The sequence below is a fragment of the Tardiphaga sp. 619_E2_N8_4 genome, assembly GCF_051810905.1.
In the GTDB taxonomy this organism is placed as follows: domain Bacteria; phylum Pseudomonadota; class Alphaproteobacteria; order Rhizobiales; family Xanthobacteraceae; genus Tardiphaga; species Tardiphaga robiniae.
Genome location: NZ_JBPWQJ010000001.1, coordinates 4,659,536 through 4,887,563, shown reverse-complemented (window position 1 = coordinate 4,887,563; position 228,028 = coordinate 4,659,536). Strand labels below are relative to the sequence as shown.

General features: G+C 61.6%; 210 protein-coding genes and 3 tRNA genes. 126 read left to right on the top strand and 87 right to left on the bottom strand.

The window, feature by feature from the left end; all coding sequences use genetic code 11:
* Positions 1-169: 169 nt before the first annotated feature.
* The 7 genes from AB8A23_RS23500 to AB8A23_RS23470 form a co-directional block, all read right to left on the bottom strand.
* Positions 170-1,675 (bottom strand): tripartite tricarboxylate transporter permease, encoded by a 1,506-nt coding sequence (locus tag AB8A23_RS23500; RefSeq protein ID WP_089267113.1) that lies wholly within the window; start codon positions 1,673-1,675, stop codon positions 170-172.
* 57 nt (positions 1,676-1,732) lie between these two features.
* Entirely contained in the window at positions 1,733-2,230 is a 498-nt protein-coding gene (locus AB8A23_RS23495; RefSeq protein ID WP_175367407.1) for a tripartite tricarboxylate transporter TctB family protein, read from the bottom strand.
* 90 nt (positions 2,231-2,320) lie between these two features.
* Positions 2,321-3,334 (bottom strand): Bug family tripartite tricarboxylate transporter substrate binding protein, encoded by a 1,014-nt coding sequence (locus tag AB8A23_RS23490; protein WP_439058075.1) that lies wholly within the window; start codon positions 3,332-3,334, stop codon positions 2,321-2,323.
* 498 nt (positions 3,335-3,832) lie between these two features.
* Positions 3,833-3,970: a hypothetical protein gene (locus AB8A23_RS23485; protein WP_439058076.1), complete on the bottom strand. Its 138-nt coding sequence runs from the start codon at positions 3,968-3,970 to the stop codon at positions 3,833-3,835.
* 233 nt (positions 3,971-4,203) lie between these two features.
* Complete coding sequence (gene frc / locus AB8A23_RS23480) at positions 4,204-5,481, bottom strand: formyl-CoA transferase (protein ID WP_439058077.1); 1,278 nt, start codon at positions 5,479-5,481, stop codon at positions 4,204-4,206.
* A 79-nt stretch (positions 5,482-5,560) separates the two neighbouring features.
* The gene (gene oxc / locus AB8A23_RS23475) at positions 5,561-7,300 is read right to left on the bottom strand and encodes an oxalyl-CoA decarboxylase (protein WP_439058078.1); all 1,740 of its coding nucleotides are present in this window, start codon (positions 7,298-7,300) and stop codon (positions 5,561-5,563) included.
* 85 nt (positions 7,301-7,385) lie between these two features.
* Positions 7,386-8,117, bottom strand: a complete 732-nt coding sequence (locus AB8A23_RS23470) for a GntR family transcriptional regulator (RefSeq protein WP_068730533.1) — start codon at positions 8,115-8,117, stop codon at positions 7,386-7,388.
* 187 nt (positions 8,118-8,304) lie between these two features.
* Between AB8A23_RS23470 and AB8A23_RS23465 the strand changes: the two genes are divergently transcribed.
* On the top strand, positions 8,305-10,467 hold the full coding sequence (locus AB8A23_RS23465) for an acetate--CoA ligase family protein (RefSeq protein ID WP_093759141.1): 2,163 nt from the start codon (positions 8,305-8,307) through the stop codon (positions 10,465-10,467).
* Between the two features lie 75 nt (positions 10,468-10,542).
* Here the strand turns inward: AB8A23_RS23465 and pncB are convergent, their stop codons facing one another.
* Positions 10,543-11,844 carry a nicotinate phosphoribosyltransferase gene (gene pncB / locus AB8A23_RS23460; protein WP_093758946.1) on the bottom strand — a complete coding sequence of 434 codons (1,302 nt, stop codon included), beginning with the start codon at positions 11,842-11,844 and terminating at the stop codon, positions 10,543-10,545.
* 295 nt (positions 11,845-12,139) lie between these two features.
* Here pncB and AB8A23_RS23455 point away from each other — a divergent pair, with 295 nt between their 5' ends.
* Positions 12,140-12,988 (top strand): cyclase family protein, encoded by an 849-nt coding sequence (locus AB8A23_RS23455; protein WP_170849696.1) that lies wholly within the window; start codon positions 12,140-12,142, stop codon positions 12,986-12,988.
* Between the two features lie 129 nt (positions 12,989-13,117).
* Here AB8A23_RS23455 and AB8A23_RS23450 read toward each other — a convergent pair whose 3' ends face one another.
* The 3 genes from AB8A23_RS23450 to AB8A23_RS23440 form a co-directional block, all read right to left on the bottom strand.
* The gene (locus AB8A23_RS23450) at positions 13,118-13,900 is read right to left on the bottom strand and encodes an ABC transporter ATP-binding protein (RefSeq protein WP_439058079.1); all 783 of its coding nucleotides are present in this window, start codon (positions 13,898-13,900) and stop codon (positions 13,118-13,120) included.
* The gene (locus tag AB8A23_RS23445) at positions 13,897-14,640 is read right to left on the bottom strand and encodes an ABC transporter permease (protein ID WP_439058080.1); all 744 of its coding nucleotides are present in this window, start codon (positions 14,638-14,640) and stop codon (positions 13,897-13,899) included. Before AB8A23_RS23445 ends, AB8A23_RS23450 begins: the two co-directional genes overlap by 4 nt.
* A 61-nt stretch (positions 14,641-14,701) precedes the next feature.
* A complete protein-coding gene (locus tag AB8A23_RS23440; RefSeq protein WP_439058081.1) occupies positions 14,702-15,682 on the bottom strand; it encodes an ABC transporter substrate-binding protein in 981 nt (326 codons plus the stop codon).
* 186 nt (positions 15,683-15,868) lie between these two features.
* Here AB8A23_RS23440 and AB8A23_RS23435 point away from each other — a divergent pair, with 186 nt between their 5' ends.
* The 8 genes from AB8A23_RS23435 to AB8A23_RS23400 all read left to right on the top strand — a co-directional run bounded on the left by AB8A23_RS23435 (position 15,869) and on the right by AB8A23_RS23400 (position 23,900).
* A complete protein-coding gene (locus tag AB8A23_RS23435) occupies positions 15,869-16,729 on the top strand; it encodes an alpha/beta fold hydrolase (RefSeq protein ID WP_439058082.1) in 861 nt (286 codons plus the stop codon).
* 3 nt (positions 16,730-16,732) lie between these two features.
* On the top strand, positions 16,733-17,521 hold the full coding sequence (locus AB8A23_RS23430) for an enoyl-CoA hydratase-related protein (RefSeq protein WP_175367399.1): 789 nt from the start codon (positions 16,733-16,735) through the stop codon (positions 17,519-17,521).
* A gap of 52 nt (positions 17,522-17,573) precedes the next feature.
* Positions 17,574-18,383, top strand: a complete 810-nt coding sequence (locus AB8A23_RS23425; protein WP_089267123.1) for an SDR family NAD(P)-dependent oxidoreductase — start codon at positions 17,574-17,576, stop codon at positions 18,381-18,383.
* A gap of 304 nt (positions 18,384-18,687) precedes the next feature.
* A complete protein-coding gene (locus AB8A23_RS23420) occupies positions 18,688-19,908 on the top strand; it encodes an ABC transporter substrate-binding protein (RefSeq protein WP_120291209.1) in 1,221 nt (406 codons plus the stop codon).
* Between the two features lie 70 nt (positions 19,909-19,978).
* The gene (locus tag AB8A23_RS23415; protein WP_439058083.1) at positions 19,979-21,877 is read left to right on the top strand and encodes an ABC transporter permease; all 1,899 of its coding nucleotides are present in this window, start codon (positions 19,979-19,981) and stop codon (positions 21,875-21,877) included.
* Positions 21,874-22,641: an ABC transporter ATP-binding protein gene (locus AB8A23_RS23410; RefSeq protein WP_116660388.1), complete on the top strand. Its 768-nt coding sequence runs from the start codon at positions 21,874-21,876 to the stop codon at positions 22,639-22,641. Before AB8A23_RS23415 ends, AB8A23_RS23410 begins: the two co-directional genes overlap by 4 nt.
* Positions 22,641-23,369: an ABC transporter ATP-binding protein gene (locus AB8A23_RS23405; protein ID WP_439058084.1), complete on the top strand. Its 729-nt coding sequence runs from the start codon at positions 22,641-22,643 to the stop codon at positions 23,367-23,369. The genes AB8A23_RS23410 and AB8A23_RS23405 overlap by 1 nt, the downstream gene beginning before the upstream one ends.
* A gap of 69 nt (positions 23,370-23,438) precedes the next feature.
* Positions 23,439-23,900 carry a MarR family winged helix-turn-helix transcriptional regulator gene (locus AB8A23_RS23400; protein ID WP_231080959.1) on the top strand — a complete coding sequence of 154 codons (462 nt, stop codon included), beginning with the start codon at positions 23,439-23,441 and terminating at the stop codon, positions 23,898-23,900.
* On the opposite strand, the gene AB8A23_RS23395 is transcribed toward AB8A23_RS23400, so the two are convergent.
* The 5 genes from AB8A23_RS23395 to AB8A23_RS23375 form a co-directional block, all read right to left on the bottom strand.
* A complete protein-coding gene (locus AB8A23_RS23395; RefSeq protein ID WP_439058085.1) occupies positions 23,901-26,213 on the bottom strand; it encodes a xanthine dehydrogenase family protein molybdopterin-binding subunit in 2,313 nt (770 codons plus the stop codon).
* Complete coding sequence (locus AB8A23_RS23390; protein WP_439058086.1) at positions 26,210-26,689, bottom strand: (2Fe-2S)-binding protein; 480 nt, start codon at positions 26,687-26,689, stop codon at positions 26,210-26,212. Before AB8A23_RS23390 ends, AB8A23_RS23395 begins: the two co-directional genes overlap by 4 nt.
* Positions 26,686-29,040: a xanthine dehydrogenase family protein molybdopterin-binding subunit gene (locus AB8A23_RS23385; protein ID WP_439058087.1), complete on the bottom strand. Its 2,355-nt coding sequence runs from the start codon at positions 29,038-29,040 to the stop codon at positions 26,686-26,688. Before AB8A23_RS23385 ends, AB8A23_RS23390 begins: the two co-directional genes overlap by 4 nt.
* Complete coding sequence (locus AB8A23_RS23380; RefSeq protein WP_439058088.1) at positions 29,037-29,894, bottom strand: FAD binding domain-containing protein; 858 nt, start codon at positions 29,892-29,894, stop codon at positions 29,037-29,039. The genes AB8A23_RS23385 and AB8A23_RS23380 overlap by 4 nt, the downstream gene beginning before the upstream one ends.
* 157 nt (positions 29,895-30,051) lie before the next feature.
* Complete coding sequence (locus AB8A23_RS23375; RefSeq protein WP_439060469.1) at positions 30,052-31,248, bottom strand: NAD(P)/FAD-dependent oxidoreductase; 1,197 nt, start codon at positions 31,246-31,248, stop codon at positions 30,052-30,054.
* A gap of 379 nt (positions 31,249-31,627) precedes the next feature.
* Here AB8A23_RS23375 and serA point away from each other — a divergent pair, with 379 nt between their 5' ends.
* Together serA and dusA are read left to right on the top strand one after the other, a co-directional pair.
* Positions 31,628-32,890 carry a phosphoglycerate dehydrogenase gene (serA, locus tag AB8A23_RS23370; RefSeq protein ID WP_439060470.1) on the top strand — a complete coding sequence of 421 codons (1,263 nt, stop codon included), beginning with the start codon at positions 31,628-31,630 and terminating at the stop codon, positions 32,888-32,890.
* Positions 32,891-32,928: 38 nt separating this feature from the next.
* A complete protein-coding gene (dusA, locus tag AB8A23_RS23365) occupies positions 32,929-33,924 on the top strand; it encodes a tRNA dihydrouridine(20/20a) synthase DusA (RefSeq protein WP_439058089.1) in 996 nt (331 codons plus the stop codon).
* Here the strand turns inward: dusA and AB8A23_RS23360 are convergent, their stop codons facing one another.
* The 4 genes from AB8A23_RS23360 to AB8A23_RS23345 all read right to left on the bottom strand — a co-directional run bounded on the left by AB8A23_RS23360 (position 33,925) and on the right by AB8A23_RS23345 (position 37,366).
* The gene (locus tag AB8A23_RS23360) at positions 33,925-34,437 is read right to left on the bottom strand and encodes a TIGR02281 family clan AA aspartic protease (protein ID WP_089267134.1); all 513 of its coding nucleotides are present in this window, start codon (positions 34,435-34,437) and stop codon (positions 33,925-33,927) included.
* Between the two features lie 10 nt (positions 34,438-34,447).
* The gene (locus AB8A23_RS23355; RefSeq protein ID WP_439060471.1) at positions 34,448-34,666 is read right to left on the bottom strand and encodes a DUF1289 domain-containing protein; all 219 of its coding nucleotides are present in this window, start codon (positions 34,664-34,666) and stop codon (positions 34,448-34,450) included.
* A 45-nt stretch (positions 34,667-34,711) separates the two neighbouring features.
* Entirely contained in the window at positions 34,712-36,313 is a 1,602-nt protein-coding gene (locus AB8A23_RS23350; RefSeq protein ID WP_439058090.1) for a sensor histidine kinase, read from the bottom strand.
* Between the two features lie 183 nt (positions 36,314-36,496).
* Positions 36,497-37,366 carry an NAD(P)-dependent oxidoreductase gene (locus AB8A23_RS23345; protein ID WP_231080950.1) on the bottom strand — a complete coding sequence of 290 codons (870 nt, stop codon included), beginning with the start codon at positions 37,364-37,366 and terminating at the stop codon, positions 36,497-36,499.
* Between the two features lie 313 nt (positions 37,367-37,679).
* Between AB8A23_RS23345 and apbC the strand changes: the two genes are divergently transcribed.
* The 4 genes from apbC (at position 37,680) to AB8A23_RS23325 (ending at position 42,292) form a co-directional block, all read left to right on the top strand.
* Positions 37,680-38,861, top strand: coding sequence for an iron-sulfur cluster carrier protein ApbC (gene apbC / locus AB8A23_RS23340; protein WP_068730555.1), 1,182 nt, complete (start codon positions 37,680-37,682; stop codon positions 38,859-38,861).
* 204 nt (positions 38,862-39,065) lie between these two features.
* Positions 39,066-40,154 (top strand): TRAP transporter substrate-binding protein, encoded by a 1,089-nt coding sequence (locus AB8A23_RS23335; protein WP_089267138.1) that lies wholly within the window; start codon positions 39,066-39,068, stop codon positions 40,152-40,154.
* A 165-nt stretch (positions 40,155-40,319) separates the two neighbouring features.
* Positions 40,320-41,408: a TRAP transporter substrate-binding protein gene (locus tag AB8A23_RS23330; protein ID WP_068730728.1), complete on the top strand. Its 1,089-nt coding sequence runs from the start codon at positions 40,320-40,322 to the stop codon at positions 41,406-41,408.
* Complete coding sequence (locus AB8A23_RS23325) at positions 41,348-42,292, top strand: 2-keto-4-pentenoate hydratase (protein ID WP_439060472.1); 945 nt, start codon at positions 41,348-41,350, stop codon at positions 42,290-42,292. Before AB8A23_RS23330 ends, AB8A23_RS23325 begins: the two co-directional genes overlap by 61 nt.
* 5 nt (positions 42,293-42,297) lie before the next feature.
* On the opposite strand, the gene AB8A23_RS23320 is transcribed toward AB8A23_RS23325, so the two are convergent.
* From AB8A23_RS23320 to AB8A23_RS23295, 6 genes are all read right to left on the bottom strand, one after another.
* On the bottom strand, positions 42,298-42,645 hold the full coding sequence (locus tag AB8A23_RS23320) for a GFA family protein (protein WP_184515675.1): 348 nt from the start codon (positions 42,643-42,645) through the stop codon (positions 42,298-42,300).
* Positions 42,646-42,687: 42 nt separating this feature from the next.
* The gene (locus AB8A23_RS23315) at positions 42,688-44,097 is read right to left on the bottom strand and encodes a TRAP transporter large permease (RefSeq protein ID WP_120290994.1); all 1,410 of its coding nucleotides are present in this window, start codon (positions 44,095-44,097) and stop codon (positions 42,688-42,690) included.
* 75 nt (positions 44,098-44,172) lie between these two features.
* A complete protein-coding gene (locus AB8A23_RS23310; protein ID WP_089267141.1) occupies positions 44,173-44,709 on the bottom strand; it encodes a TRAP transporter small permease subunit in 537 nt (178 codons plus the stop codon).
* Positions 44,710-44,894: 185 nt separating this feature from the next.
* On the bottom strand, positions 44,895-45,926 hold the full coding sequence (gene moaA, locus AB8A23_RS23305; RefSeq protein WP_439058091.1) for a GTP 3',8-cyclase MoaA: 1,032 nt from the start codon (positions 45,924-45,926) through the stop codon (positions 44,895-44,897).
* Between the two features lie 112 nt (positions 45,927-46,038).
* Positions 46,039-46,482 carry a hypothetical protein gene (locus AB8A23_RS23300; RefSeq protein WP_068730561.1) on the bottom strand — a complete coding sequence of 148 codons (444 nt, stop codon included), beginning with the start codon at positions 46,480-46,482 and terminating at the stop codon, positions 46,039-46,041.
* 149 nt (positions 46,483-46,631) lie between these two features.
* Complete coding sequence (locus AB8A23_RS23295; protein WP_439058092.1) at positions 46,632-47,324, bottom strand: HAD family hydrolase; 693 nt, start codon at positions 47,322-47,324, stop codon at positions 46,632-46,634.
* A 193-nt stretch (positions 47,325-47,517) separates the two neighbouring features.
* On the opposite strand from AB8A23_RS23295, the gene rpiA reads away from it, so the two are divergent.
* From rpiA to gor, 3 genes are read left to right on the top strand one after another with little or no spacing between them, the layout of a single operon-like run.
* Positions 47,518-48,216: a ribose-5-phosphate isomerase RpiA gene (gene rpiA / locus AB8A23_RS23290; RefSeq protein WP_175367384.1), complete on the top strand. Its 699-nt coding sequence runs from the start codon at positions 47,518-47,520 to the stop codon at positions 48,214-48,216.
* Between the two features lie 23 nt (positions 48,217-48,239).
* Positions 48,240-48,779, top strand: coding sequence for a DUF2059 domain-containing protein (locus tag AB8A23_RS23285; RefSeq protein ID WP_068730563.1), 540 nt, complete (start codon positions 48,240-48,242; stop codon positions 48,777-48,779).
* Positions 48,780-48,833: 54 nt separating this feature from the next.
* A complete protein-coding gene (gene gor, locus AB8A23_RS23280) occupies positions 48,834-50,219 on the top strand; it encodes a glutathione-disulfide reductase (protein ID WP_439058093.1) in 1,386 nt (461 codons plus the stop codon).
* 156 nt (positions 50,220-50,375) lie between these two features.
* Here gor and AB8A23_RS23275 read toward each other — a convergent pair whose 3' ends face one another.
* Entirely contained in the window at positions 50,376-51,296 is a 921-nt protein-coding gene (locus AB8A23_RS23275; protein WP_439058094.1) for an alpha/beta hydrolase family protein, read from the bottom strand.
* A gap of 159 nt (positions 51,297-51,455) precedes the next feature.
* Between AB8A23_RS23275 and AB8A23_RS23270 the strand changes: the two genes are divergently transcribed.
* From AB8A23_RS23270 to AB8A23_RS23260, 3 genes are read left to right on the top strand one after another with little or no spacing between them, the layout of a single operon-like run.
* Positions 51,456-52,844, top strand: a complete 1,389-nt coding sequence (locus tag AB8A23_RS23270; protein ID WP_184515692.1) for a class II 3-deoxy-7-phosphoheptulonate synthase — start codon at positions 51,456-51,458, stop codon at positions 52,842-52,844.
* A gap of 2 nt (positions 52,845-52,846) precedes the next feature.
* Positions 52,847-53,200 (top strand): diacylglycerol kinase, encoded by a 354-nt coding sequence (locus AB8A23_RS23265; RefSeq protein WP_120291006.1) that lies wholly within the window; start codon positions 52,847-52,849, stop codon positions 53,198-53,200.
* Positions 53,201-53,243: 43 nt separating this feature from the next.
* A complete protein-coding gene (locus AB8A23_RS23260; RefSeq protein WP_231080942.1) occupies positions 53,244-54,995 on the top strand; it encodes an NAD+ synthase in 1,752 nt (583 codons plus the stop codon).
* 55 nt (positions 54,996-55,050) lie between these two features.
* Here AB8A23_RS23260 and AB8A23_RS23255 read toward each other — a convergent pair whose 3' ends face one another.
* The 3 genes from AB8A23_RS23255 to AB8A23_RS23245 all read right to left on the bottom strand — a co-directional run bounded on the left by AB8A23_RS23255 (position 55,051) and on the right by AB8A23_RS23245 (position 58,937).
* A complete protein-coding gene (locus AB8A23_RS23255) occupies positions 55,051-57,108 on the bottom strand; it encodes a DUF1217 domain-containing protein (protein WP_231080941.1) in 2,058 nt (685 codons plus the stop codon).
* A 108-nt stretch (positions 57,109-57,216) separates the two neighbouring features.
* The gene (locus tag AB8A23_RS23250) at positions 57,217-58,401 is read right to left on the bottom strand and encodes a DUF2865 domain-containing protein (RefSeq protein WP_231080940.1); all 1,185 of its coding nucleotides are present in this window, start codon (positions 58,399-58,401) and stop codon (positions 57,217-57,219) included.
* A 230-nt stretch (positions 58,402-58,631) separates the two neighbouring features.
* Positions 58,632-58,937 carry a hypothetical protein gene (locus tag AB8A23_RS23245; protein ID WP_089267154.1) on the bottom strand — a complete coding sequence of 102 codons (306 nt, stop codon included), beginning with the start codon at positions 58,935-58,937 and terminating at the stop codon, positions 58,632-58,634.
* Positions 58,938-59,239: 302 nt separating this feature from the next.
* Between AB8A23_RS23245 and cysS the strand changes: the two genes are divergently transcribed.
* The 3 genes from cysS to AB8A23_RS23230 all read left to right on the top strand — a co-directional run bounded on the left by cysS (position 59,240) and on the right by AB8A23_RS23230 (position 61,664).
* Positions 59,240-60,634, top strand: coding sequence for a cysteine--tRNA ligase (cysS, locus tag AB8A23_RS23240; RefSeq protein WP_439058095.1), 1,395 nt, complete (start codon positions 59,240-59,242; stop codon positions 60,632-60,634).
* Positions 60,635-60,749: 115 nt separating this feature from the next.
* Complete coding sequence (locus tag AB8A23_RS23235) at positions 60,750-61,244, top strand: GNAT family N-acetyltransferase (protein ID WP_439060473.1); 495 nt, start codon at positions 60,750-60,752, stop codon at positions 61,242-61,244.
* Positions 61,245-61,271: 27 nt separating this feature from the next.
* Positions 61,272-61,664, top strand: coding sequence for a VOC family protein (locus AB8A23_RS23230; RefSeq protein WP_439058096.1), 393 nt, complete (start codon positions 61,272-61,274; stop codon positions 61,662-61,664).
* Between the two features lie 6 nt (positions 61,665-61,670).
* Here AB8A23_RS23230 and AB8A23_RS23225 read toward each other — a convergent pair whose 3' ends face one another.
* A complete protein-coding gene (locus AB8A23_RS23225; RefSeq protein ID WP_089267321.1) occupies positions 61,671-62,276 on the bottom strand; it encodes a TIGR00730 family Rossman fold protein in 606 nt (201 codons plus the stop codon).
* A 209-nt stretch (positions 62,277-62,485) separates the two neighbouring features.
* Between AB8A23_RS23225 and AB8A23_RS23220 the strand changes: the two genes are divergently transcribed.
* From AB8A23_RS23220 to AB8A23_RS23165, 12 genes are all read left to right on the top strand, one after another.
* Positions 62,486-64,441, top strand: a complete 1,956-nt coding sequence (locus AB8A23_RS23220) for an ABCB family ABC transporter ATP-binding protein/permease (RefSeq protein ID WP_439058097.1) — start codon at positions 62,486-62,488, stop codon at positions 64,439-64,441.
* A gap of 51 nt (positions 64,442-64,492) precedes the next feature.
* On the top strand, positions 64,493-65,191 hold the full coding sequence (locus tag AB8A23_RS23215) for a phosphatidylserine decarboxylase (RefSeq protein WP_068730577.1): 699 nt from the start codon (positions 64,493-64,495) through the stop codon (positions 65,189-65,191).
* Positions 65,192-65,271: 80 nt separating this feature from the next.
* The gene (gene pssA, locus AB8A23_RS23210; RefSeq protein ID WP_439060474.1) at positions 65,272-66,147 is read left to right on the top strand and encodes a CDP-diacylglycerol--serine O-phosphatidyltransferase; all 876 of its coding nucleotides are present in this window, start codon (positions 65,272-65,274) and stop codon (positions 66,145-66,147) included.
* Positions 66,148-66,320: 173 nt separating this feature from the next.
* Positions 66,321-67,040 (top strand): RraA family protein, encoded by a 720-nt coding sequence (locus AB8A23_RS23205; RefSeq protein WP_309944514.1) that lies wholly within the window; start codon positions 66,321-66,323, stop codon positions 67,038-67,040.
* Positions 67,041-67,172: 132 nt separating this feature from the next.
* Positions 67,173-67,919 (top strand): class I SAM-dependent methyltransferase, encoded by a 747-nt coding sequence (locus AB8A23_RS23200; RefSeq protein WP_439058098.1) that lies wholly within the window; start codon positions 67,173-67,175, stop codon positions 67,917-67,919.
* Positions 67,920-68,132: 213 nt separating this feature from the next.
* Positions 68,133-68,906: a motility protein A gene (locus tag AB8A23_RS23195; RefSeq protein WP_068730581.1), complete on the top strand. Its 774-nt coding sequence runs from the start codon at positions 68,133-68,135 to the stop codon at positions 68,904-68,906.
* 30 nt (positions 68,907-68,936) lie between these two features.
* The gene (locus tag AB8A23_RS23190) at positions 68,937-69,761 is read left to right on the top strand and encodes an OmpA/MotB family protein (RefSeq protein ID WP_068730582.1); all 825 of its coding nucleotides are present in this window, start codon (positions 68,937-68,939) and stop codon (positions 69,759-69,761) included.
* A 171-nt stretch (positions 69,762-69,932) separates the two neighbouring features.
* Positions 69,933-71,834, top strand: a complete 1,902-nt coding sequence (locus AB8A23_RS23185) for a potassium transporter Kup (RefSeq protein WP_089267162.1) — start codon at positions 69,933-69,935, stop codon at positions 71,832-71,834.
* 124 nt (positions 71,835-71,958) lie between these two features.
* Positions 71,959-73,881 (top strand): potassium transporter Kup, encoded by a 1,923-nt coding sequence (locus AB8A23_RS23180; protein ID WP_231080935.1) that lies wholly within the window; start codon positions 71,959-71,961, stop codon positions 73,879-73,881.
* A gap of 168 nt (positions 73,882-74,049) precedes the next feature.
* The gene (locus AB8A23_RS23175; RefSeq protein ID WP_439058099.1) at positions 74,050-74,382 is read left to right on the top strand and encodes a rhodanese-like domain-containing protein; all 333 of its coding nucleotides are present in this window, start codon (positions 74,050-74,052) and stop codon (positions 74,380-74,382) included.
* A 7-nt stretch (positions 74,383-74,389) separates the two neighbouring features.
* Entirely contained in the window at positions 74,390-75,544 is a 1,155-nt protein-coding gene (locus AB8A23_RS23170) for an aminotransferase (protein ID WP_439058100.1), read from the top strand.
* A 15-nt stretch (positions 75,545-75,559) separates the two neighbouring features.
* On the top strand, positions 75,560-76,666 hold the full coding sequence (locus AB8A23_RS23165) for a polyamine ABC transporter substrate-binding protein (protein WP_439058101.1): 1,107 nt from the start codon (positions 75,560-75,562) through the stop codon (positions 76,664-76,666).
* Positions 76,667-76,776: 110 nt separating this feature from the next.
* On the opposite strand, the gene AB8A23_RS23160 is transcribed toward AB8A23_RS23165, so the two are convergent.
* The 7 genes from AB8A23_RS23160 to AB8A23_RS23130 form a co-directional block, all read right to left on the bottom strand.
* Positions 76,777-77,712: a lipid A biosynthesis lauroyl acyltransferase gene (locus tag AB8A23_RS23160; protein WP_439058102.1), complete on the bottom strand. Its 936-nt coding sequence runs from the start codon at positions 77,710-77,712 to the stop codon at positions 76,777-76,779.
* Positions 77,712-78,734 (bottom strand): zinc-binding dehydrogenase, encoded by a 1,023-nt coding sequence (locus AB8A23_RS23155; RefSeq protein ID WP_439058103.1) that lies wholly within the window; start codon positions 78,732-78,734, stop codon positions 77,712-77,714. Before AB8A23_RS23155 ends, AB8A23_RS23160 begins: the two co-directional genes overlap by 1 nt.
* A 104-nt stretch (positions 78,735-78,838) precedes the next feature.
* Positions 78,839-80,119 carry a beta-ketoacyl-ACP synthase gene (locus AB8A23_RS23150; protein WP_089267167.1) on the bottom strand — a complete coding sequence of 427 codons (1,281 nt, stop codon included), beginning with the start codon at positions 80,117-80,119 and terminating at the stop codon, positions 78,839-78,841.
* A gap of 116 nt (positions 80,120-80,235) precedes the next feature.
* Entirely contained in the window at positions 80,236-81,438 is a 1,203-nt protein-coding gene (locus AB8A23_RS23145) for a beta-ketoacyl-ACP synthase (RefSeq protein ID WP_439058104.1), read from the bottom strand.
* Complete coding sequence (locus tag AB8A23_RS23140; protein ID WP_089267169.1) at positions 81,431-81,904, bottom strand: 3-hydroxyacyl-ACP dehydratase FabZ family protein; 474 nt, start codon at positions 81,902-81,904, stop codon at positions 81,431-81,433. Before AB8A23_RS23140 ends, AB8A23_RS23145 begins: the two co-directional genes overlap by 8 nt.
* A 9-nt stretch (positions 81,905-81,913) precedes the next feature.
* A complete protein-coding gene (locus AB8A23_RS23135) occupies positions 81,914-82,195 on the bottom strand; it encodes an acyl carrier protein (RefSeq protein WP_002711294.1) in 282 nt (93 codons plus the stop codon).
* A gap of 189 nt (positions 82,196-82,384) precedes the next feature.
* Positions 82,385-82,732, bottom strand: a complete 348-nt coding sequence (locus AB8A23_RS23130; protein WP_089267170.1) for a hypothetical protein — start codon at positions 82,730-82,732, stop codon at positions 82,385-82,387.
* 175 nt (positions 82,733-82,907) lie between these two features.
* Here AB8A23_RS23130 and AB8A23_RS23125 point away from each other — a divergent pair, with 175 nt between their 5' ends.
* Positions 82,908-83,534, top strand: a complete 627-nt coding sequence (locus AB8A23_RS23125; RefSeq protein WP_439058105.1) for a ParB-like protein — start codon at positions 82,908-82,910, stop codon at positions 83,532-83,534.
* Here the strand turns inward: AB8A23_RS23125 and AB8A23_RS23120 are convergent.
* The 3 genes from AB8A23_RS23120 to AB8A23_RS23110 form a co-directional block, all read right to left on the bottom strand.
* Entirely contained in the window at positions 83,495-84,004 is a 510-nt protein-coding gene (locus AB8A23_RS23120; RefSeq protein ID WP_175367366.1) for an MgtC/SapB family protein, read from the bottom strand. The genes AB8A23_RS23125 and AB8A23_RS23120 overlap by 40 nt on opposite strands.
* A 26-nt stretch (positions 84,005-84,030) precedes the next feature.
* Positions 84,031-84,609: a peroxidase-related enzyme gene (locus AB8A23_RS23115; protein ID WP_089267324.1), complete on the bottom strand. Its 579-nt coding sequence runs from the start codon at positions 84,607-84,609 to the stop codon at positions 84,031-84,033.
* A 90-nt stretch (positions 84,610-84,699) separates the two neighbouring features.
* Entirely contained in the window at positions 84,700-86,460 is a 1,761-nt protein-coding gene (locus AB8A23_RS23110; RefSeq protein WP_439058106.1) for an ATP-binding protein, read from the bottom strand.
* Between the two features lie 304 nt (positions 86,461-86,764).
* Between AB8A23_RS23110 and AB8A23_RS23105 the strand changes: the two genes are divergently transcribed.
* The 9 genes from AB8A23_RS23105 (at position 86,765) to AB8A23_RS23065 (ending at position 94,875) form a co-directional block, all read left to right on the top strand.
* Complete coding sequence (locus AB8A23_RS23105) at positions 86,765-87,661, top strand: LysR family transcriptional regulator (protein WP_116660335.1); 897 nt, start codon at positions 86,765-86,767, stop codon at positions 87,659-87,661.
* A gap of 182 nt (positions 87,662-87,843) precedes the next feature.
* Complete coding sequence (locus AB8A23_RS23100) at positions 87,844-88,848, top strand: Bug family tripartite tricarboxylate transporter substrate binding protein (protein WP_439058107.1); 1,005 nt, start codon at positions 87,844-87,846, stop codon at positions 88,846-88,848.
* Positions 88,845-89,714 carry an amidohydrolase family protein gene (locus tag AB8A23_RS23095; RefSeq protein WP_439058108.1) on the top strand — a complete coding sequence of 290 codons (870 nt, stop codon included), beginning with the start codon at positions 88,845-88,847 and terminating at the stop codon, positions 89,712-89,714. The genes AB8A23_RS23100 and AB8A23_RS23095 overlap by 4 nt, the downstream gene beginning before the upstream one ends.
* A 16-nt stretch (positions 89,715-89,730) precedes the next feature.
* A complete protein-coding gene (locus AB8A23_RS23090) occupies positions 89,731-90,453 on the top strand; it encodes a PIG-L deacetylase family protein (protein WP_089267177.1) in 723 nt (240 codons plus the stop codon).
* A complete protein-coding gene (locus tag AB8A23_RS23085; RefSeq protein ID WP_439058109.1) occupies positions 90,450-91,142 on the top strand; it encodes a 4-carboxy-4-hydroxy-2-oxoadipate aldolase/oxaloacetate decarboxylase in 693 nt (230 codons plus the stop codon). Before AB8A23_RS23090 ends, AB8A23_RS23085 begins: the two co-directional genes overlap by 4 nt.
* 17 nt (positions 91,143-91,159) lie before the next feature.
* A complete protein-coding gene (locus tag AB8A23_RS23080) occupies positions 91,160-92,008 on the top strand; it encodes an ABC transporter substrate-binding protein (RefSeq protein ID WP_439058110.1) in 849 nt (282 codons plus the stop codon).
* A gap of 152 nt (positions 92,009-92,160) precedes the next feature.
* Positions 92,161-93,120 (top strand): catechol 2,3-dioxygenase, encoded by a 960-nt coding sequence (locus AB8A23_RS23075; protein WP_068730601.1) that lies wholly within the window; start codon positions 92,161-92,163, stop codon positions 93,118-93,120.
* 72 nt (positions 93,121-93,192) lie between these two features.
* Complete coding sequence (locus AB8A23_RS23070) at positions 93,193-94,614, top strand: purine-cytosine permease family protein (RefSeq protein WP_175367361.1); 1,422 nt, start codon at positions 93,193-93,195, stop codon at positions 94,612-94,614.
* Between the two features lie 187 nt (positions 94,615-94,801).
* A tRNA-Gln gene (locus tag AB8A23_RS23065) sits at positions 94,802-94,875 on the top strand.
* A gap of 187 nt (positions 94,876-95,062) precedes the next feature.
* On the opposite strand, the gene AB8A23_RS23060 is transcribed toward AB8A23_RS23065, so the two are convergent.
* Entirely contained in the window at positions 95,063-95,863 is an 801-nt protein-coding gene (locus AB8A23_RS23060) for a YdcF family protein (RefSeq protein WP_175367360.1), read from the bottom strand.
* Between the two features lie 394 nt (positions 95,864-96,257).
* Here AB8A23_RS23060 and AB8A23_RS23055 point away from each other — a divergent pair, with 394 nt between their 5' ends.
* Positions 96,258-96,953: a N5-glutamine methyltransferase family protein gene (locus AB8A23_RS23055; protein ID WP_089267325.1), complete on the top strand. Its 696-nt coding sequence runs from the start codon at positions 96,258-96,260 to the stop codon at positions 96,951-96,953.
* Between the two features lie 48 nt (positions 96,954-97,001).
* Here the strand turns inward: AB8A23_RS23055 and AB8A23_RS23050 are convergent, their stop codons facing one another.
* Genes AB8A23_RS23050 through AB8A23_RS23030 form a run of 5 tightly spaced genes read right to left on the bottom strand, consistent with a single transcriptional unit; the run spans position 97,002 to position 103,054 of the window.
* Positions 97,002-97,268 (bottom strand): acyl carrier protein, encoded by a 267-nt coding sequence (locus AB8A23_RS23050; RefSeq protein ID WP_089267182.1) that lies wholly within the window; start codon positions 97,266-97,268, stop codon positions 97,002-97,004.
* A 38-nt stretch (positions 97,269-97,306) separates the two neighbouring features.
* Positions 97,307-98,875 carry a class I adenylate-forming enzyme family protein gene (locus tag AB8A23_RS23045; protein ID WP_439058111.1) on the bottom strand — a complete coding sequence of 523 codons (1,569 nt, stop codon included), beginning with the start codon at positions 98,873-98,875 and terminating at the stop codon, positions 97,307-97,309.
* Entirely contained in the window at positions 98,875-100,905 is a 2,031-nt protein-coding gene (gene asnB, locus AB8A23_RS23040; RefSeq protein WP_439058112.1) for an asparagine synthase (glutamine-hydrolyzing), read from the bottom strand. Before asnB ends, AB8A23_RS23045 begins: the two co-directional genes overlap by 1 nt.
* A 5-nt stretch (positions 100,906-100,910) precedes the next feature.
* Complete coding sequence (gene nadE, locus AB8A23_RS23035) at positions 100,911-101,918, bottom strand: NAD(+) synthase (protein ID WP_439058113.1); 1,008 nt, start codon at positions 101,916-101,918, stop codon at positions 100,911-100,913.
* Complete coding sequence (locus AB8A23_RS23030) at positions 101,915-103,054, bottom strand: thioesterase domain-containing protein (RefSeq protein WP_175367357.1); 1,140 nt, start codon at positions 103,052-103,054, stop codon at positions 101,915-101,917. The genes nadE and AB8A23_RS23030 overlap by 4 nt, the downstream gene beginning before the upstream one ends.
* Positions 103,055-104,257: 1,203 nt before the next feature.
* On the opposite strand from AB8A23_RS23030, the gene AB8A23_RS23025 reads away from it, so the two are divergent.
* The 3 genes from AB8A23_RS23025 to AB8A23_RS23015 all read left to right on the top strand — a co-directional run bounded on the left by AB8A23_RS23025 (position 104,258) and on the right by AB8A23_RS23015 (position 107,471).
* Complete coding sequence (locus tag AB8A23_RS23025) at positions 104,258-105,949, top strand: methyl-accepting chemotaxis protein (protein WP_439058114.1); 1,692 nt, start codon at positions 104,258-104,260, stop codon at positions 105,947-105,949.
* Positions 105,950-106,254: 305 nt separating this feature from the next.
* Entirely contained in the window at positions 106,255-107,136 is an 882-nt protein-coding gene (locus AB8A23_RS23020) for a CheR family methyltransferase (RefSeq protein ID WP_439058115.1), read from the top strand.
* Positions 107,137-107,144: 8 nt separating this feature from the next.
* Positions 107,145-107,471: a pilus assembly protein PilZ gene (locus AB8A23_RS23015; RefSeq protein ID WP_068730616.1), complete on the top strand. Its 327-nt coding sequence runs from the start codon at positions 107,145-107,147 to the stop codon at positions 107,469-107,471.
* Here the strand turns inward: AB8A23_RS23015 and AB8A23_RS23010 are convergent.
* Complete coding sequence (locus AB8A23_RS23010; protein ID WP_439058116.1) at positions 107,447-107,644, bottom strand: response regulator; 198 nt, start codon at positions 107,642-107,644, stop codon at positions 107,447-107,449. The two genes, AB8A23_RS23015 and AB8A23_RS23010, sit on opposite strands and share 25 nt — an antisense overlap.
* Before the next feature lie 188 nt (positions 107,645-107,832).
* Here AB8A23_RS23010 and AB8A23_RS23005 point away from each other — a divergent pair, with 188 nt between their 5' ends.
* A complete protein-coding gene (locus AB8A23_RS23005; protein WP_439058117.1) occupies positions 107,833-108,558 on the top strand; it encodes a spermidine synthase in 726 nt (241 codons plus the stop codon).
* A 12-nt stretch (positions 108,559-108,570) separates the two neighbouring features.
* Here the strand turns inward: AB8A23_RS23005 and AB8A23_RS23000 are convergent, their stop codons facing one another.
* Both AB8A23_RS23000 and AB8A23_RS22995 read right to left on the bottom strand, forming a co-directional pair.
* Positions 108,571-111,714, bottom strand: a complete 3,144-nt coding sequence (locus tag AB8A23_RS23000; RefSeq protein WP_439058118.1) for a multidrug efflux RND transporter permease subunit — start codon at positions 111,712-111,714, stop codon at positions 108,571-108,573.
* A gap of 2 nt (positions 111,715-111,716) precedes the next feature.
* Positions 111,717-112,883, bottom strand: a complete 1,167-nt coding sequence (locus AB8A23_RS22995; RefSeq protein WP_439058119.1) for an efflux RND transporter periplasmic adaptor subunit — start codon at positions 112,881-112,883, stop codon at positions 111,717-111,719.
* 338 nt (positions 112,884-113,221) lie between these two features.
* Here AB8A23_RS22995 and AB8A23_RS22990 point away from each other — a divergent pair, with 338 nt between their 5' ends.
* From AB8A23_RS22990 to AB8A23_RS22965, 6 genes are all read left to right on the top strand, one after another.
* Positions 113,222-113,461, top strand: a complete 240-nt coding sequence (locus tag AB8A23_RS22990; RefSeq protein WP_089267192.1) for a hypothetical protein — start codon at positions 113,222-113,224, stop codon at positions 113,459-113,461.
* Positions 113,462-113,637: 176 nt separating this feature from the next.
* On the top strand, positions 113,638-116,085 hold the full coding sequence (locus AB8A23_RS22985; protein ID WP_439058120.1) for a TonB-dependent receptor: 2,448 nt from the start codon (positions 113,638-113,640) through the stop codon (positions 116,083-116,085).
* Between the two features lie 3 nt (positions 116,086-116,088).
* Positions 116,089-116,778, top strand: coding sequence for a Fe2+-dependent dioxygenase (locus AB8A23_RS22980; RefSeq protein WP_093758881.1), 690 nt, complete (start codon positions 116,089-116,091; stop codon positions 116,776-116,778).
* Between the two features lie 2 nt (positions 116,779-116,780).
* Positions 116,781-117,710 carry a tonB-system energizer ExbB gene (gene exbB / locus AB8A23_RS22975; RefSeq protein WP_093758880.1) on the top strand — a complete coding sequence of 310 codons (930 nt, stop codon included), beginning with the start codon at positions 116,781-116,783 and terminating at the stop codon, positions 117,708-117,710.
* 2 nt (positions 117,711-117,712) lie between these two features.
* Positions 117,713-118,195: a TonB system transport protein ExbD gene (gene exbD, locus AB8A23_RS22970; RefSeq protein WP_093758879.1), complete on the top strand. Its 483-nt coding sequence runs from the start codon at positions 117,713-117,715 to the stop codon at positions 118,193-118,195.
* Positions 118,196-118,210: 15 nt separating this feature from the next.
* Positions 118,211-118,999 carry an energy transducer TonB family protein gene (locus AB8A23_RS22965; RefSeq protein ID WP_439058121.1) on the top strand — a complete coding sequence of 263 codons (789 nt, stop codon included), beginning with the start codon at positions 118,211-118,213 and terminating at the stop codon, positions 118,997-118,999.
* 13 nt (positions 119,000-119,012) lie between these two features.
* Here AB8A23_RS22965 and AB8A23_RS22960 read toward each other — a convergent pair whose 3' ends face one another.
* From AB8A23_RS22960 to AB8A23_RS22950, 3 genes are all read right to left on the bottom strand, one after another.
* The gene (locus AB8A23_RS22960) at positions 119,013-119,759 is read right to left on the bottom strand and encodes an SDR family oxidoreductase (protein WP_120291084.1); all 747 of its coding nucleotides are present in this window, start codon (positions 119,757-119,759) and stop codon (positions 119,013-119,015) included.
* A gap of 16 nt (positions 119,760-119,775) precedes the next feature.
* Positions 119,776-120,510, bottom strand: coding sequence for an SDR family oxidoreductase (locus AB8A23_RS22955; protein WP_439058122.1), 735 nt, complete (start codon positions 120,508-120,510; stop codon positions 119,776-119,778).
* A 120-nt stretch (positions 120,511-120,630) separates the two neighbouring features.
* On the bottom strand, positions 120,631-122,469 hold the full coding sequence (locus AB8A23_RS22950; protein ID WP_439058123.1) for an IlvD/Edd family dehydratase: 1,839 nt from the start codon (positions 122,467-122,469) through the stop codon (positions 120,631-120,633).
* Positions 122,470-122,703: 234 nt separating this feature from the next.
* Here AB8A23_RS22950 and AB8A23_RS22945 point away from each other — a divergent pair, with 234 nt between their 5' ends.
* The 15 genes from AB8A23_RS22945 (at position 122,704) to AB8A23_RS22875 (ending at position 139,463) form a co-directional block, all read left to right on the top strand.
* On the top strand, positions 122,704-123,771 hold the full coding sequence (locus tag AB8A23_RS22945; protein ID WP_439058124.1) for an ABC transporter ATP-binding protein: 1,068 nt from the start codon (positions 122,704-122,706) through the stop codon (positions 123,769-123,771).
* Positions 123,772-123,844: 73 nt separating this feature from the next.
* A complete protein-coding gene (locus AB8A23_RS22940) occupies positions 123,845-125,170 on the top strand; it encodes an ABC transporter substrate-binding protein (RefSeq protein ID WP_439058125.1) in 1,326 nt (441 codons plus the stop codon).
* 98 nt (positions 125,171-125,268) lie between these two features.
* The gene (locus tag AB8A23_RS22935) at positions 125,269-125,682 is read left to right on the top strand and encodes a RidA family protein (protein ID WP_439058126.1); all 414 of its coding nucleotides are present in this window, start codon (positions 125,269-125,271) and stop codon (positions 125,680-125,682) included.
* A 70-nt stretch (positions 125,683-125,752) separates the two neighbouring features.
* Positions 125,753-126,712, top strand: a complete 960-nt coding sequence (locus AB8A23_RS22930; RefSeq protein ID WP_439058127.1) for a carbohydrate ABC transporter permease — start codon at positions 125,753-125,755, stop codon at positions 126,710-126,712.
* Positions 126,705-127,622: a carbohydrate ABC transporter permease gene (locus AB8A23_RS22925; RefSeq protein WP_089267203.1), complete on the top strand. Its 918-nt coding sequence runs from the start codon at positions 126,705-126,707 to the stop codon at positions 127,620-127,622. Before AB8A23_RS22930 ends, AB8A23_RS22925 begins: the two co-directional genes overlap by 8 nt.
* Positions 127,623-127,786: 164 nt before the next feature.
* Complete coding sequence (gene denD / locus AB8A23_RS22920; RefSeq protein WP_439058128.1) at positions 127,787-128,773, top strand: D-erythronate dehydrogenase; 987 nt, start codon at positions 127,787-127,789, stop codon at positions 128,771-128,773.
* A gap of 7 nt (positions 128,774-128,780) precedes the next feature.
* Positions 128,781-129,704 (top strand): sugar kinase, encoded by a 924-nt coding sequence (locus AB8A23_RS22915; RefSeq protein ID WP_439058129.1) that lies wholly within the window; start codon positions 128,781-128,783, stop codon positions 129,702-129,704.
* Between the two features lie 13 nt (positions 129,705-129,717).
* Positions 129,718-130,380 (top strand): bifunctional 4-hydroxy-2-oxoglutarate aldolase/2-dehydro-3-deoxy-phosphogluconate aldolase, encoded by a 663-nt coding sequence (eda, locus tag AB8A23_RS22910; protein ID WP_439058130.1) that lies wholly within the window; start codon positions 129,718-129,720, stop codon positions 130,378-130,380.
* 49 nt (positions 130,381-130,429) lie between these two features.
* The gene (locus tag AB8A23_RS22905; protein WP_184515811.1) at positions 130,430-131,599 is read left to right on the top strand and encodes an acetyl-CoA acetyltransferase; all 1,170 of its coding nucleotides are present in this window, start codon (positions 130,430-130,432) and stop codon (positions 131,597-131,599) included.
* Between the two features lie 29 nt (positions 131,600-131,628).
* Positions 131,629-133,182, top strand: a complete 1,554-nt coding sequence (locus AB8A23_RS22900; protein WP_439058131.1) for an AMP-binding protein — start codon at positions 131,629-131,631, stop codon at positions 133,180-133,182.
* Positions 133,183-133,326: 144 nt separating this feature from the next.
* The gene (locus AB8A23_RS22895; protein ID WP_439058132.1) at positions 133,327-134,550 is read left to right on the top strand and encodes a CaiB/BaiF CoA transferase family protein; all 1,224 of its coding nucleotides are present in this window, start codon (positions 133,327-133,329) and stop codon (positions 134,548-134,550) included.
* Positions 134,551-134,553: 3 nt separating this feature from the next.
* Positions 134,554-135,720 carry an acyl-CoA dehydrogenase family protein gene (locus AB8A23_RS22890; RefSeq protein WP_175367338.1) on the top strand — a complete coding sequence of 389 codons (1,167 nt, stop codon included), beginning with the start codon at positions 134,554-134,556 and terminating at the stop codon, positions 135,718-135,720.
* A 166-nt stretch (positions 135,721-135,886) separates the two neighbouring features.
* Positions 135,887-137,023 carry a thiolase family protein gene (locus tag AB8A23_RS22885; protein ID WP_439058133.1) on the top strand — a complete coding sequence of 379 codons (1,137 nt, stop codon included), beginning with the start codon at positions 135,887-135,889 and terminating at the stop codon, positions 137,021-137,023.
* The gene (locus AB8A23_RS22880; RefSeq protein WP_439058134.1) at positions 137,020-137,388 is read left to right on the top strand and encodes a Zn-ribbon domain-containing OB-fold protein; all 369 of its coding nucleotides are present in this window, start codon (positions 137,020-137,022) and stop codon (positions 137,386-137,388) included. Before AB8A23_RS22885 ends, AB8A23_RS22880 begins: the two co-directional genes overlap by 4 nt.
* The gene (locus tag AB8A23_RS22875) at positions 137,385-139,463 is read left to right on the top strand and encodes an acetate--CoA ligase family protein (protein ID WP_439058135.1); all 2,079 of its coding nucleotides are present in this window, start codon (positions 137,385-137,387) and stop codon (positions 139,461-139,463) included. Before AB8A23_RS22880 ends, AB8A23_RS22875 begins: the two co-directional genes overlap by 4 nt.
* 42 nt (positions 139,464-139,505) lie before the next feature.
* Here AB8A23_RS22875 and AB8A23_RS22870 read toward each other — a convergent pair whose 3' ends face one another.
* A complete protein-coding gene (locus tag AB8A23_RS22870) occupies positions 139,506-140,369 on the bottom strand; it encodes a LysR substrate-binding domain-containing protein (RefSeq protein WP_320443890.1) in 864 nt (287 codons plus the stop codon).
* A gap of 98 nt (positions 140,370-140,467) precedes the next feature.
* Between AB8A23_RS22870 and AB8A23_RS22865 the strand changes: the two genes are divergently transcribed.
* Positions 140,468-141,478, top strand: coding sequence for a bile acid:sodium symporter family protein (locus AB8A23_RS22865; RefSeq protein WP_439058136.1), 1,011 nt, complete (start codon positions 140,468-140,470; stop codon positions 141,476-141,478).
* 80 nt (positions 141,479-141,558) lie between these two features.
* Here AB8A23_RS22865 and AB8A23_RS22860 read toward each other — a convergent pair whose 3' ends face one another.
* Positions 141,559-142,686: an S-(hydroxymethyl)glutathione dehydrogenase/class III alcohol dehydrogenase gene (locus AB8A23_RS22860; RefSeq protein WP_120291114.1), complete on the bottom strand. Its 1,128-nt coding sequence runs from the start codon at positions 142,684-142,686 to the stop codon at positions 141,559-141,561.
* A gap of 101 nt (positions 142,687-142,787) precedes the next feature.
* On the opposite strand from AB8A23_RS22860, the gene AB8A23_RS22855 reads away from it, so the two are divergent.
* Entirely contained in the window at positions 142,788-143,675 is an 888-nt protein-coding gene (locus tag AB8A23_RS22855) for a DMT family transporter (protein WP_439058137.1), read from the top strand.
* A gap of 82 nt (positions 143,676-143,757) precedes the next feature.
* Here the strand turns inward: AB8A23_RS22855 and AB8A23_RS22850 are convergent, their stop codons facing one another.
* Both AB8A23_RS22850 and AB8A23_RS22845 read right to left on the bottom strand, forming a co-directional pair.
* Positions 143,758-144,120, bottom strand: a complete 363-nt coding sequence (locus AB8A23_RS22850; protein WP_068730647.1) for a hypothetical protein — start codon at positions 144,118-144,120, stop codon at positions 143,758-143,760.
* Between the two features lie 74 nt (positions 144,121-144,194).
* Positions 144,195-145,691, bottom strand: a complete 1,497-nt coding sequence (locus AB8A23_RS22845; RefSeq protein WP_439058138.1) for a cryptochrome/photolyase family protein — start codon at positions 145,689-145,691, stop codon at positions 144,195-144,197.
* A gap of 23 nt (positions 145,692-145,714) precedes the next feature.
* On the opposite strand from AB8A23_RS22845, the gene AB8A23_RS22840 reads away from it, so the two are divergent.
* Entirely contained in the window at positions 145,715-145,936 is a 222-nt protein-coding gene (locus AB8A23_RS22840) for a hypothetical protein (protein WP_309944384.1), read from the top strand.
* 99 nt (positions 145,937-146,035) lie between these two features.
* Here the strand turns inward: AB8A23_RS22840 and AB8A23_RS22835 are convergent, their stop codons facing one another.
* The gene (locus AB8A23_RS22835; protein ID WP_089267220.1) at positions 146,036-146,695 is read right to left on the bottom strand and encodes a peroxiredoxin; all 660 of its coding nucleotides are present in this window, start codon (positions 146,693-146,695) and stop codon (positions 146,036-146,038) included.
* 68 nt (positions 146,696-146,763) lie between these two features.
* Between AB8A23_RS22835 and AB8A23_RS22830 the strand changes: the two genes are divergently transcribed.
* The gene (locus tag AB8A23_RS22830; protein WP_089267221.1) at positions 146,764-146,979 is read left to right on the top strand and encodes a hypothetical protein; all 216 of its coding nucleotides are present in this window, start codon (positions 146,764-146,766) and stop codon (positions 146,977-146,979) included.
* A 100-nt stretch (positions 146,980-147,079) separates the two neighbouring features.
* Positions 147,080-147,646: a hypothetical protein gene (locus AB8A23_RS22825; protein ID WP_439058139.1), complete on the top strand. Its 567-nt coding sequence runs from the start codon at positions 147,080-147,082 to the stop codon at positions 147,644-147,646.
* Positions 147,647-147,716: 70 nt separating this feature from the next.
* Here AB8A23_RS22825 and AB8A23_RS22820 read toward each other — a convergent pair whose 3' ends face one another.
* Entirely contained in the window at positions 147,717-149,546 is a 1,830-nt protein-coding gene (locus AB8A23_RS22820) for an alkaline phosphatase family protein (protein WP_439058140.1), read from the bottom strand.
* Between the two features lie 156 nt (positions 149,547-149,702).
* Between AB8A23_RS22820 and AB8A23_RS22815 the strand changes: the two genes are divergently transcribed.
* From AB8A23_RS22815 to AB8A23_RS22805, 3 genes are read left to right on the top strand one after another with little or no spacing between them, the layout of a single operon-like run.
* The gene (locus tag AB8A23_RS22815) at positions 149,703-151,718 is read left to right on the top strand and encodes an acetyl-CoA carboxylase biotin carboxylase subunit (protein WP_439058141.1); all 2,016 of its coding nucleotides are present in this window, start codon (positions 149,703-149,705) and stop codon (positions 151,716-151,718) included.
* A 56-nt stretch (positions 151,719-151,774) separates the two neighbouring features.
* Positions 151,775-152,581 carry an isocitrate lyase/PEP mutase family protein gene (locus tag AB8A23_RS22810; protein ID WP_439060475.1) on the top strand — a complete coding sequence of 269 codons (807 nt, stop codon included), beginning with the start codon at positions 151,775-151,777 and terminating at the stop codon, positions 152,579-152,581.
* Entirely contained in the window at positions 152,582-152,881 is a 300-nt protein-coding gene (locus AB8A23_RS22805; RefSeq protein WP_439058142.1) for an acylphosphatase, read from the top strand. It begins immediately after the preceding gene.
* 15 nt (positions 152,882-152,896) lie between these two features.
* On the opposite strand, the gene lipB is transcribed toward AB8A23_RS22805, so the two are convergent.
* On the bottom strand, positions 152,897-153,625 hold the full coding sequence (gene lipB, locus AB8A23_RS22800; protein ID WP_439058143.1) for a lipoyl(octanoyl) transferase LipB: 729 nt from the start codon (positions 153,623-153,625) through the stop codon (positions 152,897-152,899).
* A gap of 81 nt (positions 153,626-153,706) precedes the next feature.
* On the opposite strand from lipB, the gene AB8A23_RS22795 reads away from it, so the two are divergent.
* Both AB8A23_RS22795 and AB8A23_RS22790 read left to right on the top strand, forming a co-directional pair.
* Entirely contained in the window at positions 153,707-153,949 is a 243-nt protein-coding gene (locus AB8A23_RS22795; protein WP_068730739.1) for a FliM/FliN family flagellar motor switch protein, read from the top strand.
* Between the two features lie 101 nt (positions 153,950-154,050).
* Positions 154,051-154,135 (top strand) — tRNA-Leu (locus tag AB8A23_RS22790).
* Between the two features lie 292 nt (positions 154,136-154,427).
* Here AB8A23_RS22790 and AB8A23_RS22785 read toward each other — a convergent pair.
* The 4 genes from AB8A23_RS22785 to AB8A23_RS22770 all read right to left on the bottom strand — a co-directional run bounded on the left by AB8A23_RS22785 (position 154,428) and on the right by AB8A23_RS22770 (position 159,238).
* Positions 154,428-154,694: a hypothetical protein gene (locus AB8A23_RS22785; protein ID WP_439058144.1), complete on the bottom strand. Its 267-nt coding sequence runs from the start codon at positions 154,692-154,694 to the stop codon at positions 154,428-154,430.
* 458 nt (positions 154,695-155,152) lie between these two features.
* Positions 155,153-156,460 (bottom strand): pentapeptide repeat-containing protein, encoded by a 1,308-nt coding sequence (locus AB8A23_RS22780; RefSeq protein WP_439058145.1) that lies wholly within the window; start codon positions 156,458-156,460, stop codon positions 155,153-155,155.
* A 9-nt stretch (positions 156,461-156,469) separates the two neighbouring features.
* Positions 156,470-157,840 (bottom strand): DUF2235 domain-containing protein, encoded by a 1,371-nt coding sequence (locus AB8A23_RS22775; RefSeq protein ID WP_439058146.1) that lies wholly within the window; start codon positions 157,838-157,840, stop codon positions 156,470-156,472.
* A gap of 201 nt (positions 157,841-158,041) precedes the next feature.
* Positions 158,042-159,238, bottom strand: a complete 1,197-nt coding sequence (locus AB8A23_RS22770; protein ID WP_439058147.1) for an MFS transporter — start codon at positions 159,236-159,238, stop codon at positions 158,042-158,044.
* Positions 159,239-159,688: 450 nt separating this feature from the next.
* Here AB8A23_RS22770 and AB8A23_RS22765 point away from each other — a divergent pair, with 450 nt between their 5' ends.
* A complete protein-coding gene (locus AB8A23_RS22765) occupies positions 159,689-160,060 on the top strand; it encodes a hypothetical protein (RefSeq protein ID WP_120290268.1) in 372 nt (123 codons plus the stop codon).
* Between the two features lie 11 nt (positions 160,061-160,071).
* Here AB8A23_RS22765 and AB8A23_RS22760 read toward each other — a convergent pair whose 3' ends face one another.
* Complete coding sequence (locus AB8A23_RS22760) at positions 160,072-161,370, bottom strand: polysaccharide deacetylase family protein (RefSeq protein ID WP_439058148.1); 1,299 nt, start codon at positions 161,368-161,370, stop codon at positions 160,072-160,074.
* A 117-nt stretch (positions 161,371-161,487) separates the two neighbouring features.
* Positions 161,488-162,267 (bottom strand): polysaccharide deacetylase family protein, encoded by a 780-nt coding sequence (locus AB8A23_RS22755; RefSeq protein WP_439066029.1) that lies wholly within the window; start codon positions 162,265-162,267, stop codon positions 161,488-161,490.
* 166 nt (positions 162,268-162,433) lie between these two features.
* Between AB8A23_RS22755 and mgtE the strand changes: the two genes are divergently transcribed.
* Positions 162,434-163,864, top strand: a complete 1,431-nt coding sequence (gene mgtE / locus AB8A23_RS22750) for a magnesium transporter (protein ID WP_439058150.1) — start codon at positions 162,434-162,436, stop codon at positions 163,862-163,864.
* Between the two features lie 241 nt (positions 163,865-164,105).
* A complete protein-coding gene (locus tag AB8A23_RS22745; RefSeq protein ID WP_439058151.1) occupies positions 164,106-165,329 on the top strand; it encodes a CaiB/BaiF CoA transferase family protein in 1,224 nt (407 codons plus the stop codon).
* Positions 165,330-165,418: 89 nt separating this feature from the next.
* Here AB8A23_RS22745 and AB8A23_RS22740 read toward each other — a convergent pair whose 3' ends face one another.
* Positions 165,419-165,814, bottom strand: coding sequence for a hypothetical protein (locus AB8A23_RS22740; RefSeq protein ID WP_439058152.1), 396 nt, complete (start codon positions 165,812-165,814; stop codon positions 165,419-165,421).
* 562 nt (positions 165,815-166,376) lie between these two features.
* On the opposite strand from AB8A23_RS22740, the gene AB8A23_RS22735 reads away from it, so the two are divergent.
* From AB8A23_RS22735 to AB8A23_RS22715, 5 genes are all read left to right on the top strand, one after another.
* Positions 166,377-166,862, top strand: coding sequence for a lysozyme inhibitor LprI family protein (locus AB8A23_RS22735; RefSeq protein WP_439058153.1), 486 nt, complete (start codon positions 166,377-166,379; stop codon positions 166,860-166,862).
* A 186-nt stretch (positions 166,863-167,048) separates the two neighbouring features.
* Positions 167,049-167,711, top strand: a complete 663-nt coding sequence (locus AB8A23_RS22730) for a hypothetical protein (RefSeq protein WP_439066028.1) — start codon at positions 167,049-167,051, stop codon at positions 167,709-167,711.
* Between the two features lie 292 nt (positions 167,712-168,003).
* Positions 168,004-168,324, top strand: coding sequence for a helix-turn-helix domain-containing protein (locus AB8A23_RS22725; RefSeq protein ID WP_081421759.1), 321 nt, complete (start codon positions 168,004-168,006; stop codon positions 168,322-168,324).
* A 96-nt stretch (positions 168,325-168,420) separates the two neighbouring features.
* Positions 168,421-169,239, top strand: coding sequence for an aldo/keto reductase (locus AB8A23_RS22720; RefSeq protein WP_439058155.1), 819 nt, complete (start codon positions 168,421-168,423; stop codon positions 169,237-169,239).
* An 86-nt stretch (positions 169,240-169,325) separates the two neighbouring features.
* The gene (locus AB8A23_RS22715) at positions 169,326-170,129 is read left to right on the top strand and encodes a YdcF family protein (protein WP_439058156.1); all 804 of its coding nucleotides are present in this window, start codon (positions 169,326-169,328) and stop codon (positions 170,127-170,129) included.
* Between the two features lie 4 nt (positions 170,130-170,133).
* Here the strand turns inward: AB8A23_RS22715 and AB8A23_RS22710 are convergent, their stop codons facing one another.
* Complete coding sequence (locus AB8A23_RS22710; RefSeq protein WP_439058157.1) at positions 170,134-170,448, bottom strand: DUF3253 domain-containing protein; 315 nt, start codon at positions 170,446-170,448, stop codon at positions 170,134-170,136.
* Between the two features lie 116 nt (positions 170,449-170,564).
* Here AB8A23_RS22710 and AB8A23_RS22705 point away from each other — a divergent pair, with 116 nt between their 5' ends.
* Positions 170,565-171,503 carry a hypothetical protein gene (locus AB8A23_RS22705; RefSeq protein WP_439058158.1) on the top strand — a complete coding sequence of 313 codons (939 nt, stop codon included), beginning with the start codon at positions 170,565-170,567 and terminating at the stop codon, positions 171,501-171,503.
* On the opposite strand, the gene AB8A23_RS22700 is transcribed toward AB8A23_RS22705, so the two are convergent.
* On the bottom strand, positions 171,478-172,194 hold the full coding sequence (locus tag AB8A23_RS22700; RefSeq protein ID WP_439060476.1) for a DUF599 domain-containing protein: 717 nt from the start codon (positions 172,192-172,194) through the stop codon (positions 171,478-171,480). The genes AB8A23_RS22705 and AB8A23_RS22700 overlap by 26 nt on opposite strands.
* A 128-nt stretch (positions 172,195-172,322) precedes the next feature.
* Between AB8A23_RS22700 and AB8A23_RS22695 the strand changes: the two genes are divergently transcribed.
* From AB8A23_RS22695 to AB8A23_RS22650, 10 genes are all read left to right on the top strand, one after another.
* Positions 172,323-172,979, top strand: a complete 657-nt coding sequence (locus tag AB8A23_RS22695; RefSeq protein WP_439058159.1) for a glutathione S-transferase family protein — start codon at positions 172,323-172,325, stop codon at positions 172,977-172,979.
* A 148-nt stretch (positions 172,980-173,127) separates the two neighbouring features.
* Complete coding sequence (locus AB8A23_RS22690; RefSeq protein WP_439058160.1) at positions 173,128-174,081, top strand: hypothetical protein; 954 nt, start codon at positions 173,128-173,130, stop codon at positions 174,079-174,081.
* Between the two features lie 50 nt (positions 174,082-174,131).
* On the top strand, positions 174,132-174,569 hold the full coding sequence (locus AB8A23_RS22685; RefSeq protein ID WP_068730674.1) for a DUF1489 family protein: 438 nt from the start codon (positions 174,132-174,134) through the stop codon (positions 174,567-174,569).
* Positions 174,570-175,616: 1,047 nt separating this feature from the next.
* The gene (locus tag AB8A23_RS22680) at positions 175,617-176,765 is read left to right on the top strand and encodes a thiolase domain-containing protein (protein WP_089267251.1); all 1,149 of its coding nucleotides are present in this window, start codon (positions 175,617-175,619) and stop codon (positions 176,763-176,765) included.
* Positions 176,765-177,154 carry a Zn-ribbon domain-containing OB-fold protein gene (locus AB8A23_RS22675; RefSeq protein ID WP_439058161.1) on the top strand — a complete coding sequence of 130 codons (390 nt, stop codon included), beginning with the start codon at positions 176,765-176,767 and terminating at the stop codon, positions 177,152-177,154. The genes AB8A23_RS22680 and AB8A23_RS22675 overlap by 1 nt, the downstream gene beginning before the upstream one ends.
* Positions 177,155-177,297: 143 nt before the next feature.
* A complete protein-coding gene (locus AB8A23_RS22670; protein ID WP_439058162.1) occupies positions 177,298-178,158 on the top strand; it encodes a MaoC/PaaZ C-terminal domain-containing protein in 861 nt (286 codons plus the stop codon).
* Between the two features lie 141 nt (positions 178,159-178,299).
* Positions 178,300-179,178 carry an SDR family oxidoreductase gene (locus AB8A23_RS22665; protein ID WP_439058163.1) on the top strand — a complete coding sequence of 293 codons (879 nt, stop codon included), beginning with the start codon at positions 178,300-178,302 and terminating at the stop codon, positions 179,176-179,178.
* Between the two features lie 16 nt (positions 179,179-179,194).
* Positions 179,195-179,647, top strand: coding sequence for a GNAT family N-acetyltransferase (locus AB8A23_RS22660; protein ID WP_093758833.1), 453 nt, complete (start codon positions 179,195-179,197; stop codon positions 179,645-179,647).
* Between the two features lie 69 nt (positions 179,648-179,716).
* The gene (locus AB8A23_RS22655; RefSeq protein ID WP_439058164.1) at positions 179,717-180,673 is read left to right on the top strand and encodes a dihydrodipicolinate synthase family protein; all 957 of its coding nucleotides are present in this window, start codon (positions 179,717-179,719) and stop codon (positions 180,671-180,673) included.
* 161 nt (positions 180,674-180,834) lie between these two features.
* Complete coding sequence (locus AB8A23_RS22650; RefSeq protein WP_439058165.1) at positions 180,835-181,635, top strand: NUDIX hydrolase; 801 nt, start codon at positions 180,835-180,837, stop codon at positions 181,633-181,635.
* A gap of 9 nt (positions 181,636-181,644) precedes the next feature.
* Here AB8A23_RS22650 and AB8A23_RS22645 read toward each other — a convergent pair whose 3' ends face one another.
* Complete coding sequence (locus AB8A23_RS22645; RefSeq protein ID WP_439058166.1) at positions 181,645-183,213, bottom strand: long-chain-fatty-acid--CoA ligase; 1,569 nt, start codon at positions 183,211-183,213, stop codon at positions 181,645-181,647.
* A 312-nt stretch (positions 183,214-183,525) separates the two neighbouring features.
* Between AB8A23_RS22645 and AB8A23_RS22640 the strand changes: the two genes are divergently transcribed.
* Both AB8A23_RS22640 and AB8A23_RS22635 read left to right on the top strand, forming a co-directional pair.
* Positions 183,526-185,637 carry a PQQ-dependent dehydrogenase, methanol/ethanol family gene (locus tag AB8A23_RS22640; RefSeq protein ID WP_439058167.1) on the top strand — a complete coding sequence of 704 codons (2,112 nt, stop codon included), beginning with the start codon at positions 183,526-183,528 and terminating at the stop codon, positions 185,635-185,637.
* 102 nt (positions 185,638-185,739) lie between these two features.
* Positions 185,740-188,421, top strand: a complete 2,682-nt coding sequence (locus tag AB8A23_RS22635; RefSeq protein WP_439058168.1) for a PAS domain S-box protein — start codon at positions 185,740-185,742, stop codon at positions 188,419-188,421.
* Positions 188,422-188,430: 9 nt separating this feature from the next.
* Here AB8A23_RS22635 and AB8A23_RS22630 read toward each other — a convergent pair whose 3' ends face one another.
* On the bottom strand, positions 188,431-188,790 hold the full coding sequence (locus AB8A23_RS22630) for a GrlR family regulatory protein (RefSeq protein ID WP_439058169.1): 360 nt from the start codon (positions 188,788-188,790) through the stop codon (positions 188,431-188,433).
* Between the two features lie 402 nt (positions 188,791-189,192).
* On the opposite strand from AB8A23_RS22630, the gene AB8A23_RS22625 reads away from it, so the two are divergent.
* Positions 189,193-189,645 carry a hypothetical protein gene (locus AB8A23_RS22625; protein ID WP_089267260.1) on the top strand — a complete coding sequence of 151 codons (453 nt, stop codon included), beginning with the start codon at positions 189,193-189,195 and terminating at the stop codon, positions 189,643-189,645.
* Positions 189,646-189,649: 4 nt separating this feature from the next.
* Here AB8A23_RS22625 and AB8A23_RS22620 read toward each other — a convergent pair whose 3' ends face one another.
* Positions 189,650-190,849, bottom strand: coding sequence for an MFS transporter (locus AB8A23_RS22620; RefSeq protein ID WP_439058170.1), 1,200 nt, complete (start codon positions 190,847-190,849; stop codon positions 189,650-189,652).
* Between the two features lie 497 nt (positions 190,850-191,346).
* Here AB8A23_RS22620 and AB8A23_RS22615 point away from each other — a divergent pair, with 497 nt between their 5' ends.
* On the top strand, positions 191,347-191,586 hold the full coding sequence (locus AB8A23_RS22615; RefSeq protein WP_439058171.1) for a hypothetical protein: 240 nt from the start codon (positions 191,347-191,349) through the stop codon (positions 191,584-191,586).
* On the opposite strand, the gene AB8A23_RS22610 is transcribed toward AB8A23_RS22615, so the two are convergent.
* From AB8A23_RS22610 to AB8A23_RS22600, 3 genes are all read right to left on the bottom strand, one after another.
* Positions 191,555-191,833, bottom strand: a complete 279-nt coding sequence (locus tag AB8A23_RS22610) for a hypothetical protein (protein ID WP_439058172.1) — start codon at positions 191,831-191,833, stop codon at positions 191,555-191,557. The two genes, AB8A23_RS22615 and AB8A23_RS22610, sit on opposite strands and share 32 nt — an antisense overlap.
* A gap of 104 nt (positions 191,834-191,937) precedes the next feature.
* Positions 191,938-192,156: a hypothetical protein gene (locus tag AB8A23_RS22605; protein ID WP_093759133.1), complete on the bottom strand. Its 219-nt coding sequence runs from the start codon at positions 192,154-192,156 to the stop codon at positions 191,938-191,940.
* A gap of 159 nt (positions 192,157-192,315) precedes the next feature.
* On the bottom strand, positions 192,316-192,627 hold the full coding sequence (locus AB8A23_RS22600) for a pilus assembly protein PilZ (RefSeq protein WP_089267262.1): 312 nt from the start codon (positions 192,625-192,627) through the stop codon (positions 192,316-192,318).
* Positions 192,628-192,902: 275 nt separating this feature from the next.
* On the opposite strand from AB8A23_RS22600, the gene AB8A23_RS22595 reads away from it, so the two are divergent.
* A complete protein-coding gene (locus AB8A23_RS22595) occupies positions 192,903-193,826 on the top strand; it encodes a hypothetical protein (protein WP_439058173.1) in 924 nt (307 codons plus the stop codon).
* Positions 193,827-193,872: 46 nt separating this feature from the next.
* Here the strand turns inward: AB8A23_RS22595 and AB8A23_RS22590 are convergent.
* Positions 193,873-193,949 (bottom strand) — tRNA-Arg (locus AB8A23_RS22590).
* A 104-nt stretch (positions 193,950-194,053) separates the two neighbouring features.
* Between AB8A23_RS22590 and AB8A23_RS22585 the strand changes: the two genes are divergently transcribed.
* Positions 194,054-195,484 carry an O-antigen ligase domain-containing protein gene (locus AB8A23_RS22585; RefSeq protein WP_439058174.1) on the top strand — a complete coding sequence of 477 codons (1,431 nt, stop codon included), beginning with the start codon at positions 194,054-194,056 and terminating at the stop codon, positions 195,482-195,484.
* Here the strand turns inward: AB8A23_RS22585 and AB8A23_RS22580 are convergent.
* Positions 195,481-196,554: an acyltransferase family protein gene (locus AB8A23_RS22580; protein ID WP_439058175.1), complete on the bottom strand. Its 1,074-nt coding sequence runs from the start codon at positions 196,552-196,554 to the stop codon at positions 195,481-195,483. The genes AB8A23_RS22585 and AB8A23_RS22580 overlap by 4 nt on opposite strands.
* 228 nt (positions 196,555-196,782) lie before the next feature.
* Here AB8A23_RS22580 and ilvA point away from each other — a divergent pair, with 228 nt between their 5' ends.
* Both ilvA and AB8A23_RS22570 read left to right on the top strand, forming a co-directional pair.
* Positions 196,783-198,300, top strand: a complete 1,518-nt coding sequence (gene ilvA, locus AB8A23_RS22575; RefSeq protein WP_068730692.1) for a threonine ammonia-lyase, biosynthetic — start codon at positions 196,783-196,785, stop codon at positions 198,298-198,300.
* 158 nt (positions 198,301-198,458) lie between these two features.
* Complete coding sequence (locus AB8A23_RS22570) at positions 198,459-198,911, top strand: hypothetical protein (protein ID WP_089267265.1); 453 nt, start codon at positions 198,459-198,461, stop codon at positions 198,909-198,911.
* A 35-nt stretch (positions 198,912-198,946) separates the two neighbouring features.
* Here the strand turns inward: AB8A23_RS22570 and AB8A23_RS22565 are convergent, their stop codons facing one another.
* The 3 genes from AB8A23_RS22565 to AB8A23_RS22555 all read right to left on the bottom strand — a co-directional run bounded on the left by AB8A23_RS22565 (position 198,947) and on the right by AB8A23_RS22555 (position 202,749).
* Positions 198,947-201,151: a TRAP transporter permease gene (locus AB8A23_RS22565; RefSeq protein WP_439058176.1), complete on the bottom strand. Its 2,205-nt coding sequence runs from the start codon at positions 201,149-201,151 to the stop codon at positions 198,947-198,949.
* A gap of 45 nt (positions 201,152-201,196) precedes the next feature.
* Positions 201,197-202,348: a TAXI family TRAP transporter solute-binding subunit gene (locus AB8A23_RS22560; protein ID WP_439058177.1), complete on the bottom strand. Its 1,152-nt coding sequence runs from the start codon at positions 202,346-202,348 to the stop codon at positions 201,197-201,199.
* Positions 202,349-202,527: 179 nt separating this feature from the next.
* The gene (locus tag AB8A23_RS22555; protein WP_068730696.1) at positions 202,528-202,749 is read right to left on the bottom strand and encodes an acetyl-CoA carboxylase biotin carboxyl carrier protein subunit; all 222 of its coding nucleotides are present in this window, start codon (positions 202,747-202,749) and stop codon (positions 202,528-202,530) included.
* A 238-nt stretch (positions 202,750-202,987) separates the two neighbouring features.
* Between AB8A23_RS22555 and AB8A23_RS22550 the strand changes: the two genes are divergently transcribed.
* Together AB8A23_RS22550 and AB8A23_RS22545 are read left to right on the top strand one after the other, a co-directional pair.
* Positions 202,988-203,956, top strand: a complete 969-nt coding sequence (locus AB8A23_RS22550) for an IclR family transcriptional regulator (RefSeq protein ID WP_320443935.1) — start codon at positions 202,988-202,990, stop codon at positions 203,954-203,956.
* A complete protein-coding gene (locus tag AB8A23_RS22545; RefSeq protein WP_439058178.1) occupies positions 203,886-205,442 on the top strand; it encodes an acyl-CoA carboxylase subunit beta in 1,557 nt (518 codons plus the stop codon). Before AB8A23_RS22550 ends, AB8A23_RS22545 begins: the two co-directional genes overlap by 71 nt.
* A gap of 1 nt (position 205,443) precedes the next feature.
* On the opposite strand, the gene fabF is transcribed toward AB8A23_RS22545, so the two are convergent.
* The 4 genes from fabF to AB8A23_RS22525 form a co-directional block, all read right to left on the bottom strand.
* Positions 205,444-206,706, bottom strand: coding sequence for a beta-ketoacyl-ACP synthase II (fabF, locus tag AB8A23_RS22540; RefSeq protein WP_439058179.1), 1,263 nt, complete (start codon positions 206,704-206,706; stop codon positions 205,444-205,446).
* Between the two features lie 50 nt (positions 206,707-206,756).
* Positions 206,757-208,040: an MFS transporter gene (locus tag AB8A23_RS22535; RefSeq protein WP_439058180.1), complete on the bottom strand. Its 1,284-nt coding sequence runs from the start codon at positions 208,038-208,040 to the stop codon at positions 206,757-206,759.
* A 74-nt stretch (positions 208,041-208,114) separates the two neighbouring features.
* Entirely contained in the window at positions 208,115-209,311 is a 1,197-nt protein-coding gene (locus tag AB8A23_RS22530; protein WP_439058181.1) for an acetyl-CoA C-acyltransferase, read from the bottom strand.
* Positions 209,312-209,420: 109 nt separating this feature from the next.
* Entirely contained in the window at positions 209,421-210,191 is a 771-nt protein-coding gene (locus AB8A23_RS22525; RefSeq protein ID WP_439058182.1) for an enoyl-CoA hydratase, read from the bottom strand.
* A 176-nt stretch (positions 210,192-210,367) separates the two neighbouring features.
* Between AB8A23_RS22525 and AB8A23_RS22520 the strand changes: the two genes are divergently transcribed.
* The 9 genes from AB8A23_RS22520 to AB8A23_RS22480 all read left to right on the top strand — a co-directional run bounded on the left by AB8A23_RS22520 (position 210,368) and on the right by AB8A23_RS22480 (position 220,503).
* Entirely contained in the window at positions 210,368-211,048 is a 681-nt protein-coding gene (locus tag AB8A23_RS22520; RefSeq protein ID WP_089267273.1) for a TetR/AcrR family transcriptional regulator, read from the top strand.
* Positions 211,049-211,211: 163 nt separating this feature from the next.
* Positions 211,212-212,708, top strand: a complete 1,497-nt coding sequence (locus AB8A23_RS22515; protein ID WP_068730703.1) for a CoA-acylating methylmalonate-semialdehyde dehydrogenase — start codon at positions 211,212-211,214, stop codon at positions 212,706-212,708.
* Between the two features lie 88 nt (positions 212,709-212,796).
* A complete protein-coding gene (locus AB8A23_RS22510; protein WP_439058183.1) occupies positions 212,797-213,942 on the top strand; it encodes an isobutyryl-CoA dehydrogenase in 1,146 nt (381 codons plus the stop codon).
* A complete protein-coding gene (locus tag AB8A23_RS22505) occupies positions 213,939-215,009 on the top strand; it encodes an enoyl-CoA hydratase/isomerase family protein (RefSeq protein WP_439058184.1) in 1,071 nt (356 codons plus the stop codon). The genes AB8A23_RS22510 and AB8A23_RS22505 overlap by 4 nt, the downstream gene beginning before the upstream one ends.
* Before the next feature lie 82 nt (positions 215,010-215,091).
* Positions 215,092-215,979, top strand: coding sequence for a 3-hydroxyisobutyrate dehydrogenase (gene mmsB / locus AB8A23_RS22500; RefSeq protein ID WP_439058185.1), 888 nt, complete (start codon positions 215,092-215,094; stop codon positions 215,977-215,979).
* Positions 215,980-215,993: 14 nt separating this feature from the next.
* Positions 215,994-217,736 (top strand): AMP-binding protein, encoded by a 1,743-nt coding sequence (locus AB8A23_RS22495; protein ID WP_439058186.1) that lies wholly within the window; start codon positions 215,994-215,996, stop codon positions 217,734-217,736.
* 106 nt (positions 217,737-217,842) lie between these two features.
* A complete protein-coding gene (locus AB8A23_RS22490; RefSeq protein ID WP_439058187.1) occupies positions 217,843-218,304 on the top strand; it encodes a MaoC family dehydratase in 462 nt (153 codons plus the stop codon).
* Positions 218,305-218,316: 12 nt separating this feature from the next.
* Complete coding sequence (locus tag AB8A23_RS22485) at positions 218,317-219,234, top strand: SDR family NAD(P)-dependent oxidoreductase (protein WP_231080845.1); 918 nt, start codon at positions 218,317-218,319, stop codon at positions 219,232-219,234.
* 84 nt (positions 219,235-219,318) lie between these two features.
* Positions 219,319-220,503 (top strand): NAD(P)/FAD-dependent oxidoreductase, encoded by a 1,185-nt coding sequence (locus tag AB8A23_RS22480; RefSeq protein WP_439060477.1) that lies wholly within the window; start codon positions 219,319-219,321, stop codon positions 220,501-220,503.
* 127 nt (positions 220,504-220,630) lie between these two features.
* Here AB8A23_RS22480 and AB8A23_RS22475 read toward each other — a convergent pair whose 3' ends face one another.
* The 3 genes from AB8A23_RS22475 to AB8A23_RS22465 form a co-directional block, all read right to left on the bottom strand.
* The gene (locus AB8A23_RS22475) at positions 220,631-221,710 is read right to left on the bottom strand and encodes a D-TA family PLP-dependent enzyme (RefSeq protein ID WP_309944171.1); all 1,080 of its coding nucleotides are present in this window, start codon (positions 221,708-221,710) and stop codon (positions 220,631-220,633) included.
* Between the two features lie 113 nt (positions 221,711-221,823).
* Positions 221,824-223,635 (bottom strand): ABC-F family ATP-binding cassette domain-containing protein, encoded by a 1,812-nt coding sequence (locus AB8A23_RS22470; protein WP_175366047.1) that lies wholly within the window; start codon positions 223,633-223,635, stop codon positions 221,824-221,826.
* Between the two features lie 9 nt (positions 223,636-223,644).
* Positions 223,645-224,127, bottom strand: a complete 483-nt coding sequence (locus AB8A23_RS22465; RefSeq protein ID WP_175366046.1) for a YaiI/YqxD family protein — start codon at positions 224,125-224,127, stop codon at positions 223,645-223,647.
* 158 nt (positions 224,128-224,285) lie between these two features.
* Between AB8A23_RS22465 and AB8A23_RS22460 the strand changes: the two genes are divergently transcribed.
* The 5 genes from AB8A23_RS22460 (at position 224,286) to AB8A23_RS22440 (ending at position 227,966) form a co-directional block, all read left to right on the top strand.
* A complete protein-coding gene (locus AB8A23_RS22460) occupies positions 224,286-225,086 on the top strand; it encodes a hypothetical protein (RefSeq protein ID WP_175366045.1) in 801 nt (266 codons plus the stop codon).
* Positions 225,087-226,169: 1,083 nt separating this feature from the next.
* Positions 226,170-227,000: an arylamine N-acetyltransferase family protein gene (locus AB8A23_RS22455; RefSeq protein WP_439058188.1), complete on the top strand. Its 831-nt coding sequence runs from the start codon at positions 226,170-226,172 to the stop codon at positions 226,998-227,000.
* Between the two features lie 88 nt (positions 227,001-227,088).
* Complete coding sequence (locus AB8A23_RS22450) at positions 227,089-227,244, top strand: hypothetical protein (RefSeq protein ID WP_184516099.1); 156 nt, start codon at positions 227,089-227,091, stop codon at positions 227,242-227,244.
* A 171-nt stretch (positions 227,245-227,415) separates the two neighbouring features.
* A complete protein-coding gene (locus AB8A23_RS22445; RefSeq protein WP_210210679.1) occupies positions 227,416-227,673 on the top strand; it encodes a hypothetical protein in 258 nt (85 codons plus the stop codon).
* A gap of 50 nt (positions 227,674-227,723) precedes the next feature.
* Positions 227,724-227,966, top strand: coding sequence for a DUF2171 domain-containing protein (locus AB8A23_RS22440; protein WP_089264607.1), 243 nt, complete (start codon positions 227,724-227,726; stop codon positions 227,964-227,966).
* Positions 227,967-228,028: the final 62 nt, after the last annotated feature.

Genomic DNA, 228,028 nt, shown 5'->3' with positions numbered 1-228,028 from the left:
TGCGAAGGATAGTTTGGTATATGATATGCCAACTAACAAGCGAAATCTTGCCAATTTGCCGCTGCAAGTTTCGCATGACTGAATGCTGTACTGCGATACTACAAGACAGCACAAAGCCGGCGGTCCAGACCGCCGGCTTTTGGGTTTGAACAGTTATCTGTATCGTTACTTACGCTGCTGCAGTGCGAGTACGCAGCCGGGTGAAGCCGTTCTGGATCACCGACCAGAACAGCGCGATCAGGCCGAGGATCATGATGCTGCTGACCAGTGTGTTCGAGAAGAAGATCCCAAGCGATCCCTGCGACCCCAGCAGCGACTGACGGAAGGCTTCCTCGGCCTTGTCGCCAAGTACGATGGCGAGCACCAGCGGGGCGAGGGGATAGTTACACTTCTTCAGTGCGTAACCGATGATTCCGAATACCAGCATCATCACCACGTCGAAGGTCGAGTTGTGGACGGAATAGGCTCCGATCGCACAGAGCACCAGAATGAGCGGTGCAATGATGCTGAATGGAACCCGCAGGATCGCTGCGAAGATCGGTACGCAGGTCAGCACGATGATCAGGCCGACGAGATTGCCGAGATACATCGAGGCGATCAGGCCCCAGACGAACTCCTTCTGCTCGACGAATAGCATCGGGCCGGGCTGCAGGCCCCAGATCAGCAGACCACCAAGAAGCACAGCGGCAGTTGGCGAACCGGGGACGCCGAGCGAGAGCATCGGAAGCAGGGCTGCGGTACCGGCGGCATGCGCGGCCGTTTCCGGAGCGATGACGCCTTCGATCTCGCCCTTGCCGAAATTGTTGCCGTTCTTGGAGACGCGCTTGGCGATCCCGTAACTCATGAACGATGCCGGTGTCGCACCTGCGGGCGTGACACCCATCCAGCAACCGATCACGCAGGAGCGCAGTGACGTCATCCAGTATTGCGGCAAGCTCATCCAGGTACGGAGCACGACGCGAAGATCGATCTTCGCCTTGCCGCCCTGGAAGCGCAGGCCTTCCTCCATGGTGAGGAAGATTTCGCCAAGGCCGAACAGGCCGATGACTGCGATCAGGAAGTCGAAGCCATTGAGAAGTTCGGTCGAGCCAAACGTGAGTCGCAGTTGTCCGGTAATGGAATCGAGGCCGACCGCGGCGAGGGCAAAACCGATCATCATCGCCGCAATGGTCTTGAAAGGTGGCTCCTTACTCAGCCCGACGAAACTGCAGAACGCCAGGAAATAGACCGCGAACTTCTCCGCGGGTCCGAATCGTAAGGCGAAGCCTGCGACCAGCGGCGCGACCAAGGTGATCATGACGACGGCGAACAGTGCGCCAACGAAAGAGGAGGTGAAGGCGGCGGTTAGTGCTTCGGCAGCCTTGCCCTGCTGCGCCATCGGATAGCCGTCGAATGTCGTGGCCACCGACCATGGCTCTCCGGGGATGTTGAACAGGATCGAGGTGATCGCACCTCCGAACAATGCGCCCCAATAGATGCAGGACAGCATGATGATGGCCGATGTCGGCGGCATGCTGAAGGTGAGGGGCAGCAGGATTGCAACGCCATTGGCGCCGCCAAGGCCGGGCAGCACGCCGATGATGACGCCCAGCACGATGCCGAGCACCATCACCGCGATGTTGAATGGCTGCAGCGCGACCGCAAAGCCCTGAAACAGATTAGCAATTTCTTCCATTTCGAGTAGTCCTCAGAAAGAGACCGGCAGACGCAACGGAATTAAAGATCGCGGAAATCAGAGACCGAGCAGATCCTCAAGCGGTCCTTTGGGGAGCGGCACGAGAAACCAGCGTTCGAAGATCAGGTAGGTGACGACAGGCATGCCGAGAGAGATCGCGGCGATGATCGGCCACTCATATTTGCCAAGCCAGCGCATGAACCATGCGATGAAAATCATCGAGGACACGTAGAGTCCGATGAACGGCAAGACGCCGACATAGATGCCGGTGGGAATGACGACGCTGAAAACCTGGCGCAACTGGCCCCATTCGGCGAAAAGGCTGCCGTCGTCCTCGCGCAGCGTGTTCCAGATATTGACGAGGCTGGAGATGATGATGAACAGCCCGATATAGAACGGAAAGAATCCGGCTTTCGGTCCCTCTGCGCCCCAGTTGATGCCGGCCTTGACGCTGCCATAGACGACGATGGCGCCGAACAGGCCGATGACGGTGGTGACGCCGGCTTCGACGGATTTGTGGGACGGGCCTACGTTGTGAGATTGCTGCGTGGTCATGGACAACTCTGTGTGAGAGGTCAGCGTCGATCAGCGTGTTGCATGTGCCGGACCTGATGTGCGATCAGGTCCGGCGTCATGGCGCCTGCGTCAGTTGCCTTGCGCGAGGAAGCCGGCTTCCTTCATCAGCGTCTCGTGGCGCTTCTCTTCGGTGCCAACCCAGCTGGCATATTCACCGCCGGTCATGAAGGTCGTGTTGAAGGCGCCGCTCTTCATCAGGTCCTGCCACTCGGGCGTCGCGCGGACCTTCTTGAACAGTTCGACATAATAATCGATCTGATCCTTCGTCGCTTTCGGCCCCATGAAGATGCCGCGCAGCATCACATATTCGATGTCGAGCCCCTGTGACTTGCAGGTCGGAATGTCCTTCCAGCCCTTGCCGTCGGCGACCTGCTCGTCATAGGCCATCGGCTTGCTGTCGAAGACGCAGAGCGGACGCACCTTGCCGCCGCGCCACTGCGCGACTGCCTCGATCGGATTGTTCACGGTTGAGTCGACGTGCTGACCAACGAGCTGCACTGCGACTTCACCGCCGCCCTTGTAAGGGATGTAAGTGAACTTGCTGCCGATCGCTTTCTCGACTGCGACCGTGATGATCTGGTCTTCCTGCTTCGAGCCCGTGCCGCCCATCTTGATCGTGCCGGCTGGTGCGGCCTTCACGGCGTCGATATAGTCCTTCACGGTCTTGTAGGGCTTGTCGGCATTCACCCACAGTACGAACTCGTCGAGTGCCAGCATCGCGACCGGCGTGAGATCCTTCCAGTTGAAGGGAATGCCGGTGGCGAGCGGTGTCGTGAACAGGTTCGACAACGTGATGATGATCTTGTGCGGATTGTTGTTCGCCGACTTCACGTCGAGGAAACCTTCACCGCCCGCGCCTCCCGACTTGTTGATGACGACAAGCGGCTGTTTCATCAGACTGTGCTTGGTGATGATGCCCTGAATGGTGCGCGCCATCTGATCGGCGCCGCCGCCGGTGCCTGCGGGAACGATCAATTCGACGGGGCGCGTCGGCTCCCATGCAGCAGATGCCGGGAGAGACGCTCCCAGGCAGAGAATGGATACAGCGGCGGCCAGCGTGAGACATGAACCAAGGCGTTTCATTGTTTCTCTCCCATTCGTTTTGATAGCGTCGATCGTTCGTCGACTTTGAAATCGTCAGTGCGTGGTCGGGTCTTCCTTCGAATGTCCTGACTGCAGGTGTTCAAACGCGCCCTTGCATGCGCCATATGCGCACGTCAGACTGTCGAGCATCGAAGCGGCTCGCCTGCAAAAAGGATGAGTGGGTCTGGATCGCTCTGTCATTGCGCATACGGCATTGCTTGCCCGCGAAGGCAGCGCAGCCTTTGTCCTCCCCAGGTATGCTTTCTATTCAGACGTGAAGCATTACCGTTCGCGCATTTTGGTATGCGATATGCCAAGCGGCAAGCGATTAGAGCCGTTAAAAGCCGGGGAGGCTGAAATGTCGCAGGGAACGCGAGACGTCGCTGCGATGCAACTACACAAACAAAAAAACGGCCCCGGAAATCCGGGGCCAGTCGTCGGGAGGAACGCAGAGAATTTTGCGCGGGCTGGCCGCGCAAAAGTAGTGACGTCGCAGCCTTACAGGCCGAAGCGGGGCAGGTCGCCGTTGCGGGCCGAGATGCGTGCGCCGGCCATCAGCGCGCGATCGAGCGAGGCCATGAAGCGAGCGAAGAAGCTGGTGGATGTCGCGAGGTCGAGAGAAGCAGTCTTCGACATGATTTGATCCTTTGCTGGAGGCCGCCCCGTCTTGGCGGCTCGTCATCTGGGATCAATTTACGTATACCAGATGCCAAGGACAATTGTCTTGTTTGCATGGCAGCATGAGAATTTTGCAGTGCGATATAGATCGATTTGATTTTCTTATTAAAGTTCCGCGTTGACCACCGTAAATGAAAAAGGCCGCCAATCGGCGGCCTTTCGCATGTAATTATCTGAAATAACTGGCGAAATTACTCAGCGGCAACCTTCCGCGGCGGATCGAGTGCGCCGGAGTCGTGGATTTCGGTCACCTGATGATCGCTGAAGCCCAGCACCTGCTTGAGGATTTCGTCGGTATGTTCGCCGAGCAGGGGCGAGCGGGTCACTTCGGTAGGGCTTTCCGATAGCTTAATCGGATTACCAACCGACAGATACTTGCCGCGCTCGGGGTGATCGACCTCGACCACGGTGCCGGTGGCGCGGAGCGACTGGTCTTCGGCCAGTTCCTTCATGGACAGGATCGGGCCGCAGGGGATGTCATCCTTGTTGAGGATTTCCATCGCCTCGAACTTGGTCTTGGTCATCGTCCACTGTTCGATGCGCGCGAAGATCGCGTTGAGCTTGGGCAGGCGCACCGCCGGCTTGGCATAGGCCGGGTCGGTCTTCCAGGTCGGTTCGCCGATCACGTCGCAGATCTTCTCCCACACCGGCGCCTGAGTGATGAAGTAGATGTAAGCGTTCGGGTCGGTTTCCCAGCCCTTGCACTTCAGGATGCGACCGGGCTGGCCACCGCCGCTGTCGTTGCCGGCACGCGGCACGGCATCGCCGAACGGAATGCCTTCGCCGAACTGGCTGTATTCCTTGAGCGGGCCATGGGCGAGGCGCTGCTGATCGCGCAGCTTGACGCGCGCGAGATTCAGCACGCCGTCCTGCATCGCGGCGGTGACCTTCTGGCCCTTGCCGGTCTGCGTGCGCTGATACAGCGCGGTGACGATGCCGAGTGCGAGATGCAAGCCAGTGCCGCTATCGCCGATCTGTGCGCCGGTGACGAGCGGCAGGCCGTCGCGGAAGCCGGTGGTGGAAGCTGCGCCGCCGGTGCACTGCGCGACGTTCTCATAGACCTTGCAGTCCTCATAGGGACCAGGACCAAACCCCTTGATCGAGGCGACGATCATCTTCGGGTTGATCTGCTGAATCTTTTCGAACGGGAAGCCCATGCGGTCGAGTACGCCCGGTCCGAAGTTCTCGACGAGAACATCGCACTCTTTCATCAGCGCGGTGAGCACTTCCTTGCCCTTCGGGTTCTTGGTGTCGAGGGTGATCGAGCGCTTGTTGTGGTTCAGCATGGTAAAATACAGGCTGTCCACATTCGGCACGTCCTGCAATTGGCCGCGGGTGATGTCGCCAACGCCGGGCCGTTCGACCTTGATCACATCGGCGCCGAACCATGCCAGCAACTGCGTGCAGGTCGGGCCAGATTGAACGTGGGTGAAGTCCAGAATGCGAACGCCTTTGAGCGCCTGTGTCATTGTTTTGCTCCCGTAAACTAGTTTTGCCGCCTCGGCATATGAGAAAAGGAGACGGGGTCTCGCGACCCCGCCTGATGTGTTATTTCTTCTTGCTGAGCACGCTTTGTGGATTGAGGTTGCCGATACGGCCGCTCTCGCTGCCGGCCGCCGGATCGATCACCGCATTGATGAGCGTCGGCTTGCCGGAATCCATCGCCGCATTGACGGCGCGCTTGAGTTCGTCGGGCGAGGTCGCGTTCACGCCGATGCCGCCGAAGGCTTCCATCATCTTGTCGTAGCGCGAGCCCTTGACGAAGACCGTCGGTGCCACGTCGGAACCGCCGGTCGGATTGACGTCGGTGCCGCGATAGATACCGTCATTATTGAAGACAACGATGCAGACCGGCAGATTGTAGCGGCAGATCGTCTCCACCTCCATGCCGGAGAAACCGAAGGCGCTGTCGCCTTCGATCGCGAGCACGGGCTTGCCGGTCTCGACGGCCGCAGCGATGCAATAACCCATGCCGATGCCCATGATGCCCCAGGTGCCGACATCGATGCGCTTGCGCGGCTGATACATGTCGACGATGCCGCGGGCGAGGTCGAGCGTGTTGGCGCCTTCGTTGACGAGCATCGCGTCGGGACGTTCGGCGATGATGGTGCGCAGAACACCAAGCGCGCCGTGGTAATCCATCGGCGAGTTGTTGTTCATCAGCTTCGGCGCCATCTTCGCGACGTTCTCGTCGCGCTTCGTGGTGACTGCTGATGTCCAGTCGGACGATGCCTTCTGCCAGCTTTTGCCCATGCCATCGAGCAGGGCAGTGACGCAGGAGCCGATATCGCCAACGACGGGCGCGACGATCTCGACGTTGGAATCCATTTCCTTCGGCTCGATATCGATCTGGATGAACTTCTTAGGTGCGCTGCCCCAGGCCTTGCCCTTGCCGTGCGACAGCAGCCAATTCAGGCGTGCGCCGATCAGCATGACGACGTCGCTGTCTTTCAGGACCGTCGAACGTGCAGCACCCGCACACTGCGGATGGGTGTCGGGCAGAAGGCCCTTGGCCATGCTCATGGGCAGGAACGGAATGCCGGAGGTTTCGACCAGCGCCTTCACGGCATCGTCAGCCTGCGCATAAGCGGCGCCTTTGCCGAGAATGATCAGCGGCTTCTTCGCCGATTTCAGCACCTCGAGTGCGCGCTTGATCGAATCCGTGGCAGGGATCTGCGCCGGCGCGGCGTCGATCACCTTCACCAGCGATTTCTTGCCCGCATCGGCATTCATCACCTGACCGAACAGTTTGGCGGGCAGATCGAGATAGACGCCGCCCGGACGGCCGGACACTGCAGCGCGGATCGCGCGGGCGAGGCCGATGCCGATGTCGGCCGCGTGCAGCACGCGGAACGCGGCCTTACACAGCGGCTTGGCGATCGCGAGCTGATCCATTTCCTCGTAGTCGCCCTGCTGCAGATCGACGATCTCACGCTCGGACGAGCCGGAGATCAGGATCATCGGGAAGCAGTTGGTGGTAGCATGGGCCAGCGCCGTAAGGCCGTTGAGGAAGCCGGGTGCCGACACGGTCAAACAGACGCCAGGCTTCTTGGTGAGATAGCCGGCGATCGATGCGGCATAGCCGGCGGCCTGTTCGTGACGGAACGACAGCACCCGGATCCCCTCGGCCTGCGCCATGCGGCCGAAGTCGGTAATCGGAATGCCCGGCACGCCATAGATCGTGTTGAGGCCATTGAGCTTGAGTGCATCGATGATCAGATGGAAGCCATCGGTCAATTCCTGCTCGGCGGCTGCGTTGGTATCGATGCTCTGGACTACTGCGGACATCCCGCTCTCCCTGACTTTTCTTGTGACTGTTGGTCGTTGCTCAATTGGACGTGGTGCGGAGTGGTGAACCGTCGCGAGACGGCGCTTACGTAAACAATTCCTGGCCGTGGGCTTCAACATAAGAAGCCAGACCGAGCGTGTGATCGCGCGCGCGCTTTTCCGCGAGCTCGGTGTTGCGCTCCTCAAGCGCTTCGATGATGGCCAGATGTTCGGGCAGGGACGTCGCGGTACGGTCCGTGCGTCCGATCGTCAGCTGACGATAGCCACGCACATGCAGTAGAATATCGTTGGTCATATCGACCAGCACTGGCGACTCGCTGAGCGAGATCAGTGCCTGGTGGAAAGCGATATTCGCTTTCGAATATTCCTCAACGTGGTCCTGTGGCAGACGGTCCTTGTTGAAGTCCTTGAAGAAGTCGCGCAGCGCCGAGATATCTTTTTTGCGTGCGGTGGTCGTGATCAGACGCGCGGCCATGCTTTCCAGCGCCGCCCAGGCGCGGATCATGTCGACGATCTCGACCTTGGTCTTTCTGACAACGACGATGCCGCGGCGTGGCACAGTCTTTACGAAGCCATCCTGCTCCAACATCGCAATGGCTTCGCGGATAGGCGTGCGGCTGACACCGAGTCGTTCCGACAATGCACGCTCGTCAAGCATCACCGGATCGGGCGAGGTGTAGATGTCCATCTTAAGAATGGCTTCTTTCAAGGCTTCATAGGCCTTGGTCTTGAAGCTGGTCTCCGGTGCAATCCGAACGATCGCGATATCGGCTTCAGACATGACGGACGGCGCCTTGGTTTGTTTTCGCGTGGGCATGAATCATCTCCAGTCGAGATGTCCTACCACAGAAATAACGTCAAGAATTTTTGGCATACCAGATGCCAGCATGTCAAGATGACAGCTATTTCAGCAATTTTGCGCTGCAACGCGCCTTGACAATCAAGTTTCTGGCATACCAAATGCCATCAATCCGTCTATTGGAAAAGACGTGAAGGAGGAAGCCATGTCCCAATCGAATCTTGCCGTCAAAGAAGCAACACCATCGGCGAAACAGGCCGTCCGCAAAGTTCTCGATGCGGTCAAAGCCGACAAGCGCACCAGCCTGACCGCCCCCGAGGGCAAGCTTGTGTGTGACGCATACGGCATTCCCGTGCCGAAAGAAGGCGTGGCCACCTCAGCCGCTGACGCTGCCAAGATGGCAAGCGGCATGGGCTTCCCGGTCGTGATGAAGATCGTCTCGCCGGACATTCTCCACAAGACTGAAGCGGGCGGTGTCATTGTCGGCGTCAAGACCGCCGAAGACGCGCAGAAAGCTTACGACACCATTCTGGCCAATGCCAAGAAGTACAAGGCCGATGCCAAGATAGAAGGTATCCAGGTTCAGCAGATGCTGATGGGCGGCACCGAAGTGATCATCGGTTCGATCACCGATGGTTCGTTCGGCAAGCTGGTGGCCTTCGGCCTCGGCGGCGTGCTCGTCGAAGTGCTGAAGGACGTCACTTTCCGTCTCGCGCCCGCGACCAATGATGACGCGCTGTCGATGCTCGATGGCATTCAGGCCGCCGAGATGCTGCATGGCGTACGCGGCGGCGATCCCGCCAACCGCGAGGCGCTGGCTGACATCATCGTCAAGGTATCGCAGCTCGTCAGCGATTTCCCGGAAATGGTCGAACTCGATCTCAACCCGGTCTTCGCCACCAAGAAAGACGCCATTGCCGCCGACGTGCGCATCGTCGTCGACTTCGACTACAAACCGCGCCCCGCGCCGCGCTCCAACGCCGAAATCGTCACGGCGATGAACCGCATCATGATGCCGAAGGCCGTCGCTGTGATCGGCGCTTCCGCCGAAGATGGCAAGATCGGTAATTCGGTGATGAAGAACCTCATCAACGGCGGCTACAAGGGCGACATCTACCCGATCCATCCGAAGGCCGAAGAGATCATGGGCCGCAAGGCCTATAAGAGCGTCAAGGATGTTCCGGGCGTGATCGACACCGCGGTATTCGCGATTCCTGCCAAGTTCGTGGCCGGCGCGCTGATCGAATGCGGCGAGAAGAAAATTCCGGGCGCGGTGCTGATCCCGTCGGGCTTTGCCGAAGCCAACGAGCCTGCATTGCAGGAAGAGATCGTCGAAATCGGCAAGAAATATGACGTCCGTCTGATGGGGCCGAATATCTATGGCTTCTATTATACGCCGGCCAATCTCTGCGCGACTTTCTGTACGGCCTATGACGTGAAGGGTTCGGCGGCATTGTCGTCGCAGTCCGGCGGCATCGGTATGGCGATCATTGGCTTCTCGCGCTCTGCCAAGATGGGCGTGTCGGCGATCGTCGGTCTCGGCAACAAGTCGGATATCGACGAGGACGATCTGCTCGCCTTCTTCGAGCAGGATCCCAACACCACGATCATCGCGCAGCACTGCGAGGATCTGAAGGATGGCCGTGCCTTCGCCGAAGCCGCCAAGCGCGTCTCCAAGATCAAGCCGGTTGTCGTCCTGAAGGCCGGCCGCACCTCGGCCGGCGCCAAGGCGGCCTCGTCGCATACCGGCGCACTTGCCGGCAACGACAAGATCTATGAGGACGTGCTGAAGCAGTCGGGGGTCATTCGCGCCCGCTCGCTGCGCCAGCTGCTCGAATTCGCTCGTGGCATTCCCGTGCTGCCGACGCCGAAGGGCGAGAACGTGCTGATTATCACCGGTGCCGGTGGGTCGGGCGTGCTGCTGTCGGATGCGGTGGTCGATAACGGCATGTCGCTGATGGCGATGCCGCCGGATCTGGATGCGGCGTTCCGCAAGTTCATTCCGCCGTTCGGTGCCGCCGGCAACCCGGTCGACATCACCGGTGGCGAACCGCCGATCACTTACGTCAACACCGTGAAGCTGGGTCTCACCGATGATCGCATCCACTCGCTGATCCTCGGCTACTGGCACACGATCGTGACGCCGCCGATGGTGTTCGCGCGCAACATGGTCGAGATCAAGAACGAGATGAAGGCCAAGGGCATCGAGAAGCCGATGGTGGCTTCGCTTGCGGGCGACGTGGAAGTCGAGGAAGCCGCCGAATATCTCTACCAGAACGGCATTCCGGCTTACGCTTATTCGACCGAACTCCCGGTCGAGGTGCTTGGTGCCAAGTACAAGTGGGCACGCGGAGCGGGCCTGCTGTAAGCAGCTTCGACCTATACACAAAAACAAAGCGCCGTCCGGGAAACCGGGCGGCGCTTTTTGCGTTTGCGGTTCTGGCTAGACGATCACCGGCTGCTCGGCGACGCCCTCGCGGCCGAAGATGCGCAGATAGCGTTCGATCTCCGCAGGGCTGCTGCCGGTGGTCTTGGCCGGATTGTCCGACAGCTTCACGGCCGAGCGGCCGTTGGCATAGGTGACCTTGCAGACCAGGCTGATCGGGTCGAGTGAATCGAGCCCGCGCGGATGCGCGCCGCGGAAGTCGTTGGTGGCCATGGTGCCCCAGCCGAAGCTCTCGCGGATGCGCCCACGGAAACGCTGATGCAGATCGATCATCAGATCGACTTCGAGACCGTCGCTGAACATCGCGCGCTTCTTGCGCGGATCCTCGCCACGCATCGCGTACCAGGCGATCATCTCTTCGCCCGCCGCAACCGGCTCCTTGCTGTCCATGCGCATGCCGGTCCATTGTGAGGCCCAGGGCGGTGCGTCGCGCAGGAACTGCGTCATGCCGAACGTATCGGGCAGAATGATCAGCAATTCGCCGTCATAGACCTCCTGCCATTTCGCCAGCACGTCATATTGCGCGGTCTTCAGCTGTTCGTCGTTTTCGGCGAGACAGGCGAACACCATCGGCAGTTCGTGCGAATTGGTGCCGATGGCCTCGAATGAATGCTTGAAAGCGAGCAGGGCGTTCGACGTTCCGACGAAGCTGCGGCCAAGCTCGTTGGCCATCGCGTCCGTCACCCATTCTTGCCACAGGAAGCCGTGGCGGCGACGGGTGCCGAATTCCGCGAGCCGCATGTCCGGATAGGATTTCAGCTTCTTGATCTTGTTCCAGATCTTGGTCTTGGTCTGGGCGTAGAGAATATCCAGCTCGAACTTGTCCAGCGTGGCCATGGCGATCCGCGATCGCAGCTCGCTGACGATGGCGAGGGCGTAGATCTCCCACATCGTGACTTCAGCCCAGTCACCTTCGAAGGTGAGGACATATTGACCATCGATGGTCTCAAGCTTGTAGTCAGGCAACCTGAAGCTGCGCAGATATTCGATGTATTCAGGACGGAAGATGTCGCGACGGCCATAGAAGCGGTTGCCGGCCAGCCAGATCAGTTCGTTCTCGCGGAATGAAAGCGTGCGGGCATGATCGAGCTGCGCGCGCAGCACCGCTTCCGGAATGATCTCGGCAAGGCGGACGGTTTTGGTCCGATTGATCAGGCCGAAGGTCACAGGCACCTTCGGATAAAGCATCCAGATGAATTGATGCATCAGGAATTTGTAGAAGTCGGTGTCCAGCAGCGACCGGATGATCGGATCAAGCCGGTAGTTGTGATTGTGGACCCGGGTGGCGAAATCCATCATGGCAACGCCACTCCTGGTAACGTGCCTGATCGTGGCACCTGCACCGAAACGGCAGTGGCCGCATCGCTGACGCTGTCTTTGCAGCAGTTCATTAAATTGGCGTATCCGCCGGGTTTATCGATGTCAACGCAAGCGCTGAACGGCGCTTTCACAATCGAGGATTGTCGTGGCAGCCCAGCGTTTGTCCATCTGTTTTTGGCCCTGATCCTGCATCTGCGGGCATTGCGCAGAATTGTTTGCATGCTTACGATTTCCACCTGCCGGTGGGCGCCCCGAAACGATGAAGGACAGCACCATGAAAGTCGTCGATCTCTCCCACGTCATGAACATCCACACGCCCGGCTGGGTCGGCTATGCCGGCAACAAGATGTATTATGCGCAGAACCTGCAGACGCAGATGATCGTGGCGCAGCGGATCGAGACGGCGCTGCATGCCGGCACCCATTTCGACGGCGCGATGCATGCCACCGACGGGCGCAAGGGCGACATGGCCTCGCTGCCGCTGGACTACCTGTTCAATCGCGGCGTTGTCGTCGATATCTCCAGCCAGATGCACGACTGGGCGGTGATCACGCCTGAGATGCTTGAGAAGTCCGGCGCGGATATTCGCGAAGGTGACATTCTGATCCTGCACACCGGCTGGCATAAATATTACGAAGGCCAGGCGCAGCAGGATCTGGTGAAGTACTTCTGCTATCACCCCGGTCCGAACCTCGACACGCTGCACTGGATGCTGGAGAAGAAGATCAAGTGGTTCGGCATGGACACCGGCTCCTGCGATCACTCGATGAACACCTCGATCCGCAACATGCGGCCGGACATCGCTGCGCAGTTCACCAAGAAGCACGGCAAGACGCCGGCGGAATTCTTCGGCACGTTTGAGTATAATCACAAGCTCTCGGGCCGCCACGTGACTGCCGACATGTTTCCGTTCCACAATTACGCGTTCCAGGAAGGCTTGTTGCATGCCGAGAATATCGGCGGCGACATCGAGCTAATGCTGAACCAGCGTTGCCTGATCGGCGCATTCCCGTGGCGCTATGATGGGCTTGAGTCATGTCCGTGTCGTATCCTGTGCTTCACGGATACGGGCGATGCCTCGGTGGAAGCCATGGGGAACGCGGCGAAGGCGATCATGGGGTGATGTAGTTTAGGTCCACACCGTCATGGCCGTGGCTCGTCCTGGCCATCCCCGTCCGTCTGGACTAGCGGCCAAGTCGTGGATGCCCGGGACACGCCCGGGCATGACGTGGAGAGGTCGGTGGATCGTTGTCTAGCGCCTCAGCCTCGCATCTGGCGCGTTTGCCTGCAGTGTATTCTGAATCGCCTCGCGGAGCAGGGGATAGTCCGCACGATCCCAGTCCGACATTCGCACGTCCGCCAAAAGCGCCGCTGACTTGCCGAACACGACGATGCGGTCGCCCACCGCCATGGCCTCTTCGAGCTGATGCGTAATCAGGATCGCGGTCGATTTGAACTCCCGTGCCAGATCGACGAAGGTCTTGCGCAGCTCGTTGGCGGTGACTTCATCGAGCGCACTGAAAGACTCATCCGCCAGTAGAATTTCCGGCTGCACGGCGAAAGCTCGAGCGATGGCCACGCGTTGCCGCATGCCGCCGGAGAGTTCACGTGGATAGGCGTTCGCGAATTTTTCCAATCCCAGCCGCTTCAGCCATGTCATCGCGCGCTCCTGCTGAACATCTTCGGCGATGCCGATCAGTTCGAGCGGGAGCTTGACGTTATCAAGCGCGGAGCGCCACGGAAACAGCCGGTCCTGCTGGAAGATCGTCGCGATCTTGCCGCGGAAAGCGTTGAAGTCGTCATAGGGTGTTTTTCCGCCGATGGTAATGCTGCCGGCGGTGGGATGTTCGAGGCCGATCAACAGATCGAACAGCGTTGACTTTCCGCAGCCGGTCTTGCCGACTATGGCGATGAGTTCGCCGGGATCGATCCGCAGCGACAATTGGTCGATGGCCGTGATCGACTGGCCGGAGGTGGTCTGGCGAAATACCTTGCGCAACTGCGCGATCTCGATGGGCGCTGAAGCTGCCGTCATGCCCGCCACCGCAATACATGTGTTTCGAGCCTGACGAGCAACGCTTCAAGGAAGAACAGCAGCACGACCAGCACGAGCGTCCAGGCAAACACGTCAGCCACCGAGAACAATTCCTGGGCGACCGAGAGCTGATGCCCGATGCCGGTCACTGCGCCGACGAGTTCAGCGATGGTCACGACGCGTATGGCGAGGCTGAGGGTGATCTTCCAGCTCGTGATGATCCCCGGCGTGATCGCTGGCAGCATCAGCTTGTGAAAGAACTGCAACGGCGTCGGCCTGAATGAGCGGATCATCTGCTTCAGGTCACGCGACACCTCGCGCATGTTGTCGAGGGCGTCGACCGTGAAAACCGGTGCGCAGACCACAACCAGCACGAAGACGATGCGGAATTCGACGCCCTTGAACCACAGCACCGCGAACAGGATCCAGGAGACGACCGGTACCGCCATCAGGATCCGCACCATCGGCCGCAGATATTTCTCGATGCTTTCGGACAGATACATCAGCACCGCCACCAGCAGTCCGATGACGAAGGAAACGACCAGTGACAGCAACACACGGCCGAGCGTCACCGCGACGTCGAGCGGGGTGATCTTAGCAAGGCTCTGTGCAATGCGGCCGAGGCCCGGGATCGCGAAAGCGGGGATACCCAGCGACGGCGCGAGATAGGACATGACCTGCCAGACCGCTGCGAAGAGGACGATAGATATGATCGTCTCGCGCGGCAGGCTGGAGATCATCCGGCTTCGCGGTGACCTTTCGAAGACCGGTTCCTCGAATCGCGTGGCAGGTCTCGGCTCGTCAGGGGGCATAGATGATTGCTTCGTCAGGCAGCTTTGGATGGAAGCCGGCGGCGACGGCGCGCTCGAATGTATCCCAGATGCTCTTGCGCTCGGTGGCGTCCCAGGCTGGCTTGGCGTCGAAGTCCCAGCGCTTGGCGAGCACGGCTTCCTTCAAGATGCCAGGCGGCAGCTTCACGGTCTCGACCGCGATCTTGTCAGCACCATCCGGATCGCTGCGCAGATATTTGGTGACGTCCGCCAGCGCCGCGACGAATTTCTTGGGCGCATCCGGGGCTTTCTTGATGGTGTCCTCGCGCATGGCATAGACCAGCTCCCAGCCGGTGGTGCCCGCAATCTCCTTCCATCCGTCATTGGCGTTGAAGATGATCTTCAGCGAGGGATCGTCCTTCATCATCATGGTGGCGATCGGCTCGATGATCATCGCGGCATCGACGCGGCCGGCGGCAAGCTGCGCACGCGCTACAGCAAAGTTCGCGTTGACCAATGTCATGTCCTTCGCGAGGTCCATCTTTTTGGATTTCGCGTAGATCGACAGGATCTGGAATTGCCCGCTGCCCATGTCGGCGGCGAGTTGCTTGCCTTTGAGGTCGGCCAGCGACTTGATGGCCGGGTCCTTGGTGATGATGACGAGATCGGCGAGCGTGGCACCTGTTGCGACGATTTGCAGCGGCACGCCTTCGAGGCGCAGCTTCTGGAAGTAGGTGGGCCCGCCGATCAGCGTGTCGATTTCGCCGGTGGCGAGGCCCGCATAATAAGAGGAGAAAGAAGGATAGACCTGAACTTCGGCCTGGAAACCGTTCTTGGTATCGAACTTCTGCGCCTTCATGATGTTGATGATGATCGGCGCGAAGACGGGAAGTGTCAGGCTACCCACGCGGATTTTTGTCGGCGCCTGCGCCTGCGAATTTGTTGTGAGCGCGGTGCTCATCAGCGTAGCAGCCGTGCCCATTGTGAAGGCGCGTCGCGAAAGTCCGGTCATGACATCTCCTCAAGAAACGTTGTGGCGCGTGGCTTTTCGATCGGTTTATGCGGCGGTGCGATATTTGTTTGTTTGCAAACGATATGCCAAAATTGAATCCACTAAATCCTCTTGCAGTCATGAAATAACGCTACTAGCATTTCGTTTGTGTGCAAATGAAATCTGCTCTGACTGCAGGAGGCGACGATGCCGCACGTGACGACTGCCGACGGGACGCAACTCTATTATGAGGAAGTCGGCACCGGGAGTCCTGTGGTTTTCGTTCATGAGTATGCGGGAGATTACCGCACCTGGGAGCCGCAGCTTCGTTACTTCTCGCGCTCCTATCGTTGCGTCACCTACAGCCAGCGCGGTTATCCGCCATCGGATGTACCGACCGATCCAGCGCGTTACGGCCAGGATATTGCACGCGATGACGTCATCGCACTGATGGATGCACTGAAGATCGACAAGGCGCATATCGTCGGTCATTCCATGGGCGCATCGACGGCGCTGCATGTCGGCATTCACTATCCGGATCGTTGTTTGTCGGTGACCGCTGCAAGCTGCGGTTACGGCTCCAGTCCCGATCCTGCCTTTGTGGAGCAGGGCCGTGCAGCCTCGCGCGAGACCGCAAAAATGTTCGAGACGGTCGATTTTCCGACCGCTGCAGCGCGCTATGCCGATGGTGCAACGCGTCAGACGCACAAGAACAAGGACCCGCGTGGTTTCGCCGAGTTTGCGCGCATGCTGGCGAATCATTCTCCGGTCGGGCACGCGCTGACCATGCGCGAGCTGCAGGCCAAGCGGCCGATGCTGTGGGAGATGAAGCCGCAACTCGAGAAATTCACGCCGCCACTGCTGATCATCGTTGGCGACGAGGACGATTGGTGCCTCGATCCCAGCATCTTTCTCAAGCGTACGGTGCCGACAGCAGGTCTTCTGGTATTGCCGCGTGCCGGCCATACCATCACCAGCGAAGAGCCGGCGGCATTCAATGCAGCGCTGGCTGAGCTTTTCCCGGCGGCCGAGTCCGGTCGCTGGATGTCGCACAAGCCGGCGGCCTGAGCGATGAGCACGCCCGGCGATATCGTCATTGATATTGCGGACGGCATCGCGACGCTGCGTCTGGCCAATCCGGCACGACGTAACGCGATCTCCACGGCGATGTGGAACAAGATCGCCGCCTTTGCCGGCGACGTCGCCACCCGCAAGGATATCCGTGTCGTGGTCATCCGCGGCGAGGGCGACCTGATGTTTTCCGCAGGCGCAGACATTTCCGACTTTGCCACGGCTCGATCAGGCGAGGGCAATGCCCGGGCCTATGACGATCTGGTCGAGAATACCTGTCTGGCGATCGAGGCGATCCCGCAGCCGACCATCGGCCTGATCTATGGCGGCTGCATGGGTGCCGGGTCATCCGTTGCTGCGAGTTGCGACATGCGCGTTGCTGCGGATGATGCCTTCTTCGCAGTACCCGCCGCCAAGCTTGGTCTGGGCTACGATCCGCGCGGTATCGCGCGCTTTATCCGCGTGTTCGGCGCCGGTGCGACGCGGCAAGTCTTGTTCACGGCGGATCGTCTGCCTGCCATACGCGCTCATGCGCTGGGCGCTGTGCATATCATCGCACCGAAGGCTGACATTGAATCGCTGGCCGGCGAGCTTGCAAGGAAGATCGCGGGCAATGCGCCGCTGACCATCAAGGCGGCCAAGGCTGCGATCCGTGCACTCAGCACCAACAACGCCGAACTCCTGGCTGAAGCCGAGCAGTTCTATGCCGCGGCCGACGCCAGCGCCGACTACGCCGAAGGCCGCAAGGCCTTTGCCGAGAAACGACCCCCGCGCTTTACAGGAAGCTGATCTACCGACGAATTTTCGTTTTCATTTCCGCCAACCTCAGAAGGACACGCACATGGATCTCCAACTCAAAGGCAAATGCGCTCTCGTCACCGGCGGCAGCGAAGGTATCGGCAAGGCGATCGCCATGACGCTGGCAAAGGAGGGCGTTAATGTCGCCATCTGCGCCCGCCGCATGGAGCCACTGGAAAAGACTGCTGAAGAAATCCGCAACGCCTATGGGGTGACGGTGGTCGCGATTACCGCCGACCTCACCAAGGATGCGGATGCCAAGGCGTTCGTCGAGAAGGCCGCCAAGGAACTCGGCAGCATCGATCTGATGATCAACAATGCCGGTTCGGCGCCGGGCGGTGTGATCGAGACGCTCACCGAAGCCGACTGGGAACAGGCGCTGCAGCTCAAATTCATGGGCTATGTGCGCTGCCTGCGCTACGCGCTGCCCATCATGGTCAAGCAGGGTGGTGGCCGCGTGGTCAATCTGATCGGCAATGACGGCGTCAAGCCATCCTATTGGGAAATCGCACCGGGTGCGGCGAACGCTGCCGGCCAGAACATGACCCTGTCGCTCGCAGGTCAGTACGGCCGTCACAACATCTCGTTCTGCGCTGTCAATCCGGGCCCGGTTCGTACCGAGCGCTGGGCCGGCCTCGTCAACGCGATGTCGCGCGACATGAAGATTTCCTACGAGGAAGCCGACAAGCTGGCGCCCGCTTCGATCCCGCTCGGCCGTATCGCCGAAGTCGAGGAAGTTGCAAACCTCGTTGTCATGCTCGCATCGCCACTCGTGCAGATGGCGAACGGCACCATGATCGAAATCGATGGCGGTCAGGACAAGGCGCTGATGGACCGTTTCCGCGATCGGTAGTCGTCAAAACAGGACGCGCGGCGGCGGAATACCCGCCGCGCGGCTCTGCGAAATTACGCCGCAGTTGCGCACGCAATCTGCTGACATTGGATGATCAAAACTTCAGCGGTGTGCTAGGCATGTTGCACCAAGACCAGTCTTGACAACAAAGAGAGTGCGCCGGACTATTTGCGTACAAACTAATTCGCGTTGCAAACATGGGGCTGCAAGCGACGCAAGGGTGAACGGTTGATCCGTTTCTTGCGAAGGCTTCGGCGAGAATCACTTCTATCGCAAACGTCGATCACAACGGAGTTCGATCATGATGACGGCTCGTTCCCTTCACTCACTCGCGATTGCCGGCACAATGGCCGGCGCACTGACATTGTCGTTCGGCCACGCGGTTCTCGCGCAGGACACGATCAAGATCGGTGAGCTCAACAGCTACAAGACACAGACCGCGTTCCTCGATCCCTACAAGAAGGGCTGGGAGCTGGCGATCGAACAGATCAATGCCAAGGGCGGCGTGCTCGGCAAGAAGCTTGAAGTGATTTCGCGCGATGATGGTTCCACGCCGGGCGATGCAGTGCGTGTGGCTGATGAGCTGGTGACGCGCGAAGGCGTCAACATTATCGCCGGCACGTTCCTCTCGCATATCGGTCTCGCGGTGACCGAATTCGCCGGCAAGAAGAAAGTGTTCTTTCTCGCCGCAGAGCCCCTGACCGACAAGATCACCTGGCAGAACGGCAACAAGTATACGTTCCGCCTGCGTGCCACGACCTATATGCAGGTCGCAATGCTGCTGCCGGATGCGCTGGCTGCCAAGAAGAAGCGCTGGGCGCTGGTCTATCCGAACTTCGAATACGGCCAGGCCGCGGTCGCGACCTTCAAGGAAATGATGAAGGCCAAACAGCCTGACATCGAATTCGTCACCGAGCAGGCACCGCCGCTCGGCAAGGTCGATGCCGGCGCCGTGGTGCAGGCCATCGACGATGCCAAGCCGGACGCGATCTTCAACGTGCTGTTCGGCGCGGACTTCTCCAAGCTGGTCCGTGAAGGCACCACACGTGGCGTGTTCAAGGATCGCACCGTCGTAAGCCTTCTGTCGGGCGAACCGGAATATCTCGATCCGGTGAAGGAAGAAGCGCCGGTCGGCTGGATCGTCACCGGCTATCCCTGGGACAAGATCAAGACCCCGGAATACCTGGCTTTCCTGACGGCCTATCAGAAGAAGTACAACGACTATCCGCGTCTTGGTTCGATCGTCGGCTATGTCACGATGACTTCTCTGGCTGCCGGTATCGCCAAGGCAGGTTCGACTGACACCGACAAGCTGATTACGGCCTTCGAAGGTCTGAAGCTCGACAGCCCGTTCGGTCCGTTCATGTATCGCGCCAGCGATCACCAGGCGACCATGGGCGCTTACGTGGGCAAGATCGCGCTTGAAGGCGGCAAGGGCACCATGGCCGACTTCAAATATGTCGATGGTGCATCGGTGCTGCCCAGCGACGCCGAAGTTAAGAAGCTCCGTCCCGCGACCGAGTAACAGGAAGCACGACGATGATCGCCGTTGATACTCTCCCCGCACGTTCAACGCGGGGAGGGGGATTCCTCCGATGAGTTTCAACGCGTTTCTGTTTCAGGCGCTGAACGGCCTGTCGGCCGCCTCCGGCCTGTTCTTCGTGGCCGCCGGGCTGTCGCTGATTTTCGGCGTCACCCGGATCGTCAATATCGCTCACGGGTCCCTCTATATGATCGGGACCTATATCGCCTACAGCATCGCCACCAAGGTCGGCGGTGCCGTCGGCTTCTGGGGCGGCATTGTTCTGACCGCATTGCTGGTGGCCCTGATCGGCGCCGCGATCGAGATCCTTCTGCTACGGCGGATTTATCGCGCGCCTGAGCTGTTTCAATTGCTCGCCACTTTCGCGCTGGTGCTCGTTATCAACGACGCGACGCTGTGGATCTGGGGTCCTGAGGATTTGCTTGGCCCGCGCGCGCCAGGCCTGACCGGCTCCGTCGAGGTGCTCGGCCGTCGGTTGCCCACCTATGACATCTTCCTGATCTTCGTCGGCCCCTTCGTGCTGTGGATGCTGCATCTGGCGCTGGCCAAGACCCGCTTCGGCCGGTTGATGCGCGCAGCGACGCAGGACCGTGAGATGGTGGGCGCGCTCGGTGTCAACCAGGCCATGCTGTTCACGGGCGTGTTCGCGCTCGGCGCTTTGCTCGCTGGCCTTGGCGGCGCGCTGCAGATTGCACGCGAGCCGGCGACGCTGGCGACCGACCTGATCGTGATCGGCGACGCCTTCGTCGTCGTCGTGGTCGGTGGCATGGGTTCGATCTCTGGCGCCTATCTCGCCGCAGTCATCATCGCTGAGGTCAAGGCGCTGTGCATCGGCCTCGGCGTCGTGAATTTTGGCGGCTTCACCGTCAATTTCTCCAAACTGACGCTGGTGGCCGAATTTCTCGTGATGGCCGCGGTGCTGATCGCACGGCCCTACGGCTTGCTCGGTCGGGAGCAGGTGGCTGTGCGCAGTGTCGCGGAGCCCGAAGAGCCGCTACGTCCGGCGACAACTTCCACGAAGATTGCCGGCCTCATTCTTCTCGTTGTCCTCGTATGCCTGCCGCTGATCGCCAAGAGCTCGCCCTATACGCTCGTGCTCGGCATCGACGTGTTGATTGCCGTGCTGTTTGCAACGAGCCTGCATTTCATCATGGGGCCGGGTGGCATGCATTCGTTCGGCCACGCGGCCTATTTTGGCTTGGGTGCTTACGGCGCAGCGCTGCTGGTGAAATGGTTTGCGGCGCCGATGGGGCTCGCACTGGCAGCCGCGCCAGTGCTGGCGCTGGTCGGCGCGCTGCTGTTCGGCTGGTTCGCTGTACGACTGTCCGGTGTCTATCTGGCGATGCTCACGCTCGCCTTCGCCCAGATCGTATGGGCGGCCGTGTTCCAGTGGGAGACGCTGACCGGTGGCTCCAACGGCGTGCTCGGGGTGTGGCCGTCGGCGCCATTCGACAGCCGTGGAGCATTCTATTTCCTGACACTCGCGCTCGCCGCACTCGGCGTGTTGCTGCTCCGCAAATTCCTGTTCGCGCCATTTGGTTACGCGATGCGGGCAGGGCGTGACTCTCCCTTGCGCGCCGAAGCGATCGGTCTTGATGTCAAGCGCGTACACTGGCTTGCTTTCGCCATTGCCGGTGCAGTCTGCGGCATTGCCGGTGGGCTGTTCGCCTTTGCTAAGGGCTCGATCTCGCCGGAGACCATCGGCGTCAGCCGCTCCATTGATGGTCTCGTCATGGTTCTTCTCGGCGGCATCCAGACGCTGACCGGCCCGATTGTCGGTGCGTCGGTCTATGCGGTGCTGCAGGATTTCATGATGCGTTCGACGGAATACTGGCGGGCCTTGCTCGGCGGCATCATTCTGCTGCTGGTGCTTGCGTTCCCGAGTGGCATCGTCGGCGGCTTCGTCAAGCTGATCTCGCGACGAAAGACAACATCGAAGGCCGCATCATGAGCGACCTCGCCATTCGCTCGCTCTCGAAATCCTTCGGCGGCGTGCGCGCCGTCAATGAGGTCTCGTTCGATATCAAGCGTGGTGAATTCCTCGCGCTGATCGGCCCCAACGGCGCCGGCAAGTCGACCTGTTTCAACATGATCAACGGCCAGTTGCCGCCGGATTCCGGCGAGATCTGGTTCGAGGGCGCCAAGCTCAACGGCAGGAAACCGCGCGATATCTGGCGCCTTGGTATCGGTCGTACCTTTCAGGTTGCCGCCACCTTCAACTCGATGACGGTCATCGAGAATGTGCAGATGGCGCTGATCTCCCACGCCAATCAGGTCTACCGGCTGTGGAAGCCGGCATCCTCGCTGCATCGTGAACGCGCGCTGGAACTACTCGCCCAGGTCGGCATGCAGGATGCCGCTGATCGGCCGAGCCGTGAACTGGCTTATGGCGACGTCAAGCGCGTCGAGCTTGCGATTGCGCTCGCGAACGATCCAAGGCTGCTGCTGATGGACGAGCCGACGGCCGGCATGGCGCCCAAGGAGCGCAACGACCTGATTGCGCTGGTGAAACGTCTGGTGATCGAGAAGGGCATCTCCGTGCTGTTCACCGAACATTCGATGGATGTGGTGTTCGCCTTCGCCGATCGCATCATCGTGTTGGCGCGGGGCCGGCTGATCGCCGACGGCGATGCGAAGTCGATCCGCGACAATCCGCAGGTGAGGGAAGTGTATTTCGGCACCGGCAAGACATTCCAGAAATCGGAGGCACATTGATGAGCGCCCCGATGCTCTCGGTCGAAAATCTCGGTGCGTCCTACGGAGCCGCGCAGATCCTTTACGACCTCAGCCTGCAGGTCGGGCGCGGCGAAGTCGTTGCACTGATGGGCCGCAATGGCGCTGGCAAGACCACGACCATGAAGGCCATCATGGGGCTGATGGCGCAGTCTACCGGCAAGATCCGGTTCGATGGCCACGATATCTCCGGCCGGCAGCCTTACGAGATCGCGCGGCTCGGCCTCGGTTTCACGCCGGAGGACCGCCGCATCTTCTCCGATCTGACGGTGCTGGAAAATCTCGATATCGGCCGCCAGCCGCCACGCAAGTTTAGCGACGGCGTGCCGGCGCCGGTCTGGACCGAGGAGAAGTTGTTGGCGCTGTTCCCAAACTTGGGCGAAATGCCGAACCGTCCGGGCGGCCGGATGAGCGGCGGCGAACAGCAGATGCTCACCGTGGCGCGGACGCTGATGGGCAATCCGCTGCTGATCCTGCTCGATGAACCGTCCGAAGGGGTCGCCCCGCTGATCGTCGAGTTGATGGCCAATACCATTCTCGAACTGAAAAAGGCTGGAGTGTCGATCCTGCTGTCGGAGCAGAACGTGCATTTCGCCGAACTGGTCTCGGACAGGGCCTATGTCCTCGAAAAGGGCCAGATCCAATGGAATGGCACGATGGCCGAGCTTGCGGAGAATATTGACATTCAACGCGCTTATTTGACGGTGTAACGACCAAAACTTCAACTGTCGCGGCAACCGAAGATCGTTCATAACTAGCAAGAGATCATCGGGGACGACATGGCGCAGAAACCGACCAAGCTGAAGGCCCTTCCGGCCGCGGAGACGCCGCCGGACTATGTCCTCGACTCCCAGGTCGGCTTCCTGATGCGCGTGGCGATGCAGCGCCACACCTCCATCTTCATGTCCAACATGATCGAGGATCTGACCCAGACGCAATTCGCTGTGCTGGCGAAGCTGCATGAGGTCGGCCCGAGTTCACAGAACCATCTGGGGCGGCTGGTCTATCTCGATGCCGCGACCATCAAGGGCGTGGTGGATCGGCTGGGCCTGCGCGGCTTCATCACCACCGGTAGCGACCCTACGGATCGCCGTCGCCGTGCGGTGTCGCTGACCGAGAAGGGCGCCCGTGTGGTCGATGCGGCAATCCGCGTTGCAGCGGAGGTCAGCGCCAAGACGCTGCGACCGTTGACGGCCGAAGAGCAGCGCACGCTGACGCGGTTGCTGAAGAAGATTACCTGATCAGACTTTGGCGTTGAGCAGCGCCTTCACGCGCTGCGGCGAGACCGGCAGCTGCGTGATAGCCCCGGGTTGGCCGAGCGCGTCGTCGATCGCCGCTGCAATCGCCGCGCCGACGGCATTGGTGCCGCCTTCGCCGGCGCCCTTGAGTCCCATCGGGTTGAGCGGGCTCGGCGCATCTTCGGAAATGATCACTTCGACATCAGGTACTTCGCGGGCCGTCGGCATCAAATAGTCGGCGAAGGTTACCGCCAGCGGTTCGCCGCGGTCGTCATAGGTGAACTCTTCATAAAGCGCACCACCGATGCCTTGGGCCACGCCGCCAACGATTTGGCCATCGACCAGCATCGGGTTGATCGCTTTGCCGATGTCATAGGCGACAAGATACCGCTCGACGCTGATGCCGCCAGTGTCGAGGGCGAGCGAGACGACGGCGACATGGACGCCGTATGGGTAAGTCATATGCTTGGATTCGAACGACGCTTCGGCGAACAGGCCAGGTTCGCTATCACCAACCAGATTGCCTCCCGGTTCCAGCGCCTTTGCGATCTCGGCGAGCGTCATCGATGGACCGGTACCGCCATCGAGGCGGACAATCTCGCCATCGACGATATCGAGTTGATCGGCCGTCAACTGCATCAATTCGGCTGCGGCCGCGAGAGCCTTGTCGCGCAGCTTCAGTGCGGCTTGCCGCGTCGCTTCGCCCGTCATCACGGAGACGCGTGAGGCGAAGGCGCCGAGGCCTCTGGCGATACGGTTGGTCTGGCCGTGGATCACGCTGACATTGTCATAGCTGGCGCCGAGTTTCTCTGCGCAAATCTGAGCGATGACAGTTTCGACGCCCTGGCCGACCGAAGCGGCGCCGGTGACGACTTCCACGAGCCCGTCGGTCCCCACATTGATCCGCACGTCGTCGAATGGGCCAAGACCGCTTTTCTCGACGAACATGGCGACACCGGAGCCGACCAGTTCGCCCGCCTTGCGACGCGACGTAATCTGCGTCTGCAGGTCGTCCCAGCCGATGCCATTCAGCGCCTTGTCTAGTAACTTTGGATAGTCGCCTGAATCCAGCACGATGTCGGTGCCGAGCGTTTCCAATGCACGCGTGACCGGCATCTCGCTGGTCGCGATGAGGTTGCGGCGGCGAACCTCGACGCCGCTGATCCCCACTTTGGCCGCGACCGCATCCAGCAAGCGTTCGCGCACGAAGGTGCTCTCATAGCGGCCGGGCGCGCGATAGGTGCCGCCAGGCGTCTTGTTGGTCAGGCGGATATGGCCGAGCACGCGATAGGCGGGAATGCGATAGGGGCCGGGCAGCATCGCAGCGGCGAGGTCGGGCACGGTGGCGGCGTGCGTGCGCATATAGCCGCCCTGATCGTGGAAGAACTCGTTGTCGATGGCCAGAATATTGCCGTCGCGATCGATCGCCGCGCGGATGTGATGGGTCTGCTGCCGCGAGTGATTGGCCGCGATCAGATGCTCGCGGCGATCCTCGATCCATTTCACGGGGCGGCCGAGGCGCAGCGCGGCCAGACACACCAGTACGTCTTCGGGATACATCTCGCCGCGAATGCCGAAGCCGCCGCCGACATGACCTTCGAACAGATTGGTGTTTTCGGCGGTGCGGCCAAACATTTTCGCAAGCTGGTCGCGATTCCAGTGCGGCACTTTCGCAGCGCCGTACATTTCCAGCATGTCTGTCTCGGCGATGTAACGGCCAATGGCCCCGCGCGTCTCCAGGGGAACGCCGGAATGACGGCCGATGGAGAGCGAAAGGCTGACTAAGGCATGCGCTTTGGCGAACGCTCCATCGACGTCGCCATAACCTTTCTCGATCAGTGCGGTCTCGGTCGGTAGTCCGTCGCGGAACTCGCCGACCTCGCCATCGGCCTGCAGGATCACCGGCAGTTCTTCTATCTCGACCTCGACATGCTCGGCGGCATCTTCGGCAAGATAGGGGTCTTCGGCGAACACGACGGCGACGGGATCGCCGACATAGCGCACCTTGTCCTTGGCCAGAATGGTCTGGCGATAGGCGGCGAGTTGCTCCAGCCGCGTCAGACGGAAATCAATCGGCGGAATCTCGGAGACATCGGCAAAGCTCCAGGCGGCGACCACGCCCGGAATCGCCAGAGCCGGCGCGAGATCGACCGAGACGATATTGCCGTGGGCGTAGGTCGAGCGCACCACACGCATATGGAGTTGGTTCGGGAAATTGATATTGGCGGCAAACTTGCCCTGGCCGCGCAGCAGCGGGCCGTCTTCCTTGCGAGTGACGGATTGGCCAACCAGTCCCGGTTTGGCGGCAGGAGTCACGACTGGCGCATCTCCACCGCGGCGGCGCGGACCGCCTTGATGATGTTCTGATAGCCGGTGCAGCGGCACAGATTGGATGAGAGCACGTCGACCAGATTCTCGTCGGAAATATCCGGCTCGCGTTCCAGCACGCCGACGGCAAGCATCAGGAAGCCGGGTGTGCAGAAGCCGCATTGCAGGCCGTGGTTCTCCATGAAGGCGCGCTGCATCGGATGCATCTCGTCGCCATCGGCGAGGCCTTCGACGGTGCGGATCTGCTTGCCGTCCGCCTGCTGCGCGAACATCAGGCACGAGCGCACCGGCTCGCCATTCACCAGCACGGTGCACGCGCCGCAGACGCCGTGCTCGCAACCGATATGCGTGCCGGTCTGGCCACAGTCCTCGCGGATCGCGTCGGCGAGCGTCCGGCGCGACTCCACGCGAATGGCGTGGGACTGACCGTTGATGATGAGGGTGATGTCGGTCTTGTCGCTCATGCAAGTTTTCCGTTGCTTGGCAATTTTCCGCTGCTGCGCAGGGCCGCACGAATACGCTGCGGCGTTGCCGGCATTTCATCGATGGAGATTCCGAATGGCGAGAGCGCATCATTGATCGCCGAGATCACCGCTGCCGGCGCTCCGATGGCGCCGCCTTCGCCGAGGCCCTTGGCCTTGGTGATGGAGTTACCGGTTAGGGTCTCGACGTGATGCAGCTCGATTTCGGGAATTTCGTGCGTTGTCGGCGGCAGGAAATCCGCCAGCGTGCTGGTCAGGATGTTGCCGGTCTCGTCATAGATGATCTCTTCCAGCAGCGCGTTGCCGATGCCCTGAGCGACCCCGCCATGGACCTGACCATCGGCGATCATCGGATTGATGATCAGCCCGGCATCCTCCGCGACCAGAAATTTCTCCATCTCGACGCGGCCGGTCTCGATATCGACCTCGACAATCGCGACATGGCAGGCGTTGGAGAAGGTGCCCGACGGATCGTAGGTGCCGGTCTCGGTGAGGCCCGGTTCGATCTCGCCCTTGAAGATGTGGGTCTGGTGATAGGCCGCACGCGCCATCGACGCGATGGTGACGGAGCGATCGGTGCCGATGACATGCGCCGATCCGGATTGCAGCGTGATGTCCTCGGGCGCGGCTTCCAGCAGACGGCTCGCCATCTTCAGCAGTTTGGCGCGGATCTTTTGCGCGGCGAGCAGGCTGGCGCCGCCCGACAGCACCAGAGAGCGGCTGGCGAATGTGCCCCAGCCATAGGGCGAGCGGTCTGTGTCGCCGTGAACGACCTTGATGAATTCCGGATCGATGCCGATCTCGTCGGCGATGATCTGCGCCAGTGATGTGCGCAGTCCCTGGCCATGCGGCGACGAGCCGATCCGCGCTTCGACGAAGCCCGAGGGATCGATGGTCAGATACACGGTCTCGAAGCCCGGAGTGATCTCCATCCCGCGTGCCGCGAAAGCCGGGCTGCCATAGCCAGTACGCTCGGAGAAGGTGGCAAAGCCGATACCGAGATAGCGGCCGGCATCGCGCGCGAGCTTCTGGCGCTTGCGGAATGCGTCGAGGTCGATGGCCTTGATGGCCATCTCCATGGTTTCCTTGTAGCTACCGTCATCGAAGACGAGCCCGGTCGCCGACGTGTAGGGGAACTTGTCGATCAGATTGCGGCGGCGTAGTTCGGTCGGCTCTATGCCGAAGGCTGCGGCAGCCTTGTCCATCAAGCGTTCGAGCACGAAGGTGATGACCGGCCGCGAGACGCCGCGATAGGGCGCCATCGGACAGGTATTGGTCATCACGCCGCGCGAGCGACAGTCATAGGCGCGGACGTCATAGGGGCCGGGGAGCTCGGCCAGTGCCATCAAGGGCTCGACGCCGCAGGTCGTCGGGAAACAGGAATAGGCGCCGATATTGGCGACAATGTCGCCGCGCAAAGCGAGCAGCTTTCCGCTCTTGTCGAATGCGCCTTCGAGCTGGACGTGTTGATCGCGGCTGTGAAAGCTCGCAATCAGGTTTTCGCGGCGATCCTCGGTCCAGGCCACGGAGCTGCGCAATTTGCGCGCCAGCCAGACCAGCAGCACATATTCCGGCGCCAGCGACATCTTTTGGCCGAAGCCGCCGCCGACGTCAGGCGCGATAACACGCAGATCCGATTCCGGAATGCCGAGGATGTCGCACACCGCCGTGCGCGTCAGATGCGGCATCTGTGTGGTGCAGGTCAGTGTCACGCGACCGGTCGATGCGTCATAGGAGGCATGACCTGCGCGGGCCTCCATCGGCGTCGCATTCTGACGGTGCGAGCGCGCTTCAACATGCAGCACCTTGTGTGCGGTCTTCCAAACATCCTCGAAGCCGGGTGTCGCGATGCGACCCTCGACGATCACGTTGTGCTTGGTGTCGGCGTGAACCAGCGGAGCGTCCTCGGCGAGCGCATCCATCGCGTCGATCAGCGGTGCGCCTTCGGATATCTCGACCTCGACCTGATCGGCGATGTCCTCCGCCTGATCCTTGCTCGACGCGTAGACGGCCGCGATGGACTCACCTGTGAACCGCACGACTCCATCGGCAAGGATCGGCTGACCGACCGCGACATAATTGAACTTGCTCAGCATCGGCCGGATCGGCTTCAGCTTTGCGAGGTCCTTGGCCGTGACGATGCCTGTGCCCTCTGGTGCCGTAATATTCTCGATCGTTCCGGCAGCCACGCTGCTGCGGACGAAGCGCACCCAGTGTGTGGCTGGCATATCCGCCGTGAAGCGGCCGCGGCCGGTGACGAGGGCGGGATCTTCGAGCCGGCGGATCGAGCGCCCAACCCAGGTCGTGCCGGTGCCCTTGGTGTGGATCGTCATTGCGTCGACCGCTCCAGCGCGCGGCGCGTCACGGCGCGGACCAGATCGCAGCGATATTCGGCCGTGGTCTGAATATCCTCCAGGGGTTCGATTGCATTCGCTGCGGCTTCACCGGCGGCGACGAACAGGTCCGGCGAGGGCGCGTTACCGTTCAAGACATCTTCGGCTTCGAGAATGCGTCGCGCGCGATCCTCGGCACCGCCGATGCCGACATGCGCATCGGCGATCATGCCATCAACAAGGCGATAGGTAACGAGTGCGGCAGACATCGCAAAATCGCCCGCACGGCGGCTGAATTCGTAGAAGCCGAATTTGGTATCGTCGGGTAGCAGCGGCAACCGCGCTTCGGCGAGGAACTCATCCTCGGCCAGCGATGTCGACATGATGCCTTCGAGGAAATCGGTGACGGGCACGATGCGTTCGCCGCGCACACTTTTCACCACTAGATTGGCGTCCAGCGTTGCCGCGACGAGGCACCACTCCGATGCAGGGTCGGCATGGGCGAGGCTGCCGCAAAACGTGCCGCGCATCCGGATCGGATAATGCGCGATGTGGCTGACCACGAAAGCGAGGAGCTTACCGAGCGGACCGTCGATGAAAGGCTTGTGGAATGCGCTGTGGCGCACCCGCGCGCCAATCGAGAGATAGTCGCCGTCGACAGCGAGGCGGTCGAGCCCTTCGACCTCATTGATATCGATCAAGTGTGCTGGCCGCGCCATGCGGAACGCCATGATCGGCACCAGGCTCTGGCCGCCCGCCAGAATGCGGCCATCGAGCGGCGCAAACTCGGCCAATGCACTCACAACTTCATCCACGGTGCGTGGGACGTGTCGCGTGAACGGCGCCGGCTTCATATGGAAAAACCCCGGGCAGGAGGGCCAAAATTCACTTGTATGCTAACAATCGTCTTTTGGAAGTCAATCAGTGTCGCTGACGCAAAACGGGGCGTTCGCCGCCTGCGTTTTGATCACACGGGGATAGCTGAATTCGCCGAGTCGAGCGCGCTAAGTTTCAGGCGATATCGCGCTGCAGCGCGAAGTCATCCAGCAATGGCGAGCGTTTGCCCGCGATCATCCCGCCGATCAGTTGCGCTGCGAGATAACTGAAGGTGATTCCGTTCCCGCCATAACCATAGGCGGCATAGAGACGCGGATGGCCGGGCACGGGTCCGATCAGCGGCAGCCCATCGCGCGTGGTGTCGAAAGTGCCGGCCCAGCGATAGTCGATGGTAAGTTCGGCACGTGGCCAGAGTGATGCGAGCTTTTCCTTCAGCGCTCGTGCCTTGGCAGGGATCAGGGCGTCGCGTGCATCGGGATCGATGATCTCGTCGCTGTCTTCGCCGCCGATGATGATGCGGCCGGATGCGGTGGTTCGGGCGTAGAGATAATCCTTGCTGTCTTCCCAGATCAGCACGCCGTCGCGCCAGAGTCTGTCCGGCTGCGGCTTCGTCGCGATCGCCCAGCTCGAAGAGGGTTTCTGTACCGTTGTGTGCACGATATCGGGCATCACATAGCCGGTGGCCAGCACGACGTGGCAGGCCTCGATGGTGTGGCCGTCAGTCAATTGAACGCCGACGGCGTGGCCTGCGGAGTCGAACGCGGCCGTCTCCGCCTCGAATAATCGCGCGCCGCGCGCTGTCGCGACATTCAGCAGCCCCAGTGCCAGTTGCAATGGATCGGAATCTGCCGAGTCCGGCGAGATGATGGCACCCGCCCGGGCAATGTCGTATTCGGACAGGAGGGTCTTGTGATCGAGGAGTGTGCCGGGCAGGCCGGCGCGCGCGCGAAGCGCGTGTTCCTCGATCAGCCCTTTGGCACTCTCGCCTGCGGCAAGATAGAGCGAGTCCTTCGCGCGCATGTCGCATCGCAGGTTGAGCGTCCGGACCAGCGCCTTCAATCCATGGACGGCGTCATAGCTGGCGCGATAGGCACGCGCGGCGCGCTCATAGCCATAGAGATGTGTCAGCTCCTGCAGCGATCGATCGATCTCCCACAGCAGCATCGACGTGCTCGCTACTGTACTGCCGCGCCCAGGCAATTCGCGATCGACGATCACCACATCCAGGCCCTGCCGCGTCAGTTGCTCGGCCATCAGGGCGCCGGTGATGCCGCCGCCGACGATCAGGGCATCGCATGTGATGTCTTCGGTGAGGGGCTGACGGGGCGCATGCTGCAGGCCGGCAAACCACGGCGAATGTCCGCCGCGCAAATCAGCATGCTCGGTGGTATCGGGATCGAGATCGGAAATGGGGCACCATGAGGCTGGGGAAGCAAGGCGCTGTCCGCGCCTCGTACTGAAGTCACGTGACAATTTCCCGGGTCCTGTTCCGTTCCTTGCGAAATCGCGCAGGCGGATCGGCTACTCCAGATTCTCGCAGGCCACAGCGCGGTCCCGAGCCGGCTTCTCTATGACCTTGGATCAGAGATAAGTGATTTCAATGAGTTAGATACCCGTAGCAAGATCGGCGCGGTGACGTTAAACAGGCGCCAAACCAAACCAGACGATGTGAGCCGGACCAACCGGGGCTTTACCGCTCCAGCGTGGTTTCTATCTCATTCATTGCTCAAAGGACGCCGCGACCGTGACCATGAACAGCCTGCCTTTGCCGCAGCTTTCCCTCCCGAAAGACAAGATCAAAATCCTTCTGCTCGAAGGCGTGAACGACAGCGCGGTCGAGCTGATCGAGGCGGCGGGCTATTCGAGCGTGACGCGGCTCTCCAAGGCGCTCGGTGGCAATGAGCTGAAGGAAGCACTCAAGGGCGTACACATTCTCGGTATCCGGTCGCGCACGCAGATCACCCAGGACGTGCTCGATGCCGCGGACCGGCTGATCGCGATCGGTTGCTTCAGCGTCGGCACCAATCAGGTGGATATCGACGCGGCGCGCCGTAGTGGCATTCCGGTGTTCAACGCGCCGTTCTCGAATACGCGCTCGGTTGCCGAACTGGTGATCGGCGAGATCGTCATGCTGTTCCGCCGGATCATCTCGCGCTCCAATCTGGCGCATGAAGGCGGTTGGGAGAAATCGGCCAATAACAGCTATGAAGTGCGCGGTAAGACGCTCGGCATCGTCGGTTACGGCAGCATCGGCTCGCAGCTCTCGAACCTGGCGGAAGCACTGGGCATGCGCGTGATCTTCTACGATCACACCGATCGATTGCGTCACGGCAACACCGAACCTGTAGGAAGCCTGCAGGAACTGCTAGCGCAGAGCGATGTGGTCAGCATGCATGTGCCGGAGACACCGGCCACGCAGGGGATGATCGGTCGCGACGAGTTCGCCGCCATGAAGGACGGCGCCTATTTCATCAACAACAGCCGCGGCACCGTGGTCGATCTCGATGCGTTGGCCGATGCACTGCGCCAGGACAAATTGCGTGGTGCGGCCGTCGACGTATTCCCCGTCGAGCCCAGCTCCAATCAGGAGCGCTTCGTGACCCCACTGCAGGGTCTGGAGAACGTCATCCTTACGCCGCATGTCGGCGGCTCCACCGAAGAAGCTCAGGAGCGCATCGGCGCGGAAGTCGCACGCAAACTGATCGACTACAGCGACAGCGGGTCGACTATGGGTACGGTGAACTTCCCGCAGGTACAACTGCCGGCGCGCCCGTCAGGTACCCGATTCATCCAGGTCCAGCGCAACGTTCCGGGCATGCTGGGACGGCTGAACGAGGTGCTGGCGCGCCATGCGGTCAACATCGCCGCGCAATATTACGAGACCAACAACGACATCGGCTATGTCGTCCTCGATGCCGATGCATCGGCGGCGGATAGCGAGCGGGTGCTGGCGGATATTAGGGCGCTGGAAGGTACGATCCGCGCGCGCTTGTTGTATGAATACAAGGACTGAGCCCTGGTTCTGCTCAACGAACGACATGGAATAGACGCTTGAAGCACGAGGACATCCGTTTCTCCATCGCCCCGATGATGGACTGGACCGACCGGCATTGCCGCGTCTTCCATCGTCTGCTGTCGCGACGGGCGCGGCTCTATACGGAGATGCTGACGACGGGCGCCGTGATCCATGGCGACCGTGCGCGGCTGCTTGGCTTTGACGACAGTGAACATCCGGTGGCGCTGCAGCTTGGTGGTTCGGAGCCGGCGCACCTCGCGGAGGCTGCGAAGATCGGCGTGGATTTCGGCTATGACGAAATCAACATCAATGTTGGCTGCCCCTCGGATCGTGTGAAGGACGGGCGCTTCGGGGCGTGCCTGATGGCCGAGCCGGATCTGGTGGCGCGCGGTGTGGCCGCGATGAAGCAGGCCGTGGACGTGCCGGTCACCGTCAAGTGCCGCATCGGCATCGACGATCAGGATCCCGAAGTCGCACTCGATACGCTGGCACGCGCGGTGGTCGCCGCCGGCGCCGATGGCCTGATCGTGCATGCGCGCAAGGCGTGGCTCAACGGCCTGTCGCCGAAAGAGAACCGCAACATTCCGCCGCTGAACTACGACCGCGTCTATCGGCTCAAGGCGGCAATGCCCGACGTGCCGATCGTCATCAATGGCGGCATCATCGGCATCACTGAAGCCGCTGCTCATCTCGCGCATGTGGATGGCGCGATGCTCGGTCGCGCGGCCTATCAGGAGCCGTGGCGGCTACTGTCGGTGGATCCCGAATTGTTCGGCGAGCCCGCGCCGCATGCGACGATGAAAGACGCCTTCGCGGCGATGATGCCCTATATCGAGGATCAACTCGCGCAGGGTACGCGGCTGCATTCGATCACCCGGCATTTCGTCGGCGCATTCCACGGCGTGCGCGGCGCACGCGCATTCCGGCGTTATCTGGCGGAGAATGGCGTCAAGCATGGTGCGAGCATCAATGTGCTCCGAGAAGCCATTGCGCAGGTCGAGGACGAGCCTGCGGAGTCGGTCGCGGCTTAGTTACGGATAGCCGCGCAGCATCAGTCTGTCGGCGCGCACTTCCCAGCTCTCCAGGCGGTCGAGAAAGCTCATGCCGAGCAGGTTGGTCTTCATCTGCCCACGCGGCACCACCAGTGCCGGGACGGATCGCTCGACCAGTTTGCCGACCGCCAGACGATCCAGCGTCAATCGCGCAGCCTTGGTGCGGCCGCCCGCAGTCTCGACGTCGACATTGTAGTCGAGCAATTCGAGCGGCAGACCCGCGGCCTTGGCGGTTTCATAAGTCAGCACCACCGACGTTGCGCCAGTATCGATCACCATGGCTGTCTTGACGCCGTTGATCTTCGCCTGAAGTCCGAATTCGCCAGTGTTGCCGCGCGGGACGTCGACCAGCCGCAGTGGCGGTGGGCTTTGCTTGCGCAAAATTTCTGTGACGAGATTGCCGGCCTTGGAAATTTGTTTGGGATCGCCATAGGCGAGGGCGGCGCCCGCAGTCGCGACGATGACGACGACGAGAAGAAAAACCCGGCTCATGGCGAGCCTCTCAGGTGGCCGCGGATGTCCTCTTCGCTGCGTATGTTGACGAAGGCTCCAGCCCCGCCTCGGCCATGCGGGCCGGCAGCAGTGCCATCGTATCCAGACGCTCCGCACTGTCCATTTTTCCCCAGCGCGCGATCTCCGGCAGCGTGCGTCCGCAGCCGAGGCAGAGGTTGGTCTTGGGGTCGATGAAGCAGACTGCGATGCACGGCGTTTCTTTGCTCATCCAGTAATATTGAAGCGGATCGGCTCGCTTGCGCAAGCGTCGAAATCACAGCCCGGTTCCTGCATTCATGATGGGTTTGTTACGGGCCCGACGCTTTTCGTCGGCGACGTTCATCTCGTAATCGGGCTGCAGCGGTGGCCCATCGGGCGCCATCGGCGCAAGCGCAGACATCACGCGCTCCGGCGGGAAAGTGATGATCACCTCGGTGCCGATTCGCAGTTTCGATTTCAGCGTGAATGTGCCGCCATGCATGTCGACCAAGCTCTTGGCGATCGGCAGACCGAGACCGGCACCCTGTTCGGCCGATTTGATCGAGTTCGATCCCTGGCCGAAGGAGGCCAGCACGATCGGGATCTCGTCTTCGGCGATGCCCGAGCCAGTGTCCCTGCAGCTCAGATACTGACCGCCGGAGGCGGTCCAGCCGACCTTGAGCCAGATCTCGCCGCCCTGCGGCGTGAACTTGATCGAATTGGACAGCAGGTTCAGCACGATCTGGCGGCAGGCGCGCTCGTCGCCCCAAACCCGCGGCATGCCGTGTTCGAATACTTCGTGGATGGTGATGCCGCGGCTCGATGCGCGCAGCTTCAGGAGGTGATGGCAGTCCGCGACGACATGCACGAGCGAGACGGCTTCTTCATTCAGCTCGTAGCGGCCGGCCTCGATACGCGACAGATCAAGGATTTCGTTGATGAGATTCAGAAGGTGCACGCCGGAATTATGGATGTCGGCAGAGTAGTCCTTGTAGACCGGCACGGCATGGCCACCGAAGATCTCGCTCTTCATCACTTCGGAAAAGCCGAGAATGGCGTTCAGCGGTGTACGCAGTTCATGGCTCATCTGCGCGAGGAAGCGCGACTTGGCGACATTGGCGGCTTCGGCGCGGTGGCGCGCTTCGTCGGAGATGGCCTTGGCCTGTTCGAGCTCGCCGATCAGGGCGTCCTTCTCGGCGCGGGCTTCCAGTGTCGCGAGCGTGGTCGAATGCAGCCGCTGCGCCAGCAGCGCGAAATAGCCTTCGGCTGCGACAGCCAGAACGGCCAGCACGTAGTTGTCGAACGTGCCGCGCAGGATGAAGCTCAGCGCCACGCCGAGGGTCACCGGCGCGGTGGCGGCAAAGGCGGCAATCGGCAGGCTCGCGGCGAGCATGCTGGAGACCGCGACCACCAGCAGCATCAGGAACATCATCAGCGAATTGGAGACGACGTCGACGCCGGTCGGATGCACGAGGATCACCGTCCACGACAGGCCGTAGAGCAGGTCCAGAAAGATAAAGCGCAGCCGCCATTTATGCGTGCTGCTGGGTGTCGGTGTTTCCGCCAGATAGCGATTGCAGGCGCGCAGGATCACCGCGTGAATGCACAGCATGCCGCATGACCATGCGGCAGCCGGCAGTGGCTGCATCCAGAACCCGAACAGGATGCCTGTGCCGACCACCAGCAGCGTGATGACGAGCGAGGCGGAGAGGCGGGTCTGGGCGTATTGGCGGAGCAGCTCGCGATCGAAAGCGGGGCGTGTTCCCGATGTCGAGGTCAGCCGGTCGCGCGCTTCGCGCACCCGCTGTTGTGCCGCCCGGCGATTGCGCGGCGGAACAGCGATGGGCGTTTCAGCCGGAAGCTGGACGACCTCGGGCCTGGCGGCGGGCTCACTCATCACTCGTACACAAATCCTGCACGCAAACGCGCGCGGTTTTTCACAGACCCTATCTGTGCCGCACAATCATTAAGAGGTGCCTTAAAGAACGAAGTAATCCGGTTAATATTCAATAAAAATGGTATCGACGGAGGGCGCCTGTAGGTGCCGCTCCGCCTTGATTTGTTCAGCAAACCTAGATGGTTAGCGGGGCAATCTTGCCAAGAGGCTTGAAGTGTCCCATCGCTTGCCGCCGAGCGCTTCGACCTCGCCGTAGAACTGATCGACAGTGGCCGTGACCGGCAGGCTGGCACCGTTGCGGCGGGCCTCGGCGAGACAGATCGAGAGGTCCTTGCGCATCCATTCGACGGCGAAGCCGAAGTCGAATTTTCCGTCATTCATGGTCTTGTGACGGTTCTCCATCTGCCACGACTGCGCGGCGCCCTTGGAGATCACCTCGACCACCGCATTGACGTCGAGACCGGCCTTCTTGGCAAAGTGAATGCCTTCGGACAGTGCCTCGACGAGGCCGGCGATGCAGATCTGGTTGACCATCTTGGTGAGCTGGCCGGAGCCTGCGGGACCGAGCAGCTTCTGCATCTTGGCATAGGCGGTGATCACCGGTTCGACCTTGGTATAGGCCGCTTGGGTGCCGCCGCACATTACGGTCAGGGCGCCGTTCTCTGCGCCAGCCTGGCCGCCCGACACTGGCGCGTCGATGAACTGGAAGCCGGCTTTGGTCGCCGCGGCATCGAGCTCGCGGGCCACTTCGGCGGAGGCGGTGGTGTGATCGACGAAGATCGCGCCCTTGGTCATGCCGCTGAATGCGCCGTCAGCGCCGATGGTGACCGAACGCAGGTCGTCGTCATTGCCGACGCAGCACATCACGAAGTCCTGGCCTTCGGCAGCCGCTTTTGGGGTCGGTGCGGACTTGCCGCCGAACTTCTCGACCCACGCTTTGGCCTTGGCTGCGTTGCGGTTGTAGACGGTGACCTCGTGGCCGCCCTTGGTGGCAAGGTGACCGGCCATGGGGAAACCCATGACGCCGAGACCGATAAATGCAACTTTGGCCATGTCCGTACCCTTTGGATGCTGTCGGCTTTGCTGCCGAACGTCGACTGTTGGGAAGTGAGGCGCCGCCCTGGTTCGTGGCGGCGAGATCGCTGGTGATGAGGAGCGCCAGCATAGTCGCTGCACAGGACGCGGCAAAGCCCCCGTTACCACTCATGGCTGCAGCCGCCTATGGTGCGCTGCAAAAGAAAATCTGGTGCCGGTCTTGTGCCAGAGCAATCTCGGAATTCTCAACATAGCCTAGAAACGGCATGGACTTAGGGCGGAAGTTCTCTATCTGTGCGGTCTAGTTTGTCCGTCGATCGGGAGACACGCATTGAGCGTTTCGCAGCAGCAGGTTCTGGATGGTCTGGCCAAGGTGACATCGCCGCGCGGCGTGCCGCTGATCCATGCGGATGTTTTGTCCGAGATCGTCGTGACCGACGGCAAGGTGCTGTTTTCGATCAATGTGGACGCCGCTGAAGCGCGGGCCTGGGAAAGCGTGCGCGCGCAGGCGGAAGCCGCAGTGCGGGCGATCCCTGGTGTCACCGGTGCAATGGTCGCGCTGACCGCCGAGCGCAAGCCGGGCAGCGCACCGCCTGCGCCGCAGCGCCACGACCACGCAGGACATTCCCATGGTCCCGGTGGGCATTCGCATGGTCCGCAGTCCGGCGGCGTACAGCCGGTCTCGGCGCATCGCCCGCACGCCAACCCGGCTAACTCGCCAATGTCAAAACAGGCTGAGATTCCCGGCGTTGCCGCGATCATCGCCGTGGCCTCGGGGAAGGGCGGTGTCGGCAAGTCCACGACGGCACTCAATCTGGCGCTGGGGCTGCGCGATCTCGGCCTGAAGGTCGGTTTGCTCGACGCCGATATCTATGGTCCTTCGGTGCCGCGGCTGACCGGCATCAATGAAAAGCCGACCCTGGACGATAACAGGAAGATGATCCCGATCGAACGCTTCGGCCTGTCGATCATGTCGATCGGCTTCCTGGTCGAGGAGGAAACCGCGATGATCTGGCGCGGGCCGATGGTGATGTCGGCGATCACCCAGATGTTGCGCGATGTCGCCTGGGGCACGCTCGACGTCCTCATCGTCGACATGCCCCCCGGCACCGGCGATGCACAACTCACGCTGGCACAGAACGTGCCCCTGAAGGGCGCCGTGATCGTCTCGACGCCGCAGGATCTGGCGCTGATCGATGCGAGGCGCGGCCTTGCGATGTTTACCAAGGTCAATGTGCCCGTGCTCGGCATCATCGAGAATATGAGTTATTTCCAGTGCCCGGAATGCGGCACGCGCTCCGACATTTTCGGCCATGGCGGCGCCCGTCATGAGGCCGAGCGGCTCAAGGTGCCGTTCCTCGGCGAGGTGCCGCTGCATATGTCCATCCGCGCCATGTCGGATGCCGGCACGCCGGTGGTCGTCAGCGAGCCCAACGGCCCGCACGCCGCGATCTATCGGGCCATCGGCACGCAGATCCGCGACCGGTTGCAGGGCGTTATTGCGGCAGCGTAAGCCGGCCGGTGGCCGGGGCCGAGATGTCGCATAGAACTTTCGTTCAATTGGGCTGGCAACGACGTTCGTCGTGTTTTCCGCGGCCGAATAACCGTGTTAGACAGCCTCTGCACCAGGGCGTCTTCGGTTGAATCGCGCAACGATTTGCCGCTGAATATGCTCAAAGGAATTCTAGGGAAAACGCCCGCAATAAGGAGAGCTTGAATGAAGCGTCGTGAGTTTTTGAAGGTTTCGACGGCCGGCGCCGCGGTGGCCGCCGTTGCCTCGCCGGCGATCGCGCAGTCCGCGCCCGAGGTCAAATGGCGCCTCGCATCGAGCTTCCCGAAGTCGCTCGACACCATCTATGGCGGCGCCGAGATGATGGCGAAGCAGGTCGCCGAAATGACCGACAACAAATTCCAGATCCAGGTCTTCGCGGCCGGTGAACTGGTCCCCGGTCTGCAGGCGCTCGATGCGACCTCGAACGGCACCGTCGAAATGTGCCACACTGTGTCTTACTACTATGTCGGCAAGGATCCGACCTTCGCGATCTACGCGTCGGTGCCGTTTGGCCTGAACGCGCGTCAGCAGAACTCCTGGTGGTACCAGGGCGGTGGCGAACAGCTCGGCAACGAGTTCTTCAAGAAATTTGGCGTCATCGGTCACCCTTGCGGCAATACGGGCACGCAGATGGGCGGTTGGTTCCGCAAGGAGATCAAGACTGTTGCTGATCTCTCCGGCCTCAAGATGCGCATCGGCGGCATCGCCGGTCAGGTGCTGCAGAAGGTTGGCGTTGTGCCGCAGCAGCTTGCGGGTGGCGACATCTATCCGTCGCTTGAAAAAGGCACCATCGATGCTGCCGAGTGGGTCGGTCCCTATGACGATCAGAAGCTCGGTTTCCAGAAGGTCGCGAAGTACTACTACTATCCAGGTTTTTGGGAAGGTGGCCCGACGGTCCACGCCTTCACCAACCTCGAGAAGTACAATGCGCTGCCGAAGAGCTATCAGGCGATCCTGACCAATGCCTGCGCCAATGCCAACAGCTGGATGGCCGCTCGTTACGACATGCAGAACCCGGCGGCGTTGAAGCAGCTCGTCGCCGGTGGCACGCAGCTGCGTCCGTTCACCAACGAAGTTCTGGATGCATGCCTCAAGGCCACCAACGAACTCTGGGCTGAAATCTCCGCGAAGAACGCCGACTTCAAGAAGTCGATCGATGCGATGCAGGCCTATCGTTCGGACGAATATCTGTGGTGGCAGGTCGCCGAATACACCTTCGACAGCTTCATGATCCGCTCGCGTACCCGCGGCTGATCTTAAGCCTCGATCAAACATGGAGCCCGGCCTTCGCGAGAAGGTCGGGCTTTTTGCATTGCGTCACTCAAATCGCCGTGGCTTCTCGCTGGAACCTGGCCCATGCTGCTCCCCAACGCCCTCGCCAAGAAGGGCGCTGACACATTCACATCCAGGGAGCACATCATGAAGCGTCGTGAGTTCATCAAGGCTGCCGGTCTGGGGGCTGCCGGTGCGGCCATTGCCGCGCCGGCCATCGCGCAATCTTCGCCGGAAATCAAATGGCGGTTAACGTCGAGCTTTCCGAAATCGCTCGATACGATCTATGGCGCCAGCGAGGTATTCGCCAAGGCCGTTGCCGAGGCCACCGACAACAAATTCCAGATCCAGGTGTTTGCCGCAGGTGAGATCGTGCCCGGTCTGCAGGCGCTGGATGCGGCCTCCAACGGCACCGTGGAGATGTGCCACACGGCAGCCTACTATTATGTAGGCAAGGATCCAACCTTCGCGTTCGGTACGGCGGTTCCGTTCGGACTCAACAGCCGGATGCAGACCTCGTGGTTGCAGGTAGGCGGTGGCGCCGAACTCTTCAATGAATTTCTCAAAGGCTACAACGTCATCGGATTCGCGGCCGGCAACACCGGCTGCCAGATGGGCGGTTGGTTTCGCAAGGAGCTGAAGGAGCCATCCGACCTCAGTGGTCTCAAAATGCGCATCGGCGGCTTCGCCGGCCGTGTGCTCACCAGGCTCGGGCTCGTTCCGCAACAGGTGGCCGCCGGCGATATTTACCCGTCGCTGGAAAAGGGCACCATCGACGCTGCCGAATGGGTCGGACCTTACGATGATGAAAAGCTCGGTTTCCAGAAGGTCGCCAAATATTACTACTATCCCGGCTTCTGGGAAGGCGGTCCGACACTGCACAACATGGTCAACCTCGCTAAGTGGGAGCAGCTTCCTGCCAGCTACAAGTCGATCATCAGGACCGCCTCGTCGCTCGCCAACGAAACCATGCAGGCACGCTACGATGCCTACAATCCGCCGGCGCTGAAGCGCCTGGTGGCCGGTGGCACGCAGCTGCGGCCGTTCCCCGCATCCATCATGGATGCGTCGCTGAAGGCTGCCAACGAGGTTTATGCCGAGACCTCGGCCAGCAATGCGGCGTTCAAGAAAGTCTATGACAGCATGGTGGCCTTCCGCGGCGACCAGTACACTTGGTGGCAGGTCGCCGAGTACAGCTTCGACAGTTTCATGATCCGCTCGCGCACCCGCAGCTGATCGAAGACTGTTTCGGAAAAAGGAGCCCGGCCTTCGTGAGAAGGCCAGGCTTCTTGTTGAAGCGGTCTCCCTTAGCCGGTGCGCGGACCGCGAATCCGCTAAGCGTTCTGTTCCTGGAGGGAGCCGAATTTGCCATGACCGAATCTGAAATCGAAACGGCCGCCGACATTCTTGCCGAGGCGCGCCGCAGCGGAACGCAGATCGAAGCGCTGCCCGTCACGCCATCTTCGGTTGCGGAGGCGCACGAGATTCAGGATCGGGTTGCTGCGCTGGTCGGAGAGCCCATCGGTGCCTTCAAGGCCGGTGCGCCGCCCGAGGGCGAACCGACACGCGGTCTGATCGAAGCCCGGATGATTCGTTCGAGCCCGGCGCATATGTCTGTGGCTGAAGTCCCGCATCTTGGCGTCGAGGGCGAGGTCGCCTTCCGCTTTACCCGCGATCTGCCGGCGCGCAGCGCGCCCTACACGCGCGATGAGGTGGCGCAATCCGTGTCCGTGCTGCCGGCCATCGAGGTGGTCTCCAGCCGGTTTCGAGAGCCGACGAGCCGGCCGCGGTTGGAGCAGCTTGCCGATTGCGGGATCAATGGTGGGCTGGTGCTCGGGCGTGAGATGACCGACTGGTCACATCTCGATTTGCCTAACCTGCACATCACGTTTGTTGTGAACGGCGAGACGGTGCTGGAGCGCAAAGGCGGCCATCCGACCGATGATCCGCTTGCCGCTGCAATCGCGCTGGCCAATATGTGGCGGGATGCCGGAGGCTTGAAAGCTGGGCATGTCGTCACGACAGGCAGCTGGACCGGCATGCCGTTCCTGAGGCCCGGCGATCACTGTGTGGTGCGATTTGAAAAGCTCGGCGAGGCCGAGATCATGTTTGTCGGCTGATCGCGTTAGCGATCCTTGCCATCGAACTGCTGGATATCCAGAGCGCTCAGATCGACCGCAGGCAAGCAGCGCACATTGACCGATGCCATCATCATTCCGTTGGGCGCTTTTCCTTCGCCGAACGGGGCAATGCCGCAGGTGCTGCAGAAGTGATGCTGAATGGCGTGGTGATTGAACGTATAGGTCGACAGGTTCTCTTTCGCGGTTTTCAGCACCAGTTTGTCGCGTGGAACGAAAGCGAGCAGGCCGCCGCGCCGCCGGCACATCGAACAGTTGCAGTCGATGGCCGAATTGAAATCGCCCTCGACTTCAAAGGCGATGTTGCCGCAATGGCAACTTCCTTCATGCAGCATCGGTTATCCCCTGATCGTAAAGCGCGATAGTAACGTCATTCGCTATTTTGCTGGTCCGAAGTCCGGCATCGCCGGCATCTCGATCTGCGGAATCTCGATCTTCACGTTGGACGTATCCACAGCCGTGTTGTCGATCCAGTAGGTCACGAGACCGGGCCAGTAGATCACGATGATCACCAGGATGATCTGCATCCCGACCCATGGCAGTGCGCCGAGATAGATATCGCGGCTCTTCACTTCGGGCGGTGCAATGCCGCGCAGATAGAACAGCGCGAAGCCGAATGGCGGATGCATGAATGACGTCTGCATGTTTACGCAAAGCAGCACGCCGAACCAGACGAGATCGATGCCGAGCTTGGCCGCGACCGGAGCCAGCAACGGGATGATGATGAAGGCGATCTCGAAGAAGTCGAGGAAGAACGCCAGGAAGAACACGAAGATGTTCACGAAGATCAGGAAGCCGATCGCGCCGCCGGGCAGGCCGGTGAGCAGATGCTCGATCCAGCGCGCACCATCCATGCCCTGGAAGACGAGGCTGAAGCAGGTCGAGCCGATCAGGATGAACACCACCATCGAGGTCAGGCGCATGGTCGATGTCATCGCCTGGTCGATCAGCGGCCAGGTCAGGCGGCGATGCAGCGCGGCGAGCACCATCGCGCCGACCGCGCCCATGGCGCCGGCTTCGGTGGGCGTCGCGAGGCCGAGGCCGATGGTGCCGAGCACCAGGAAGATCAGCACGATCGAGGGGATCATGCCCCACAGCACACGGCTGATGAGCTTCCAGTTCATGGGCTCGCGCGCATGTTCCGGGATCGGCGGCATCGCGCTCGGCTTCAGGATCGACAATACGACGATGTAGAGAATGAAGATCACGACCTGGATGATCGAGGGGCCGATCGCGCCGAGATACATGTCGCCGACCGAACGGCCGAGCTGGTCGGCGAGGACGATCAGCACCAGCGAGGGTGGAATCAGCTGCGTGATGGTGCCCGATGCGGCGATGACGCCGGTGGCGAGTTTCATATCGTAGCCGTAGCGCATCATGATCGGCAGCGAGATCACGCCCATAGCGATGACCGAAGCAGCAACGGTGCCGGTGATGGCGCCGAGCACGGCGCCGACGAGGATCACCGCATAAGCGAGGCCGCCGGGGATCTTGCCGAACAACTGGCCGGTGCCTTCGAGCAGGTCTTCAGCAAGGCCGCAGCGCTCAAGGATTGCGCCCATGAAGGTGAAGAACGGGATCGACAGCAGCAGGTCGTTCGAGATCGTGCCGTAGAAGCGGAACGGCAGCGCCTGCAGGAAGGACGGATCGAAATGACCGGTGAAGATGCCGAGAATGCCGAAGAACAGGCCGACGGCGGCCAGCGAAAAGGCGACCGGGAAGCCGAACACCATGAAGCAGATCATGGTGCCGAACATCAGCGGGGGGAACACGCCGTAGGAAAACATCGGTGGTCCTGACTATCGAACTGGTTCTATCGAACGGATTGGTCGAAATGCGAGAGGCTGAAAAAGCGAACGCCGCTATTGCAGCGGCGCTTCGTAATGGGTGTCGATCTTGACGACGCCGGCGAGCGCGGCGATGCGCTTGGCGAGTTCGGCCACACCCTGCAGTAGCAGCAGACCGAAGCCGAGCGGCAGCACCAGCTTCACCGGCCACAGGATCAGGCCGCCCGCATTGCTGGAGACCTCCTGCGAATTCCAGGAATTCAGGAAAAACGGGAACGTCATGTAAGTGAGGTATGTCATCGCCGGCAGCAGGAAGATGCAGAGGCCGATGATGTCGATCCACAGCCGCGCGCGATCGGAGACGGCCGAATAGAGCAGATCGACGCGCACATGCTCATTGAGGCGCAGTGTCTGCGCCGCGCCGAAAAATACGATGCCCGCGAACATGTACCACTGGATTTCGAGCCAGCCGTTCGACGAGTAGTTGAAGAGATAACGGATCGTGGCATTGCCGGCGCTGACGAGGCAGGCAAGCAGCACGAGCCACTTGGCGATGAAGCCGAACACATCGCTCAGTGCATCGATCGCACGTGTGAATTTGAGTACGTCCACAGTTCCCCCCGAAAGTCGCCCCGCTGTCCGCTCATCACGTCTTTCTCACTGAGAAAGCGCAGCTTTTTCCGCTGGGCGAAAGAATTCGGCGGCACCATTTCAGCGCGTCATGCAATCGTCAATCGGAAATTGACGGTTTGTCGCAGGCCATTGGTCGAGGGGAAGGACGGAGCACCGCCGGTGGGTTACCCCCCGGTCACGCTCATATGCCGGCTGACGCTCGGCCGGTTGTGGCGGCGATCGATGATGAAATCGTGCCCCTTCGGCTTCAGGCCGATGGCGCGGTCGATCGTGGCGTTCAGGAGGTCGTTGTCGGCGGAAGCCCGCAGCGGCTTGCGCAGATCGGATGCATCCTCGTGGCCCAGGCAGGTATGGATCGTGCCGGTGCAGGTAATGCGGACACGATTGCACGACTCGCAGAAATTGTGGGTCATCGGCGTGATGAAGCCGATCTTGCCGCCGGTTTCGGCAACGCGGACATAGCGGGCGGGACCGCCGGTGTCGTCCGGGAGATCCGTCATCGTGAACTGACCGGCAAGGCGCGTGCGCAGCAGCGACAGCGGTACATACTGGTCGATGCGACCTTCGCCGATATCGCCCATGGGCATCACTTCGATCAGGGTCAGTGCCATGTCGCGGCCGTGCGCCCATTCGATCAATGAGGGGATCTCGTCCTCATTCATGTTCTTCAAGGCGACGGTATTGATCTTCACCGCAAGACCCGCTGCCTGCGCGGCGTCGATCCCGGCCAACACCTTGGAGAGGTCGCCCCAGCGCGTGATGGTGCGGAATTTTACGGGATCGAGCGTGTCCAGGGAGACGTTGATGCGCTTCACGCCGCAATCGGCCAGTTCAGCGGCATATTTGGAGAGCAACGAGCCGTTGGTGGTCAGCGTCAGCTCTTTCAGCGCGCCGGTCTTGAGGTGGCGCGACAGCGAACGCACGAGGCCCATGACGTTGCGCCGGACAAGCGGTTCGCCACCAGTGAGCCGCAGCTTGGTAACGCCCTTGGCGATGAACGCCGAGCAGAGCCGGTCGAGCTCTTCCAGCGTCAGCAGGTCGGCCTTGGGCAGGAACGTCATGTCTTCCGACATGCAATAGAAGCAGCGCAGATCGCAGCGATCGGTCACCGAAACACGCAAATAGTTGATCCGCCGGCCGAACGGGTCGGTCATGGCAGAGGAGGCCAGGGCGGGGCTCAACTCGGAGACGGTCATTCAGATGCCTGACTGCAAAACATGAATTGCTCGCGCGGCGAAAAACGCCGCACGTTCAATCTAGTCACGTGTTGCAGCTGGCACAATCACGCCAACGTATATGTTTGGTGGATCAGCGAGGCGCGGGGAACGGCGAGCCCGCCGCAGATGCGGCGGCCGCCGGGGCCGCGGCAGGCGCTGCTGCGCGCTTGGCAGCCTTGCGGGCGCGGCGTGGCGGTGTCGCAGGCTGCAACTCGGCGACGACCGGGCTCGGATCGACCGTGGTCCGTGCCGGCGAGGTGAAGTCCCCGGGAACGCGGGTAATGGTCACCGGAACTGTCATCGGCTGAAATTTTGCGAGGGTAAAGGTTGCGCTGAACCCGGTTTCCGTTGCCAGAGGCAGCGAGCACGGGGTCTTGCAGCTCGGGCCAATCGACGTGACCACCTCTGCGCCGGGCGGAACCGAGTCGAACTGCACGGTAACCGGTTCCGGTGCCGACTTGAATGCGTCCATGGAGAACGACGTGCAACCGGCCAGGCTCAAGCCTGCCGCTGCCAAAACTATTACTCTACGCATGGGTATATCCGTCACGTTTTGCGGCTAGCCGCCATCCCCCGGCAACCATAGGAGCGTCGTACATATGACGCAACACGCAGACCGCTTATAGTTAATTGATGGTTAACGAAGTCGCCCAACAACCTGAGAAACTCAATGATGTGAACAGGCTAGGCGAGGCGGTGTGGCAACAGGCGGTCGACAGTCGTCGGTAGATCGCGGAAATGGTCGATCACGATGTCGGGCTTGAGTTCGATAATCGGGACATCAGTATAGCCGAATGTAACGCCGATCACCGGGACATTGGCCCGCCGCGCCACACCGACATCGGGGCCGGCATCGCCGACCATGACAACGGACGACATCACACCACCGGCACGCGCTACCGTTTGCTGCAGGATGACCGGATCGGGCTTCGCGACGCCGAAGGTGTCAGCGCCGCAGATCGCCGCGAATCGGTCCGTCAGCTCCAGCTTGTCGAGCAGCAGCTTCGACAACCATTCCAGTTTGTTGGTGCAGACCGCGAAGCGGTAGCCACGCGCCGCCATATCGTTGAGCGCCGTAATCAGCCCCTCGAAGGGGCGCGACTCGTCAGCGATATGCTCCGCGTAATAAGCGATGAAATCCTCGGTCAGGCGTGTGACCTCGTCCGGGGTCATTTCCCGCCCTTCAAGCTCGAGCCCACGTTCGATCAGGCGCCGGGCGCCCTGGCCGATCATTTTACGCGCAGATTCCAGCGGGACGGGGGCCAACCCCTCCTGATGGAGCACGTGGTTCAGCGCGCTGATGAGATCGGGGGCGGTATCCACGAGGGTGCCGTCGAGGTCGAAAACGACGAGGGGAGCAGGGGAAGCATCTGTCATGCAGGGATCGCTACCGGTCATCGGCCGATCCCGCAAGGGGTCCCGGATGCGGTCCGGCATCCCCCTTGAAATGCAGGCCTGCATTCCCCGGGAAAGCACGCCCTTCGCCCTGTTCCTTGCCCCCAAACGTCGCTAGATATGCGGCGCATCCCGTCCGCGGGACCGATTGTGAACCGCAAGGACCGCTGCGCCGATGAATATGGACGAGCTGAAACGACAGGCTGCCGCAAAGGCGCTCGAACATGTGCGTGATGGCATGAAGCTCGGACTCGGCACGGGATCGACAGCAAAGCACTTCGTCGAACTGCTGGGTGAACGCGTGGCGGGCGGTCTCAAGGTTATTGGCGTTCCGACGTCTGAGGCCACGCGGGCCGATGCCGAACGTTGCGGCGTGCCGTTGACCACACTCGACGAGGTCGATCGGCTCGATCTCACGGTCGACGGTGCCGACGAAGTCGATCCGGCGCTGAATCTCATCAAGGGCGGCGGCGGCGCATTGCTCCGCGAGAAGATCGTGGCGGCGGCGTCCGACCGCATGATTGTCATCGCCGACGATTCCAAATGGGTGCCGACCCTTGGCCGCTTCCCGCTGCCTGTGGAAGTGATCCCGTTCGGCCTGTCGGCCACACGCCGTGCGATTGCCGATGTGTTCGCCAAGTGCGGGTTGCACGGCGAAATGGCCATTCGCAGCGGCAAGGACGGCCATGCTTTCGTCACCGATGGTGGCCACTGGATCATCGACGCCCGGCTCGGGACCATCACCGATGCGCCCCGACTGGCCGGGCTGCTCGGCGCCATTCCGGGCGTGGTCGAGCACGGTTTGTTTATCGGTCTGGCGAGCACCGCCATGCTGGCAGGATCGCAGGGAATTCGCGTTTTCGAGCGCCCGTAATGGCGCAATCAAGGAGAATTGGAATGAAGAAGCTCTCGCACATGCTGCTGTCGGCCGGTCTCGCGCTCGGCGTTGCAGTCACCGCGCTGCCGGTCTCCGCGCAGCAGGCATCTCCGGAGGGACAGGCCCGGCCGATCAAGCCGGCATCGCCAGCTGCGATCGCTTACGCCAAGGAAATCCTGGCGATGAAGAACGCCAGCGCGATGTATGCCAATGCCGTGCCGAACATGGTTCAGCGCGTCAAGGACTCGCTGCTGCAGAGCAATCTGAACTATCAGAAGGATCTCAACGAGGTCGCCATCACCATCGCGCAGACGATGGCCGGGCGCGACAAGGAGATCACCGAGCAGATGGCGAAGATCTATGCAAGCGACTTCACAGAGGCGGAGTTGAAGGATCTTGCGACCTTCTACAAGTCGCCGCTCGGTCAGAAACTTCTTGTGCAGGAGCCCCAGTCGATTTCTGCCAGCATGACCTATATGCAGCAGTGGGCGCAGCAGTTTTCGGAGCAGGTCAACGGCCTGTTCCGCGCTGAAATGCGCAAGCGCGGCAAGGAAATTTAAGGGCGTAAGCTGAGGCCCGTCATCCCGGGCCTCAGCCCCCAGTTCGGAGCGATCATGGCTGACGTGGACGTCGATCTGTTTGTCATTGGTGGCGGTTCAGGCGGCGTGCGCGCCGCCCGTATCGCTGCCGGCTACGGCGCGAAGGTCATGGTGGCCGAGGAATATCGCTTCGGCGGCACCTGCGTGATCCGCGGCTGCGTGCCGAAGAAGCTGATGGTCTATGCCTCGCATGTTCAGCGCGAGATCGACGATGCCGCCGGATTCGGTTGGACGATCCCGACGGCGACGTTCGACTGGTCGACCTTCATCGCCAACAAGGACAAGGAGATCGCCCGACTCGAGGGCATCTATCAGTCCAATGTGGAGAAGACCGGCGCGACGACCGTCAAGACCCGCGCAGTGTTCGAGGATCCGCACACGCTGCGCCTCGGCACCGGCGAGACGGTGAACGCCAAGCATATCCTGATTGCGACCGGCGGCGCGCCCAATCATGGGCCTGTGATTCCCGGCATCGAGCATGTGATCTCCTCCAACGAGGTGTTTCATCTGCCGGAACTGCCGAAGCGCATCGTGATCCAGGGCGGCGGTTACATTGCGCTCGAATTCGCCTGCATCTTTGCAGGATTGGGCTCCGACGTGACGGTGATCTATCGCGGCGACAACATCCTGCGTGGCTTCGATGAAGACGTGCGCGCTCATGTCCGCAGCGAGATGGAAAAGGATGGCATCACCATCCTGACCGGCTGCACGGTGACCAAGGTCGAGAAGCACCGACACGAATTCACGACGCATCTGTCCAGCGGCGCAAGCATCGCGTCCGATCAGGTGTTGTTCGCGATCGGGCGCAATCCGAATACCGCCAATCTCGGCCTCGAGAAGGCTGGCGTTGCGCTCAAGCCCGCCCATGGCGGCATCATCGTCAACGAGTTCTCGCAGACCAATGTGCCGCATATCTACGCGGTCGGTGACGTCATCAATCGCGTCAACCTGACGCCGGTGGCGATCCGCGAAGGCCATGCCTTTGCCGATACGGTGTTCGGCAAGAAGACCGTGAAGGTCGATCACAGCAATATCCCGACCGCGGTGTTCACCCAGCCGGAAGTCGGCACCGTTGGCATGAGCGAAGAAGAGGCGCGCGCCACCTTCAGCCACGTCGATATCTACAAGACCAATTTCCGGTCGATCAAATCGACGATTTCAGGCAGCGAAAGCCGTGTGCTGATGAAGCTGGTGGTCGACGGTGCGACGGATATCGTGGTCGGCGCCCATATCGTCGGACCGGAAGCGGCCGAACTCATCCAGGTGCTGGGCATCTGCGTGAAGCTGAAGGCCACCAAGGCTGATTTCGACGCCACGGTGGCCGTGCATCCGAGTGCGGCCGAGGAACTGGTGACGATGCGCACGCCGACCGCACGCTACGTGCGCGAAGCCGCGGAGTAACACCAGCCCTCATGGTGAGGAGCGCGCCCTTGCGCGCGTCTCGAACCATGAGATGCAACGTATCGGTGTTTGTGGCCATCCTTCGAGACGCGGTCGAAGACGACCGCTCCTCAGGATGAGGGCGGATGGATGATCTGCGGCTTCAATGATGTGCCCCTAATCTTCCATCTGGATCCACTCAGCCGCGCCGCGCCACAGTGTGTCACGGTGCTCCGGCCGGAAGAATCCAAAATGGCCGACCTTTTTCGAGCCGGCCTCGATAGGGCGGATACTGTCGATCTCCGGCTTGATTGACGTGAAGCCCGCGCAGAGCATTTCCACGGCGGCGCGTGTGGCCCATGGATCGTCTGAAAAGCTCAGGGCCCGCATCTCGCCGCGGTAGCGCGGAAAGTTCACCAGCGCTCGCAGTTTGCTGTCGTCGAAGAAGTAGCGATCGCTGGTGACCCAGCCCGCCCATTCCAGAAACACGTCGCGTGGCAGATCGTAGCCGAGCCCGATCCTGCCGGGCGCATAGCCGATGACGCGCGCCAGCGGCGCGCCGACGAATTTCATGAGCGCATAGATGCGGTAGCCCTCAGGTGGCGTCATCAGTCGCCAGGTGCCGGCTTGTGCCGCGATGAGCAAGGCGCGTGACACCTCGGAATTGTTGGGGATCAGGCCGAGCGCCTGACCGCCGAAGGAGTGACCGACAAAGGCAAGTGGCATTGCCTTGTAGCGCTCGCGCATCCAGGTCACTGCGGCGGTAACATCGAGAGCAGCCCAGTCGGTCATGGACGCCTTGAAGCCGACCAGCGCGTTCGACCGGCCGGACAGGGGATCGGCCTTGGGCCGCGAATCCCCGGTGCCGCGGTAGTCATAGGTCAGCACGGCACAGCCGCGGCTCGCGAGGTAGCTGGCGAAGCCTCTGTAGATTTTGCGGGGAACGGCGGTTGCGGAATTGATCAGAACCGCGTGGGTACGGGCGCCGCGGGGCAGGTACAGCGTCGCGCCCAACGAATAGCCGTCGGTCGCCTGGAAGGTGATGTCATCGGCAAAAGCGTCGTCCAGTGCAGCCTCCGACACCGCAGTTTCTCCCATGGTGTCCCATATGTTCCTTACCCGGGCCTAGCAAATGCGAATTCGGCTGTGGCTGCAAGGGCTTGGGGCGCAATGTGGATTTCGAACTGGCGATCCCCATCTGTGCTGTGTATAACGCGGCCTCCGCAGCCATAAAGCGCGGTTTTCAGGAGAGAAGTGATGTCCGAGCGGTGGACGCCCGATAGCTGGCGCGGCAAGCCCGTGCTGCAAATGCCGGAATACCCGGATCTCAAGGCCCTTGGCGATGTCGAGGCGCAGCTTGCCACGTTTCCGCCGCTGGTTTTTGCAGGCGAAGCCCGCAATCTGAAGAAGTCGCTCGCCCGCGTGGCTGCCGGCGAGGCCTTCCTGCTGCAGGGCGGCGATTGCGCCGAGAGCTTTGCCGAGCACGGCGCCAACAATATCCGCGATTTCTTCCGCGCCTTCCTGCAGATGTCGGTGGTGCTGACCTATGCCGGCGCGCTGCCCGTGGTGAAGATCGGCCGTATCGCCGGCCAGTTCGCCAAGCCGCGGTCCTCGCCGATGGAGAAGCTCAACGGCGTCGAACTGCCGAGCTATCGCGGTGATATCATCAATGACATCGCCTTCACGCCAGAATCCCGCGTGCCCGATCCGCAGCGCCAGCTGATGGCCTATCGCCAGTCGGCGGCGACGCTGAATCTGCTGCGCGCTTTCGCGACCGGCGGCTTCGCCAATCTCGGCAGCGTGCACCAGTGGATGCTCGGCTTCCTGAAGGATTCGCAGCAGTCGCGCCGTTACAAGGAACTGGCCGACCGCATCTCGGACGCGCTGAACTTCATGCGCGCCTGCGGCCTCAATCTGGAAAGCCACCCGGAACTGCGGTCGACGGATTTCTACACCAGCCACGAAGCGCTGTTGCTCGGCTATGAGCAGGCCTTCACGCGCGTCGATTCCACGACGGGCGACTGGTACGCGACCTCCGGCCACATGATCTGGATCGGCGACCGCACGCGGCAGCTCGATCATGCCCATGTGGAATATTTCCGCGGCATCAAGAACCCGATCGGCCTGAAGTGCGGCCCGTCGCTGAAGCCGGATGAACTGATCAAGCTGATCGACGTCCTCAATCCGGACAATGAGCCCGGCCGCCTGACGCTGATCAACCGCTTTGGCCACGAGAAGGTGGGGGAGCATCTGCCGGGCTTCATCCGCGCGGTGCAGAAGGAAGGGCGCTCGGTGGTATGGTCGTGCGATCCGATGCACGGCAACACGATCACGTCGAATTCCGGCTACAAGACCCGGCCGTTCGATCGCATCCTCTCCGAGGTAAAGTCGTTCTTCCAGATCCATGCCGCCGAAGGCACCCATCCGGGCGGCGTGCATCTGGAGATGACCGGCCAGAACGTGACGGAATGCACCGGTGGCGCGCGCGCTATTTCGGACGAGGACCTCAACGACCGCTACCACACGGTCTGCGATCCGCGTCTGAATGCCGAGCAGTCCATCGACATGGCGTTCCTGATCGCCGAACTGCTCAAGACGTCCCGCGTCGACAGGGCGGAGCCGCTGCCGGTGGCATCGGGTCTCTAAACTTGTCGCGCCTCTGGCGGGCCTGCATCAACACCTGGAATGGCCTGACCTTCGCGACGCGATCGGAGCAGGCCATTCGCGAGGAGCTGTTTGCACTGCTCCTCGCGGTGCCTTTGTCGTTTCTCATCGGCACCACCGCAGCGCGTCGGCTTGAGTTGGTGGCGGTGGTTTTGCTGCTGCTCACCGTCGAACTCCTCAACACCGCCATCGAGAAATTGGCCGACCGGCTCACTACCGAACACGATCCGCAGATCGGGCGTGTGAAGGATATGGGATCGGCGGCCGTCGGCGTCGCACTTGTGATCGCCGGCATGACCTGGCTGTATGCGCTCGGTGAGCGCATAGGCATCTTCTAATCCTGCAGTTGCGAAGGGTGAGCCGGTAGGCTTGGATGTTTCCATGACAGAATTGACGCGCTTCACCGTCACACTCGCCCAGCTCAATCCCATCGTCGGTGATATCACCGGCAATGCCGCCAAGGCGCGCGCTGCGCGGGCGCAGGCCAAAGCCGACGGCGCGACGCTGATCGTGTTTCCTGAATTGTTCATCGCCGGCTACCCGCCGGAAGACCTGGTGTTGAAACCAGCCTTTCAGGCGGCCTGCCGGGCGGCCATCGAGGAGCTGGCGCGCGAGACCGCGGACGGGGGTCCGGCTGTGTTGATCGGCTCGCCCTGGGTCGATGGCGGCAAGCTCTACAATGCCTGCGCGCTGCTCGACGACGGCCGCATCAATGCGATCCGTTTCAAGGTCAATCTGCCGAATTACGGCGTGTTCGACGAGAAGCGCGTCTTCGCGCGCGGCTCGGTCTCGGGACCCGTCACCATCCGCGGCCTGCGCGTCGGCGTGCCGATCTGCGAAGATACCTGGATGGAAGAGTCCGCCGACTACGAAGACGTGGTCGAGACGCTGACCGAGACCGGCGCCGAAATCCTGATCGTGCCGAACGGTTCGCCATATGCCCGCGGCAAGACGGATCTGCGCTTGTCGGTGCAGGTCGCCCGCGTTACCGAGAGCCATCTGCCGATGGTCTACCTTAATCAGGTCGGCGGTCAGGACGAACTAGTGTTCGACGGCGCGAGCTTTGTGCTCAATGCCGACCGCTCGCTGGGTGCGCAATTGCCGTCCTTCACCGAGAGCGTCACAACGCTGACATTCGAGAAGATCGACGGCCACTGGCGCTGCGACGGACCGATCGCACCGGTACCAGAAGGCGACGAGGGCGACTATGCCGCCTGCGTGCTCGGCCTGCGCGATTACGTCAACAAGAACGGCTTCCCCGGCGTGCTGATGGGCATCTCCGGCGGTATCGACTCTGCGCTTTGCGCCGCGATCGCCGTGGATGCGCTCGGCGCGGACCGCGTGCGCGGCATCATGCTGCCATTCCGCTACACCGCGCAGGTGTCGCTCGACGATGCCGACAAGCTCGCGAAGGCGCTGGGTTTCCGTTACGAGATCCTGCCCATCGCCGATGCGGTCAACGGCTTCGAGAAGATCCTTGCCGATACCTTCAAGGGTCTCGCGCGCGACATCACCGAAGAGAACCTGCAGGCGCGCACCCGTGGTACGCTGTTGATGGCCGTCTCCAACAAGACCGGCGCGATGGTCGTGACGACCGGCAACAAGTCGGAAATGTCGGTCGGCTATGCCACGCTCTATGGCGACATGAATGGCGGCTTCAATCCGATCAAGGATCTCTACAAGACCCAGGTGTTCCGTATCTCGACCTTGCGCAATTCATGGAAGCCCGAAGGCGCGCTCGGTCCCGATGGCGAAGTGATCCCCAACAACATCATTATCCGTCCGCCCACGGCCGAACTGCGCGAAAACCAGACCGACCAAGACTCGCTACCCCCCTACGATATTCTCGATGGCATTCTCGAACGCCTCGTCGAACGCGAAGAGCCGCTGTCGGAGATCGTCGCGGCCGGTTACGAGAAAGACGTTGTGACGCGCATCGATCGGCTGCTCAACATCGCCGAATACAAGCGCCGGCAGGCGGCACCGGGCGTGAAAGTGACGCGGAAGAACTTTGGCAGGGATCGCCGCTATCCGATCACCAACAAGTTTCGCGATCTGGCCAATCCATTGCCGAAGCCCGATGAGGACCTGGTGACTCGGCCAGGCAAGGGCACCAGCGCAGCGTTTGAATGAAGCTGTAGGGCGAATGACGCCCTACAAACCCGTCGTGTATCAGCGCGTGATCCCGTCACCGCGCAGTTTTGGCCACCGCCGCAAAGGTTGAATCGCTCAGGACGCCACCGCCCTGAAACAGGGTGACGACGGGTGAGGATGCGGCGCTAGTGCTGTTCTTGATGTCATACAGCGCCGAGAAACGGTTCAGCAGTTTAGCCAGCTTGGCGGGATCGGCGAGGTCCTTCAGATTGAGGTGTTTCTCCACCACCTTGGCCTGCTGATCGATATCCATCGCGCCCACCTCGTCCGGCAGGCTGAAGATGGTGCGGAACACTTCCGCCAGCGCCTTGTCCGCAAGCAGGTCATAGGCCGAGGTGATGCTCGGCGCCTTGCGCTCGAAGTAGAGCGCGAGCCGCACGCCGGGATTGCTTTCGCCCTGCTGCGTCTCCAGCGTCTGCTGCAGATATTTGTGCTGGATTTCCATGAACTGGTCGCGGGTCTGCGGCCCGAATTTCGGTAGTCGCGTGATCTCGCCGTCGTCGTCGAAATTGAACGAGGCCACCAGCTCCGCGAAACGCGGATCCTTCTGTGTGTTGACGAAGCTCTTGGGGTCGTTCAGGTCGGAATCGAACATCTTGCGCAGATCGGCGGTGGTCACCTTGGCGGGGTCGAGGTCCTTGGCGACGAGCGCGATGTCGATGAGCTTCCTGTCGGCAAGCAGATCCTTCACGCTCTCGATATTGGCGATGTTCTTCTGATAATAGACCGCGTCCTTGTCGGCCGCCTTGCGCAGCTCGGCCTGTTCCTTGTCCTTCGTGAAGCGTGTCTTGGCGATGATGTAGTCCTTCATCACCTGGGTGACTTCCGCCGCGTCCTGCGCCACCACGGGCGTCGTGATATTTCCGCTGCTGTCGAAATTGAATGCCCGAGCGAGCTGAACGTATCGGTCGTCGTGCAGCTTGTTCACGTAGCTCTTGGGATCGTCCGGATCGCTTTTGAGTACGTTTTTGATGATCGTCGGCGAAACCTCTTCGGGATCGAGACCAAATGATTTCAGAGCAAAATTATAGACGTTTGGCGTCTTGAGAAAGGCATCGACTGTGGTCACCTTGGCGAGACCGGAGCGATACTGCTTGATGAGCGATGCCGCGTACTTTTCGTCCGCTGCGAGATAGGTCGCGCCCTGGCTGTTGACATATTTGGCATGGGTGTTGCTCAGCTGCGCGGCTGTCTGGGCAGACGTTCCGGTGGGCAACGTGCCGTCGGGCGAGAACTCGAAAGCGCCCGCAAGCGCCACATAGCTGTCGATCGTCTCGAGTGCATCCTTATAGCTGAGGATGCTGACCTCATTCATCGATCCGCGCGCGCGCTCCAGCTCGATCTTCTGGCGCAGGTCGGCCATATCGGCGCCCGGCTGTTTCAATGCCGCCATATATGTGTCGATCTTGCTGGCGGCATCGAGCATCGCTGCCTGGGCCTTGGTGATATTCGCATTGATGTCGGCTTTCTGCGACACCCAAACGGAATTGACATAGCTGTTCGGATCGGACGGATCGCTGCTCAGCACCTTGCTGATCGTGTCGTGGGACCAGCGATTCTTGTCGATTCCGAAGGCCGAGAAAACATAATCGCGCAGCTTGTCGTCGGCGAGCAGGCCATTGACGTTGGTGATCTTTCCGATCGTGAGATTGTAGTAGTTCTTGTTCGCGTCGATGGCATCGACCCCGCGCTGCGCTACGGCCGTGTACAGACCGATCATGTCGTCGGCCTGGTTCTCGGACTGGGCAGTGTTGCTGCTGCTGCTGGTGGTCCCGAAGGGGAAGGCCGCTGCGAAATCCCGGTAGCGCTTGTCGCTCAGCTTGTTGGCAAAACTGTTGGCGTCGGAGAGATCGCTTTCCAGCACCTTGCGCAGGAAGGCCTTGGCATAGGCCATGTCCTCCAGACCATAGGCCGTCGTTGCATAGGTATAGAGCCGATAGTCGTTCAGGAGATCATCGACGGTTTTCACCTTGCCGATGTTCTCCTTGTAATAGGCCGTATCCCGCGAGACGGTGGCCTGTTGCGAGATCCGCGTCAGCGATTGGGTGAGATTGCGGGAGACGATATTATAGTTGAGATAAGTGGAGACCATCCGAACACCCTCGCGGTTTGGCGTGAGCCTACCGTTCGGAGGTTGTCCGAAGCTGGACGCAAGGGCCGTGCCGTCGTCGCCCCGCCTGGCCCGGCGAGGACCCGAGGCTTAACGCGGCGCGTTGTTCGGCAGGAATTGCGGGCCGACGGTCCGGATCTGGCCAGGAGTGGACGGTGTCGCCGGCTGCGCGGGAGCCGCTGCTGCAGGCGCCTCCGGTGCTGCGCCCTTCTTCAAGGCGGCAGGCGTGCCCTTTTGCGGCTGCGACATCCGCTTGGCACGTTCCTCGGTGACGATGATGTCGCCATTCTCCGCTGCCGATTTGTCGTCGACATTCTTCAACGCTTCGGACCAGGTCTGGCCTTGCGCCTTGCAGGAACACGACGGATTGAATTCGGTGCGATACTTGAAAGCGTTCGGCGACGACGAATAGGGCTGCCCCGAAACCGAGACGGCCGAGTTCATGTCCTCGCCGGGATTGCGATAGGTGAACAGGTTGGCGTCGGAGGCCGGGCAGAGATTCTTGCAGGTCCGCTCGTCATCGCCGAAACGCGCCGGGATCGTCGCGAACGAGATCGGGAAATAGAAGCCATCGCAGGTGCGCACGCAGACGGTCCGATAGGTGCCGGACGGAACGGGCGACATATTGCCGTCCAGCGGCGGTGCGCCGGGGCTTGGCTCGTTGTTGCCGAACAGATTGCTCAGGAAGCCGCCGGGGCCTGAGTTCTGTGGCGCCGCGCGCTGCGCAGCGGCGGCGTATTGCGGGCCGCAATTGTTCTGCGCGAGGGCCAGCAGCACCGAGCGGCGCTGGGTATCACGGTCCGAACTGCCGGGCGTGCCGACGCGCAGGCGTTCGAGATTGCTGGTGATCTGATCCAGATTGCCGCGCATCTGCTGGATCTGGTTGTTGACCGGGCCGCACTGCTGCGACTGGCCATTGAACAGCGAGAAGAAGCCGGAACTGTCGCAGCCCATCCGCTTGGCCTGCGCTGAGACGCGGTCGAGCTCGCTCTGCTGCTTGGACGCGGCGTCCTCATAGCGGCGAAGCTGTTCGGCGCGTGCGGGATCGAGGCCGTTGCCGCGATCGATGGTCGCGAGCTGCGCCTCGAGGCGCCCGCACATCGGATTGGCAGAACCCTGCTGCTGCGCCTGGCTTGGCGGATAGACCTGCTGCGCAGGATAGGCCGGTGGCGGTCCGTTCTGCGCCGATGCAGGAGTGCCCAGCGACAGCGCACCAACCAGTGCGGCACCAACAAAAACCCAGCGAGAAAGGGAAGCAGTCACAGTGTCAGACATATCCGGCCAATGCGCGAGTCAGAAGCGAGCGAGACAGAAACAAGCGGGGTGGTGCGGCATCGCGCGTCGATACCGCCGCCAACCTCTCGCCGACGTTGCCAGACGCGCGCGATGAAAATGCGGCGGCGAACGCGGCTTTCCATAGCTGCTTCTCGCGGCAGGGTCACGTCGTTTCCGGGGCCTCACTGTGGCCGCAAGCGTGACGCGAGAAAGTCGCAGGCCGCGGGATGTCAGCGCTGGCAGGTAATCGCAACGAATTCGTCGCATTTGCCGTGATGGCAGGCGCTGCCTGACGTCGGGACCGAGCCGGTCACTTCATCGGGATCGACGCGGCGATAGGCGACGGCCTGGTCGAAGGCGCGCGATTTGCAATAGGACAGGGCGGCATGCGCGCCGCACTTCTCGCCGCGGGCGAGGCACTGGTCGATACCGTAACCGTCAGACTGGTTGGCGATGATGAAGACGCGGGAATCGGCAAAGGCCGAGGAAGCGGCCAGAACAAATGCCGCTGTCAGAACGACTGAAATGGATTTCATAACTCACCGAATGAATGAGGAAATTCGCCCTCATTCGATACGCCCCAAAGATTAATAATCATTAACCATGGGCGGCGTAGCGATGGATTGAGGCCGAAATCAGCCCTTTGCGGCATAGTTCCACACCCTTGACGGGCCACCTGGGGTTGCCCCATGGTGCCCCGATGAACGGTTCTCTCGCCATTTGTGGCATTTGCCGCGAGATTAAGAGCTAGCGATTCGCTGGCTGAGGCCGTCTTTGTCTCAACGAGATCAATCTCAAGAGGGATGAGAGGACGCCCGGCCGCAAGGGACGGACATCCATGGAACTGCGCCTTTACGACACTCTGACCCGCGAGAAGCGCGTCTTCACGCCGATCGATGCCGACAACGTCCGGATGTATGTCTGCGGGCCGACGGTCTACGACTTCGCCCATATCGGCAATGCGCGTCCGGTGATCGTGTTCGACGTGCTGTACCGGCTGCTGCGATACGTCTACGGAGTCGACAAAGTCACCTATGTCCGCAACATCACCGACGTCGATGACAAGATCAACGATCGCGCGTTGCGCGACTTTCCGGGCCTGCCGCTGAACGAGGCGATCCGCCGGGTCACCGAGACCACGGCCAATCAGTTTCAGGCCGACGTCGCAGCGCTGGGCTGCCTGTCGCCGACAGTGCAGCCGCGGGCGACGGACTTCGTGCTGCCGCGCCCCGACGGCAAGACCGACATGGTGACGCTGATCAGGGAATTGATCGCGCGCGGCCACGCCTACGAGGCTGCGGGCGAAGTGTTGTTCGACACCCAGTCGATGGCCGACTATGGCGCACTCTCCGGCCGCAAACTGGAAGATCAGCAGGCCGGTGCGCGCGTCGCAGTCGATGCGCACAAGAAGCATCCGACCGACTTCGTGTTGTGGAAGCAGTCATCCGCGGAAGAGCCCGGCTGGGACAGTCCGTGGGGCAGGGGCCGTCCGGGCTGGCACATCGAGTGCTCGGCGATGGCGGAGGCCTATCTCGGCACGATCTTCGACATTCATGGCGGCGGCCTCGACCTGATCTTCCCGCATCATGAAAACGAAATCGCCCAGTCGCGCTGCGCGCACGGTACGCATGCGATGGCGAATTACTGGATGCATAACGGCTTCCTGCAGGTCGAAGGCGAGAAGATGTCGAAGAGCCTCGGCAACTTCTTCACGATCCGTGAACTGCTGCAAGATTGGCCGGGCGAAGTGCTGCGCCTGAACATGCTGAAGACACACTATCGTTCGCCGATCGACTGGACCGTGAAAGGTTTGGAAGAAAGCGCCAAGACGCTCGATGATTGGTATTGGGTCGCAGCGGATGCAACAGGTGGCGACGTCTCCGACAAGGTGATGGAGCCGATGTTCGACGATCTGAATACGTCGCTGGCTGTTGCGGCGTTACACGGTCTTCGCAACAGTGCGGCAGCAGGCAATGACGGCGATCGCAGCCAATTTGCAGCGTCACTGCGTGCGCTCGGTTTCCTGTCGGAAACGGCAGCAGAGTGGAATGGACGCAAACAACAGGCCAGCGGGATCGATGCAGCAAAGGTCGATGGTTTGATTGCGGATCGTACAGCCGCACGGGCCCGCAAGGACTTCAAGGAGTCGGATCGTATTCGCGACGAACTTGCCGCCATGGGCGTCGTCATCAAGGACTCGAAGGAAGGCACCACCTGGGAGATTGCGCGATGAGCCGACCCGACACACCGTTTCCAAAGCACTGGAAATATTACATTGCGCTGAAGTGGGCGCTGATCGTCGGCGCGATCGCGCTGGCACTGAAGCTGGTGGATTTCTGGTGAGCGCGATGGGCGAGGCGAAACCGGCACTGCGGCCGTTCCTGCCGGATGACACCGCGATTGCGGCTGCGATCTATGTGGCCAGCATCGAGGAATTGACGGGCGAAGACTACAGCGAAACGCAGCAGGAAGCCTGGGCCGCCACAGTCGACGACGAGGTGGCGTTCGGCAAGCGGCTGGCGTCGCAACTCACGCTGATTGCGACATTGGACGGCGTGCCGGTCGGCTTCGCATCGCTGAAGGGCGCCAACCATATCGACCTGATCTACGTGCATCCGAATGCCGCCCTCCGGGGGGTGGCATCACTGCTGATCGATGCGATCGAGAGGCTGGCCGGTGCGCGCGGCGCAAAGCTGCTGACCGTCGATGCCAGCGACACCGCCGAGCCTTTCTTCAAGAAGCGGGGGTATATCCCGACACAGCGCAACAGCGTGCCTGTTAATGACGAGTGGCTTGCCAACACCACGATGCAGAAGACGCTGGGTGAATCCGGGGCGTCCTAAATCGAAGAAGGCAGGGGAGGAAGACCGGTGATTGATCACATCTCCATCGCAGTCAGCAATCTCGAACGTGCCGTGCCTTTCTACGAGCGCAGTTTCGCGCTGCTTGGCATGACCCGACTGGTAACACGTCCCGCAATGGTCGGGTTCGGCAAGACCTATCCCGAAGTCTGGCTCAATCTGCGTGCAGGCATGGCGCCGCTACCGCTTGATAGCGGTGTGCATCTTTGTCTGCGCGCGAGGACGATGGATGAGGTTGATGCGTTTTACGCGGCAGCCACGGCCGCCGGCGGCGTCTCGGAAAGCGCGCCCTCGCTGCGGCCGCATGATCGCGTGCGCTACTATGCGACTTTCATCGCCGATGCCGATGGTAATCGCATCGAGGTGGTGACGTTCCCGAAGGACGACGCCACCACGCCGTAGCAGGTCTCAGAGCCGCGTCGCGACGTCCGGAGCCAGCTTCTTGGCTTCGTCGGAGGCCAGCGCCGCAGCGGTGCGGAGCCGGGGCAGGATGTCTTCGGCACGGTCGGCCGTTAGCACGTCCAGCGGCAGTGTCGGCCGGATGAAGGCGGTCGAGCGCATGTGCTTGAGCAGCTCAAGCAGCGGTTCCCAGAAGTTATCGATATTGGCCATCAGGATCGGCTTGCTGTGGCGGCCGAGTTGCTGCCAGGTGAGCTGTTCGACTAGCTCTTCCAACGTGCCGATGCCGCCGGGCAGGGCGACGAAGGCATCCGATCGCTCGAACATCAGCCGTTTGCGCTCATGCATGTCGTGGGTAACGATCAGTTCCTGGGCGGCGGTCAGCGCGTTTTCGCGCTTGGTCAGGAATTCCGGGATGATGCCGGTGACCCGTCCGCCATTGTCCAGCACGGACTTGGCGACCGCGCCCATCAGGCCGATGGAGCCGCCGCCATAGACCAAGCCAATGCCTTGCTCGGCCATGATCTTGCCGAGCGCGACCGCTGATTCGACGAAACTGGGATTGGTACCGGGGCCGGAGCCGCAATAGACGCAGATCGTTTTAATTGTGCTCATGGAATCCATGTGGCACTGCGGGATAACAGCGTCAAGACACGGAATGAACGCGATACGGGAAATTCCTGCCCGGGACACCTCTCCGCAGGGAAAAGAATGCTCCGCGAGGGTGCGACGTTCCGGCAAAGCGCCTATATGCATTCTAATGAAATCGACCTCCATTTTGAGCCGGCCCCGGGCCGCAGCTCCGTTCGTTCCAGGCGCCGTGCATGTCTGATTCCGATCCCGCACTGAACGACGAGACAGTTCCTAGCCCGGCCCATATCGAACGCGGCACCCTGTTCGGAACGCTCGCCCATTTGTGGCCCTATATCTGGCCGGGCGACCGCGACGACCTGAAGATGCGCGTCGTCTGGTCGATGCTGCTGCTGCTGGTCGCCAAGGCGGCCACCCTGACAGTGCCGTTCACCTTCAAATGGGCGATCGATGCGCTGACCGGCGCCGATACGGCTCCCGTCCAGTCCTCGAACTGGACGTTGTGGCTGATCGCATCGCCGGTCGCCATGACCGTTAGCTACGGCGCCATCCGCGTGTTGATGGCGATCTTCACGCAATGGCGCGACGGCATCTTCGCCAAGGTGGCGATGCATGCGGTGCGCAAGCTGGCCTATCTCACTTTCGTTCATATGCATGAGCTGTCGCTGCGCTTTCATCTGGAGCGCAAGACCGGTGGTTTGACGCGCGTGCTCGAACGCGGCCGCGCAGGCATCGAAGTCATCGTGCGGATGGTGATCCTGCAACTGGTGCCGACCATCGTCGAGCTGTTGCTGGTGATGGGTGTGCTGCTGTGGCAGTTCGACTGGCGCTATGTGCTGGTCGTGGCGATCACCGTGGTCGTCTACATGTACTATACGTATCTGGCGACCGAGTGGCGCATCGCCATCCGCCGCAACATGAATGAGTCCGATACCGAAGCGAATACCAAGGCCATCGACTCGCTGCTGAACTACGAGACGGTCAAATATTTCAGCGCTGAAACGCGCGAGGCCGAGCGCTATGACAAGACCGTTGAGCGTTTCGAGCGCGCCAGCGTCAAGACCTATACGTCGCTGGCTGTGCTCAATACCGGGCAGGCAATCATCTTCACGCTCGGTTTGACATCGACGATGCTGATGTGCGCGGTCGGCGTGCGCAACGGCACCCACACGGTGGGTGATTTCGTCATGATCAACGCCATGATGATCCAGCTCTACCAGCCGCTGAATTTCATGGGCATGGTGTATCGCGAGATCAAGCAGGCGATCATCGACATCGAGAAGATGTTCGGTGTCCTGAACCGCAATCCGGAAGTGAAGGATATTCCAGGAGCCAAGCCGCTGCTGGTGACGTCAGGTGCTGTGCGCTTCGACGACGTGCGTTTCGCCTATGACCCGGAGCGGCCGATCCTGAAGGGGCTCTCCTTCGACGTGCCGGCCGGCAAGACCGTCGCCATCGTCGGCCCGTCGGGCGCCGGCAAGTCGACGATCTCGCGACTGCTGTTCCGACTGTATGATGTGTCGGGCGGAACGATCTCCATCGATGGCCAGAACATCCGTAATGTCACGCAGGCCTCGTTACGCCAGTCGATCGGCATGGTCCCGCAGGACACCGTGCTGTTCAACGACACCATCCGCTACAACATCCGCTATGGCCGCTGGGACGCGACGGACGAAGAGGTCGAGGAAGCCGCCCGCATGGCGCAGATCGACCCGTTCATCCGGATGTCGCCGAAGGGCTACGAGACCGAGGTCGGCGAACGCGGCCTGAAACTCTCCGGCGGCGAGAAGCAGCGCGTGGCCATTGCACGGACCGTGCTCAAGGCGCCGCCGATCCTGCTGCTCGACGAAGCGACGTCGGCGCTCGACAGTCACACCGAGCAGGAGATCCAGGACGCACTGGAGAAGGTTTCGCAGGGCCGCACCTCGCTGGTGATTGCGCATCGGCTGTCCACCATCGTCGGCGCCGACGAGATCATCGTGCTCGATCAGGGCCGGATCGCCGAGCGCGGCACCCATGGCCAGTTGCTGGCCGCGGGCGGTCTCTATGCCAGCATGTGGAACCGGCAGCGCGAGGCCCAGGAGGCCCGTGAGCGGCTGGCCCAGATCGGCGACGATGCCATCGCCCCCAATCGCACCCCACCGCCGGTCGATGACGACCGGCTGATGACGCCTGACGCGGCGGAATAATCTCTGCTAAAGCAGGGCCAGATTCTGCCCGAACCCAGGTTTTAAGCACCCATGTCCATCGCAAATTCCATCCGTGGCCAGATCCCGCCGATCCACAAGGAAGGCTATCCGTTCATTGGCGCCTTTGCGCTGGCGAGCCTGGTGCTGTTCTGGATTTGGACGCCGCTGGGCTGGATCGGCACGGTCCTGACCGTCTGGTGCGCGCTGTTCTTTCGCGATCCGGTGCGCGTGACCCCGACTCGCGAGGGTGTCGTGGTGTCGCCCGCCGACGGGAAAGTATCGATGGTTCAGCCGGTGCTGCCACCGGCTGAACTCGGCCTCGGCGATCAGCCGCTGCTGCGCATCTCGGTGTTTATGAGCGTCTTCAACGTCCACGTGAACCGCAGCCCGGTGGCTGGCCGGATCGAGCGCATTGCCTATCGGCCGGGCAAGTTCATCAATGCCGAGCTGGACAAGGCCAGCGAGGACAACGAGCGCAATTCGCTGGTGATTTCGACCCCCGGCGGCCGGATCGGCGTGGTGCAGATCGCCGGGCTTGTGGCGCGCCGGATCGTGTCCTTCGTGCGCGAGGGCCAGACCCTGAGCGCTGGCGAGCGCTTTGGCCTCATTCGCTTCGGCTCCCGGCTGGATATCTACCTGCCGGAAGGCAGCAAGGCGCTGGTGGCCGTGGGGCAGACCGCGATTGCTGGTGAGACCGTGCTGGCCGATTTCCGGATCGGTGACGGCGGCCGCACATACCGCGTCGATTAACCCCGATTTCCTGCCGCTTTGAGCGGCAGGACGCCACAATGGCGGAGCAGGGTGGGATTTGCTAGGATCACGCCATGCAAATGCCTCCTGACCAGTCTCCCGAGACGCGCCGCCGCCGGTTCCGGACCATTCCGATCCGGATGCTGGTGCCGAACATGATCACGCTGCTGGCGATCTGCGCCGGCCTAACGGCGATCCGCCTGTCCACCGAGGGGCGGATGGAACTTGCCGTGGCGGCCATCGTGTTCGCCGCCGTGCTCGATGGCGTTGACGGCCGTGTCGCCCGCATGATCAAGGGCCAGTCCAAATTCGGCGCCGAACTCGACAGCCTGGCTGACTTCGTCAATTTCGGCGTGGCGCCTGGCCTTATCCTGTATTTCTGGCAGCTCCACGATCTCAGCAATGCCGGCTGGATCGCCGCGATGGTGTTCGCCATCGCCGGCAGTCTGCGGCTGGCGCGTTTCAACGCCACCATGGACGATCCGGACAAGCCGGCTTTTGCGGCCAACTTTTTCACGGGCATGCCGGCGCCGCTGGGCGCGCTCACCGTGATGCTGCCGATCTATCTGGGCTTCCTGGGCATGCCGATGCCGCCGGCCATCCTGACGACCCTCTACACGCTGCTGGTTGGCTTCTTGATGGTGTCGCGGCTGCCGGTGTTCTCCGGCAAGGCCGTGAACATGCGGGTGCCGCGTGAGCTGGTGCTGCCGGTGTTCGTCGGCGTCGTGCTCTTCATCGCGCTGCTGATCGGCTACCCCTGGCACATCCTGTCGGCGCTCTCGATCATGTATCTGCTGAGCCTGCCGCTGGGCTGGAAATCGTATCGCGATCAGGAACGTGCGCTCGCCGCGCAGTCGGTGGTCCCTGTCGATCCGGCGGCGCCCAATGCATCGCCGCCCTATACGCCGGGTGCACCAGAGATCGCACCGGATGATCGGCCCGCACGCCTGAACTGATTATCCATCTCGCGAACAATTCATGCAGCCGCTTTCCCCTGCGATAGCAGCCAGGACGAAAGCGGCTGCATTTCGTTTTGGGCATGCAGTGAAGTCGGCTATATCCGGAGTCACTCAGCGACGACGACGTCCCGCGAAGACGGGATGCGATAATCACACACAGGAGAAACGCCGTGACGAATTCCGCGACCGGTCCGCTGCCCGCATCCGTTCTGGAAGCACTGGGCCGCTACGACACGCCGACCATCTGCAATGCGATGGAGATCGTCGCCCCCGATCGCCGGCTGATCGGCTACACCACGCGTCCGCTGGTTTGTCCGTTTCCCAATCTGCCGCCCATCGTCGGCTATGCGCGCACCGCGACCATTCGCGCGACCATGGCGTCCGGTCTGCCTGCCGCGGAGCAGAAGGCGCGGCGGCTCGCTTACTACGACTATGTCGGTACGGGCATCGGTCCGCGCATCAGCGTGATCCAGGATATCGACGGGCCCGACGCGGGCTATGGCGCGTTCTGGGGCGAGGTGAACAGCGCCGTCCACAGGGCGCTCGGTTGCCTGGGTGTGGTCACCGATGGCTCGATCCGCGATATCCCGCAATGGGCACCGGACTTCCAGGCGCTCGCCGGCACGATCGGTCCGTCGCATGCGCATGTGCATGTGAGCGAGTTCGGCAATGAAATACGCGTTGCCGGCATGAGTGTCCGTTCGGACGATCTGATCCATGCCGATCAGCACGGCGCGGTTGTGATCCCGCTCGATGTCGCCGCGAAACTGCCGGAAGCGGCGGAGCTGTGCGGGCGGCGCGAGACACCCATTCTCGATATCGCGCGCAGCCCGTCATTCACGCTCGAGAAGCTGAAAGAGGCGATGGCGCGCTCGTCGGAAATACACTGAAATCCGGGGCTATTAAGACTAACGATAAAGGTTAGATGCCGATCAACCCGAACCAGCTCCGGTTGCTTGCGCGGCCGGAGGGCTTCGGGCTAACTGCCGGTTCCGCCGTTAAAACGGACATTGGAGACGGTATTGCCTCAGACCAAGGATATGAAGAAAGCCTGGAATGAGCGTGCAAATCGTGACCCGTTCTTTTACGTCGAGACCGAGCTGTGGGATCACGATCCCGAAAAATTCTTCGCACTCGGTCGCGAACGCGCGACGCTGCTGATCGATCCTGTTCTCGCAAAATATGCAGTTGATCCCGCCGGCAAGACGGCGGTCGATATCGGCTGCGGTGTCGGACGTTTCACGCAGGCACTTGGCCGGCGTTTCACCAGGGCTGTTGGCATCGATGTGTCCGACGTCATGGTGGAAAAGGCCAAGGCGGCGGCAGCGGCGTTCAGCAATCTCGGCTTCGTCGCCGGCAATGGCGTCGTGTTTCCCTTGGCGTCCGAAACTGCGGATTTCGTGTGGTCATATGAGGTCTTTCAGCACATGCCGTCGCATGACGTCGTGAAGGCCAATCTGGTCGAGGTTGCCCGCATCCTGCGTCCATCCGCGCTTGGACTCATTCACTTCCGAACGGCGCACGAATATCCGACGATCCTCTGGCATATCGCCAAGTTCGTCCCGACACCTGTCATCCAGAGGATCAAGGCGCTGCTCGGCAAGGATCCGCTGACGGCGGATACGTCGTGGCGCGGTGCAAAGCCGTTGCCGAAGAATACGATCGCCGACTTCTGCGTGGCCGCCGGCCTCAAGCCGATCGAGTTTCTCGATGACCCGACCCACGCGCCGGGGTCACGTACCTTCGTGGTCGTCCAGCGCGCTGTTTGACGCAGCACAATCATCCTCAATCTGTCTGCTGAACGAACTTTCCGTATCGTTCCACGCGTGCTCGCACGTCATTAATCTGTCGTTAATGAACCGTGAAGCGGTAACGCGTCCTTAATCGCAGTATCGCTAAGGTACCTTCGCGCGGCCTGATCTCGAGGCGTGCCGCCGTCCAGGACGGGCGTCGTTCGATACGTGTATAGCGTCGGAGTTGACATGGATATCACAACACTCGTCGGTTTTGTCGCTGGCATCATTGTGCTGTGTACCCTGGTCCTCATGGGCGGCAGCTTCGGGATGTTCTACGACATCCACGCCGTCATCATCATTTTCGGTGGTTCGTTCGCCGCGACGCTGATCCGCTTTCCGCTCTCGTCCATCCTTCACGGCATTCCTCTCGGCGCCAAATTTGCATTTACGCTGAGCCGCCTGAACGCGCGTGATCTCGTTGACGAACTCGCCCGCATCGCGGAAATCGCGAGGAAGCAGGGACCGGTCGGACTCGAAAAAGTCGAAACTGATGACGCATTCCTCGCCAAGGGAATCCGCTTCGTTGCCGACGGTTACGACCTCGAATTCATCCGCGACAATCTTGAGCGCGACCGCGACAATTTCCTCATGCATCTCGACGAAGGGTCGAAGATCTACCGCGCCATCGGCGATTGCGCGCCGGCCTTCGGCATGATCGGCACGCTGCTCGGCATGGTGCAGATGTTCTCGAACATGTCCGATCCGTCCAAGCTCGGACCGTTCATGGCTGTCGCGCTGCTGGCGACGCTGTATGGCGCGATCGTCGGCAACCTGATCTGTTTGCCCATCGCCGACAAACTGCACGTCAAGGTGCTCGATGAGGAGACCAACCGCACGCTCATCATCGACGGCATCCTGATGATCCGCGACTCGAAGAGCCCGGCGCTGGTCCGCGAAATGCTGCTGGCCTATCTGCCCGAGAAGCACCGCCATGACGAAAGTGAGCCGGTCCCAGCGTAACACACTGGAGGCAGGCTCGGAGCACGTCCGATGGCGAAGAAAAAACGCGGAGAAGCACACGGCGGCCATGGCTGGTTCGTGACCTTCGCCGACCTGATGGCGCTGCTGCTCAGCTACTTCGTCATGCTGGTGGCATTCTCCAGCCCTGATGGCGCCAAACTCAAGATCGTTGCCGGCTCGGTTCGCGAAGCATTCGGCGTGCAATCCGATGCGCGTTATTCAGGTGTGATCGAATCCGATGGTCTGCCGACGCGCGGTCAGACGAAGAACAAGGACCATGTGTCGCCGGACGATGCGTCGAACATCACCAGTCCGAGCGAGAAGGGCGGCCGTCCCGCGGGCGCCAAGCTGAAGATGGACCGCGAATTCGCGCTCGCCTCGGCATCACTGCGGCAGGCGCTGCAGGACATGCCGGAGATCAACGAGATCTCCAAGAACATCATGTTCGAGGAGACCAAGCAGGGCCTCAATCTGGAAATCATCGACCAGAACGGCCGCTCGATGTTTGCTGACGGATCCAAGGTTCCTTATGAGCGCACCCGTCTGCTGCTGCAGAAACTCGCCGGGCCGCTGAAGGCAACGCCGCTGCGCGTGGCGATCGTCGGTCACACCGCCGCGGGTTTCGTGCCGGCGCGCAGCGAATATGATGCATTCGATCTGTCGGCCGATCGCGCCAATGTCGTTCGGCAGATTCTGGAACGGGAAGGCCTGCCGTCGTCCCATATCTTTTCGGTATCAGGCAAGGCAGACAGCCAGCCGCTGTTTCCCGATGATCCGACCATGGCTGCCAACCGGCGGGTGACCATTACGCTGATGCGGGAAGACCCCCCGCTGCCGCCAAACCTCAAGCCGTAAAACAGTCAATTCCTTTTTTACTGCTCCAGCCTCTTTTTTTGCTGGGCAATGCCGATTTTTGCTGCGCTCCCGATAAGCGATCTGCGGCAGTATAGGCTAGTGTCCCGGTTGACTGGCATTGCCCGGCGCGCCATAGCCGGGTCCGGATTGTCCAGAGGCGTTACGAGCAGAATGGCCGTTACGGAAACAACAGGCGAGGGACCGATCGAAGTTCCGGTTCATACCGGGTTCTGGTCGCTCACGGTCGGCAGTATCGGCGTCGTGTTCGGCGACATCGGAACGTCGCCACTTTACGCGTTCCGCGAGGCGGTACACGGCGCAACGCATGGCGCGCCGGTGACGCCCGTCATCGTGCTCGGCGTGCTCTCGCTGATCCTGTGGGCGCTGTTCATCGTCGTGACAGCGAAATACGTGCTGTTCCTGCTGCGCGCCGACAACAATGGCGAGGGTGGAACACTGTCGCTGATGGCGCTCGGCCAGCGTGCCCTGGGTCGGCGGAGCTTGCCGCTGATGGTACTGGGCGTGATCGGCGCCTCGATGTTCATCGGCGATTCCATGATCACCCCGGCGATCTCGGTGCTCTCCGCGGTGGAAGGCCTCAAGCTCAAGGCACCTGCGCTCGAACCTTATGTCGTGCCGGTCACGGTCGCGATTCTCGTCGTGCTGTTCTCGGTGCAGCGGATTGGCACCGCCAAGGTGGCCTCCGCCTTCGGGCCGGTGATGATCATCTGGTTCACGGCGCTCGCGCTGATGGGCGCCTCGCACATCTTCGATGATCCGACGGTGCTGAAGGCGATCAATCCGTATTATGCCGTGCAGTTCATGCTGACCCACGGGACCATCGGTCTGGTGACCCTGGGCGCAGTCTTCCTCGCCGTGACCGGCGGCGAGGCGCTCTATGCTGATCTCGGCCATTTCGGTCGCAGACCAATTCAATACGGCTGGTTCTTCTTCGTGCTGCCGGCGTTGATGATCAATTATTTCGGGCAGGGCGCGCTCGTGCTGTCGAACCCGGCGGCGATCGAAAATCCGTTCTATCGGATGGCACCGGAATCGATGCTGTTGCCGCTGATCGCGCTGGCGACGGCTGCCACCGTGATCGCAAGCCAGGCGGTGATCACCGGCGCCTATTCACTGGTGCGTCAGGCGGTGCAGCTTGGGCTGCTGCCGCGCTTCGAAGTGCGCTTCACCTCCGAGACCCATGCCGGCCAGATCTATTTGCCTCGGGTCAATCGTCTGCTGCTGATTGGCGTTCTGCTGCTGGTGCTGCTGTTCAAATCGTCGAGTGGTCTGGCCTCGGCCTATGGCATCGCGGTCTCCACCACCATGGTGGCCGATGGCATCATGGGCTTCGTGGTAATCTGGAAGCTGTGGAACTGGAAGGCCGCGACGGCTGCTGCGATCATCGCGCCGCTGGTGTTCGTCGATCTGGCCTTCCTCAGTGCCAATCTCCTGAAACTGCTGGAAGGCGCCTGGGTGCCGTTGCTGTTCGGCGTGCTGATGGCCGGCATGATCTGGACCTGGCGCCGCGGCGCGGCGATCCTGATCACCAAGACGCGCCGTATCGAAGTGCCGCTGCGCGATCTCATCAAGAGCCTGGAAAAGCGCCCCCCGCATATCGTAAAGGGCACCGCGGTGTTTCTCACCAGCGATCCCGAATTCGTGCCGACGGCGCTGCTGCATAATCTGAAGCACAACAAGGTTCTGCACGAACACAATGTGATCCTGACCATTGAGACCGCGCAGACGCCGAAGGTCGATCTGGCAGAACGCGTCCGCATGGAGAATATCAGTGATAAGTTCTCGATGGTGAAGCTGCGTTTCGGCTTCATGGAATCGCCGAACGTCCCCAAGGCGCTCGTCGTCGCGCGTAAACTCGGCTGGCAGTTCGACATCATGGCGACGTCGTTCTTCGTGTCGCGGCGCTCGCTGAAGCCGTCGGCGCAATCCGGCATGCCGTTGTGGCAGGACCATCTGTTCATCGCGCTCAGCCGTTCGGCGAACGACGCCACCGACTATTTCCAGATCCCCACCGGACGCGTGGTGGAGGTCGGTACTCAGGTGACGATCTAAGCATCTTTTGTCATGTCCGGTTCCCCGATTTGCGCTATAACGAGTGTGATCATCGGGGCCGGGAACGGCCTCGCTGCCCCGCTGTTCAGAGACCTGCGATTCAGAAGTCTTCGAGGCCGTTTCCATGACCATCGATAGCGCATCTCCCGCCGCGGCATCCCCGGCGGACCCTACCCATGGGCACTCGACGGCCAGCTTCGGCTCGCTCGTCATGGGCAGTATCGGTGTCGTCTATGGCGACATCGGCACCAGCCCGCTTTACGCGCTCCGTGAAGCGCTGGTCGCGGCCGGGGGCCACAAGGCGCCCGGCATCGACAATGAAGCAATCCTGGGCGTCCTCTCGCTGATCCTGTGGGCCCTGATCATCGTCGTGACGCTCAAATATGTCGTGCTGCTGCTGCGCGCCGACAATAACGGCGAGGGTGGCCCGCTGGCCCTGATGGCGCTGGCCCAGCGCGCGATCGGATCGAGCGGGCCGGTGGTGGTGATGCTCGGCATCATCGCCGCGGCGTTGTTCTATGGCGACGCGGTGATCACGCCGGCGCTGTCCGTGCTCTCGGCCATCGAGGGCGTCAAGCTAGTCACCACCGCCTTCGATCCCTATGTTGTACCGCTCACCATCGTGATCCTTGTGGCGCTTTTCGCCGTGCAATCGCGTGGCACTGCGAAGGTCGCGACGTTCTTCGGACCGATCATGTGCCTATGGTTCATCGTGATCGCGGTAGCGGCCATTCCGCAGATCGTGAAGCATCCTGAAGTGCTAGCGGCACTCAATCCCGTGCATGCGATCTACTTCATGTTCCATCACGGCATCATCGCCTTCGTGACGTTGGGCGCAGTGTTTCTCGCCGTGACCGGCGCCGAAGCGCTCTATGCCGATCTCGGCCATTTCGGCAAAAAGCCGATCCAGCTGGCCTGGCTGTTTCTCGTGCTGCCGTCACTGGCCATCAACTATTTCGGCCAGGCTGCGCTGGTGATGCATGATCCCACCGCGCTGGAAAATCCGTTCTATCTGATGTTTCCCGACTGGGCGCTGATCCCGATGGTGATCCTCGCGGCGACTGCCACTGTGATTGCGAGTCAGGCCGTGATCACCGGCGCCTATTCGCTGACGCAGCAGGCGATCCAGCTTGGCCTGCTGCCGCGTTTCGAAATCCGGCACACATCGGAGTCGCATTCCGGCCAGATCTACATTCCGCGCGTCAATATGCTGCTGTTCATCGCAGTGATCGTGCTTGTCGTGCTGTTCAAGTCATCGAGCTCGCTGGCCTCGGCCTATGGCATCTCGGTCACCGGCACCATGGTCGTCACTGCGATGATGGGCTTTGTGGTGATCTGGCGCGGCTGGAAGTGGTCGCCGATCGCGGCTGCGGCGCTGATCGTGCCGTTTCTGGTGATCGACGTCACGTTCCTCACCGCGAACCTCTTGAAGGTGTTCGACGGCGGCTGGGTGCCGCTGGTGATGGGCGGCGTGATCATTCTCATGATGTATACGTGGCGGCGCGGCAGCCGCCTGCTGTTCGAGAAGTCGCGCAAGCTGGAGTTTCCGCTGGCCGATCTTGTGGCCATGCTGGAGAAACGTCCGCCGCAGCGCGTGGCCGGCACGGCGGTATTTCTCACCAGCGATCCGCAGAGTGCGCCGACGGCGCTGATGCATAGTCTGAAACACTACAAAGTGCTTCACGAGAAGAACGTTATTCTCACCATCGAAACCGCACCAACGCCGCGCATCGATCCCAGTGAGCGGGTGCGCATGGAAGAGATCAGCGCGACCTTCTCGAAAGTGACGCTGCGCTTCGGCTTCATGGAATCGCCGAATGTGCCGAAATCCCTCGCGATTGCGCGCAAGACCGGCTGGCAGTTCGACATCATGTCGACCTCGTTCTTTCTCTCGCGCAGGGCGCTGAAGCCTGCGGTGCATTCCGGCATGCCGCGCTGGCAGGACCATCTGTTCATCGCGCTCAGCCGCACTGCCAATGACGCGACCGACTATTTCCAGATCCCCACGGGGAGGGTGGTCGAGGTAGGCACGCAGGTGACTATCTAGGCCTGATCCCGAAAAGCGGGCTTGCGGTTTTCGGGCAGGATCAGGCCCGACAATAAGCTCTTCCGGCGCTTGATTTTCGCCGCGCGAGAGGCGACGTTGGCGCCCGAAAACAGGGGCGTTTCCGCCCCTTCGCATTCGCTCCGGAGACCGGGGCGGCAGGAGGTTGTTGTGGCAGGCGAAGCTCATACCGTTCACGATTTGACGCCCGAGGAAGTGTCCAAGGGGATCACTGAAGGCAAGTATTTGCTGGTTGACGTGCGCGAACCCAACGAGGTCGCGGTCGAGGCCTATCCGGACGCTGTCGTGGTCCCGCTGTCGACCTTCGACAGCGCCGATCTGCCTGATCCCGCGGGCAAGCAGATCGTCTTCGCATGTCGCTCCGGCAAGCGCTCGGTGACGGCCTCGCTGGCCGCGCAGGCCGATGGCCTTGCCTATGACAAGCACCTCGCCGGTGGAATCCTTGGATGGAAGGCCGCAGGCCTGCCGACAAAGGTTGGCTGATCGCTCGATGAACAAGATCTTCTCTGAGCTGCCCGTCACGGTGTTCGAGGCGATGTCGCAGCTTGCGCGCGATCACAACGCCATCAATCTCGGGCAGGGCTTTCCCGATCATCCCGGTCCCGACGATATCCGTCAGGCGGCCGCCGATGCGGTGCTGAACGGCTATAACCAGTATCCGTCGATGATGGGCATCCCGGAGCTGCGTCAGGCGATCGCCACGCATTACCAGCACTGGCACAAGCTCTCGCTTGATCCGATGACGGAGGTCATGGTGACCTCCGGCGGTACCGAGGCATTGACCTCGTCGATCCTCGCGGTGGTCGAGCCCGGCGACGAAGTCGTGTGCTTCCAGCCGGTCTACGATTCTTATTTGCCGATCATCCGGCAGGCCGGCGGCATTCCGCGTCTGGTCAGCCTCAAGCCGCCGCATTGGCGTCTCACGGAAGAAGATCTCCGCGCGGTCTTCAATCACAAGACCAAGGCCGTGCTGTTCAACAGCCCGCTCAACCCGGCTGCGGTGGTGTCGCCGCGCGAGGATCTCGAACTGCTGGCGAAGTTCTGTCAGGAATTCGATACGATCGCGATCTGCGACGAAGTCTGGGAACATGTGACCTTCGACGGCCACGACCATATCCCGCTGATCACCATTCCCGGCATGCGCGATCGCACCATCAAGGTCGGCTCGGCCGGCAAGATCTTCTCGCTCACCGGCTGGAAGATCGGCTTCGTCTGTGCCGCGCCGCATCTCCTGCGCGTCTGCGCCAAGGTGCATCAGTTCCTGACCTTCACGACCGCACCCAACCTGCAGGTTGCTGTCGCTTATGGCCTCGGCAAGTCCGACGAGTACTTCAAGACCATGCGTGCCGATCTCGCGCGTAGCCGCGATCGTTTGGCCGCCGGTCTGGAGAGCATCGGCTTTCCCGTCATCAAGTCGCAGGGCACGTACTTCCTCACCGTCGATCTGTCGCCGCTGGGGCTGAACGAGACCGACGAGGAATTCTGCCGACGGCTTGTCTACGACTACAAGGTCGCGGCGATTCCGGTGTCGGCCTTCTATGAGCAGGACAAGGTGACCTCGGTGGTGCGTTTCTGTTTCGCCAAGAACGACGCAACGCTCGATACCGCGCTGGAACGCCTGTCCAACGCCGTTCATGGCCGCTAGAGGAAGTTGATGCGCATGGGCAAGCACGGGATCGCGTGGGTCGTCGGAGCGGCGCTGCTGTGGTCCTTGCCGGTGCAGGCGCAAGACCAGAAGCAAGAGCGCGTCGTCAACTTCTACAACTGGTCGAACTATATGGCGCCCGGTGTGCTGGAGGCCTTCACCAGGGAGACCGGCATCAAGGTCGTCTACGACACCTTCGACGCCAACGAGACACTGGAGACGCGTCTGCTGGCCGGCAAGTCCGGTTACGACGTCGTGGTGCCGACGGCTTATTTCCTGCAGCGCCAGATTACCGCAAAGGTGTTCCAGAAGCTCGACAAGGCGAAGCTGCCGAACCTCGGCAATGCCTGGCCGGAAGTGACGAAGCGCCTTGCGATCTACGATCCCGGCAATCAGTTTGCCGCGAACTACATGTGGGGCACCACCGGCATCGGCTACAACGTCAAGCAGGTCGCGAAAATCCTCGGGCCTGACGCGAAGATCGACAGCTGGGACATCGTCTTCAAGCCGGAGAACCTTGCGAAGTTCAAGGATTGCGGCGTCCATATGCTGGATTCCGCGGATGACATTCTGCCGGCGGCGTTGAATGCACTCGGTCTCGATCCCAATTCCACCAAACAGCCCGACCTCGAAAAGGCGGCCGATCTCGTCGGCAAGATCAGAGGCAATGTTCGCAAGTTTCACTCTTCGGAATATCTGAGCGCGCTGGCGACCGGCGAGATCTGTCTCGTGGTTGGCTGGTCGGGGGACATCATTCAGGCGCGTGCGCGGGCGGATGAAGCGAAGAACGGCGTCGAGATCGGTTATGCGGTGCCGAAGGAGGGCGCGCAGATGTTTTTCGATAATCTGGCGATCCCGGCCGATGCGAAGAACGTCAATGAGGCCTATGAGCTGATCAACTATCTCTACCGGCCGGATGTCGCGGCGAAGAATTCGGATTTCCTCGGCTATGCCAATGGCAATCTCGCCAGCCAGAAGCTGATCGATCCGAAGATCCTGAACGACAAGACGATCTATCCGGATGAGGTGATGCTTCAGAAGCTGTTCGTCATCACCGCACGCGATCCGGCCACGCAACGCGTGATCAACCGGTTATGGACGAAGGTGAAGACGGGGCGCTGACCTATCGGTCGTCATTGCGAGCGAAGCGAAGCAATCCAGAAAGCCACGCGCGAAGACTGGATTGCTTCGTCGCAAGGGCTCCTCGCAATGACGTGGAGAGTGATGGTGTTCTAACGCCACCTTCTGTGCAGCCACAGCCACTGCTCCGGATATTCCCGGATCCAGCCTTCGAGCACTGACGTCACCGCCTGCATGGTACCCTGAACGTCGACCCTGCCATTGGCATCGCGCACCGGCTTCACCTCTTCGGAGACTTCGATGCGGAAGCGATGATCGGGGAGGCGGATGATACGAACACCGTGGATCGGGCAATCGACCTGGCGCAACAGCCGCGCCAGCATCGGATTGGCGTTGGTCTTGCGTCCGAAGAAATCCACCGGGACGCCGTTGGTGAACCATTGATCCACCAGCATGGCGACGTGCTTGCCCTCGTTCAGCGCGTGCGCGAGCTTGAGCGGCGCGTCGTGGCTGGCCGGAATGAGGTTGCCCATGTTGATCGCGCGCGTCTGGTGAATGGCGCGGTCAGCGGCGGCGCTGTTCGGTCGCCGATAGAGCACGGCTGCGTCCAAGCCGTGGGCCACGGCGGCGAGCGCAGGAATTTCCCAATTGCCGAGATGGCTGGCGAAAATCAGCGCCGGTTTGCCGTCGTCGCGCAGTTGATCGAAAATCTCGCCGGTGCGCGCGGAGAATTCGACATTGCTCGGCTTGGTCGGATTGGCCGGGTCATAGTCCCAGATCTTGTCGAGATGCGCGAATTCCGCGCCAATGCGTCCCATGTTGTCCCAGACACCTGCGAGAATCTTCTCGATCTCGTCCGGTGATTTCTCGGGGAAGGCGGCGGTGAGATTGGCGCGGCCGATCTTGTCTTCGCGAAACAGCGGGCCGATGCGCTGGGTGATCTTGCCAAACCGATTGGCGGTCTTGACCGGATCGAAATAGCGCGTGGTCCGCAGGATGCCGATCGTCAGTGCGCCGACAGCAGCGTCGCCTGCAGGCTTCAGGGCATCGCGAATGCGGGCCTTGGTGCGAAGCAGCAGGCGGAGCATCAGAAGTGAACGATGATCTTGCCGAACACCTGGCGGGTTTCCATCCGCTTCAGCGCGGTCTCGACGTCGCTGATCGGCACTTCGGTATCAATCACCGGCAGCATGCCGTCAGCCATCTTGTCGAGGCTCTCGGCAATGTTCTTCATGGTGGCGCCGAACGATCCGAAGATGCGGTATTGCTGTTGGAACAGCTGCATCAGGTTGATCGTCGTCGTCGGTCCCGAGGTCGAGCCGCAGGTGACGAGACGTCCGCCGCGCTTCATCACCAGCAGCGAGCCGTTGAAGGTATCGGCACCGACGTGTTCGAACACGACATCGACGCCCTTCTTCTTGGTGATCTTGCGGGTCTCGCCCTCGAAGCGATCCTTGCGATAGTTGATGACGTGGTCGGCGCCGAGGGCCTTCACGCCCTCGATCTTGGAATCGTCGCCCACGGTGGTGATGACGGTGCAGCCGATCTTCTTGGCCATCATGATGGCCACGGTGCCAATGCCTGAGCCGCCGGCATGGACCAGAATGGTCTCGCCGGGCTGCAGCTTGGCATTGTCGAACAGCATGTGCTGCACGGTGGAGAAGGCGATCGGGGCACAGGCGGCGTCGCGGAAGCTGATGCCGTCAGGGACAGGGATCACCAGACGCGCCGGCATGTTCATCAGTTCGCGCGAGAAGCCGTCGATGTGGAAGCCATAGAGACCGCCGACGTTCTCGCAGAAATTGTCGCGGCCTTCCTGACAGGCCTTGCAGTGCCCGCAGGTCAGCGCGCCATACATCACGACTTTCTGGCCGGGCTTTACATGGGTAACGCCTTCGCCGACGGCGGCGACTTCGCCGGAAGCTTCGGCGCCGATCGACAGCGGCAGCTTGCGCTTGGCGAAGGCCATCCCGCGGAAGCCCCAGACGTCGATATGGTTCAGGCCGACAGCCTTGACGCGGATCTGCACTTCGCCGGCAGCAGGCGGCGGGGGCGGCGGCACGTCGACGACGACGAGCTCACGATCGGCAACAAGATTGAGCGCACGCATGAACCGCGTCTCCGGCAAGAAAGGTTGATTTCGGATGGCCTGCGTATCGCCGGTTCACGCCATGACGTCAACCGGCGAGGGGCGGCCAACGGGGCCGGGGAGCCTTAAACGGGCTCGCCGGTGAGGATCAGCGAGGCATTCTGGCCGCCAAAGCCGAAGGAATTCGACATCACGGCCGTCACGCGTGCATCGCGGGCGGTATTGGGAACCACGTCGAACGGAATGGCCGGATCGGGAACATCGTAATTGATCGTCGGCGGGATCCGCTGGTGTTCCAGGGTGAGCAGCGAGAACACGGCCTCGACTGCGCCGGCGGCGGAGAGCGTGTGGCCGACCATGGACTTGTTCGACGAGACCGGAATTTCCTTGGCGCGTTCACCGAACACGCTGGAAATGCCGAGATACTCCATCTTGTCGTTTTCCGGCGTGCCGGTGCCGTGGGCGTTGATGTAGTCGATCTGGTCGGATGTCAGACCGGCGTCCACCAGCGCGTTGTTCACGCAGCCGATGATCGGCTTGCCGTCCGGGCTGGAACGGGTGCGGTGGAAGGAGTCCGCGAGTTCGCCGCAACCGGCGACAATGCCGAGGATCTTGGCGCCGCGCGCGGTGGCGGCTTCCAGACTTTCCAGCACCAGCGCACCGGCGCCTTCGGCCATCACGAAACCATCGCGGTTCTTGGCGAAGGGACGGACAGCTTTCTGCGGCGGGTCGTTATGGGTCGAGAGTGCCGATAGCAGCGAAAAGCGGATCAGCGCTTCCGGGTTCACCGAACCGTCGGTGGCCACGCACAGCGCCGCATCGGCTTCGCCGCGGCGGATCGCTTCGACGCCGAGCTGGATCGCAGTAGCGCCGGAGGCACAAGCGGTCGACAGCGAGATTGGCGAGCCTTTTGTGCCGAACGTGTCCGCGAGATGGTCGGCGACCGAGCCGAACAGGAAGCGGCGGTGATACTGAACGAACTTGCCGCCACCGGCGACGCGCAGCAGCGTGTCGTAATTGATGTCGCTATTGGCGCCTGCGGCCTTGGCCAGCACCTGGCGCTGCGGCCACTCGACTTCGACGGGCGCAACCGCCAGGAACAGCGGGCCGGGGAAGTCGCCCTTGCTGCCGATATTGGCCTGCGCGATGGCTTCCTCGGTGACGAGCTCGCCGAGCTTCTCGGAGAGGTCGGTGGAGGAAAACGGCTCGACCGGCACGAAATCGATCGTGCCCGCCATAGTCGTCTTCATGCCGTCGGTGGGAAAACGCGTGATGGTGCGAATGCCGGATTCGCCGGCGGTGAGTTTGGCCCAGTTGTCTTCCTTGCCGGCGCCGAGCGATGTCGCAACACCCATGCCCGTAACGACAACGATCGGTCGGCCGAATTTATCGCGCGTTGCAGTCATGCTCTCTCCGTCGGCCGCGTCGACCGCTTAACTTGAGCATGATCCCGAAAAGTGGATGCCGGTTTTCGGATAAGATCTTGCTCAAACATAAGAAAAATCTAGAGCCCAGATGGGTTCTAGATGGCTTCAACCAGCGCCATGCCTTCGCCGCGCCAGTGGCCGGCGCCGATCACCACAATCTGGGTGGGCTTGCCGGACTTTTCAATCTCGAGGCCGGTTGAATCGTTCGGCGGAAACATTGCGCCGCGCGAGATCGCCAACGCCGCAAGGCCGAGGCCAAGCGGGAATTGGGTTTCGAGCGTATGACCGAAGAGAGTGCCGGTGCCGCGGATGGCGACATCCGCATGATCCTTCAGGAAGGCGCGCTCTTCCGATGTCACGGGTTCCGCGCCGGTCGCGCCGGTGATGATCGCAGCGTCGCTCTTCGCGCCGAGCTTCGACCACAACCCCTGCAGCGAAGCGGTGACTTCGCCGGGAGTCTTGCGACGGGCATGATCGGCGACCACGCTCTTGAGACGTGCGAGAGGCTTGGCACCGCGCGCTTCTGCATGCACCCTGGATTCGATGACGAGGAATGCGCCGGCAGAGCCGAGCGCAAAGCCCGAATTCGCCTCGCGTGCCCACACGGTCTCGAATTTGTTCTTCAGGTTGAAGTCGTCGAATTCGTACAGCAGCAGCAGGTCCTTGCGCTCACCATTATGTGCGGCGCCGATCAGCGCGATGTCGCTCTGGCCGTCAGCGATGCGGGCCAGTGCGATGCGCGCGGCGTCCACGCCAGCCGCTTCCTCGCCCATGAAGGTACGGGACGAACCGGTGACGCCGTGCACGATGGCGATATTGCCGGCGAGCAGGTTGGAGAGTTGCGCCAGAAACAGAGTCGGCCTGAGATCGTTGAGCAGTTTTTCGTTGAGCAGGCCCGGTGTCGCAGCGCCATAGCCCTCCGAATTCAGGATGCCCGAATCGACGGCCAGGTCGCGCTCACCGCCACCGGCGGCAACGATCATGTCCATCCTCGACAGGATGTCCTTGTTGCCTTTGACGCCAGCCGAATCCAGCGCAAGGCCGGCGGCATAGGTGCCGATCCGCTGCCAGGCTTCCATCTGCCGCTGATCGCCCTTCTTGGGGATCTGCGCGTCGTATGAGACCGGCGCGAGGGGGTGGACGATGTTTGGAGCGAAGCCGGTTTCATCGACGTTGATGCGCTTGTTGTTCAACGCATCCCAATGTGCGTCAGGGCCTTCGCCCAATGACGTGGCGAGGCCAATGCCGGTGATCCACGCTTCCACCGGCTCGGATGTCATCGGTCGGGTTTCAGCCATTGGTGATCGCCTGTAGGGGAAATCCGATGCGTTCGGCCACGATGTCCATGTGACCGCGCAGATCCGGATGGGGGAACGGGACGGTCTTGAAGGTGAGCTGCGCGTTGCAGGTCAGTTTGCCGTCGACCTTGATCTTGACAGTGGTCATGTAGAAGCCGTCGCCTTCGTGCAGCACGCTGGCGGTGATGTCCAGCTTCGTGCCGGGCGTGATGAAGGTGCGCATCTTGGCTTCCTTCACCGCGGCGAGGAAGGGCATACGCTCGAACTTCATCAGCGCGATCAGCAGCCAGCCAGAAGTCTGCGCCATCGACTCGATCAGCAGCACGCCGGGCATCAGCGGATAACCCGGGAAGTGGCCCTCAAAGATGGTGCTGGTCTCGGGTACGTTGGCTTCGACCGTGATCGTCCGTTCGCCGACATTGAGGTCGGTGATGCGGTCGATCAGGTGAAAATATTCGAGGTTCATGGCGGGGCGTTACGCGCCCTTGGCCGCGACCAATTCGTCGATGCGCGCGCTGAGGTTCTTCAGGACGAAATACTGCTCGGTGGTCGCCTTGCCGTCATTGACCTCCTGGGTCCACTTTTCGAGCGGCAGCTTGATCCCGAACGCCTTGTCGATCGCGAAAGCGATATCCAGGAAGTCGAGGCTGTCGATCCCCAGATCGTCGATGGCGTGGCTTTCCGGCGTGATCGTGTCGCGGGGAATGTCGCAAGTCTCGGCGATGATTGTAGCGACCTGATCGAATGTGGAGGACATTACTAAGCCTTTGATATATTGAAGATAATGTTCGATCGGCGCGCGCAAAGACAGGGCTTCGCCCCGGGGCAGTCCCGGTCCGCCGTATAGAGTCGATTGCCCGTATATCGGAGCGGGGGCGGCAGTTCAATGCAGTTGAGCGCCTGCTCACCAGCCCCTGTGGGCTGTGGAAAGAGGGTTTGGCGCGCCTCAGCCGTGCGGCGCAACAATATGGGCGCAGTCGCGGCGGCCCATCAACACGCAATCCTGGGTTTTGCGGAGATCCGCGATGCTGACCGCGAGCCAGATCCCGACACCCACCAGGATCACCGTAAAGCCGAAGGCTGCGCTATTGGCCAGCATCCGGTGACGGAAGTCGTCTGGGTCGTCCTGTGCCTGTTGATAGCGGGACAGGTCGCTGGCGCCGGTCGTTTGGCGGCGGCGGGGTTGGTCGGCAGGAGCGGTGGGATGGTGTGGCAGCGTAGCCGAGGTGCGAGGCACGAAGCGAAGCACGCGGTGCTCGTCATCTTCTCTGATAATCGGCTGCTGGGTCTTCATGGTCGTGGGTCTGCGCATGCAATGTCGCAGTCTACCACGAGGCGGCCGCTTCGCGCAGATAAAGTCCGCATGGCACGGATGCGGCAATCGTCAGAGATGACGTGGAACTGATCCGCATCGGCGTAGCGGCCATGCCATAGTTCGTTCCGGACAGACATTAGATATGGGAGGCCACATGCCCAACACACGCGAACCGTTGCTGCATCCGGTCCCGATCCTGTCGCTGCGGCCAACGCAGATGACGGTGGGCATGCGCGAAGTGAAGGAGAAGCGCAAACGCTGGCGCGCGCATAAGTCCAAGCGCAAACAGGCCGAACTGCTCGGCCAGCACATGATCCCCGTGGTGCTGGGGCCGGATCAGCGTCACTACGTGGTCGATCACCATCATCTCGCACGTGCGTTGCATGACGAAGGCGTGAAGGATGTGCTCGTCACCGTGATCGCGGATCTCACGATGGTCGATATGAAAGCATTCTGGGGTGTGCTCGATCACCGCCGCTGGGCCTATCCCTATGACGCCAAGGGCGAGCGACGACACTTCAAGGACATTCCGAAATCGGTGACGGGCCTGAAGGACGATCCGTTCCGCAGCCTGGCCGGCGAAATTCGCCGCGCCGGTGGCTATGCCAAGGACACCACGCCGTTCAGCGAATTCCTGTGGGCGGACCTGTTTCGCAGCCGGCTCTCCACCAAGGAGGTCGATGCAGATTTCACCAAGGCATTGGAGAAAGCGCTGGCGATCGCCAAAAGCAAGGATGCGATCTATTTGCCGGGCTGGTGCGGACCGGCGTCCGACGACTGAGGCGCATCCATCGGAACCGACGCGGGGTCGCCTTTGCCGCCGAGCACGCGATGCAGGGCGCGTTCGATCCTTCCGCCGAGCAGCAGCACGAGGAAGGCGATCACCACCGAGACGGTGACGATGCGCCAATGGCCGGCGCCGCACATGATGCCGACACAGGCGGTCAGCCAGACGCAGGCGGCGCTGGTCAGGCCGCGGACACGGAAATGCCGCTCGGCATGAAAGATCACGCCGGCACCGAGAAAGCCAACGCCTGTGAGTATGCCCTGAATGACCCGGCTCCCGGCATCCGTGAAGCCGCCTTTGCCGAGCGGATCGGCCAGCACCACGATCATGGCAGTGGCCAGGCTGACGAGCCCCAGCGTGCGCACGCCCACGGGCTTGCCGTGCAGATCGCGGTTGAGGCCGATGGCGCCGCCGACGAGGGCGGCGATGCCGAGACGTAGGATAATGTCCGTCCAGTCGAGCAATGCGAGATCCTTCTAAACCCCTGCCACTATTTCGGCAGCCGGCCCATCATATAGAATTCGTCATTCGGCTTCATGTTGGTGACATTGGCCATCCGGTTCGACAGCGCGAAGAAGGCCGAGATCGCGGTGATGTCCCAGATATCGTCGTCGCTGAAGCCGTGGCCGGAGACCTCGGCAAAATCCTGCTCGCCGATGGTCTCGGCGGACCGGCTCACTTTCATGGCGAAGTCCAGCATCGCACGCTGCTTCGGCGTGATGTCGGCCTTGCGGTAGTTGACGGCGATCTGGTCGGCGATGGTCGGGTTCTTGGCGCGAATGCGCAGGATCGCACCATGCGCGATGACGCAATAATGGCACTGGTTGGCGGCTGACGTCGCGACCACGATCATCTCACGCTCGGCCTTGGTCAACCCGCTGTCCTTTTCCATCAGCGCGTCGTGATAGGCGAAGAACGCGCGGAATTCGTCGGGGCGATAGGCCAGCGACAGGAACACGTTCGGCACGAAGCCGGACTTTTCTTGCACGCCCATAATGCGCGTGCGGATGTCCTCGGGCAGCTTGTCGAGGGCGGGTGTCGGAAAGCGCTGCGCAATCGGCTGGGTCATCTGGCATTCCCGTGAACGTTTCTGTTTCACGAGACCATAGGCGATCACGCCGTCACCGCAAAGCGCTTGCGGCAATGCATGCCGATGCGATTAACGTAGCGGCTTCTTGAGCAGCGAGAAGCGATCCGGATCGAGGCCGAGCGAGGGTTGCAGCATCGGGGCTTCGACGCTGCGGCTCGGCGTCGCCAGGGGCCGCTCGATGAAGCCGGGATCGTTCGGTACCTCGCGATGCGAGGTGGCACCGCGCCAGCGCTCCAGCACCGCGCTGACGAACTGCATGTCGTGACCGGCAGCCACCGACGGCACCGTCGCGATGGTGGCTTCGGAGCGCGGCAGCTGATGCGGTGGCACTTCCTTGAAACGAAGGCGGGTCGGCAATGCGACGCCTTCACCGAAGGCGAGCACTTCGCGCGTGCCGAGTGACGGCACAAAGGACAGCAGGTTGGCAGCGGCATCCGACACCGCGGAGCGCAGCAGCGCCTGGTCGCGCTCATTGGCGAGACGCATGGCGAACAGTGTGTTGCACTGGGAAATGATCGTGGCGTCGAGTTCTGCCGGACGCTGCGTCACGAGGCCGAGATAGACGCCGTATTTGCGGCCTTCCTTGGCGATGCGCGACACTGCCTTGCGGGTCGGGCCAAAGCCGATATTGCGGTCGGCGGAGGCGTAGCGATGCGCTTCCTCGCAGACGAACAGCAGTGGCGAGGCGCCGTCACTCCACAGGCCGAAATCGAATGCCATCCGGCACAGCACCGACACCACGCTATCGACGACTTCCGCGGGGAAGCCGGCGAGCTGCATGATGGTCATCGGCTTGCCATTGGCGGGCAGGCGGAACAGATGGCTGATCACTTCCGCCATGGTGTCGCCGCCGACATTGGCGTTGTCGAACATGAAGGCGTAGCGCGGGTCGTTCTTCACCGCTTCGATGCGCGAGATCAGCTTGTGATACTGGATGCGCGACGAGCGGTTCTCGAGCTTGCCCATGCGCTCGTCGATCAGCGAGATCAAATCGACCAGGCGATAAGGCACCGGCGTATCGACGGTGTAGCCGATGGTCTTGGGATCGATGCGCTTGAGGCCAATGCGGTCGGCGTTCTGGTATTGCGTGTAGACGCCCTTGGCGATCGGGATGACTTCCGAGAGGATTTCGAGCTCTTCGGGCACGCCGGGGCGGCCGGCGAACAGCACGTCGACGATTTCCTCGAAATTGAACAGCCAGAACGGCAGTTTCAGATTGCGCGGGTTCAGCACCAGCGACTTATCGCCGAAGCAGCGGCCATATTCGTTATGCACATCGAGCAGGAAGATGCGCAGATGCGGGCGCGACTTCAGGATTTCATTGAGCAGCAGCGACACGCCGGTGGATTTACCGACACCGGTGGAGCCGAGCACCGCGAAGTGCTTGCTCAGCATTTCCTCGACGTCGACATAAGCGGCGACCGACTTGTCCTGCTGCAGCGTGCCCACGTTGATCTGCTCGGAGCCGGACGGCGCATAGACCGTGCGCAGATCGTGATTGCTGATCAGATCGACGATGTCGTCGATGGTGGGATAGTTGGTGACGCCGCGCTGGAATTTGGCCTTGTCTCCCTGCCCCATGATCTCGCCGAGCAGATCGACCGAGGCACTCGCGATATACATGTCAGATGCATGCATGTTCTCGGCGGACACTTCCGTGATCATGGCAATGATGGTCGAGGAGGCGCAACGGATGCTGACGAAGCGGCCGACGGTGCCGCGCATCTCCGAGGGTGTCATCGGGTTCACGGCGAGCAAGCCGACCCGGGCCAGCGAGCCGCGAACTGAGATAATGCGCCCGAACGACGCCGCTGCGTTTAAACTGGTCATTGATGAATTCGCGTCTCACGCCCCGGTTGGGCCGACTATGCAGGTCAGGGACTGGACAAATTGTTAAGGCGCGTCCGCGGGCTATCGGTGGGCTCTGCTCGTCAAACTTGCATTGCGGAATTAGCTCCGCACTGGAACGCGGAAACTCCGGCACTGGATACCTTGTCGCTTGTGGCTGGCGATTTGGCTTTACGCGGTTTTAACCAGCCCGCGAGGTCGGCATAGGCTGGCGCCCTGACCTTGCATGGGTCGTCGTCGGCGCGTTATCTCAGCGCGGTCGCCTTCGGCCGTGCACGGACCTCTCATGCGCATCGATTTTCCCGGCCTGCAGGCGTTTCTGAGCATCGCGGAGCGGGGCAGCTTCTCTCGCGCGGCCGCGCACCTCAATCTGTCGCAGACGGCGCTGAGCCACCGGATCAAGAAACTGGAAGAGGATCTCGGCTTTCAGCTGCTGGCCCGCACCACGCGGCAGGTGGCACTGACCCCGGCCGGGCTAGAACTGCTGCCGACCGCGCGGCGGATGATCGGGGAGTTGTCCGATTCCATCGATCTGCTGCGGGCACGGGGCCGCAAGCGGCAGGAGCACATCGCGCTCGGCTGCCTGCCGACCATCGCCGCCTATCACCTGCCGCGGGTGCTGAAGCAGTTCAATGCGGTGCATCCGGGGATTTCGATCAAGATCCACGACAATTCAGCCAGCGAGATTGCCACTTTGGTGCAGTCCGGGCAGGCAGAGTTCGGCATCACGATCACCGCGACCAATATATGGGATCTGGCTGTCACCCCGCTGATCAAGGAGCGCTTCGTCCTGTTGTGCACGAAGGATCATGCCTTTGCGCAGCGCAAGTTTGTGGCCTGGTCGCATCTCGAGGATATGCCGCTGATCCGTATCAGTCCGCAGGCCGGCAATAGGGCCCTGATCGACGACGCGCTCGGCCATCGCCGCGACAAGCTGAACTGGCGCTATGAGGTGCAGCATCTGCAGACGGCGGTGGGCATGGTGTTCGAGAAGCTCGGCATCGCCGTGGTCCCCAGTATCGCAGTGGCGACGCAGGGAACTGCCGGCTTGATCGCCGTTCCGCTGCGTAATCCCAGCGTCAGCCGCACGGTGGGCATCATCGTCAAGCGCGGACAGCCGGTGAGCAAGCCGGCGCAGGCGCTGATCGACCTGACCCGCAAATACTTTCAGGCTGCGGGATAATCCGCTCGGCAGGATATATGCAGGAAACTGCACGATTATCCCAGATTTCTCATTTGTTTCATATATCGGAATTGGTTACTGCGGGAGCAGAACGGTCCATAGCCCTGTCGCGATGACGTGACGGCCATGGGTACCGACATAAAAACGGCAAGGGTGGACGCATCAGGCGTCTTCAATCCATCATGACGCTCCGCTTCCCGACCAGGCTCAAGCATCTGCTGAGCGCCGCGCATTTGGCGCTCGGTGCGATATTCCTCACGAGCGCGGTACCTGTGGCGCAGGCCCAGTCCGGCTATCCGACCAAGCCCATTCGCGTGATCGTGCCGTTCGCGGCCGGCGGTGTTGCCGACATCACCATCCGCATCGTGGCCGAGAAACTCGGCGACAATCTCGGGCAGCGTCTGGTGATCGAGAACATGCCGGGCGCTGGCGGAGTCGTTGCGGCGCGCGCAGTGCTGTCGTCGCAGCCGGATGGCTATACGCTGGCGCTGCTCAGCAACGGCACCGCCGTCAGCGTGCCGCTGTTCAAGAACCTGCCATTCGATCCCGTGAAGAACTTTGCGCCGATCTCCAGCATCGGCTTCTTCGATTTCATCGTCGGCACCAATACGAATTCGCAACACAAGACGCTGGCTGACGTCATCAAGTTCGCGCGCGACAATCCCGGCAAACTGAATGTCGGCACCATCAGTGTCGGCAGTACCCAGAACCTGTCGGCCGAATTGCTCAAATCCACGGCCGGGATCAACTTCCAGATCGTGCCCTATCGCGGAACGCCGGAGGTCATTGTCGGGCTGTTGCGCGAAGACATCGATGTGATGATCGACAATTATGTCGGGATGAAATCCGCGCTGCAGGATGGCAAGATGCGTCCAGTCGGGACCACGGGCGAATCCCGTTCGGTGATCCTGAAAGACGTGCCGACGATGATCGAGGGTGGCGTGAAGGGTTATGACGTCGTGTCATGGAATGCGCTGTTCGCACCATCGGGTACGCCGCCCGAAGCGATTGCGCGGTTGAATGCGGGCCTCCGCGAAGTATTGGCGATGTCCGATGTGAAGCAGAAGCTGCTCGACCTCGGCATCGAGGCGAAAGCCAGTTCGCCCGAGGAACTGAAGGCCCGCCTGGTTGACGATATCGCGAAGTGGACCGCCGTGATCGAGAAGGCAGGAATTCCAAAACAATGACGAAACCCACCGTTCCCGGTCCCGATCCGCACACCAAGGTGCCGAAGTTCAAGCTGCCGCCGCTGGCCTGTGATGCGCATACGCATATTTTCGGGCCCGGCGCCAAATATCCCTATGTCGGTTCCTACATTCCGCCGGACGCGCCGCTAGAAAACTTCCAGGCGCTGCACAAGAAGCTCGGCATCGGCCGCGCCGTCATCGTCAATGCCAGCGTGCATGGGACAGATAACCGCGTGGCGCTCGACGCCATCGCGGTGAGCGGCGGGCGTTACCGCGCGGTGGCCAATATCGATGGCACGATCACGGAGCAGGGCCTGCGCGAACTGCATGAAGGTGGCTTCCGTGGCTGTCGCTTCAACTTCGTACGGCATCTCGGCGGCACGCCGGACATGAAAGTGTTTCATCGCATCATCGACATGATCGCGCCGATGGGCTGGCATGTCGACCTGCATTTCGATGCGGTCGATCTGCCCGACTATGCTGATCTCTTGGCAAAGCTGCCGGTGCGCTACACGATCGACCATATGGGCCGCGTCAAGGCCGCCGACGGGCTCGATCAGCAGCCGTTCCGCACCTTGATCGACCTGATGAAGCGCGACGAGAAATGCTGGGTGAAGGTCTCCGGCTGCGAGCGCGTCACCTCGATGGGGCCGCCATTCACCGACGCGGTGCCATTCGCGAAGAAAATCTGCGAGACTGCGCCGGATCGCGTGATCTGGGGGACCGACTGGCCGCACCCCAACGTCAAGGCGATGCCGAATGACGGCGATCTCGTCGATCTGATCCCGCTATTTGCGCCCGATCCGGTGATCCAGCAGAAGATCCTCGTCGACAATCCCGCGCGGCTCTTCGAATTCGACACCTAAGCGACAGGAAAATACCATGTCCAAAGCCAAGACCGGCCTCGTGGTCTCCGCCCATCCCGGCGATTTCGTCTGGCGCGCCGGCGGCGCCATCGCGCTGCATGCCAAGAAGGGCTACCGCGTCAAGATCGTCTGCCTCGCTTACGGCGAACGCGGTGAGTCGCAATTCGCCTGGAAGCAGGCGGGCATGACGCTCGACAAGGTCAAGGCGGGACGGAAAGACGAAGCGGAGCGTGCGGCGGCGTCGCTCGGCGCCGAGATCGAATTTTTCGATGCCGGCGACTATCCGTTGCATCTGACCGAAGCACACAAGGAGCGGCTGATCGATATCTATCGGGAGCTCAATCCAAGCTTCGTGCTGACGCATTCGCTCGAAGATCCCTACAATGTCGATCATCCCGCAGCGACCGCTGCAGCGCAGGAGGCCCGCATCATCGCGCAGGCGATGGGGCATAAGCCTGAGGCGGAATACAGCTACTCCGCGCCACCGGTGTTCCTGTTCGAGCCGCATCAGCCGGAGATGTGCAATTTCAAGCCGCAGGTGATCCTCAACATCGATGAGGTCTGGGACATCAAGCGCAAGACGTTCGAAATTCTCGCTGCGCAAAAGCACCTCTGGGCCTATTACGAGCGCGTCGCCTTGCAGCGCGGTATGCAGGGTGGCCGCAACACCGGCGCGGCCATGACCTATGGCGAGGCCTATCAGCGCCTGTTCCCGATGACCGTGGAGACACTGGCATGAAACCCGTCGTCGTCAGGAATATTCAACGCGCGGATGCCGACGTCGTGCAGCGGCTCGGCGCGCTCGGCGTCTCCACGGTGCACGAGGCCTATGGCCGCTTCGGCCTGATGAAGACCTATATGCGGCCGGTGTGGTCCGGCGCAGAGGCCGTCGGCACCGCCGTGACGGTGCTGGCGCAGCCCGGTGACAACTGGATGCTGCATGTGGCAATAGAGCAGTGCAAACCCGGCGACATGCTGGTGGTGGCCTGCACAACGGACAATACCGACGGCATGTTCGGCGATCTGCTCGCGACCTCGCTGAAAGCGCGCGGCGGCGTCGGTCTTGTCATCGATGCCGGCTGCCGCGACATCAAAACCCTGCGCGAGATGGGCTTTCCGGTCTGGTCACGCGCGATCTCGGCGAAGGGGACGGTCAAGGCGACGCTCGGTGCGGTGAACGTGCCGGTGGTCTGCGCCGGCGCGCAGGTGATGCCGGGTGACGTCATCGTCGCCGACGAAGACGGCGTTGTGGTGATCCCGCGCAAAGATGCTGCTGAGGTTGCGGTGAAAGGCGAGAAGCGTTTCGCGGAAGAAGACGCCAAGCGGCAGAAGCTGGCTTCCGGCATTCTTGGCCTCGACATGTACAATATGCGGGAGCCGCTCGCCAAAGCGGGCCTGATTTACGTCGACGATCCCGATCAGGCCTGAACGAGGAGGAGGCTGGCATGCGGCTCCGTATTCTGCTCGGCGATCACCCGCATACGGCCGCGCTGAAATCCGGCGCGATCATCTCTGATCTCGTCGAACTGGACTTCGCGGACTACAAGCCCACCAACAAGGGCTTCAAGCCCATGGTGCGCGACGGCGCTTTCGACGTCGCTGAAATGGCTATCGTCACCTATCTGATGGCCAGGAGCTATGACAAGCCGATGGTGCTGCTGCCAAGCGTGATGATGGCGCGGCATCAATTTGGCTTTGCGGTCACCAGCCCCGGGGCTGGTATTGCCGGACCTAAGGATCTTGAAGGCAAGCGCGTCGGCATTCGATCGTTTACGACGACGACGGGCGCGTGGCTGCGCGGTATGCTCGCCAACGACTACGGCGTCAATCTCGACGCGATTGAATGGATCACCTTCGAGGATCCGCATGTCGCCGAATATGTCGACAGCACCACCAGGGCACCCGCCGGCAAGGCGATCATGCAGATGTTGTTCGACGGCGAACTGGACGCCGTGCTCGGCGAGAAGAGCGACGATCCACGGGTGGCGCAGTTGTTCCCAGACGTGGCCGCTGCAGAGAAAGCCTGGCTGGCCAGGCATGGCGTGGTGCCGATCAACCATATGGTAGTCGTCAGCAAGCAATTGTCCGATACGCGGCCCGACGTCGTGCGCGAAGTCCACCGTATGCTGGAGGCGAGCAGGGCGGCGGCAGCCGGCAAGAGCCTGTCTTTCGATGCGGATGCCATGAATCGTTCGCTGGCTCTCATTGCAGACTATTCTGCGCAGCAGGGGCTGATCCCGCGCAGGTTCAGCGTTGATGAGCTGTTCGACGACGTGACGCGCGCGTTGCGATAGCGCGCCGTCGCCCTCATCCTGAGGAGCGGTCGTCTTCGACCGCGTCTCGAAGGATGAGCGCCCAATTCCTCATGGTTCGAGACGCGCGAAGACGCGCTCCTCACCATGAGGGGATCGAGTAAGCTCGACTAGAATACTGGAGGAAACAACCAATGACTCCCGAACCCATTTTCGATCTCGCCCATCTCGGCCATCTCGAATTGCTGACGCCGAAGCCGGACGAGAGCCTGAAATTCTTCGTCGACGTCATGGGCATGACCGTGTCGGGCCGGCAGGGCGAGTCGGTCTATCTGCGTGGCTGGGACGACTATGAGCGCTATTCGCTGAAGCTGACGGCGTCGAACACGTCGGGTATGGAGCATATGGCGCTGCGCGCACGCAGCCCGCAGGCGCTGGAGCGCCGCGTGGCGGCGCTGAAAGGCTCCGGCTACGATATCGGCTGGACCGACGGCGATCTCGGGCACGGGCCGGCATTTCGCTGCCGCGATCCCGACGGGCACATCGTCGAACTCTATTACGAGACCGAATGGTACGAGGCGCCGCCGGAACTCAAGCCGGCGCTTAAAAATCAGGCGCAGCGCTATCCGGCGCGGGGCATCAATGTGCGGCGGCTCGATCACCTCAACTGCCTCGCGGTGGACATCAAGGCCAATCGCGAGTTTTTCGAGCACTATATGGGGCTCCGGCTGACCGAGCAGATCGTGCTCAATGACGGCACGGAAGCGGCGATGTGGATGACCATGTCGAACAAGAGCTACGACTTCGCCTATTCGCGCGATCACTCCGGCACCAAGGGACGCTTCCACCATGTCACCTACGCGCTGGACAGCCGCGAAGACATTCTGCGCGCGGCTGATATCTTTCTGGAAAACGGCGTGTTCATCGAGACTGGTCCGCACAAGCACGCGATCCAGCAGACCTTCTTCCTCTATGTCTACGAGCCCGGCGGCAACCGCGTCGAAGTCGCCAATGCCGGCGCACGGCTGATCCTGGCGCCGGACTGGAAGCCCATCGTCTGGACCGAGGAGGAGCGCAAGAAGGGCCAAGCCTGGGGCCTCAAGACCATCGAGTCATTCCACACCCACGGCACGCCGCCGGTGCCCCACAAGTAGCAAGCCGCGCTGCCGGGATTGGTACGCGTCTTGCTTTGTTGACCTCAGGTTGTTTCTGACGTGGGGGCGAGCATGACTAACTCTGAGTTGCGGGCAGACATCCACAGTATCGAACCGATCCCTGATGCCGACCGGGATTCCACCGGGCCGCAGCAAATGTGGATCTGGGCCGGCGCCAATATTGCGCCCGTGAACTGGGCGCTCGGCGCGCTTGGTATCATTCTCAAGCTCGGTCTGTGGGAAACCATCGCGGTCATCGTCATCGGCAATGCGGCGGGCTCCGCGATCTTCGCCGCCTTCACGGTCATGGGCCACAAGACCGGCGTCAACCAGATGGTACTCGCGCGGTCGGCCTTCGGGCGCCGCGGCGCCTATTTGCCGAGCCTGTTGATGTTCCTGATGACGCTCGGCTGGATCGGCGTGAACACCTATTTCCCGGTCAAGATCTCGATGGCCATTCTCGGCCAGTTCGGCATCGCGGATAGCTGGTTCGCCAATCTCGTTGTGATCACCATCGTGATGGTCACGCAGGTGGTGATCGGCACCTATGGTTTCTATGCGATCCGCACCTTCGAGAAATACACCGTGCCGGTCACAGTGGTGATAATGGTGCTGATGAGCGTGCTGGCCTGGAGCCAGCCCGGGGTCGTCAACTGGAATCACACCACGTCGCTGCCGCCGGGGCCGCATCTGGCGATGCTGTCGCTGCTGATGACCGCCGTTGGCGTCGGTTGGGGCATTTCGTGGGTGACCTGGGCGTCGGACTATTCGCGCTTCGTGCCGCGCTCGACCTCGTCAAAGGCCGTGTTCTGGTACAGCTATGTCGGCATGTTCGTGCCGTCGGTGTGGCTGGCTATTCTCGGTGCCACCATCGCGTCGGTGACGCTCGACACCGATCCCGCCAAGATGGTCTCGGCGGTGTTCGGCGGCGTCGCTAGCATTCTCGTGCTGCTGCTGGTGCTGCACGGGCCGATCGCCACCAATATCCTCAACGTCTATTCGTCGGCGCTCGCGGCGCTGAGCATGGGCGTCCGCTTCTCGCGGACGATGCTGGCGCTGATCGTCGGCGTCGCCGGCTATGCGGTGACGGTGTATTTCATCTTCGCGCCGTCCTTTGCGAAGGCCTTCGACAACTGGCTGATCAGCCTGCTGATGTGGATGAGCCCCTATGCCGGGGTGGTGTTGGCCGACTTCTTCGTCAGGCGGAAGAGCCAGATCGACATCGCCGAACTCTACAAGTCGCCGGAGACCAGCATCTATGGCGATATCAACTGGAGCGGCATGATCGCGTTCTTCGCCGGCCTGATCGCCACCTGGCTGTTCCAGGATGGCCTGGTGCCTGCGTTGCAGGGGCCGATCTCGATCAACCTTCTCGGCGGCGCGGATCTGAGCTGGCTGGCGGGCATCGTTGTAGGCGGCGGCGTCTATCTGGCGCTCAGCAGGCGTCTGGCGCCGGAGCCGATGGCCATCCCGGTCGGTGGACCGGGCGAATAGGGCGAGGCGACCGGGCAGGCCGCGCCTTGTGTGGCCTGTCCATTGCCAGTGGTGTCAATGAGCTGTCATTTCCGTCCAGAGGCCTTGCGCTTTGTCCGGCGGACGGGCTAGAACGCGCCCGAACGAGATGAGCATCTCTGTTCCGACCGATTCCAGACTGGATTTTCCTGTAAGTCTCTGAATCGTTTGGGGAATGGTGTAACGGTAGCACAACAGACTCTGACTCTGTTTGTCTAGGTTCGAATCCTAGTTCCCCAGCCACACTCGAATTTCCCTTCGCAGATCAAAGACTTCTAACCCGCAGCCGTTTCGAGAAAATCCGGTGGTCCACAACAATGGCCCACACGAGGCTCGAATGGCGTCCGGTCGGTACCTGCGGCGGCGTGGCCATACATGGCTTTTGGCTTCCGACGGCCCGCGGCGCTTGCCTTATCTCGGGCCCGGAGAATCAATGTGCATCGGGCCCCGGCAGCAAGTCATCGATCCGCCCCGTGACTCGATAGGCAATGAGCCCGAACCATTCGCGCACCGCAATGTCGGTCCGCGACAGCCCGTCAAGGGCGAGGGTGGTGAAGGAAAGTGCGGCGCGCCGACCGCCGACCCACCAGTCGACTGGATAAGCCTCGACCGGAAATCCGGCTTTGCGAAACAGGCCAATCGATCGCGGCATATGGAACGCTGATGTCACCAGAACCCAGCGCTCGCCCGGCTTCGGCGCCACGAGCGCCTTGGTGAACTCGGCGTTCTCATGCGTGTTGCGCGATTGCCGCTCCATGATCAATCGCGATTTGTCGACTCCAAGGCTTTCGAAGAGCGCGGCGGCGTAATCGGCCTCCCTGGCATCCGATACCAGTCTCGGACTGCCGCCGGTGAACACCACGCGTGCGTTCGGATACTGTCGCGCCAGCGCTGCGGCTGCGATGATGCGGTCGGGCGAGCGACGGACGACCGGCGTGTCACGCGCAAGCGAAACATCGGCGTCGATCGAGCCGCCGAGCACGATGATGCCGTCAGGCGCACGCTGTCCCGGATCCCAGGGCGGGAAGCGCGATTCAAGCGGATAGAGCAGCAATCTTCCAGCCGGTGAAAACGCGGCGACCGCAAGCAGCACGGCGGCTGTGATCATAAGCCCGCGGCCAAGCGAAGAAAGCCGTGTTGCCGAAAGAACCGCGCCGAGCACACCGAGGCCGACCAGGAAATTGACCGGCGCAAGTGCGTTGCCAAGAGTCTTGGACAATATAAAAAACAACGTAAGGCCTCAGCCTCGTTGATACCAAGAACGCCATAGCAGCAAACGGCCAACGAAGCCATCGTCACGAATCGTTAGCTCGCCGGACAGGGTGCCGGATCGCCGCGGCCCCGTTCATGAGAACTTGAAAAGCGGGACAGGCAAATACCACGCAGCCTCGAAGTGGCCGAAGTCAGAGCGAGGTCTGCGTCGTCGGATGACCATGCAGCCGGTGGGTTGCCGCATCGCCAAAATGCGTAAGGAGCGCTGCCGAAAACAACTGCATTGCCGCTATCGGCCCATCTACCTCATTGTGACTACCGCCATTGCCACATGGACAGGGCATGGTTCTGTCCGGTGCATGATCACGCCGCATGCAACAGTTGTCGCGCAACGTCCAGGCAGGGTGACCGCAATGAGCGAAGTGATCAACGTCGCCAAAGCTTACGATGAGGGACGTACTCTGTTTATGGGAATAGAGCTGCTGGTCGCGCCCGGTGCGCTCGTCCCCCGGCCGGAAACCGAATTGCTTTGCGCGAGCGCTGTCGATGCTCTGCGTCAGTTAAACGTGGCGGAGCCGCGGGTGATCGACATGTGCTGTGGCGCAGGCAATCTGGCATGCGCCATCGCGCTCCAGACCCCCGACGCAAGCGTCTGGGCGAGCGATCTAACCGATGGATGTGTCACTGTCGCACGTCGCAATGTCGCCTATCACGGACTCACGCAACGCATGTCGGTGTTTCAGGGCGATCTGTTCGACGCTTTTTCAGGTCTGTCGCTGGATGGGACCATCGACCTGATCGTCTGCAACCCACCCTATATTTCGGAAACGCGGCTCAGAGGCGACCGGGCCCCCTTGCTCGAACTCGAACCACGTGAGGCATTCGCAGCCGGTCCTTACGGACTTAGCATCCATATGCGGGTTACGAAGGACGCAGTCCGATATTTGCGGCCGGGCGGCATCCTCCTGTTCGAGGTCGGCGCCGGTCAGGAGCGGCAGGTGACAACCCTTCTTGAGCGCAACAAGAGCTACGAGAGCATCAGCGTGGTGACGAATGAAACGGGCGAAGGCCGCGTCGTTATGGGATACCGCAAAGGCGCAACAACCTGAACCGCTACGGTGGCGTTCGTGACGCGGTTTGGACGCTGCAGACAAGCATCAGCTCTTCTTGCTCATGACGAAGCGTGAAATTCCCTCGATGGAATCCAGGTTCTCAGGCAAGAGCTCGCTATCTTCGACCGTGATGCCGAAGGTCTCCTCGATGAACCCGATGACCTCGAGCACTCCCGTCGAGTCGATGATGCCTTGATCGAGCAGCGATGTGTCGACCTCAAGCGAGTTGGCTTCAGCAATGTAGAAGTTCGACAGCAAGAAATCGCGAACTTGCCTTCGATAGGTCTCGAGTGGTTCCCTGACTAGCAACATGTTTCAACTCCAATGCGTAAAGAAAAGTCACGCTCGGATCATTCGGAAATCGACGCCTGCAGTGCTCTCTTGTTGAGTTTTGCTGTATTCGTTCGCGGCAGGCTGGGCACGATCACAATACACTTCGGCACCATGAAGCTTTCGAGGCGTCGCTGGCACTCTTTCTGAATCTGCTTCTCGCTCAGTGTTGTTCCCTGTTCGATAACGACAAACGCTTTAACCGCCTGCCCGAGGAGCTCGTCGGGAACGCCAATCACCGCGGCTTCCCTCACGCCCGGAATATCCATCAGCACGTTCTCCACTTCCTTGGGAGCGATCTTCTCGCCTCGGGACTTTATGATCTCGTCGCTGCGGCCAACGAAGTAGAGGTAGCCTTCCGCGTCCATCCGGCAGTAGTCACCGGTGTACAGTACCTGCTCGCCTGGCAGCGGACCGGCCTTGAGTTTCCTGGCCGTGGCCTCTGGCTTGCCCCAATAGCCTCGCATCACCGTCGCGCCGCGAATGACAAGCTGACCGACCACGTCGGGGCCCACGCGTCTGTCGCGCTCGTCGACAATCCACATCTCGGTATTCGGGATGGCGATCCCGACGCTGAGCGGCTTTCGATCGATATCCTCCGGGGGCAGAAAGGTGCAGCGCTTGCATTCAGTGAGGCCGTACATGGAATAAATGCGGGCATCCGGGAATAGATCCTGCAGCAGACGAATGTGCTTCATCGGCAGTGCAGCTCCGGTGTTCGTGACATAGCGGATACTCGAGAGATCGTGCTCCTTGATCGACTTGAGCCCCGATAGCGTTGAGAAGATCGTCGGCACGCCGGGCAGGCCGGTCACCCGTTCGTCGGCGATAAGCCCGAGAATCTGTGCCGGAAAAGCGAACGACCGTTCGAGGACCAGTCGCGCGCCCGTGCGAAACGCCATGATCATCTGATACAGGCCGTAATCGAAGGCGAGTGGCAGGACATTCAAAATGACCTCGTCTTCGCGTAGCGCGAGATATGATGCGATCGACGTGCACGCGGACAGCATGTTCCGGTGCGTCAGCATCACGCCCTTGGGATCGCCCGTCGATCCGGAGGTGTACACGATGGCCGCGAGATCGATATCGATGCAGCGGCGCGCCGGAGCTAGGTCGTGGCTGGCGGCGCCTGCCTCGTCCCAGCGTACCGCATGGGGCAGCCCCGTCAGCTCGGCATCGTCGATGGGCCCGGAAACGATTACCCGTCGCAATGACGGGCATGCCTGCGCAGGCTCCTTGAATATCGTGAGGAGATGTTTGTCTGTGATAAGCGCCGACGGCTGGCAATCATTGAGCAGGTAGCCAAGCTTGTCGCGCTTGGTGAGCGGATTGACGATGCACACCACGGCATTCGCCTTCAGCACGGCCCAGAAACTGACGACGGTCTCGACAGTGTTGTCGGCGAAGATAATCACCCGATCGCCACGTTCGACGCCGCTTGCGACCAGATAATTCGCGATTGCGTTGGAGCGTGCCTCGATCTCACCATAGCTGACGCGATGCTTGCCACACACCAGCGCCACCTTTTCACCGAGATGACGGGCGGAGTGGATGAGGTAATCGTGCAGGAGCGGTACAGGACCATGCATCAGGACAGGGCCCCCTCAACCCGGTGCTCGCGATCGACATCGACAGTCAGCTCCAGAGCGAGGCGCCCACCAGGACGGCTCGCGACGAATTGTTGGTGCAGGAGCTGGGTCGATAGCACGCCGACCATCGCCATGTTGTCGGAGTTCGAGAGATCGCCGTTGCCGGTTGCGGCCTGTGTCCGGCACTTGGTCCGCAGGCGCGCGACCGCGTCAGGATCGAAGACGTTTGCTTCGCGAATAGCCGCCTCCGAAAGCGCGTCGTCGATATAGGCGGGCGTATCGCGGCCAACGAAACATAGAGCGTCGGGCGCGCGGAATGGCTGCTTCTTGCGGGCGATGATCTCCGACGGCACGATCGGCTCTGCGACGCGCTTCAGAACGTGCTTCTCGTCAAGGACGCGGAGCTTGTAGGCGGGCGGCAGCGAATTCGCCAGCGCGACCACGTCCTCGTCAAGGAAAGGAAAGCGACCTTCAACCGAATGAGCCATGAGCATTCGATCGCCCTGAGAGGATAGGAGATATCCCGACAGCAGTGTTTGGATTTCAAGATATTCATCCTGCGCAAGGGAGCTCCATTGCGTGAATTCCGGAGGTAGACCGGCGATCAACTCGGAAACCGCATCGTGTCTCGCCGACTCCGCGCTCATGTCGCTGGAGAACAGTCGTTTGATGCCGCTGGTCGTTCGCCAGCGGGTGTCATGCGCGAAGCCCGGCGCGGCGTGCTCCGACAGATTGCGCCCAAAAAACTGCCGGGCCATTGCCTGCTGCCGTACCGGCGAGCGTGTGAGATAAGGGTAGAGACGCTCAAGCAGCCGCGCGCGGCGTGTCGAAGCGGGTTGCCGGCCCCAGAAACGGCGGACCTTGCCTTCGCGAAAGAGATCGTAGCCGGCAAACATTTCGTCGGCGCCTTCGCCGGACAGCACAACCTTGACGCCGCAGGCGCGCACCAGACGCGACAGCAGGAACAACGGCGCTGGCGCGGTTCTCAAGATCGGACGCTCGGTGTGGTAGATGACCTGCGGAAAAATCTCGGCGATGTCACTGCGCGAAACCACTACTTCATGGTGCTCACTCCCGGTGACACGGGCGACCAATCGCTGGAACTCGGTCTCATCATATTCGGCGTCAGCAAAACGCAGTGAGAAAGTCTGGAAGCGTTCGCCGGCAAAGTGGCATCCCATCGCCGCAATAAGCGAACTGTCGAGCCCGCCGGACAAATAGCTGCCGACGCTTACGTCGGAGCGCACCATTCGAAGCGACGTCGCGGATTCCAACGCGCTGCGCACTTGCTCCACGGCATCGTCGAGTGAACCAGCAAACTGGCCGTCGGGCGAACTGGACAATTGGGGATATCGCGGCTTCCAGAACGCTTTCTCGCGAACGTCGCCATTTTCATAAATGCGGAAATGTCCCGGGACCAGCTCCTTGATCCCTTGAAACACGCTCTGCGGCGGCACAACGGTCCAGAGAGTGAATGTCTGATCGATGCCGACTGGATCGAAGGTGCGGGGAATCGCTGCATCCGCCGCGAAGATGGCCTTCACTTCGCTGGCGAAATACAGTCGACCTTCGCGCTCGCAGAAATGCAAAGGGCAAATGCCGGTGCGATCGCGCGCCAGCACCAGACGACGGGCTACGGAGTCCCAGATCGCGAGCGCCCACTGACCGGTCATCCGCTCGAAGGCGTCCTCGCCCCAGGCCCGATAGGCGTTAACGATGACCTCCGTGTCGCTGCGGGTTCGGAACCTGTAGCCAAGCCTGATCAGCTTCTCACGCAACTCAACGTAGTTGAAGATTTCGCCGTTGAAGACGATCCACGTCGTGCCGCTCGCGTCCGCGAGAGGCTGTTGACCGCTCGAAATATCGATGATGGACAGGCGGGCATGTGCCAATCCCGCGCGTTCGTCCCGGTATAGGCCGCGCTCGTCCGGGCCGCGATGGGCCAGCGCGCCGAGCATGCGCATCAAGGCTTCGCGGGAGGGGGGCCCTGCGGCGGCGGTTACTGACACTATGCCCGCGATACCGCACATGCAGGTCAGTCCTCGAATACTTGAGCGACGAGCAGGGGTCGTGCGTGGAGGTAGCGCGTGACGCGACGCTTGGCGTCAATATCCCTGAATACCAAATCGACCTGGGCTGCTGTCAGTCCGATGGCCTCTGCGACTTCGTCTGACGGAATCCCGTGATTCACCGCGTAAAGGCACAGATCCATCTGGTGATAAGGCAGCGCAAAATAGAACTCCTCCTGGCTCTGCGGCATCGAGAACGTATCCGTGGTCGGTGGCCTGCGCTGAATCTCCTCCTCGACCTCGAGATATTCCGCGAGCTGATAGACCTGTGTCTTGTAGAGATGGGCGATCGGCATGACGTCAGCAATTCCGTCGCCCTGCTTGACGAAAAAGCCCAGGTCGTGCTCGAGACGGTTCGGTGTGCCGGCGACCGCATATCGGAGGCGGTCGGCGTGGTAATACTCCGTCATCTTGCGGACGCGCTGCTTGAAATTGGTCGCGGCGACGATCTGGAGATAGGCGTTTGACGAAAGACGAACGGTGCGGGTGCTGCCGTCGCGGCTCTGAACCGTGAGACGGGTGATATTCAATCCGTTGCTCGCGAAAACCGACGGTAGCACCAGCTTGCATTTCCAGCCGTCGTCATATTCGGGAACAACGGTCCGGATTGCTTCGATCTGCCGGCGATAGGCGCCGAGCCCCTCGAGGGCGGGCGATATGTCTTCCAACACAGTATCGATGCCAAGCTGCGCCGCCCAACTGCGGCCGAGCCTCAGCGAGTCGTCCGAAGAATGGTGCTCGGGCATGAAGATGCCCAAGACCTTGTCGTTGCCGAATGCACGCACGCACAACGCCGCGACGACGGAGCTGTCGATGCCGCCGGAAAGACCAACGACGGCGCCGCGGCGCCCCAACACGCCCAAGACTTGTTGGCGTAACGTCTGGACAATCCTCTCGACTTCGGCAGCGGGATCGAGCGCCAATACGTTGTTGCCAAACTCCCGCGCAGCCGGAATGTGCGCAGCAAGGGTCATGACAGCGCTTTCCGCTTGCAAAATTCAGCCGGCGTGTAGGTTTGCACGACCGCACTCTCGACCAAGGGGAGGTTGGTGGCGAGGTAGGGCTCGACGACGAGCTCGATATGCGTGCCTGCGACGGGGATCACGTCCAGGCTTGCGAGTGAGCAATCCCAGCCGAGCGATTGCGGCGCTCCATCTCGGTTGCAGCGAAACAGTGTAGCTCCGATCGGCAAAGACGGCCTGGGCGACGCCAGCCATTGGTAGAAAGCTCGCGACCGCAACACCTCTTGCAGCTCAAGCCTAATTCGGAAGCAGGTGGCGTTGAACTTCCCTCGCGCATAGCGATGAAGCATCCAGGTAAGGGGGGCCTCGCCACCGATTGCTGCCGTAACCTTTGCGAGCGCCCGGCAGGCTATCCGCGAAATGTTCACACGATTGGCGCGGAGCCGCCGCAACGTTCGGGCGAGCGTCTCCCGGTAATCGCGGCCCTCGTTGATAATCGCTGTATCGAGAATCCCCAGGAACTTGATGGACCGCCGTGCTTCCAGCAGCCGCGCCGCAACTTCGAATGCCACCACACCACCAAGGGAATGGCCGAGAAGGCGAACATGTCCGACAGGTTGGCTCCGGCGGATTTGCTCCACCGCGGCATCTGCCATAGAGGCGACCGTGTTGTTTCCGGCGAGGATGCTCCCCAGGTCGGGGTATTTGATCGGGACGACCCGGGCGATCTTGCCGAGCCCCGCTGCAAAAGCGGCCATGCTCGGACCGTAACCGAGGGACCCCGGCAACAGGAACAGGATGGGACGCAGATCGGCTTGCACGCCCACGGCTTTGGCGGTTGCCTTCCCGGACACAATCGCCTTGACCATCTCCGCGGCTGTCATATCGAGTGCGAAGTGTGCGACCGAGAGCTCCAGCCCGGTGGCGCTCTCTATCTCCTGAATGCACCGCTGCAGCCTTGATAAATCGTCGGCTTCCTCCGAGGTTCCAGGCATGTTGGGAGTGTTGAAACTCGTGGACTGGGCATCCCGCACGATTTGATAGATCGTCGGCTCGCGTCCCTGCGCCCATGAGGGCCGCAGCCTCTGGTTGACGAACGGGTCGGCCGGTCGTTCCACCACTTCTGGTTGGAGATAAGTCCGAGCCATAGGTCACCTGCCGAGCCTAAAGCTTGTTATCGCCGGGCATGGAAATTTCGACATCCTGCGTTTGAAGGACGTCGCCGACAGATGGGACAACGGTGTGCCATTATGTCGCGGCGGCGCTTCCGCTGAGCTTCATCGATTTCCGCGATCATCTCGGGTTGGCACGGCGGGATTGCTGCTCATCGAGGCGGCTTGGTTCCGTATTGCTGGAAAGTAGCAAGCCAGGCGCTGCGCTGAACACCAGCTCGATATGAATGCCCAGCGCTGTGATGACGACTGGGTGCAGTATGTCGTCCGGAACATGTTCAGAAAGGTGCTTGAGGGCCGCACCTTCACCTTGACCGGCCCGCTCCAAGCTGAGGCGAAGGAACTCTCTGAAAGCTGCCGGGCGATCATCAGGAGCGCTGCAACGGAGTACCGCATAGTAAAAGTTGTGGAACGGAGCAGGACAACCGGACTTGAGTCGATGACTTCACTCCGCGGAGGTATCGATGTGAGAGCAACGAAACTACCAGCAGTCAATCTGTTGCTGTGCCGCCGTTGCGGGGGGGGCACGCACTCTTATCAAGATTGTGGCGCAGCCTAGAGCCAGTCTGCCCGGCGACCGTAGGACGTTCCGGTGTCCCAGCTGCATGTCGTCCCAGACCTACCAAATCAACCGGCACGGGGCGCAGCTACTATCTTCGGATTGAGATGCAATTGGGCGGCTATAATCTGACTGGAAAATATCCGGACCAGATTGCTCCTGATTCTCCAACCAGCACGCTCAGTCGTGTTCGCACGCCGCGTCGTTTCTCGTGCTGAGCGATGGATAAACTTCAGGTCGGCAATATCGGTGGCTGGAACCAAAAGTTGCGATTCTGATTCGCTGCTTTGCCCGGAGGCCATACGTCGTCGCCACACTACGCCGCCGCGCGCCCACAAGTAGTGAAATTGGAGCTATCAACCTCAGATGTTTGTCGCTAACTGGCTGATATTGCAGGCCATCGAAAAAGAGAGCTCCGGTTCATTTTTGTTCAGTCAGAATGTCGCACCTTTACCAACGGTTTACATAATACCTACAAATTGCAGGAACGGGACTTGATAACAAGAAAGTCATCGACCCCCGTGTTCGTAGCTCTGCCATTGCACTTCTGCTGACTGCTTCATTTCCACGACACCCCGCACATTGCGGACCAACGGTCGAAAACCGAGGGACCCTTCGTCATGCTCGCCAGCCTGTCTATTCGCGCCAAGATCACCATTGTTCTTTCATTTTTGCTGCTTGCGATGACGGGTCTGGGCCTGGTCGCGGTTCGCAAGATGCAGGCGATCAACGCCAATGCGGTGGATATCCAGACCAGCTGGCTGCCAAGCGTGCGTTTCCTCGGCGATCTGCGCTCCGGTGTCATCACCTATCGCAACGTGATCCGTCAGCACATGCTGTCCGAGACGTTGGAGGAGAAGCTGGCCAATGAGAAAACGCTCGAGACGGTGGTGGCGAGCAACACCGCTATCCGCGCGAAGTATGAGAAGCTGATCACCTCACCGGAAGAGCGCGCGCTCTACGAGGAATGGAGCAAGCTCTGGGACAGCTACAAGAAGGGCACGCTCGATGTGATGGATCTGTCGCGCAAGAGCGCCGGCAAGATGCCACAGGAAGCCAATGCGTTGAACACGAAGACCGTGAATCCGATCGGCCTGAAAGCTGACGAAATTCTGAACAAGGACATCGAGCTCAATCTCAGGGGATCCGATACTGCCGGTGCAGACGCCCTCGCCAATTACGATGCTGCCTTCATGATGGTTGTCGCAATCCTCGTCGTCTCGGCGTTGCTCGGCATCGGTATTGGTATTTATCTTGTGAAGGACGTCTCCAGCGGCATCGCATCGATCGTCAAGCCGATGCAGGCGTTGGGCCAGGGCGATCTGACCGCGGTCGTGCCGCATCAGGGCATGAAGACCGAGATCGGCACGATGGGAGACGCGCTGCAGATCTTCAAGCAGGCGCTGATCGACAAGCGTGCCGCGGACGAAGCAGCAGCAACTGATGCAGAAGCCAAGATCGAGCGCGGTCGCCGCGTCGATAGCATCACCCGCGAATTCGAAACGATGATCGGCGAGATCGTCGAGACGGTGTCGTCCGCTTCGACCGAACTGGAAGCCTCTGCCAGCACGCTGACCGCGACTGCCGAACGTTCGCAAGAGTTGACTACGACCGTGGCAGCCGCCTCAGAGGAAGCCTCGACCAATGTGCAGTCGGTTGCTTCGGCGACCGAGGAGATGGCCTCGTCGGTGAACGAAATCAGCCGCCAAGTGCAGGAATCGGCCAGCATCGCCAATCAGGCCGTCGATCAGGCACGCCTGACCAACGATCGCGTCAGCGCGCTTGCCAGTGCGGCCGCTCGCATCGGTGACGTCGTCGAGCTGATCAACAACATCGCCGGCCAGACCAATCTTCTGGCGCTCAACGCAACTATCGAAGCCGCGCGTGCCGGCGAGGCCGGTCGTGGCTTCGCGGTGGTAGCATCGGAAGTGAAGGCACTGGCCGAGCAGACGGCGAAAGCCACCGGTGAGATCTCGACGCAGATCTCCGGCATCCAGGCGGCGACGCAGGAATCGGTTGGTGCGATCAAGGAGATCGGGGACACCATCGGCCGGATGTCCGAGATCGCGTCGACGATCGCGTCGGCGGTGGAAGAGCAGGGCGCTGCGACCCAGGAAATCTCCCGCAACGTCCAGCAGGCAGCGCAAGGCACTATGCAAGTCTCGTCGAACATCACCGACGTGCAGCGTGGCGCCAGCGAGACTGGCTCGGCATCCTCGCAAGTGCTTTCCGCCGCGCAGTCGCTGTCCTCGGACAGCACGCGTCTGAAGGTCGAGGTCAGCAAGTTCCTCAACGCTGTACGCGCAGCCTGACGCTTACAAATATCAAGTCCGCGAAGCCGGCGCGAAAGCGCCGGCTTTTTTTATTGTCAATTGACGCCGCCTTCCACCCATTCGCTTGGTGCGCTGTTCTGTTTGCGCAGGTTATGGGCTACCGCGTGCAACGGTTATGTGGTCGCGCTTCTCAACTTTGTGCTCGGCGCTGCGCAACGTCCTGCGGCGTCTTGGCGATCTCTTAGTCATTTGCTGCAATCGTGTATTACGCGCTTTTTGCACGCAGCGGCATACTGTCGTCGCTGCAAGTTATTTGGACCGGCGTTGCGTCTTAGAAAGAGACCATGACCCCTATCGATTATGAGTATTTGCAGAAGATTCTGAAAGATCGTTCCGGATTGGTGCTATCGGCCGACAAGAAGTACCTGCTCGAAAGCAGATTGATGCCGCTGGCGCGTAAGGCCGGTGTCGCCGGGATCAGCGAACTCGTTCAGAAGATGAAAGCTGGTTCCGAGCCGATGATCTCGGATGTGGTCGAAGCCATGACCACCAACGAGACCTTCTTCTTTCGCGACAAGACGCCGTTCGAGCATTTTCAGAACACGGTCATTCCCGACCTGATCAAGGCGCGCGCTGGCAAGCGCAGTCTGCGGATCTGGTGCGCGGCCGGCTCGACCGGGCAGGAACCATATTCGCTCGCCATGATCATGAAGGAACTCGGCGCCGCGCTGACGGGGTGGCGCGTCGAGATCGTGGCCACGGATCTCTCGCCAGAAGTGCTCGAAAAATCACGCACTGGCGTCTACACCCAGTTCGAGGTGCAGCGCGGCCTGCCGATCCAGTTGCTGGTGAAACACTTCAAGCAGACCGGCACGACGTGGCAGCTCAATGCCGACATCCGCGTGATGGTTCAGTTCAAGCAGTTCAACCTGCTGCAGGACTACGCGCATCTCGGCAAGTTCGACGTCATCTTCTGCCGCAATGTGCTGATTTATTTCGATCAGGCGACCAAGAGCGACATCTTCGGCAGGCTTGCAAAAGCCAGCGAAACTGACGGCTATCTGTTCCTGGGCGCAGCCGAGACCGTGGTCGGTCTGACCGACCGCTATCGGGTTTGCCCCAATCGTCGCGGTGTCTATCTGCCGGTGAGCGCGCAAGCGTCGCCATCGATCGTGCCCGACATGGGTGCCGGACTGAAGACGTCTCCCGCCAGTATGCGGGCGTAGGAGCGGTCATGGCAGAAGAAGTTGCAACCAACGGGCGCGTCATTTTCGGGCGCGGCTACAATGTCTGGATCATGGCCATCGACGGCACATGGCGGCGCAGTTGTGTGCTGAAGGCTGTGTCGAGTCACGACGCCGAGTTGATACTCGAGACCTCCATCGAGGGCCTCAATCTGAAAGAGTTCTTCCTGCTGCTGTCATCGACCGGACTCGCCTATCGCCGCTGCGAACTGGTCAAGGTGAACGGTGCGCAGATCGATATTCGCTTCCTAAACACCAAAGGTAGCAAGAAGAAATCGCCGGCGAAGAGCGATCACGGCGATATGGCTGACGCCTGATCATGCGGCATCAAGATATCGATGATCATCACATCGAAGCTTGTATCTTCCAACACGAATAGACCGATCTCGCCACTATCGGCCGAGACGGTTTCGAAGCCCTCGCGTTCCAGTGTCAGCCTAACGGACATGGACACGAGTGGGTCGTCGTCGACGACCAGAATGCGTTTCATGGCGGCGCCCCCGCGCGCTGGAGTGAGCCTGCAGTCACTCTCCACGCAACACGCAACCATGACGCGACGAATCGCCGACGACGCCAAGTGTTTAGTCATTTCGCCGGAGGTGTCTGTCCAGATTTGCACACTTGGGGCATTTCGTTGTTGCCGCATCGCACGTGCCATGTACATGGTCGGATATGAGCATGATGTTCGAAGAACTGGATTATCGCCCGACGCCGATGGGTGTCCTGACCCTGCGACGTCGGCGGAAGCCGGGCACGGACATCGATATCTTTGAGATCAAGCTCGGCGACGAATTTCTGATGTCGAGCGCATTCACGGCTGCCGAGATCGCGCTGGCGGATATTGGCTTGGCATCACTAATCGGCAGCGGGCTGGATGTCGTCGTTGGGGGTCTCGGTCTGGGCTACACTGCGCAGGCAGTTCTCGCGCATGAGAAGGTCGGTTCGCTGGTCGTCATTGATGCACTGCCCGAAGTGATCGAATGGCATCAGGCCGGCCTGATCCCGATCGGCCGCGAATTGTCGGCGGACGGGCGCTGCCGTCTCGTCCATGGCGATTTCTTCAAGATGGCGACCTCGACGGGTGGTCATCTCGATCCCGACGAACCCGGTCGTCGCTTCGATGCGATACTGGTCGATATCGACCATGCGCCGGACAACCTGCTGCATCCGAGCCATGCCGTGCTCTATACGGCGGCCGGGCTGCAGCGTCTGTCGGAGCATCTCAAGCCCCGCGGCGTGTTTGCGCTGTGGTCGAACGACCCACCAGAAGCTGCATTCACGGCCGTGATGGAGAGTGTCTTTGGCGCCGTCACCGCGCATGTCGTGGCCTTCGACAATCTGAACGCAGACGAGGAAGTGTCCAACACCGTCTATGTCGGCACCAGGATCGAAGAAGCTGTATAGCGCGCCGTTGCGCTATTCGGCGGCCTGTTTCGCCAGCATCTGCTTGTCCGACCGGTTATCGTCGTCGCGCTTCGATCGTCCCCAGCTCGACATGATATTGGAAAGCTTGTCGAGATAGACATAGACCACTGGTGTCGTGAACAGCGTCAGCGCCTGGCTGACGATGAGGCCGCCGACCATCGCGTAGCCGAGTGGCTGGCGGATTTCCGAACCGGTGCCGGCGCCGAGCATCAACGGCACGCCGCCAAGCAGCGCCGCCATGGTCGTCATCATGATCGGGCGGAAACGCAGGATAGCGGCCTTGCGGATGGCTTCTTCCGGTTCAAGATGTTCGTCGCGCTCGGCAGCAATTGCGAAGTCCACCAGCATGATGCCGTTCTTCTTGACGATGCCGATCAGCAGCACGATGCCGATCAGCGCGATCAGACTGAAATCGAAACCGAACGCCATCAGAATCGCCAGCGCACCGACGCCCGCCGAGGGCAGGGTGGACAGGATTGTCAGGGGGTGGATGTAGCTCTCATAGAGAATGCCGAGGATCAGATAGACCACAACCAGTGCTGCGAGGATCAGCAGTGGCACCGTCGATAGCGATTGCTGGAACGCCTGCGCCGTGCCCTGGAAGGTGCCGCGCAAGGTCGAAGGCGCGCCGATATCCTGCATGGCAGCCTGTACGGCATCGGTCGCCTGTCCGAGGGCAACGCCCTGCGCCAGATTGAAGCTGATGGTGATCGCCGGGAATTGGCCCTGATGGCTGATCGAAAGCGGCCGCACCGGCACAGTGGTCCATTTCGCAAAGGCCGACAGTGGCACCATGTCGCTTGTCGTCGGCGACTTGATATAGATCTTGTCGAGTGAATCGAGCTTGCCCTGCATCTCGGGCAATATCTCGAGAATGACGTGATAGCTGTTCAACTGCGTGAAATACTGCGCGACCTGACGCTGGCCGAACGCATCATACAGCGTGTCGTCGATCAGTTGCGGCTGGATGCCGTAGCGCGAGGCGTTGTCGCGATCGATGGTCAGGGTCAGCGTCGTGCCCTTGGTCTGCTGGTCGGTAGCGACGTCGCGTAGGCCCGGCAGCGTCTGCATCTTGGCCAGAATCTTCGGCGCCCAATCGTTCAGTTCGGCCAGATTGGCGTCCTGCAGTGTGTATTCGAACTGGGTTCGGGTGGCGCGGCCACCGAGCCGGATATCCTGCGCCGCCTGCATGAACAGGCGTGCGCCCTGAACCTTCTCCAGCTTCGGTCGCAGCCGTGTGATGATCTGTTGCGCATTGGCGGAACGTTCGTCCCGCGGTTTCAAGGTAATGAACATGCGCCCGGTATTGAGCGCGCCGCCGCTGCCGCCGATCGACATGGCGACACTGGCGACGTCGGGATCGGCCTGCACGATCTTGCCGAGTTCTTCCTGGTGGACCTTCATGTCTGCAAAGGAAATATCCTGCGACGCTTCGGAGGAAGCGGTGATCAGGCCGGTGTCCTGCTGCGGGAAGAAGCCCTTCGGGATAATCATGAACAGATAGACCGACAGGACGAGCGTAGCGAAGAACACCATCAGCGTCGTCAGGCGCCAGTGCAGCACGAGGTCGAGGCCGCGCTCATAGGCGCGCAGCAGAGTGTCGAAGGCGTTCTCGCTGAGCTGATAGAGCCGGCCATGCTTGGCGTGTTTCTCTTCGCGCAGGAAGCGCGAGGCCATCATTGGGGTTAGCGTCAGCGACACCACCAGCGAGACGAAAATCGTCATGGTCAGTGTCACGGCGAATTCGCGGAACAGGCGGCCGATAATGCCACCCATCAGCAACAGCGGGATCAGCACCGCGACCAGCGAGACTGATATCGAGACGATGGTGAAGCCGATTTCACCGGCGCCTTTCAGCGCGGCAGCCATCGGTGTTTCGCCTTCCTCGATATATCTAGTAATGTTTTCCAGCATCACGATGGCGTCGTCGACCACGAAGCCGACCGAGATGGTCAGCGCCATCAGCGACAGATTGTCGAGCGTATAGCCAAACACCCACATCAGCGCGCAAGCGCCGAGCAATGCGAGCGGTACGGTCACGCTGGGAATGACGGTGGCCCAGACGCTGCGCAGGAAGACGAAGATCACCATCACGACGAGGGCGATGGTCAGCAGCAGTGTGAACTGGACATCCTGCACGGCGGCGCGGATGGTCTGCGTGCGATCGCTGAGGACCTCGATCTTCACGGTCGGCGGGATCGCGGCCACCAGACGCGGCAGCTCGGCCTTGATCTTGTCGACGGTGTCGATGACGTTGGCGCCGGGCTGCTTGAAGATCACCAGAAACACGCCGCGCTTGCCATTAGCCCAGGCCGCCTGCTTGGCGTCTTCCGGGCCTGTCACCGCCGTGCCGATATCCTTGATGCGCAGCGGGCCGCCATTGCGGTAGGCGATGATGACGTCGTTCCAGTCTTTCGATTCCGGCAACTGGTCGTTGGCGTAGATCGTGTAGCTGCGGGTCGCGCCGTCGATATTGCCTTTCGGGCTGTCGACGGTGGTGATCGCGATCTGGCTGCGGATGTCCTCGAGTTGCAGCCCCTTGGCAACCAGCTTGGCGGGATCGATCTGGATGCGGATCGCCGGCTTTTGCTGGCCGCCGATCGTAACCTGGGCCACACCGGAGATCTGGCTGATCTGCTGCGCCAGTTGCGCATCGACACTGTCGCTGACCGTCGTAATCGGCAGCGTGTCCGATGTCGCCGACAGCAGCATGATCGGCGAGTCCGCCGGGTTGACCTTGCGATAGGTGGGCGGGCTCGGAAGCGTCTTCGGCAATTGTCCGCCAGCGGCATTGATCGCGGCTTGCACGTCATTGGCGGCGCCGTCGATCGAGCGGTTGAGATCGAACTGGATCGTGACTGCAGATGTGCCGAGCGAACTCGTCGAGGTCATCTGCGCCACGCCGGGGATCTGCGCGAGCTGTCGCTCCAGCGGTTGCGCCACCGAGGACGCCATAGTCTCGGGGCTGGCGCCGGGCAGGGTGGCGGCGACCTGGATGGTCGGGAAGTCGACCTGCGGCAAAGGCGCGACGGGAAGCTGGGGATAGGAGACCAGGCCGACGAACAGGATGCCGGCCATCAGCAATGATGTTGCGATCGGATAGCGAATGAACGGTGCTGAAATTCCTCCGTTCATGGCTATTCGCCCTTCGCCCGAGTGGCTGCGGATGTTGCGACTGACGTCGCCACCAGCGCGCCCGGCTGCACTTTATATTGCCCGGCGACGATGACGCGCTCGCCGGCGCTCAACCCGTCCTCGACCACCGTGCGGCCATCGATGGAACGGCCGACCTTGATTTTCTTCAGCTCGGCCTTGTTGTCGGTGCCGACCGCAAAGGCATAGAGCCCGTCGGCCCCATGCTGAACGGCATCGTCGGGAATGACGGTCGCATCCTTCAACGTGGTCACCAGCAACCGTGTCGAGACGGAAAGGCCGGGCCACAGCACGTGGTCCTTGTTGTCGAATACCGCCTTGAGCCGGATCGTGCCGCTGGTCGTATCCACCTGATTATTGATGACCGCGAGCGTGCCTTCCGAGAGCGTCCGCTTTCCGTCGGTGGTCAGCGCGATCACCTTGAGCGGATGCTCCGCTAGCGACTGGCTGATGTCGATGAGGTTCTGTTCAGGCGCGGTGAAGATCACGGCGATCGGCTCGATCTGCGCAATGGTGACGATGCCGGTCTGGGTCGCAGCATTGACGATGTTGCCTTGGTCGACCTGACGAAAGCCGACGCGGCCGGAGATCGGTGCCTTGATCGTGGTGTAAGCGAGCTGCGTCTGCGCATTCGAGATCGCGGCATCATCGGCAGCGATCTGCGCGGTCAGCTGCTGCACGGTGGAGCGTTGTGTGTCTGTTTGTTGCCGTGTCGCGAATTCGCCGAGTTTGGTGAAGCGCTGCAAATCCAGATTGGCATTGGCGAGATTGGCTTCGTCCTGCGCCTTCTTGGCCTTGGCCTGATCGAGCGCTGCCTGGAACGGGCGCGGATCGATCTGCGCGAGCAGGTCACCCTCCTTGACGATCTGTCCTTCGGTGAAAGCGATTGTGTCGATCTGACCATCGACACGGGTCCGCACGACGACAGTATTAAAACCCTGCACGGTGCCTAAACCGCCGAGATAAACGGGGAAATCAGCTTTTTCGACAGATGCGATTTTCACCGGGACAGGGGCAGGGCCGCGCGGTTTGTCGGCATTCGCCTGCTGTGCTCCGGTAGCTCCGTAATGCTGCCATGCGATAGTTCCGCCGGCCGCAAGCAGCGCCAGAACAATCAGCCCAGTCCATCGAAAACGGGTAAGCGTTGTCATGGTGATCTCATCAATCTCTTGGCAGCCATTGACGCAGACAAGCGCGTCCAATGCGCGCCCGCTTGGGCGGCTCCTGATCAGCTAGGTGGCGACTCAAATGCTGTAAACACACGACCGCTTGAACGCGTGCTTCATTGCCAAATCTTCATGTTCACTATGATTTACGCGTGATTTCTCGCATCGTTCCAACAGGACACTGCGCCTCGTTTTATGCGGCGTCTTGGACAATCCATCGGCGCAGTGAGAAGCGCCTGGTGTTGTAACTGCGCGTCGTATCCGCCATAGCCTCGTCGAAGCCGACATCGCGGCTTGCAAATGTAATCGAGCCGGAGCGGCACATGGACGAGTTGAATGGGCGGATGATCGCCTGTCAGATTTTGATTACCGGATTGATCGCGCGGGTCGCCAATGACTCGCCGGATCCGCTGCGCTTCCTGACCGACTATCGGGACGAGATCAAAGCCGTCGTGCGTGGCATCAACATCGCCGGCATGGAGAATACGGATCGGGTAAGGCAGTCGGCGCTGCAGACCGTCGACGAGATGTTCTCGCTGATGAAGCCGCCGAGCAGCGAATAGGGCGGCCGTCTCATATTACCTCCCGGTAGCTGCCGCGGCCAATCTAGACATATTCAAACATAAGAACCCTGCAATCTCGCCCAATTGCGTTGACCACCCGTTCTCCTGCCGACTACGTCCATGGGACAAATTATCGCACTTGATGCGTCCTGGCGTCGCAGTTTTGGGGGAATTCGATGGGTACGGCGAAAATGCCGCGATCTTTGCGTGCTGTTTCTGAGGTTCGTGTCGGCGAGGGCGCCGATCCCCATTCTGGCCGAAAAGTAACGGCGGTTGCGGGTCTTATCGCGGTTGCGTCGTTCAGTGGTGCCGAAGCGCAGCAATCCACCCTTCCGCCGGTCACAGTGGATGCCCCGGTTGCCCGGCCCCGGCCGGCGGCGTCGAAGCCAAGTCCGGACCAGATTCGCGCGCGCACCGCGCTCCGCCGCGCCGCCCGCCGGGCTCAACCGGTGCCGGTCGCGCCGGTGCCGTTTCCGAATGCCGGCGGACTAGCCGCTGATCCTTATGCTGATCCCTCCGCGCCCTATAAAGGTGATCGGCTTGCGGGCGGAAAATTCACCGAGAAGCTGCTGGATACGCCGCGCACCGTCACGGTGCTCACCAGGGAAGTTCTCGAGGACAAGAACGCGACGTCGCTGCGCGATGCCGTCCGTTCGACAGCCGGCGTGACGCTTGGAACCGGTGAGGGTGGCAACGCTTTCGGCGATCGCTTCTTCATCCGCGGCTTCGATGCCCGCAATGACGTGTTCGTCGACGGTATCCGCGACCCGGCCGTGAGCATTCGTGAAAACTTCTTCACCGAACAGGTCGAGATCCTGCGCGGTCCGGCATCGTCCTTCGCCGGACGCGGCACTGCCGGCGGTGCGATCAACATCGTCACCAAACAGGCAGGTGACAAGAATTTCACCAATATCGACACCATCTTCGGCACCGACGCCACCAAGCGCGTGACCATCGACGCCAATCAGGTGCTGAGCCCGACGGTGTCGGTGCGCGCCGGCGGCCTGTTCCAGGACGCCAATGTTGCTGGCCGCAACACCACGACTGACGATCGCTGGGGAGGCTTCGCGGCCATCAAGTGGACGCCGGTCGATGCCGTGAAGGTCACGGCCAACTACATCCACACCGATCTCAATTCGATCCCGGATTTCGGTATTCCATGGGACCGCGCGGCCAACAAGCCATCAACGGAAACCGGCATCGCCAACCGCAACAACTACTATGGTTTCGCCAATCGCGACTTCCAGCATGCCCGTCAGGATATCGGCTCGCTGAACACCGAAGTCGCACTGACGCCCGACGTCACTTTCTCGAACAAGATGCGGCTGGAACGCTCGACTCTGGCCTATGTCGGCACCTTGCCGGAAGCGCCCCGCGTCGGCATTCCCGGCTACGTCTCCGACGCTGCCGGCGGCTTCGGCCTGGTGCAGCTCAACGCCGTCAGCCGCTATCAGACCACGGACACGATCGCCAACCAGTCGGACTTCAAGTTCAAGTTCGACACCGGCCCGATCAGGCACACGACAATCGTCGGCGCCGAAATCTCGCGTGAGAAGGTCGACATCGACACCTTCACGGGCCTGACGACGGAGTCGCTGCCGGGCGGCAGCACCAGCATCGGCTCGGTGATCGTTCCGATCAATAATCCCAATCTGACCTATTCGGCCTTTGCGCAGCCCACGCGCGCCAACAATCCAACGGTGATCAAGGTCGACACCAACGCGGGCTACGCCATCAACACCGCGAACTACAACGACATCGTCTATCTGAACACCGGCATCCGCTACGACGATTACAGCGTCAGCGCGGGCAAGCCGTTTGCGACCACCACCACGTTCCCGCAGAAGGCCGATAGCGGCAATGTAAACTGGAATGTCGGCCTGACGTTGAAGCCGCTGCCCTATGGCAGTGTCTATGCGGCCTATGCCACGTCGACCAATCCGGTCGGCGCCGAACTGGATGGCACCGACGCACGCTATGGCGGCTTTAACCTCACGGGCGCCTACAATCAGGTGTTCGCGCCGGAAAAGAACAAGTCGGCGGAAGTCGGTACCAAGTGGGAACTGTTCGATCGCCATCTGTTGCTGACCGGTGCCCTGTTCGAGACCACCAAGAGCAACGCGCGTGAGCAGTTGACCGTTGCCGGTACCACGCAGGTCGTGGCTGGCGCGTCATACAGAATCCGCGGCATCGATCTCGGTGTCGCCGGCAAGATCACCGATCGCTGGAGCATATTCGGCGGCCTGGTCCTGATGGAATCAAAGGTGCTGAACTCGGCAACGCCTGCTTTCATCGGGCGCGATCTCGCCAATATCGCGCATCAGTCGTTCAACCTGATGACCAAGTACAAGTTCGACTATGGCTGGGAGCTGGGCGGGCAGGCGACCTATCAGTCGCAGCGCACCGGTGGCATTCTGTACACGACCACCACGACGGTCCTGCCGGAATTCTGGCGCTTCGACATGTTCGTCGAGAAGAAGATCGACAAGAACATCACCCTCAAGCTGTTCGTCAACAACCTCACCAACAAGCTCTACTATGACGGCTTCTACAACAGTGCTGCACCGTTCGTGCTGGTGGCGCCGGGGCGGTCGGGAACACTTGTTCTCAGTGGGAAGTTCTAGAGGATGCTGATTTGCATCCCTGATGTCTTGAGCAAAAGTGATGTGGCGGAGTTCCGCCGCATCATGGATGCGGCCGGTTGGGAGGACGGTCGCTCGACTGCCGGTGCGCAATCGGCTCTGGTCAAACGAAATGAGCAACTGCCGCCGGACAGCGATGTGGCCCGCGCGCTCGGCAATCGCATCATCTCGGCGCTGACGTCGAACCCGCGGTTCTTATCTGCAGCAATTCCGCTGCATATCTTCCCGCCGCTGTTCAATCGTTACGTCTCGTCGGATGGACATCACTTCGGCGTGCACGTCGACAATGCAGTGCGAGGCGACCATCTCACCGGCATGCGTATCCGCACTGATCTGTCAGTGACATTGTTCCTCTCTGAGCCCGAGGAATATGAGGGCGGTGAGCTTGTCATTGAAGACAATTACGGCTCACACGAGGTGAAGCTGCCGGCCGGCCACCTCGTACTTTATCCTGCTTCCAGTTTGCACCTTGTAACGCCTCTAAGGGCAGGTATGCGCGTAGCGTCTTTTTTCTGGCTACAGAGCATGATACGTGATGCTCATGCGCGCAGCATGATCTTCGATCTCGACAGCGCGATTCAGAGCCTAGTTGAACGTCTCGGAAGAGACGACCCAGAAACGGTCAAATTGACGGGCATCTATCATAATCTCATCCGCTACTGGGCCGAGGTATAAGCTTGTTTAGAACTGTTCTTAAGTCGCTGGCTGTGCTGGCAGTGGTCGCGTTTGCTTCGCCAATCATTGCGCAGCAGGCTGCAAAGCCCGTGGCGCCGGTGGTTACTCAGGCAGCTCCCGCTGCGGCGCCGGCCCCGGTAACTGCTCAGCCGAGCAGCCCAGTGGCGAGCCCGGCCGCTTCGACAGCTCTTGTTAGCCCGGTGATGGAGGCCGCGCCCAGGCCGATGGTCGCGACCGGTGAGCACGATCTGTCGCCCTGGAAAATGTTCATGGGTGCCGACATCATCGTCAAGGCGGTGATGGTGGGTCTGGCTTTCGCATCGGTCGTCACCTGGACGGTCGGCATTTTCAAGATGATGGAACTGACCTGGGCCATGCGTCGCTTGAAGGCCGCGCTCCGCAAGATCGGTGAATCGCGTTCGCTGTCGGAAGCGCAGATGGCGCTCGGCGAGCGCGGCACGATCCTGTCGCGCCTGTTGGCGGCGGCGATGCGGGAAGGGCGGATGTCCGCCGGCATTTCGAGCGATGAAGGCATCAAGGAGCGCGCCGCGTCGAGCTTTGGCGAAATCGTTCGCGCGGAGGGCCGCAAGGTACGCACCGGTATGGGCATCCTCGCGACCATTGGCGCAACGTCGCCGTTCGTCGGACTGTTCGGCACCGTCTGGGGCATCATGAACAGCTTCATCGGCATCTCGAAGTCGCAGACCACGAATCTCGCCGTCGTCGCGCCCGGTATCGCCGAAGCGCTGCTGGCGACCGCCATCGGCCTCGTCGCGGCGATCCCGGCGGTCATCATCTACAATCACTTCTCGCGCGTGACGAAGGCCTACATGGAAATCGTCGGCCGTGCGCAGGGCGCCGCCGGTCGTCTGCTGTCACGCGATCTTGATCGCACGCATTCGAGTTCACACGCACGCGCAGCGGCTGAATAATTATGGGTATGTCGCTTTCCGAAGGTGCAGACGACGATGATGATTTCGGTGAGAATCACGAAATCAACGTCACGCCCTTCATCGACGTCATTCTGGTTCTGCTGATCATCTTCATGGTGGCCGCGCCGCTGTCGACGGTGGACCTGCCGATCAATCTCCCGTCTTCCACGGTGACGCCGCAGAAGAAGCCGGACAAGCCGACCTACGTGAGCATCAAGCCGGATCTCGCTGTCGCGATAGGCGAGAACATGGTCAAGCGTGTCGATCTGGTGCGTCAGCTCGATGCGATGGGCGACGGCAACAAGGATCGTCCGATCTTCCTGCGCGTCGATCGCGCGGTGCCCTATGGCGAATTCTTCGATGTGATGGAACGGCTGCGTGCCGGTGGCTATCAAAAGACCAAGCTTGTTGCACTGGAAGGTGTTCCGGATGCCGCTGCGGCATCGCCGGCACCGATCGCTGCACCTGACGCGCCGAAGCCCTGACGTTACGGAAGCGCTATGTCCGAGCTCGATAGAAAGGCGTCCTGGCGACTGTGGCTGATCGCGGCGCTTGTCGCCGTGCTGCTGCATGTCGGCGGCATCGCTGCGGCTGTATTCGAGATGCAGCAGGAAGAGGACGACGACGGCCTCGGCGCCAATGCCATCGAAGTCGGGATGGAAATGGTGTCGCCCGACGTCGAGCCGACCGATCTTCCGCAGGGCCCGGATTCGGAGGCCTCGACCGCATCTCCGGCCGTTCAGGAGCAGAAGGCTGTCGAGAAGCAGAGCGATCTCCCCAAGGAGACGCCGCACGAGAGCGAAGAACCCGATCAGGTCGTGACCGAGAGCAAGGCGACCAAGCCGGAAGAAGAGACACCCGAAAAGGCGCAAAAGCAGCAGCAGGCGTCGCAGGAATCCGTCGCGTCGGAAGCCGCCGCACAGCAGAAGCTCGATGATTCCAAGGCTGGCGAGAAAGCACAAGCGCAGCAGGGCGGCATCGGCACCGACAAGAAGCGCCTGTCGACAATCTGGTCCAAGCAGCTCAGCGCCTATCTCGAAAAGAACAAGCGCTATCCGCAGGAGCGCCAGCAGAAGACGGCCGAAGTGACGGTGAATTTCGAGATCGACCGCGTCGGCAAGGTCCTGGCTGTGCGGGTGGTGAAGGGCTCTGGCGACGCCGCATTCGACGAGGCCGCGGTTGCCATGGTGCGTCGCTCAGACCCGCTGCCGGCGCCGCCGCCGTTGATCGCCGACGACGGCCTGAGCTTCACCGTGCCCGTGATCTTCCGCGTCAAGGGCAAGGGCTGACGAGAAGGGCGACTTAGTAGGTCGCCCGTCCGCCCGAAATATCGAACACCGCGCCGGTCGAGAAGGCGCAGTCTTCCGAGGCCAGCCAGGCAGCCATTGCGGCCAGTTCCTGCACCAGTACGAAACGTCCTTTCGGAATCTTCGACAGCATGAAGTTGATGTGCTGTTCGGTCATCTGGTCGAAGATCGCCGTCTTCGCGGCCGCAGGCGTGATGGCGTTGACGTTGATCTCGTGACCGGCCAGTTCCTTGCCGAGCGACTTGGTCAGCGCGATCAGGCCGGCCTTCGATGCCGAATAGTGCGAGGCGTTTGGATTGCCTTCCTTGCCGGCGATCGAGGCGATGTTGACGATGCGGCCGTAATTCTGTTTCAGCATCACAGGGACGACGGCCTTACAGCATAGGAACGGGCCGTCGAGATTGATGCGCATCACCTTGCGCCAATCGTCGTAATCGATCTCCCACACCGGCTTGTTGAATCCGGTGATGCCGGCATTGTTGACCAGGATATCGATCTTGCCGAACTCTTGAAGCGTCGCATCACGAGCTTCATCAATTGAAGCGACGTCCGTAACGTCGACTTTGAGGGCAATCACTTCGTCGCCGATTTCGCTCGCCGTTCTTACGGCCAGGTCAATATCTTGATCCCAGATCGCCACTTTGGCGCCGGAAGCGACGAAACGTTCGGTGATCGCGCGGCCAAAACCCTGGGCGCCGCCCGTGACCACGGCGCAACGGCCGTTCAAATCGATCTTGTTCATGATGCGATGTCCTCGGTTACAGCGTCCAGCCGCCGTCGATGATGTGCGCGACGCCGGTGGTGAAGGCGCTCTCGTCGCTGGCGAGATAGACGGCGAGGGACGCGATTTCCTCGGCGGTGCCGAGGCGGCCCATCGGCTGCCGGCTGACGAACAGCTCGCGGCCATTCGGGCCTGCGGCCGCGGCGCGGTCGAGCATCGACGGCGTTTCGATCGTGCCGGGGCAGATCGCGTTGCAGCGAATGCCTTTGGTGATGTAGTCGACAGCCACAGCACGGGTGAGGGCGGCGACGGCAGCTTTGGTTGCGCCATAGACGTAGCGGTTCGGTGCTGCCTTGAAGACACCGGCGGCGGAGGAGATATTGACGATCGCACCATTGCCGCGCGCAAGCATGCCGGGCAGGAACGCACGGATGGTCCGGTGCATCGATTTGACGTTCAGGTCGAACGAGAAGTCCCAGTCGGAATCGGAGCATTCCAGTGCTGCGCCGTGATGCACGAAGCCGGCGGCGTTGAGCAGGATGTCGATATCGCCGACCTTCTTCGCCATCGCTTCGACGGCAGCCGTGTCGCGCACGTCGAGCCGTGCAGTCTCGGCGATACCGTCCTTGGTCAGCAGCGCCACGCCCTTGTCGTCGATATCGGTGGCGAACACCGTCGCCCCTTCGCGCGCAAAAGCCAGCGCGCAGGCCCGGCCGATGCCGACAGCGCTCGCGGTGACGAAGGCGCGTTTGCCTTTCAAGCGGTCAGACATGTGAAATCTCCCTGAGACGTTTTTGTTTTGGGCGTCATACGCGGGCTTGACCCGCGTATCCATCTTGCTGCGAAGGAAGTTGGATTGCCGGGTCAAGCCCGGCAATGACACCGTTGGCTGCTAGTGATTATGCCGCGCCGTCCCGACGGTGCCGGCGATATCGCGATAGCGCGTCGCCAGTTCGAGACAGGCGCCGGTGGCCTGCTGGCCGACGGTGTTGCGATAGAGCTCCTGCCACGGCGTCTGGTTGGCCGGATATTTGAATCCGCCATTGGCCATCAGTTCGGCGCGACGCCGCTTCAGCTCCTCGTCGGAGATCAGGATATTCGCCGAGCCCTTGTTGAGATCGATGCGCACCTTGTCGCCCGTCTGCAGGATCGCGAGGCCGCCATTGGCTGCCGCTTCAGGCGTCGCGTTGAGGATCGACGGCGAGCCGGATGTGCCCGACTGCCGGCCATCGCCGATACAGGGCAGCGATAGAATGCCGCGTTTGATCAGCGCTGCCGGCGGCTGCATGTTTACGACTTCCGCGCCGCCGGGATAGCCGATCGGGCCGGTGCCGCGCACGAAAAGGATGCAATGCTCGTCGATATCCAGCGAGGCATCGTCGATGCGATCGTGATAATCCTCCGGCCCCTCGAACACGATGGCGCGGCCTTCAAATGCGTTCGGATCCTTCGGATTGATCAGATAGCGATCGCGGAATTCCTTGGAGATCACCGAGGTCTTCATGATCGCGGAATCAAACAGATTGCCGCGCAACACGAGGAAGCCGGCATCAGCCACCAGCGGTTTGTCATAGGACCAGATCACGTCATTGTCGGGCTTGGGCGAGGCGGCGCAATTTTCCCCCATGGTCTTGCCGTTCACGGTGATCACGTCCTCATGGATGCGCTTGTGCTTCATCAGCTCGCGGACCACCGAGGGGACACCGCCGGCGCGATGATATTCCTCGCCGAGATAGAAGCCGGCCGGCTGCATGTTGACCAGCAGCGGTACGTCATGGCCGAATTTCTGCCAGTCGTCGATATCGAGTTCGACGCCGATATGACGCGCCAGTGCGTTGATATGGATGGGCGCGTTGGTCGAGCCACCAATGGCAGAGTTGACCACGATGCAGTTCTCGAACGCCTTGCGCGTCAGGATGTCGGACGGCTTGAGGTCCTCCCACACCATGTCGACGATACGACTGCCCGTCTCATAGGCAATCTGGCCGCGCTCGCGATAGGGAGCGGGGATGGCAGCGCAGCCGGGCAGTGACATGCCCAATGCTTCGGCCAGCGAATTCATCGTCGACGCGGTGCCCATGGTGTTGCAATGGCCGACCGACGGCGCCGAGGACGCGACCAGCGTCATGAATTCTTCGTAGCCGATCTCGCCGGCGGCCAGCCGCTCACGCGATTTCCACACCACGGTGCCGGAGCCGGTGCGCTGGCCTTCATGCCATCCATTCAACATCGGACCGCCGGACAACACGATCGCGGGCAGATTTACGGTAGCCGCTGCCATCAAGCAGGCAGGCGTGGTTTTGTCGCAGCCGGTTGTCAGCACCACGCCATCGAGCGGATAGCCGAACAGGATTTCCACAAGGCCGAGATAAGCAAGGTTGCGATCAAGCGCCGCAGTCGGCCGCTTACCGGTCTCCTGAATCGGATGCACCGGAAACTCCATCACCAGACCGCCGGCAGCGGTAATGCCTTCGCGCACGCGCTTGGCGAGTTCGAGATGATGGCGATTGCAGGGCGACAGGTCGTTGCCGGTCTGCGCAATGCCGATGATCGGCTTGCCGGACTGCAATTCGTGACGCGTCAGGCCGTAGTTCAGATAGCGCTCAAGATAGAGTGCAGTCATTCCGGGATTGTGGGGATCGTTGAACCATTCGCTCGAACGAAGTTTACGCTTGGTTGCCTTTACAGGCGAGGTCCCCGCAGTCGGCGTGGACGAAGTCGACTTGGTCATCATTTCTCCCGCAGCGCACACTTTATATTCTGGTGCGTCGTCTCTTTTGATTGGTCACGAATGTTTGCACGCCACCGGCTGCTTCGCAACGTTTGCATCTGCGAAGTTTTTCTACGACTATGATCCAACGACACGCCGCCAGAAAATCTGGTAGGATGTCAGACAAGTAAGAACAGGCGGCTCCGGCAATCGGAGGACGCCGTCTCTAAAATGGGACATTTGGGAGGGAAATGTATGGCGTCCGTGCAGATTCACGACGTTCGTAAGTCTTTTGGCGGTTTTGAGGTTCTCCACGGCGTGTCGGTCCCCATCGAGGATGGCCAATTCGTGGTTTTGGTTGGGCCATCCGGCTGCGGAAAATCCACATTGCTGCGCATGTTGGCCGGCCTGGAGAAGATCACGTCCGGAACGATTTCGATCGGCGATCGCGTGGTCAATGATGTTCAGCCGAAAGAGCGCGACATCGCCATGGTGTTCCAGAATTACGCGCTGTATCCGCATATGACGGTTGCACAGAATATGGGCTTTTCGCTCAAGCTGCGCGGCGCCGACAAAAGCGAGATCGATCAGAAGGTCAGTCGCGCCGCCGATATTCTCGATTTGAGGCGATTGCTTGAGCGTTTCCCCCGGCAGTTGTCGGGTGGTCAGCGCCAGCGCGTGGCCATGGGCCGCGCCATTGTGCGTGACCCGCAGGTGTTTTTGTTCGACGAGCCGCTGTCGAATCTCGATGCCAAGCTGCGCGTCGCCATGCGCGCCGAGATCAAGGAACTGCATCAGCGCCTGAAGACGACGACGGTCTATGTGACGCATGACCAGATTGAGGCCATGACCATGGCCGACAAGATCGTGGTGATGCAGGACGGCATCGTCGAACAGATGGGCGCACCATTGGAGCTCTATGATCGTCCCGAGAACAAGTTCGTTGCGGGCTTCATCGGATCGCCGGCGATGAATTTCCTCGAAGGCACGCTGAAGGTGAACGGCGGCCAGCCTTGGGTGGAAACTGCCAATGGCGCGAAGCTGCCGATTACGGCAGCGCCTGCGGCAGGGAACGACAAGGCTGTCACTTACGGCATTCGTCCCGAGCATCTGGAATTCGCCGATGACGGCATCGAGGCCGAGGTCGTGGTGGTCGAGCCGATGGGGTCGGAGACTCAGGTCGTCGCACGTATCGGCACCCAGGACATCATCGCGATCTTCCGTGATCGACGTCCGGTCGCGCCGGGCGACAAGATTCATCTCAGGCCGCGCGCGAATTCGGCGCATCTGTTCGACAAGGAGACCGGCAAGCGCGTCAACTGACGCGCTGTTGCACCGAATCAATTTCAAAACATTGGTCGATCAACGAACCAATATTACAGGGAGAAGACGAAAGATGACTGGATTTACACCGGATCGCCGATCTCTGCTCAAGGGCGGCGTGATCACGCTTGCTGCTGCGGCGACCATGTCCGCGGATCAATTGCTGGGCTACGCAAAAGCCTGGGCGCAGGCCTCACAGTGGAAGCCGGAAGCTGGCGCCAAGATCAACCTGCTGCGCTGGAAGCGCTTCGTCGAAGCCGAAGACGTCGCCTTCATGAAGATCGTCGACGCCTTCCAGAAGGCGACCGGCGTCACCATCACCGTCTCCAACGAATCCTATGACGACATTCAGCCAAAGGCTTCGGTCGCGGCGAATACCGGGCAGGGCCTCGACATGGTCTGGGGCCTGTACTCCCTGCCGTTCCTGTTCCCGACGAAGTGCATGGACGTCTCCGACGTCGCCGACTATCTCGGCAAGAAGAACGGCGGCTGGGCCGAGTCCGGCAAGCAGTACGGCATGCATAACGGCAAGTGGATCGGCGTTCCGGTCGCTGCGACCGGCGGTCTGGTGAATTATCGCGTCGCCGCCGCTGAAAAGGCCGGCCACAAGACGTTCCCGAACGATCTCGGTGGCTTCCAGGATCTGTTCAAGGGCATGAACAAGAACGGCACCCCGGGCGGCATGGCGCTGGGCCACGCTTCGGGCGATGCCAATGGCTGGGTGCACTGGGCGCTGTGGGCCCATGGCGGCAAGCTGATCGACAAGGACAACAAGGTCACGATCAATTCTCCGGAGACCGCGAAGTCACTGGAATACGTTAAGTCGCTCTACGATAACTTCATTCCCGGCACCGCATCCTGGAACGACTCGTCGAACAACAAGGCATTCCTGGCCGGCCAGCTGCATCTGACCACCAACGGCATCTCGGTCTATGTGACCGCGAAGAAGGAAGCCCCGGCGATTGCCGAAGACATGAACCACGCGCATTTGCCCGTCGGTCTGGACGGCAAGCGGCGTGAGCTCCATCTCGGCTTCCCGATCCTGATCTTCTCCTTCACCAAGTTCCCGCAGGCCTGCAAGGCGTTCACCGCCTTCATGATGGAGCCCGAGCAATTCAATCCGTGGGTCGAGTCAGCCCAGGGCTACCTGTCGCCGTTCCAGCTTGCTTTCGAGAAGAACCCGATCTGGACCGCCGATCCGAAGAACACGCCATATCGCGACGTGGCTTCGACGGCAACGACTCCGGCGGGCGAAGCGCAGATGAGCGAGAATGCGGCGGCGGCGATCGCCGACTTCGTGGTCGTCGACATGTACGCCAATTACTGCACGGGCCGCGAGGACGTGAAGACCGCGATGTCGTCTGCCGAGCGCGCGGCGAAGCGCATCTTCCGCGCCTGAGGACGACCTTGTCGGCGCGGAGCGACCCGCGCCGGCAACTCTCCGGAGCAGCCGTGAATTTCGTTTCACAAAAGGCTGCCTGAACGATGGGAATGGGAATGCCAGAGATCGACTACAAGACTGTTCTCCCGGAAGGCTGGACGCGGCCGCGCGGTTTTGCGCATGCGGTGGTGGCCGGCGGCACGCGGAGCGTCCGCATCTCCGGTCAACTCGGCAAGCAAAACGGGCAGGGCGAAGTTGCCGCGGAATCCGACTTCGGCACGCAGTGGCGCTACGCAATGGAGAATCTCGTCACCGTGCTGAAGGCAGCGGGCGGCGAACCCAAGCAAATCGTGATGTTGCGCGCTTATGTGACCGACATCAACGCATTCAAGACGTCCGGCGCCGCCATTGGCGAAGCCTGGAGCGCTACACTCGGCAAGCATTTTCCAGCAATGACACTGGTTCAGGTTTCCGCCCTGATCGATCCGCACGCACGTGTCGAGATCGAGGGCGAAGCGATCCTGCCGTAACCGGATAGTGATGCATGACTGACTGCACGACATCAGACCGAAGCCGACATCCGACTGGAGCTATCTTGCAATGACCACGATCCAGACATCGATGCCGGGGGCAGGGAAAGTGATCCCCAGATCCTCGGCCTGGGACCGGCTGCGGATCAACCGCAACTGGCTCGCACTGTGGTTCATGCTGCCGGCCGCGGCATTCCTGCTGCTGTTCCTCGCTTACCCGCTGTTCCTCGGCGTCTGGATGAGCTTCACCGATGATCGCATCGGCCGCGGCGGCGTGTTTGTCGGCCTCGAGAACTATGAATGGCTGCGTGACGATTCCATCTTCTGGCTCTCGGTGTTCAACACGCTGCTCTATACGATCGTCGCCTCGGCCATCAAATTCGCCGTCGGCCTCTATCTGGCACTGCTCTTGAACCGGCATATGCCGTTCAAGGCGCTGATCCGCGCCGCGGTGCTGATCCCGTTCATCGTGCCGACGGTGCTCTCGGCCATCGCGTTCTGGTGGATCTACGACTCGCAGTTTTCGATCATCTCGTGGTCGCTGATCAAAATGGGCCTGATCGACCACAACATTAATTTCTTGGGCGACAGCAACTGGGCACGAGGGAGCGTGATCTTCGCCAATATCTGGCGCGGTGTGCCGTTCGTGGCGATTACGTTGCTGGCGGGCCTGCAGACGGTGTCACCGTCGCTCTATGAAGCGGCGACGCTGGATGGTGCCACGTCGTGGCAGCGGTTCCGGTTCATCACCTATCCGCTGCTGACACCAATCATCGCAGTCGTGATGACCTTCTCGGTGCTGTTTACGTTTACTGACTTCCAGCTGATCTGGGCGCTGACCCGCGGCGGCCCAGTGAATGCGACGCATCTGATGGCGACGCTGAGCTATCAGCGCGGCATTCTTTCGGGTCGGCTCGGCGAGGGCGCAGCCATCGCCACCGCCATGATCCCGTTCCTACTGGCAGCCATCGCCATTTCCTGGTTCGGCATGCAACGCCGCAAGTGGCAGCAAGGCACTGACAATGACTGATCACGCCGTCGATCACCGCACAGCCGTCGCGCCGACCGTCGAGAAAGACGATCACAGCGAGGGCATGGCCTATCTGGAGTCGCTGCCGAGGCGCATCGTCACGCTCTACATCCCGCTGTTCATCATCGTGGTGATCTTGCTGTTCCCGTTCTACTGGATGGCGCTGACCTCGATCAAACCCGACGAGCAATTGATCGACATGGAGCGGTTCAATCCGTTCTGGGTGATCAAGCCGACCTTCAAGCACATTCAAAAGCTGCTGTTCGAAACCAACTATCCGCAGTGGCTCTGGAACACGATGTATGTGGCAGCGGCTTCGACATTTCTGTCGATCGTCGCCAGTGTGCTCGCCGCCTATGCGATCGTGCGGCTCCGCTTTCGCGGTGCCGAGACGGTCGGCGCGTTGATCTTCATGGCCTATCTCGTGCCGCCCTCGATCCTGTTCATCCCGCTGGCGTCGGTCATCCAGGCCTACGGCCTGTTCGACTCGCCGCTGTCGCTGATCCTGGTCTATCCGACACTGCTCATCCCGTTCTCGACTTGGCTCCTGATGGGCTATTTCAAGACCATCCCGTTCGAGCTCGAAGAGTGCGCGCTGATCGACGGCGCCTCGCGCTGGCAGATCCTGGTCAAGATCATCATCCCGCTCGCGGTGCCCGGCCTGATCTCGGCCTTCATCTTCTCGTTCACGCTGTGTTGGAACGAGTTCATCTATGCGCTGACCTTCCTGCAATCGACCCAGAACAAGACCGTGCCGGTGGCCATCGTCAACGAATTCGTCGACGGCGACATCTATAAATGGGGTTCGCTGATGGCCGGCGCGTTGGTCGGGTCATTGCCGCTGGTGATCCTGTATGCGTTCTTCGTCGAGCATTACGTGTCGGCGATGACAGGCGCGGTGAAGGAGTAGGCGGCTTACCCAATGTACCGCCCTCATCCTGAGGAGCGGTCGTCTTCGACCGCGTCTCGAAGGATGGCCGTAGTCTCATTCATGGTTCGAGACGGCGCCAAAGAGGCGCCTCCTCACCATGAGGGCCAGAGTTGAACCCAAGAACAACAAGAAGGAGTTTTCCCTTGCACATCCTCATCCTCGGCGCCGCCGGCATGGTTGGCCGCAAGCTCACAGAGAAACTGGTTCGCGACGGCCGTCTCGGCAATCGCGACATCACCCGCATGACGCTGCAGGACGTAGTCGCGCCGGCAAAGCCTGCAGGCGCATCGATCCCGATCGAACTGGTGACGTCGGACTTCGCCGACCCCAAGACGGCTGCGCCGCTGGTCGCCCACAAGCCGGAAGTGATCTTCCATCTCGCCGCCATCGTGTCGGGGGAGGCGGAGGCCGATTTCGACAAGGGGTATCGCATCAATCTCGATGGCACCCGCTACCTGATCGACGCTATTCGCGCCATCGGCGGCGGTTACAAGCCGCGGCTGGTCTTCACCTCGTCCATCGCAGTGTTCGGTGCGCCGTTCCCCGACAAGATCGGCGACGAATTCATTCACACGCCGCTGACCTCTTACGGCACGCAAAAGTCGATCTGCGAAATGCTGATCGCCGACTACACCCGCAAGGGCTTCCTGGACGGCATCGGCATCCGCCTGCCGACGATCTGCGTCCGTCCGGGCGCACCGAACAAGGCCGCCTCCGGTTTCTTCTCCAACATCATCCGCGAGCCGCTGGCCGGCAAGGAAGCCATCCTGCCGGTGTCCGAGGAGGTCCGCCACTGGCACGCGTCGCCGCGCTCTGCCGTGGGCTTCCTCATTCACGCCGGCACGATGGATCTTCAGGCGATGGGCCCGCGGCGTAATCTCAGCATGCCCGGCATGTCGGTGACCGTCGGCGAGCAGCTCGCCGCGCTTGAGCGCGTGGCCGGCAAGAACGTCGTCGGGCGCATTAAGCGCGAGACCGATCCGGTCATCACTGGCATCGTGTCGGGCTGGCCGCGCGATTTTGACACCGCGCGCGCGCTGAAGCTCGGCTTCACCACGGCCGAGAAAACCTTCGACGACATCATCCGCATCCATATCGAGGATGAACTCGGCGGCAAGTTCGTCGATTGAGGCCACCATGCGGATCGCCAGCATCGGCGAATGCATGATCGAGCTGCGTCAGATGCCGGGTGGGCACCTGACGCGGTCCTTTGGCGGCGACACGCTGAACACGGCAGTCTATCTCGCCCGGCTTGGCGCGGAGGTCGATTACATCACCGCGCTCGGTGACGATCCGCTCAGCGACGAGATGATTGCCGGCTGGCAGGCCGAGGGCATCGGCACTGAGCGGGTGATACGCCTCAAGGGCAAACTGCCCGGCCTCTATATGATCGAGACCAACGAGGCGGGTGAGCGCCGCTTCTATCATTGGCGCGACGCCTCGGCGGTGCGGGGCCTGATGAGCCTGCCGGAAACCGATGCGCTGCTGGCGACGCTCGCGGACTACGATCTGATCTATCTCTCGGCCATCACACTGTCGCTGTTCGACGTGGAGGGCCGTGATCGCCTGATTGCAGCGCTTCAACAAGCGCGCGGTGCAGGCGTCCGCGTCGCCTTCGATACCAATTTCCGCGCGAGGGGCTGGCCCGATCTCGATCTGGCGCGCGCCGCGTTTCAGGATGCTTTTGCGGTCTCCGACATCGTGCTCGCCTCGGTCGAGGACTTGTTGCCGCTCTATCCCGGCGAGGCCGAGGACAAGCTGCTGTCGCGTATTGAAGCAGATGAAGTGGTGCTCAAGCTCGATAGCCCCGCGAGCATCATACGGCATCACGGCCAGCCGCAGCGTGTCGAGGCCGAGCCGGTGACCCAGCCGGTGGTCGATACCACCGCGGCCGGCGACAGTTTCGCTGCTGCCTATCTGCACGCACGTCTGAGCGGCGCTCAGCCTGTCGCCGCCGCACAGGCAGGTCACTATCTCGCCGGCACTGTCGTCTGCCATCCCGGTGCGATCATCCCGCGCGCGGCGATGCCCGATATGATCGTGTTCGACACACCCTCATGAGAGGACCATCCGCATGAACAAGCCTCTCGATATCGGTCAGCGTCAGGATCATCTGCGAAAACTGCTGAAGGCAGCGTTCGTCGTTCCTGTGCTCACGATCGAACGCGTCGCCGACGCCGTACCGCTTGCGCGGGCGCTGGTTGCCGGCGGTATCCGCACGCTGGAGATCACCTTGCGCACCGATGCCGCGGTGGAGGCGGCGAAGGCCGTGATCGCCGAAGTGCCGGAGGCTATTGTCGGCATCGGCACGGTGCTCACGCCGGCGGATTTCCAGAAGGCCTACGCCATCGGCGCGCGCTTCACGGTCAGTCCCGGCGCGACGCGCGAATTGCTGGACATCGCAGCGTCCAGCGATCTGCCGTTCTTGCCGGGCGTCGCCACCGCCTCGGAACTGATGCAAGCGCGCGAGCGCGGTTTCGACACCCTCAAATTTTTTCCCGCCGAGCAGACCGGTGGCATCGCGATGCTACGGGCATGGAGCGGGCCATTTCCTGACGTGAAATTCTGCCCTACAGGCGGGGTCGGCGAGGCCAATGCGGCGAGCTGGCTCAGCGAGCCGATGGTTCTGGCGGTCGGCGGGTCCTGGATCTGTCCGTCGTCGATGGCGCGTTCCGGCGACTGGGCAGGCATAACGGCCATGTGCGCGCGGACCATGAAAATCCTGCAAGCGCCATGAAGCCGGGCTATAACGGGCGCAATATTTGAAATCGATCAGGGAGACGACCATGACTGCCAGCATCGTTGGTTGGGCGCATATGCCTTTCGGAAAATTCGACGCCGAGACCGTCGAGAGCATGGTGGTTCGCGTCGCGACCGAAGCCATGGCCGATGCGGGCATCTCCGCCGCCGATGTCGATGAAATCGTGCTCGGTCATTTCAACGCCGGCTTCTCGCCGCAGGACTTTACCGCGTCGCTGGTGCTGCAGGCCGATCCGGCACTGCGCTTCAAGCCCGCCACGCGCGTCGAGAATGCTTGCGCCACCGGTTCGGCCGCCGTGCATCAGGGCATCAAGTCGATCGCGGCCGGCGCTGCCAAGATCGTGCTCGTCGTCGGTGTCGAGCAGATGACCCGCACGCCCGGACCTGAAATCGGCAAGAACCTGCTGCGTGCTTCTTACTTGCCGGAAGACGGCGAGACGCCCGCAGGCTTCGCCGGCGTGTTCGGCGGGATCGCGCAAAAATACTTCCAGAAATACGGCGACCAGTCCGATGCGCTGGCCATGATTGCCGCCAAGAACCACGCCAACGGTGTCCACAATCCCTATGCGCAGATGCGCAAGGATGTCGGCTTCGAATTCTGTCGCTCCGAGAGCGACAAGAACCCGTTCGTCGCCGGGCCCTTGAAGCGCACCGACTGCTCGCTGGTATCCGACGGCGCCGCGGCATTGGTGCTAACGGATTCCGAGACCGCCAAGACCATGGGCAAGGCGGTCAACATCAAGGCCACCGGCCATGCGCAGGATTTCCTGCCAATGTCGAAGCGCGACATCCTTCAATTCGAGGGCTGCACCGTGGCGTGGCAGAAGGCGCTGAAGACCGCCGGCGTCGAGATCGGCGATCTCTCTTTCGTTGAGACCCATGACTGCTTCACCGTCGCCGAACTGATCGAATATGAAGCCATGGGCCTGACGCCGCGCGGGCAGGGTGCGCGCGCCATCAAGGAAGGCTGGACCCAGAAGGACGGCAAGCTGCCGATCAATCCGTCCGGAGGCCTCAAGGCGAAAGGCCATCCGATCGGCGCCACCGGTGTATCCATGCATGTGCTGAGCGCGATGCAATTGCTGGGTCAGGCGCCCGAGGGCATGCAGATCAAAAATGCAAAACTCGCAGGCATCTTCAATATGGGCGGCGCCGCAGTGGCGAACTACGTCTCGATCCTCGAGCCCGCGAAGTAGCGCGCGGGCGACGCCAAGAAGATCGTACAATGAATGTCGCACAATGGCTGGCATCGTCGGCGCGTCTGCACCCGCAGGCTCCGGCGCTGCTGACCGGCACCACAGTCCAGGCTGACTACGCCACATTCGCGCGCCGCGCCGCTGCCATTGGCGCCGGCCTCGTGCGCGATTACGGTATTCAGCCCGGCGACCGCGTCGCACTGTTCATGTCGAACGCCACGCAATATCTCGAATGCATGTATGCGGTGTGGTGGATCGGCGCTGTCGTGATCCCCATCAATGCCAAGCTGCATGGCCGCGAGGCCGCGTGGATCTGCGACAATGCCGGCGCGAGGCTGGCCTTTGTCGACGACGACAGCCGTGGCGCGCTCGTTCAGGTCGAGGAAGACCTGCCGACCGGCATGCAGATGCTGTCCATCGACAGCGAGACGTTTCACGAATTGCAGCATGGCGAACCGGTCTCCGCGGTGCCGCTGTCTCGCGACGACAACGACCTCGCCTGGCTGTTCTACACCTCCGGCACCACGGGCCGTCCGAAAGGCGTGATGCTCAGCCATGGCAATCTGGTGGCCATGTCCATGTGCTATCTCGCCGATGTCGATCAGGTCCACCAAAAGGACGCTATCCTCTATGCCGCGCCGATCTCACATGGCGCTGGGCTCTATAATTTTATCCATGTCCGCATGGCCGCGCGCCACGTCGTGCCGGAGAGTCAGGGCTTCGAGCCGGACGAAGTGCTCGATCTCGGCAAGCAACTCGGCGATGTCGCGATGTTTGCAGCACCCACCATGGTGCGCCGTCTGGTCGATGCGGCGAAGAAGCGTGGCGAGAGCGGCGAGGGCATCCGTACCATCGTCTATGGCGGCGGGCCGATGTATCTGGCCGACATCCGCGACGCCATTGCCACCATGGGGCAACGCTTCGTGCAGATCTACGGCCAGGGTGAATCGCCGATGACGATCACTTCGCTGCCGCGCGCCTTCCACGCCGATAGCGAACACCCGCGCTATCTCGAACGCCTCGCTTCGGTCGGCCCGGCGCAGAGCGTGATGTCGGTGCGGATTACCGATGCCGATGGCAAGCCTTTGCCGGTGGGCGAGACCGGCGAGGTCGAGGCCAAGGGGCCGGCGGTGATGCTCGGCTACTGGAACAATGACAAGGCCAACGCCGAGACGCTGAAACACGGCTGGCTCCGCACCGGCGATGTCGGGCGGCTCGACGAAGATGGCTTTCTCACGCTGTCCGACCGCTCCAAGGACGTCATCATTTCCGGCGGTACCAATATCTATCCGCGCGAGGTCGAGGAGGCGCTGCTGACGCATCCCGCCGTGCGGGAAGTGTCGGCGATTGGCGTGCCCGAGCCGGACTGGGGCGAGGTCGTGGTCGCCTGTGTGGTGCTGGAGCCCGGCGCGGCGACCGACGATGCTGCGCTCGACGCGCATTGCCTCGCCAATATCGCCCGCTTCAAGCGCCCCAAGCGCTACGTCTATCTGGATGCGCTGCCGAAGAACAATTACGGCAAGGTGCTCAAGACCGAGCTGCGGGAGATGATGCGCGCTTCGGCGTCAGCGGGGGCCGGCTAGTCGTTACCACTTTGACGCGTACCGGCATCCCACGCATGCGGCCCCGCGTCTGGCGCCCTTGCGTCCGTAAAGCCGCTCCCGCTAAGACGAAGGCAATAGCGGCGCGGATCAGCGTCTGACCACGTTTTTCGGGAGCAAACGACTTTGACGGGACCACTTCACGGGATCAGGATCATCGATATGACTTCGGTGATGATGGGGCCTTATTGCACCCAGACGCTGGGTGACTACGGCGCCGATGTGATCAAGGTGGAGTCTCCCGATGGCGACGTGGTTCGGTCAATCGGGCCGATGCGCAATCCCGGCATGGGGCCGATTTTCCTGAATACCAATCGCAGCAAGCGCTGCGTCTGTATCGACCTCAAGAAGGAAGAGGGCCGCGCGGCGCTGCTCAAGCTGGTCGAGACCGCCGACGTGCTGGTCTACAATGTCCGCCCGGCGGCAATGGCGCGGCTCAATCTCGGCTATGACGTCATGGCCAAGATCAATCCGCGGCTGATCTATGCGGGCGTGTTCGGCTTCAGCCAGGCCGGCCCCTATGCCGCCAAGCCCGCTTACGACGACCTGATCCAGGGGGCCACCGCGCTGCCCGCATTGAATGCGCGCATCAGCAGCGACGGTGTGCCGCGCTATGTGCCCAATGCGCTGGTCGATCGCATCGTCGGGCTCACCGCGCTTGGCGCCATCCTTGCCAGCGTCGTGCATCGCGACAAGACCGGCGAGGGCCAGCGCGTCGACATCCCGATGTTCGAAACCATGGCGAGCTTCATGATGGGCGACCACATGGGCGGCCTCACTTACGATCCGCCGCTCGACAAGGGCGGTTACGGCCGACACCTGTCGCCGGATCGCCGGCCGTACCAGACCTCGGACGGCTATATCTGCGCGATGGTGTATAACGACAAGCAGTGGAAGAGCTTCCTCAAGCATGTCGGCCGCGAAGAGCTGTTCGACGATCCGCGCTTCGCGACCTTCCCGCAGCGCATCCAGCATATCGACACGGTGAATGCCGAACTGTCGCGCATCTTCAAAACCAGGACGACGGCGGAATGGGCCAAGCTGCTCGATGACGCCGACGTGCCGTCGACCCCGATGCACACGCTCGAAAGTATGATGCAGGACCCGCATATGCTGGCGACCGACTTCTTCCAGCAGGTCGAGCATCCGACCGAAGGCGCGATCCGCAGCATGAAGGTGTCGGCGACCTGGTCGAAGACCCCGGTCAATCCGACGCGCCTTGCCTCGCATCTCGGCGAACAGAATGCCGAGGTGCTGGCCGAGGTCGGCTATACGGCCGAGCAGATCGAGAAAATGCACAAGGATGGCGTGCTCCGACAGGCCGCTATCCCAGATACGTCGGAGCTGTAACGCATGGATTTCGCCCTCGACGCCAACCAGGAATCCATCCGCGACGCCATCGAGAAGATCTGCGCGCGCTTCGACGATGCCTACTGGCTGAAGAAGGACAAGGAGGGCGGTTTCCCCATCGACTTCCACAAGGCGATGGCCGATGCCGGCTGGCTCGGCATCTGTATACCCGAGGAATATGGCGGCTCGGGATTGGGGATCACCGAGGCCGCGATCATGATGCGGGCGATTTCGGAATCCGGCGCCGGCATGTCGGGTGCGTCTGCCGTGCATATGAATGTGTTCGGCCTCAATCCGGTGGTGGTGTTTGGCACGCCCGAACAGTGCGCGCGCATGCTGCCGCCCATCGTGGACGGCACCGAGAAATCCTGCTTCGCGGTGACCGAGCCCAATACCGGTCTCAACACCACGCAGCTCAAGACCCGTGCCGTGCGCAAGGGCGATCGCTACATCGTCAATGGCCAGAAGGTCTGGATCTCCACCGCACAGGTCGCCGAGAAGATCCTGTTGCTGGCGCGCACCACGCCGCTGGAAGACGTCAAGAGCCCGACCCACGGCCTCAGTCTGTTCTACACGGATCTCGATCGCTCCAAGATCGCCGTGCACGAGATTGAGAAGCTCGGCCGCAAGGCCGTCGACTCCAACGAGCTGTTCATTGCCGATTTTGAAATTCCGGTCGAGGATCGCATCGGCGAAGAGGGGCACGGCTTCGAATATATCCTGCACGGCATGAACCCCGAGCGCATCCTGATCGCCGCGGAAGCCGTCGGTCTCGGCAAGGCTGCACTGAGGAAGGCGGCCGATTACGCCAAGGTGCGCAACGTGTTCAACCGCCCGATCGGCCAGAACCAGGCGATCCAGCATCCCCTGGCGAAGAACTGGATGGAGCTCGAAGCCGCCTGGTTGATGGTGCTGTCGGCCGGCTGGCAATATGACCAGGGACTGCCCTGTGGCCCTGCCGCGAATTCGGCGAAGTATCTCGCGGGCGAAGCCGGCTATCACGCCTGCGAGCAGGCGGTGATGACCCATGGCGGTTTCGGTTATGCCAAGGAATATCACGTCGAGCGTTATCTCAGGGAGTCACTGATCCCGCGTATCGCCCCGATCAGCCGCGAGCTGATCCTGAGCTTCATCGCCGAGAAGGCGCTCGGTTTGCCGAAGTCGTATTGATGCGTGATCGCGCCAACACGCTCAGCATGTCGTCCCCGCGAAGGCGGGGACCCATAACCTCCGAGTTTGTAGTGAGGCGCTGTGGTTGCGGCCGCGTTCTAACTTCGCTTCCCGAGGCTATGGGTCCCCGCCTCCGCGGGGACGACAATCGAGTTTGGAGCGACGCATGAGCTACATCACCGGCGTCGGTCTTCTCCCTTACGGCAAGCACGAGGGCTCATCGACCATCGACCTGATGAGCCGCGCCGCCGAGCTGGCGCTGGCCGATACCGGCCTCAAGCGTGGCGACATCGATGGCTTCCTGTGCGGCTATTCCACCACCATGCCGCACATCATGCTGGCCACCGTGTTCGCCGAGCACTTCGGCATCACGCCATCCTATGCCCATGCGATCCAGGTCGGCGGCGCCACCGGCATGGCGATGGCGATGCTGGCGCATCAGCTGGTCGAGGGCGGCGTGGCCAAACATGTGCTCGTGGTTGGCGGCGAGAACCGGCTGACCGGCCAGAGCCGCGACGCCTCGATCCAGGCGCTGGCGCAGGTCGGTCATCCCACCTATGAAGTGCCGCTCGGCCCGACCATCCCGGCCTATTACGGCCTCGTTGCTAACAGATACATGCATGAATACGGCGTGACGCAGGAAGACCTTGCCGAATTCGCCGTGCTGATGCGCCAGCACGCGATGACCCATCCCGGCGCGCAGTTTCACGACCCGATCAACGTTGCCGACGTGATGGCCTCGAAGACCATCGCGACACCGCTGAAGCTGCTCGACTGCTGCCCGGTGTCCGATGGCGGCGCGGCCTTCGTCGTCAGCTATGAGCCGACCAGCCCAACGAAAATCCGCGTGCGCGGCGCTGCGCAGGCGCATACCCACCAGCACATCACCGCCGCGCCGGCGCTGTCCGAACTCGGCGCCGAGATTGCCATCGCGCGCGCGAAGAGGGCGACGGGCATCGAAATCTCCGACGTGCGCTATGCCGCGGTCTATGACAGCTTCACCATCACACTGGCGATGCTGCTGGAAGATCTCGGTCTCGCCAGCCGCGGCGAGGCAGCGGCGCAAGTGCGTGCCGGCCATTTCGGCCAGCACGGCGCGATGCCGCTCAACACGCACGGCGGTCTTCTGAGCTACGGCCATTGCGGCGTCGGTGGCGCCATGGCGCATCTCGTCGAAACACATCTGCAGATGACAGGCAGGGCCGAGAACCGTCAGGTCAGGGATGCTTCCGTCGCGCTGCTGCACGGTGACGGCGGTGTGCTGTCGTCCCATGTCAGCATGTTCCTGGAGCGCGTGTCATGAGCGAGCTCAAACCCGCTGCCGACTGGACCACCGGCACTGAAGCGATCGGCTATCAGTCCTGCCGTGCCTGCCAATCGATCCAGTATTTCCGCCGCAGCTTTTGCGCCGCCTGCGGGTCGTCCGATCTCGACGACAAAATCGCAAGCGGCGAGGGCACCGTCTATGCGACATCGCTCGTACTGCGCGCTGGGACGCCGGAAGCGCGCGAGCATGTGCCCTATAATATTCTGCTCATCGACACCGCCGAAGGCTTTCGCATGATGTCCCACGGCGCCAACGATCTCGTGATCGGCGACAAGGTAAAAGCCGGCTATCGGCGATTCACCGGCCGCCTCGTACCGTTCTTCGAAAAGACTCCTCAATGAGCCGTCTGCGCTTCGCCCTCGATCCGAAATCCGTGGCCATCATCGGCGCCTCGGAAAATCCCAACAAGGTCGGCGGCCGTCCGGTCCACTATCTCCAGAAGTTCGGCTTCAAGGGCAAGATCTACCCGATCAATCCGTCGCGCACCGAGATCCAGGGCGAGAAGTGCTACAAGAGCCTCGCCGATCTGCCGGAAGCGCCGGAAATGGTGATTGTCGCGATCGCCGGCGACAATGCCATTGGCGCCGTCGAGGATTGCGCCAAGGCCGGCGTCAAGATCGCACTGGTGATGGCCTCGGGCTTTGGCGAAGTCGACGCGATCGCCGGCAAGGCGAAAGAGCGCCGCATGGTCGAGATCGCGCATAAGCACGGCATGCGCATCGTTGGCCCGAATACACAGGGCCTCGCCAATTTCGGCACCGGCGTCATCGCGTCCTTCTCCACCATGTTCATGGAATTCGAGCGCGTTGAAGGCCATGTCGCCATGCTCAGCCAGAGCGGCGCGCTGTCCACGGTGCCGGTCGGCTTCCTCAATCCGCGGGGCATCGGCGTCCGTCACAGCCACGCCACCGGCAATGACTCGGACATCACCGTCGGCGAACTTGCCATCGCGGTGGCCGAAGATCCGGAAGTGAAGCTGATGCTGCTCTATCTCGAGAGCATTCCGGAGAAGAAGTATCTGGAAGAACTCTCCGAAGTCGCGCTCCATCGCAACCTGCCGATTATCGCGCTGAAATCCGGCCGCACCGATGCCGGCAAGGCGGCAGCGCAGTCGCATACCGGCGCGCTCGCCAATGAAGACCGCGTCGTCGACGCCTTCCTCGAACATCACGGCATCTGGCGCGCGCCGGATATGCGCGGCCTCGTCGAGGCCACCGAGCTTTATCTCAAGGGCTGGAAGCCGCAGGGCCGTCGCCTGGTCGCGATCAGCAATTCCGGCGCGGTCTGCGTGATGACCGCGGATGCTGCTTCGACCGTAGGCATGCCGATGGCCAAGCTGGCACCCGAGACCGACAAGAAGCTGAAGGGCATCCTGCCAAGCTTCGCCACCACGACCAACCCGATCGATCTCACCGCGGCGCTGCTGTCGAACAGCCGGCTGTTCGGCGACATCCTGCCGGTGATCGCCGAAGATCCTGCGGCCGATGCTTTTGTCATTGGCGTGCCCGTGGCGGGCCCGGGCTACGACGTCCCGGCCTTCGCGCGCGACAGTGCCGCTTTCGCTGAGCAGACCGGCAAGCCGCTGGTGGTCGCGGCGACGCAGCCCAGCGTCGCCAAGGAGTTCCAGGCGCAGGGTGTCTCGGTATTCCCGACCGAGGTCGAGGCGGTCACCGCGCTGAATCAATATGTGTCGCATCATGAGCTGATGGCGCGCGTGAAGGCGCGCAAGCGCGTTCCGTCGTCCACATTGATCTCGGCCGACAAGACCGTGATGATGAATGAAGCCGACAGCCTCGCTCTGCTGGCATCGCGCGGCATCCCGGTGGTGCCGTATCGGCTCGTGCATTCCCGCGCTGAAGCCGAGGCGGCATTCGATACCATAGGCGGCAAAGTGGTGGTGAAGGGCTGCTCGGCCGACATCGCCCACAAGTCGGAACTTGGACTGGTCAAGCTCGTCGCCGCCTCGCGCGAGGCGGTCGGTGAGGTCTATGCCGAGATGGAAGAGATCATCCGTAAGCAGGGTTCGCGCTTCGACGGCGTCATCGTCGCCGCCATGACCGGCGGTCGCCGCGAGATCGTGATCGGCGCGCATCGTGATCCCGTCTTCGGCCCGGTGGTCATGGTTGGCGACGGCGGCAAATATGTCGAGGTGTTCAAGGACACCACACTGTTGCTGCCGCCTTTCATCAGGGACGATGCCAAGCGCGCGCTGGCGAAGCTGCGCATCGCGCCACTGTTCGAAGGCGTCCGCGGTGAGCCGCCGATGGATGTGGATGCGCTGGTCGATGCGATGGTGAAGATCGGAGAGTTGATGGCGGATACGTCCGCCAAGGTGATGAGCATCGACCTCAATCCGGTGATGTTGAATACGAACGGCTGCGTCGTGGTGGACGCCGCGGTGTTCAAGGGCGAGTAGGGCGCCTGGACAGATCGGCCAGCCGGAGAGAAGGACGATCCGTCAGCTCTGCCGATCGCGCGGACCGGCCCAGTTCATGATGGTCGTAGCGAGCGCTTCGACGGCAGGTGGTGGGTGGTCCGGTAAGATCACCGCGAACTGAATGTCGGGCAGTTTCGGAAGGCCTTCACGAGACGGCAGGATCGTCAAACCGGGCGGCATTAAACGGACTGAATGTGGCAACAGGCCGATGCCGGCACGCGCCGCAGCGCTCAGGCCGGAGACGTTGGCGCTCGTGAATGCGATGCGCCATCGTCGCCCCGCCGCTTCGAGAGTCTCCAGCACGCCGACGCGCGTGATGCTGGGCGGCGGGTAGAGGATGAGCGGCAAGGGACTGTCGGGATCGAGCCGGAATTCGGGATGCGCCATCCATTCGATCGGCTCTTTCCATGCAATCCTGCCCCGGCTGTCGCCATCTCGCCGCTTCACCAGTGCGAGATCCAGTCGACCCGCATCGAATGACGTGCGCAGATCCTCGCTCAGTCCCGAATGCAGTTCGATATCAAGCTCCGGATGCCGGCGCGCGAAAGCGGCGAGCACGTTCGGCAATGCCGACAACACGAAATCTTCCGATGCGCCGAACCGCAACCGGCCGCGCAGCGGCGCAGCCGACAGGTACTGCTGCAGATGGGCATAGCGTTCCAGGATCGAGCGCGCATGATCGAGCAGAACATCGCCATCTGGAGTGAGGCCCACCCGGTGGGTGCTGCGGTCGAACAAGCGACGGCCGGTCTGCTCTTCGAGGCGCCGGATGTGCTGGCTGACGGTCGATTGTTGCAGCCCGAGGAGACGGGCCGCGCCGGTGAAGCTCCCGGCATCGGCAACCGCGACGAAGCTTTGCAACAGGTCGACTGGCACATGATCCATGATCATCACGATACATGATGATTGATATCGTTGTTATGGGGATTTTGCATTAAGGCGGAAGAAATTAGATCTGGGCCATCAACCAGAGGCTCATCGCTATGATCACACGCCGCCATATCAAATTACCGGTCGATCAATTCCTGTTGTGGCTGACAGCAACAGTCGCGCTGGCTGCCGTGCTGCCCGCGCGCGGCGATGCCGCTGTCTATGTCGATCACACCGTCACCGCTGCTGTGGCGCTCCTCTTCCTGCTCTATGGCGCGCGCCTGTCGCCGACCGCCGTGAAGGAGGGCCTGCTGCATTGGCGGCTGCAGTCGATGGTGTTCTCCAGCACCTATCTTCTGTTTCCGCTCGTTGGCGTTGCGGCGAGTCTCGCGCTGCGTCCGTATTTGCCAGCCGACCTCGCCACCGGTCTTCTCTTCATGTGTCTGCTGCCGTCCACCGTACAATCATCTATCGCCTTCACCGCGATCGCGCGCGGGAATGTCCCGGCGGCGTTGTGCAGCGCATCAGTCTCCAATCTTCTCGGCGTCGTGCTCACGCCGATCCTGGTTGCGCTGTTGCTGTCTTCGGCAGGCAGCGGATTCTCCATCGTGGCGTTTGAGGAGATTGCCGCGCAGATCGTCGCGCCCTTCGTGGTCGGGCAGTTGATCCGCCCCTGGGTCGGTGCGTGGTTGCTCTCCCATTCGCGTCTCACCTCGGCGGTCGATCGCGGCTCCGTGCTGCTCATCGTCTATGCCGCCTTCAGCGCCGGCATGGTCGAGGGAATCTGGGGCCAGCTCTCGGTCGGCACTCTCGCAGGGGTTCTCGCCATCGATCTGGCGGTGCTTGCAGTTGTGATCGTCTCGACAATGCTGGCTAGCCGCTGGATGGGCTTCTCGACCGAGGATGAGATCGCCATTGTCTTCTGCGGATCAAAGAAGAGCATGGCGAGCGGCATTCCGATGGCCGCGATCCTTTTCCCGGGTCACGCCCTCGGCCTGATCGTGCTGCCGATCATGCTGTTTCATCAGGCTCAATTGTTCGTCTGCGCGATCCTTGCGCGGCGCTATGCGAGGCGCCGGGCTGAGCAGGGTATCGAAGGCGAAGCCGCGATGCTGCCGACGTGAGGCGTCGCTCGCTGGGTTGATGATGGCGCGCGAAGCTCGTTGGCTGCGTGCGCCATCCTTATTCAGAGCGGCAGATGCGCTTAAAACGTCACCACACCGCGGATACTCTCCCCGCGCTTCATCAGATCAAACCCCTTGTTGATGTCACTGAGCGGCATCACGTGGGTGATCATCGGGTCGATCTGGATCTTGCCCTGCATGTACCAGTCGACGATTTTCGGCACGTCGGTGCGGCCGCGGGCGCCGCCGAAAGCCGAGCCGCGCCAGACGCGGCCGGTCACCAGCTGGAACGGGCGTGTCGAGATTTCAGCGCCGGCCGGCGCCACGCCGATGACGATGGATTCGCCCCAGCCGCGGTGGCAGGCTTCCAGCGCCTGACGCATGACCGTGACATTGCCGGTGCAATCGAAGGTGTAATCGGCGCCGCCGATCTGGTCTGCACCGCGTTTGGTCATGTCGATGAGATGCGGGACCAGATCCTTGCCCAGCTCTTTCGGGTTGACGAAGTGGGTCATGCCGAAGCGCTCGCCCCAGGCCTTGCGGTCATTATTGATGTCGACGCCGATGATCATGTCAGCGCCGGCGAGACGAAGACCCTGCAGCACGTTGAGGCCGATGCCGCCGAGACCGAACACGATGGCCTTGGCGCCTTGCTCGACCTTGGCGGTGTTGAACACCGCGCCGATGCCGGTGGTGACCCCGCAGCCGATATAGCAGACCTTGTCGAACGGCGCGTCCTCGCGGATTTTCGCCACCGCGATCTCGGGCAGCACAGTGTAATTCGCGAAGGTCGAGGTACCCATATAGTGGTGAACAGGCTTGCCCTCGAGCGAGAAGCGCGAGGTGCCGTCGGGCATCAGGCCCTGACCCTGCGTCGCGCGGATCGACGTGCAGAGATTGGTCTTGCGCGACAGGCATGACGGGCACTGGCGGCATTCTGGCGTGTAGAGCGGGATGACATGGTCACCCTTCTTCACGGATGTGACGCCGCGGCCGACATCGACAACGACGCCGGCGCCTTCATGGCCGAGGATCGCCGGAAACAGACCTTCGGGATCGGCGCCCGACAAAGTGAACTCGTCGGTGTGGCAGATGCCGGTGGCCTTGATCTCGATCAGCACTTCGCCGTCGCGCGGACCTTCGAGCTGAACGGTGGTGATCTCCAGCGGCTTTCCGGCACTGATGGCAACGGCGGCGCGAACGTCCATGGCAAATTCCTTCGATAATGGTCTCGGTGTCGTGATGTCAGGCGGCAGGTCCGCGCAAACAGCCATTGCCGCTTAGCACATGATGGGGCAGTGAGCAGCCCATGAAACAGGTTCAGAAAAGCGATCTTGAAATCCTGATCGGACGCGCCGCACCTATCGTCTTCGTGCTGCTGTGGAGCACCGGCTTCATCGGCACCAAGTATGTGCTGAACGGCGCCGAGCCGCTGACCTATCTCACCGTGCGCATGATGCTGGTGGTCGCGATCATGACGGTGATCGTCGCATGGGTGCGTCCGGCGTGGCCGGATCGCGCGGGCGTCGGCCACAGCATCATCGCCGGGCTGCTGGTGCAGGGGCTTTATCTTGCCGGCACCGTGTTTGCGGTGGCGCACAAGGTCCCGGTCGGTCTGTCGGCGCTGATCCCGGGCCTGCAGCCGGTCCTCACCTCGATCCTCGCCAGTCGGTTTCTCGGCGAGCGCGTCACGCCGCTGCAATGGGGCGGGGTGGCGCTCGGTCTCGCCGGTGTATTGCTGATCCTGCATGGTCGGCCGATGACGGGCGAGGCGGGCTGGGGCTGGTTCGCGTCCGCCATTTCGCTGATCACGATCACCGTCGGCACGCTCTATCAGAAGCGCTATTGCGGCGGCATCGACTGGCGCACCGGCAGCTTCATTCAGCAACTTGCAGCAATGGTCATGCTCGGCATCGGCGCGTGGGCCCTTGAGACCAATGTGATCCACTGGTCGGCGGAGTTCGTGCTGTCGGTGGTGTGGCTCGCGGTGGTGCTGTCGATCGGCACCGTCGGGCTGCTCTACTGGCTGCTGCGGCGCCAGGCCTCGAGCCAGGTGGCGAGTCTGTTCTATCTGGTGCCGGCCGTGACGGCGCTGATGGCGTTCGTTCTGTTTGGTGAAAAGCTCGATGCCGTTGCCATCATCGGCATGATTGCCTGCGGCGCTGCGGTATTGCTGGTCAACCGCGCCAGGGCCTGACGCCATCCTGCGTCAATCCAAACCCCAGACATGAAAAAGCCTCCGGGCTTGGACCCGGAGGCTTTCACATCTGCGAAGAAGCTTACTTCTTCTTGGCAGCCTTCTTGGCCTTCTTGGCCTTCTTCGGAGCGGCCTTCTTGGCGGCCTTCTTCACGGTCTTCTTGGCAGCCTTCTTCACGGTCTTCTTGGCGGCCTTCTTGACGGTCTTCTTCACTGCTTTCTTAGCCATTGGTCTCGCTTTCTGGGTTTTCTTCTTTGAAGATTTCTTCGCAGAAGTTTTCTTGGTGGACTTCTTCGTCTTCTTAGCCGGGGTCACTTTCTTTGCGACTTTCTTTGCGGCCTTCTTGACCTTCTTCGCCACCGAGGTGGCGACTTCCTTAGTCGCGTCGGCTGCGCTGCTAAGCGCGTCCGTCACTTGCTCCAGGACTGGAGTGTCGTCGTTCATAGCATCCCCCAACATTGTCGACTTTTTCACGTTAGTCCGATTCGGGCGCGTGTTGAAGAGTGTGTTATCGACAGTCAACTATTTCGTATCGTTGTGTACGCCTTTAATGCGCGCTCGCGACCGACTTTGTGATCGACGATCGGCGACGGATAGTCTTTGCCTAAAGTGATTCCCGCGTTTTTGAGTTCGAGCGGTGAAGCTGTCCAAGGCTGATGAATATGTTTTGTGGATAGTTCTGTCAGTTCGGGTATCCAGCGCCTGACATAGACACCACCGGGATCGAACTTCTCACCCTGCAGGATCGGATTGAAGACGCGGAAGTAGGGTGCTGCGTCCGCGCCGGAGCCTGCGACCCACTGCCAGTTGGCGGGATTGCTGCCTGCATCGGCGTCGACAAGCGTATCCCAGAACCACTTCTCGCCCTCGCGCCAGTCGATGAGCAGATGTTTGACGAGGAAAGATGCGACCACCATGCGTACGCGATTGTGCATCACACCGGTGTGCCAGAGCTCGCGCATGCCCGCATCGACGATCGGATAGCCGGTCAGACCGCGTTGCCACGCGCGCAGCGCCTTGCGATCGGTCTTCCATGGGAACTCATCGAACGATGATTGCAGATTGCGCGTGGCCAAATCGGGAACATCGAATAGCAGATGGCGGCAGAACTCGCGCCAGCCGACTTCACTCATGAACTTTGCGATGTCGCTGCTGTGCTGCGGATGTTCTGCAGCTGCGAAATGCGCGGCAGTCCAGATCTGTCGCGGACTGATCTCGCCGAAGCGTAGATGCGGCGACAGGCGCGACGTGATCTCCCGGTCGGGCCGATCGCGATCGCTGCTATAGCCCGCGATCTCCTTCAGGAAGCGCTTCAGATGTTTCTGCGCAGCCGCTTCGCCTGGCGTCCACATCTCGCGCAGACCGCCGGCCCAGTCGGGCTTCGATGGCTCTAGCGCCCAGTCGGCGAGCTTGTCGCTCTTCACTTTCGGTGCGGGTATGAGTTTCTTCGGCGCCGGTACCGGCTTCGCCGGTTCGCCCATCGCCTGAACGCGCCGCCAGAACGGTGTGAACACGCGCAGGCCGCGGCTCTCCTTGCTGCCGGTCTTCTTGGCGCGGATTGTCGCAGGATGCGCCAGCAGGTCACCCGGAAAGCTCTGCGTGCCGATATCGAGATCGGCAAGCGCTTCGGTAACGCCATCGGCGACCGCGAGATGCGGCGCCTGCGCGATCTCGTTCCAGAAGACGTGGCTGGCATCGACTGCGCGCGCCACATCGACGATGACGTCGGCCGCAGCGCCCTTGCGCAGCACCAGTGTGCCGCCGATGGCGTCGAGGCTTGCGCTGAGTGCGCGCAGCGACTGCGCCAGCCACCACCTCGTCGCGCCGCCCATCGAGCGCGCCTGCGGTGGCTTCAATGCCTTGCTCTGTTCATCGAGGATGTAGAGACAGATCACCGGCGCATTGCGCCTGGCTGCGGCATGAAGGGCAGGGTGATCGGACAGACGAAGGTCGTCGCGAAACCAGACGACGATAGGTGCCTGCGTCGGTGTTGAGGTCGAAGATTGATCGGTCATCACTCATCCAACGCGGATGTCGGGTGATTGATCCGGCCGCGAATACCGCGAGAGGCTTTGCAACCCTGCGCGTGCTGGCGCGTAGTATCAGGACATTTATTACCGAATTGGTACTGGAAGTTATTTCGAACCGATACGCCGTTCTCTGGGTGACGACGTCGATCGTCATGCCGCCGCTGGATCTGCTCTTCCTCGGTTTCGTCGCGAGAGCTCCCCGCAAGGACGTGGAGAAGGCGCCCCCATGACGACGGAGAGTGCCCGCAGCATCGATTCGACGGGGCAAAGAAAAGAGGCGCCGCGATCTCTCGCGGCGCCTCTTTCGTTCTTGCAAATCAGTCGCAGCGTTACTTCGGCTGCGGCACGATGCGGATATAAGGCTTCGGTTCTTTCCAGCCATTCGGATAGATCGTCTTGGCTTCGTCGTTGGTGACGGAGCCGGCGATGATGACGTCCTCGCCATGCTTCCAGTCGGCCGGCGTAGCGACGCGATGCTTGGCGGTCATCTGCAGTGAATCGATTACGCGCAGGATTTCCTGGAAGTTGCGGCCGGTGGTCATCGGATAGACCAGCACCAGTTTGATCTTCTTGTCCGGTCCGATGATGAAGACGTTGCGCACGGTGGCGTTGTCCGCGGCGGTGCGGCTGTCGGCATCGCCCGCCACGTCGGCGGGAAGCATGTTGTAGAGCTTCGAGACCTTGAGGTCGGTGTCGCCGATCATCGGGAAGGTCGGGCGGGCGCCCTGGGTTTCGTTAATATCGTCGACCCACAGCGCGTGCTTGTGCACGGGGTCGACGCTGAGGCCGATCAGCTTGACGCCGCGCTTGTCGAATTCCGGCTGCAGCTTGGCAAGCGCGCCGAGCTCGGTGGTGCAGACCGGGGTGAAGTCCTTCGGATGCGAGAACAAAAGAGCCCAGCTATCGCCGATCCAGTCGTGGAACTTGATGCGGCCAGCCGTGGTTTCGGCCTCGAAATCGGGGGCGACGGCGTTGATCTGGAGTGTCATGGCTGGACCTCATGTCATTCTGATTACAGATGAATTTCGTGGGTCATTATAAAGGCGCACGCTGATAAATGGAACTGTCCGGCAAAAAGGACAAGAACTTTCTTCAAATTCGGCGCGCACTGGCATTCAGTTTCACGCAAGGCGGCTGCGGCAAAATACCCACGCAACATGATGTTATCGGATGCCGTGATGTTGCCTCCCGCGCGGCGCAATCCCGCCTGACCGCATCGCCACATCTGATCGAACCCAGCAGCGTCTCGGCGCGACTGAACTGCAACGGTTAGGGATAAGAAGAACTCCTGTCCATCTCTTAACCGAGCGTTAAGTCGCCCATGGAATTGCTGGGCTATGTTGAGAAATATGCTGCAAACAGAAGAGCTTGAAATGTCATCCGCTGCCGCTGCCGACGTATTCGGCGCCATCGAAACCTCCGCCATCGACAATCATCGCGCCGCGGCGCAGGCCCTCGCGATCGTGCGCGACGGCGTCATCACCGGGGAAGGCCCGACCACCCGTGGCCGTATCCATTTCTCCCGTGCACTCGATGCCGATGACGCCGCCTGGTGCGAGCGCATCCTGGGTGCGTCTGCACTGGCCAGCCAGCCGGTCAGCCGCGACGAGGCCGAGGCACTGTTCGCGATCAACGAAGCTGCGGCCGAGCGCAGCGATGACGGTCGTTTCGACGACCTGTTCGCCAAGGCTGTCGTGCATCACGCGGCGTCCGCGTCGGGCCTGCCGGTGCCGCCGCGCGCGGTGGCGCTGTCGCCCGATGTTGCCATCGAGACCTGGGCGCCGACCAAGGCCGTCGGCGTGAATATCGAAGTGCTCGAATGGATCGCGTCGCAGATGCGCGCCAAGCGCGTCAGCAATGCCGCCGTCATGACGCTGGTCACGACCGTGGTCGGCGCCGCGACGCTGCAACTGCCGAACGTGTTCGACATCGGCATGTAAGCCGGTAGCAGCTCGTCAGAATACGAAAACGGCGGAGCATGGCTCCGCCGTTTTTTGTTGGGGCTGTCTCTTACTTCGCGTCGAGGCCGACAGTCCGGCCTGGGAAACCGGCGACATCGAAATATTTGTGCTCGCCGACCTTCTGCAATTGCAGCACCGTGACCAGACCCTGATCATCGGGCGCCGAACGCATCACGTCGGTCGTTGCCGTCGGCGTCTCGCCAGTCACCGTCGCTTCACTCATCACGCGGCCGATCAGGCTGCCCTTGGCATCGCGCTTCAGGCCGAGCAGGTGCGCGGCAGTCATGCCGGTATCGGCATTGCTGACCGGCAGGGGATCGACGAAGCCGGCTTTGAAGTCCGGACCGATCGCCGCCATGAAGTTGTGGGTATCGCCGCGCCCGAACGAACCATGCATGCCCTGTCCCTGACGCAGGACGGTGTCGGCGATCTCGACCTGGCACGCCGCCGGCTCTTCGCAGCCCTCCGAATAGGAGCGGAACGAGACGACGATCGCGGGATGCGGCGTGACAGCTTTGCCGGACAGGTTGATCGACGACAGTGGCAGCGCGCCGGGGAAGGAGCCCAGCGAGTCCTCAACGAAGATGCCGCTGATGTAATCCTGTTTCAGCAGCGCCTTTACGGTGCGGTCGGCGAGGTCCTTGTCGCCGGTCGGCAGATAGATCAGGTCGGAGCCGCCATTGGTGGCGATGATCAGCTCGGGCTTGTCCTTGTCCTTGCCGATATAGGCGTTGCCGGCTTTCGGATAGGCATTGTCGGCGACGGCAGCGAATTTCTCGTTGGGATCGAACAGCGGCAGGTCGAGCGACTTGGCGAGATCGATGGCCAGGAAGCCCAGCGGCAGGAAGCCTTCCGGCGTATCCGCATAGGTGCCCTTGATGGTCGTCGAGGTCTTGCTCTCCTTGGAGATCGTCGAGAAGCCGTGATCCGCCGAGATCATGATGTTCGTATTGGCACTGAGCCCGAGATCGTCGAGCGTCTTGCGCAGCTGCGCGAGATTGTCGTCGGCGTTCTTGATCGAGGCAAGCGAGGAGGGGCCGTTGATGCCCGGCGTCACCTTGTTGAGACTGTCACCCTGATTGTGCTGGGTGCCATCGGGATCGCGCGACCAGAAGATGAGCACGAACGGCTTGTTGCGTGCCTTGAACATCGGCAGCACCACTTTGCTCGCGACATCGGCCATATAGGCCTGCTGCTTGATGTTGGCTTCCGTGGTGCCGGGCGTCTTGGCGTCGCCCGCCTTACCATTGTCGCCACGGCCCGGTGTTTCCACCGCCAGGCCTGCCTTGGCCAAGGCGTCCTTCATCTCGTCCGACAGGGGAATGCCGAGCAGCTTGCCTGATTTGTCGATGCCGCCGGTCTGGTCGTCGATGGTGATCGTCTCCTTGCCCGTGCGTTCGGTGTGATCGAACATCAGGGTCGGGCCGACCTTGCCGATCGCGGCGGTGGAATAGCCGGCCTTGCGTGCGGCCTTCAGCAGCGTTTCCTCATTGAGGTAATCGCCGTTGAATTGCTCGTCGAGATCGCCGAGCACCTGATCATGTTCGATGAAGGGGATCGGGCTGTTGTTCTGCACCGGGGTGGGATGGCCGGTATAGATCGAGTTCGAGAACACGCCGGTATCGCCGAGATAATGGCCGGACGCCATGCCCGACGCATTGGCCATGGTAAAGGTCGGAAACAGCGAATGCGAGTTCCGGAAATTGACGCCTTTATCCCGCACTGCGGACATCGCGGGGGCCGTTTCCGGCGTCACTTTCAGCGCCCGAAGCCCATCAGGTACGAACAAAATGAGGTTGCGGGGAGGGCTGTTTTGGGCGAAAGCCGTTGTTGCGGATATAAGAGTAAGACTGAGGGAGAGGATGGTGGCGCAGCGCATGAAAAACCTCGCTTCGAAAGAACTCGGCCGATCCGGTCCAGACGTCTTCTCTAGTTTTTGTCCGCGACAGAATTGTTACGACTGCGGCGCCATGCCACATTGTACCGTCGACCCCATCTTTCCGATCCCGCCTCAAGGTTGCAAGTAAGACAGCTCATGTTCAAAAAAATTCTGATCGCCAATCGCGGCGAGATCGCCTGCCGGGTCATCAAGTCCGCCCGCAAGATGGGTATCAAGACCGTCGCCGTCTATTCCGAAGCCGATCGCGATGCGCTGCATGTCGAGATGGCCGACGAGGCCGTGTTCATCGGACCTCCGGCCGCGGCCGAGAGCTATCTCCTGATCGAGAAAATCGTCGAGGCCTGCAAGAAGACCGGCGCCGAAGCGGTGCATCCCGGCTACGGCTTCCTGTCCGAGCGCGAGGCCTTCCCGCGCGCGCTGGAAGCTGCTGGTATCGTCTTCATCGGCCCCAATCCCGGCGCCATCGCCGCCATGGGCGACAAGATTGAATCCAAGAAGGCGGCAGCCAAGGCCAACGTCTCCACGGTGCCGGGCTATCTCGGTGTCATCACCGACGACAAGCATGCGGTGAAGATCGCCGACGAGATCGGCTATCCCGTGATGATCAAGGCCTCCGCCGGCGGCGGCGGCAAGGGCATGCGCATCGCGCATTCGACTTCGGAAGTGGTCGAGGGTTTCAACCTCGCCAAGGCCGAGGCGAAGTCGTCGTTCGGCGACGACCGTGTCTTTATCGAGAAGTTCATCGTCGATCCCCGCCACATCGAAATCCAGGTGCTCGGCGACAAGCATGGCAACGTGATTTATCTCGGCGAGCGCGAATGCTCGATCCAGCGCCGCAACCAGAAGGTCATCGAGGAGGCGCCGTCGCCGCTGCTCGACGAGACCACCCGTCGCAAGATGGGCGAGCAGGCCGTGGCGCTGGCCAAGGCCGTGAATTACGACAGCGCCGGCACGGTGGAATTTGTCGCCGGCCAGGACAAGAGCTTCTACTTCCTCGAAATGAACACCCGTCTGCAGGTCGAACATCCCGTGACCGAACTGGTCACAGGCGTCGACCTCGTCGAGCAGATGATCCGTGTCGCCGCCGGCGAGAAGCTGCAGCTTGCGCAGAAGGACGTCACGCTGACCGGCTGGGCCGTGGAGTCCCGCGTCTATGCGGAAGACCCGTTCCGCAACTTTCTGCCGTCCATCGGTCGTCTCGTGAAGTATCGTCCGCCGGCCGAGAGCAAGTCCGACAACATCACCGTGCGCAACGACACCGGTGTGCAGGAGGGCGGCGAGATCTCGATCTATTACGATCCGATGATCGCCAAGCTTGTCACCCACGCCCCCTCGCGCGCCGCCGCCATCGAGGCGCAGTCTCATGCGCTCGACGCCTTCTATATCGACGGTATCCGCCACAACATTCCGTTCCTGTCGGCGCTGATGAGCCATCCGCGCTGGCGCGAGGGCAATCTCTCCACCGGCTTCATCGCCGAGGAATTCCCGAAGGGCTTCGCCGCCAGGGCGCCGGAGGGCGAAGTCGCCCGCCGTATCGCCGCGGTGGCCGCGGCCGTCGACTCCATCTACGGCGAACGCAAGCGGCAGATTTCCGGCCAGTTGATCGGCCGTCCGGTGACCCGTGCGGGTCGCCGCGCCGTGTGGCTGGAGCGCGAGGAGATCGCGCTCGACGTGGCCCGTGACGGCGATGTCGTGACGGTGGCCTTCGTCGGTGCTGACGGCAAGACGGGTGCGCCGCATAAGCTCTCGTCGTCCTGGAAGCCGGGCGTGCCGGTCTGGGAAGGCACCATCGATGGCCATAACGTCGCTATGCAGGTGCGCCCTCAGACGTCGGGCATCCGCATCGCGCATCAGGGTTATGAAGTCGCGGTCAATGTCTTCACCGAGGCGGAGGCTACCGCTGCGCGCCTGATGCCGGTGGGCGTCAAGGCCGACACCGGCAAGAAGCTGCTGTGCCCGATGCCGGGCCTCGTCGTCTCGATTGCCGTGACCGAAGGTCAGGACGTCAAGGCCGGCGAGACCCTCGCCGTTGTGGAGGCGATGAAGATGCAGAACGTGCTCCGCGCTGAACGCGACGGCACCGTCAAGAAAATCCATGCCGCTGCTGGCGCAACGCTGGCGGTGGATGCGCTCATTCTTGAATTCGCGTGACGACGTTCCGGCAACGCCGTTACGGGCTCCGGGCGATCCTGTCCGGCGATCGCTGCATGCGTCCGGGATCGGTCTATGACGCGATCTCGGTGCGTATCGCCGAGGACCTCGGCTTCGAGGTCGGCATGTTCGGCGGCTCGGCGGCGTCGCTCGCCATTCTCGGTGATCCCGACATCGCGCTGATCACGCTGTCCGAACTCACCGAGCAGATGCGGCGCATGTCGCGCGCCGGCTCGCTGCCGGTGCTGGTCGATGCCGATCACGGCTACGGCAATGCGCTGAATGTCCGCCGTACGGTGGAAGAGCTGGAAGCCGCCGGCGCCGCCGGCCTGACCATCGAGGACACGCTGCTGCCCGCCGCCTTTGGCGAAGCGAAGGCGCAGCTGATCTCTCCGGAAGAGGGGCTCGGCAAGGTCAAGGCTGCACTGAATGCGCGACAGGACCCGGCGCTGGTGATTGTGGGGCGCACCGGCGCCGCGTCGATCACATCCGTTGATGACGCGATCGCACGCGCCAAATCCTATGAAGCTGCCGGCGTCGATGCAGTGATGTTCACCGGCCTCAAGAGCCGCGCCGAATTGCAGGCTGCGGCTGCGGCGACCACGCTGCCGATCGTGCTTGGCAGTCCCACCGACGACATGGATTGGGATTTCCTCAGCGCCCAGCGCGTGCGCATCGCCATTCAGGGTCATGCGCCGATCTCCGCGGCGACCGCCGCCGTCCATGCGACTCTTAAAGCGGTACGGGAAGGTGCGGGGCCGAAGGATCTGAAGAATCTTGCCTCAAGCGAGTTGATGGAGAGCGTCACCCGCGGTGCCGTCGTGAAACAGCGCGGCATCGATTTCCTGGGACTCAAGAAATAGATGAGTGGCGTGATCCGTCACGTGATGATCCTCGGCCGCGTGCAGGGCGTTGGCTATCGCTACTGGGCCGGCCAACAAGCCTCGTTGCTCGGCCTCGAAGGCTGGGCGCGCAACCGCCGCGATGGCAGTGTGGAAGCGGTGTTTGCGGGGCCGGCCGATATTGTCACTGACATGATCGAGGCGTGCCGCCGTGGTCCAACGGCCGCGCGCGTCGATAGCGTCGTGACGAGCGATGCCACGCCCGACATGCTTGCCCTACGCGTCAACGGTGAGGTTTTCTCGCAATTGCCGACGCTGTAATTTCGATCGCGTCGCTCAGATCGTTGTTTCCGCCGCGAACTGCTCGGCCTCGCCGAACACCTCGCCGAACGCCTGCCGTAGCGCCACGTCCACATCGGTCATGCTGACGGGCAGGCCGAGATCGACCAGGCTGGTGACGCCGTAGCGCGGATCGACCACGCCGCAGGGCACGATGGCGTCGAAATGCGCCAGATCCGGTTCCACATTGATGGCGATGCCATGGAACGAGACCCAGCGCCGCAGCCGTACGCCGATGGCGGCGATCTTGTCCTCATATCCCGCGCCCTTGTCGGGGCGGGCAACCCAGACCCCGACGCGGTCCTCGCGCCGCTCGCCCTTCACGTTGAAGGCGTCCAGCGTCCGGATGATCAGATCTTCCAGCGCCGCCACATAGGCCCGCACGTCCGGCCGGCGCGCCTTCAGGTCGAGCATCACATAGGCCACCCGCTGGCCGGGGCCGTGATAGGTCACCTGGCCGCCGCGGCCGGTCTCGAACACTGGGTACCGGGCATCCAGCAGGTCGTCCGACTTGCCGGAGGTGCCGGACGTATAGAGCGGGGGGTGTTCCAGCAGCCAGACCAGTTCCGGCGCCGTGCCCTCGGCAATGGCGGCGGCCCGGGCTTCCATCTCGGCCACGGCTTCCGGATAGGGAATCGGGGCGTCGGACACCCGCCATTCTACCGGCCGGCCGGCGACGCCGCGAGAAAACACTGTCAAATCGAGGGTTTGGCGGTCATTAACCATTGGCTAACCATAACATGTTGATCTCGCACGCACTGCAATCTTGCATCTGAGCGATCCTGCATCTGGGAATTTGAGGCCGACGTGCCAACCCTCGATAAAATTACCGTCGATATCATGGTGGTTCTCGGCACCACGTCTATGCCCGTCCACCAGGTGATGCGGCTCAGCCGCGGCGCCATCATCGAACTGGATGCCACAGAGCAGGACGAGGTCAAAATTCTCGCCAATAACCTGCCTGTCGCCAGTGGTGTGGTGATGGTCGATCGCAACCGGATTGCGGTCGAGGTCAAGCAGATGCTGCCGCGGTCGCCCGATCACAGATAGGTGGTCCGGAGAGGCCAAGAGGCCTTGTCTCCCCATCATTGGTTTGTTACATCGGCGCCGGTTGATCCGGCCGGGCGATTTGCCCTCGCCGGATTTCTTTAGCGCTCGTGGCGGAATTGGTAGACGCGCTGCCTTGAGGTGGCAGTCCGTAACAGGGTGGGGGTTCGAGTCCCTCCGAGCGCACCACACCTCATCCTTGAAATTGTTGGTCTTTTCCCTGCGGTGCGATGTCGTATTTCTGATGCGACGAGCCGTGGGCACGCAACAAGACGGCATTTATCCGTGCAATGAGAGGCTGGCGGGGCCGGTTAGCGGCAACCGACTCGTGAGCTGTCGACAATGACAAAATACCAGCAAGTCGCAGGGCCCGTATTCCCGAATGAATGCCGCGTGTCCGCCTGACGCCGACCAAGACCGATTGAGAGTAAAAAAAGCGCCGCGCTGCTGACAGCAACGCGGCGCTTTGATCCTTGGCGACCTACTTCTTCATGCCGTCCTTGGCCATCCCATCCTTGGCCATGCCGTCCTTCTTCATGTTCTTGCTCATGCCTGACGTGCCGGACATGCCGTCCTTCCTCATGGAGTCCGGACGATCAACGGCAGTGCCGGTACTGATTGTTCCCGGCTGATTCACGCCTGCACCGGTCGAGCCCGGCTGCGGCGCGCTGGGATTTGCGCCTGACTGGGCGAATGCGGACGTTGCGGTGAAGCCGACGACGGCTGCTGCAATCAAGATCTTCTTCACTGGGATGTCCTCTCTGTCATTGCGGTGCGCACCAAGAAACAACAGCTAAAGAATATCGTTCCTTCCGAATGACGGCGTTTGGAACGATCCTCCCTGGCCTCGGTTGGCGCATGCTCATGCCTAAAGGAAATCAGAACGCGTTCGACAATGAGCTGCTAGCGGCTATCGTTGCGGTGGCGCTCTCGGGCTTCGTCACGCTCGTGCTGTGGGTAATGTTTGGATCGTAGTAAGCGCAATGTTGTGCCACATTCAGCCGATGCGTTGTCTCGGCTTGATCAGCCGCTCGCCGCAAGCAGAAGAGCGCAGATCGCGGCGCCCACGCCAGAGCTCGATCAAGCTCGAGATCGTTTTCTTTATGAGGTCGTTTTTCAACTCCGGGATGATCTCATAATACTGAAAACGCAATACTTCCGTTCGGACAAAGGTCTGCTTATTCGCAAAAGTCTTATACGTCGTGCTTATTCCGCAGCTTGCAAAAATGCGGGATCGCAAGTGGTGAAGCTCAAATTGTCATCAAAGTCGTGAAGCGGCTTGCTCTCTTTGTCTCTTATGCACGCCGCCTGTAGCTGTTCTTTGGTAAAACCACGTTTCGCTGTTCCCCGAAAATCCGCAAGGCTGACATCTGCTCCTCCGAAGTCGGCGTCCTTGAGGTGGGCATTTTGAAATACAGCGCCGGCCAGGTGGGCATGATTGAACTTAGCACCGGTGAGAGTCGCGTTGAAAAAGAACACAGACCAGCAACGATATCGCTTCCATTGATTGTATATTTCTGCGTGAACCCAATGCGCTGCGTTGAATGGTTTGCCTCTCTTTTCGAGCCCTTCTCTCTCGATTGATAAAGCGGCATCCAGTCCCGTTGCTCGATTGTTGAAGATGGAAGCTCGGAAATCAGCACCCTCGGCCTTCGATCCCTCGAAGCTGGTTCGCCTGAGAAAGGTGCCAGAGAAACGTCCGCAAGAACGGTCGCTGGCTGCAAAACTTATATCGTCCATATACAGATGATTGAAATTTGGTCGCCTTGCCAAACGCGCCTGCTTCGCCATGCTGAAACCCCAGACACAGGTCTTTTGCGCTGAGCTATAATTCTCGGAAAAATACTGCGAAAAATTCGGATTTCCAATGACGTCGATCGCTGCTTGAATGTCTTCGGCCACTTCTTCGCGGTGCTTTGGTCGCCCATCATAACGACCATCGCATTCTACGGATGCTCTCAGGATATCCTTCGTGGTCTTCGATCTAATCGATGAGGCGAGAATTTGGTCCACCCGTCTAAGGTGCTTGTCTGGATCCAAGGCCGCGAGTTGTTCAAGCGAATAGGCTCCGGAAACGCTTCTTTCCACTTGAGGAGACGTCAAGGATTGTATCGCTTCCGAGAGAAGTCCGAGCTGCGCTTGGGCAGTCCGAAGTTCAAAGTCGTTGGTCCACTGTCTTGAACTGATGCCAAACTGTGTAACTACAAGAATAAAAGTAGCGATAATCGCGAGGACGAAGGGAATTTGAATCTGGGTTTTTCGAAGTTGATCCTGAACTTCGATTACTTTCAGCTCTTTAGCCGATAGGTGTATGGGGACTTGTGCCTGCGGCGCCCTCTGCCACGCCCAGAAATAGGCAAGGAGGCCGACAATAATCAGCAGTGCGATCAAGACGATGAGAATTTGCGAGGATATGCGCTCGAAAACAAAGTTAGCCCCTCCGGATAGGTACGAACAAGCTATCAGGATGGCTTCCCAAATAGATGCGGCGCCATTGAAGGTTGTTTCAAACATTTCATAATCTCATTTAACCGGACTGAATGGGCCCACAGCGAAAATTCGATCTAGAAGTCGGCGAGCTTTCGCTAGGTGCGATATTTCGTGGGGGTCGAGGGGGTGGCCATCCCAGTCGACAATACGAACCGGGTCCTGCGTCACTAACTTTTGCGAGGTCCTGCCGCGGTAAGTGTGGTCGGTTAAAATGAGAGCGAGTTTGAGGTTGCGCGGACAATACTGCTTTCCAGCTCGTAAATTGGTGTCTCCCCAAGTGACCAATGCGGAAATATGAACCATCTCTTGGATCGTTTTGGCGTGTCGATCTTGACCGACATAGATCTGGCGGGAGAATCGCGGAAACCGGTAGCTGGTATTGGCGATTGATCGCCACGCGATGCGCCAGAGTTTGTAGATACGTGACCGCGATTCTGATATGGAGTGGATTCTTACGCCGCCGCTAGGTATTGGGGCAAAGCGCTTTCCAACTGTAATTGGGAAGTATCTGCAATGGTGCTTGAGGCGCTTGATCATCCAGTCGAGCGTAATGTCGTCAGGATTGCGAACGGGGGCGTTTGCTGCCCACTCCAATGTGTTATGGTTGCCACCCCCAATGTCGGAGTGCGATCCGGAAAACCAGACCTGTTCGGTGATCGAGTTAATTACGCTGAACTTAGGGGCTCGCCAGACAGCGGCAGAAAACGTTAGTCTGTGCTCGTCAATCGCGAGGGCTTGCAGGTTCAGCTTTGATATCCCGGACAAGTCGACGTCGTGAAACTCGAAGAGGTCGCGATTTTCGCGCCATGCACGCCTTATTGGAATGCCGAGTGCGCCCACCGTGTCAAAAACAGCAATGCCCTCGATTCGCGTTGCGTCTGGCTCATGTATGAGATGAGCGAGTTCGCTGGACACGGAGCTGAAATGATCGCTTCTATTTGCGCGATAGTAGTGCCACACCTTTGACTCGTTGATGCGAGAGCTGTTTTCACGCTTCAACAGGCCGGCTACGGCGATCAAACCGACTAGTGAGCGGGCGGTATATGCGCCTCTTGAGAAGCCAAGTACGAATACGTGGTCGCCCGGCTCGTAATTATGGGCGAGATAACGGTAAGCCCGACGAACGTTGCGCTCAAGTCCCACTCCGAAGGCGCCGCCCAACGGCCTGTCGAGCAGGCCTCCCGTACCGACTCCTCGGTCATAATAGACGGAAGTCTCGATCGATTGCGGAGCGCCATTTCTGTCGGCGTAAGTAAATGTACGCCTTGTTCCTGCCGCGGTCGGTGAAATAGGATCTAGGCTTTCCGAAATCAGCTCGCGAATTCTGACTATGTTTGTATCGTTTCCGTCGGCTTCGGAATCGTTCCAGGTGCCGTCGAGCAGGATGACAATACACTTTGGCATTCGGGACTCGGGAATTGACGGTGATTGGAAAAGAACAGCTTGGTGGATAATCTCTTAGGTTGCATGTTTTCTACGCGGACCGCAAATCGGGAGGAGTGCTTGATCGGAAGCAAACTAGGTTATTCGCAGTTCTGTGGATTGTTGGGGCAGGGACAGCGTCTGTCTATGCAGACGCTTGGCTAATTGGGGGGCAACGCTAGTTTATCCGCTCGCCGCCAGCACCAGCGCGCACATTGCCGCCACAGCCCCAATCACGAATGTCGCGCCATAGCCGAATAGCCCGGCGGCGTAGCCGACGGCGGGCGCAGTCAGACCTATCGCCAGATCGAAGAAGGCGATGAAATTCGCCACGGCACGACCGCGCTGTTCGATCGGCACGCGGCGCGTGGCTTCGACGCCCATCGACGGGAAGATCAGCGAGAAGCCGATGCCGGTGACCAGCGCGCCGAGCAAAGCGAGCATCGGGCTTGTCGACAGCCAGATCAGCGCCTGGCCGAGCGCCTCGATGGCTAGCGAGGCTATCGCCACGCGGGCGCCGCCGAACTGGTCGGGCAGGTGGCTGCCGACCAGGCGTACGAAGATAAAGCCCGTCGAGAACGCCGCCAGCGCGATGCCGGCGCCGGACCAGCCACGCTCCACATAGGTCAGCGCCAGAAAGCCGGTGATCCCTGCGAAGGGAATGGTGGCCAGAAACAGGACCGTGCCGGAACGCCAGATCAGTCCGATCACCTTGTAGAATGGCGTGCGTTCGGTGCTGCCCGACACAGGCACGTCAGGGATGGCGTAGGCGATCCCCAGCGCGATCAGTGGAGAGATGGCCGCAAGCACGCCGACGCCGGCAAAGCCGATCGATGCGTAGACGGCAAGGCCGATCGGTGCGCCCAATCCAATCGCCGAATACATGGCGATGCCCTGCCACGACATCACCAGACCAGTGCGGTGCGTGCCGAGCCGTCCGATGCACCAGCTCATGGCGCCGGTGATGAACAGGCTCTCGCCGAAGCCGAGCGCGATGCGTCCGATCAAGAGCAGCGCGAGCTTGCCTTCTGCCGGCAGCGGCGCAACGGCGGCGAGCAGATAGAATAGGCCGGCGAGGGCCGACAGCGGCAGGCCGAGCCGTATCACATAGCGCGCGCCGCGATGGTCGCTCATGGTGCCGGCGCGGTGCCGGGTGAGCACGGTCACCACCGACTGGAGGCCGATGGCGAAGCCGATCACGCCGGCCGAGAAGCCGAGCTGGTCATGGATGTAGAGCGAGAGCGGCGGCAGCGGCAGGCCAACCGAGAGGAAGCCGAAAAACACGATCGCGACCTGCTTGATCAGGCTCCTGCGGTCGTCGCGGCTGAGCGGTGCGGGTTTGGACGCAGCTTTGAATATTGGGGGAGCGTTCTGGTTCATGTCGACGTGCTTTCGAGGCGGCCAGCCATGGTGGGGCTGTCCGGAGCTGAGCACGTTGAGTGACGTTAACGCTTACGGCGGGGAGACACCCTGCAATGACGGCTGGTTACGGCGAAGCAGGTTCCTCTGTCAAGGTTGTATAGTGCGGGAAAAGCCGCCGCACGGTCGCGCTTATGGCACGGTGCCCGAACATGACGTCGTGATCTTGCTACCGAAGCCGCCGCAGACATCATCGCGCCGGGCCGAGCATGCCAGCCGCTCCTCGGCCGGCCGCAGCGCGCTGACTGTCACGCGCCGTCGTTGACAAAAGTCCGTTGGCGCGTTGCGGATAAATCTCCAGATGCATTGCAGTTGTCATCATCCTTTAGCGCTCGGGTAACGACTTGCCAGTAGCAACGCCGCCGTCCGGCAGCTAGACATGGCCGGTAGCGTCGATCTTCCGGAGCGGACATGAAATATCTGAGCTATGCCTATCGTTTCATCTCCAACTTTGCCTTTCTGGCGCTGGTCTATTTCAGCCTGAACTTCGTCGGCGCCTATCAGCAGCGCGCCATCGTGGCGGCGCTGGTGCTGGCCTATGCCGGCATGCGGGCGATCTCGGCGCTGCGCTCCTTCGTCTTCTTCAAGGCGATCGAGAAGCTCGAACTCGAAGCACGCCGGCTCGGCGGCTTGTCCGGTGAGGGCCCGGCTGCCGTTGCAACACGCAAGATGGTTGTGAAGGACGTGGTCGAGCAGCGCCAGGCCGGCGAGATGAAGTCCTATATCGACCTGCTGTTCCTCGGCATCATCGTGGTGCTGTGTATCGCCAAAATCGTCAGCTGATCCCGGCGCGCTCAGCGCGGAACAGCAACTGCAGTCGGATGCAGTCCCGGCGGAATGGCGCCGGGGATGGTGCGTCTGGCGGCGCTGGCGTCGATCGAGATCAGTTTCGCAATCGCATCTGAATCGCTGCCGCGGGCAGGCGCCGTCTGTTGAGCGTGATGTGGTAGCTGCACGAGTGCCTTGATCGGCTTGCCGTGACGTTCGGCGAGCTCGAACAGGTCCTGTGCCGGTACCGGCAGCGCGGCACTGCTGGTCATCGCATGCAGCGTCGCGGCGCGCGGCCATGGCGCCTGTTCGGGCAATGGCACGGCATTGCGCGGCCGGCGCATGCGATCGAAATTCTCGGTTAGCGACAGCATCTGGTCGGAGGCCGAGATCGCCGGCGCCGGCAGCATGTCGTCATGGGCAAAGGCGAATGTCGGCACCTTGTGCCAGCGCGTGACGGCCACGGTCTCCGACACCGGATGCAACTGCCACTGCTGCGGCTCCGTGGGCGTCTTCGGCTTGTCCGGCGTTGCCGCCTCGACATGGACGATGCGATAGCCGCCGGCCTTGAGGTCGCGCAGGATGCCGGGCAGGGCGGCGACGGTCCGCGGCTGGATATCGTGCAGCAACAGGATGCCCTTGCCCTTGGCGGCGATGCGCGAGATCGCGAGGTCATGGACCTTCTGCGACGACACATGGCGCCAGTCGTCGGCGGGGAAATCGGCGCTCCAGGTCTGGATCCCGCGCGAGGCCAGATAATCCTCCACGACGCTGGCGCGCAGCAGGCCGGGAATGCGGAAGAACGGCGACAGCAGCGCGGGATCGCCGAGCGCCGCCGTGGTGTTGGCGATGCCGTCCTCGATTTCCTGCTGCGCCTTCTCGATCGGCATGCGGTTCATGCTGAGCGGATGGTTCTGGCTATGGGTGCCGACGGTGTGGCCGAGCGCGATCAGCTTGCGCACGCCTTCGGGATGTTCCTTCGCCATCCGGCCGATGATGAAGAACGTCGCCTTCACGCATTCGGAGGCCAGGATATCGAGGATCGCGTTCGAGTGTTTCGGGATCGGACCGTCGTCGAAGGTCAGCACGACCTCCTTGTCCTGGAGCGGCAGCGTCTCGGCATATTGCATGGTGCCGATCTTGGGGTGCTCGCGGGGATCGACCACGATGGTGCGCGAGGTGCCGAGCGCGCCGGGATTGCCCGGGCACGCCTCGGCCGACAGAGCGCTGGTGGTGGAGGCTGCGGCGGCGGTGAACAGGGTCAGGCCGGTGAGCAGGCTCAGGCACAGAAGGCGTCGTGCCCGGTCAGTCGTCGCCTTGTTCATTGGTCGATCCGTCACTCGCTTTGATGTCGGCTGTGAAGTTACCGGGGCGGCTGTGAACGCAATGTTAATCATGTCGGCCCGCCGACGGTATTTTCCGCATCCTGATGATCGCGCGTTCTACTGGGAACTGGAGCGGGCGGACCCTGCGGCCGGCGGCACGATATGCACGACCCGGTAGCGGTTCTCCCGGAGATAGCGCAGGAAATCGGGCAGCATCGCGGCAGTCTGCGCCTTGGTGTCGTGAAACAGGATGATTCCCCGCCCGGCGGCCTTGAGCCTGCCGGTAATCAGCTCCAGTTGCTGCTGCGGTGTCATGGGATTCCAGTCGCTGGCCCAGAAATCCGCGCCGAACACTGAGATCCGGCGGGATTGCAGCATGTCCAGCAGGGCCGGGGTCGACTCGAAATAGGGAAACCGGAAGAACGGCGTGGTCGGCACGGTCGTCGCCTTGCCATTCAGCGCCATTTCGTCGGCGCTGATGCCGCGGTCGATCTGTTCGATGGCGGCCGCATTGCTGATCTTCTTGAGGTCGGCATGGGCGAGGGTGTGATGTCCGATGGTGTGGCCCTCGGCGGCCATGCGCTTCACCAGCGCTGCATTGGCCGTCGCGCTGTTGCCGATCAGGAAGAAGGTCGCGCGAACACATTCGCGCGACAGCGCCGTGAGAATTTTCGTTGTGGTCGGCGCATTCGGGCCGTCGTCGAAGGTCAGCACGACCTCGCGGTCTTCCAGCGGCAGCGTGTCTGGAAAACTCTGCGTTCCGACCCGCGGAGTGGTCCTGGGATCCACGGTGAGAATGCGTGCGGTGCCGAGCGTATCCTTGCGCGGGCAGTCTTCCGCATGGGCGATAACGGTCGATGCAATCAAGGCAAGAATGGCGGCCTTCAACACGATCACGACACTTTCCCGGCCGCTGATTTGGCGCACCGCATTTTTCCGATTGCATCAGGCATTGCGCATTGGGTAATGCCTGATGCGAGCTTCCGTTCACAGATGGATTAGCGCATTTCCGACAGGATAGCGCTAGCTCCGTCACCCCCCAAACAAGCAGGCGAGGTGCGGCATGGCCGATGACGTCGATCTCGCCCAATCGGTCGCTCCCGAGGAATTGTCGGCGCTCGACAAGATGCCGATGCGCGATGCCGAAGGCGACATCCGCCCCGAATTTGTCGAGGCGATCTCGCACGCGGTTCAGGTAGCCGATACCGCATTCCTCAAGGAGATCGTCGGCGAGCTCCATGAGGCCGATCTTGGCGACCTGATCGAAGCCCTCGATGCCGACGAGCGCGCGCCACTGATCGAGCTGACCGGCGCCGATTTCGACTTCTCGGCGCTCAACGAGGTCGACGACACCGTCCGCGAGGAACTGCTCGAGGAACTGGAGCCGGAAACTGTCGCCGAGGGTGTACGCGAACTCGATTCCGACGATGCCGTCGAACTGCTCGAAGGCGTCGACGAGGAGGTCCAGGACGAGATTCTCGAGAAGCTGCCGCTGTCCGAGCGCGTGGCGCTGGAGCGGAGCCTCACTTACCCGGAAAACTCCGCCGGCCGGCGGATGCAGACCGAATTCATTGCGGTCCCGCCGGACTGGAATGTCGGTCAGGTCATCGACTATATGCGCGAAACGCCGGACCTGCCGGATCGGTTCTACGAGATCTATTCCGTCGGCGCCGATCAGCGCTGGCAGGGCGCAGTGTCGCTGGACGCACTGCTGCGCGCGCGCCGTCCGGTGCTGCTGGCTGATCTGATCGATGAGGACCGCCGCCGCGTCTCGGTGTTGGACGATCAGGAGGAAGTGGCGCGGATGTTCGGCAAGTACAATCTTGTCGCGGCGCCTGTGGTCGATACCGATGACCGGCTGGTCGGCGTCATCACCATCGACGACGTCGTCGACGTCATCGAGGAGGAGGCCGACGAGGACCTCAAGGCGCTCGGCGGCGTCACGTCGGACGAAGAACTGTCGGACAATTTCTGGACCATCGCCAAGGGCCGCTTTACCTGGCTGCTGATCAATCTCGCCACCGCCTTCATCGCGTCGTCGGTGCTGGGCCTGTTCGAGGACCAGCTGCAGCAGATGGTGGCGCTGGCGGTGCTGGCACCCATTGTCGCCAGCCAGGGCGGCAATGCCGCAACCCAGACCATGACGGTTGCGGTGCGCGCATTGGCGACGCGGCAGCTCAACCCCAACAACGCCATGCGCATCGTGATCCGCGAAGGCCTTGTCGGCCTGATCAACGGACTGGCCTTTGCCGTGATCACCGGCATCGCAGCCTATGCCTGGTTCAAGACGCCCGGTCTCGGCATCGTCATCGGCCTTGCAATGATCTGCAATCTGATCGCCGGCGCACTCGGCGGCATCCTGATCCCGATGGTGCTCGAACGCGTCAAGGCCGATCCGGCCGTGGCTTCCGGTACATTCGTGACCACCGTGACCGACGTAGTCGGCTTCTTCGCTTTCTTGGGGATCGCGACGCTGTGGTTCGGGCTGAAGTAGGGATCATTCGCGACGTTTCAGCCGTCTTGATCCATCTTATGCTCAATTGCCCTTTGCCGTGACATCGGGCTGCGCAAGCCCGATGTCCAAATAAGCCTCTATCTGCTTCACGAGCTGTGCCCTCTTGAATGGGATAGCCCTCATGCTCACAAAGCGGTGCACTCGGGGTGATTTTCCTGTAAGCGCTCGCTTCACACGTTCTCCGTTGCCGACGTGACGAACCAACATACAGGAGGAATACATGCCGGCTCTGCCGCTCTCGGGCATCAAGGTTATCGATATGACGCGGGTGCTTGCCGGCCCGATCGCGGGTCAGATGCTTGGCGATTTCGGCGCCGAAGTCATCAAGATCGAACGCCCTGGAACTGGCGACGATTCCCGCGCGTTCGGCCCTCCTTATCTGAACGATCCGGACGGTAGCAGGCGAGACAACTCCTTCTATCTTTGCGCCAATCGCAACAAGAAATCGGTCACCGTCAATGTGGCCAAGCCTGAAGGCCAGGAGATCATTCGCGAACTCGTCAAGACCGCCGACGTGTTGTTGGAAAACTACAAGGTCGGCGACCTCAAGCGTTATGGCCTCGACTACGACGCGATCAAAGCCATCAACCCGCGCATCGTCTACTGCTCGGTGACGGGCTTCGGACAAACCGGTCCCTACGCCACACGCGCCGGCTATGATGCGATCCTGCAGGCGATGGGTGGTCTCATGAGCGTGACGGGCCATCTCGATGGCGAGCCGGGCGAGGGCCCCATGAAGGTCGGTCCCTCGATCGTGGACTATATGACCGGCTTGAATGCCACCATCGGCGTGATGTCGGCGCTCTATCATCGCGATGCCGGCGGCGGCGAGGGACAGCAAATCGATGCTTGTCTGTTCGATACGGTGATCGCCTCCCTTTCACATTGGCTCCAACCCTATCTCATCAGCGGAAAAGTCCCGCCGCGGCGCGGAACCTGGGGCAATGGCGGCATGCCTGCCGGTGTCTTTCGTTGCACCGATGGCGAGTTGATGCTCGTGAATGGCAATGACGGCCAGTTCCAGCGGACATGCGAAGTGCTCGGAGAGCCGGATTTGGCCAAGGATCCGCGCTTCTTGAAGAACAACGACCGTGTCGTTCATGGGAAGGAGATCATGGCCATCTTCGCCGGTCTTTTCCTGAAGCAGCCCGTCGCCTACTGGCTGGAGCGTCTGGAGGCGGTCGGCGTACCGTCCGGCCCGATCAACGACTTCGATCAGGTTTTCGCGGACCCTCATGTGAAGTCCCGCGGTATGCGCGTGAGCTCGAACCATCCCTTCGAGCCGGCGCTTTCGCTCGTACGAAATCCGCTGATGTTTTCGGGCACGCCGATCACCGAATATCATGCGCCGCCACTTCTCGGCTCCAACACGGAAGAAATCCTGTCCACCATCGGCTACGACGGCGAACGGATCGCCGCGCTGAGGACGAAGGGCATCGTCTAGGCCGGTCGGGGCAGGCGATCGATGGCGTCACACCTGTATTCGCTCTCATCTCCGACCGACCGCAAGTCGGTCGGAGAGCCAATTAAACTTTAGCTGTTCGCTCGCGCGTTCATGCTTAACGTTCGGCCATCGGATAGCCACGAACACACCGCGGCTGGTAGTCCTCCGACGAGCCCAACCATCAAGATTGGCCATAAGTCGTTTGATCCTCCCCACATGAAAAGCATGATTAAGACTGCAGGGAGTGCTGCCGTCACCGCCGTTCCCATAACTCGGAGTGGCTTTGCAGAAAGCATCCAATCGACCCAAGCCAGCAGCAAGGCCGGGATAACCGCGATTGCGTAGGACGCAACCATCCAGTCGAGAAGATTCTTAAACCCATCAGGCGCCGTGAATACGACCAACGCAAGAGGCGGAAAGAGAGCCGGGAAAATCAGAAAGCGTTTCATGCCACCTTCGTCAGTTTTCGTGGCGATCTTGTTCAATTTTGAAGTCTCATAGTGTTGCCAGCGGCGTAGCCGGTGGGGGCCCCAAACCGGTCCTGCCGTCGTTATCCGTCAACGTAGCAGCGTGCTCAACGCAACAATTGCAGCACCAAGGCCGGGCTTGCGGCGACAACGGCACTCAAAGCGAAGCCGACAGAGCCTAGGGTGAGAGCGCCAACAAATCCGTGTTGCTGCCAGCCATAAGGAGCACTGAAAATGTGGCCGCTCCAACTACAGATATCGTCCATACAACTTGAATTGCGATCTTCAGAGTCGCCACGTCGGCGCTCCTATTCCACATTCAGATGAACCAATGCTGGGCCTTCGATGACCAAAGTTGCATGCGTCACTTATTGTCTGAAAATCTCGTGAGCCAGGTCAAGGCATATTCAAAGGCATTGATTGAAGAGAGCGTAGCGAAAGCCGCGTACCCGCTCGTTTCGCTTTCCCACTTGACGTCCGGCCCTTCCGCCACACCCGCCGGTGTACCGGCTCGCGGGGCTTCATTTGCTCACGGTGGTATTGCGTTCCATATTTTCGATGCGCCGAACGGAGATCTCAAATGAAGCTCAAACTTTCCGCCGCGCTGCTCGCCGCAAGCCTCCCGCTCTCATCGATAGCTTTCGCCCAGGGCACCGCGCCCGCCGACGTTGCAGTGATCAATGCTTGCCTGAAGACCGCGGAGGAAACCGGCGGTTTCGGCGGCGCGTGTGTCGGGCTCGTCACCGACCCCTGCATCAAAAAGGCGGAGGGCGTGAATGACGATGTCGCCAAATGGAAAGCCTGCGCGGCGCGCGAACTCGCCATTTGGACGCAGAAAACCAATGAGGCGCTAAAGAAGGTTGAGGCCGGCGGGTTCGCCGACAAGATCAAGGCGGTCAAGGACTCGCAGAAAACCTTCGCCGCGTCGCGTGATAGCTTCTGCTCGGTCTTCGACAAAGTCGAGCCCGGCATGTACCGGGGCGACGCGAACTACTGCCGCCTGCGCGAGACCGCGAACCGCGCGCTGAGCTTGATCAAGCTCGGCGCTGCGGTCAACGAGCACTGAGACCTCTTAGTCCCACTCTCAATTGTCTCTCGCATCGGCGTATCGTCGATGTGGGGACAGAGCGCGAGAGCTTTCCGCTGTTTTTGCAAACGACGTGACAGCCCTTCGAACAAAACCTGAAGTACCTCTTTCGTCACGATTTTATATGGTTCGACCATCCTTGTTAAACGAGAGAAGCTATTGCAGATGCGCTCAATTTCTAATGTAAGCCAATGCAGAGTTGATGGTCGAAAGTCGCTCTTCTTGCTCCTGCTTTTATTTGCGATCCCCTCGGATGACTGCTCCGCGCAGACACCGCCGCCCCCAATCAACGAACGTGCGTTCGAGCGCGTGCCGCCGACAGTCGTAACGAGGTTGGCGACCCGCTTTTCGCTAGGCTCATTTGCGGGCCGCTTCGAGGAGACGCGGCTCGACGCGGTTCGCGAAGTCCTGGGCGAAGGGACCATCCAACACCGAGGCGACGCTGGAGATAGTATCTATTGGCTGTGTTATCGGCGCGCGCAGCATCGATTGTGGATCGTGTCCGGCGGGGAGATAGGCGGCCCGGATCATCTCGTCACGGAAATCGTTGAAGAGCTCACCGAGAAAGACGCCGGGGCTTCGACCGATTGCGGCATTATCCCGGAAAAATTCTCGCCCGTCATCTTCGACGGCAAGCTGCATTTAGGTATGTCGCGTCAGGAGGTAATCACGGCGTTGGGACCGCCGTCGAAGTCGGAAGCTGCTCAGATCGTGTATTCGCACGAGGGAAAGCTCGCAGACGGTTTCGATGAGACCGCTTGGCTCATTCTCCGATTTCGTGAAAACAAGCTTGTGTCCATGCGCGGCGGCAAGACCACAACGAATTGAAGTGGCTGCGAGCAGCGTTCGCGCTTTGCGACGGATGGGAGCGAGCCATGCCCGCTCCCGCACGACCTGCATCACATATCCGAGCCGAATGCCTATCGATGCCCGGATGGCGGCTCATGGTTCAAAGCGGCCTCGCTCGCCGAAGCATGTTTCACGCGGTTTCAGCAACAAGGGGGCCCGGCCATCCCGCATCTCTTGGGGCCGACGATCGCCAACACCGGGATCGCCGGCTCACTTGTCTTCACGGCTCCTTAACTGCAATCGACGACCATCACGCGCAATGAGGTCGAACATGCGCTTGCGGTTGAAGGCTGACGGACGGATCGTCGAATTGCGGGACGGGCACGAGGTGCCGCTGGTTCCCGATATGCCTGTCGTGCCGGAGCCGGTCGCGGTGCGACCCGGCGAAGCCGAAGTTCGCGATCTGCGCCGCCGTGCGCAGCTGACCCAGATGGAATTTGCCGCGCGTCTTGGCGTTCCCGTCGAGACGATCCGCAATTGGGAGCAGGGCAAGCGCATGCCGCGCGGTCCGGCCCGTGCCTTGCTGGCGGTGATCGCACACGCACCGGAGACGGTGTTCGCGGCGCTTGCACCGGTTGCCGCGGACGCCTGAACGATCACTGTGGATCATCGCCTGCGCTGACGCGCCGGCCATGTCCTGGAAAAGCCTGTCGGCGTTCGTATCGTTGCTCCGTCCGAGGAGAAGATGATGCAGTTCGTGGAAGCAAACGGCGCCCGCATCCCGGCCATTGGCCTCGGGACATGGGAACTGCGCGGCCGCATTTGTGCGCGTGTCGTTGAACAGGCGATCCGGCTCGGCTATCGCCACATCGACACCGCACAGGTCTATGAGAACGAGCGCGATGTCGGCGAGGGCATTCATGCCGCGCACATTCGCCGTGACGAGATGTTCGTGACGACCAAGGTCTGGACTACGCATTTCGCGCCTCACAATCTCGAACGCTCCGTGAAGGAAAGCCTGACGCGGCTGCGCATGACCGAGGTCGATCTGCTGTTGCTGCACTGGCCGAACCCGCAGGTGCCGCTGGAGGAAACGCTCGGCGCGCTGGCGCATGCCAGGCAGATGGGCCTGACCAGGCATATAGGCCTGTCGAATTTCACCGTGGCGCTGATCGAACAGGCTGTGGCCGCATGTCCCGCGCCGCTGGTCTGCGATCAGGTCGAGTATCATCCCTATCTTGACCAGGTAAAGGTGCAGGGCGCCTGCCGGCAGAATGGTCTGGCCATGGTCGCCTACAGCCCCATCGCCCAAGGCAATGTCCGCGGCGATGAAACGCTTGCCGAGATCGGCAAGGCGCATGGCAAGAGCGCAGCACAGGTGTGCCTGCGCTGGCTGGTCCAGCAGGGCGCGGTGGCGATCCCGCGCACTTCCAAGGTCGAGCGTCTGTCGGAGAATATCGACGTGTTCGATTTCATGCTGTCCGAAAACGAGATGTCCCGGATTTCGCATCTGGCGCATCCGAAGGGGCGGCTGACTGACTACGGCTTCGCGCCGAAATGGGATTGATCCATCAAGCCAGCCGGCATTTGTTGCATTGATCTTGTGGACGGGATGGCTCATGCAGTGACACCGTCCGGCAAGCCAAGGGCCTCATGTTCTTCATATTCTCCAAGATGCTCGGCTTCTTCACGGAGCCGTCCAATGCGATCGCCATCATCTGCGTGGTCGGCATTGTGCTGGTGCTGCTGCAGCGCCAGCGTGTCGGAACATTGCTGGTGACCTTTGGCATCCTGTTGCTGCTGCTGTTCGGCTATTCGCCTGTTGGCAATGTGCTGATGCTGTCGCTGACCGAGCGTTTTCCGAAATGGCAGGACGATGGCCGTGCACCCGACGGCATCATCGTGCTCGGCGGCGCCATCGATTCGGATTCGTCCGCGGCCCGCGGCTCGCTGGAGATCAATTCGGCCGGCGAGCGGATAACGGCGATGCTGGAGCTGGCGCGCCGCTATCCGCAGGCGCGCATCGTCTTCACCGGCGGCGCCGGCAGCCTGATTGAAAAGTCGCTGTCCGAAGCGCCCGTTGCCGGCGAGCTGCTGCGGCGTTTCGGCGTGGCCCCCGAACGCGTCACGCTTGAAACCGCTTCCCGCACCACCGACGAAAATGCCGCCTTCACCGCAGGCCTGGTGTCGCCGAAGCCCGGCGAGCGCTGGCTGCTGGTGACGTCCGCCTGGCATATGCCGCGCGCGATCGGCGCGTTCCGCAGGGTCGGCTTCGATGTCGAAGCCTATCCGGTGGACTGGCGCACGCGCGGCTGGATCGATGCCACCGAGACCTTCGATTCTGCCAGCGCCGGCCTTGGCCGGAGCGACATCGCGGTTCACGAATGGGTCGGGCTGATCACCTATTGGCTCGCCGGCCGCAGCAGCGAGTTGCTGCCGGCGCCGAAGAAGCGGTGATGCGTCACTCCGCCTTCGGCAGCCCCAGCCGGTACACGCCGCGGAAGTCGTTGGGATCCTCGACCGGCTTGCCCTTGCGATAGATCACCAAGCGGTCGGCGAGCGCTAGCGTCACGGCGGCGCGGCGGATCGGCATCAAGAGCGCGTGCCAATCGCCCTCGGGCTCGATCACATGCGCAATCTCAGGAGGGCTCAGCGTGCCCGCGCCGTTGCGGGTGAGCGCGTCGAGGATGGCCTCGTCGAGCGGCAGGGCCTTGGGCTTCGGGGCGGCCGGTTTGGCGGCTGCCGGTTTCGGGGTCTTCGAACTGGGTTTGGACATGCTCTGCCATGACCCATCGTACCGCATGACGCAAGCTGTGGCTTGGCGGACATGGCGCGGGGCAGGGCGCGACGCTATGATCGGGCCAGTCGGCGTATAGAAGTCTCATTAGCCCCATGGAACCAAGACACCTCATCCGCGCAGCGATTGCCGTCTCGGTGGTCGGCCACCTCGCTTTGGCGGCCGGGGTCTATTTCGCCGATGCGCGTCCGATGGAGCAGCATGAGGAGAGCGTTGCCGTCGATCTGGTGACGCCGCAGCAGCTCGCAGAGGCCGAAAAGAAGGCCGAGGAGACGCCGCCGGAGCCTGAGAAAAAGCCAGAGAAGAAACCGGAGCCGGAATTTCGGCTGCCTGACCTGACCAACAAGCCGACCCTGGAAGAGCAGAAGACGCAGGCCGTCGCCGCCAAACCGCAGTCATCGGCGCAAAACACCCCGCCGCAGCCGCAGAAGACGTCGCCCCAGCAACCCGCACCGTCACCGCAGCAACAGGCCGCCCAGCAACCGCCGCCACCTCAGCAGCAAGCCCAGCAACAGCCGCAGGCCACTCCCGCAACGCCGCCTCCGTCAGCGCCTCCCGCTACGCAGCCGCCGTTGCAGCAGCAGGCTGCGCTGCAGGCTCAGCCGCCGGCGCCGCAACCGGGCCCACAGCAGGTGCCGCCGCAGCCCGAGGCCGATATCACCGTGAAATACGGCGTCATGCTGGGCTTGCCTGAAGGCTTCGGCGGCGGCGCCGCGTCGGAGCAGGCGGACCTGTCCAAGCTGGATATCGCCGCTTTCCGGCGGCATCTCAAAACCTGTTCGAAATTGCCCACCACCGTCGCGCGCGGCGATGACGCCAAGGTCAAGCTGCGCGCCGTGTTCTCGCCGGATGGCCGGCTGATCGCCGAGCCCACGGTGATCGAGGTCCGGCGGCCGGCCAAGGCGGCGCTGCTGATGCAGGCAGCCAAACAGGCGCTGGAAGCCTGCCAGCCTTATGCGATGCTGCCAGCCGACAAATACGACGAGTGGAAAGTGCTCGATCTCGATTTTACGCCGCAGGATTTCGCGGGGTAACCCTTATTTCGGCGTCAGGCGCCATGGCCTGCCAGGCATTGGAAGCGAACTGTCGGCGCCAGGTCACGATCACCACGGCAGCCGTCGAGACCAGAAACACCCAGGGGCTGACGAACCAGCCGAGATAGCCGAGCGCGAAGAAGAAGGCGCGCTGCCCACGGTTGAAGTGCCGGGCCGCCGCGCCGAACATCCTGGTCGTGCGCACCACATGCGCTTCGGCCTCCGGCGTGTCGCGCTTCGAGGCCAGCGGCATCGCGCCGATCAGGATCGCGACATAGTTGAACAGCCGGTACGACCAGGCGAATTTGAAGAACGCATAGACGAAAATCAGAATCAGCCCGAAGCACTTGATCTCCCACATGCCGGGCGTGGTGTTGAAGCCGAGCGGCAGGTTCTGCATCATCGGCATCACTTCATTGGTGGCGCGCAGCAGGGCCAGCGAGCCGCCGATGGCGATCAGCGTGGTCGATGCAAACCACGCGGTACCGTTCTGCAGCGAGGTCATGATGTGGGTATCGACGATGCGCGCCTCGCGCTCCAGCAGGCGGCGCATCCAGACCTCACGATAGCCGTGCATGCGTGCGGACAGGCTGTCGCGGCCGTATTTGGTGTGCTCCAGCGTGATCGCATAGGTCGTCCACTCCAGGATGAAGAAGCCCAGCGCGAAGACGTCGACCCAGGAATAGTTGATCATGAAGCACCCATCGTATCAGTTGGCACTTCTGCCACGCATGCCGTGATGCAGCAACAAGCCTGTGCACGCGGCTTGCTTGCAGAGGCGCATGCGTGGCAATTTACCGGTGTCGCAAGGAGTGGTTGATGTCGCTGTCGCTGGTGATCGGTAACAAGAATTATTCGTCGTGGTCGATGCGGCCATGGGTTGCGCTGAAGGCTGCCGGCATCCCCTTCGAGGAGGTGTTTGTCCCGCTCTATACGGATGCCGCCGACAAGCAGCGCATTCTCGATGTGACCCCGTCAGGTAAGGTGCCGGCGCTCGTCGATGGCGAGATCACGGTGTGGGATTCGCTGGCGATCATCGAATATGCCGCCGAGCGTTTTCCGGACGCAAAGCTGTGGCCGGAGGACCGGGCCGCGCGCGCCCATGCGCGTTCGGTATCCGCCGAGATGCATTCCGGTTTCATGCCGCTGCGCAACGAATGCGGCATGAACCTGCACCGGCCGGTCCGCGCGAAGGCGCTGTCCGACGATGCCAAGGCCAGTATCCGGCGTATCCAGCAGATCTGGGCCGATTGCCGCGCACGCTACGGCAAATATGGACCGTATCTGTTCGGCGCCTTCAGCGGCGCGGATGCCATGTATGCGCCGGTGGTGCACCGGTTCCTGACCTACGACATCGATGTCACGCCGGAAGCCCGTGCGTATATGGATACGATGCAGGCGCTGCCGGCGTTTCGGCAATGGACCGACGAGGGCCTCGCCGAGACCATTGTCATTCCGCGCTTCGAGGATGACTAAAAACCGCCACGATTTCGTCATGACCGGGGCCGTGCCATAACAACCGCATATTGCGGGTTCATGGCAGCCGGACTTTCTTTGGAAGCATTTTCTTCGGAAGCAGGGCTTTCTTTGGAAAATTGGCTTCCACACATGCGGGGACGACTCGATGAACGGGGTATGGGCGAATTCGCTCGATCAAATCTGGCGCGCGCCGACGCTTCCGATGTGGCTCGCGCTGGCTGCCTCCATCTTCTTCGCCCTGATCGTGCTGGCGACGCTGCTGCGCGCCGAGAAGTCCGTCGCCAATGGTGCGTTGACCGTGATCACGCTGCTGGCGATCGGCGTTGCTGCTGCGGCGACGTTGCGTAAATCCGAAACCGCCGGGCAGGACGCCTCGCACGCCGCCGTTGCAGTGCCTCAGGTGAATGCCTCGCTGCCGGCGCTGTCCTGCCTCGACGATCTCGCCGGCGATATGGTGCTCGCGGGCTGCGAGAAGGTGTTGTTTGGCTCGGCGGATTCGGTGGCGGCTGCCGTATCGGCCTCGGCTGCACAGATCAATCGTTTGACGTCGTATGGCGATGTCGCCGCAGCGAATAAATCTATGACGCCTGAATTGGCGGGGCTGCGCCGCGCGATCGAACGCGATCGCTACGGTCTGATTGCCTATGTGCTGCAATCGCGCGATCGCTGCATGCCGGAAAGCTGCGCTGCCTATGCCGCGCTGACCGATCACAAGCGGATTGCCGCGAATATGGAAGAGCGCACCTATGAGGGCCTCGTGACACGCTATGCGCCCGGCTGGAACGCGCCGCCTGCGGCTGCGGCCGCAGCGACGGGCGCGCTGGCCGGATTGCCGGCGTCGGTTCCGACCGGAAAGCCGACCACGGCCGATTTCCCGTCATCATCCTCGATCCCGCCGATCTCGATCATGACGGAAACGCCCGTGAAGCCACCGGCGGCCGCCAATGCGCAGGCGCCTGCACCGCGCGCCGCGTCGACAACGCCGCCACCTGCGGCTGCGAAGAAGCAGCCCGCGCCGAAGACCGCCGCTCGTCCACAGGCGCCTGCCGCCCCAGCGCCCGTGCAGCTTGCACCGGAGGCTCCGCCGGCCGATAACTGAGCGGTGGATAACGCCTTGTAAAACCGTGTCGCACTGCCGATTTCTGACCCATGCCCCTGCATCTCATCAAGCTCGCCGTCGGCTGCGAATCCATCGCGGATTTCAAGAGCTATCTCTCCGAACGGATGCGCGCAGCAAAAGCGCGCGGCGCACCTCAGCATCACATCCACATCACCCGCATGGTGCCGAAACGCGATGTCGAACTGCTCGATGGCGGTTCGCTCTACTGGGTGATCAAGGGCGAGATCGCGCTGCGTGAGAAAATTCTCGCTATCGAACCGTTCCGCGACAGCGACGGTATCAACCGCTGTCGCCTGGTGATGCAGCCGAAACCGGTCACGGTCGCGCCGCGCCCGCTGCGCCCGTTCCAGGGCTGGCGCTATCTCACCGACAAGGACGCCCCGCCGGATCTCGGCAAGGCTGCCGCGAGTATCGAGGCAATGCCGGAGCCGATGCGGCGCGAGCTGCGGGAATTGGGGCTGCTGTAGGGCAGGGCTCGCTCGTCATTCCGCCCATACTCGTCATTCCGGGGCGTGCGTCGCCGGCGCAGCCGGCAGAGCGCGAACCCGGAATCCCGGTGTGTTTTCCGCTGAACATGCCGAGATTCCGGGCTCGGTCCCGTCGCCTGCGGCGCCGGTCCCGCCCCGGAATGACAGTTTGGGGCGCTCCGAACATTTTTTCCTATCTCTCGTTGACAACATCCCCATCAGGTTTATATTCCCCTCCGTCCTGCCCCACCGAGAGGGGCGATCGCGATCGTCACGTTCGCGGGGTGGGATGCGGTGGACGCCGGAGATGCGGCGTCACGCGGTTTGGGGGTGACGTCTGTCTTCGGGCAGGACGGATCTGCGCCAGCACTGCCACTGGCAAGGAGACGGCCGACCTTGGGATGGACAGACCCCTGGACAGTGTGACGGACGACCAAGTCGAAACGCGTTCGGCCAAGTGCTTTGCGGCTACCCTGTCCCTCCGCCCTGGGACATTAATTTTGGTGATGGGACCGTTCGCCATGGCAGATGTGCAGGCAACCGAAAAAACACCGCAGGCGGAACGTCGGGCACTTGCTCGGCGCCTCCGAAAGTCCTGATGCACACTCAATTGCGGAAGACCGCATCGCATCAGGCCCAAGGGTGCAACGGGCACCTGGCGTTCCGCACGCCCTCTCACAAGGGGGCGGGAATGCAAAGCACGACGGCGCCCCCGCGCCGCAAACAATGGGGGCGATAACGCATGTCTGAAGAGCGGGGCTGTTTGACAGTTGAATCCGCATCGAACGTCGCGGCCTGCGCGTAACGCGCGCTGTCGTCGGCACCGTCCAGCCCACCACTTCCGGAAATCCTGACCTCCGCTTTTGTGAGAGCTCGCTGACCAGATTGGTAAACAGCTTAATCACTGGCGAAAAAGCTCCCGGCTGTGTTGCATCCATTCCGCTCTGTGAAATTCACGTCCGCAGCGTGAAATGTTGTCGCTTGCCAAGGCTGCCGTGAAAGGTCACAAAAAACTGAACTGGGACGAAACACCAATCGGAGAGACGTTTGAGCATCAAGGGCAAGGCATATATCGCCGGCATCTACGAACACCCGACCCGGCACGCGCCGGATAAATCCATTGCGCAGTTGCATGCCGAAGTCGCCAAGGGTGCGCTCGAGGATGCAGGCCTCACGCATAAGGATGTCGACGGCTATTTCTGCGCAGGCGATGCGCAAGGGGGCCTGTGGCCGATGGTCGACTATCTCGGCCTCAAGCCGCGTCACGTCGACTCCACCGAGACCGGCGGCTGCTCCTACATCATCCATCTCGGCCATGCCGCGCAGGCGATCGCTGCGGGCAAGTGCTCGATCGCACTCGTCACACTGGCCGGCAAGCCACGCACCGGCGCGATGCCGCCGCGTCTGCAGGGCGCTGAAGCCGATTTCGAGACCGCTTATGGTGCGACCACGCACAATGCCTATGGCATGTGTGCCATGCGTCATATGCACGACTACGGTACGACCAGCGAACAGCTCGCCTGGATCAAGGTCGCAGCCTCGCATCACGCGCAATACAACCCGCATGCGATGCTCAAGGACGTCGTCACCGTCGAGGACGTGCTGAACTCGCCGATGATCTCCGATCCGCTGCATCGCATGGATTGCTGTGTCGTCTCGGACGGCGGTGGCGCGATGATCGTGACCACGCCCGAGATTGCGAAGAGCCTGAAGAAGCCGCTGGTGCGGCTGATCGGCCATGGCGAGGCGATGAAGGGTCCGCGCGGCGGCAAAGATCTCGACCTCACTTACTCCGCCGGCGTGTGGTCCGGTCCGCGCGCGTTCGAAGAAGCGGGCGTGACGCCGCAGGACATGAAGTATGCGTCGATCTATGACAGCTTCACCATCACCGTGTTGATGCAGCTCGAAGACCTCGGCTTCTGCAAGAAGGGCGACGGCGGCAAGTTCGTCTCCGACGGCAACCTGATCTCGGGCGTCGGCAAGCTGCCGTTCAACACCGATGGCGGCGGCCTGTGCAGCAACCATCCCGTCAATCGCGGCGGCATGACCAAGATTCTCGAAGCCGTGCGCCAGCTGCGCGGCGAAGCCCATCCCAAGGTGCAGGTGCCGAATTGCGATCTCGCGATCGCCCACGGCACCGGAGGCCTGCTCGGCGTACGTCACGCCGCATCGACCGCTATTCTGGAGCGCGTGTAATGACTGAAGCCAAGAAGTATCCGACGCCCGCTGGCAATCCTGAATCGCAGCCGTTCTGGGATGCGGCCAAGGATGGCAAGTTCATGATCAAGCGCTGCACGACCTGCGGCGAAGCGCATTTCTTCCCGCGCGCGATCTGCCCGTTCTGCTTCTCCGACAAGACCGAATGGGAGCAGTCGTCGGGCGAGGGCGAGATCTACACCTACAGCCACATGCGCAAATCGGCGACCGGTCCTTACGTGATCGCCTATGTGACGCTGAAGGAAGGCCCCTCGGTGCAGACCAACATCGTCGACTGCGATCCGGGCAGTCTGAAGATCGGCCAGAAGGTGAAACTGGTGTGGAAGCCCACCGACGGCGCGCCGCTGCCGTTCTTCACGCCGGTGTAGCGACACACTCAAACTGTCATCACCCGCGAAAGCGGGTGATCCAGTAAACGCCGAAAGGCCTGTTGTACTGGATCGCCCGGTCAAGCCGGGCGATGACAGTTCGGGACAAACCCAACAAGCAAGAAAATCGGGAGCGAGCTCAAATGCCCATCAACTACGAAGCCCTGATGGCGATGAAGAACATCGGCCAGAAGTATGCCTGGACCGATCGCGAAGTGATGCTCTACGCCTATGGCATCGGCATGGGCGCCGATCCGATGGACGAGCGTGAACTCGCTTTCGTCAACGAGGGCACCTACACGCCGCGTCCGCTGAAAGTCGTGCCGACCTATGCGTCGGTCGCGGCCTGGGGTTCAAGCCCCGGCGAGATGAACCTCAACAAGCTGCTGGTTGTCGATGGCGAGCGCGACATCACCTTCCACAAGCCGCTGCCGGTGGCTGCGAAGATCACCGCCGATAGCAGTGTGCTCGGCGTGTTCGACAAGGGCGCCGACAAGGGTGCCGTGATCCTGCACCAGACCATCCTGCGCGATGAAGCTGGCGAGGCGCTGGCGACTCTCGTGGCCTCACGTTTTGCGCGCGGCGATGGCGGCTTCGGTGGCAAGTCCGAAGGCCAGCCCGAGCCGCATGCGATGCCGAAGCGCGCGCCGGACAAGACCGTCGATATCACCACGCGGCCCGATCAGGCGCTGATCTATCGCCTGTGCGGCGATCGCAACCCGCTGCATTCGGATCCGGAATTCGCCAAGCGCGCCGGCTTCCCGCGGCCGATCCTGCACGGCATGTGCACCTATGGCATCACCTGCCGCGGCGTGCTGCAGACCTATGCCGATTACGATCCCTCCGCCTTCAAGCAGCATGCGGTGCGGTTCTCGTCGCCGGTGTTTCCCGGCGAAACCGTCAGCATGGATCTGTGGAAGGACGGCAACGTGGTGTCGTTCGAGGCCAAGGTGAAGGAACGCGGCGTCACCGTGATCAAGAGCGGCAGGACGGTGCTGGCGTAACTCAATCCTCTCGACGTCATGCCCGGCCTTGTCCCGGGCATCCACGTCTTGGTCAAAACGTGAGACGTGGATGGCCGGGTCAAGCCCGGCCATGACGGAGCAAAACAAAAAACAAAATCATAAAAATACAGGGAGCGTGCCATGGGTCTTCTCGACGGCAAGGTTGCCATCATCACTGGCGCCGGTGGCGGCCTCGGTGAAGCCTACGCAAAGCTGTTCGCACGCGAAGGCGCATCCGTCGTGGTCAACGATCTCGGCGGCCCGCGCGATGGCTCAGGCTCCGATCTCTCGATGGCGCAGCAGGTCGTCGACGCCATCAAGAAGGAAGGCGGCAAAGCCGTCGCCAATGGCTCCGACATCTCGACCATGGCCGGTGGCCAATCCGTGTTCGACGATGCCATCAACGCGTTCGGCAAGGTCGACATCCTCGTCAACAATGCCGGCATCCTGCTCGACCAGACCTTCGCCAAGGCGTCCGAGGCAGCGTGGGACAAGGTCATGAAGGTGCATCTCAAAGGCACATTCTGCGTCACCCAGCCGGCCTTCAAATGGATGAAGGAAAACGGCGGCGGCGTCATCGTCAACACGTCCTCGACTTCCGGCCTGATCGGCAATTTCGGCCAGAGCAATTACGGCGCAGCCAAGGGCGGCATCTGGGGCCTGTCCAATGTACTGGCCATCGAAGGCCGCAAATACAATATCCGCGTCTGGACGCTGGCGCCGGGCGCGCTGACCCGCATGACCGCCGACCTGCCGCGCTATATCGAGAATCCCGGCGCCGCGCTCGGTCCGGACGGCATCGCGCCGGCGGTGCTCTACATGGTCAGCGACCTCTCAGGGAGCCGGACCGGCAAGGTGCTCGGCGTATCCGGCCCGCGCGGCGTCCGCGAGATGAAGATGATGGAAATGGAAGGCTGGAAACCGCCCCATGACGGCTGGAGTGCGCAGGACGTGGTGACTCATGCCGGCGAGATCTTCTTCTCGGAGGAAGATACCAAACACGGCGCGCGGCGGTTCTAGGTCCATGACCTCAGGGATGCTCACGCTTCGCGGCGCGCATCCCGACGAGGCCGCAGCGCTGACCGAACTCTGCCTGCGCTCCAAGGCCGTCTGGGGCTATGACGCTGCCTTCATGGCGGCGTGCCGTGATGAACTCACGCTGACGCCTGAGACTTTTGGCAGCTCGCTACTTCAGGTCGCCGTCCGCGACGGACGCGTGATCGGCATGGTTCAGGTCAGGATCGCGGGCGAAGTCGCCCAGCTCGACAGACTGTTCGTCGAGCCGGATCAACTGCGATCAGGAGCAGGGCGTATCCTGCTGGACTGGGCAAAGGCAGCAGCGCGCCAAGTGGGTGCCGTGGTCATGATCATTGAGGCTGATCCGGGCGCAGCCGGGTTTTACCGCCGTGAGGGGGCGGTGGATGCGGGAACGGTCGCGTCCGGCTCGATACCGGGGCGATGCATTCCGAAGCTGTCTCTCGCACTTTGAAGCCTTGTTGATGGATGATAGTGTCCGGCCAGAATGTCCGTTCCAAGCGCCAATATCCAGAGAGTAACCATGAAACTGACCGCCAAAGCCGCCGGCACCTTCGCCATCGCACCGACCCCGTTCCTCGACGACGGCCGCATCGACGACAAATCGATCGACGGCCTGACGGATTTCTATGCCCAGGTCGGCTGTGATGGCGTAACCGTGCTCGGCATCATGGGCGAGGCGCCGAAGCTGGAAGGGGCCGAGTCCGAGGCCGTGGCCACCCGCTTCATCAAGCGCGCCGGCGACAAGATGCAGATCATCGTCGGCGTTTCCGCCCCCGGTTTCGCCGCCATGCGTTCGCTGGCGCTGAAATCGATGGATGCCGGCGCTGCCGGCGTCATGATCGCCCCGCCGCCGCATCTGCGCACCGACGACCAGATCACCAACTATTTCAAGCAGGCGGTGGATGCCATTGGCGATGACGTGCCGTGGGTGCTGCAGGATTATCCGCTGACCCTCACCGTGGTCATGACCCCCGCCGTGATCCGCAAGATCATCATGGACTCCAAGTCCTGCGTGATGCTGAAGCACGAGGACTGGCCGGGCCTGGAGAAGATCACCGCGCTGCGCAACTTCCAGAAGGACGGCAGCTTGCGCGAAACCTCGATCCTCACCGGCAATGGCGGCGTGTTCCTGGATTTCGAAATGGAACGCGGCGCTGATGGCGCGATGACGGGTTATGCCTTCCCTGAGCTGTTGATCGACGTCGTCAATCTCCAGAAGAAGGGTGAGCGCGACAAGGCACATGATCTGTTCGACGCGCATCTGCCGCTGATCCGCTACGAGCAGCAGCTCGGCATCGGTCTCGCCGTTCGTAAATACGTGCTGCAGAAGCGCGGCGTTATTGCATCAAGCGCGCAGCGCAAGCCGGGTGTGGCGATCACGGCGCAGGCGAAGGCGGAGGTCGATTATCTCCTCTCGCGCGTCGCGCGCTACGACAAACGCGCGAACATCGCACCGCAGTCGAGCGCTGCGGGTTAATAACTCCCCAGAAGTGTCATGGCCGGGCTTGACCCGGCCATCCATCTTCAGGGTTGCCAAGTAGAAGATGGATGCCCGGACCAAGTCCGGGCATGACAAACGAGAGGTCGGCGATCGCCGGCACAACAGGCATCAAAGAATGCCGATCAGGGAGAAACTGAATGCCAAGCGAGCTCGGCGTTGTGCGTCCTGCTTCCACCATCCTGCTGCTGCGCAAGGGTGCAACCGACGCCATCGACGTCTTCATGATGGTGCGGCACTATCAGATCGAATTCGCATCGGGGGCGCTGGTGTTTCCTGGCGGCAGCGTCGATGCCGGAGATCGCGAGATCGGCACACAGTCCGAGCTCTATAGCGGCGGCCGGGGCCTCGATCCCGATATGCTGGCATTCCGTATCGCCGCGATCCGCGAGACCTTCGAGGAAAGCCGCATTCTGCTCGCGCGGCCGCGGGGCTCGAACGACTTGATCGCTGCGACGAAGGCGAGCGCCATCGCTGATCAGCATCGCGACGCGCTGAACGAGGGCAAGGTCAAATTCGCCGATATCATCGCCGAGAACGATCTGGAGCTCGCGCTCGATCTGCTCGTGCCCTACGCACACTGGATCACGCCGGAAGGCATGAAGAAGCGGTTCGACACCTGGTTCTTCCTCGCCGAGGCGCCGCCCGAACAGGTCGGCATGCATGACGGCAAGGAGTCCACGGACTCGATCTGGCTGTCGCCGCGCGAAGCGCTGGAAGGCGGCGCATCGGGCCGTTTCACGCTGCCGTTCCCGACCACGCGCAATCTCATCAAGCTCGGTAAGCAGCCCAGCGTCGCGGGGGCACTCGACGACGCCAACCGCACCACGATCGTCAGCGTCACGCCCATCGTCACGCGCGATGGCGACAAGCGCCAGCTACGGATTCCGATCGAGGCCGGCTATGACGGCGAGGTGTTCGAACTCACCGGCGCGCCATAGCGCGCTGGTCTATCCCGCTTTGGCTTGCGGCGCCGCGGCGGCATTCTCCCAGAATGGCCGCCGCAACTCGCGTTTCAGCACCTTGCCCGCACCCGACAGCGGAAACGGTTCGCTGCGCACGTCCACGCTACGCGGGCACTTGTAGCCGGCGATCTTCTCCTTGCAGAAAGCGATGATCTCGGCGGCATTGACACCCGCACCGGGTTTTGGAATGACGAAGGCGTGCACGGTCTCGCCCCATTGCGGGTCGGGAATGCCGATCACGGCGCATTGCGCTACGGCAGGATGTTGAGCAACGACATTCTCGACTTCGGTAGAGTAGACGTTCTCGCCGCCGGAGATGATCATGTCCTTCACCCGGTCGACGAGATAAATATAGCCTTCGTCGTCCATGTAGCCGCCGTCGCCCGTGTGCATCCAGCCGTCGATGACGGCCTTCGCAGTTTCTTCGGGGCGCTCCCAATAGCCCATCATGACATTCTGGCCGCGGACGGCGACTTCGCCGACCTCGCCATTCGGCACAGGATTGCGATCGGCGTCGACGATGCGGGCCTCGCAGCCGATCGCCGCGCGGCCACAGGCGCGCTGACGGTTCTTGGCAGTGGCTTCCTCACCGATATGCTGATCCCACGGCAGATGCGTCGCCAGCGGTGACAGTTCGGTCATGCCATAGAGCTGATGGAATTCGGTATCGGGCATTCCGGCCATCGCGCGCTTCAAGAGCGCTTCGTTGATTGGCGAGGCGCCGTACATCATCAGCTTGAGCGAGGAGAAATCGGCCGATGCGAATGTGGGGTGATCGACCAGCATCTGGATCATGGTCGGAACGATCAACGTCGCCGATACTTTCTCGCGGGCGATGGTCTGCATCACCAACTCCGGATTGAACATCCGGACGATGACATTGGTGCCGCCAGAGGCCAGTGAGGTGAACATCACGCCGCCATTGGCGACGTGAAACATCGGTGCGGCGTTGAGATAGACCGAGCCGTAAGGCAGCAGGCCTTCGCTCATCATGTGCAGCGAGTTGCTCATGATATTGCCGTGGCTCAGCATCACGCCCTTGGAGCGGCCTGTCGTTCCGCCGGTGTAAAAGATACCTGCTAGATCCTCGCGTGTCCGCATCGCATCCGGCACCGGCTCTGTCGACTTGACGAGTTCATCGTAATTATGCGCTTCCGCGGGACCCTTTTCGTCGTCCGCATAGACCAGCGTGAGCGGCATGGCCTTGGCGAGTTCGACGCCCATGGCGGCGAAGGCACTGTCGACGACCAGCGCGCTGGCGCGGCAGTCGAGCAGGGAGTCGAGAATTTCGGCCTGACTCCAGCGCACATTGGTCGGCACGATCACAGCGCCGGCCCAGGCGATACCCAGATAGAGTTCGAGATAGCGGTCGGAGTTCAGCATCAGCACCGCCACGCGGTCGCCGTGCTTGACGCCAAGCTTTTGCAGCGCACCCGCAAGGCGGGCAACACGGTCACCAACCTCGCGCCATGTTCGGCGGCGATCGCCGTCGATGGTGGCTATCGTCTGCGGGCTGGTCTGCAGCGCACGGCGCAGGCCTTGCGTGATATTCATGGCGCTTCCCCTTGGTATTGCGGATGCTGCGTGCATCTCTGTAGCGCGATCATAGCGATGGGTGAGGGGCGGGCAAGCGTAGCCAATCGCTTATATCTCACCAGATGGTTCAAAGGATTTGCGCGAGCTTTGCGATGCAAAACGCGTCAGAGAAAAATCTGGAACTGTTCTCATCTGTTGACGATTCAACTCCTGCGCGTAACATCGCGACAGGCCCGCCAGAGGCCATTGGGAGTGAAATGCATGAGACAGCTTGCTCGTCGGGGCGCGTCTTCGCGTCCATTTTTCAACGGGACACTTAACTCACACATAATGCTGCACCGTTGGCTCCGAACATCCATCGCAGCTGCGCTTGGCGCGACGTTGTTAGGCGGTGCCGCCAACGCACAGACGAAGGGCACACCGGATCATATCAAAGCGGTTACATCGGCAATCGATAGTGCAGCGATCACGGCCAATACGGCGACGTCCAAGGATTGGCCGACTTACGGCCTCGATTATGCCGAGACGCGCTTCAGCAAGCTCAATCAGATCACGGCCGAGAACGTCAAAGATATCGGCCTGATGTGGACCTACAATCTGGAATCCATCCGCGGCGTCGAAGCGACACCGCTTGTGGTGGACGGCATCATGTATGTGTCGGCGCCATGGAGCGTGGTGCATGCCGTCGATACCCGGACCGGCAAGCGGCTATGGACCTTCGATCCCGGCGTAGATCGCGAGAAGGGCTATCGTGGCTGCTGCGATGTCGTGAATCGCGGCGTCGCGCTCTACAAAGGCAAGGTGTTCGTGGGGGCTTATGACGGCCGGCTGGTCGCACTGGATGCCGCGACCGGCACGAAGGTCTGGGAGAAGGACACCGTCATCGACCGCAAGATGTCCTATACGATCACCGGCGCGCCGCGCGTGTTCAACGGCAAGGTCGTCATCGGCAATGGTGGCGCCGAATATGGCGTGCGCGGTTACGTTACGGCCTATGACGCTGAGACCGGCAATCAGGCATGGCGCTGGTTCACGGTGCCCGGCGATCCGGCCAAGCCGTTCGAGGACGATTCGATGGCTGCCGCGGCGAAGACCTGGGATCCGGCCGGCAAATACTGGGTCAATGGCGGCGGCGGCTCGGCCTGGGATACGATCACCTTCGATCCCGACCTGAACATGGTCTATATCGGCACCGGCAACGGCTCGCCGTGGAATCGCAATCTGCGCAGTCCGGGAGGCGGCGACAATCTCTATCTCGGCTCGATCGTCGCGCTGAATGCCGATACCGGGAAATATCTCTGGCACTATCAGGAAACGCCCGGCGACAACTGGGACTATACCTCGACGCAGCCGATGATCCTGGCCGATCTCACCATCGACAGCGCACCGCGCAAGGTGGTGCTGCACGCGCCGAAGAATGGCTTCTTCTTCGTCATCGACCGCACCAACGGCAAGTTCATCTCTGCCAAGAACTTTGTCGATGTAAACTGGGCCACCGGCTACGACGCCAGCGGAAGACCGATCGAGGTGCCGGAAGCCCGCTCGCCGGACAAATCCTTCGACAGCATTCCCGGACCGTTCGGTGCCCATAACTGGCATCCGATGTCGTTCAATCCGCAAACCGGGCTGGTCTATCTGCCGGCGCAGGGTGTGCCTTTGAACCTCACGGGCGAGAAGGCGCTGGTGCAGAATGCGCCGGCGGAGAACAAGTTCGGCGGCACCACGGGCTGGAATGTCGGCTTCTCGCTCAATGCCGAGCCGCCGAAGAACCCGCCATTCGGTCGCCTGATTGCGTGGGATCCGGTGAAGCAGAAAGAAGCATGGCGCGCTGAATACATTGCGCCCTGGAATGGCGGTACGCTCACGACGGCCGGCAATCTCGTGTTCCAAGGGACCGCGGACGGCCGGTTCATCGCCTACAACGCCAAGACAGGTGAGAAGCTTTGGGAGACGCCGGTCGGCACCGGCGTGGTGGCCGCACCTGCGACCTATATGGTCGATGGCGTGCAATACGTCTCGGTGGCGGTCGGGTGGGGCGGCGTGTTCGGGATCACCCAGCGCGCCACCGATCGTGAGGCGCCCGGCACGGTCTACACCTTTGCCATTGGCGGCAAGGCGCCGTTGCCAGCCTTTACCAAGTACCAGATCGGCAATCTGCTGACCGGGGTCAAATACGATCCCGCTCACGTGCCGGAGGGGACTTCGATCTACGTTAATGCCTGTGCGACCTGCCACGGCGTGCCCGGCGTGGACAAGGGCGGCAATGTGCCCAACCTGGGCTATGTCTCCACCGAGACCATCACCAACCTGAAGGACATCGTGTTCAACGGGCCATTCAAGGACAAGGGGATGCCGGATTTTACCGGCAAGCTCACGGAAGCGGATGTGGTTAAGATCCAGGCCTTCATCCAGGGTACAGCCGACGCGATTAGGCCGAAATAAACACCATGCTGGACGGTTCGGCCCGATCGGGCCGTCCAGCATGTTCCCCCGGCGGCTGAAGTCGGGATATATTGGGACGCTCTGAAGTCCGGTCCCACAACCATGTCCTCTGCCATTGCGGCATTCTTTCAGCGGGTCCGATCGTCCTCGCTCTCGATCGGCCAGCTGACTTTCAGCGGGTTCCTGCTGGTGTTGACGGTGATCCTGATCACCAGCATCGCCAGCGTGGTTGCGATCCGTCATATTGACAATACCTTCGCCGAGCTTGAGCGGCTGCAGAGCGTCGGCGATCTGGCCGAAAACATCGACCGCCGCCTGATCAGCCTGCGGCTGGCAGCACGCGATTTCGTCACCGATCCCGACGCACAGCCGGAAAAGGTCTCGCAGGCTGCCACGGCGCTCGGCGATCTCCTGAAGAAGACCCGGATCGAGCTTGCGCCCGAGCAGCGCGACATGATCGACGGTGTCGACGCGCGGTTGACCAAGTACCGCGAAGGGATTGAGCGCGTCTCATCGCTGATCGCACGTCGCTCCGCTATGCTGGCGACGCTCCCGCCGCTCCGCGAGCAATTCGAGAACGCCGTTCCGGATGTGACGAATTCAAATGCCGCCAAAGCCATGTTCCGGGCGCAGAACGAGATCGCGGCGGCTTTGCTGGCGCGCGATCCGATCGGAGCCGAGCAGGCCGCCCAGCGCATGCGTGCGCTGCCGATCAGCACGCCCGCGCTTCGTGCGGCCGCCGATGCCTACACCGATGCAATCATCTCGATCTCGGAAACCGAGAGCGAGATCGCCGATCTCGACAGGGATGTGCTTGGCGCCGAAGGCCGATTAATCGGGCGGGTGACCGAATTGTTGCGCGAGCTTAGCGCCCGTCGCGGCCGCGTCCTGTCGCGTGAGTTCGCGCGCACGCTGACCGAGGCAAGATGGCAAAGCATCATCCTTGGCACGGCGGGCGTTCTGGTCGGGCTGTTGGCGGCACTGTTCGTGGTGCGGCGGATCGTGAAGCCGCTGAAGGCGATTGCCAAGTCGATCCGTGCGCTAGCTGGTGGCGCCAAGCACACGCCGATCCCGGCCATGGATCTGGAGAATGAAATCGGTGACATCGCGCGCGCCGCGGAGGTGTTCCGCAAGACGCTGGTCGATGCCGATGCCGCGCGCGAGGCGGCCTTGCATGCGTTGGCCGAGCAGAGGCTGGCGGAAGAGAGTTATCGCAAGCTGTTTGAAGGATCCGTCGACGGCATCTATGTGACGACGCCGGCAGGTGCGCTGCTCAATGCCAATCCGGCACTGGCGCGGATGATGGGGTATGATTCACCGGAAGACCTGATCCGCGCCACGCTGGATATCTCGCGCAACATCTATGTCGATCCCGCGGCGCGCGCCGAGTATCAGCAGCGCATGGCAAGCGACGGAATGGTGCGCGAATTCGAGTATCAGGTCCGTCAACGGCACGACACGGTCCTCTGGCTGTCCGACAGCGCCACGGCGGTCCGCGACGAGAATGGCGAGGTTGTGCGCTATGAGGGAACAGTCCGCGACATCACCAACCAGAAACATGCCGAAGCCGCAATCAGGGAAGGTCGCAGGTTGCTGCAGCAGGTCATCGATACCGTTCCTGCCGTCATCAACGTAAAAGACACCGATCTGCGATACGTCCTGATGAACCGCTACATGGCGGGAATTTTCGGCATCGAGCCCGGTGAGGCGATCGGGAAAACAACTGGCGAGTTGATGATGCGCTTTGGCGCGTCGAAGACCGACTCGCCTGACAAGATGGTGCTGGCGACCAGGAAGGGCCTCGGTTTCTACGAGGAAGAGTACAAGGACGCTGCCGGTGTGATGCGGCAGTGGCTGGTCAACAAGCTGCCTTTGCTGACGACCGATGGTGATATCCAGAACATCGTGACCGTGGCGCTCGATATCGGCCAGCGCAAGCGCAGCGAGCAGGAGATGCTCAAGGCCAAGGATGCCGCTGAGACAGCGCTACGCAATCTGCGTGAGACGCAGAATTCGCTGATCGAGGCGGAGAAGCTCGCGGCGCTTGGGCGGCTGGTTGCCGGTGTGGCCCATGAGGTCAACAATCCCGTGGGCATCAGCCTGACCGTGGCGTCATCGCTGGAACGCAAGATCGCGCTGTTCGGCGAGGAGGTTGCGCGCGGCGAGCTGCGCCGCTCGACCCTGACTGAGTTCATCGAGTCCAACCGCGACGCGGCGGCACAATTGGTCGCCAATCTCAATCGCGCGGCTGAGTTGATCCAGTCGTTCAAGCAGGTTTCCGCCGACCGCAATTATTCCGACCAGCGCGTCTTTGATCTCGCCGATCTCACCGAGCAGGTGGTGATGAGTTTGAAGCCGGGATTACGAAAACAGAAACTGGCGCTTTCGGTCGACTGCAAGCCGGGACTGACGATGAACAGCTATCCGGGTCCGTATGGTCAGGTGCTGACCAATCTGTTCCTCAATTCCGTCGCTCATGCATTTCCCGATGGCAATGGTGGCTCGGTCGAGATCAAGGTGCAGGAAGCCGGCAACGATCATGTGGAAATTCTTTTCGCGGATAACGGCGTCGGCATGAGCCCGGAGGTCCGGCGGCGTGCTTTCGACCCGTTCTTCACGACGCGTCGGGATCAGGGTGGCACGGGCCTGGGCCTGCACATCGTCTACAGCATCGTCACCAGCCGCCTCGGTGGTCGTCTGCATCTGCAGTCTGACCCGGGGCAGGGAACGCGCATCCAGATCATCCTGCCGCGCGTCGCGCCGCTGGAGATGGCAGCGGAATAGTAAACGCTGCTACTGCTGAAATTCCGCAAGCTTGCGTAGTGTCGCGCGGAATATCTGGCTGTGCTTGCCGACGAGCGCTGTGCCGTTCATCGTCGCCGACGTATCCGTGAAAGTACCCGACAGACCGATACCGACCGGTTGGCTCTGGCCGCCGAACAGTGGACTCATGTCAGGGCTGGGCGTGTGCTGCATGACGGAAACCTCGCCCTTGAAGGTGCGGGCTTCCTTGTTGAGAACATAGGTACCGACATAGAACAGGTACGCGTCGCCGCCGAGCAGTTCGCCTTCGCGAAAGGTTACAACACCGCTGCCCTTGCCTGAACGCCCGTCGAGAAGCTCGACATGGATCGAGTAGAGTCCATTCTTCATAATAGCCCGATGGCGCGAACCCGTCCCTTGGTTGCGCAATCAGAAGTATTGCAAAGACCGTATACCAACGTCAACGCATTCGCGGGCGCTGTTGGTGCACGAGCGAAAGACCGAGTGACGCAGGTGCGCTCGCTTGCCGCCTTGGCACTTCGCGACGAGGGCGTTCTTAAATACCTCTGCCATTGAAGTTATCACCACAAATTCGCTGCAGTGCGAAGAGAGCCTGCCGGTGCTAATGGAGAATCGCCTATCGTTTGATTGGGCGTCTGTCGCGAAGTTGAAGCGCAGCCGTTCTTCGATAGTCGTATGATGCGCTTTGCGTGAGTGACTACGGAAGAGGCGGGTACTTTGCCCGCGACAAACCTGAACATCATTGTGCCGGCCGGGGGCTGGAGCAAGCAAATGAGCGACTGGATGACTTCCGGCGCCGACGCGCCGTGTTCGCCAACTACTATCTCTCACGATCGACGCGTCCGGCGTCGTGCAGGCTGGCTGAAGCTGGGAGCGCCAACCTTGTGTATTGCGGTTCTGTTATCAGTGCCGCTGATGCAATCGGTCGCTGCGCGCGATCGCGGACAATTCGCCAATACCAGCCCCGATCTGAAAGCCTGGTTCGATAGTCTGCGCAGCGGCAAGGGTCCGTGTTGTTCCGATGCAGACGGCAGCGCCGTCAGCGATGTGGATTGGGAATCCAACAGTGGACACTACAAGGTGCGGATCGACGGGATGTGGCTCGACGTACCGGACGAAGCTGTCATCACGGTGCCGAACCGCGTCGGTCGCACCATGGTGTGGCCGATACAGGGGTCGTCCGGCACAGTGATCCGTTGTTTCATGCCAGGTAGCATGACGTAGCTGGTCACAACGCCCGGCGGACCGATGCGAGCGCGGCGATCAGCGAGATCGCCGCGAGGACAATGACCGCGGCGCCATAGATATCGAGCGTGAGCGGCAGGCCGAGCGTCGGGATCGCCAAGCCTGCGACGATAGTCGGCAGGCTGAAGGCGAGATAGCAGATAATGAAAATTACCGAGAGCAATCCAGCGCGTTCATGCGCGGGGACCAGCGGCACAACGGTCCGGATGCTACCGAAGAATCCGGCGCCGAAGCCAAAACCGGCAATGACCGTGCCGACCAATAGTTGTGGGACGCTTTGTGTGTAGACCCCGCCCAGCGTGATCAGCACGCCGAGAATAAGACACGCCATGCTGCGGATCAGAATGGTGGTGCCAGGCCATTTGTGTGCCACCAGCATCGAGGCGGCACCGCTCAAGGTCAGCGCTGTCACGGCGAGTCCACCAAGGAGAGGCGAATTCGATCCGGTGATGAGCCGGAGCAGCGAGGGCATCAGCGACAAGTAGAATCCGCCCAACGCCCAGACGGCAACGTTGCCCGGCGAGACCAGGGTCAAGGGTTGTCGTACGTGAGGCGGTACGGTCACGATCGGTCGGAGCGACGCCCATGCGCCGGGACGACGCGCAACCGTTTCCGGCATCCACCACAGCAGAATGGCTTGTATGAGCGTTGCTACGAGGAGCAGCAGATAGACCAGTTGGGTCGGCATTGGCGCGTAGCTGACGAGTACGCTGGATAGCAACGCGCCGATCCCTGTGCCCGTTACAGGCGTCAGGCTGTTCATCAGCGATCCGTGCGCGCGATTCAGATCGAGCATGGCAGCACCGATGGTGCCGAAGGCAATGCCGGTTGCAAATCCCTGAATGGTGCGGGCGGTGATCAGTGCCACGACGGAATCTGCCGTAATGAAAACCAGCAGCGCCACGACATTCAGGATCAGCGCCGAGAACATCACGGGCCGGCGACCGATATAATCCGACAATCCCCCGACCGTCAGCAGCGCAACCAGCAGACTGAGCGCATAGGCGGAGAACACCGTCGTGACCATGACCGGCGAGAGGTGCCAGTGGTCCTGATAGATCCGGTAGAGTGGTGTCGGTGCGCTGGCGAACATAGCGACAGTGCCGAGCGTTGCGATCTGAAAAATAATGGCAGCGCGACGCGTCATCACGCCTTTCGGCCGGGCGTCGAGATTGCTGGACATCGGGGAAGGGACCTAATGGACAAGGTGGGGCAAGCCCAACGGTCGCTTCCGTCCTTGATTGATTTTACCGCTGTCCAATGCTCGCTCAGGTGATGCGCGGAGCAACAGCAGAGAAAGATGATGCATGCATGGCCAAGCCTTCACAACGGCGGCTGGCTCGCGCGCCCTGTGCGAGATTGCATGGCTCGTATGGATCGCGCCCCTTAACACGGCGCGAATCTTTCCTATACTCAGACTGTCACGAACAATGAAAGGAGGTGGTCCAGTGTCTAATTCCAAGCGCTGTCACCTCGCTGAGGCCGCCCGCTAGGCTCACTCTTTGAGCTTCGGAAGGGCGTCTCGGCGCCTGGTTCAGCGAGAACAGGGAAGGGGCGCGCCGAGTAATCGGTGCGCCCTTTCTTCTGAGCGCAAACCTGTCGCGCCGTGAAACATGACGCTTGATCTGCCGGTCATCCGTGACAATCTATCAGACGTTGCTTGTGTCCGGAGTAGCAGCAATGTCGGGAACACCGCGCGATCTGGCGGAGAGAATGGCCGCGCGCCAGCAGCGGCGTGCCATCGATGACGGTTATGTGCGCGAGAGCTTCACACAGCCGCGCGAGAACGCCCGCAAGACGGCGCGGGCGTTTCTGGATCGGTTCCCGAAGCAAGCCTACATGAGCGAAGTTGAGCGCTGGCGCGAGCTGCCAGACGGCGACATTGAATTTACGATGCGGCGGCTGCGGACCGCTGATTGAGCTGACAGGCGGCAATCATCTGGCTGATGTCGTGCTCGCTCATGCCTGTCGCGGCCGATTTCTCGCCTGGATCGGCAGCACATGCGTGGATCGCATAGCCGATATCGAGAAGACGACGCGGCGGATCTTCCTCGCCCAGGCCGACTTCCATCACCAAGCCACTCTCGACGGCATGCCGCCAGACATCGGATTTACTGGGGAAGGCCTTGCTGACTTTGACCGAATTTGAAAACAGCGCGTAGGGCATGCGGCAACCTCCGTGATGAGGCGATAACGCGGAATATGGCATCTGGTTGCGCTGCAGCAAGCCCCACTTTCGTTATCCACGAGGTCGTGATGATCGGTCGGCCGTCAGTCCCGCTGGGTAATCCGCAATTCCAGCAGCGCCATGGTCTGGAGCATTGTGGGATCGCGTTCACCCTCGCTTGTGGTGCGCAGGATGCTTTCGGCGATGGATTGCACGTGAGCGGAGTTGACGGGATGCGGCAGCGTTGAAACAGCCCCGTCCAGCGCTTGTTTCATCACTGAGATTGTGTCTGGTGGAAACGCGGCATGGGAAAAATTCTTCACGGTGGCTCCCGGGTTCAAACGGATAAACGCACCCAACTGTTCACGGGACAACAAGAGTTCGGGCGCGCGAATGTTCCTGCCGCAAAGTTGGGCAGATCCGTGGAGGGGCGTCAGCCGCTGCGTGTCGGGTGCCAGGTTCCGGAAACGGTCGCAGGGATGTCAGGATTCGGTGTCAGCCGGCCGAGCGGCTTTCTTCTTGGCGCCCTGTCGCAGAAATGTCGCGCCGATTTCCTCGCCATTGACCCAGGCCAGCTCGCAGCGACGGAACGCCAGTCCTGTGGACGACAGCAGCAGGAAGAATTCCTTGAGATTGATGCCCTCGATCGAACTCTCGACGATAAGGCGTGCGCCCGTCTCGGACACGTCCATGATGCGGCAGCTGCGGCGCCATGTGCCGTCAATGGCCATGAGCCAGACAGGGAAACCGCGCTCGAACGCGACGCGGCCAGCATTTGGTTTTTCAGGGGTCATCGACGCTTCCTTGGCGCCGGGGAATTTAAATTGGATGGTGGTAACGGCTGGTAAATGCCGCTGACGGCAGGCTTTGCGGTTCAGCACGCCATCGAGATGCTGTTTTGAATGAGCGCCGCGGCGCACAGCCTTATTCGGTTGAATCGTGCAACCGCAACGACGGGTTTCAGACGCGGCGGTTGTGGAGGTGCGCGTTAACGGAATGGTTACAAGCTGGTGCAATGTAAAGTGGAATCCATGGCTTGTTGAAGGGCCTCGGCGGAGCACGTTACTGCATGAACACGCCAGCTGCCCTGATATCTGCCGGCGTAGGTGCAGCGTTTTTTGCGGCCGCATCCGTGTTCTATTATCAGCCGTCCTTCATTCGGCCCGACTATGCGCTGGATGCCATCCTGACAACCAATAACTCGAAGGCGCGTGCTGCAGTCACGCGACTCTTGCTCAATCCGTCATCTGCGCAATTCGATGGCTTGCGGTCGGTCCAGGTCGATAACAGGAAATATGTTTGCGGCAGCGTGAACGCCAAGGACAAATCGGGAGCTTACACCGGGCATCGAGCTTTCGTTTACACGGTCGCCATCGACTTTGCGCGTATCGACGACGATGGAGAGATCGCGCAACGGCACGATGCGTACAAGGCTTGTCCGGTCTCTGAAGAAGAAGAGAAGCTGGCTCAACAGAAGATCGGCATATCACCCAGTGCGCTCCAGGCGATCAAGCTGGTTCAAAAGACGCTGCCGACAGCCGATCCGTCAGTGCTTACGGATAAGGCATCGCAACTATCGCCCGCGGGCAGTGGACCGGCCGGGACGACCGAGCAACAACTCGGCCGTCTGGCAGGCCAACCCGGCTCGGGCGGGCAGCAATCGGGAAACCAGACATTCAAAACCACGCCCGGCCCCGAATCCAACTGGCGTGCCGACAAGCCGCCGACCGCGTGGCCAGTCTTTCCGCCGGACCACGTGTTGGCAAAGCATGTGCAGAAACGAACGAATGCCGAGGCGTTGGTGCTGGCAAAATCGGTTGAAGATCTCTGGGTAAAGTCCAAAGCGGGAACCTCATCTCAGCGGCCTTCGCTGGACGAACTTCGAGAGGCCCTTCGGGCTCTGATGGCCATCGATGCCAAGAGTGCCGAGTTTCCCCAAGCTTGGGCGGCATTCGTGCGGCTGCGGACGATCGAGCGCGAAGCGAGCGCCTAGTCTCTGGAAAAGCCGAATGGACACAGGCGTTTAAGGGCACCTGTGATGGTGCACTCGGAGCGATTCGAACGCCCGACCCTCGGAATCGAAATCCGATGCTCTATCCAGCTGAGCTACGAGTGCGACGGCGGCACCATAGCGGCGAAAGTCGCAAAAGCTAGCCCCGCGATGGGGAGCGCAGCGGTTTTGCCTAACGTCGGGGAGGCTGCTCGCTATAGTCTGCCTTTATGAATCAAGGCCGACTCAAATCCGGTCCGGTGGATTTCGTCCTGTCCGGGTGGCTACCGACTGCGCTGCTTCTGATCGTGACCTTAGTGGTCGGTCCCGCGCTGGGCGGATTGTCGCGTCCGCTCTTCGTGGTCGGCTGCGCCGCTGCTGGCTGGCTGGCCTGGCAACGCAGCACCGCGGCCCATATCCAGTCGGCCATCCTGCTGTTTGCCTTCGCACCATTCGTGCGGCGCGTGGTCGATGTGTCGGTCGGCTACGACGCGGCCAGCATCATGCTGATCGGGCCGCTGTTGTTCATCCTGACGCCGTTACCGAGCCTGTGGACGTTGCTGTCGTCCCGCGAGCAGTTGCGCGATCCCTGGCTGATCGCGCCGGCTATCGTGCTGGCCTGCATCGCTTACGGTGCCATGCTGTCGGTTTTTCAGAATGACTGGATGAGCGCTGCGACAGGTGCGTTGAAGTGGGCGGCGCCTGTGCTCTACGGCATCGCTTTGCAGCAGCGCGCAAGGTCCGACGGTGAACTCATCAATGCCATGGCGCGCATCTTTCTGGTGGTGCTGCCGCTGACGGGTCTCTACGGCATCTGGCAATATGTCGATCCGCCGAGTTGGGATCGGTTCTGGATGAACTACGCCTCGATCTTGTCTGCAGGATATCCGCTACCCTATATGGTGCGCGTCTTCAGCACGATGAACGGGCCCGCCACTTACGCGACCTTCACCGCAACGGGACTGCTGTTGCTGGGCTTCCTGAGACCGGGATGGCAGTCGCTGATTGCCCTGGCGCCCGCGGCACTGGGCCTGTTGCTGTCGCTGTATCGGACCGGCTGGATCGCGCTCGCGCTGGCCGTGGTGTTCTGCATGGTGTTTCAATCCACACGGCGGCGGGCGCTTGCGACCGGACTTGGCATCGTCGGCGCAGCCATGGCGGCAGTCCTGTTCACGCCCTTCGGCGATGTGATCACCGAGCGGCTGCAGTCGCTCGGCAGCGGTTCCGAGGATGGCAGCGGCAACGAGCGTCTCGAAGAATTCGTGACGCTGTGGAATACACCTGACAGCATGGTGGTGGGGTCTGGCTTCAGCTTCACCGATATCGGTGTCGCGGGCACCATGCCGGTCGATGGCCAGATCATTGCGAGCTGGCTCACGCTCGGCATTCCCGTCGGGCTGCTTTGTTTGGCAGCCTATATCTGGGTCGGGGTCTGGAGCACGTCTGCGGCATGGCGGATGCCGACCAAAGAAGGCGTGGTGCTCGGAGCTCTGTCGCTCGGCGGTATCCTGATTCACTTGCCCCTGACCAGTATCTCGTCGGGTGAGATATCTGCTCTGTTCTGGATGATCTTCGCGATGGCCTGTCCGCACGACCAGACTGTCAGATCTGCCGAGGATACAGCGATGCCCCTGGAGCAGGCGCGGACCGGCAGAGTTTAGTCCGATCGGGCGGCCTGGCTGACAAACGGAGCGGGTGCAGGTTTGCGCCTCGGCAGTGGCGCAAGCCCGAGTGGTGCCAGCAGGTTCAGCCGCTGTAACACGACATGGGTTACCATGGGCAAGATCACACCGGCCGCGGTGCCTGCGAGGAGATAGACCCACGGCATTGGCGGCATGTGCAGCATCTGCATGATGATCCGCGTGCCGGATCCCGCCATGATGTGCAGCACATAGATCGTCATGGACATCACGCCGACCAGCGCCAGCCAGCGATGCCGCGTCTCGTTCAGCAATTTGCAAAGCAGCACCACGCTGGTGATGCCGAGAATACATGCCGGAAGCGAAGTCGCGCTATTTGCATCGAAGCCGGAGAGCTGTCCTCCAACGGCAACCGCCGCAGTGAAAGCGGTGGCGATCACGGTCAACATGGTCCAGCCCGTTCTCCCACGAGGCTGCCACGCCATCACGATGCGGGTTGCATAGAGACCTGCGACGTAGAACGGCAGGTGATGCATGGTGAGCGCAAGATCGGGGCGGATCGGCAACAGTATGAATACGATCAGGCCAGCGAGCGCGACGGCAATCATGATGATGCGATTGGGAATGAGCACGGCCAGTACGTGGCAGATCATCAGCGCATATAGAAACCAGAATTGCGCCATCGGCCGATACCAGATCGCCACGAGGTCGCTGGCTGTGATGGGAATATTGGCATTGCGTGATATCAGCATGATCACGCTGCCCTGGATCAGCGACCAAAGCACATAGGGATAGGCGATCGTCCATGCCTTGCTGGCGAGGAACGGCCGAACGCCGCGTGTGAGGCTGTGCTGTACGTTCAGGCCCGCGAGAAAGAAGAACAGCGGCATGTGGAACGTGTAGAGCGTGTAGCTCATCCACTGCGCGAGCGGTCCGTCAGGAAACAGATGTGGCGGTATCAGGCCGCCGAGTACGTGGCCATAGACCACGAGAATGACGCCTATACCGCGTGCAAAATCAATCCAGACCTGACGCGTGCGATCGGTCTGCGATCTTGGTGCTTCTGCATCTTCGGCTGGCGATAGTTGCATCGTAGGGCATCGCTGGTTCGGAATGTTTGGATTAGCAAGACAACATACGCCGAGAGCCGTACACCATCGTTAACGCCGATCCATGAAATGGCGGTCGGGCGTTCATAGGTGCTTTTCTGGAAAACAGGCTTGATTTCTCGGTCATTTCGGTGCCCATCTGCGCCGACAAGCTGTCGGCAAGCCGTTCTGTGGCCAGTTCGGTCTCTGCCACATGTTCGAGGACTACCTGTGACTGACTACGTTCGCAAAATCCTGGACAGCCGCGTCTACGACGTCGCGATCCAGACGCCGCTGGACCCGATGGTTCGGCTGACCGCGCGCATGGGGAGCCCCGTGCTGCTCAAGCGCGAGGATTTGCAGCCGGTCTTCTCGTTCAAGATTCGCGGCGCGTACAACCGCATTGCGGGGCTGTCCGCGGAGCAGCGCGCGGCCGGCGTGATTTGCGCGTCGGCTGGCAATCATGCGCAGGGCGTGGCGCTGTCGGCGCAGCGGCTCGGGATCAAGGCAACCATCGTGATGCCGGTGACCACGCCGCCGATCAAGATCGATGCTGTCAGATATTGGGGCGGCAATGCCGTGCTGTTCGGCGACACGTTCGACGAAGCAGCGGCGCATGCGCGCAAGCTCGAGGCCGAGCAGAAGCTGACCTTCGTGCATCCCTATGACGATCCCGACGTGATCGCGGGGCAGGGCACCATCGGCATGGAAATTCTGCAGCAGCATCCCGATCCGATCGAGGCGGTGTTCGTGCCGATCGGCGGCGGCGGGCTTGCGGCCGGCGTTGCCTCCTTCATCAAATTTCTGCGCCCGGAGACCAAGGTCATCGGTGTCGAGCCCGTCGATGCTGCATCGATGAAAGCCGCGATAGATGCTGGCGAGCGCGTCGTTCTCAATCGCGTCGGTTTGTTCGCTGACGGTGTGGCCGTGCGCCAGGCTGGGGTCGAAACATTCCGTCTCTGCCGTGAATTGCTTGATGATGTGATCACGGCCGACACCGACGAGATGTGCGCTGCCATCAAGGATATTTTCGAGGATATGCGCGTGATCGCGGAGCCGGCCGGCGCCTTGGCGCTGGCAGGACTGAAAAGCTATGCCGCGAACAATCCCACGCGCACGGGGGCGCTGGTCGCCATCAACAGCGGCGCCAACATGAATTTCGATCGCCTGCGGCACGTCGCAGAGCGTGCCGAGGTCGGTGAAGCGCGTGAGATCCTGCTGGGCGTGACCATTCCGGAGCAGCCCGGCAGCTATCGCCGCTTTATTCAGACCATCGGCAACCACAACATCACCGAGTTCAACTATCGCTATGCCGATGCCAAGGAAGCCAATGTCTTTGTCGGCCTGAAGCTGAGTGGCGCCAAGAACGACAAGGGCGAGCTGATCGGGCAGTTGCAGGCGCTCGGCTACAAGGTGCTGGACATCAGCGCGGACGAGACCGCCAAGTTGCACATCCGCTATATGGTTGGCGGGCGAGCACCGCCTGCTTTGCGGGACGAGGTTATCCTGCGCTTCGAGTTCCCGGAGCGTCCGGGCGCCTTGCTGAAATTCCTCGACCAGATGGGCGCGGACTGGAACATCACGCTGTTCCACTACCGTAACCACGGTGCGGATTACGGCCGGGTGCTCGTTGGGATTGAAGTCCCGCAGGCCGACCGGCCGACCCTGACGCAGCGGCTGACCTCCCTCGGCTATCCCTATGAGGACGAAACACAAAATCCGGTCTACCGGATGTTCCTGAACGGCTAGGCCGGGTGGGCAGAGAGTGAGGCAGGGCCGGTTTCTGCCTTTTTTTCGCTCAAAGGCGATGCTTAACGGAATACTAGCACTGTCCGGCCAGAGTCGGGCGGTGTGCTGATGCCGGAAAAGGGCGTTGGCTTGGGGTCCCTTACCGGTTTCATCACGCGATGCGTCTTTCGCTGCTGCCTGTCCTGATGTCCCTGCTGGTGCTGTCCGTGGCTCCGGCCAAGGCAGATTTGCGCATCACCCGCGACCACGGCGGCTATGTCGAGGAATACAAGGCCAAGTATGAGCGCATCCGCGACCGCAAGGAGCGGGTGATCATCGACGGCATCTGCAATTCGGCCTGCACGCTGGTGTTCGGCATTGTGCCGATGAACAAGGTCTGTGTGACTCCGCGCGCCAGTCTTGGCTTCCATCAAGCCTATTACGACAAGGCTTTCACCTTCGGCATGAAGGTGATCAGCTACGAGGGCACCTCAGACCTGATGGCCTATTATCCGCCGCCGGTGAAAGACTGGCTTGCGCGTAACGGCGGTCTCACGCCGGAAATGAAGAAGATCAAGAACGGCATGGATCTCTGGAAGATCGTCGATCCCTGCCCGGAAGAGTTCTTCTAGCTTTCAATCTTCAATCGACCTGAATGCCTTCGCGATTATAACACCGCGAGCCGCGCATCGCCGCGCCTGATCAGCGCCAGCGCGATCAGCACCGTCGGTGCGAGAATGCAGGCGGCGAGGGCAATGATCTGCCACTGCGACAGCGGATTGATGCCGCCTCCGGGTGTCGCCATCACGAAGCCACCGATCACCAGCAGCACACGTAGCGGCCATTCCATTGCGCCCGCACGGCGCAGATCGCCCACATAGGCCTGATAGCCCTGAATGCCGCCGCAGATGAAGACGATGCCGAGACAGGCAAGGCCGGTAAGGCCGAACGCTTCGAGGTAAGGGCTGTCGCCCTGCAATAGCAGCGCCGGATTCAGCACGAAGAAGAACGGGATAAAATAGATGATGCTGCCCACCCACATCGACTCCCAGCCGGTCTTCATCGCCGGTGCGCCAGCGATGCCGGCGGCGGCAAAGGATGCGATGGCGACCGGTGGCGTGATCGACGACAGCATGCCCCAATAGAAGATGAACATGTGCACGGCCATCTTGTTGAGGCCGAGCTTCTCCAGCGCCGGTGCGACAAGGATAGCGAGGAAGATGTAGCAGGACGTCGTCGTCAGGCCGAGGCCGAGGATCAGGCTGGTGAAGGCACACATGATCAGCAGCAGGAAGACGTTGCCGCCGGCGATCGCCAGAAGGTCGTTGGCCAGGCTCGAGATTACGCCGGTGAGCGAGAACGCGCCGATTAACAACCCACAGCCGGCGAGGATCGCGATCAGCTCGACGAAGGTCTTGCCGTTCAGTTCGAGGAAGTGGATCCAGCGCGCGCCGCCCCAATTCTTGCCAGGGAAGAATTCATTGAGTGCAGCGAGGATGCACATTCCCCATAGATAGGCGTTCTGCAGATCGAGCCAGACCATCAATCCGGTCAGCACAATCGAGAGCGCCAGGACGGCGGTGTTGCCCTTCTTCCACGGTGCCGGGCCTGACCATTGATGCAGGATGACCAGCAAAGCGGTGGCGTAGAACGGCGCGTGGCTCTCGCGTTTGAAGTACAGCAGCATCACGACAAGGATCGCGATGACAAAGAGATAGTACCAGCCCTCCTTGAGCGCGTCCATGAAGCGGGGCAGTTCCTCGCGCGGGATGCCTTCGAGCTTGTGGCGCGCGGCGTAGCTGTCGACCTGCGCGAACAGACCGAAGTAATACAAGATCGACGGAATGGTGGCGGCGAGGGCGACGTCGGCATAGCTCGTGTTCATGAACTGCGCCATGACGAAGGCCGTCGCGCCCAGCACCGGTGGCGCCAGCACGGCGCCGGTGGACGCGCAGGCTTCGATCGCTCCTGAATAGGACGGTGTGAAGCCGGTTTTCTTCATCGCGGGGATCGTCATCGTTCCAGCGGTCAGCACATTGGACACGATGCTGCCACCGACGGTGCCGAGCAGGCCGGACGCAAAAATACACACTTTGGCAGCCCCGCCGCGGAAGGTGCCGCACATCGCGAAGGCAATGTTGATGAAAAATTTTCCAGCGCCGGTCATCATCAGCGCCGTGCCGAACACCAGGAAGCCGATCACGGTGTCGGCAAATGCCTGGATCGGAATGCCGAGCAGGCTTTCGCCCGACAGCACGTGATAGGCCGTGGTCTGCTCCAGCGTCGACTGGGTGCCGCGGAACGGTCCGAGCCATTTGGCGTCGGCAAACAGTGGATACAGCGTGAAGGGGAAGACGCTGAGCAACAGGCTCCAGCCGCCGGTGCGGCGCAGCGCCTCCATCAGCACGAACCACATCACGAGACCTGCAGCGATCACGGGTTTAGGTGCGCCGTCGAATTCCCAGCCAAATTGCGCGGCCTTGCGGATGTTCATCATCAGGAAGATCGCGGCAGCGAAAGTGGCGACGAACAATACGACGTCGTACCATGGCACACGGTCGAGATCGGCCTTCGACGTTCCCGGAAAGATCAGGAACGTGAACGGCAGCATCAGCGCGATCAGCAGATAGAAATATTCGGTGTTGAGTTGCGTGACATCGACAAAGAAACGCAGCGAAAATTGCTGGTTGATGCAGAGCAGGACGGTCGCGAGGGTGGCTAGTATCAGTGCCCAGCGCCACACGCCATGCAAGGCGCGAACGCGCGAGACCTCGGACTCCTGGAGGTCGGCAACTCCATGGGGATCATCGAGTTCCATTTTTACGGGAATGTCGGATGCGGGCCGCGCATGATCGGGTGACGAAATTGACATAATGGCCCCGATTATTGTTCGCGGTTACAGCTAAAAATAACGACGTTATTCGAAGCCGTTCGGCATGCCGACCTTCTTGAGCGCAGCCGCGCGGGCAGTCATCCAGCCGTCGAGAAACTCCTTTTCGCCGGCTGATGCACTGGCCTTGGCGTATTCGCTCCATGCCGCCTTCAAGACGTCCTGCCGCTTCAGCAGTCCGTCATTGTGTGCCTGGTCTTCTGGCGTCCAGTTGCCGGCTTCCTTGAGGGCTTTCACGGCGCCGGGATGAAACGGAACGACCCATTTCATGGACTGCGCTTTTACGGCGAGGCCCAAAGCGCCTGGTGCGTTGTCCTTGTAGGCGTCGAAGTTGACGATCATCGCCTTGGTGATCGCGTAGATCTGATCTTCCGCCTGCAAGCCGTAGACGGTCGCGACGGGGTAGGGGTAGGTGCTCATGTTGACGGGCGCTGATGCCGTGATGCCCGCGCCGCAGGTCGCGACATGTGGATTGAAAAACGGTGCCACACGCTTGACGCGCTCCCAGCCGGCTTTGTCTTCCGCGGGGAGGGGCGGCCAGATGATGCCGCGCGGCGATGTCTCAACTTCCTTGGCCGGGCCAGTGATGGTGGTAGCAAAGGCTGCATCGACGTCGTTGTTCACCATGCCTTTCCACATTGCACCGTAGCTTGCGAACTCGATCGGCTTGATGTCTGCCTTGGTGAGACCGCCGAACGCCATGATCGCAAGCGAGTTTTGGTTCAGGGCAGGTGAGCCGACGACGAAGCCGACGCGTTTGCCGCGTAGATCCTTGATCTCTTTCACGCCGATATCACGAGCGACGCCGAGCGAGGCGCCATTACAGTCGATGGTCGACAGCGTGACCTGCGCTGGCTGAGGGCCCCATTCCTTGACGCCGAATTCGAACACGCCTTCCTGCGCGAAGTAGATGCCCGAGCCCATCCAGGCAATCGTGGCGCGACCGGCGCGCAATGGCGCCAGCCGCGCGACATCATTGCCGGCAGGCAGCACACGCACGTCGGTGGAATATTTGTCCTTCATCATCTTGCCGACGGCGACGGCGATGTTGAAGCCGGCAGTGCCGGTGTCATAGGCGGTGACCGCCATGGTCGGTGGAAGCTTGATATCCTGCGCACATACAGCGCCGGTCGAACTGAGCACGCCAACGGACGCCAGCGCGATGAGCCGGTGAAGCATTTTCCCCTCCAGATGCATTCGCTTTGCGAATTGCTTTTTATTGTTCGGCGATCATGTCATCGCCGTCAGGCGCTGGCAATGTCCTGAGGCCGTTCGCTGCATGATGGGAGCGGTCACCATCTCAGACAGAATGCCGCAGCACATTGGTACGGCAGTCGAGGCCGCCACTGCATTTCTGCTCACGTCTCGACTGTGCCGAGCAACTGTCCTTCCGCGACCACGTCGTCGACCGCGACAATCATCGATTTGATTTTACCTGCGGCAGGAGAGGCGACCGGAATTTCCATCTTCATGGCTTCGACAAATGCCACTTCGTCGCCTTCGTTCACGGAATCGCCGGTTGCGAGCGGCAGTGAGCAGATGCGGCCGGCGACTTCGCTGAGGATCTTGATCTCGGGCATGGTGTTCTCCGCGATCACGCGGGCGGCTGCTCGCTATAGGTGTAGCGCCGACGCGACCGGACAATTCCTAAGAATGAGAAGAAACGAGCAGCTTGGTGTTGTCGCCGCAGATTGCCTGAGGTAGCGTAGCCCGCAAGTGGAATATAATTCCGCAGAGTGGAACGGGACGGCGGCGCACATCGGGACAATCCAACGGATTGGCTCCCCGCGAGATGCGTCGTTTTAAGGGAAACGCATCATGGGACGACGTTCGGAACGGCTCAGCAAACAAGGCATGCTCGCCAGCGACTTGGCAGGCGACGGCGATGTGATCCAGGTGGTCTCGCGCGCCTTTGATATTCTTCGCTGCTTCGAGGGCCATGATGCCCGGCTTGGTAATCTCGAAATCTCCAATCGTTGCGGCCTGCCGCGCTCCACCGTATCGCGCCTGACGCATACGCTGACGCGCATGGGCCAGCTCGCCTATCTGCCGGCAGATCAGAAGTACCGCATCGGATCGAGTGCGGTCGCGATGAGTGCTTCGATGATGCGGGGACTTCAGGTGCGCAACCTGATCCGCCTGCGTTTGCAGGAAGTGGCGGAGCAGGTACCTGGCACGATCGGCTTCACGATTCCCGATCGTTTCCACATGGTCTATCTCGAATATGCCCGCGCCGATCACGCGCTCGGATTGCATTCGACCACCGGCAGCCGCATTGCCATGGGCCGGACTGCAGCCGGTCATGCCTACACCGCAGCGCTCGACGAAGACGTGGGCAATGCTCTGATCAACGATATTGCGCGCGAAATGCCCGAGGACGCCAAGATCCTGCGCGGCAAGATCGTTGGGAACCGTGAATGTCTGCGTGACAACGGCTACGTCCTCGCAGGTGGCCTTTGGTCGCCGCATATTACCGGCATTGCGACGCCGATCTGGTCGCCGCAGTATCAGACCTATGTGGTCGTCACCATCGGTCTGCTTGCCGCCATGTATGACGAGCAGCGCCTGCAGGACGAGATCGCTCCGATCCTGCGTCAGCTCAGCGGCACGATCAGCATGATGGTTCAGAATGCAGATAGCGGCCTGACCAGTGCGCCCGTTCCAGATGCGCCTCCCGCGCCAACAGCTCAGAAAAAAATGCTCCCGGAGGGAATGAATGAACTGGAAGCCGGAACTCGACGACCTCGCCCGGCGCGAAGCCTTCGCGCGGGAGATGGGGGGCGCTGACAAGGTCAAGCGGCAGCACGACCAAGGCCGGCTCACAGTTCGTGAACGTATCGACAGACTGATAGATGCAAAAAGCTTTCACGAAGTCGGGGCAGTCTCCGGCATCGGCGAATACGATGCGTCTGGCGAGCTGAAGCATCTGACGCCGGCGAATTGCGTGTTTGGTCGCGGCAAGATCGACGGCCGTCCCGTCGTCGTTGTCGGCGACGACTTCACCGTGCGCGGCGGTTCGGCAGACGCCTCGATTTCGGCCAAGCCGCTGATGGCTGAGGAAATGGCGCATGACTTCCGGCTGCCGATCATTCGCGTGATCGAAGGCTCCGGTGGCGGCGGTTCGGTCAAGACCATCGAGACCAGGGGCGCAGCCAATCTGCCGGGCGGCGTCGGGGGCACGCGCTGGTACTGGTACACGACGTCCAATCTGGCGCAGGTGCCGGTCGTCGGCCTCGGCCTTGGTTCAGTCGCCGGCCTCGGCGCTGCGCGGCTCGCAGCGAGCCATTATTCGGTGATGACGAAGAATTCCGCGATGTTCGTCGCCGGGCCTCCCGTTGTCGCGCGCCTCGGCCAGTCGCTTGAGAAGAAGGAACTCGGCGGCGCCGATATCCAGACGCGCGCTGGCGGCGTCGATCATGCCGTGGAGACCGAAGAGGAGGCATTCACCTGCGCGCGGCGCTTCCTGTCCTATCTGCCATCGTCTGTCTATGACTTGCCGCCGACGATCGCCTGCAATGACGATCCCGAACGTGCGGAAGAATCTCTGCTGAAAGCCGTGCCGCGCAATCGCCGGCAGGTCTACAAGATGCGCCCGATCATCGACGCCGTCGTCGACAAAGGCTCGTTTTTCGAGATGGCGGCAAATTTCGGCCGGCCGATCATCACCGGTTTTGCGCGTCTCGAAGGCCGTGCGGTACTGCTGCTTGCCAGCGATCCGTTCCACTATGGCGGCTCGTGGACCGCGGAAGCCTGCCAGAAGGTCGTGCGCTTCGTCGATCTGGCTGAGACGTTCCATCTGCCTGTCGTCTATCTCATGGATTGCCCGGGTTTCATGATCGGGCTCGATGCGGAGAAGGCAGCGACCATCCGTCACGGCGTGCGCGCCATGGCCGCGGTCAATCAGACCACGGTGCCGTGGTGCACGATTATCATCCGCAATGCGTTCGGCGTCGCTGGCGTGGTGCATCAGCCGGCCAACCGGTTCTCGATGCGTTACGCATGGCCTTCGGCCTATTGGGGCTCGCTGCCGCTGGAAGGTGGCATCGAGGCGGCCTATCGCGCCGAGATCGACGCGGCGGACGATCCAAAGCTCAAGCAGCAGGAAATCGAGGAGCGCCTCAACAAGCTGCGCTCGCCATTCCGTTCGGCCGAGAAGTTCTGGGTCGAGGAAGTCATCAACCCCACGAAGACGCGCTCGCTGCTGTGTGAGTTTGCACGTCTTGCCGAACCGCTCCGCACGGCAGGTCCGTCACGGCTCGCGATGCGGCCGTAAGCTATATTCGCCGCAGTAGCACGCTGGCGTTGACGCCGCCGAAGCCGAAGCCATTCGAGAGCACGTGCTCCATGGCCATCGGCCGCGCCTTGCCGCGGATCAGATCGATGCCATCGGCAGACGGATCGGGATTTTCGAGATTGAGCGTGGCCGGAGCGATCTGGTCACGCAGCGCGAGGATTGCGTAGACCGCCTCAAGCCCTCCGGCTGCACCGAGCAGGTGGCCCGTGGCGGATTTGGTCGAGCTTACAGCGACTCCGCCGTTCGTTCCGAAGATCGACTTGATCGCTTCGAGCTCGCCGTGATCGCCGACCGGCGTCGATGTGGCATGGGCGTTCAGATGCTGGACATCGGCAGGCGTGATGTTGGCCTGTGCCAGAGCGATATCCATCGCGCGCCTGGCGCCGTCGCCGTCCTCGCGACCGGCTGTCATGTGGAACGCATCGGACGTCGTGCCGTAGCCGATCAGTTCGGCGATCGGCTTCGCGCCACGCGCCAAGGCATGATCCAGTTCCTCAAGCACCACGACACCGGCGCCTTCGCCCATGACAAAGCCGTCGCGGTCGCGATCGAACGGACGCGAGGCGCGCTCCGGATTGGCAACGAAGTCGGTGGAGAGTGCGCGAGCGGCGGCGAAGCCGCCGAGGCTCACGCGGTCGATACAGGCCTCGGCCCCCCCGGCGATGGCGACATCCGCTTCACCGGAGCGAATGAGGCGCGCGGCATCGCCGATCGCCTGCACACCAGCGGCGCAGGCCGTCACGGGTGCGCCGAGAGCGCCTTCGAAGCCGTAGCGGATCGAGATGTGACCGGCGGCGAGATTGACCAGGAACGAGGGCACGGTGAACGGCGACAGCCGACGGATGCCCTTGGTATCTGTCGTGCGGACGGCGTCGGCAATGGCTGGAAAGCCGCCGATACCGGAGGCGATGATCGTGGCCGTGCGCTGACGTTCCCGTGCATCCTTGGGCTGCCAGCCGGCCTGCGTGATGGCTTCATCGGCTGCCATCAGCGCAAACAGGATGAAGCGATCCATCTTCTTCTGATCCTTGCGCGGCGCCGCCTTGTCAGGATCGAAACCGCCTTCCGGATCGTTCGCGATGTCGGGTACCTGGCCGCCGACCTTGGCGGCGAGATCAGCGGTCATGGCCTCCGGCAACAGGCGGAGGCCGGATTGGCCCGCGAGCAGCCGAGACCAGTTGATCTCGACGCCGCAACCAAGCGGCGATACCGCTCCCATCCCCGTAATTACAACGCGGCGCATGATGAATTCCCGTTCTGATATGAGTGGCGAGCGGCCTGATCCCGCGGGGATCAGGCGGTCGCGACCTTCTTGTCTTTTGAAATCGCCAGCACGATCAGCGCTGCAATAATACATAGCGCACCTGCCGCGAAAAAGGCAGGCAGATAGCTGAGCAGGACCGTGCGCGACAGGCCGGCGCCGAATGCCGCCGTTGCTGCGCCCAGTTGATGACCGGCGAAGATCCAGCCGAATACCAGACCCGCGCGTTCAGGTCCAAACTTCGACGCTGTAAGCCGCACGGTGGGCGGCACGGTGGCGATCCAGTCTAGGCCATAGAACAGCGCGAACAGCGACAGACCGTAGAACGAGAAGTCAGTGAACGGCAACGCCAGCAGCGAGAGGCCACGCAGGCCGTAATACCAGAACAGCAGGTAGCGGTTGTCGTAGCGATCGGACAGCCAGCCTGACGCGATGGTACCGACGAAATCGAACACGCCCATCGCCGCAAGCAGTCCGGCCGCCTGAATCTGCGGGATGCCGAAGTCGAGGCACATCGGGATCAGGTGCACCTGCACGAGCCCGTTGGTGCTGGCGCCGCAGATGAAGAACGTGGCGAACAGGATCCAGAACACCTTGGTCTGGGCAGCATCACGCAGGGCACCGAGCGCTGCCGCCATGATCGGCGAGGTGTTCGGTGGCGGCGCGGCCAGCGGTTCGGTGCTGGTGTCGCCATAGGGGCGAATGCCGATGTCGCTGGGACGGTCCCGCATCACCAGCAGCACCCCGAGCGCGGCTATGGCCAGCATCACGCACATCAGCGCCAGTGCCCAGCGCCAGTTGCTGTGCTCGGTGATGCTGGCGAGGATCGGCAGGAAGATCAACTGGCCGGTGGCCGCGCTCGCGGTGAGGATACCCACGACGAGACCACGGCGTGCGCTGAACCAGCGCGCTGCGACGGTGGCGCCGAGCACCAGCGCCGTCATCCCAGTGCCAATACCAACGGCGACGCCCCAGAGCGCCATGAGCTGCCAGACCTGCGTCATTCCGAGCGACAAGATGAGGCTTGCAGCAACGACGAGCAGGGCGATCAGCGTGACGTTGCGCAAGCCATAACGGTTCATCAGCGCCGCGGCGAACGGTGCCATCAGGCCGAACAGCACGAAGCGGATCGACATGGCGGAGGAAATCTCTGCGGTGCTCCAGCCGAACTCCTTCTGCAGCGGCACGATGAAGACGCCGGGCGCGCCAACCGCTGCAGCGCTGACCAGCGCCGTCACGAAGGTCACGGCGATCATCGCCCATCCATAGTGAATGTTGCGGCGGGCGAGGGCAGTGGAGAGCCATCCGGAAATCATCTGGTTTCCTGCAATCAATGAGAATAGGCGTCGCGGCGACCACCGCCGCGACGATCATATCTGGGAAAGGCGGTTCAGTGAACGATGCGTTCGATGGCGATCGCGGTCGCTTCACCGCCGCCGATGCACAGCGCCGCGACGCCGCGTTTCAGCCCTCTGGCTTCCAACGCATGCAGCAGCGTCACGATCAGCCGCGCACCGGTCGCGCCGATCGGATGGCCCAGTGCGCAAGCGCCGCCATTGACGTTGAGCTTCTCACGAGGGATGCCAAGGTCGCGTTGCGCGGCCATCGGCACCACGGCAAAGGCCTCGTTGATTTCGAACAGATCGACATCGGCGACGCTCCAGCCGACCTTGTCGAGCAATTTGCGGATTGCCGGAATGGGCGCGGTCGTGAACCATTGCGGTTCCTGGCTGTGCGTGGCGTGGCCATGGATCACGGCCAGCGCGGGCAGGCCCTCACGATCCACGAGGGAACGCTTGGCCAGCACCAGGGCGGCAGCGCCATCGGCATTGGCGGACGAAGCAGCGGGCGTGATAGTGCCGTTACTGCGGAAGGCTGGTTTGAGGTTCGGGATCTTGGCGGGATCGACCTTCAGCGGATGTTCGTCATTGGCGATCTCGCGTGGTCCGGACTTCTCGACGATGGTCAGTGGCGTGATCTCTGCCTTGAAGGCGCCGCTCTCCACCGCCTTGCGCGCGCGGGTCAGCGTTTCGATCGCATAGGCGTCCTGATCTCCGCGCGTGAACTGATAGGCCTCAGCGGTGGCTTCGCCGAAGTCACCCATCGAGCGACCGACCTCATAGGCATCCTCAAGCCCATCCATCAGCATGTGATCGATGATGCGATCATGGCCGACGCGGTAACCGCCGCGCGCCTTCTGCAGCAAATAGGGCGCATTGGTCATGCTCTCCATGCCGCCGGAGACGACGATCTCGGCCGAACCGGCATGGATGATGTCGTGGGCAAGCATGGTCGCCTTCATGCCGGACCCGCAGACCTTGTTGATCGTCGTGGCCCCGGTGGCATCCGGCAGCTTGGCACCTCGGGCGGCCTGGCGGGCGGGCGCCTGACCCTGGCCGGCGGGAAGCACGCAGCCCATGAAGACTTCATCGATGCGCTCGGGTGTCAGTTTCGCGCGTGCCACGGCGGCACCGATGACGTGGCTGCCGAGCTTGTGGCCGGAGAAGGGCGATAGTTCGCCCTGGAAGCGGCCGAGCGGAGTGCGGGTGGCCGAGACGATGACGACCGGATCTGAAGCTGCGGACATGATGGAGGCTCCTTCGCGCAAGCGCGGGTCATTTGGATGACACTCATCATATGATGCGCTGCAAGATACGCAATGCCGGCCTACGCAAAATTCTCGTGAGGTCGAGCTGCTAGCGTTTGCGGTTGATGAAACCCTGCATCAGTCGCTGCGGCTCGCCGGTCAGATAGGCCTCGCCGAACACGCCGACGCTGAGATTGACGGATTCCTTCAGCGGCAGCTCTTCCCACTGTTTCAGCAGGGCTTTTTGCGACCGCATAGCCTCGGGTCCACACTCGAGTATGGCTTCGATCGTCTTTTCAACTTCGGCATCAAGCGCGCCTTCGGCCGCAACCACATCGACCAGACCCCAATTGAGCGCGGTCGGTGCATCGATGGTGGCGGCGGTCATGATCAGCCAGCGCGCACGGCCCCAACCGATCAGGCGCGGCAAGAGGGCAGCGTGAATCACCGAGGGGATACCGACCCTGACCTCGGGCATGGCGTATTTGGAATCATGCGAAGCGATCCGGAAATCGCAGGCGGCAGCAAATTCGAGGCCGCCGCCAAGGCACCAGCCGGGGATGCGGGCGATCACAGGCGCGGGAAAAGCGCGGGCGGCTTCGCAGAGATCGCTCAGGCCGGAAATGAATTTCTCGGCGGAGGCCTGATCCAGCGTCGCCATTTCCTTGATGTCGGCGCCGCCAATCATGCTCTTTTCGCTCTGGCCGGCGATGACAAGCGCGCGAATGGCGCGTTCTGTGGCCAATACCTCGATGCCTTCGCGAACGCCCTTGATTGCGGCTGAATTGAGAATATTGAGTGAGCCGGCGTTGCAGATCGTCAGCCGAACTATACCTCGCGGGTCACGTTCGACACCGCAATGGGGATTGAGCATATGCATGAAATCGTCTCGTCCCTTGGCATTTCCTTGGGCCGGCGCGGATCGCCGGTCTTGCTCCTATCAATTCCGCGTCAAACTGCGGTGTTGTCAAGGCCTGCGGCCAGGTGTGCGTTGCGCATGCGGAGCAGCGTGAGTAATATGATCGACATCATCTATTTGTCTTGAATGGACCGCCGATGCGCTATTCGAAGGAACACAAGCTCGAGACGCATGCGCGGATCGTGAAGAAGGCTTCCGTGCGTCTGCGCGAAAAGGGCGCGCATGGCATCGGCGTGGCCGACCTCATGAAGGACGCGGGTCTGACCCATGGCGGCTTCTATGCGCATTTCGATTCGCGTGAGGCGCTGGTGATTGAAGCCTTCGCCTATGCGATGGACCGCTCGACGGATCGCTGGCGTCAGCTGGCCGGGCAGGCGGCGCCGGATCAGCGTCTGGCCACGATCGTGGATTCTTACCTGTCGCCGCAGCACCGCGACAATCCGGGCCATGGTTGCGCCGTCCCGGCGCTGGGCGCTGAGATCGCGCGCGAGAGCCCCAAGACGCGCAAAGTGTTTGCCGCCAAACTCGATCAGATGATCGAGATGATGTCCGAGCAGTTTCATGGCGGACCGAGCAAATCGGCGCGCAGACAGGCGATGGCGGCGCTCGCCACCATGATGGGCACCATCGTGCTCGCCCGCGCCGCCGGCAATGGCGAGTTGTCCGAAGAACTTTTGAGCGCTGGCCGCGAGGCCGTGCTGGGCCGTGCTGCAGCGCCGAAGCCGACAGCGTCCAAGGCTGAGGCTCCCAAGAGCGGGGCTAGAAAGCCGACTGCAAAGAAGGCGGCAACCAAGGCCGTATCTCCAGCCAAGAACTGATAATTGGCACACTGCCTGCGACATTGTCGCGGCGGTGACATTCTGACAGGGCGAAACTGCAGCGAGCCTGCAATTTCGCAAATCCGCCGCGCGCGCAGGGCCTTTCCAAACGCCAAAAAGCCTGATCAACATCGGGCCAAATTTGGCTTCCAGGAGGAAACGCATGCGCACGATTGGACATTTCATCGGCGGCCGTGAGGTCGAGGGCAAATCCGGACGTTTTGCGGACGTCTTCGAGCCGATGACTGGCGAAGTTCAGGCCAAGGTTGCGCTGGCCAGCAAGGCCGAGATGCGCGCCGCGGTGCTCAATGCTGCCGAGGCGCAGGTCGCCTGGGGCAACACCAATCCACAGCGCCGCGCCCGCGTGCTGATGAAATTCCTCGAACTCGCCAATCGCGACTACGACAAGCTGGCTGATTGCCTGGCGCGTGAGCATGGCAAGACTGTGCCGGACGCCAAGGGCGATATCCAGCGCGGCCTGGAAGTGATCGAATTCGCCTGCGGCATTCCGCATCTCATGAAGGGCGAATATACCGAAGGCGCTGGTCCCGGCATCGACATCTATTCGATGCGCCAGGCGCTCGGCGTCGTCGCGGGCATCACGCCGTTCAACTTCCCGGCGATGATCCCCATGTGGAAATTCGGTCCGGCCATCGCCTGCGGCAATGCGTTTATCCTGAAGCCCTCGGAGCGAGATCCCGGCGTGCCGATGATGCTCGCCGCACTGATGATCGAGGCCGGCCTGCCGCCGGGCATCCTCAATGTCGTCAACGGCGACAAGGAAGCCGTCGACGCCATTCTCGACGACGAAGACATCAAGGCTGTCGGCTTCGTCGGCTCGTCGCCGATTGCCCAGTACATCTATGAGCGCGCCGCTGCGACCGGCAAGCGCGCGCAGTGCTTCGGCGGCGCCAAGAACCACGCCATCATCATGCCCGATGCGGATATGGACCAGACCGTCGATGCGCTGATCGGTGCCGGCTACGGCTCGGCCGGCGAGCGCTGCATGGCGATCTCGGTGGCCGTGCCTGTTGGCAAGACCACGGCCGACCGCCTGATGGAAAAACTTATCCCGCGCGTCGAGAGCCTGAAGATCGGCACCTCCGTGGATCCGTCGGCTGACTTCGGTCCGCTGGTGACCAAGGAAGCCGTCGACCGCGTCAAGAACTATGTCGATATCGGCATCAAGGAAGGCGCCACGCTGGCCGTCGATGGCCGCGGCTTCAAGATGCAGGGCTACGAGAACGGCTTCTATATGGGTGGCTGTCTGTTCGACAACGTCACCAAGGACATGCGCATCTACAAGGAAGAGATCTTCGGGCCCGTGCTGTCGGTGGTGCGGGCCCACGATTACGAAGAAGCTCTCGCGCTGCCGTCGGATCATGACTACGGCAACGGCGTTGCGATCTTCACCCGTGACGGTGACGCTGCGCGCGACTTCGCCGCCAAGGTCAATGTCGGCATGGTCGGCATCAACGTGCCGATCCCGGTGCCGATCGCCTATTACACCTTCGGTGGTTGGAAGAAGTCCGGCTTCGGCGATCTCAACCAGCATGGTCCGGATTCGATCCGCTTTTATACCAAGACCAAGACGGTGACCGCGCGCTGGCCATCTGGTGTCAAGGAAGGCGCCGAGTTCTCGATCCCGTTGATGAAGTAAGAACACGCAAGCGGCCCGGCGCTCCCAAAGGTGGTGCACCGGGCCGTTTCATTTTCCCGGCTGATCAACAATCAACAAGAAGGGCGTGATGCAATTCGCTCTCGATGAGGAACAGACCGCTATTCGCGACATGGCGCGCGAATTCGCTGCGGAGAAGATCGCTCCCTTTGCGCTCAAATGGGACGAGGAGAAGCATTTCCCCAAAGAGGTGATGCGCGAAGCCGCGCAGCTCGGCATGGGCGGTATCTACATCCGTGACGATGTCGGCGGCTCCGCGCTGACGCGTTTCGACGCCGCGCTGATCTTTGAAGCGCTGGCGACCGGTTGCCCGACCACCTCGGCCTTCATTTCGATCCACAACATGGCGTCGTGGATGATCGACTTCTATGGGAATGAGACACAGCGCCGGAAGTGGCTGCCGCGTCTCTGCACCATGGAGCTACTGGCGAGCTATTGCCTGACTGAGCCGGGTTCGGGATCGGATGCAGCGGCGCTGCGCACCCGCGCTGTCATCGACGGCGACCACTATGTGCTCAACGGCCAGAAGCAATTCATCTCCGGGGCCGGCGATACCGACATCTATGTCGTAATGGTGCGCACCGGCGGCGAGGGCGCCAGCGGCGTCTCAACCATCGTGGTGGAGGCGGGCACGCCCGGTCTCTCGTTCGGCAACAACGAACGCAAGATGGGCTGGAACGCGCAATCGACACGCGCCGTGATCTTCGAAAATTGCCGCGTGCCGATCGCCAACCGGCTCGGTGACGAAGGCATCGGCTTCAAGATCGCCATGTCCGGTCTTGATGGTGGCCGTCTCAACATCGCGGCGTGTTCGCTCGGTGGCGCGCAGTCTGCGCTCGATAAGTCGCTGAGTTACATGAAAGAGCGCAAGGCGTTCGGCAAGCGCCTCGACGAATTCCAGGCGCTGCAGTTTCGTATCGCCGACATGGCGACCGAACTGGAAGCCGCACGCACCTTCCTCTGGCGAGCGGCGGCGGCACTCGACCGCAAGGATGCCGATGCCGGCATGCTCTGCGCGATGGCCAAGCGCTTCGGCACCGATATCGGTTTCGAGGTCGCCAACGACGCGCTGCAGCTGCATGGCGGCTACGGCTATCTCGCCGAATACGGCATCGAGAAGATCGTGCGTGATTTGCGGGTGCACCAGATCCTCGAAGGCACCAACGAGATCATGCGGCTGATCGTGTCGCGCAAATTGATCGAGGGCGCGCGATGAGTTCGGACGTGGCAACGGGGACGGGCGACCTCATCGTCGCGCGGGAAGGCGCAGCCGGTGTGATCCGATTGAACCGGCCGAAGGCGCTGAATGCCCTGACGTTGGAGATGACCCGCGAGATCGCCACGGCGCTCGACGTGTTCGAGAAAGATCCGCAAGTCGCGCTGATTATCCTCGAAGGTGCGGGTGAACGCGGATTGTGCGCCGGCGGCGATATCCGCGGTCTTTATGAGAGTGCCAAGGTCAAAGGCGATCTCGGCAAGATCTTCTGGCGCGAGGAATATATCGTCAACGCGCGGATCGCGAAATTTCCGAAGCCTTATGTGGCCTATATGGATGGCTTCGTGATGGGCGGCGGCGTCGGTCTGGCCGGCCATGCCAGCCATCGCATCGTCACCGAGAAGACCAGGATGGCGATGCCGGAAGTCGGCCTTGGCTTCTTCCCCGATGTTGGCGGCACCTGGCTGTTGTCGCGCGCGCCGGGCGAACTCGGGACGTATTTCGGTCTGACCGGACTGACGGCAAATGGTGCCGATGCGCTTGCTGCGCATATGGCGGACGTCCTGATCGACACCGTCAATTGGCCGGCATTGCGCGAAGCGCTGACAAAGCTGTCGGCAGGTGCCGATGCAGCGTCGGTGATGACGACACTCAAGAAGTTTGCAGCCCCGGAACAAACCGGTCCAGTCACGGCGCAGCGTGCGCTGATCGATCGCGCTTTCGCCCATGATAGCGTCGAGGAGATCGTGGCTGCGCTTGAGCAGGACGGTTCAGATTTCGCGCTGGCGACGATCAAGGCCATGTCCGACAAATCACCGCGGGGGCTCAAGGTTACCCTGAAGCTGTTGCGGCTAGCGCGCGCGTCGAAGTCGCTCGAGGAATGTCTGTCGCGCGAATATCTCGCGGCGCTGGAGGTGTTTGATAGCGCCGATTTCGTCGAGGGCGTGCGTGCGGCCATCATCGACAAGGATCGCAATCCGAAATGGCAGCCACCGGATCTCGAGGGCGTGACAGCGGAGATTGTCGCGCGCTATCTGGCCAAACGGGATGTTGAGCTGACCTTCTGAAGGTCGAGCGTTCTGAACGAAAGTTGGATTTCGCCGTTTTCATCAGGCTTTAAAAACAAACAAACGATCACGAGGGCAGGACATGACCAGCATTGCATTCATCGGTCTCGGCAATATGGGTGGCCCGATGGCCGCCAACCTGGTCAAGGCAGGCCACAAGGTCACAGGCTTCGATCTCGTCGAGGCGTCCCGCGCGCAGGCGAGGGCGGATGGCGTGACCATTGCTGACAAGGCGGTCGATGCCGTGAAGGGCGCCGAGGTCATCATCACCATGCTGCCGGCCGGCAAACACGTGGTGTCGGTCTGGAGCGAGGTCATTCCCGTTGCCGCCAAGGGGGCGCTGATGATCGATTGCTCGACCATCGACGTGGAGAGCGCACGCATGGCGCATGAACTGGCGGCTGCGCAGAAGCTGCCGTCGGTCGATGCGCCGGTCTCGGGCGGCACTGGCGGCGCCAAGGGCGCGACACTGACCTTCATGGCTGGCGGCGATGCCAAGGCGTTCGCGTCGGCCAAGCCCGTCCTGGAAGCCATGGGCAAGAAGATTGTCCATTGCGGCGATGCTGGCGCGGGGCAGGCGGCCAAGATCTGCAACAACATGATCCTCGGCATTTCGATGATCGGCGTCAGCGAAGCCTTCGTGCTCGCCGAGAAGCTCGGTCTGTCGCATCAGGCGCTGTTCGATGTGGCCTCGACCTCGTCGGGCCAGTGCTGGTCGCTGACCACCTATTGCCCGGTGCCGGGACCGGTGCCGACATCGCCGGCCAACAATGAATACAAGCCGGGTTTTGCCGCAGCACTGATGCTCAAGGATCTCAGGCTATCACAGGAAGCCGCCAAGGCCGCCGGCGCCAGGACGCCGCTCGGCGCTCATGCCGAGAGCATCTATGAGACCTATGAGAAGGAAGGTCACGGCGGTGATGACTTCTCGGGGATCATTCATCACCTTAGGCATTTGATGCCGAAATAGCGGAGCGCGTCGGCATGACCACGTTCAAGCAGGCCCGCGCCTTCCTCCTCGAACACCGCACCGACTACGCCGCCGCCGTTGCCGGCTTTCGCTGGCCCGATCCGGTCGACTTCAACTGGGCGCTCGACTGGTTCGACGCCGAACTCGCCCATGATCCCGTCAGCAAGGACCGGACCGCGCTCTGGATCGTCGATGCGACCGCCAGCCGCGAGACGAAGCTGTCGTTCGAGGTACTGTCACGTCGCTCCAATCAGGTTGCTAATTTCCTGCGCGCGCAGGGGCTGAAGCGCGGCGATCATCTGTTGCTGCTGCTCGGCAATGTGGTGCCGCTCTGGGAGACCATGCTGGCTGCGATCAAGCTCGGTGTGGTCATCATTCCTGCAACGACGCTGCTGACCTCGGATGAATTGCAGGACCGGCTCGACCGTGGGCGCGCCAAGCTTGTTGTGGCGGCAGAGGATCAGGTCGCCAAGTTCGGCAGCCTGAAGACCGAAGGCATCGGGCAGATCGTCGTCAACGCCGGATCGTCTCACGACGGCTGGCTGGCTTTCGAGACCTCAGCCGAATTCCCTGACACATTCACGCCGGATGGCCCGACCAGGGCTGACGATCCGATGCTGCTCTATTTCACCTCGGGCACCACGGCGAAGCCGAAGCTCGTGCGGCACAGCCAGCGCAGCTATCCCGTCGGCGGACTCTCGACGATGTTTTGGATCGGACTGCAGCCCGGCGACGTGCATTTGAACATTTCCTCGCCGGGCTGGGCCAAGCATGCCTGGAGCTGCTTCTTTGCGCCATGGAATGCCGGCGCAACGGTGTTCGTGGTCAATCAGCCGCGTTTCGACGCCAAGGGCCTGCTTGCCACCATTGGCCGCTGCGGCGTGACGACACTGTGCGCACCGCCGACAGTGTGGCGGCTCTTCATTCAGGAGAAGCTGGCGACCTTCAAGGTCGCGCTGCGCGAGGTCTGCGGCGCCGGTGAGCCGCTCAATCCGGAAGTGATCGATCAGGTCAAGGCGGCCTGGGGCCTCACCATTCGCGACGGCTACGGCCAGACCGAGACCACCGCGCTGGCCGGCAATTCGCCGGGCCAGACCGTCAAGGTGGGCTCCATGGGCCGTCCGTTGCCGGGCTGGAAGGTTCGCGTTGTCGATGCCGACGGCAATCCGGCGAAGGAGGGCGAGGTCAGTCTCGTGCTTGGCGTCGATCGCCCGGCAGGATTGATGCAGGGCTATCAGGCCGAAGACGGTAGCGTGAGCGGTGCAAGCGGTGAGATCTATCGCAGCGGCGACGTCGTATTTTCCGATGACGATGGCTATCTCACTTTCGTCGGTCGCTCCGACGATGTGTTCAAATCCTCGGACTATCGCATCAGCCCGTTCGAGCTGGAGAGTATCCTGCTCGAACACGATGCCGTGGCTGAGGCCGCCATCGTGCCGAGCCCCGATCCGATCCGGCTCGCCATCCCCAAGGCCTATGTGTTGCTGATCGGCGATACCGCGCCGTCCAGGGCGACGGCGCTGTCGATCTATCAGCATCTGCATGTGCGTCTGGCGCCGTTCAAACGTATACGTCGGATCGAGTTCGTGACCGAGCTGCCGAAGACGATTTCGGGCAAGATTCGCAGGGTCCACCTGCGTCGGCTCGAAGACGCCGACGATCGCAGCGATCCTCTTCGCGGCGTCGAGTTTCGCGAAGAGGATTTCCCCGAATTGCAGGCACTCCGCGCGGCAGGATCGCAAGAGGGCGAGCGGTAATTTGTCGCGCTTTGCATGGCTGCAGCGCACAATTTCGCTTGGCGTCAGGGTGCGCGCTGTGGAATCTGCGCCCGCAACGCAACTGGATTTTGAGGACTGAGACTGAATGAGCGCGATGATTGAACGTGATGCCTATATCGCCATGGTGGGCAAGGAAGTCGGCGTGTCGCCCTGGCACATCATGGACCAGAAGCGCATCGATGCGTTTGCTGCGGCGACGGAGGATTTTCAGTTCATCCATGTCGATCCCGCGCGTGCGCGCGAAACGCCGTTCGGCACGACGATCGCTCATGGCTTCCTGACCATGTCGATGCTCTCGGTGTTTTCCTATGAGGCGCTGCCGCAACTCGCCGATGTCGCCATGGGCGTCAATTACGGCACCGACAAAGTGCGCTTTGTGTCGCCGGTCAAAGCAGGATCGCGCATCCGCGGCCGCTTCACGCTGACCGAGGCGACGTTGCGCAAGCCGAAAGAATTGTTCACACGCACCCATGTGACCGTCGAGATCGAAGGCGAGGACAAGCCGGCGCTGGTCGCCGACTGGCTCGGCCTTGTCTATTTCAATTAAGGAGCAAGCTACATGACCATTCGATTTGACGGCCGCGTCGCCGTCGTTACCGGCGCCGGCAATGGACTGGGCCGCGCCCATGCGCTCGGCCTCGCGAAGCTCGGCGCCAAGGTCGTGGTCAACGACTTCGGCGGCGCGCGCGATGGCACCGGCGGTTCGCTGACGGCAGCGGAATCCGTGGTCGAGGAAATCCGCGCAGCCGGCGGCACGGCGATGCCCGATGGCGCGGATGTCTCGAACTTCGAACAGGTCAAAGCGATGGTCGACAAGGCGACCAAGGAGTGGGGCAGCGTCGACCTGATGTGCGCCAATGCCGGCATTCTCCGCGACAAGTCGTTCGCCAAGATGGAGCTCGCCGACTTCGCCAAGGTGCTGGACGTGCATCTCACCGGTACTTTCTATTGCTGCAAGGCCGTGTGGGAAGGTATGCGCGCGCGCAACTATGGGCGTATCGTGCTCACCACCTCGTCGTCCGGCCTCTATGGCAATTTCGGTCAGGCCAATTACGGCGCGGCCAAAACCGGCATGGTCGGCCTGATGAATGTGCTCGCCGAGGAAGGTCGCAAGACTGACATCCGCGTCAACATCGTGTCACCCACGGCAGCCACGCGCATGACCGAGGAACTGTTGCCAGCGCAGGCGCTGCAGTTGATGAAGCCGGAAGCGATCACGCCGGCGGTCGAATATCTCCTGAGCGAGAATGCACCGACCAAGACCATCATGGGCGCCGGCGCAGGCTCCTTCGCGGTCATCAAGATTCTCGAAAGCGAAGGTGTCAATTTCGCCGAAGCTGACTGGAGCCCGGATACGATTGCCGCGCATTTCGCGGACATTAGTGATATGTCCAAGGCCAAGGCGCTGGAAGGCGCTTTCCATCAGACCCAGAAGTATGTCGAGCAGGCCGCCATTCGCTTGGGCGTGAAGGCCTGATCGGCGGCTTCGCCGGATCGTGTGACCTTGACTGAGCCTGTGAAGAACCAAGTTGCGGTGATCGGTGCCGGCCCTGCCGGGCTGATGGCGGCCGAGGTTCTGAGCCGTGGCGGCGCTGCCGTCACGGTCTATGACGCGATGCCATCGGCTGGTCGCAAGTTTCTGATGGCCGGACGCGGCGGACTCAATCTCACTCATAGTGAGCCGCTGCCGGAATTCCTCAAGCGCTACGGCGCAGCGGAAGCGCGGCTTGCTCCGTCCGTCTCGGCTTTCACGCCGGCCGCTTTACGCGACTGGAGCGAGGCGCTGGGGCAGCCGACCTTTGTCGGCTCCAGCGGCCGGGTGTTTCCGCAGGCCTTCAAGGCATCGCCATTGCTGCGCGCGTGGCTGCGGCGGCTGGACGAGAGCGGCGTGCGGTTTGCCTTTCGTCACCGCTGGACAGGATGGGACGGCGATGGGCGTTTGATATTCCAAACGCCGGACGGCTCGAGGGCGATCGCCTGCAAGAGCGCGGTTCTTGCGCTCGGCGGTGCAAGCTGGCCTCGGCTTGGCTCGGACGGCGCATGGGCCGGTGTGCTGGCTGCGAAGGGCGTGAGTATCGCACCGCTGCGCCCGGCTAATTCCGGTTTTACGGTCGCGTGGTCGGAGATCTTCAAGGACCGTTTCGAAGGTCAGCCGCTGAAGGGTGTTGCGCTGTCGTTCGGTGCACACAGCGTGCGCGGCGAGGCGATGGTCACGCGTGGCGGTATCGAAGGCGGTGGCATTTATGCGCTGTCGTCTCTGTTGCGCGAAGCGGTCATCGCGGACGGCAAGGCGACGCTGCGCGTTGCTCTTAGACCGGACCTCGATGCGAAGGAGCTGACCACGAAGCTGGCAGCATCGCGTGGCAAGCAGTCGTTCTCCAATTTCCTGCGCAAGGCGATCCATCTGTCGCCGGTGGCCATTGGGCTGCTGCAGGAAATCGCTGTCCCAGAGGGCATTCAACTGGCGTCATTGCCGCCGGAGAAGTTGGCTGCCTTGATCAACGCCGTGCCGGTGACGCTCAATGGCGTCGCGCCGATCGCGCGTGCTATTTCGACGGCGGGTGGCGTCTCGTTCGATGAGATCGATGACGCCTTCATGCTGAAGCGTATGCCGGGCACATTCGTCGCCGGCGAGATGCTCGATTGGGAAGCGCCGACCGGCGGTTACCTGCTGCAGGCGTCGTTTGCGACAGGCGCTGCAGCGGGCGAGGGCGTTTTGAGGTGGCTGGCTTTTTCGCCCCGATAGAACGCCGACCTCATGGTGAGGAGCGCGCTCTTGCGCGCGTCTCGAACCATGAATGTGTGTCCATCCTTCGAGACGGCGCCAAGCGGCGCCTCCTCAGGATGAGGTCCCGAGTGTAAGCGCTGTCGCGTCAGCGCAGCCTCCCCCGCGCCGCCACCGGCAGCGTGCCGATGATCTCGTCACCGCGCACCATCACCACTTCGTCGAACATGTTGACGACCACGCAGACGTGGTTCGGCACGATGCGGACGACATCGCCGACATTGGGTCGGGTGTTGCTGCGCCCGAGGTCGAGAAAACCATGCTCCTCGGCGAAGCGCGCGATCTTGGCTTCGGGATGTTCGAGGATCAGGCCGTAGCCGTCCAGGCCGCCGGTGTCGGGCGTCAGCGTCTTCGAGCCGGCATCGAGAATGCCGCGTTCCGGGCCGGCGCGGCTGACCACGGTCGAATAGACATTCAGCGCGCAATCGTCCCAGGTCGCGGAGCCGGCGGCGACCTGCATACGGTCGTTGTAGATATAGGTGCCGAAGCGATGTTCGGTGGCGCCTTTGAGCGAGCCGACATTCTTCAGATTCGGCGTGCCGCCGGTGGAGACGATCGTGGGTTCCAGACCGAGGGCGCGAACGCCGGCCAATGCTTCATCGTAGAATTTCTGTGCGTCGGGCCAGCCGGTTTCCGTTGGGTACAGCATGAAGCCTGCGAAGGTGAGGCCTTTCGAGGCGGCGATCTCCTTGGCGAGCGCAATCGCTTCGGCGGGCGTCTCGACGCCGGCGCGCTTGCGGCCGGTGTCGCATTCGACGACGACGTTGAGGTCGCGGCCGGAGAGCGCAGCGGCTTTCGGCAGGTCGCCGATAACGACGGAATTGTCAGCGGCCACGGTGACGTTCGCCTTGGCCTGCAGCGCGCCAAGCCGCGCCATCTTCTCGTCGCCGAGCAGATTGTAGCTGATCAGGATGTCGTCGATCCCGGCATCGGCCATGATCTCGGCCTCACCAAGCTTCTGGCAGGTGATGCCTTTCGCGCCAGCTGCGATCTGCATCTTCGCGATGACCGGGCTCTTATGCGTCTTGATATGCGGCCGATTGGCAATGCCGGCATCATCGCAGACCTTCTGGATGCGCGCGATATTGCGCTCGACGCGATCCATGTCGATGACGAGGGCAGGCGTGCCGTATTCGTTGGCGATCTTGGCGGCGAGTGTGGTGGTCATTGTGTCGTCTCCGGCATTTCCACCGTCATTGCGAGGAGCGAAGCGACGAAGCAATCCAGTCTTCGCTTGTTGCCTCTGGATTGCTTCGCTTCGCTCGCAATGACGACTGACAGTTACGCGTTCTCGATTTCTTCGCGGAGCATCTCCAGCTCCAGCCATTGCTCTTCCGAATCCTGCAATTCCTTCTGTGCCTTTGACAGCGCAGCGGTCGCGGTGTCGAACTTCTTGCGATCCTTCTTGTAGAGGTTGGGATCGTCGAGATGGCGCTGCTGCTTGGCGATTTCGGAGCGCAGGTTGTCCATCGCCTTCGGCAGGGTTTCCAGCGCGTGCTTGTCCTTGAAGTTCAGCTTGCGCTTCGCAGCAGGCTTGGACGAGTCCGACTTGCTGCCGTTGCTCTTGGCCGCCACGGCTTCGGTCTTGGCCTCGCGCTTCAGGTCGGCGCCGCGCTGCGCCAGCATGTCGGTATAGCCGCCGGCATATTCCATCCACTTGCCGTTGCCCTCCGGCACGATCACCGAGGTGACGACGCGATCGAGGAAGTCGCGGTCATGGCTGATCAGGATGACTGTGCCTTCGTAGTCGCCGAGCATTTCTTCCAGCACGTCGAGGGTTTCGAGATCGAGGTCGTTGGTCGGTTCGTCCAGCACCAGCACATTGGATGGTTTCGCCAGCGCGCGCGCTAGCATCAATCGGCCGCGTTCACCGCCGGACAACACTTCGAGCGGGGTGCGCATCTGCTCCTGCGAGAACAGGAAGTCCTTCATGTAGCTGACCACATGCTTGGGCTGGCCGTTGACCATCACATGGTCGCCGCGGCCGCCGGTCAGGGCCTCCGCCAGCGTGGTCTTCGGGTTGAGGCTTTCGCGATGCTGGTCCAGCGTCGCCATTTCGATATTGGCGCCGAAGCGGATGGTGCCCGAATCCGGCGGCTCGGTACCGGTCAGCATGTTGATCATCGTGGTCTTGCCCGCACCGTTCGGACCGACCACACCGATGCGATCGCCACGCTGCACGCGGATCGAGAAATCGTCGACGATCTTGCGGTCGCCATAGGTGCGGCAGATGTTCTTGGCCTCGAAAATCAGCTTGCCCGACTTCTCGGCCTCGGCGGCGGCGAGCGTCGCGTTGCCCGCGGCGCCGCGATAGTCCTGGCGCTGTGCGCGCAGTTCATGCAGGCCGGCGAGGCGCTTGACGTTGCGCTTGCGGCGGCCGGAGACACCGTGACGCAGCCAGTGTTCTTCATTGACGATCTTGCGGTCGAGCTTGTGCTGGTCGCGCTCTTCTTCCGCGAGCACGTCATCGCGCCATTGTTCGAAGGCCGAGAAGCCGCGATCGATCTGGCGGATCTGGCCGCGATCGAGCCAGGCCGTCGCACGTGAGAGGTTGCTGAGGAAGCGACGGTCATGGCTAATCAGCACCAGCGCGCAGCGGCGGCTGGCCAGTTCGCCTTCCAGCCATTCGATCGTCGTGAGATCGAGATGGTTGGTGGGCTCGTCGAGCAGCAGGATGTCAGGCTCGGGCGCCAGCACGCGGGCCAGCGCCGTGCGGCGCGCTTCGCCGCCGGAGAGGTTGTTTGGATCCTCGTGGCCGGTGAGGCCGAGCTGTTCGAGCAGATACTGCGCCTGATAGATGTTGTGGCCGTCGCCCATGCCGGCCTCGACATAAGCGAGCGTCGTCGCATAGCCGGAGAAGTCCGGCTCCTGCGGCAGATACTGGACGGTGGCACCGGGCTGCACGAAGCGGCTGCCTTTGTCGTTTTCAACGATCCCCGCCACGATCTTGAGGAGCGTCGACTTGCCGGAGCCGTTGCGGCCGATCAGGCAGACGCGCTCGCCTTGCGACACCGACAGTTCGACGCCGTTGAGCAGCGGCGTGCCGCCGAAGGTCAGGAAGATGTCTTTCAGCTGGATAAGCGGAGGAGCCATAAGGTCAGTTCAACTTTGTTTCGGCGCGGGCGCAAAGGCCGGGTCGCGCTGGATGCGGCGGATGGTTTGATCCAAGGCCGACAGGAACGCCGAGCGATCGCGCGGCGCGAATGATTTGGGACCACCGGTGATTTCGCCTGACGACCGCAAATCGGTCATCAGGTTGCGTACCGCGAGCGTCATCCCGATGGATTGTTCTGTGAACGGCTTGCCGTTAGGGGCAATTACCGCGGCGCCCGCCTTGACGCAGCGGCTGGCCAGCGGGACGTCTGCCGTGATCACGATATCGCCCTTCTGGACGCGTTCCGCAATCCAGTCATCGGCCGCATCCATGCCCGAACCTGCGGCAATCCGCTCGATCAGGGGATCGTCGGGCACCCGGATGAAGTTTCCGGCGACCACGCTGACGGGCAGGCTGAAGCGGGCGGCGACGCGGTAAATCTCGTCTTTGACCGGGCAGGCGTCGGCGTCGATATAGATGCGTGTGGTCAAGGGAGCACAAGTTCCACGAAAAGGCAGTCATTTGCGGGTGGGCGATGTGGCGCTGACGCGGGACAGTTCCCCGCCCGTCGCCTTGCCTCGAACATGGTGACGGGTATCATCTCCTGCCAAGGCGAACACTCAATTTCGCGCAGTTTTCGGGAGGAATCATGACCAAACGGCTCGAACCGTACCGTGTTGAGGCGTTTAACACCGCCAAACAGTCCGAAAACAAGATGCATGACGATTCTGTCGCCCGGAAATTCGGCTTCAGCGGCGGGTTGGTGCCGGGGGTCGACGTGCTGGCCTATATGATCCATCCGCCGGTGCAGCACTGGGGACGGGACTTTTTGGAGCGTGGCCTGATCGAGGCCCGTTTCATCAAGCCGGTCTATGACGGCGAGACCGTCGAGGTGATCGCCGAGGAAGCCGACGAGGGGCTCGCGCTGAGCGTTGAGGGTGGCGGCGAGATTCGTGCGGCCGGGACCGCATCGCTGACGGCCTTCCCGGTGGTGCCGTCGCTGGATGAATTCCCGGATACGGCGGCTGTGTCGAAGCGGCTGCCAGTGGATGCCAATTCCTACGCGTTGGACAAGTGGCTCGGGACCGCGCCGCGGGTCTGGCCGGAGGATGGACTTGCCGAATATCTGGGTGAGGTGCGCGAGGCCGACGATCGGTATTTGCGCGAGGGCATCGTGCATCCCGGCGTGCTGCAGCGGATCATGAACAAGGTGCTGGTGGACAATGCGCTGCTCGGGCCGTGGATTCACGTCGGCAGCAGGATGCAGTTGTTGGCGACCGCGAATACCGATGACGAGTTGATCGCGCGGGCGAAGGTGACCGCTAATTATGAGAAGAAGGGGCATCGGTTCGTCGAGCTCGATGCTATCATCGTGGCCAACGGCACGACACCCGTGGCGCATTGCCAGCATATTGCGATCACTCAGCCGCGCGAGGTCGTGGCGGCTTGATGTTGTAGAGCAGCGGTGCTCTTCCTTTTCCCTCCCCCAAGCGGCGAAGCCGCGCAGTGGGGAGGGTGGCACGTTGCGAGCACTTGCGAGCGACGTGACGGGTGGGGTCGCGCAACAGGCGCCGCTCTCACGTGGGGAGAGACCCCACCCCGGCCTATCGGCCGACCCTCCCCACTGCGCAGCTTCGCTGCTTGAGGGAGGGATGCCTCTGACGCCTGTGCGTCGTTGCGGATGTGAATGTCAAACAGCCACTGCGCTTCAGACATGCGTCATCGCCCCCATTGTTTGCGGCGCGGGGGCGCCGTCGTTGCTTGCATTCCCTGCCCCTGTGAGAGGGCGTGCGGAACGCCGGGTGCCCGTTGCACCCTTGGGCCTGATGCGAATGCGGTCTTCCGCAATTGAGAGTGCATCAGGACTTTCGGAGGCGTCAGGCAAGTGCCCGACGTTCCGCCTGCGGTGTTTTTTCGGTTGCTTGCACATCTGCCATGGCGAACGGTCCCATCACCAAAATTAATGTCCCAGGGCGATGGGAAGGGAGCCTCAAGCGACTGGGCCGAACGCGTTTTGACTTGGTCGTCCGTCACACTGTCCAGGGGGGTGTCCATCCGAAGGTCGGCCGTCTCCTTGCCAGTGGCAGTGCTGGCGCAGATCCGTCCTGCCCGAAGACAGACGTCACCCCCAAACCGCGTGACGCCGCATCTCCGGCGTCCACCGCATCCCACCCCGCGAACGTGACGATCGCGATCGCCCCTCTCGGTGGGGCAGGACGTTGGGGAATATAAACCTGATGGGGATGTTGTCAACGGGAATTAGGAAAAAATGTTTAGGCGCTGTCTTCCCGCCCCACACTGTCATTCCCCGGCAAACCAATTGGTTTGCCTGAGCGCGGGCGCACCTTCGCGCACGCGAACCCGGAATCTCGACATGGGAGTCTCCGACAGCGCAAAACACTTCGAGATTCCGGGCTCAGTCCGGCCCGCTGCGCGGTCCGTCCTGCCCCGGAATGACAGCTTGGGCGGTACGTTGTCGCCCGCTGCTGTCGGATGGGCTATGTCAGAGCGAGATGATGAAGAGGCAGAAATGATGACGGATGTTTTTCGGCTGGATCGCTATCTCGCGCGGATCGGCTTTGACGGATCGGTTGCGCCGGATCTGGCGACACTGACGGCCATTCATGTCGCTCACATCAATGCGCTGCCTTTCGAGGGTCTCAATCCGTTTCTCCATCTGCCGGTCAAGTTGGACATGGCGTCATTGCAGCAGAAACTCATCGATGGCCGACGTGGTGGCTATTGCTATGAGCTGAACGCGATGCTGCGGGCCGCGCTCGAGACAATCGGCTTCAAGGTCACTGGCCTCGGCGCCCGGGTGCGTTGGAATGCGCCTCCGGACAGTCCGCTTGGCCCCAGGACGCACATGCTCCTGAAGGTCGATCTTCCGGACGGACCCTATCTTGCCGATACCGGCTTTGGGGCCTGCGTCCTCGATGCACCTCTGCGGCTCCTCGCGGGGACCGAGCAGCAAACGGCGATGGGGACCTATCGGCTGATCGAAGCAGATGGCCTGTTGTCGCTGAGCGCGAAGCGGGCGGACAGCTGGCGGACGATGTACGTGTTTGACCTCGCGCCGCAACTGCCGTCGGATTACGAGCTCGGCAACTGGTACACATCGACCAGTCCCTTCGTGCCCTTCACCTCGACGCTGGTGATGGAGCGCGTCAGCAACGGCCGGCGTTATAAACTCGTCAATCGCCACCTGATCACGGAGGGACGCGACGGCGAACCGGTGTCTGAACGCGTGCTCGGCAGCGCTGCGGAATTGCAGCAGGTTCTCGATGAGACCTTCGGCGTCACGCCGCCGGCATCCGCCGACGAGATTTTCGCGGTCATCAGCGCAAATGCGGAGCGCCGTTGACTGCTGCGTAATCTCTCCATTTCGACCCGATTGCAGCGAATGACGCCTTCGGCTAATTCGCCCTCGGGATCATCACGAGGACCGTCAAATGTCGCTGTCATCCGCCAAGAACTACGCGCTGCGCGCCGCCAAGTCGCAGGACCAGAAGGAGGCCACCGAGCTTTTGTCCAAGGCGATCATGGAATTGACACTGGCGATCGAGGCGCAGGACGCCAAGATCAAGAAGATGAACAAGGGTGGGTAGGATCGGGCGAGCCGCACAACAGTGAGAAAGTGGATCGCTCCCGTCGCCGTCATTGCAGCGCTGGTTGTCGGCGGAGCTTTCTTTCGTGATGACATTCTTGAATATTCCGGAATTGCTTGCGCCACGACGATCAAGCGCGCGGTGCCGTCCCCGGATGCGACTAGGACTGCCGTGATTTTCGAGCGCGAATGCGGTGCAACAACGCCGTTCAACACGCAGGTCAGTCTGGTGCCTAAGGGGCAGAGTTTCTCGCCGAGGCGTTATCCGTCGTTTCTGTCTATCGGCGGACAGCACGCGCTGGCGATCCGGTGGGTCGGAGAAAGAGCGCTCGAAGTCGATCTTCCGAAGACCGATCGGGTTTTTCGGAACGAAACGACGGTCGATGACGTGTCTGTTGCTTATCTATCGGCCGGCCGCGGCCCGAATTGAACCTATTGCCCAGCCGCACGTTCAGTATTTCCCACATCAGAGGATACGACATGAGCGCGCTCAGCAAGATCAAAGAACATATGGAAGTCATCGGCGCCGACGGCGTCCATGTCGGAACGGTCGACAAGGTCGAGGGCAACCGCATCAAGCTGACCAAGAAGGATAGCGGCGAGGGCAGCCACAAGGGTCACCATCACTTTATCGATGGCGGTCTGGTCGCCGAGGTTGAGGGTGACAAGGTGCGGCTCTCGGCCAATGGCGACGTCGCCTTTGCCATGGAAGAAGAGAAGTAAGACGGAAAAACCCCGCGGTGTGAGCCGCGGGGTTTTCGTTCAGATCACTTAGATGGAGCGAG

Excerpts from the sequence above, each read along its gene's own strand:
- AB8A23_RS23500 (WP_089267113.1), bottom strand. The coding sequence starts at position 1,675 with ATGGAAGAAATTGCTAATCTGTTTCAGGGCTTTGCGGTCGCGCTGCAG.
- AB8A23_RS23495 (WP_175367407.1), bottom strand. The coding sequence starts at position 2,230 with ATGACCACGCAGCAATCTCACAACGTAGGCCCGTCCCACAAATCCGTC.
- AB8A23_RS23490 (WP_439058075.1), bottom strand. The coding sequence starts at position 3,334 with ATGAAACGCCTTGGTTCATGTCTCACGCTGGCCGCCGCTGTATCCATT.
- AB8A23_RS23485 (WP_439058076.1), bottom strand. The coding sequence starts at position 3,970 with ATGTCGAAGACTGCTTCTCTCGACCTCGCGACATCCACCAGCTTCTTC.
- frc (WP_439058077.1), bottom strand. The coding sequence starts at position 5,481 with ATGACACAGGCGCTCAAAGGCGTTCGCATTCTGGACTTCACCCACGTT.
- oxc (WP_439058078.1), bottom strand. The coding sequence starts at position 7,300 with ATGTCCGCAGTAGTCCAGAGCATCGATACCAACGCAGCCGCCGAGCAG.
- AB8A23_RS23470 (WP_068730533.1), bottom strand. The coding sequence starts at position 8,117 with ATGCCCACGCGAAAACAAACCAAGGCGCCGTCCGTCATGTCTGAAGCC.
- AB8A23_RS23465 (WP_093759141.1), top strand. The coding sequence starts at position 8,305 with ATGTCCCAATCGAATCTTGCCGTCAAAGAAGCAACACCATCGGCGAAA.
- pncB (WP_093758946.1), bottom strand. The coding sequence starts at position 11,844 with ATGATGGATTTCGCCACCCGGGTCCACAATCACAACTACCGGCTTGAT.
- AB8A23_RS23455 (WP_170849696.1), top strand. The coding sequence starts at position 12,140 with ATGAAAGTCGTCGATCTCTCCCACGTCATGAACATCCACACGCCCGGC.
- AB8A23_RS23450 (WP_439058079.1), bottom strand. The coding sequence starts at position 13,900 with ATGACGGCAGCTTCAGCGCCCATCGAGATCGCGCAGTTGCGCAAGGTA.
- AB8A23_RS23445 (WP_439058080.1), bottom strand. The coding sequence starts at position 14,640 with ATGATCTCCAGCCTGCCGCGCGAGACGATCATATCTATCGTCCTCTTC.
- AB8A23_RS23440 (WP_439058081.1), bottom strand. The coding sequence starts at position 15,682 with ATGACCGGACTTTCGCGACGCGCCTTCACAATGGGCACGGCTGCTACG.
- AB8A23_RS23435 (WP_439058082.1), top strand. The coding sequence starts at position 15,869 with ATGCCGCACGTGACGACTGCCGACGGGACGCAACTCTATTATGAGGAA.
- AB8A23_RS23430 (WP_175367399.1), top strand. The coding sequence starts at position 16,733 with ATGAGCACGCCCGGCGATATCGTCATTGATATTGCGGACGGCATCGCG.
- AB8A23_RS23425 (WP_089267123.1), top strand. The coding sequence starts at position 17,574 with ATGGATCTCCAACTCAAAGGCAAATGCGCTCTCGTCACCGGCGGCAGC.
- AB8A23_RS23420 (WP_120291209.1), top strand. The coding sequence starts at position 18,688 with ATGACGGCTCGTTCCCTTCACTCACTCGCGATTGCCGGCACAATGGCC.
- AB8A23_RS23415 (WP_439058083.1), top strand. The coding sequence starts at position 19,979 with ATGAGTTTCAACGCGTTTCTGTTTCAGGCGCTGAACGGCCTGTCGGCC.
- AB8A23_RS23410 (WP_116660388.1), top strand. The coding sequence starts at position 21,874 with ATGAGCGACCTCGCCATTCGCTCGCTCTCGAAATCCTTCGGCGGCGTG.
- AB8A23_RS23405 (WP_439058084.1), top strand. The coding sequence starts at position 22,641 with ATGAGCGCCCCGATGCTCTCGGTCGAAAATCTCGGTGCGTCCTACGGA.
- AB8A23_RS23400 (WP_231080959.1), top strand. The coding sequence starts at position 23,439 with ATGGCGCAGAAACCGACCAAGCTGAAGGCCCTTCCGGCCGCGGAGACG.
- AB8A23_RS23390 (WP_439058086.1), bottom strand. The coding sequence starts at position 26,689 with ATGAGCGACAAGACCGACATCACCCTCATCATCAACGGTCAGTCCCAC.
- AB8A23_RS23385 (WP_439058087.1), bottom strand. The coding sequence starts at position 29,040 with ATGACGATCCACACCAAGGGCACCGGCACGACCTGGGTTGGGCGCTCG.
- AB8A23_RS23380 (WP_439058088.1), bottom strand. The coding sequence starts at position 29,894 with ATGAAGCCGGCGCCGTTCACGCGACACGTCCCACGCACCGTGGATGAA.
- serA (WP_439060470.1), top strand. The coding sequence starts at position 31,628 with ATGAACAGCCTGCCTTTGCCGCAGCTTTCCCTCCCGAAAGACAAGATC.
- AB8A23_RS23360 (WP_089267134.1), bottom strand. The coding sequence starts at position 34,437 with ATGAGCCGGGTTTTTCTTCTCGTCGTCGTCATCGTCGCGACTGCGGGC.
- AB8A23_RS23355 (WP_439060471.1), bottom strand. The coding sequence starts at position 34,666 with ATGAGCAAAGAAACGCCGTGCATCGCAGTCTGCTTCATCGACCCCAAG.
- AB8A23_RS23350 (WP_439058090.1), bottom strand. The coding sequence starts at position 36,313 with ATGAGTGAGCCCGCCGCCAGGCCCGAGGTCGTCCAGCTTCCGGCTGAA.
- AB8A23_RS23345 (WP_231080950.1), bottom strand. The coding sequence starts at position 37,366 with ATGGCCAAAGTTGCATTTATCGGTCTCGGCGTCATGGGTTTCCCCATG.
- AB8A23_RS23335 (WP_089267138.1), top strand. The coding sequence starts at position 39,066 with ATGAAGCGTCGTGAGTTTTTGAAGGTTTCGACGGCCGGCGCCGCGGTG.
- AB8A23_RS23330 (WP_068730728.1), top strand. The coding sequence starts at position 40,320 with ATGAAGCGTCGTGAGTTCATCAAGGCTGCCGGTCTGGGGGCTGCCGGT.
- AB8A23_RS23320 (WP_184515675.1), bottom strand. The coding sequence starts at position 42,645 with ATGCTGCATGAAGGAAGTTGCCATTGCGGCAACATCGCCTTTGAAGTC.
- AB8A23_RS23315 (WP_120290994.1), bottom strand. The coding sequence starts at position 44,097 with ATGTTTTCCTACGGCGTGTTCCCCCCGCTGATGTTCGGCACCATGATC.
- moaA (WP_439058091.1), bottom strand. The coding sequence starts at position 45,926 with ATGACCGTCTCCGAGTTGAGCCCCGCCCTGGCCTCCTCTGCCATGACC.
- AB8A23_RS23300 (WP_068730561.1), bottom strand. The coding sequence starts at position 46,482 with ATGCGTAGAGTAATAGTTTTGGCAGCGGCAGGCTTGAGCCTGGCCGGT.
- AB8A23_RS23295 (WP_439058092.1), bottom strand. The coding sequence starts at position 47,324 with ATGACAGATGCTTCCCCTGCTCCCCTCGTCGTTTTCGACCTCGACGGC.
- rpiA (WP_175367384.1), top strand. The coding sequence starts at position 47,518 with ATGAATATGGACGAGCTGAAACGACAGGCTGCCGCAAAGGCGCTCGAA.
- AB8A23_RS23285 (WP_068730563.1), top strand. The coding sequence starts at position 48,240 with ATGAAGAAGCTCTCGCACATGCTGCTGTCGGCCGGTCTCGCGCTCGGC.
- gor (WP_439058093.1), top strand. The coding sequence starts at position 48,834 with ATGGCTGACGTGGACGTCGATCTGTTTGTCATTGGTGGCGGTTCAGGC.
- AB8A23_RS23275 (WP_439058094.1), bottom strand. The coding sequence starts at position 51,296 with ATGGGAGAAACTGCGGTGTCGGAGGCTGCACTGGACGACGCTTTTGCC.
- AB8A23_RS23270 (WP_184515692.1), top strand. The coding sequence starts at position 51,456 with ATGTCCGAGCGGTGGACGCCCGATAGCTGGCGCGGCAAGCCCGTGCTG.
- AB8A23_RS23260 (WP_231080942.1), top strand. The coding sequence starts at position 53,244 with ATGACAGAATTGACGCGCTTCACCGTCACACTCGCCCAGCTCAATCCC.
- AB8A23_RS23255 (WP_231080941.1), bottom strand. The coding sequence starts at position 57,108 with ATGGTCTCCACTTATCTCAACTATAATATCGTCTCCCGCAATCTCACC.
- AB8A23_RS23250 (WP_231080940.1), bottom strand. The coding sequence starts at position 58,401 with ATGTCTGACACTGTGACTGCTTCCCTTTCTCGCTGGGTTTTTGTTGGT.
- AB8A23_RS23245 (WP_089267154.1), bottom strand. The coding sequence starts at position 58,937 with ATGAAATCCATTTCAGTCGTTCTGACAGCGGCATTTGTTCTGGCCGCT.
- cysS (WP_439058095.1), top strand. The coding sequence starts at position 59,240 with ATGGAACTGCGCCTTTACGACACTCTGACCCGCGAGAAGCGCGTCTTC.
- AB8A23_RS23235 (WP_439060473.1), top strand. The coding sequence starts at position 60,750 with ATGGGCGAGGCGAAACCGGCACTGCGGCCGTTCCTGCCGGATGACACC.
- AB8A23_RS23225 (WP_089267321.1), bottom strand. The coding sequence starts at position 62,276 with ATGAGCACAATTAAAACGATCTGCGTCTATTGCGGCTCCGGCCCCGGT.
- AB8A23_RS23220 (WP_439058097.1), top strand. The coding sequence starts at position 62,486 with ATGTCTGATTCCGATCCCGCACTGAACGACGAGACAGTTCCTAGCCCG.
- AB8A23_RS23215 (WP_068730577.1), top strand. The coding sequence starts at position 64,493 with ATGTCCATCGCAAATTCCATCCGTGGCCAGATCCCGCCGATCCACAAG.
- pssA (WP_439060474.1), top strand. The coding sequence starts at position 65,272 with ATGCCTCCTGACCAGTCTCCCGAGACGCGCCGCCGCCGGTTCCGGACC.
- AB8A23_RS23195 (WP_068730581.1), top strand. The coding sequence starts at position 68,133 with ATGGATATCACAACACTCGTCGGTTTTGTCGCTGGCATCATTGTGCTG.
- AB8A23_RS23190 (WP_068730582.1), top strand. The coding sequence starts at position 68,937 with ATGGCGAAGAAAAAACGCGGAGAAGCACACGGCGGCCATGGCTGGTTC.
- AB8A23_RS23185 (WP_089267162.1), top strand. The coding sequence starts at position 69,933 with ATGGCCGTTACGGAAACAACAGGCGAGGGACCGATCGAAGTTCCGGTT.
- AB8A23_RS23180 (WP_231080935.1), top strand. The coding sequence starts at position 71,959 with ATGACCATCGATAGCGCATCTCCCGCCGCGGCATCCCCGGCGGACCCT.
- AB8A23_RS23170 (WP_439058100.1), top strand. The coding sequence starts at position 74,390 with ATGAACAAGATCTTCTCTGAGCTGCCCGTCACGGTGTTCGAGGCGATG.
- AB8A23_RS23165 (WP_439058101.1), top strand. The coding sequence starts at position 75,560 with ATGGGCAAGCACGGGATCGCGTGGGTCGTCGGAGCGGCGCTGCTGTGG.
- AB8A23_RS23160 (WP_439058102.1), bottom strand. The coding sequence starts at position 77,712 with ATGCTCCGCCTGCTGCTTCGCACCAAGGCCCGCATTCGCGATGCCCTG.
- AB8A23_RS23155 (WP_439058103.1), bottom strand. The coding sequence starts at position 78,734 with ATGCGTGCGCTCAATCTTGTTGCCGATCGTGAGCTCGTCGTCGTCGAC.
- AB8A23_RS23150 (WP_089267167.1), bottom strand. The coding sequence starts at position 80,119 with ATGACTGCAACGCGCGATAAATTCGGCCGACCGATCGTTGTCGTTACG.
- AB8A23_RS23145 (WP_439058104.1), bottom strand. The coding sequence starts at position 81,438 with ATGGCTGAAACCCGACCGATGACATCCGAGCCGGTGGAAGCGTGGATC.
- AB8A23_RS23140 (WP_089267169.1), bottom strand. The coding sequence starts at position 81,904 with ATGAACCTCGAATATTTTCACCTGATCGACCGCATCACCGACCTCAAT.
- AB8A23_RS23135 (WP_002711294.1), bottom strand. The coding sequence starts at position 82,195 with ATGTCCTCCACATTCGATCAGGTCGCTACAATCATCGCCGAGACTTGC.
- AB8A23_RS23130 (WP_089267170.1), bottom strand. The coding sequence starts at position 82,732 with ATGAAGACCCAGCAGCCGATTATCAGAGAAGATGACGAGCACCGCGTG.
- AB8A23_RS23125 (WP_439058105.1), top strand. The coding sequence starts at position 82,908 with ATGCCCAACACACGCGAACCGTTGCTGCATCCGGTCCCGATCCTGTCG.
- AB8A23_RS23115 (WP_089267324.1), bottom strand. The coding sequence starts at position 84,609 with ATGACCCAGCCGATTGCGCAGCGCTTTCCGACACCCGCCCTCGACAAG.
- AB8A23_RS23110 (WP_439058106.1), bottom strand. The coding sequence starts at position 86,460 with ATGACCAGTTTAAACGCAGCGGCGTCGTTCGGGCGCATTATCTCAGTT.
- AB8A23_RS23105 (WP_116660335.1), top strand. The coding sequence starts at position 86,765 with ATGCGCATCGATTTTCCCGGCCTGCAGGCGTTTCTGAGCATCGCGGAG.
- AB8A23_RS23100 (WP_439058107.1), top strand. The coding sequence starts at position 87,844 with ATGACGCTCCGCTTCCCGACCAGGCTCAAGCATCTGCTGAGCGCCGCG.
- AB8A23_RS23095 (WP_439058108.1), top strand. The coding sequence starts at position 88,845 with ATGACGAAACCCACCGTTCCCGGTCCCGATCCGCACACCAAGGTGCCG.
- AB8A23_RS23090 (WP_089267177.1), top strand. The coding sequence starts at position 89,731 with ATGTCCAAAGCCAAGACCGGCCTCGTGGTCTCCGCCCATCCCGGCGAT.
- AB8A23_RS23085 (WP_439058109.1), top strand. The coding sequence starts at position 90,450 with ATGAAACCCGTCGTCGTCAGGAATATTCAACGCGCGGATGCCGACGTC.
- AB8A23_RS23080 (WP_439058110.1), top strand. The coding sequence starts at position 91,160 with ATGCGGCTCCGTATTCTGCTCGGCGATCACCCGCATACGGCCGCGCTG.
- AB8A23_RS23075 (WP_068730601.1), top strand. The coding sequence starts at position 92,161 with ATGACTCCCGAACCCATTTTCGATCTCGCCCATCTCGGCCATCTCGAA.
- AB8A23_RS23070 (WP_175367361.1), top strand. The coding sequence starts at position 93,193 with ATGACTAACTCTGAGTTGCGGGCAGACATCCACAGTATCGAACCGATC.
- AB8A23_RS23055 (WP_089267325.1), top strand. The coding sequence starts at position 96,258 with ATGAGCGAAGTGATCAACGTCGCCAAAGCTTACGATGAGGGACGTACT.
- AB8A23_RS23050 (WP_089267182.1), bottom strand. The coding sequence starts at position 97,268 with ATGTTGCTAGTCAGGGAACCACTCGAGACCTATCGAAGGCAAGTTCGC.
- AB8A23_RS23045 (WP_439058111.1), bottom strand. The coding sequence starts at position 98,875 with ATGCATGGTCCTGTACCGCTCCTGCACGATTACCTCATCCACTCCGCC.
- asnB (WP_439058112.1), bottom strand. The coding sequence starts at position 100,905 with ATGTGCGGTATCGCGGGCATAGTGTCAGTAACCGCCGCCGCAGGGCCC.
- nadE (WP_439058113.1), bottom strand. The coding sequence starts at position 101,918 with ATGACCCTTGCTGCGCACATTCCGGCTGCGCGGGAGTTTGGCAACAAC.
- AB8A23_RS23030 (WP_175367357.1), bottom strand. The coding sequence starts at position 103,054 with ATGGCTCGGACTTATCTCCAACCAGAAGTGGTGGAACGACCGGCCGAC.
- AB8A23_RS23025 (WP_439058114.1), top strand. The coding sequence starts at position 104,258 with ATGCTCGCCAGCCTGTCTATTCGCGCCAAGATCACCATTGTTCTTTCA.
- AB8A23_RS23020 (WP_439058115.1), top strand. The coding sequence starts at position 106,255 with ATGACCCCTATCGATTATGAGTATTTGCAGAAGATTCTGAAAGATCGT.
- AB8A23_RS23015 (WP_068730616.1), top strand. The coding sequence starts at position 107,145 with ATGGCAGAAGAAGTTGCAACCAACGGGCGCGTCATTTTCGGGCGCGGC.
- AB8A23_RS23010 (WP_439058116.1), bottom strand. The coding sequence starts at position 107,644 with ATGAAACGCATTCTGGTCGTCGACGACGACCCACTCGTGTCCATGTCC.
- AB8A23_RS23005 (WP_439058117.1), top strand. The coding sequence starts at position 107,833 with ATGATGTTCGAAGAACTGGATTATCGCCCGACGCCGATGGGTGTCCTG.
- AB8A23_RS23000 (WP_439058118.1), bottom strand. The coding sequence starts at position 111,714 with ATGAACGGAGGAATTTCAGCACCGTTCATTCGCTATCCGATCGCAACA.
- AB8A23_RS22995 (WP_439058119.1), bottom strand. The coding sequence starts at position 112,883 with ATGACAACGCTTACCCGTTTTCGATGGACTGGGCTGATTGTTCTGGCG.
- AB8A23_RS22990 (WP_089267192.1), top strand. The coding sequence starts at position 113,222 with ATGGACGAGTTGAATGGGCGGATGATCGCCTGTCAGATTTTGATTACC.
- AB8A23_RS22985 (WP_439058120.1), top strand. The coding sequence starts at position 113,638 with ATGGGTACGGCGAAAATGCCGCGATCTTTGCGTGCTGTTTCTGAGGTT.
- AB8A23_RS22980 (WP_093758881.1), top strand. The coding sequence starts at position 116,089 with ATGCTGATTTGCATCCCTGATGTCTTGAGCAAAAGTGATGTGGCGGAG.
- exbD (WP_093758879.1), top strand. The coding sequence starts at position 117,713 with ATGGGTATGTCGCTTTCCGAAGGTGCAGACGACGATGATGATTTCGGT.
- AB8A23_RS22965 (WP_439058121.1), top strand. The coding sequence starts at position 118,211 with ATGTCCGAGCTCGATAGAAAGGCGTCCTGGCGACTGTGGCTGATCGCG.
- AB8A23_RS22960 (WP_120291084.1), bottom strand. The coding sequence starts at position 119,759 with ATGAACAAGATCGATTTGAACGGCCGTTGCGCCGTGGTCACGGGCGGC.
- AB8A23_RS22955 (WP_439058122.1), bottom strand. The coding sequence starts at position 120,510 with ATGTCTGACCGCTTGAAAGGCAAACGCGCCTTCGTCACCGCGAGCGCT.
- AB8A23_RS22950 (WP_439058123.1), bottom strand. The coding sequence starts at position 122,469 with ATGACCAAGTCGACTTCGTCCACGCCGACTGCGGGGACCTCGCCTGTA.
- AB8A23_RS22945 (WP_439058124.1), top strand. The coding sequence starts at position 122,704 with ATGGCGTCCGTGCAGATTCACGACGTTCGTAAGTCTTTTGGCGGTTTT.
- AB8A23_RS22940 (WP_439058125.1), top strand. The coding sequence starts at position 123,845 with ATGACTGGATTTACACCGGATCGCCGATCTCTGCTCAAGGGCGGCGTG.
- AB8A23_RS22935 (WP_439058126.1), top strand. The coding sequence starts at position 125,269 with ATGCCAGAGATCGACTACAAGACTGTTCTCCCGGAAGGCTGGACGCGG.
- AB8A23_RS22930 (WP_439058127.1), top strand. The coding sequence starts at position 125,753 with ATGACCACGATCCAGACATCGATGCCGGGGGCAGGGAAAGTGATCCCC.
- AB8A23_RS22925 (WP_089267203.1), top strand. The coding sequence starts at position 126,705 with ATGACTGATCACGCCGTCGATCACCGCACAGCCGTCGCGCCGACCGTC.
- AB8A23_RS22915 (WP_439058129.1), top strand. The coding sequence starts at position 128,781 with ATGCGGATCGCCAGCATCGGCGAATGCATGATCGAGCTGCGTCAGATG.
- eda (WP_439058130.1), top strand. The coding sequence starts at position 129,718 with ATGAACAAGCCTCTCGATATCGGTCAGCGTCAGGATCATCTGCGAAAA.
- AB8A23_RS22905 (WP_184515811.1), top strand. The coding sequence starts at position 130,430 with ATGACTGCCAGCATCGTTGGTTGGGCGCATATGCCTTTCGGAAAATTC.
- AB8A23_RS22900 (WP_439058131.1), top strand. The coding sequence starts at position 131,629 with ATGAATGTCGCACAATGGCTGGCATCGTCGGCGCGTCTGCACCCGCAG.
- AB8A23_RS22890 (WP_175367338.1), top strand. The coding sequence starts at position 134,554 with ATGGATTTCGCCCTCGACGCCAACCAGGAATCCATCCGCGACGCCATC.
- AB8A23_RS22885 (WP_439058133.1), top strand. The coding sequence starts at position 135,887 with ATGAGCTACATCACCGGCGTCGGTCTTCTCCCTTACGGCAAGCACGAG.
- AB8A23_RS22880 (WP_439058134.1), top strand. The coding sequence starts at position 137,020 with ATGAGCGAGCTCAAACCCGCTGCCGACTGGACCACCGGCACTGAAGCG.
- AB8A23_RS22875 (WP_439058135.1), top strand. The coding sequence starts at position 137,385 with ATGAGCCGTCTGCGCTTCGCCCTCGATCCGAAATCCGTGGCCATCATC.
- AB8A23_RS22870 (WP_320443890.1), bottom strand. The coding sequence starts at position 140,369 with ATGGATCATGTGCCAGTCGACCTGTTGCAAAGCTTCGTCGCGGTTGCC.
- AB8A23_RS22865 (WP_439058136.1), top strand. The coding sequence starts at position 140,468 with ATGATCACACGCCGCCATATCAAATTACCGGTCGATCAATTCCTGTTG.
- AB8A23_RS22860 (WP_120291114.1), bottom strand. The coding sequence starts at position 142,686 with ATGGACGTTCGCGCCGCCGTTGCCATCAGTGCCGGAAAGCCGCTGGAG.
- AB8A23_RS22855 (WP_439058137.1), top strand. The coding sequence starts at position 142,788 with ATGAAACAGGTTCAGAAAAGCGATCTTGAAATCCTGATCGGACGCGCC.
- AB8A23_RS22850 (WP_068730647.1), bottom strand. The coding sequence starts at position 144,120 with ATGAACGACGACACTCCAGTCCTGGAGCAAGTGACGGACGCGCTTAGC.
- AB8A23_RS22845 (WP_439058138.1), bottom strand. The coding sequence starts at position 145,691 with ATGACCGATCAATCTTCGACCTCAACACCGACGCAGGCACCTATCGTC.
- AB8A23_RS22835 (WP_089267220.1), bottom strand. The coding sequence starts at position 146,695 with ATGACACTCCAGATCAACGCCGTCGCCCCCGATTTCGAGGCCGAAACC.
- AB8A23_RS22830 (WP_089267221.1), top strand. The coding sequence starts at position 146,764 with ATGGAACTGTCCGGCAAAAAGGACAAGAACTTTCTTCAAATTCGGCGC.
- AB8A23_RS22825 (WP_439058139.1), top strand. The coding sequence starts at position 147,080 with ATGTCATCCGCTGCCGCTGCCGACGTATTCGGCGCCATCGAAACCTCC.
- AB8A23_RS22820 (WP_439058140.1), bottom strand. The coding sequence starts at position 149,546 with ATGCGCTGCGCCACCATCCTCTCCCTCAGTCTTACTCTTATATCCGCA.
- AB8A23_RS22815 (WP_439058141.1), top strand. The coding sequence starts at position 149,703 with ATGTTCAAAAAAATTCTGATCGCCAATCGCGGCGAGATCGCCTGCCGG.
- AB8A23_RS22810 (WP_439060475.1), top strand. The coding sequence starts at position 151,775 with ATGCGTCCGGGATCGGTCTATGACGCGATCTCGGTGCGTATCGCCGAG.
- AB8A23_RS22805 (WP_439058142.1), top strand. The coding sequence starts at position 152,582 with ATGAGTGGCGTGATCCGTCACGTGATGATCCTCGGCCGCGTGCAGGGC.
- lipB (WP_439058143.1), bottom strand. The coding sequence starts at position 153,625 with ATGGTTAATGACCGCCAAACCCTCGATTTGACAGTGTTTTCTCGCGGC.
- AB8A23_RS22780 (WP_439058145.1), bottom strand. The coding sequence starts at position 156,460 with ATGTTTGAAACAACCTTCAATGGCGCCGCATCTATTTGGGAAGCCATC.
- AB8A23_RS22775 (WP_439058146.1), bottom strand. The coding sequence starts at position 157,840 with ATGCCAAAGTGTATTGTCATCCTGCTCGACGGCACCTGGAACGATTCC.
- AB8A23_RS22770 (WP_439058147.1), bottom strand. The coding sequence starts at position 159,238 with ATGAACCAGAACGCTCCCCCAATATTCAAAGCTGCGTCCAAACCCGCA.
- AB8A23_RS22765 (WP_120290268.1), top strand. The coding sequence starts at position 159,689 with ATGAAATATCTGAGCTATGCCTATCGTTTCATCTCCAACTTTGCCTTT.
- AB8A23_RS22760 (WP_439058148.1), bottom strand. The coding sequence starts at position 161,370 with ATGAACAAGGCGACGACTGACCGGGCACGACGCCTTCTGTGCCTGAGC.
- mgtE (WP_439058150.1), top strand. The coding sequence starts at position 162,434 with ATGGCCGATGACGTCGATCTCGCCCAATCGGTCGCTCCCGAGGAATTG.
- AB8A23_RS22745 (WP_439058151.1), top strand. The coding sequence starts at position 164,106 with ATGCCGGCTCTGCCGCTCTCGGGCATCAAGGTTATCGATATGACGCGG.
- AB8A23_RS22735 (WP_439058153.1), top strand. The coding sequence starts at position 166,377 with ATGAAGCTCAAACTTTCCGCCGCGCTGCTCGCCGCAAGCCTCCCGCTC.
- AB8A23_RS22730 (WP_439066028.1), top strand. The coding sequence starts at position 167,049 with ATGCGCTCAATTTCTAATGTAAGCCAATGCAGAGTTGATGGTCGAAAG.
- AB8A23_RS22725 (WP_081421759.1), top strand. The coding sequence starts at position 168,004 with ATGCGCTTGCGGTTGAAGGCTGACGGACGGATCGTCGAATTGCGGGAC.
- AB8A23_RS22720 (WP_439058155.1), top strand. The coding sequence starts at position 168,421 with ATGCAGTTCGTGGAAGCAAACGGCGCCCGCATCCCGGCCATTGGCCTC.
- AB8A23_RS22715 (WP_439058156.1), top strand. The coding sequence starts at position 169,326 with ATGTTCTTCATATTCTCCAAGATGCTCGGCTTCTTCACGGAGCCGTCC.
- AB8A23_RS22710 (WP_439058157.1), bottom strand. The coding sequence starts at position 170,448 with ATGTCCAAACCCAGTTCGAAGACCCCGAAACCGGCAGCCGCCAAACCG.
- AB8A23_RS22705 (WP_439058158.1), top strand. The coding sequence starts at position 170,565 with ATGGAACCAAGACACCTCATCCGCGCAGCGATTGCCGTCTCGGTGGTC.
- AB8A23_RS22695 (WP_439058159.1), top strand. The coding sequence starts at position 172,323 with ATGTCGCTGTCGCTGGTGATCGGTAACAAGAATTATTCGTCGTGGTCG.
- AB8A23_RS22690 (WP_439058160.1), top strand. The coding sequence starts at position 173,128 with ATGAACGGGGTATGGGCGAATTCGCTCGATCAAATCTGGCGCGCGCCG.
- AB8A23_RS22685 (WP_068730674.1), top strand. The coding sequence starts at position 174,132 with ATGCCCCTGCATCTCATCAAGCTCGCCGTCGGCTGCGAATCCATCGCG.
- AB8A23_RS22675 (WP_439058161.1), top strand. The coding sequence starts at position 176,765 with ATGACTGAAGCCAAGAAGTATCCGACGCCCGCTGGCAATCCTGAATCG.
- AB8A23_RS22670 (WP_439058162.1), top strand. The coding sequence starts at position 177,298 with ATGCCCATCAACTACGAAGCCCTGATGGCGATGAAGAACATCGGCCAG.
- AB8A23_RS22665 (WP_439058163.1), top strand. The coding sequence starts at position 178,300 with ATGGGTCTTCTCGACGGCAAGGTTGCCATCATCACTGGCGCCGGTGGC.
- AB8A23_RS22660 (WP_093758833.1), top strand. The coding sequence starts at position 179,195 with ATGCTCACGCTTCGCGGCGCGCATCCCGACGAGGCCGCAGCGCTGACC.
- AB8A23_RS22655 (WP_439058164.1), top strand. The coding sequence starts at position 179,717 with ATGAAACTGACCGCCAAAGCCGCCGGCACCTTCGCCATCGCACCGACC.
- AB8A23_RS22650 (WP_439058165.1), top strand. The coding sequence starts at position 180,835 with ATGCCAAGCGAGCTCGGCGTTGTGCGTCCTGCTTCCACCATCCTGCTG.
- AB8A23_RS22645 (WP_439058166.1), bottom strand. The coding sequence starts at position 183,213 with ATGAATATCACGCAAGGCCTGCGCCGTGCGCTGCAGACCAGCCCGCAG.
- AB8A23_RS22640 (WP_439058167.1), top strand. The coding sequence starts at position 183,526 with ATGCTGCACCGTTGGCTCCGAACATCCATCGCAGCTGCGCTTGGCGCG.
- AB8A23_RS22635 (WP_439058168.1), top strand. The coding sequence starts at position 185,740 with ATGTCCTCTGCCATTGCGGCATTCTTTCAGCGGGTCCGATCGTCCTCG.
- AB8A23_RS22630 (WP_439058169.1), bottom strand. The coding sequence starts at position 188,790 with ATGAAGAATGGACTCTACTCGATCCATGTCGAGCTTCTCGACGGGCGT.
- AB8A23_RS22625 (WP_089267260.1), top strand. The coding sequence starts at position 189,193 with ATGAGCGACTGGATGACTTCCGGCGCCGACGCGCCGTGTTCGCCAACT.
- AB8A23_RS22620 (WP_439058170.1), bottom strand. The coding sequence starts at position 190,849 with ATGTCCAGCAATCTCGACGCCCGGCCGAAAGGCGTGATGACGCGTCGC.
- AB8A23_RS22615 (WP_439058171.1), top strand. The coding sequence starts at position 191,347 with ATGTCGGGAACACCGCGCGATCTGGCGGAGAGAATGGCCGCGCGCCAG.
- AB8A23_RS22610 (WP_439058172.1), bottom strand. The coding sequence starts at position 191,833 with ATGCCCTACGCGCTGTTTTCAAATTCGGTCAAAGTCAGCAAGGCCTTC.
- AB8A23_RS22600 (WP_089267262.1), bottom strand. The coding sequence starts at position 192,627 with ATGACCCCTGAAAAACCAAATGCTGGCCGCGTCGCGTTCGAGCGCGGT.
- AB8A23_RS22595 (WP_439058173.1), top strand. The coding sequence starts at position 192,903 with ATGAACACGCCAGCTGCCCTGATATCTGCCGGCGTAGGTGCAGCGTTT.
- AB8A23_RS22585 (WP_439058174.1), top strand. The coding sequence starts at position 194,054 with ATGAATCAAGGCCGACTCAAATCCGGTCCGGTGGATTTCGTCCTGTCC.
- AB8A23_RS22580 (WP_439058175.1), bottom strand. The coding sequence starts at position 196,554 with ATGCAACTATCGCCAGCCGAAGATGCAGAAGCACCAAGATCGCAGACC.
- AB8A23_RS22570 (WP_089267265.1), top strand. The coding sequence starts at position 198,459 with ATGCGTCTTTCGCTGCTGCCTGTCCTGATGTCCCTGCTGGTGCTGTCC.
- AB8A23_RS22565 (WP_439058176.1), bottom strand. The coding sequence starts at position 201,151 with ATGTCAATTTCGTCACCCGATCATGCGCGGCCCGCATCCGACATTCCC.
- AB8A23_RS22560 (WP_439058177.1), bottom strand. The coding sequence starts at position 202,348 with ATGCTTCACCGGCTCATCGCGCTGGCGTCCGTTGGCGTGCTCAGTTCG.
- AB8A23_RS22555 (WP_068730696.1), bottom strand. The coding sequence starts at position 202,749 with ATGCCCGAGATCAAGATCCTCAGCGAAGTCGCCGGCCGCATCTGCTCA.
- AB8A23_RS22550 (WP_320443935.1), top strand. The coding sequence starts at position 202,988 with ATGGGACGACGTTCGGAACGGCTCAGCAAACAAGGCATGCTCGCCAGC.
- AB8A23_RS22545 (WP_439058178.1), top strand. The coding sequence starts at position 203,886 with ATGAACTGGAAGCCGGAACTCGACGACCTCGCCCGGCGCGAAGCCTTC.
- fabF (WP_439058179.1), bottom strand. The coding sequence starts at position 206,706 with ATGCGCCGCGTTGTAATTACGGGGATGGGAGCGGTATCGCCGCTTGGT.
- AB8A23_RS22535 (WP_439058180.1), bottom strand. The coding sequence starts at position 208,040 with ATGATTTCCGGATGGCTCTCCACTGCCCTCGCCCGCCGCAACATTCAC.
- AB8A23_RS22530 (WP_439058181.1), bottom strand. The coding sequence starts at position 209,311 with ATGTCCGCAGCTTCAGATCCGGTCGTCATCGTCTCGGCCACCCGCACT.
- AB8A23_RS22525 (WP_439058182.1), bottom strand. The coding sequence starts at position 210,191 with ATGCATATGCTCAATCCCCATTGCGGTGTCGAACGTGACCCGCGAGGT.
- AB8A23_RS22520 (WP_089267273.1), top strand. The coding sequence starts at position 210,368 with ATGCGCTATTCGAAGGAACACAAGCTCGAGACGCATGCGCGGATCGTG.
- AB8A23_RS22515 (WP_068730703.1), top strand. The coding sequence starts at position 211,212 with ATGCGCACGATTGGACATTTCATCGGCGGCCGTGAGGTCGAGGGCAAA.
- AB8A23_RS22510 (WP_439058183.1), top strand. The coding sequence starts at position 212,797 with ATGCAATTCGCTCTCGATGAGGAACAGACCGCTATTCGCGACATGGCG.
- AB8A23_RS22505 (WP_439058184.1), top strand. The coding sequence starts at position 213,939 with ATGAGTTCGGACGTGGCAACGGGGACGGGCGACCTCATCGTCGCGCGG.
- mmsB (WP_439058185.1), top strand. The coding sequence starts at position 215,092 with ATGACCAGCATTGCATTCATCGGTCTCGGCAATATGGGTGGCCCGATG.
- AB8A23_RS22495 (WP_439058186.1), top strand. The coding sequence starts at position 215,994 with ATGACCACGTTCAAGCAGGCCCGCGCCTTCCTCCTCGAACACCGCACC.
- AB8A23_RS22490 (WP_439058187.1), top strand. The coding sequence starts at position 217,843 with ATGAGCGCGATGATTGAACGTGATGCCTATATCGCCATGGTGGGCAAG.
- AB8A23_RS22485 (WP_231080845.1), top strand. The coding sequence starts at position 218,317 with ATGACCATTCGATTTGACGGCCGCGTCGCCGTCGTTACCGGCGCCGGC.
- AB8A23_RS22480 (WP_439060477.1), top strand. The coding sequence starts at position 219,319 with ATGGCGGCCGAGGTTCTGAGCCGTGGCGGCGCTGCCGTCACGGTCTAT.
- AB8A23_RS22475 (WP_309944171.1), bottom strand. The coding sequence starts at position 221,710 with ATGACCACCACACTCGCCGCCAAGATCGCCAACGAATACGGCACGCCT.
- AB8A23_RS22470 (WP_175366047.1), bottom strand. The coding sequence starts at position 223,635 with ATGGCTCCTCCGCTTATCCAGCTGAAAGACATCTTCCTGACCTTCGGC.
- AB8A23_RS22460 (WP_175366045.1), top strand. The coding sequence starts at position 224,286 with ATGACCAAACGGCTCGAACCGTACCGTGTTGAGGCGTTTAACACCGCC.
- AB8A23_RS22455 (WP_439058188.1), top strand. The coding sequence starts at position 226,170 with ATGACGGATGTTTTTCGGCTGGATCGCTATCTCGCGCGGATCGGCTTT.
- AB8A23_RS22450 (WP_184516099.1), top strand. The coding sequence starts at position 227,089 with ATGTCGCTGTCATCCGCCAAGAACTACGCGCTGCGCGCCGCCAAGTCG.
- AB8A23_RS22440 (WP_089264607.1), top strand. The coding sequence starts at position 227,724 with ATGAGCGCGCTCAGCAAGATCAAAGAACATATGGAAGTCATCGGCGCC.